Origin of the sequence: Gallibacter sp. Marseille-QA0791 (assembly GCF_965119705.1) — a bacterium.
Classification (GTDB): domain Bacteria; phylum Bacillota; class Clostridia; order Peptostreptococcales; family Anaerovoracaceae; genus Lentihominibacter; species Lentihominibacter excrementipullorum.
The window spans coordinates 2,421,088-2,651,773 of sequence record NZ_CBCPMH010000001.1; the positions used below are offsets into that span (position 1 = coordinate 2,421,088).

The following is a 230,686-nucleotide window of genomic DNA, read 5'->3' on the forward strand; positions in this document are numbered from 1 at the left end:
AAGCAGTCATCAATAACAATGTGATAGATACGGATCATTACGGATTGGTGACATATTCGACAAAGACCGTCGATGCGGCAGACAACTACTGGAGTGGAGATGTAGCTGATAAAGTATATGCTGGTGAAGAAAGCAAAGTCACAGGACTTGACGATGTGAAGAGTGAACCGATCATAGATGATACGAATGGCGATGTCCAGGAAGGAAACGGATCTTCGGCCACATCTTCTGATAAATCGGCTAAAACAGGCGATCCTTTCAGCATTGCGGCTATATTAGGATTATTGGGAGCTTCCGGAACAGGAGCAGGTATAGCGTTGAGAAAAAGAAACAAATAAATCATGAGAGATACGAGAACGGATTTTCTATGATCCGTTCCCGTTCTTTTTTTGAAGTAAAACAGCGCATCATCAACGAATAGATCCCCAGACTTTTGAATCCTTTCTTAAGTCTGGGGATCTTAATATGACTTATCTTTGAGGGACAGCCGAAATGAGGGCCCGTCATCGTTTTTACTTTCTGGCACAGCCCCCTACAGCAGCTCTTTGAAGCTCTCTATATACTTGTCGGCTAATTGTTTTATCTCGGGCTCGTTTTCTTTTTCGCTTTCGTCAGCGATGGCAATGACGTAGAAGCCGGCCTCTTTGGCTCCTCTGATGGCCAGGACGCCGTCTTCGATGACTACCGTCTCGTCTTTAGGAGTCCCCAGCATATCATGGGCGTGGAGGAAGACTTCAGGATCCTCTTTTCCGCCGCCTGCTTCCTTACAGGTGACGATCTGAGAAAAATAATCGCGGATACCCAGTCGCGCCAGTATTTCCTCGGCTATGGCCTTATCGGTGGATGTGGTTATGCACATGGCGATGCCCTTCTGTTTGAATTTCTCCAGCAGGATAGGAACGTATTCTTTGATGCCTACGCTGGAGAGATAACCTTCTCTCAGAATGGTGTTGAAACCCTTGGCTATCTTTTCCTCCGTGGTAGCTATGGCGTATTCGGATTTCAGATAGGCGCACAACTCCTCTAAAGTCATGGCTTTCGTCTTCGCCCCCAGATCAGGCTCGGGCGTTTTCATCAGTGATGTTATGTACCTTCCGGCAGCTCCCTGCCACATCTCAGTGGAATCCAGCAGCGTACCGTCCATATCAAAAATAGCTCCGCTAATTTTCATAATTGCCGCCTCCTTGTACTATACTACTATAAGCACTTCTACAATACCATCGAAAAGGTGTGTTTGTCAACGATTTCAAGAGGCCGGAATCGTTGACAAGAGAAGGGTTTTAAAGTATAATAATTCGATACGACAATATGTCGAAAGGAGATTTATCAAACATGACAGAGAACATGAATGAGGAAATTTTATTAACGAAAGAAGGCTATGATAAAATCGTCGCGGAGCACGAGGAACTGGTGTCCGTAAAGAGAGCTGAAGTGGCTGAAAGGATCAAGGAGGCCATCTCCTATGGCGATATTTCCGAGAACGCCGAATACGATTCTGCCAAGAATGAGCAGGCCGAGCTGGAGGAACGCATCCACAAGCTGGAGACGATGATCAGGAAGGCCAAGATCGTTCAGGATGAAGATGTAAAAGGCGATGTGGTGAACGTAGGCCTTAAAGTTGTCGTAAAGGATCTTGATACGGGCGCGGAGGAAGAGTTCTCCATCGTAGGCGCTACTGAGGCAGATCCGTTTGAAGGAAAGATTTCCAACGAATCGTCGGTGGGACACGCCCTCATCGGTCATAAGAAAGGTGAAAAGGTGGCCGTTGAAGTTCCCGACGGGATCATCAACTACGAGATAGTGGATATAATTAAGGAATAGATGACAGTTTAGATCGGAAAGAGGTGTTTTGATTGCATTGGGCGGAAAAAATTGCGGATAGGATAATCAAGAGAAATCCGGATAAGGAGGAATATGTCTGTGCGGCGGGGATCAGCCCGTCAGGCTCCATCCATATCGGGAATTTCAGGGATATAGCTACGAGTCTGTTCGTAGCGAAAGCGCTGGTGAAAAAAGGGAAAAAAGCGCGTCTTCTTTTTTCATGGGATGAATACGACAGATTCCGGAAAGTGCCGGCCAACGTGAAAGCTGTAGATCCTGACAATGAGTTTGAAAAGTATCTGGGTCTTCCTTACACATCGGTCCCTAACCCGTTCAATACAGAACACGAGAATTATGCCAAGTATTTCGAAGCTGAATTCATGGATTCCATCAGGAAATTTGGCATCGAGATGGATTACAGATATCAGACGGATATGTATACGTCAGGGAAATACAAAGATGACGTCATAGAGGCATTGAAGAAGAGGAAGGAGATATTCGACATCCTGGACAGCTTCCGGACTCAGGACGCGGAGGAAGGAGAACGGGAGGCGTATTATCCTGTCAGCGTATTCTGTCCTGAATGCGGCAAGGACACGACGAAAATAACGTCTCTGTCGGACGACTGTACTGTCGCCGAGTACGAATGCGAATGCGGGCACAGAGGAACTTTTGATTTCACGAAAGAATTCAACTGCAAGCTGGCGTGGAAGATAGACTGGCCGATGCGCTGGAGATACGAAGGAGTCGATTTTGAACCGGGCGGTAAGGATCACGCCAGCCCGGGAGGCAGCTATGAGACAAGCAGCGTCATTTCCAGAAAGATATTCGGATATGAGCCGCCGATGTTCCAGGGCTACGAGTTCATCGGAATAAAGGGCTCCACCGGAAAGATGTCGGGGTCGTCGGGACTCAATCTGACGCCGGAGACATTGCTCAGGATATATGAGCCGGAGATAATCCTGTGGCTCTATTCGAAGACGGATCCTAAAAAGGCTTTCGATTTCTGCTTCGACGATGGGATCCTCCGTCAGTATTTTGAGTTTGACAAGATGTACAACGACTATATAGCCGGAAAGACCAACGAACACAACACGGCGGTGATGGAATACAGCCTGATAGACGACCACAAGATAAAGACAGTGCCGATGAGCCTGCTGGTACAGCTGGGTTCCATCGTGGACTTCAATGTACCGATGATGGAGACCGTATTCGAGAAGATCGGTACGCCTTACAAATACGAGGATTTCGATACGAGGCTGGAAAAAGCCAAGTACTGGCTTTATCAGTGCGCGCCGGAAAGCGCCAACAAACTGCGGGGCTGGAGAGACTGGGACCTCTACAATACCTTCTCCGACGAAGAGAAGCGGGAGATCACGATCCTGTACGATTACATCAAGGCAGGAGAGTACGACTTGGATTCACTCAACGCCAAGCTTTACGATATACCTAAGGAAGTATACGGCACCGATGTTGAGAATCTGAAAAAAATACAGGGCCAGTTCTTTAAAAACGTATACAGACTTCTCATCAGCAAGGAGAAGGGCCCGAGACTTTACCTGTTCCTCTATGCCATAGACAGGGAGAGATTCATGCACCTTCTGGATTTCAGCTTCCCTAAGACCGAAGAGGAAGAAGCGCTCGAGAAAGCAGCCCTTGAAGCGGAGAAAGAGCCTGAAGAGGAGATCAAGGTCTACGGCGAACCTGACGAAGTGAAGCCTATCGTAGAGCCTGAGGTTTCCATAGACCAGTTCTTTGAGATAGATCTGAGGGTATGCAAGGTGCTGAAGTGTCAGGAGATAAGGAAATCCCACAGCAACTACAAGCTGACTCTGTTCGATGGAATAAAGGAGAGAGTAATCGTTTCAAGCATCAAGAACGATTATAAGCCGGAAGAGCTGGAGGGAAGAAAGATAATCGTAGTGGCTAATCTGGCTCCGGCGAGATTTACGGGAGTCACCAGCGAAGGTATGCTGCTGGCGGGAACCAATAACGCCTGCGGATGTCAGGTGATCTTCGTGGACGACATCGTCCCTGAAGGGACCAGGATCTGCTAGGATTTATATACACAGGAGATGAACAGATGAAAGATGTTGAGATAAAAAGTCTCTACAGATCCAGCGAGGCGTATGCCGACAGTGAGATCACGGTCCGCGGCTGGGTCAGGACCAACAGAGGCTCCAATAAATTTGGATTTATAGAGTTGAATGACGGCAGCTTCTTCAAGTCGGTACAGGTGGTGTATGAGGCTGAGTTCCTCGATAATTTTGAGGAGATATCCAAGGCTCCGATCGCTGCTGCGCTCAAGGTGACGGGCCTTTTCGTGCTGACGCCCGAGGCAAAACAGCCTTTCGAGATAAAGGCCAGGGAAGTGGTGATAGAGGCAGGCTCGGACTCCGATTATCCGCTCCAGAAAAAGAGGCACAGTATGGAATTCCTTCGGGAGATAGCCCACCTGAGACCAAGGAGCAATACCTTTTCGGCGGTGTTCCGCGTCAGATCCATGGTTGCCTATGCCATCCATAAGTTCTTCCAGGAGAAGGGCTTCGTCTATGTCCACACGCCGATAATCACAGCCAGCGATTGCGAGGGAGCAGGTGAGATGTTCAAAGTGACTACCCTGGACATGGGAGATCTGCCGAAGACTTCTGACGGCAGCGTGGATTACAGCGAGGATTTCTTCGGCAAGGAAGCCGGCCTTACCGTAAGCGGACAGCTTGAGGCTGAGACCTTCGCGCTGGCCTTCAGGAATGTGTACACCTTTGGACCGACCTTCAGAGCGGAGAATTCCAATACGGCCAGACACGCTTCCGAATTCTGGATGATAGAGCCGGAGATGGCTTTTGCGGAGCTTTCCGACGACATGGATGTAGCGGAAGATATGATAAAGTACATCATAAATTATGTGATGGAAAACGCTCCTGAAGAGATGGAATTTTTTAATAAATTCGTGGACAAGGGGCTTCTCGACAGGCTCCAGAATATAGTCAGCTCCGACTTCGAGAGGATAACCTACACTGAAGCGGTAGAGATGCTGCGAAAATCAGGTGAGAAATTCCAGTATCCGGTGGAGTGGGGAATAGATCTCCAGACGGAGCACGAGCGGTATATCACCGAGAAGATATACAAGAAGCCGGTTTTCGTCACTGATTATCCTAAGGAAATAAAGGCATTTTACATGCGTCTCAACGATGACGAAAAGACGGTGGCCGCATGTGACCTGCTGGTTCCCGGCGTCGGTGAGATCATCGGCGGAAGCCAGAGAGAGGAGAGATATGACGTCTTAAAGGCCAGGATAGAGGAGATGGGAATGACCGAAGAAGACTACTGGTGGTACATGGATCTCCGCAAGTACGGTGGCGTGAAGCATTCCGGCTATGGCCTTGGATTTGAGCGTATCATCATGTATATAACAGGAATGAGCAATATCAGAGACGTACTGCCGTTCCCGAGGACTCCGAAATCTGCTGAGTTTTAGGAAGCGGCTGCTTTAAGCAGGAGACAGGAGAAGATAGAAGTGGATGCAAGATTTGTGATCATGATGATGATGGGAGTCCTGCTGATGGGATGGGTGGTATTCTGTGGGATACAGTTTATTCGCCACAGCAGGAACCTGGTAGCGGGAGCGAGCTTTACCGGGCATGTGAAATGTGAAAAATGTGGGACGGAATACGAGGTCAGCGCCGCTGAGTTCACGGAAAGTTATGCGAGCAAATCGCGTACCGTGACAAAAACGAAGCTGAGAGGCGCGGCGCTGGTAAATCGGCCGGAGTACAGATACTTTGCGAAAAAGTTTTATTGCCCGAGCTGTCGACGGAAGCGATATGCCCAGGTCCTCAACATCAACGAGATACAGGACGTGATGCTGAAACCTTCACTGAAAGCGGGCGCTCGCTGGCTTATCATCATGTGTGTGGGTGGGATCATCATCTTGGCTGTAGCCAGCATACCGATGCATTTTGCTGAGAAGGCAGCGCAGCAGCAGGTGGAAGAGCTGAAGCAGCAGCGGTATGAAGAATTCGTGGAACGGTACATGTGAAATACGCATCCTGTGAATCTTAAGTAAAATGCGGGGTTCTCCCCGCATTTCTGTTTTTTTGTGAACAAGTAGAGCACAGTTGCAAAATAAACGGTTATCATAGGGAAAGAAACGTAAATATCCAAAAATTACCACAAACCCTTATACTCTTTCGATCGATACCGGCCATTTCTCGTATAAGGAGAAGCCGGATTTTCGGCGATTTTTATACTTGATTTGGTCGCAATAGACAAAAACAGTACAGAAATCATCGCCTTTTGCCTGGATGAACAGCAGATTCTTACACGGAAAATGGACGAAAAAGCTAAATCCCGTATAAATTACCGGGTATTCGGACAGTGATCGGGATGATGAACGGGGCAGCGGTTTGAGAAGATGTCTCTCCTGTGATGAATGCGAAAGGGCTGCTCTGCAGTCGATCGATTGGTCGGTTTTGGATCAGCTCTTTTCGTATAAGGGCCTCCGCATTGGAGGCAGGGTTCCGTTCCATTATTCACTGTCACTTGCTGTGCTTTTTCTTCCAGGCTTTGATCTGCTGAAGTCTCTCCTTGAAACGTGCCTCCACTCCCTGATCTGTCGGACGGTAATATTGACGGTCCAGCAGAGAATCGGGCAGGCACTGCATGTTGGTCAGCTTTTCTTCGGTATCGTGGGCGTACTGATAACCGTCTCCGTAGCCCAGATCTTTCATCAGCCTGGTAGGAGCGTTGCATATCACTGCGGGAACAGGTTCCGCCAGCTGATCCAGAGCGTCTTTTCTTGCCCGGTTATAGGCGGTGTAGAGGGCATTTGATTTAGGCGCCAGCGACATGTATACTACGGCTTCCGTCAGATGGACCGTGCATTCGGGCATACCGATAAAGTGGCAGGCCTGATATGCGGATACGGCTATTTCCAGCGCCCTGGGATCGGCAAGACCGATATCTTCGCTGGCGAAACGGGTGACACGGCGGGCCACGTACAGCGGGTCTTCTCCGGCCTCCAGCATCCTGGCCAGCCAGTAAATGGCTGCGTCCGGATCAGAATTTCTCATGGATTTGTGGAGGGCTGAGATGAGGTTGTAATGCTCCTCTCCGTTTTTATCGTAGAGGAGGGATTTTCTTGATGTACATTGTTCCAGCGTTTCCATTGTCACGGTCACATTGTCGCCGTCAGTTTCTCCGTTGAGCACTGCCATTTCCAGTGTGGAGAGAGCTGTACGGGCATCGCCGTCAGCGAAGACAGCGATGGCCTCCAGCGCGTTTTCAGGCATTTCCACGTGAAGATCACCAAAGCCGCGCCTATCCGTAAGAGCACGCTCCATCAGCTGTATAAGATCTTCCGTGGTGAGCCTCTGGAGGACGAAGACCTTGCAGCGGGATAGCAGCGCCCCGTTGACTTCGAAGGATGGATTCTCCGTGGTTGCGCCGATAAGGATTATACTGCCTTTTTCCACGAAAGGCAGGAAGGCGTCCTGTTGTGCCTTGTTGAAGCGATGTATCTCATCTACGAACACGATAGTCCGTCCTCCGAAACGACGATTTTCCTCGGCTTGCTTCATCACCTCTCGGATTTCTCTGATACCGCTGGTGACGGCGGAAAAATCGATGAATTCAGCTTTGGTGCACCTGGCTATGACCCGTGCTAAGGTGGTTTTTCCAACTCCCGGCGGGCCCCAGAATATCATGGAGGAGATGTGGTCGCTTTCGACGAGGCGCCGCAGGACTTTTCCTTTCCCGAGAAGATGTTCCTGGCCGACTATCTCATCCAGATCCTGAGGACGCATCCTGGCAGCCAGAGGAGCCGCGTCGTCACGTTCGAAAAATGTCATCTGTTCCATAAAATCCCTCCTGAAACCTATGTTCGCTCGTTAATGAAATTATACTACGGTAACGGTGAAAATCAAGGCGTGTCTTCAGGCAGTCGTGCAGGTTCGTCCGGTGCAAGTTCGCCCAATGGCAATTTCTCCTTGCCTGAGGTATGGCGGTATGATAGAATAGCGTGGAAAGTAAATATGAAGCGTCTTCTAGGGTTCCGGTGCGTTGCTGCGCATGCTGGTCCGAGAGAAGACGGCCCACTGGAGAAGGATATCTGTTTGCCGCCGGTAGAGGCGGAAGCAGAGTTTTGGATCCCGGAGACTTCCAGAGGGTGACACGGAGGGATAAAAGCCCGGGAGAAGTGATATCGTAATGCTTTTCCCGGGCTTTATGGTGCCAGATGGTTCGGGAGGAAACGAAGAGGAGGAGATAAGATGAAGAGAGAAAGAAGGATAGCCTGGATATGTCTGATCATCGCCGGATTGATAGAGATAGTCTGGGCGTATTTCATGAAGCAGTCCCATGGATTCACCAGGCTGTTACCGACGCTTATAACGGCTGTATTCCTGCTGCTGAGCTTTTTCCTGCTGGAGAGAGGAATAAGGGCCTTCGGGATAGGTATGTCCTATGCGGTCTTCACCGGGATAGGGATAGCGGGGACTACCGTGCTGGGGATAGCGTTGCTGGGCGAGAGTGTCAGCGTCGCCAAGATAATTTCACTGCTGGTTCTGATAACAGGTATCATCGGGCTGAAGTTCTGCGAAGGGGAAAGTGAAGAAGGGAATGACGGGAAATCAGGCGATGCCGCGGCCGATGGAGGCAAAGGGGCAGAGACGGATGTGCTCGACGGAAAGGAGTGTGATGCCCGATGATGTGGATAGTACTGGTGTGCGCGTCTTTCTGCGAACTGGGATTCACCGTGTGTATGAAGCTGTCAGATGGCTTCAAGAATAAGAAATTTACAGTATTGACGGTGCTGATAACGGCTCTGGGTATATTCCTGTTGTCTACAGCGACAAAGACTCTTCCATTGGGGATAGCCTATGCCGTATGGACAGGTCTGGGCACGGTATTCACCGTATTGTTCGGGATATTCGTATTCAAGGAAAGCCGTGACAGAAAAAAGATATTTTTCATGTGTCTGGTAGTGGCTGGCGTCATAGGGCTGAGGCTGTGTACGTGATCGTTCTTTTTGAGGTATAGGTAAAATCATGAATACCTGTCATAGCAAAACCGAATGAGGCAAAAATCATCGCTTCCATTGTAAAACCCGACAGCAGCGGATATAATGTGGACAGGAAAAACAGAATAGACAGGGAGAGGACATATCGGAAGCCGGTGAAAATCCGGCACTGTGTCTCAGCAACCGTGATACCTGCGAAAGGACAGCGGAGAGTCGGTAAAGACCGATACGGGATCCGCAGCCACTGAGGGTCGAAGGCGACTTTTGGGAAGGCGTCCCGGTAGGAAGCGCACACATGCGCTGCAAGGGTCAAGTCGGTAGACCTGTTCTCTTCCATTGACGAGTCTTCTGAGGCGGGACTGGGACTGATGTGTGGGAGCCGGGAACGGCGGTATATTTTAGTTACGGAAAAGCGCTTGGAAACAGGCGCTTTTTGATATGGATGATAATGTCGGAAAGTGAGCGGTGTGTTGCCATAGTTTGATGAGGTGTGAATATCGGAGCAGGCTCTGCGTATAGATTATATCAAAAATATATCCTAATTAAGATATAATAATATCCTTATATACTCAAAATAGCATCCTGACAGTGCAATATCAAAGGATATAATTAGTGGAGATGACGGATGGCGGGAAGTCTCATGGAGCAGCATCCAGAGAAAAGAGGAACGGAAAATGGAGAAAAAAGGCAGGAGAGATTTAGTAACGGTAGTGACCATCGTCGTGATGACGATGGCCCTCACCTTTGCGCTCATATCGTGCGGTGGAGATGGAGGAGAGAGGACCGCAGGCAGCATAAAGGGTGAAACGGTGCTGGAGACCAACGAAAACGGGGAAACAGTGATCGTTGCTACAGATGAAGACGGGGAGACTGTGATCTATGAGACCGATAAAAGCGGGAAGATAAAGGAGAGCCAGAAGGGGAAGACTTCGGCCAAAGCTGCCGGAGAGACGAAAAAGTCCGCAGATTCGGAAAAGACGAAGCAGACGACAAAGACAGCGGCGAATACGTCGAAAGCGACGACTGCCGCAACCACCGCGGCGACCACTCAGTCTCAGGTATGCTATATAAGCATCGACGGATATTGCAGCGGAAAAGCTATCAGTATACAAGGCGGGGATACGGCTTACAGCATCCTAACAAGGTCAGGGGCCAGTGTATCGGGATCAGGGTCATACGTTCGGGGGATCAACGGGAGATTCGAGTTTGACGAGGGTCCTCAGAGCGGATGGAAATATTCGGTAAATGGATACACTCCTAATGTGGGGGCCGGAAGTTACAGTGTCAAAGCGGGAGACAGCATCAGCTGGTATTATGTGACCAGTTACTGACAGAGGTGAGATCATGAAAAATGTGTTTTCTTCATATCATCCTGTGGTGAATCTGCTCTTCTTTTGCATGGTCATAGGGTTCGGGATATTCATCATCCACCCCGTGTATTTGTGTGTGGCTCTGGCGGCAGCGTTGGCCTACGGGGTGAGCCTCATGGGAAAAAGCATGGTGAAACTTTTCGTTTTAGGGATGATCCCGGTCATACTGGTGGTAACGGTGGTCAATATGCTGACCAACCCACGGGGAAATACGGTCATATATCATATGGAGTACAGTCAGATAACGATGGAAGCAATGGTGTTCGGTACCCTTACAGGCGTGTTGTTGGCAGCGGTGATGATGTGGTTCGCATGCTTCAGCAAAGTGATGACCGGAGATAAGCTGATGTTCCTCTTCGGAAGGGTCTTGCCGGCTGCGTCTCTGATATTTTCCATGGTCATGAGATTCCTGCCAAATTACAGACGACAGATAGGGCGGATCTCAGGAGCACAGAAGGGAATGGGAGTATCGGTCTCTGACGGCTCTCTGAAAAGCAGGATACGTCACGGGGCGAAAATAGTATCGATAATGTTCACGTGGGCTCTGGAAAATTCCATAGAAACAGCGGATTCCATGCGGGCCAGAGGATATGGGCTCAAGGGGAGGTCTTCTTTTTCGATATATAGGTTTGACAGGAGAGACGCGGCGACAACGGTATACATCCTCATATCAGCGGGGGTGATAGCGGCGGCCCTGGCATCCGGAAAGTGCAGGATGGAATTCTATCCTGATGTGGTGATGGCGGAACCTGATATTTTGGGTATCGCCGCTGGCGTGGTATATGCGCTGTTGTGTTTCATGCCTGTGATGATGCAGGCGAAGGAGGTGATCCTGTGGAAGTATTTGAAATCAAAAATATGACATTTACATATGCGGGAGCATCGCGGCCTGCCATCAAGGATATCAGCCTCAGAATAGAGCCCGGTGAGATGATGACTGTCTGTGGTAAGAGCGGATCGGGAAAGAGCACACTTTTGAGGCATATGAAACCTGCGCTGGCACCTGTTGGAGAAATCAGCGGATCTCTGACCTTTTGCGGAAGGAATATAAGAGAATTGTCCCATGAAGAACAGGCATCGCGTATCGGCTATGTGCTGCAAAATCCGGATAATCAGATAGTAACGGACAAGGTATGGCATGAGCTGGCTTTTGGACTGGAGAGTTTAGGGGAGGATACTGCCACCATCAGGCTGAGGGTGGCGGAAATGGCCAGCTATTTCGGGATCCAGGCATGGTTCCATAAGGATGTGGCGGAGCTTTCGGGGGGCCAGAAACAGCTTCTGAATCTGGCTTCGGTGATGGTGATGCAACCTGATGTGTTGATATTGGATGAACCTACATCACAGCTGGATCCGATAGCTGCGGAAGAATTTCTCGATACTGTGAGAAAGATAAACAGAGAATTGGGGACAACAGTTCTTCTTGCGGAGCACAGGCTGGAACAAGTGGTCACTATGTCCGACAGGGTCGTGGTGCTGGACGATGGGAGAATAATCGCGGATGATGCTCCCGCCAATGTAGGGGCTATCCTGGCGGTAAAAGGCCATCCGATGTTTATGGCGATGCCGACACCGATGCAGGCATATGGGCATTTGTACCAATGTGGTATCGGAAGAGAACAGGCGTGTCCGACCGATGTGAGGGAGGGGCGGAATTGGCTGACAGCTTTGATGAAAGGAAAAAGAATCACGGAAGTATCTTTGCCGGATGTGGAACCACAGGAGAATGGGTCGCCTGTCATCGAGATGAAAGATATCTGGTTCCGTTATAGCCGGGATGAAAATGATGTGTTAAGAGATTTTTCTCTTTCGATAAACAGAGGCGAACTGCTGTGTATGGTAGGAGGGAACGGAGCAGGCAAGACTACGGCGCTCAATATCATGGGCGGGATAAGAAAGCATTATAGAGGAGCGGTGAAAATCTCCGGGAAAACAGGTATACTTCCGCAGAATCCTCAGACTGTGTTTGTGGAAAAGACTTTGTCACGCGATCTGATGGAAGTGCTTGAAGACCATCCGCTTTCCGGCAGTGAAAGGGAAAAGAAGGTCAGGGAAATGACTGAGCTGTTGGAAATAGATGGGCTGTTGGATATGCATCCATATGATCTTTCGGGCGGTGAGCAACAGAGAGCGGCTCTGGCGAAGGTCCTGCTGCTTGAACCGGATATTTTGCTTCTTGATGAACCGACCAAGGGATTGGATCCGGACTTTAAGGAAAAACTGGCGGGTATATTGACAAGACTTATCGAAGGTGGGATGACGATAGTGATGGCATCTCACGACATCGAATTTTGCTGCCGTCACGCTGACAGATGCGCCATGGTATTCGATGGAAAAGTGATATCGTGCGGCGCGCCGAGGAGATTTTTTTCAGGAAACAGCTTTTATACAACGGCAGCCAACAGGATGTCGCGCCATATATTTGAAAACGCAGTGAATGTAGAGGATCTGATCCGGCTGGTGAAAAACAATCTGGGAGAAGGTCCGAAAGTGACCTTGAAAGAGAATGGCAACTTCGGAGAAAAAGTTGAGAATATGTCGAGCAACGGTGGCTCTGGCATTGTGATGAAGGATCCCAAGGCAAAGTATATGCAAGGGGATCTGCCTGGTGGAAAGATTTCTGACAGCAGGCGATCCTCCAATGAAAAAAGGGAGAGCAAGGCGGATGAGCGACGGACCATAAGCCTATTGACGATAGATGTGGTGATGATGGCATTGGCACTGGGAACAGTGTTTGCAGGTATATATATATTCGATAATCAAAGATATTTCATCGTCTCCATGTTGCTGGTGATATATGCGATGGTGCCGTTCTTTGCCAGATTCGAGCGCAGCTCACCAAAGGCGAGAGAAATCGTCATCCTGGCGGTGATGATATCAGTGGCGGTGGCCGGACGGGCAGCCTTTTTCATGGTACCGAATTTTAAGCCGACCGTAGCCATTATCATAATAGCAGGTGTGGCGCTGGGAAGGCAGGCCGGATTCCTGACAGGAGCGATGTCAGCATTTGTATCCAATTTCCTGTTTGGCCAGGGTCCGTGGACCACCTGGCAGATGCTGGCCATGGCTGTGATAGGTTATCTGGCCGGAGCTGTATTTTACAGATATGGAGACAGGATGAAGGTGGTAGTGCTGGCTGTATTCGGAGGAGCAGCGACGTTTTTCATATATGGGGCCATAACGGACATGTGGACTATACTGATGATGACATCCCAGCCTTCATTGGCGACGGCGATGGTGGTATATGGGGCTGCCGTTCCATTCAACGCGGTCCATGCAGCAGCTACGGTGATTTTCCTTCTGCTGCTGGCAAAGCCTATGGTGGAAAAGCTAAACAGGGTCAAGGTGAAATACGGAATGGGGCGGGCGGATGATATCCGTCGATAGATCCGATATCGGATGACGGCGTATTTTGTTGTATATCTGCTGCCTGGCAGTTTGGCCGACTGTCGCCGGCAGAAGGAGAAGCAGACAGGAGCAGTGGGGAAGCAGTCGCGAATGATTCCTCCCGGGTCTGTATAAACGCAAATATTATCAGAATGATCAGAAAATAAGGAGGAGAGAATGAAGAAGTTGTGGAAGCGTTGTGCCGCGGTAGTGACAGCGCTGGTGATGACGGCAGGAGCCATGGGATTTTCAGGTCTTGCCGGAGCAGAGCAGGTGAGTGCGGCAGAAGACAGCGTGACGGTTTACATATCGTCCCAGGAGGATGGGGCATTCCTGCACCCTTATGGGGCTTATGAGGTGAAAGCGGATCTGGCGGAGAGCTATGGCTATGAAGATGATGTGACAGATGGAGTTTCCGCACTGGATGTGCTGGTAAGAGCTCACGAGCTGATATTCGGTGGGGAAAATGTGAAGGATCATTTGATGGTAAAAGGTGGCTCTGTGAGCAAGTTTTTTACAGGAGGGACTTCTGATTTTGGATTTGCAGTGGATGGAGAATATCCGAATGACGGCATATTAAATGATGGATGGTATACCGGCTATAACGTGAGTCAGGCGAAAGTAATTGATGGTCAAAAAATAGAGTTTTTTAAATATGCAGAGGAGTATTTTTACGGAGATTATTATGCCTGGTTTAAAAGCGATGGCCAAAAGGTGAATAGTATTACAGTCTCGGCGGGGGAAACAGTAACTTTCGGTATTGAAGGATGTATGTATATGTACATGGCAGTTGAATCACCGAGGATAGAGGATATAAGCGAAGCGCAGCTTGCGTGGATTGAGCCAGATGGTGAGTTGACTGATATAGAGAGCGCAATAACTGATGAGACAGGTAATGTAGCTATTAGGATTCCATCAGATGTAGAAAAAGGAGAACGCTTATTGTTGACCGCGTATATCCCGGAAGAAATTTTGGGTATAGATGTCACTTTTCCGATATTCATGCCGATTCTAACGATTGATATTGGAGAAAATGGAGATGGAGATATAGTAATACCACCAGAAAATCCTGATAAAGATGAAATCGAAATTCCAGAGACTCCAATTATTAATAAGGAAAAGATAGAGGAAGCGACGGCCGCAGTTTTGGACAATGCGCTGAAGGAAGCTCAGGAACCGGCATTTGAAGACGAGTGGCAGGTGTTGGCGCTGGCTAGAGCAGGAGCAGAGGTACCTGAGGGATATTACCGGCAGTATTACGATGATATAGCGAAAACGCTGGAAAAATACGACGGAAAGCTGAGGGAAGGCGGTGATTTGCCGACAGATTACGCGAAGGTCATTTTGGCTCTGACTGCAACAGGCAGGGATGTGACCGATGTGGGCGGATACGACTTGACGGAAATAATGAAAGAAACTTACGAAAAGAAAGGCGGAACGGCAAATCAGGTATCCTTTGCCTTGATAGCTCTCAATGCAGCCAGTGGAAATAAAAACGTAAGGATGGAAGCGTTCGAGGAGACGCTCATCGATAAACTTCTTTCGATGCAGAATGAAGACGGCGGCTTTAGTGTGGCAGGCAGCAGTGAGAGAGACGTGTCTATCGGTTCAGACGTGGACGTGACGGCCATGGCGGTACAGGCGTTGACACCGTATCGTGAAACGGAAAAAGTCAAGACAGCGGTAGATAACGCAGTGACATTTCTTACAGGAGCCCAGAAAGAAGACGGAGGTTATCCGCTGGTAGAGAGCGCTGCCCAATCCATTATCGCGCTGACTGCCCTCGATATGGACCCGGCAACAGCGACTGAAGATAAGAGTGACAGCATTCTCGACAGTATGATGACTCTGTACCTTGGAGACGGGACGTTCCAATACGGGTCTGTCGAAGGTGCCAATGATATTTCCACGGAACAAGGGACCTGCGCTCTGGTGGCATATCAGAGATATCTGGACGGCGATACGGCCTTCTACGACATGAGCGATGTGGAGATACAGTATGTGGATACAGGTGCGGGAAGCCAGGGAGACAGTTCCGTACAGAACGATAAAACGGAACAGCAGGAAAATGGTACTGTCAATGCTGTCGGCACTCAGACGGGAGACACATTCCCGGTGGAATTACTGGCCGCTGTTCTGGTCCTTGCGGCCTTGGCGGCAGGTACATTGATCATAGTGAAAAAGAAGTCTGTGAGATGACATAGAAACAGGAGCAGAGAAACGGAGCGGTCGGGATGGCCGCTCTATTTTATTAGGGAAAATGCTCAAAGTGCATTGATATATGATTTCCAATATGGTAAAATATGTAAAAAAGGGGGGGCGCTAAACGATGGAGTTTCAACAGACAGGGAAAGAGCTGATGGAGCAGTTGCAAGGGTTCAATGGTCGCGTGGAGGCAGAGCTGAAAACGCTGCGGGACGAATACAGAATGTGTCCGAGAGGCGAACTTTATATCAGGAAAAAAAGAGGCCGCGAGTATTTCTATGAAAAATGCAGAGAGGGAGAGAGATCCGTAAGCGGCAACAGGGAAAAGGTATCGAAGCTGGTACGGAAAAGAGTGTTGGAGCACGAGATCCGTTGCAGGGAGATCGTCGCCGAAAATCTGGAAACGGCGATCAGGAGCATCAGGATCGCCATGGTGCGGGAAGAAAGGACAAATAATGCTCTGACGATGAAGCGGATATATTCCTCCGGAAAAGTATCGATGCCGGATTTGGACAGAGCTGCTGCGGAATGGAGGAACGAAAATTACGCGGTGAATCCATATAAGCCGGAAAATCGTATCTATATGACCAACTGCGGTACCATGGTAAGGTCGAAATCCGAAAAAATCATTGCGGACAAGCTGTGGGAGAGGCAGGTGAATTTCAGGTACGAGGCGCAGATACTCATCGATGGCCGGGTCTTTTATCCTGATTTTACGATAAGGGTGAAATCAGGGGAAACAGTCATATGGGAGCATTTTGGCCTTATGGATGACGCAGAGTACAGACAGGATTCGTTGACAAAACTTGAAATGTACAGGAAAGCTGGATTCAAGCAGCATACAAACCTGATATGTACCGATGAAGACGACATCATGTCTTTGGAATGTATCGATAACATCATTAAAAGATATGCGTTGTAAAAGGTTAGCACCTTTTTTGAGGAAAGGTGCCGGATTTTTTGCTTTGGGCTGAGATCCGGCAGCTGGGACATGACTGTGTGCCGGATTTTTGATATGGAAAAGAAATTTGGCACATGGAACAGGGAGAAAACTGTTTTTACGAGAGCTTCAGCCAGACGGAAGGGAAATACTTTCGATTACTTGCCGGATCATTGTTGTATTATAATAATCCGGCAAGCTCGTTGCCGAATTATGAGTAATAGTGCAAAAGACGGCAATAACTTGTGTTAGGCATGCCGGATTTTCATGTTGAGAAAAGAATCCGGCACAGAGTCGTGTTGGGCGTGCCGAATTTGCGACGATTTATGAAAACCCGGCAAGAACCTCTGCTTTGGCAAGCTTCCGCTCCGGTGAGCTTCTGTTCCGGCAAGCTTCCGCTCAGGTGAGTTTCCGCTCCGGCGAGCCTTTGCCTCAATACTCATCCAAATGCATGTCCAACAGCACTTTGGCGAAGTCGTAGTCGAAGGTCCTGTGCTTTATAGTGGCTGTCGGTTTCAGATCTTCACGTATCGCATCGCGGTAGCCGGAAGGCGTTTTATCGTACCATTTTTTGAATTGAACGGCCATGTGGTTCCTGTTGGCAAAGCCCGTCTCGGCAGCGATCTGATCCACGGTCTTGTTGGCGGCGGAGAGGAGGTGAGCCGCGTTTTCGCAGCGGGTGAGGGATATCAGTTGGGAGAAGGACAGACCCAAAGTATCCTTTATGTATCTTGAAAGGTGAGCCGGGCTGAGGAATTCCATCTCCGCCAGCCCTGTCAGGGACAGTTTTTCGCTGTAGTGGCGGCGGACGTAGTCGACTACTCTGTACATGCGATCATAGTTTTTATATATGTGGCCGGTATTCTGGAGCCTTACGATATGGACTTTTTTCTTCTCATCTTCTCGGTATACATACTGGACAAACTGGGAAAGCAGGAGCTCCAGCAGTTCCCTGGCGTGCTGTTCAAGCCTTATTGCAGAGCCGTTTTCTGTATAGAGCTGATATGTCCTGGCAAGCATGAAGCGCAAGTATTTGATGTCCATGCTGTATAAGTCTCTGTCCGAATATGTATCGCATATAAAGCTGATATCTTCCAGACCTTTGAAGTGATATTTGTAGTGGTTCAGATCTATCTGGACCGTCAATATTATGCTTTCAGGGTCAGAAGACGTTATCCTGTGAGGGATGCCGGAATTAAACATGTGGACGTCGCCGTAGGATAAGGTGTAAGTGGCCGCCGAATCACATATTTCCACAGTGCCATTGAGGACGCAGATGATTTCCAGCGAGTTTTCATGGATGTGGAAAGGATAGTATTCTATGCTTTCCAGGCGAGCCTTTATCCGGGCTTCTGATTTATAACCGATCTGTTCTGTGTATTGCATGGTTTTGATAGCTGCCTTTCATCATTTATACATTCGAAAGATATCATAATAATATCCGATGGTCAACCAAACGGGAAAATTTGCCGGGAAAAAGAGGATGTGGGGAGCTGGCTCTATATGGGGCGCCAGCTCAGTCTGGCATCTGGCTCGCGCCGGATTTTAAAATTCAGAAAATTGGAATTTAATCTTGTTGTAATGGCTTCTTTACAATGTTATAATAAAGCCATCTTTACAAAATAATTAGGGAGGTCTTATTTGATGAAGGGCTATAAGAGCGAAAACATAAGAAACATTGCACTTGTAGGACACGGCGGATGTGGAAAGACCACGTTCCTTGAAGCTGCGTTGCTGGCAACAGGCGTTATAAGCAGACTCGGCAAGGTCGAGGACGGAAATACCGTTTCCGATCACGATAAGATGGAGATCGAAAAGGGATATTCCATCAGCACTTCCATAGTACCGGTGGAGTATAAGAATGTTAAGATAAACTTTATCGATACACCGGGATTTTTCGATTTTGTCGGTGAAGTGAATTCAGCGCTGAGAGCTGTTGAAGCGGCAGCTATCGTCGTGGATGCTTCGGCAGGGATACAGGTAGGTACGGAGAAGGCCTGGAATTCATGCAAGGAGTTTGGTGTTCCTAAGTTCTTTCTGATAAATAAGACGGATAAGGAAAATGTCGATGTAGATAAGACGATAGATGAGCTCAAGAGCAAATTCGGTACGTCGGTAGTCACTCTCGATGACAAGGACGCGTTGACGGAGGCTATCGCTGAGACAGACGAGGAGCTGATGGAAAAATTCTTCTCCGGTGAGGAATTCACCGATGAGGAATTCAACGGCGGCCTTTCGAAGGGTATCGGAGCCGGAGATATCGTACCTGTGCTGAATTGTTCTTCAATAACAGGAGATGGAGTGGAAGATGTACTTGGCAAGTTCATCGATCTGGTACCTAAAGCTAAAGATCATGAGGATTACGATGCCAAGAATGATGCCGATGAGGATATAAAGGTAAAGGTAGATCCTGCCGGAAAGCCTGCGGCTTTCGTGTTCAAAACTATCGCCGACCCGTTCCTTGGAAAGATATCATTGGCAAAAGTGATATCGGGAACGTTGAAAGCCGGGCAGGAAATATACAATTCAAGGGCTGAGAAGGCTGAAAAGCTGGGAGCTATGTTCTTCATGAGAGGAAAGAACCAGGAAGACGCTCCTGTAGTTGAGGCCGGTGATATCGTCGCTATCGCCAAGCTGCAGTTCACGAAGACAGGAGATACACTCTGTGAGAAGGCGAATATCATCAAATTCCCTCCGGTCAAGTTCCCGGCTCCCGCACTTTATATAGCCATCGAGCCGGCCGATAAAGGCGATGATGAGAAGATGGGAACAGGACTCCATAAGCTGATGGAGGAAGATCCGTCTTTCGTTCTGGAGAGAAATGTGGAGACACATCAGTCGCTTCTGGGTGGACAAGGAGAGATGCAGCTCAATATCATAACGGCCAAGCTTAAGGATAAGTTCGGCGTGGATGTGGTGACTGTCCCTCAGAAGATAGCATACAGAGAGACCATCAAAGGTAATTCCGATGTTCAGGGCAAACACAAGAAACAGTCGGGAGGCGCAGGACAGTACGGAGATGTTCACATCAGGTTCTCGCCGGCTCAGGAGGAGTTTGAATTCTCCGAAGAGCTGTTTGGCGGATCCATACCTAAGAACTACGTTCCGGCAGTCGAGAAGGGACTGAGAGAGTCTATGGAAAAGGGGCCGCTTGCCGGATGCAAGGTAGTGAATATAAAGGCCGTTCTCTACGACGGCTCCTACCACGACGTGGATTCCAACGAAATGGCCTTCAAGATCGCGGCGTCGCTGGCCTTCAAGAAGGGTATATCGGAAGCCAATCCATGCTTGCTCGAACCTGTGATGAAACTGGAGATCACCGTTCCTGACGAGTACATGGGCGACGTTATGGGCGACATGAACAAGAGGAGAGGCAAGATACTCGGAATGGAGCCTGTGGCCGGAGGCGGACAGAAGCTGATGGCGGAAGCGCCGCAGGCAGAGCTGTTCGACTACGCTATCGTCCTCAGGTCCATGACGCAGGCAAGAGGAAGCTTCACGATGGAATTTGAGAGATATGAGGAAGTTCCAGCTCAGATAGCGCAGAAGATCATCGCTGAGCATCAGGCGGAGCAGGAAAAATAAAGGCGTGGTGAGTGAAAGCTCAAAGTGAAAATCGAAAGCCGGATTAAACGCAGAGATCACGGGGCTGTCTCAAGGAGGCAGCCTCTTTTATTTTGCGTATCCGATGATGCACAGGATCCGGATCGCAGGGGAAGGTGGGAGAAAGCCTGTGATATTCGCCGAAAGTCTCTTGAAAAGAGGTGGATTTGAATATAAGATAGAAATAAATATACAAAGGGGAAGGATATATGGCTAAGAAAAGCAAGACGGTGTTCGTGTGTCAGGAGTGCGGTTATGAAAGTCCTAAGTGGATGGGACAGTGTATATGCGGCGCGTGGAACACCATGGTTGAAGAAAAAGTGATAGACCTGGACGTGGAAGATAAACGGCGAAGGACATCCGGCAGACGTGGGAGCGGGACATCAGGTGCGGCGGGAGCTGAGAGGCCGGGAAGAAAAACGGACGGCGATTTTGGCACGGGAGCTGCGGGTTTGAGTGTCGGGAAGCCAGTGAAGCTGAATCAGGTATCATCCGGTGAAAAGGGAAGGATAGACACGGGGATAGGTGAGCTCAACAGGGTATTGGGTGGAGGACTTGTGCCGGGCTCTCTGACGTTGATATCGGGGGAACCGGGAATAGGCAAATCAACCATAATAATACAGGCGGCCGCTCATATAGCTGCAAAAAAAGGAACTGTCCTGTATGTTTCGGGCGAGGAGTCGGAGGAGCAGATAAAGATGCGGGCTGATCGTGTGTGTGGCCAACTGCCCGATGATCTGTTCATCCTGGCGGAGACCAATATAGAGAGCGTCAGCGAAGTATGCGTGAAGCTGGAGCCTGAGTTCCTTATCATAGATTCTATCCAGACCATGTTCAGTGTGGAGCTGGAATCGGCGCCGGGAAGCGTGTCTCAGGTCCGGGCTTGCGGGAATGAGCTGATGAGGATAGGCAAAGTCTATAATATCCCTGTTTTCATCGTTGCCCATGTCACTAAAAGTGGTGAGCTGGCAGGGCCGAGGATAGTGGAGCACATGGTAGACTGCGTCCTCAGCTTTACAGGTGACAGGAGTCACGAGATGAGGATATTAAGAGCCCAGAAGAACAGGTTCGGAACCACCAGCGAGATAGGCGCTTTCGAGATGGCAGAGGAAGGTCTCATCGAGATAGAGAATCTTTCGGGAGTGTTATTGGAAGAAATGGAAAAGGAAAGCGAAGGTTCGGTAGTAACAGCCGTCTATGAGGGGACAAGACCGCTCATCCTGGAAGTACAGGCCCTGGTGTCTCCTACAAACATCGGATTCGCCAGGCGTACGACTATTGGTGTGGAAAACTCACGCCTCAATATGATACTGGCAGTACTGGAGAAGAAGATGGGGCTGGCTCTCATCAACCAGGATGTGTATGTAAACATCGTTGGAGGGATAAGACCGGAGGGGACCTATACTGACTTGGCGGTGGCATTGGCTGTTTATTCATCGTACAAAGGAAAAGTCCTTGGCAGCAGGACTGTTGCTGTTGGTGAGATAGGTCTGACGGGAGATCTGAGAGCCGTGCAGAACGGAGAGAAAATATTGAAGGAAGCATCCAGGCTTGGTTTCGACAGAGTGGTGCTCCCTGTGAAAAATGCCGAGAGACTGAAAAAGGCCGCGGCGGAGATAAACGCCAGAAGACAGGCGGATGGGACAGCGGCGATACAGTTGATAGGGATAAAGAATATCGCGGAAATACAGCGTTTGTTCTGACTTGACAAAAACTGAGGAAAATGACAAAAAGATGACACCGCTCAAAGCCTTTGAAAAAGCCGTTAACGGGAGAGCAGCCCGGAAAAAAACGGTGATGACAGACAGCTTGACAGCTTGCACTGGCGTATTGACATGTTCAGATGGCTGTGATAGTTTTGATTACAAATGCAGGAGCGGATACGTGGAGGTGGTGAAGAGATGAACGAGAATGAAATGAGCAAGGCTTATATAGCAGATTATATAAGGAGAGCAAGGGAGGCTCAGGCGGAGTTCGAAAAGATGAGCCAGGAACAGGTGGATCTGGCGGTGAAGACTATAGGAAAGGTGGTATGCGATAACGCTGAGTATCTGGCGGAGATAGCTGTCGCCGAGACCAATATGGGTAATGTCCCTGATAAGATCGCAAAGAACAGGCAGAAGGCAAAGATAGTCTGGCATTCTCTGAAGGGGAAGAGATCCAGAGGTATCCTGGACACCGATGAGGAGACAGGGATAACCAGAGTAGCGAAGCCTGTGGGTGTGGTGGCGGCTGTGACTCCATGTACCAATCCGATAGTGACACCTATGAGCAACGCCATGTTTGCTCTCAAGTGCGGCAATGCCATAATCATCACGCCACATCACAGCTCTGTGAAGTGCAGTACGGAAACGGTAGAGATGGTAAACAGGGAGTTGGATAAGCTGGGATATCCGAAGTATCTGATACAGATACTTGACGAACACTCACGGGAGCACACGAAGAACCTGATGGCGATGGCCGATGTGGTAGTGGCAACAGGTGGCGCAGGGATCGTAGGGGCTGCTTACAGTTCAGGAAGACCGGCTTTAGGCGTGGGTGCCGGAAACGTCCAGTGTATCATCGATGAAGGCTATGACGCTAAGGTGGCGGTGCCTAAGATAATAGCGGGGAGGACCTTCGATAACGGCATCATATGCTCGGGAGAACAGTCGGTGATATTCCATGAGAAGGATTACGACGACGTCATGGCGGCCTTCGAGGCAGGCGGAGCATATATCATAAAGGACAGGAGACAGCTGGAAGCTGTGAGGAATGCCTTGTTCCAGGATGGGAAGCCTAATCGTCATTCGGTGGGACAGTCATGTGAAAATGTGGCGAAACTGGCGGGGCTGAAAATCCCGGACGATACGAAGATCATCGTAGTAGAAGCTGAAGGTACAGGACTCACTGATCCTCTGGGAGGAGAGAAGATGGCTCCGGTACTGGCCGCATACAAGTATTCGACATTGGCGGAAGGCGTCGATATAGCGAGGGAGAACCTTGAAAAGGATGGCAAGGGACATAGCGTAGCGTTCCATTCCGATTCGGAGGAGCATATAGAATACGTGGCGAAAGAGTTATGTGTGTCCCGGTTCGTGATAAACCAGACGTCAGCCAACAGCGCGGGAGGAAGCTTCTACAATGGACTGGCACCGACCAATACACTGGGCTGCGGTTCATGGGGACACAACAGCATTTCCGAGAACCTGACGTATACCCATCTGATGAACATTTCCAGAATAGCCCGCTACATGCCGGATAATCACGTACCTTCTGACGAGGAGCTGTGGGGATAAGTGAGGATATATCTAAAGAGATTGTTTTGATCAGATGGCATACGATTAAATTCTTGTTATAAAAAGGAGGCTGTCGCATCGTATATAAATACGGTGCGACAGCCTCCTTTTTATAATCCAGCTTAAAAAACCATCTCAAAGAATTCCTTGAACGTTATCGGTTCTTGAAACGCTTCCTGCATCACGTAAGCGGCGACGCCTGCGGTCGACAGGATGATCAGAAATATGAATAATATGGTTCCTATAATCTTTCTCATTTGATGATCCTCATTGGTGAAGAAGCCGTCGCGACGACGGCTTCTTTGAAGTATTTGACCTAGTTAACTACCCATGTGATTACGAACAGCAGTACTGCGGCAGCAGCGAAGCAGTAGGAGCCGATTCTCCATCTCTTGTACTGTCTGTCCAGCTTGGCCTTTTCTTCCGGAGTAGGATCTGCTGTGGCGAGGGCGAGAGCCTCCGCATCGATAGCTTCCTGAGGAATAGGTCTCTTGCGGACGAATATGATGTAGTAAAGGATGGCTATAACGTCCCATATGATGTTGTACCAGATGGCAACAGGGTCGTAGGCCAGTATCAGCAGCAGTGCGAAGCATACGATACTGAACCAGGCTCCGAATGTTCCCGCAGGGCATCTCCATGGTCTCTTGAGATCCGGTTCCTTCTTACGCAAAGCCAGGAAGGACCAGAAACCGATGATGTAGCTCTGGATCTGGTTGTATGAACACATCAGCGCTACGATCTTGATGGATCCTGACAGGATGAAGAATATGCCGAGGACTCCGCAGAGTACGACAGCTCTGTGAGGGCTGTTGTACTTAGGATGTACTTTGCCGAAATATTTAGGGAAGTTCCCGTCTTCGGCCATGATGTATATATATCTGGCAGGGCCGGCGATACATGGATTCATGGTCGAGAAGTCGCCTCCCAGGGTAATACCCAGACAAAGGATTACCAGCGGCAGTCCTACGATGCCGGCATACTGCATGGCATCGGCGTAAGGAGCGGCCGATTCAGCCAGCGCAGGAAGATCCTCCGCAGGAGTCAGTGCGCACAGGAACCACTGGAACAACAGGTTTACAGCCAGTACGCAGAACGGCGAGATCAACAGAGCTCTAGGCAGCGTCAGCTGTGGGAATTTTACTTCGGATCCCATACCTACGATAGTTTCATATCCGAAGAAGCACCAGAGTACCAGAAGTACAGCCTGAGCAAATGCGTTTATTTCCGGAGGTATTCCGACTCCGGCTACCATTTCGGTAACGCTGGAGAAATCCGCCTTGGCGATCACCGTAGCGAACCATACCAGAGAGCATGCCCAGAAGAAGAACATGAAGAAGTTCTGTGTCTTACCGTTCATCTCGATTCCTCTGTAAGAAATGTATGTAAAGAGGATGAACAGACAGATGGCCGGGATAGCCCTCCACCAGAACACAGCAGGATCAACTTCTCCCTGGAAGAAATCTATCAGCGAATAGTTGTCGTTGCTGACCGGAACGTTCAGTCCGAGAGCGTTCAGCAGTCGGCAGAAGTAGTTGGAAAACGCCATCGATTCCGACGCGCCGATACCTATCTGAGCCAGCGTATAGTTCCAGCTTTCGAAGATAGCCACAGGATAGTTGATGGCTCTCTTGGCGAAGGAATAGGTACCGCCTGCCAACGGCAGCGCGGCGCTCATTTCACCGTACATAGCGCACGGGAACAGAATAAGTACAAATGAAATAAGGGATGCGATGATTACCGTACCGCCCATGATCCCGACGATGTTGGAACCGACGGTGAACAGTCCTACACCGATTACAGCACCGGCCGTAATGGTGACGCATTCCGCAAGACCCAACGTTCTGTTTAACGTTTGGGGTTTGGAATTACCTTCCATAAGAATACCTCCTTAATATAAATAGTAAAAAGTAATGAATATATAAATAAATTTTTTATATTTCATTCGATGTTCAAGTATATATCCGATATGTATTCACCGATTGTCAGCATCGGTGTCGGCAGCATCCTCGCTGTCAGGCAGAGGTGTCGGCCGGGCTTTTTCGGCAGCGGCCTTCATCTTACGGTGTTTGTAATAAGGGAACAGGAATACCAGTGTCGCTATGTTGAACGTCAGCCACATCCTGAGACAAAGCGGAACCAATTCACCTGCCTGTCCGGACTCTACCACCAGTAACGGCCTTACTGCCAGCAACGTAGCCGCGACAAAGCAGATGGCCGGGATGATGAGCCCTGTATATGGATTAGTGCGACTGCAGAGGGAATTCTGCAGACTTATGACCAGGTACATCACGACCAGCGCTGACGGCACTATTATTATCATTCTGTCGGGATCCATACCCTGCAGTATTTCCATGATAACGCTCCCTTCACTCAACTTCTATATTTTACACCTGCGCATTTGACGATACTAGGAAAAAACAGAAGTTGACCGAAATAATATCAAGTGATATCATAAAAAAGAAGAAAGGAACACTTCTGATTTTTACCATTGACGCAGAAGACCAGTGATATATGCGGATGTGATAGAATAAAATGTCATTTGTAATAAGCAGAAAACAATATCTGGCTCCTACGGAAGCCAGAGTTCAGTATGAACCGTTGATATTCGAGGATGAAGGGTTCAGGGTAAACAAGATCGACGTAAGTTTTGGCCATCCGTTGTATACGACGGTGGCCGATATCTTTTATATCAAATCCATAGCGGAGGAGATGAAGATACTTCCCATGATACCCGATGGCTGCATGACCATGGCTTTCGTAAGCGACGGGGAGGGCATATCCGGATATATATGCGGGGTCACTGATGAGATAAAAAAACTTGAGGTTTGTCCGGGTGAAGGGTACATATTCATACGCTTCCTGCCGGGAGTAGGATCTTCGCTGATAGACGGCGATGCCTGTAAGTTGACCAACAAAGCGGTGCCTGTGGAAGCCGGCGGGATAGACGGCAGACAGCTCCTTTCCATACTGGAACGGGAAAACGGCCTGGCAGAGCGAATAAGGCTCATTTCCAAAGTGATAAGGACGCGTATGCAGGAGGAGCCCAACAAGTACCTGATAAAGTACTGCACGGAGCGCATATTCCAGAGTCAGGGCAATATCAAGGTGGAAACACTGGCTGATGAGACAGGGTTCACTGCCAGACATATAGATAAGATGTTTGAACGCTGCGTAGGGATATCACCCAAGCTCTATTCGCAGATAATAAGGCTTCAGGCTTCCATGAACAGGATAATGGAGGATAAGGAGAGGCTTTTGGTGGATATCGCGGTGGATTGCGGATTCTTCGACCACGCCCATATGAATAGGACATATAAGAAGCTGATCAGGTGTTCGTCGGGAGAGTTCAGAAAAAATCTGTTCACTAAGATCGATTACGATCAGATAGAAAAATACATTTCCGTTTAGTTGGAAACGCGTACAGAAAAGAGGTCTGATTATGAGTAAGAAGAAAATGTATTATATCGGATTGGATCAAGGGACGACGGGGACTACCACGCTTTTACTGGACGAACAGTGGAATGTGATAGCGAGAGGTTATAAGGAGCACAAACAATATTATCCGAAACCGGGCTGGGTCGAGCACGATCCGCTGGAGCTGTGGCAGCGAGTGCTGGAATCCATAAGCATGGCGCTTGAAAAGGGTGGCGTCAGCGCCGACCAGATAAAGTGTATCGGCATAGATAATCAGGGTGAGACTGTGATGCTCTGGGATAAGGTGACGGGAGAGCCTGTATACAACGCCATCGTATGGCAGGACAGGAGAATGGCACGATATGCCGATGAGCTCACTAAGGAACACGGTGAGATAATAAGGGAAAAGACGGGGCTGATGGCTGATTCATATTTCAGCGGCCCTAAGATAAAGTGGATAATAGACAATGTGGACGGGGTTAAAGAAAAGATACAGGAAGGCCGCATCCTGGCGGGAACATTGGATACGTGGCTCATATGGAAGATGACTCACGGAAGAGTCCATGTGACCGACTGTTCCACTGCGTCCAGGACGATGATGCTCAATATACATACGGGCAAGTGGGACGAGGAGATACTGGACATACTGGGGATAAGCAAGTCGATCCTGCCGGAGATATGCGACAGCTCCATGATGTATGGAAAGACCGATCCTCTGGATTTTCTCGGGGCTTCGATACCTATCTCAGGCTCTGTGGTCGATCAGCAGGCGGCGCTGTTCGGGCAGGCTTGCTTCAGATCAGGGACCATAAAGTGCACGTACGGAACCGGATGCTTCATGCTGATGAACACCGGAGACAAGGCTGTATATTCAAAGAACGGCCTTCTCACCACAGTGGCATGGAAGCTCAATAACAAGATGACGTTTGCGCTGGACGGCGGGATATACATAACAGGAGCAGCTACTCAGTGGCTTAGAGATGGTATAAAAATAATAAAGAACGCTGCGGAAACTGAAGAGATGGCCTATTCCGTCAAGAATAACGGAGGAGTATATTTCGTACCGGCCTTCTCAGGCCTGGCCGCCCCTCACTGGGACTCCTACGCCAGAGGAACGATAGTTGGCATAACAGGAGGAACGACGAGGGAGCATATAGTCAGGGCCACGCTGGAAGCGACAGCCTATCAGGTGAAGGATAACCTGGATGTAATGAACATGGATTCCGATATGCCGATAACGATAATGAGGGCAGACGGAGGCGCGACAGCCAATAATTTCCTGATGCAGTTCCAGGCGGATCTGCTGGGTATACCTGTCGATGTGCCTGTGATACAGGATACGACAGCACTGGGCGCAGCGCAGCTGGCAGCCCTGGGAATAGGCGAGTTCGATTCCATCGAGCAGCTGGAGGGCAACTGGAAGCTGGCCAAGCGATACGAGCCTAAGATGAGCGTCGACGAGAGAGAATCGCTGCTGTACAACTGGCACAGAGCTGTTGAGAGAGCCAAAAACTGGTCAGAGGAATAAAATATTTCATGAAATATTTTCATAGATGAAATGAAAGGAAGTGTAGAAATGAGCGCACCAAAACTATTCAGTCCGGGACCTGTCATGGTCAAGGAAAACGTAAGACAGGCATTGACACACTACGATATCTGCCACAGAGGGGCAGAGTTCGAAGAGCTGTTCGCAAGGACAACTGCCAAGATCAACAAGCTGTTCAAGGCGGACGACAGCTATAGATCCGTGATAGTATCAGGGTCCGGGACATCTTCCAACGAAACTGTTCTCTCTTCGATATTCAACGAAGGCGAGAAAGTAATGCTTATAAGAAACGGGGAATTCGGGGGAAGACTGCTGGAGATAATCGAGAAGTACGAGATACCTCTCGTTGACTGTGAGTTCCCATGGGGCGAAAGGCCTGACCTGGGCAAGGTCGAGGAAATGATGGCGGCCGACCCGGCTATCAAGGTAGTGGCCATGGTATGCCACGAGACTTCCACCGGAATGATAAATCCTGTCAAGGAAGTGGGCGACCTGGCAGATAAATATGGCAAATGGTACTTCGTGGACTGCGTATCGGCTGCAGCCGGCGAACTCATCGATATCGTCGATTTCCATATAACCTTCGCTACTTCCGTAGGAGGTAAATGTCTGGGCGCTTATCCAGGCTCCGCTTACATATGCGGAAAGATAGACGCTTTCGAAACGCTGACTCCGGAAATGGGCAAGAACGTTTACCTGAATCTGGCAAAGCATTACATCTATGCAAGAGATAAGAACCAGACTCCTAACACTCCTAATGTGAATCTGTTCTGGGCTTTGGAAGCTGCCCTTGACAATGCGCTGGCCGATGGCGGTGTCGAAGCCAGAGTTGCCAGGTATAAGGAATGCTCCGGCATACTCAGAAAAGGAATGAAGGATATGGGGCTCAAGCTGCTGCTTGACGATGAGAGCCAGATGGCTAATACAGTAACATCCGTATTCCTGCCGGAAGGTAAGGATCTGAAGGCGTTCCTCAGCGATATGGAAAGCAGGGGATATGTCGTTTACAGCGGCAAGGGAAAATACGAGGCGATGGGCATGTTCCAGGTAGCCAATATGGGCGAGATATATCCTGATGACTGCCGAGAGTTCCTCAGGGTTTTAGCGGATTGCATCAAATAGAAAGAATTCTGAAATGAATTCCTCCACCTATTTATTTAATTTGATTTAGAGAAAATGGCCTGCCTCAGGATGGTCTTCCATTCCGGCAGGTCGTTTTCTTTTTTGCCTGTGGACTTTCCGCGGATGTATGTGATGCTGTGTGGTCTGCACGTGAGCTTTTTTCTCAAATATGCAGCAAAGCGTTTTTTTAAGTGGACTGATTTCGTGTATATGGTATACTATAAGCGATGAATAAAGGCTGCGGGATAAACAAAAACTCTATTATTATGGAAAGGAGATTCTCATGTCTAAGATTTTGATAAGCCCATCTAAATATATACAGGGCGCGGGAGAGATGAAAAACTTGGGGACCTATGCGGCAGGATATGGCAAAAAAGCTCTTATCCTCATAAGCTCAGGCGGATATAAGAGGATAGGCCCTCAGATAGAAGACAGCTTCAAAGGCGTGGATTGTCAACCGGAATTCGATTATTTCAATGGCGAGTGCAGTAAGACGGAGATAGACAGACTTTCGGGGCTGATGAAGGATAAAGGATGCGATTTGATGATAGGCATCGGCGGAGGAAAGATTTTCGATACGGCCAAGGCGGTAGCATATTACAACAGGACGCCTGTAATAATCTGTCCTACTATCGCGTCCACCGACGCGCCGTGCAGCGCGCTTTCCGTGATATATACCGATTCGGGGGTTTTCGAGGAATATCTCTTCTTACCGGCTAACCCTAATCTGGTCATGATGGATACCGATATCGTAGCAAAGTCGCCTGTTCGCCTGACAGTAGCAGGTATGGGTGATGCGCTGGCGACTTATTTTGAAGCGAGAGCTTGCATGAGGAGCGGCGCCGTATCGTGTGCCGGCGGTAATTCCACGGCGGCGGCCATGGCTTTGGCAGAGCTCTGCTTCAACACGCTGATGGAGGAAGGCGTGAAGGCCAAGCTGGCCGTTGAACGGGGAGTCTGCACCGAGTCTGTGGAGAAGATAATCGAAGCTAACACGCTGCTTTCGGGGATAGGCTTCGAAAGCGCGGGACTTGCGGGAGCCCATGCTATCCACAATGGGATGACAGTGCTGGAGGAATGCCATGGAATGTATCACGGAGAAAAGGTAGCCTTTGGGACTATCGCTCAGCTGGTATTGGAAGACGTGCCGATGGAGGACTTGGAGGAGGTCATCAGCTTCTGCATAGAAGTAGGCCTTCCTGTAACGTGGGAGCAGCTGGGAGCTGAGGACATAACCGATGAGCAGATCATGGAAGTGGCTGAGGCAGCTTGTGCGGAGAATGACACCCTTCACAACATGCCGTTTGAAGTGACTCCGGCCAAGGTGTTCGCAGCTCTTAAAGCTGCCGATGCCTATGGAAGGTATTTCATGGGGGAATAGCGGCAGGGGCGGATCGATGATGATGATCTGTCTGAGCGTTGTCTGAGCATTGGCCGAGTGTTGACCGGACGGGCTATGTCGGTCTGCCCGGTCAGGCCAGACGGACATGTCTTTCGAGACTTTTACATACATTTCGAAGAAATTCGAAAATGTATGTAATTTTTTTATATATGCCGTGTTGCCGGGAAAGAATGGGCGCATAATCGAATACATCAGATCGATTTATTGATTTCTACAGTGACGGACTGTAAAATAGAGATCAGGAGGTAATATAATAATGAAAGACTATAAATTGTATATAAACGGAGAATTCGTGGAAGGGAACAGCGGAGCATATATCGAGGTCGAGAATCCGGCTACGAAGGAAGTTTTCGCAAGGGTCCCTGACGGTAATGAAGTCGATGTCGACAAAGCGGTGGCGGCGGCACGGGCGGCGCAGCCTGCCTGGAGTGCGCTCTCGCCTGAAAAAAGAGCTGATTACGTGGAGAAATTCGCCGACTATATAGAAAAACACAGCGATGAAGTGGGTAAGACGATAATGGCGGAGATAGGAACGCCGGTAAAGTATGTTTATGGTTTACAGGTGGAAAGCTCCATCGAGCATGGACGATATTACGCTGAGCTGGCAAGGAGATATCAGTATGAGAAGAAAGTCGGGGATGACATGGCGGTCAGGTATGAGCCTATCGGCGTCATCGCGTGCCTGACACCGTGGAATTATCCGATATATCAGGAGACGGCCAAGATATTCCCAGCCATAGCGGCAGGAAACTGTATAGTTCTCAAGCCAAGCCAGATAGCTCCCGTATCGGCATTTGTCCTGGCGGAAGCGGCGAGGGAGATGGGACTGCCGGCAGGTGTCATAAACATCGTGACAGGAAGAGGAAGCGAAGTAGGAACGTTGCTGGCGAAACACGAGGATGTGGACATGGTTTCCTTTACCGGTTCCACGGAACAGGGAAAGAAAGTCGGCATGATGGGCATCGAGAGCAATGTCAAAAAGGTAGCTCTTGAATTGGGCGGCAAGTCGGCATCGGTGATATTGAGATCGGCTGATTATGAAAAGGCCGCCAAGAGTACGATGATGGGTTGTTTCCTCAATACGGGGCAAATATGTTCGGCTCTTACCAGGATGGTCGCGCCAAGAGAGATAAAGGAAAAACTGGAAGAGTACATCGTTTCTTTCGCAAAGACTTTCACCGTGGGTGACCCGCAAGACGAAAAAATGATGATAGGCCCTCTTGCCAGCAGAAAGGGATTCGATAAAGTCTGCGCTTATCTGAGAAGGGGCCTTGAAGAAGGTGCGAAGATGATAGCGGGTCAGATACCGGGAGATTGTGAGAACGGCTACTATATCTCGCCGGTTGTTTTCACCGATGTAACCAGCGATATGACAATAGCCAGGGAGGAGATATTTGGACCGGTTCTCAGTATCATCTATTACGATACGGAGGAGGAAGCGCTTCAGATAGCCAATGATACCATATACGGACTTGCGGGGGCGGTGTTCGGCCGGCAGGAGGATGCCCTCAGGTTTGCAGGTAAAATGAAGGCAGGAACTGTGAATATCAACAACGGGAATTTCTCGATAGAAGTTCCTTTCGGTGGATACAGGCAGTCGGGCCTGGGACGAGAAAATGGGGAAGACGGATTCGGAGAGTTTATGGAAACGAAGTCGCTGATGCTGTAAGGATCGGTTGTGGGTGACATTCGCGTCATATCATCTTTCATATGAAAAATGCCTGAGAGCTGATTTTTATCAATGTCTCAGGCATTTTTTAACGAATCCGGATCGAATCCGCGCTTTATTTGTCGCTTCTGCTTTCCGAGGCCAGCAGAGATATCTCGCTGAACCTGGAAACGATGTAGTCATAGCCGCCGGCAGTGTGAGGTATCAGGCAGAGGCTGCAATCCTTCAGATCATCAGTATATGTGAAATTGCCCCCGCATCCGTCTCCTAACGCATAGAGGGGACAATAGCAGAACAGGCAGTTGAAGCTGTCTGGATCCGCCCCCTCATGGCATGGGAAAAATTCACAGTCTATGTGGCTGTACCATTTGAAATTCTCGCTTTTCATGATCGGATCCTCACAGCGGGAAAAATTCCGGCTTTCGCTGGTCAAATACGCAGTAATATTTATACCCTAAGGATCTGGCCAGCTCCACTGCATCGTTGAAATGAAATCTGTAGTGCTCCGGAGAATGGGCATCTGAGCCAAAGGTAAGTATCTCACCGCCCAGCTCCCTGTATCTTCGGAGGATAGACTCTCGGGGCAGCCATGTCCCGGTACCGTATTTGAAGCTTGAAGTATTGATTTCAAGACCTTTGCCTCCCTGGACCAGTAGCTTCAGCGTTTCATCGATAACGTCACCGAAGGGAGCGTAATCGTACAGCTTCCCGATATACCTGTCGAGGATGCTGAAGTGTCCCACTACATCGTAATTGTGAAAGACTTTGAGGCAGTCGTACATATAAGTATAGAAGTCTTCCAACATGGCCGGACCATCCACGTCGGTGAAGTCGAAGGTGTAGAGGTCGATACTTCTCAGACAATGGAAAGACCCCAGGATAACGTCGTATGGAAAGGCGTTTATCACCCGATCGGCGGCATCGAACTGGCCTTCCATGATTCCGACTTCCAGTCCGATCTTGATATCCATGATGCCGCGGTATTTTTTTCGGTTTTCCAGCATTGTTTTCTGATAATCGTCGAAATCGATGGTAAAAGGGAATTCCGGATCCGGGTAGCCGGGATCATAGTGGTCTGTCACAGCCAATGTCTTTATTCCTTGGGCTGCAGCGCCTTCCAGCATTTCATCTACTGAGACGTAGCAGTCATCGGAAAATCCGGTATGGGTATGAAAATCACAATCCAATATGTATTTATTGTCGTTCATATCGTCTATTTGTTCCTTTCTTCAGGTGAAGCCTCAGGCGAGGACAATACATTGCGCATTTTTTCGGCTTTCACGAAATTGAGTTCAAACCAGAATGTGGTCCCGTTGCCGACGGTGCTGTCCACTCCGAAGTTGGATTTGTGCAGAGACAGTATCTCCTTGACTATGGAAAGACCAAGTCCTGATCCTTCAGAAGCTCTGACCATATTGGAGCTGGCTCTGTAGTATCTTTCCCAGACGTGATTCAGCTCTTCGGGCGCGATGCCGACTCCGTGGTCTTCCACTTGGCAGAGCACGTATTTTCCACGTCGCTTCAGGGACAGTATCACGGTTTTGTCGTCGCCGGCGAATTTGATGGCGTTGGTAAGCAGGTTTGAGATCACCTGTTTTATCTTTTCCTCATCGCCGTTGACGATGTAGTTGGTATTACAGTTGAGCTTGAATATATAGCCCTGTTCGTCCTCCATTATCTTATAGGTATTGAGGATACTTCGGGCTGCCTGAGTAATGTTGAAATCACTTCGCTCCAGCACCATTTTACCGGACTGCATCCTGGAAAGGGAGAGCAGGTCTCCCACCAGCATATTGAGTCTGTCGGCTTCATCGATTATGACCTGAAGATGCTGTTCACGCTTCTGCGGATTGTTGCCTGACAGGTCACGTATCATTTCGGCGTAGGATTTTATCATCGTCAGCGGAGTGCGCAGATCGTGGGAGACGTTGGCTATCAGATCTTTCTGAAGCATATCGGATTTTTCCAGCTCTATGGATGCCCGCGTCAGGGTATCGGCCAGATTGTTGATCTCCGTATAATGGCCGCCCTTGAACACGATCCCGTACTCGCCGTCCGCCAGTTTTTCCGCAGAGCGGGTGAGGGCTCTTATAGGCCTCGTTATCCTTATGGAAAGATAGAAGGATATGAGGCAGGCTACGGCCAGTGAGATGAAAGTCACATATATCAGCTGGTTAGTCAGGATATGTATCGTCGACGACACAGGATACAGAGGCGAGAATATGTACACCAGCATGGACTCCTTGTCATCAGAAGTCAGCAGTTCTCCAAAAGCCAGTACGTCTTTGGAATCATCGCTTTTTATTCTTCTGTATACTGAGTCGGTTTTCTCCTCCAGCATGATTTTATTGAGGGCGTCTATCTGGTCCATGTAATACTGAGCTACGGTGCTGTCGCCTGAAGGTCGGAAATACATGGTTTTGCCGTCCTGGGAGACCACGTATATAAACATATCATTGGTCGTGGATATGCTTTCCACCGCTTCCAGGAACTTTTCGCTGCTCTTGCGCTCATAGGAGGACTCTATGTCTCTCGCGACACTCCTCGTCTGCTCGTCCTTCATGACTCCGTAGAAACTGTTGAGAAAGAACACCTGGAAAAACCACAGGACTATCATCAGAAAGGCGGCGAAAAGTATGAAGTACAGCCATGTTTTGAATTTTATGCTCTTGGAGTCGAGTTTAAGCTTCAAATTTATAACCTACCCCTCTCAGTGTCACTATGTAGTCTCTGTATTTCCCCAGATTGTTCCTGAGATTCTTTATATGAGTATCTATTGTCCTGTCGTCTCCGAAGAAGTCATATCCCCATATATCTGACAACAGTTTATCGCGGGAAAGGGCGATGTTTTTGTTTTCTACCAGATAGAACAGCAGGTCATATTCCTTTGGCGTCAGTTCGACCTTTTCTCCATCGACATACACGGTTCTGGCCGGTATATTGATTTCCAGGCCGTCGAACTTCATGACTTTTTCCGCAGGCTTTTCCGCAGCACTGTTCCTGGAAAGGACTGCGTTGACCCTTGCCATCAGTTCCTTGGGGCTGAAGGGCTTTACGACGTAGTCGTCTATGCCCAGCTCGAATCCGAAGAGCTTGTCGTACTCTTCGCTTCTGGCTGACAGCATTATGATCGGGATATCTTTCATCTTCTTTATCTCTTTGCAGGCGGTGAATCCGTCAAGTTTAGGCATCATGATGTCCATGATGATAAGGTCATAGTCATTGAGCTTGCAGAGCCCGACCGCAGTCATGCCGTCGGAAGCTTCGGTGATCTCATGGCCGTTGAATTCGGAGTATTCTCTGATGACCTCTCTTATCTTCTGTTCGTCGTCTGCCACTAATATCTTTGCCATATATAAAACCTCCTTCTTGTACTCGTATATTATATATAAAAGAATAAATGTTCTATGTGATTTGTATATGAAGCTTCTGTAGTGATTCTACCATAATTTGTTGGCGAGGTACAGAACTTGTGCTATAATCATACTGGGTAATTTTACAAGTATGCCCAAAGCTATTGAACGAAGAAAGGAGGTGAGAAAGAATGCTGAAGAAACTTGTCAGGGCTGTCTTTACGCTTGCAGGCGCGATAGTAGGTTACGGTGTCTTTTCGTTGGCGAGATTTTTCGTCGCTCTCGCGGGGTACGAGGATCTGGTCGATTTTTCAGGAGTACAGGAACTGTGCATCGCTGCTTTATTTGCAATTATTTTCGGTTTAATATTTTTCAGATTAACACCGACTATCAAGAGGCAGGGAAATAAGATGGCCAACAACATAGAAGTGGATCTGCAAAAGGTTTCCGTCAATGATTTGGTCATGGGGACCTTAGGGCTTATCGCCGGTCTTATTATCGCCTTTCTGATAAGCCAGATCTATGTAGGCATAACGATACCGTATCTGGATGTAATCCTCAATATCGTTACATATATAATACTGGGATATCTGGGTATCGTCATAGCCACCACCAAAGGTAAGGATATCAGGTCTGCCTGGACCAGATCAAAGCTGATCTCGTCGGTGGGAGGAGGCAAGTCTTCGAGATCGAAGAACGAAGTGACCCCCAAGATATTCGATACCAGTGTCATCATCGACGGGAGGATAGCCGATATCATGAAGACGGGATTCATAGAAGGAAATATCGTGATACCCGAATTCGTGCTGGTGGAGCTGAGACATATAGCCGATTCGTCGGATGCGCTGAAGCGAAACAGGGGAAGGAGAGGGCTGGATATCTTAAACAAGATACAGGAAGAATACGGTATAGAGATATACAATACAGAAGCTGAGAAGGCTCTGGAGGAGATACCGGAGGTGGATGTAAAGCTGCTGAAGCTGGCTCAGATAATGAACGGCAAAGTTGTTACCAACGACTTCAATCTCAATAAAGTAGCCGGGATAAAGGGCGTCGAGGTGCTCAATATAAACGAGTTGGCCAATACTTTGAAGCCTGTGGTCCTTCCGGGAGAGGAAATGATCCTTTCGCTGGTGAAGGAAGGCAAGGAGAACAATCAGGCCGTCGCATATCTGGATGATGGCACCATGATAGTCGTGGAAGATGGTAAACGCTTCATCGGACAGACTATCAAAGTGATAGTGACCAGTGTGCTGCAGACTTCAGCGGGCAGGATGATATTCGCCAAGCCCGCGGGCAATAGAGGATAGCTATGTACAGAGGGAAAAAGACGGCGGCAATAATCGCGGCAGCGGGAAGAGGAACGAGGCTGGGAGGGCCTGTCCCCAAACAGTATCTTGATATCAATGGCGAGCCAATGCTGGCGAAGACGCTTAGGCGTTTTTCCGATGCAGATGAAATAGACCATATAATCGTCGTGACCAACGAGGAATACGTCGGATGTTGCGGATCCATAGCGAGCCGGTACGGGATAGAGAAGATGACAGCCGTAACGGCGGGAGGAGCACAGCGGCAGGATTCAGTCTGGAACGCGTTGAAGACGCTGGAGGACAAATGCCCCGATACCGGATACGTGCTGGTGCATGATGGGGCCAGACCTTTCGTCAGCCACCGCGTGATAAGAAACGTCCTGGAAGCTGCGGCAGACAGTGGAGCGGCCACCGCCTGCGTGCCGGTGAAGGACAGCCTGAGAAGGCTTGACGATGATGGCATTTCCAGCTCCGGCGTCGACAGAAGCATGTATTTTTCGGTCCAGACACCGCAGGGCTTCAGGCTGGAGACGTTGAAGAAGGCGTATCAGAAGGCCTTCGCTGAAGGTTTCTATGGTACTGACGACGCGGTGCTGGCGGAGAGAGCCGGATACCCGGTCACGCTGGTGGACGGCGAGTACGGCAATATAAAGATAACGACGAGAGAGGACATGCCTATGGAAAACAGGACAGGCACAGGTTTCGATGTACATGCCTTCGCCCCGGGGCGAAAGCTGATACTGGGAGGGGTAGAGATACCTTATGACCGAGGACTCGACGGTCATTCCGATGCGGACGTGTTGGTCCACGCGCTGATGGATGCGCTGCTGGGAGCGGCGGCCATGGGCGATATAGGCAGGCATTTCCCCGATACCGATCAGCAGTATAAAGGGATTTCCAGCATGGTGCTGCTGCGGCAGGTGGGGGAGAAGCTGGCTGAAGCAGGATATTCTATCGTCAACGCCGATGTGACTGTGATGGCGCAGGCTCCTAAGATAAGCCCGTATGTCGACGAGATGCGGTCAAATATCGCCGGGACATTGAATGTAGATAAAAGCAGGATAAATATAAAAGGGACCACTACTGAACGGCTGGGCTTTGTGGGCCGAAAGGAAGGCATAGCTGCTGAGGCGGTGTGTTCCATAAGCAGATAAGGAGAAACTGATAATGAGATTGTCGAAAATGCACTTGAAAACACTGAGAGAGGTACCGGCCGAAGCTGAGATACCAAGTCATATCCTGATGCTGAGGACGGGGATGATAAGAAAGCTGGCGTCAGGTGTTTACGGCTTCATGCCATTGGGCTGGAGGACCCTCAGAAAGATAGAAGAGATAGTGAGAGAAGAGATGGACGCGGCAGGAGGGCAGGAAATACACATGTCGGCTATACAGCCGGCAGAGCTGTGGCAGGAATCGGGAAGATGGTATGCTTACGGCCCGGAGCTGTGGCGTATAAAGGACAGGCATGGCCGTGATTTTTGTCTGGGACCTACACATGAGGAGATCTTCACCGACATAGCCAGAAATGATATCAGCTCGTACAGGCAGCTGCCGATGAATCTCTATCAGATACAGACAAAATACAGAGATGAGGCGAGGCCGAGGTTCGGACTCATGAGAAGCAGGGAGTTCATCATGAAGGATGCTTATTCCTTTGACAGGGATCAGGCCGGTCTCGACAAGAGCTATGATGAGATGTATGCCGCTTACGAAAAGATATTCACCAGGTGTGGACTGGACTTCAGACCGGTGGAGGCGGACACGGGAGCCATAGGAGGAAGCAATTCCCACGAATTCACAGCGCTGTCCGAGGTGGGCGAAAGTGAGATAGCATATTGCGAGAAGTGTTCTATGGCGGCGACTGTGGAGCGGGCAGAGTGCGCTGACGCGCCATCCCAGGATGACGTGGAGATGCTGCCGATGGAAGAGGTACACACTCCGGGAACCAAGACGATAGAAGAGGTGGCTGATTTCCTCAAGCTGGACAAGAATCAGACCATGAAGGCCCTCCTCTTTGTAACCTACGACAGCGAAGGTAATGAGGACGGATATGTGGCGGCTTTCGTTCGAGGCGACAGGGAGCTGAATATGACCAAGCTGGTCAACGCATTGGGTATACCGGAACACGCCATCGAATTCGCCGACGAGGAAAAGATGGGCGAAGCGACGGGATGTGTGGGCGGTTTCACAGGCCCTGTGGGACTCCACGACTGTAAGATAGTCGTGGACAGCGAGCTTCCGGGTCTTAAAAATCTCTGCGCGGGAGCATGCAAGGAGGATCATCATCTGATAAACGTCAATTACGGCAGGGATTACGAAGGCGACATCGTAACAGATATAAAGGTACTGGCGGAAGGTGATCCGTGCCCTGTGTGCGGAGCACCGGTGAAGCATGCCAGAGGGATCGAGGTCGGCCAGGTTTTCAAGCTGGGCACGAAGTACAGCGAGGCTATGAAAGCGTATTATAAGGATGAGAACATGAAAGATCATCCTATCGTTATGGGGTGTTACGGCATCGGTGTCACCAGGACCATGGCAGCCATAATAGAGCAGCATCATGATGAGAATGGTATAATATGGCCGATAGCGGTCGCCCCGTATCACGTGATGATAACGGTGATGAAGCCGGAGGACCGGGTACAGGCGGAGATAGCGGAAGAGATCTATCAGACGTTGAGAAAAGCGTCCGTGGAGGTCCTTATCGACGACAGAAAAGAACGTCCCGGCGTCAAGTTCAAGGATGCGGATCTGTTGGGCATACCTATCAGAATAACTGTAGGAAGAGGCGCGGCTGATGGGATGATAGAGTATAAAATGCGAAGAGATGCTGATAAGACGGAGATGACCGTTGAGGAAGGGATACGTAAAGCTATCGATACGATCAGCAGTGAAAAATGAGCGGTGAGCGGAAGATGGGAAAAGACAGCGGAAAATCAGGCGGTATCAAAATATATGCTACACTCTTCTGGGAATTTTTCAAAATCGGGATATTCACCATAGGGGGAGGTATGGCGATGATACCGCAGATACAGCAGCTGGTCGTTCAGGACAAGAAATGGATGGACGAAGATGAGATGCTGGACTGTATAGCCATAAGTCAGTCGATGCCCGGTGTCATAGCTATAAACAGCGCCACATATATAGGAAAGCGGATAAGAGGTGTCAAAGGATCTCTGGCTGCTACCCTGGGAGTGGTGATGCCGTCATTTATCATTATAATCCTGGCAGTAACGGTGCTGGGAGCTATTGGAGAAAACAAATACATCCTGGGAGCATTCGTGGGTGTAAAGGCGGCTGTATGCGGGCTCATACTTGTTACAGCAGTCAGATTAGCGAAGCAAAGCCTGAATTCCGTATTTCAGTGGGTGCTGGCTATAGCAGCATTCATAGCTATAGGGATTTTCGGGATAACGGCTATATGGGCTATAATAGCAGGAGCTGTTGCCGGGATAATATATAACAGCGTCAGGCTGGGCAAGTGCCGGAAAATAGAAATAACAGGTGACGATGAAGATAACGCTGACGAAGGCGGGGAGGTGAGAAGATGATGTATTTTTATCTTTTCACTATGTTCTTTCGTATAGGACTCTTCAGCTTCGGCGGAGGGCTGGCGATGCTTCCTCTTATATTCCAGAGCGTGCAGGATTTTGGGGTCATGTCGGCTCAGGAGTTCTCCGACCTGGTGGCCCTGTCCCAGGTGACACCGGGACCGGTAGCTGTCAATGCTGCTACTTACGTGGGGTTCAATTACTCAGGATTTGCCGGAGCGGCAATCGCGACATTGGGGGTATGTCTGCCCTCTTTTATCCTCATGTTGCTGGTGATGAAATTCATAGACAGGTTCAACGACAGCAGAGGGATACAGGGAGCGTTTGTCGGTATCAGACCTGTCACTGTGGGTATGATAGCTGCGGCGGCCATATTCGTGAGTGAAACGGTGCTGGTAAAGGGCTCTCTCATATCGATGGCCTTATTTACAGAAGGACTTGGATATTTCAATCCGATACCGATAGCGTTGTTTGCGGTCACTATATTCCTTGTGGGAGTTTTGAAGATGAAGCCCATAAGAGTCATGATAATAATGGGCATAGCGGGAGCGTTGTTATGTGGGTAGGTGGAGCCAGAGCCATAGTTCTGGATGATAAGGACAGGATGCTGATGGTAAAGCAGCATCATGAAGATCATGATATATGGATGGTGCCGGGCGGCGGTATCGAAGACGGGGAAAGCGCGGCGGAAGCCGCGGTCAGGGAAGTCAAGGAAGAGACCGGACTCGATATTGAAGTCGGCTCTCTCGTATGGCATGTGGAAGAGGTGTCTGAGCGGGGACAGCGGTTCGTGAATTTCTTTATGTGCAGGCTTGTGGGCGGGACTCTCAGCCTGGGCGAGGATCCCGAATTCGACGGTGACAGCCAGGTGCTTCGAGATGTCAGGTTCATGTCACGGGAAGAACTGATGAAGGTGCAGTGTCTCTATCCGGGATATCTGAGGGATGAGTTCTGGGATATCTATGAAAGAGGCGAGTTTGGACGTAACGTATTCAAGATAAGATAATAAGGAGGTTTACAAATGAAATATGTAACTATTGAAATGGAAAACGGCGGAGTGATGAAGGGTGAACTCTATCCGGAGATCGCTCCTAAAACTGTGGAGAATTTCATAAAGCTGGCACAGGAGGGATTCTATGACGGTTTGATATTCCACAGGGTCATTCCGGGATTCATGATACAGGGGGGATGCCCTGACGGTACGGGAATGGGGGGCCCGGGATACAGTATCGAGGGTGAATTCACGGCTAATGGATTCAGGAACGACCTGAGACATGAGAGAGGGGTAATGTCCATGGCCAGAGCTATGGATCCCGATTCCGCAGGTTCTCAATTCTTCATCATGGTAGCTGATTCTCCGCATCTGGACGGGCAGTACGCGGCTTTTGGGAAAATAACCGAAGGGATGGACGTAGCTGATGGGATAGTTAGCCAGAAAAGAAATATGGCAGATAAGCCGGAAGTCCCTCAGGTAATGAAAAAAGTCACTATCACAGAAGAATAAACTAATGTTGATGTGAATGCAGTCGTCGGTACCGATCGGCGAAAGGCAACGCCCGGCATGAAGAAGACCATGCCGGGGATTTTATTGCCGTGGAAGAGATGTTTGACGGGATAAGCCCGAACAGAGAGAAGTGTGGGAAATGAAAAAGCGTAATGAACAGAAGAATACGGATCTTGGCCGGGAGCCGGTAGGAAAGCTCCTGCTCAGACTTGCGGTACCTGCTATTACGGCGCAGATAGTCAATGTGCTGTATAACATGGTAGACAGGATGTATATCGGTCACATTCCCGAGACGGGCGCGGCAGCGCTAACAGGTCTGGGAGTATGCTTTCCCATAATCATGGTGATCAGCGCTTTTGCCGCGCTGATGGCCATGGGCGGCGCTCCTAAGGCTTCCATAATGCTGGGAAAAGGCGAGCACGAAACTGCTGAGAAGATATTGGGAAACTGTGCCAGCGGGACCATCGCGGCAGGGATAGTTTTGACAGCGGTGCTGCTGATCTCCGGCAGGGAGCTGCTGATGATGTTTGGCGCCAGTGAAAATACCATAGAGTATGCCGAAGGATATATGACGATATATGCCTGTGGGACCCTGTTCGTACAGCTGGCTCTTGGGCTCAATAATTTTATCACTACCCAGGGCTTTGCCGCCACCAGCATGTTGAGCGTCGTGATAGGAGCGGTAGCAAACATAATCCTTGATCCTATATTCATTTTCGCTTTTGACATGGGCGTGGAAGGTGCGGCCCTGGCGACTATCATATCTCAGGCGCTTTCCGCAGCGTGGGTCGTGAGATTTCTCACCGGGAAGCGCACGACGCTGAAGCTGCGGCTCAGATACATGAAGCCGGATATGAGACTTTATGGTCCGTGTCTTGCTCTGGGGATGTCACCGTTTATCATGCAGGCGACAGAGGGGGCTATCACAGTGTGCTTCAATTCTTCGCTGCTGGAATACGGAGGTGATATAGCCGTGGGAGCTATGACCATCCTGAGCAGCGTGATGCAGTTTTCCATGCTGCCTCTGCAGGGCATCACCCAGGGCGCTCAGCCGATCATAAGCTTTAACTATGGGGCGGGCAACAGAGACAGGGTGAAGCGAACATTCTTCCTGCTGTTGAGGACCTGCGTCATATACTCCGTAGCATTGTGGGCGGTGGCAATATTTGTGCCTAAACTGTTCATCATGATTTTTACATCCGATCCGGAACTTACGGATTATACCATATGGGCTATACGTATATACATGGCCACATCTCTCATATTCGGGATACAGATAGCGTGTCAACAGACCTTCGTGGCGCTTGGAAATGCCAAGAATTCATTGTTTCTGGCAGTATTGAGGAAGATAATCCTGTTGATACCTCTGATATTTATACTACCGAGGTTTTTTGACGATAAAGTTATGGCGGTATTTCTGGCAGAGCCGGTGGCGGATACTCTGGCTGTTGCCACGACGGCAGTGATGTTTTTCGTCCAGTTCAGGAAACTGATGAGGCAGATGGGCGAACCAGCTGGCAGATGAACGGCTTGCGATCACAGGCGGAAGCCTAAAAAAATAAGACCCTGCAATCATTATAATCCCAGGGTCTTTGGCGAGGCACGAGGGACTCGAACCCCCAACCGACAGATTCGAAGTCTGCGACTCTATCCATTGAGCTAGTGCCCCACATAGAACATTATCAATTATATATGATTTTGACGGCCGCCGCAAGATATTTTATTGGAAATCATGGTGAAATCAGTATATGTATCTTAAAAAGTGCTTGCGTCACTATATGGAGCTGTAGTATAATATTTCAGTATTACGGGCGGTCCTCTGGTATTCATGAAAGGATCATGACCAAGAACGTCTTGGAGGGAAGGAGGAAAATGTCAATGAACGTAATGGATTCAGTTGTACAGGATTATCTCAAGAGTGATATCCCTGCGTTTAACGTGGGCGACACTGTGAAGGTGCACGTTAAGATCAAAGAAGGAAACAGAGAGAGAATACAGATCTTCGAAGGCTTCGTGCTGAAGAGACAGAACGGCGGGATCGGCGAGACGTTCACCGTAAGGAAGATCTCGTCGGGCGTAGGCGTGGAAAAAACATTCCCGCTCCATTCACCGCTGGTTGAAAAGATCGAAGTCGTAAGACAGGGTGATGTCAGAAGAGCAAGACTTCACTACATGCGTCAGAGAACCGGTAAATCGGCCAAGATCAAGACGAAAGAAGAAATGTAATGAAAAAAGGAGCCGTGAAGGCTCCTTTTGTAGTATGGACGACTTTTGCAGGCCGCCGTACTGCGTGAAATGGGTTTACCCCTGTCAGCGCTTCCGGGAAAGAAAAGCCTGAACACTGATGGGGGGGGGGTAAAATCGTAATGGAGGGAATCAACGAGATGATAAAAGTAGAACACGTATCTAAGAAATTTGTCAGGAACAAGGACAAGAAAACGAGAGAGGAATTTTTCGCCGACAAGGACATGACCTTTGAGGCGAAGGATGGAGAAATAGTCGGTATCCTGGGACCCAACGGCGCAGGGAAAACCACTTTGCTGAGGATGATCGCAGGCATACTGGAACCTACAGAAGGCAGTATCAGCTTTGACGGGCTGAGTTACAGGGACAGCGAGATAGAGATAAAGCAGAAGATAGCTTATCTGTCGGGAAATACCAGGCTGTACGATACTCTGTCGACTTATGAGCTTTTGATTATGTGCTGTGATATATACGGCATACCGCAGCAGGAGCGACAGGAGAGAATAGAAAAGATAGCGGATATCCTTGGGATGAAAGGGTTCATTCATAACAGGATAGCCAACTTATCGACGGGGCAGACCCAGAAAGCCAATCTGGCCAGGTGCCTGGTTCACGATCCCAGATATTACATTTTGGATGAAGCCACATCAGGATTAGATATAATCTCCAGTCAGATCATATTGGATTTTATGAAAGGTGAAAAAGCTAGGGGAAAGACGATACTGTATTCCACTCACTATATGGAAGAGGCGGAAAATATCTGCGACAGAGTAATAATGATAAACCGAGGCGAGATAATAAAGTCGGGAACGCCGGAAGAGATAAAAACAGCTACGGACACGACGAATTTGAGAGATTCTTTCTTTGCGATGACTGGAGGTGTTTCCGATGAAGAGTAATCTTGGCAATATACTTAAAAAAGAAATGAGGGAACTGTTCAGGGACAGAAAGTCGCTGGCGATGATGTTGATAATACCGGTATTCATCCCGCTGATCATCATAGGGATGTCAGCTTTGTTCGAGTCGCAGATCAACAAGGGTGTAGAAGAGTACAACAGGATAGGATTCGGATATGAACTGTCGCAGGTGGAAAGAGAACTGGCGTCTCAGATGGAGATAGAAGCGGTTCAGGGATCACCGGAACAGCTGGCGTCCGATTATGAGAACGGCGAGATCGACTTATATATAACAAAGAAAGGAAACACATATACCATCAACAGTGACGGTTCTGATACAGCTTCTTATGCGACAGGGCTGGCAGAACGATATCTGGAAGTTTACAGACAGCATCTCCAGCAGGAGTATCTGGCTGCCGAAGGAGTGGATCCCGAAGCAGTGTTCGATATCTTGACGGTGGAGGAAAATGTGATAGAGGGGGACAATTACTTTGCGGGATATATCAAGAATTATGCGTTTCTGTTTATAATAATGGCTATAACGGTATCGGCCACATATCCGGCTACCGATACTACCGCGGGAGAGCGGGAAAGAGGGACTCTGGAAACTCTCCTTACATTTCCTGTGAAGAGCAGAGATATAATAGTAGGAAAGTTCATGGGGGTGACGGTGTCAGCAGCCGTGACGGGTCTCGTAAGTCTGGTGCTGGCCATCATTTTCCTGATTATCGCTAAAAGCATGTTTTCCATATATGAAGGTGTAGATATCATGTTCTCGCCTGTCAGCATAATACTGGCGATTTTCGTGATACTGGCTTATTCTATGTTCATAAGTGGCTTATGTATCGCTGTTGCTGGAAGGTCAAAGACTTTTAAGGAGGCTCAGAGTGCTCTTACTCCTCTGATTTTCATTTCTTTTTTCCCGGGAATGATAGCCTTCATGATGGGGGTGACAGGTTCGCCGTTGCTTTCCATAGTGCCGTTCCTGAATTTTGTGGTAGTGTTCACCGATGTCAACAATGGCTCGGTAGAGCTGTTGGATATATTGCTGATGTTAGTCTCAACGGGAGCTTATATCGCTGCCGTATTGACATACGTGATAAAGCAGTACAAATCAGAGAAGGTGCTGTTCGCGAAATGAGAGGTGGATCATGGAGAACATAAACTGGTATCCCGGTCATATGAAAAAGACGAGGGAACTGATAAAGGAAAACCTCAAGCTTGTAGACGTGGTCATTGAGGTGATAGACGCCAGGATCCCTGTTTCCAGCAGGAATCCCATAATCGACCAGTTGATAAAGGATAAGCCGCGCATCATCGTGTTGAACAAGAGCGATCTGGCTGATGAAAATGTCAGCAGGCAGTGGAGGGAATACTTCGGGAGTGAAGGCTTTGCAGCCATTTCTATGAACTGTGTCAGCGGGGCGGGAGCCAAAGAACTGTTTCGAATACTGGAGAAGATGTCGGAGGAGAAGAACAGGGGGCGCGCTGTGCAGCGCCCTTTCCGGCTGATGATAGCAGGCGTTCCCAATGTAGGAAAGTCGTCGCTGATAAACAGGATGACAGGGAAGAAGAGCGCCCAGACGGGAGACAGGCCGGGGGTCACCAGAGGAAAGCAGTGGCTGAAGCTGAAGAATAACATGCAGCTGATGGACACGCCTGGTATCCTGTGGCCCAAGTTCGAAGATCCCAAGGCCGGAAGGAACCTGGCGTTCTGTGGTTCTATAAAGGACGAGATATTGGATGTACCGACCCTGGCCATGGAGCTGATAGAGGTGCTTTCGGAAAATTATCCGGACCTGCTGGCAGAACGGTACAAGCTGGAAGGGATAGCCGATACACCTCTTGAGACCATGGAAAATATGGCGGTCAAAAGGGGATGTATCCTGCCGGGGAAGAGGATAGATTACGAGCGCATCGGCAAGCTGACGCTGGATGAGTTCAGGAGTGCTAAAATAGGGCGGATAACGCTGGAAAAGCCCCGTGATATGGTGGGCGAGAAGGATGTACGACCATGACGAAGCAGGAGCGACTGAAAAAGCAGCAAGAGCGACTGAAGGAAATGAAAGCGCGGGAAACGGAGCTCCACCGACAGGGATATGTCAATATCGCGGGAGTAGATGAAGTGGGGAGAGGCCCTCTGGCAGGTCCTGTGGTGGCCGCGGCGGTAGTGCTGCCGGAGGATTTTGATGTATTGGGAATAGACGATTCGAAGAAGCTGTCGGAAAAGCGGCGGGAAGAGCTGTTTGATGTTATCTTGGAAAAAGCTGTGGCATGGGGGATTGGAATGGCCGATCACAGTACCATCGATGAAATCAACATCCTTCAGGCGACGAAGCTGGCCATGAAGGATGCCATAGCGGATCTTTCCGGGAAACTGGAGGGCATTGATTACGTCATATTCGATGCTGTAAAGATAAATGATCTGAAACTGCCCCAGGAAGCGGTGATAAAAGGCGACTCCAAGATACTGGCCGTCGCTGCCGCATCTATTGTGGCAAAGGTAACCAGAGACAGGATGATGGTTGCTTATGCGGAGGAATATCCCGGCTACGGATTCGAGAAGAACAAGGGGTATGGGACAAAGCAGCACTATGAAGGCATCGCCAGGCAGGGGATCTGCCCTATACACAGGAAGACGTTTTTGAAGAATGTGCTGTAGAGGATTTTGTTTCGTTTTGCAGCGGGATGATAGCTGAATATATGGTAAAAAAAGAAAAAAATATAAAAAAATACCAAAAACTTTCCTTGCAAATGCGAGATGATATGATATAATCAAAACATGAGAAGAGGGGAAGGAAAGGAGGCGTTTCTTATCATGATGGCGCGGGAAGATATGCTGATGTTATCGAATCTATTGGATGAGAAGCTGAAGCCTATAGATTTCAGATTCGACCAGATGGAGCAGAGATTTGATAGGATGGATCAGCGGCTTATTTATATGGATAAGCGACTCGATAAGGTTGAAAAACGACTTGTTCAGGTGGATAAACGACTTGATGATGTCGATAAGCGATTCGAGCAAATAGATAAAAGGTTCGAAGGAATCGACCGGCAGCTTGCTGAAGTGGACCGAAGACTTACTCGGGTGGAAGGCAGTATTGATCAGATGGGACGGCGAATCGAGCGGGTCGAGCTGGTATTGGAAAACGATGTGGTGCCGAGGCTGCATAATATCGAGTCATGTTATGTCAGTACATATGATCGTTACGTCGCGAAGGCGGAGGAGATAGATGGTCTGAAGACCGACATGGAAATCGTTAAAAACATATTGATAGATCATGATGAGAAGCTGAAGGTCATGTAAAGAGGGGAGTTCCTCTTGCAGAAACCGTATTTTCATGATAAGATAAAATCGTTATACGACTGACGGTAATCAAGTGGAATCGACCACGTGGAGTATAATGTAAGAGTGAGCCGACCGTCTGGGCTGAAGAGCCCGGATCGTTGGCTCTTTTCGCATTTTACATTGTTTGAATTTTGGATTGAAAAAGGAGAATGAAATGGAGATTAAAAGCGATATTCAGATTGCTCAGGAAACGGAAATGAAAAATATCATGGAAATAGCGGATTCCGCCGGCCTGGACAGAAAATACATTGAGCTTTACGGGAACTACAAGGCGAAGGTCGATTACAATCTGCTGGAGGATAAGAAGGATTCGCCTGACGGCAAGGTCATCCTGGTGACGGCTATATCTCCGACACCGGCGGGAGAAGGGAAGACAACTACCACGGTAGGTCTGGCGGACGCCCTCAAGAGGATAGATAAGAACGTACTGGTGGCACTGAGAGAGCCGTCCCTGGGGCCGGTTTTCGGTGTTAAAGGCGGGGCTGCCGGCGGCGGTTACGCTCAGGTGGTGCCGATGGAAGATATAAATCTCCACTTCACGGGAGATATGCATGCCATAGGAGCCGCCAACAATCTGCTGGCGGCTATGCTGGACAATCACATACAGCAGGGGAATGAGCTGAGGATCGATCCGAGAAGGATCACCTGGAAGCGATGCGTCGACATGAACGACAGACAGCTCAGATTCATCACCGATGGTCTCGGCGGCAAGGCCAACGGGACTCCGAGAGAGGACGGCTTCGACATCACGGTAGCCAGTGAGATCATGGCGATACTCTGCCTGTCCAGCGACATAGAAGATCTCAAAAAGAGGATAGCCAGCATCATCGTCGGCTACAGCTACGACGATGAGCCGGTGACGGCGGGGCAGCTCAACGCTCAGGGGGCGATGGCGGCGCTCCTCAAGGACGCCCTCAAGCCTAACCTGGTGCAGACACTGGAACATACCCCGGCCTTTATACATGGCGGGCCTTTCGCAAATATCGCTCACGGGTGCAATTCTGTGATGGCTACGAGGATGGCCATGAAGCTGGCCGATTATGTCGTTACGGAGGCTGGTTTCGGTGCTGATCTGGGAGCTGAAAAATTCCTGGATATAAAGTGCAGGATGTCCGGCATAAGACCGTCGGCAGTAGTCGTGGTAGCTACGGTGAGAGCACTGAAGCATCACGGAGGCGTTGCCAAGGCGGACCTGGGGAAGGAAAATCTCGGCGCTTTGGAAAAGGGCCTTCCTAACCTGCTGCAGCACGTAGGCAATATCACGCAGGTCTATGGGCTACCGGCGGTAGTGGCCATCAACAGATTCCCTACGGATACGGAAGCTGAGCTGAAGCTGGTAGAGGATAAGTGCCGTGAACTGGGTGTAAATGTTGAACTCAGTGAAGTATGGGGAAAAGGCGGCGAAGGCGGTGTTGCTCTGGCGAAGGAAGTCGTAAGACTCTGCGAAGAGCCTAACAGCTTCGATTTCGCTTACAGCCTCGACATGTCCATCGAGGAGAAGATAAGAGCTATAGCTCAGAAAGTTTATCACGCCGACGATATAAATATCCTCCCGGCTGCCATGAAGCAGCTCAAACAGCTTGAGTCGCTGGGATTTGGAGATCTGCCGATCTGCGTCGCCAAGACACAGTACAGCTTTTCCGACGATCAGACGCTGCTGGGGGCGCCGAAGGGCTTCACACTGACGGTTAGAAATCTCAAGGTTTCGGCGGGAGCGGGCTTTATCGTAGCCCTTACCGGTGATATAATGACGATGCCGGGTCTGCCTAAGAGACCTGCGGCGGAAAAAATAGACGTAGACAAGACAGGAAAGATATCAGGATTATTCTAGGAGGATATATGCTTTATACCGAAAAGACATGCGGACAGTTTGTCGAAGAGACAGCGGGAAAGGCTCCCGTGCCGGGAGGCGGCAGTGTATCGGCTCTGGCGGGAGCACTGGGGGCGGCTCTCGGCAGGATGGTGGCGTCTCTTACTATAGGAAAGAAAAAGTACGCGGATGTGGAAGAAGAGATGATACGCCTGGCAGAAGAGGCCGACAGGCTGCGACAGGATCTGATGGATCTGGTACAGGCCGATATAGACATATTCAAGCCGCTGTCGGAGCTTTACGGTATGAAAGCTGAAACGGAAGAAGAGAAAAAGCGTAAGGATGAGCTGCTGGAGACAGCCCTCAACAACGCCTGTCAGGTACCGCTGGACATAATGGAACGATGCGGCAGGGCCGTGGAACTGGCCGGTCACTTCGCCGAGAAAGGGTCACGCCTTGCCGTAAGCGATGCGGGAGCCAGCGCCATACTGTGTAAAGGCGCCATGCAGGCGGCCAGCCTCAACGTTTACATCAATACGGGATCCATGAAGGACAGAAAGCGGGCGGAGGAGCTGAACACCGCCTGCGAAGCGTGCCTGGACAAGTATGAGAAGATGGCGGACGAAGTCTTTGGGAAAGTCGTGGAAGGTTTGAGAAAGTAAGGGGTAGGCTGATGGCAGAATTGTTGAGAGGAAAGGCTGTTTCCGACAGCCTTTCGGAAAAGACGTCAAAGAAGGTCAACGAATTGAAAAAGCGGGGGATCTTCCCGACTCTGGCTATAGTCAGACTGGGGGAAAATCCGGAGGATATGGCTTATGAGCGCGGAGCCGTGAAGCGGGCCTTTGAGCTGGGGATCACGGTGAGGCAGTTCGTGTACGACGCGAAGATATCCCAGCGGGAGCTGGTGGATGAGATCGTGAAGCTCAACGACGATGAACACATTCACGGCGTGCTGATATTCAGGCCGCTTCCGTCTCACATCGATGAGCGCGTAGTGTGTGAGGTTCTGGCGCCTGAAAAAGATGTGGACGGGATAACGGCCGGATCGATGGCAGGCGTTTTCATGGACCGTGATACGGGATTTCCGCCGTGTACGGCGGAGGCTTGCATGGAATTGCTGGAACATTACGGGTGCGAGCTGGAAGGGAAGCGAATGGCAGTCATCGGCAGGAGCCTAGTCATCGGCAGGCCTGTGGCCATGATGTCCATGCGAAAAAACGCCACAGTGACCATCTGCCACAGCAGGACGAGAGAGGAAGACCTCAGGTCTATCGCCAGCACGGCCGATATCGTGATAGCGGCTGTTGGGAAGAGCAGGATGATAAAGAAAGATATCCTGGGGAAAAACCAGATCATCGTAGATGTTGGTATCAATGTCGACGATGACGGAAGGATGTGCGGCGACGTAGACTTTGATAATGCGGCAACTGCCGCTGCCGCTATCACACCTGTTCCGGGGGGAGTCGGCAGCGTTACCACAGCGGTGCTGATGAAGCACGTGGTGGAAGCAGCGGAAAAATAGAATATCTTTAATTTGAAAACCTGGGTCAGCGGGAATGCGCCAGGTTTTTTGTTGCCCATGTTTATGATTTCCACTGCGGCCAATATCTGTTACATCTGATACGGTTATCGAGGAAAAGGACAGTGACGGCAATGTCATTGGAGCCTGGACTTTCTCCGGATGGAGCGAAATAGGTACGATTAAAAAGACGTGAAGGAAAGCAGTAGTAACGTGATATGACATAAACAAGCACGAGCCTCGGCGCATTGCCGGGGCTCGTGCTGTTTAGGAGTAAAGAGTATGACTATTCAACAGATAACTGTTGATTGCTTCTTTCCGTATCTGTGGAAAATGGCAGGACAGCTTCTCTCAGGCTGATCTTCTTCATGATAGCCACACTGATAATAAAGAGGGGTGCTACCACTATGTAACCGAAAACAAGGGTCTCGGTGAACCCGGCCACCAGATATCCTGCCAGCGCGATCACACCGCATATGATGGAATAAGGCGCCTGGGTCTTTATGTGATCTATGATAGACAGCTCTCCCGATGTAGCTGAGACAATAGATGTATCAGCCAGCGGTGAGCATGTGGCGCCCATCCCGGCTCCGCCGATTATGGCCGAGATGCACAGGAGCATGTCGGCATCCGTAGCTACTGCGAACGGCACGACTACAGGTATCATGATGGCAAAAGTCGTCCATCCGCCACCGATGGCGAACGCTGTGGCTGCACACAGGAGGAACAGGATAGCTGGCGTGAACACAGGAGGGATGTTTCCCTGGAATACTGATATGAGGAACTGAGTTATACCGAGAGATTCGGAAACCCCTCCCAGCGTCCATCCCAGTATGAGAACGAGGTTCGCGTAAAGTATCGATTTTATTCCTACGAAAGCGGCGCTTGCCAGCTCTGTGAACGGCGCCGTATTTCTTATCCTAAGATATATGGCGGTGATTATTATTGTAAATACCAGACCATACATGAGGGAGCGTATGCCCTCCATCTGGCTTACTGTCTGCATCAGATCGTAGTGGGTGAAAAAGCCGCCGGTGTAGAGCATGAAGAAAAGTACGAGGCAGATCAGCAGCGTTATAGGGAATATCAGATCCACAGGCTTGCCCTTTGCAGGCTCCAGCTCATCGTATGAAGCTTCTTCGTCCGAATCGCCGCTGAATGAATGCTCTAACAGCTTTCCTGTCGTAGCGGCTCTCTTTTCGGCGCGGGCCATAGGCCCTATATTGAGGTTGAAAGCCGCTACGCAGTAAACCATTACAAGACAGACGAATATGAAAAAGTTGTACGGGATGGATCTGAGCAGGAGCTGGTAGGAATTGCCCTCCAGACCCGCAGTGGCCATTCCCGTCGCCAGGAGGCCTGCCAGAAATGCTGACCAACTGGATATAGGTGATATGGAATTGATGCCGCATACCGTCGAGTCTATGTAATATGAAAGCTTCTCGCGAGGAACGCTGTTCTTATCGGATATTGCTCTCATGGTAGCACCGGTAGTCAGATTGTCGAAATAGTCATCGATCATCAGCAGGGTGCCCAGGAGGCACGTCATCAGGCCCGCGCGCTTCTTGCTGTTGATGCGTCTTGCCATGTATTCCGCAAATGCATGAGAGCCGCCCGACTTCACGAGAAGTCCTATCAAGGCCCCTATTATCACCATGGACAGAAGAACCATCAGGTTGTCAGGTGTAGTGATGGAGCCGGGAGTGAGCGTCCCGTCTTCGTTGTATGTTCCTATAAATATGCTGTCGAAATGTTTAAGTGCGTTTATCGGGTTGAATTTACCCAGGATGAAGCATCCCAGCGTTATACCTACAGCCATGGAAAGGAGGATCTTTCGGGTCTTCAGTACAAGAAAGATAGTCAGCAGTGGAGGTATAACGGACCAGAATGATAATTCAAGAAAGTTCATGTTTTCTGGCTCCTTTCATGTGTTGATTCGCATGAAAAAATGTTAACAAAGTATTCGTTAAAATCAAATAATTTTAATTGTTTAAAAGACTGATAAATTTGATGAATATTGCCGTGATATAAAGTATATATACCTGAAAATATGTAGGGTTTTTGTAATGAATACATATTTATAAGTATGATAAATGTTGTCTGTACGGCAGCGTTTTTATTAATTTGCGTATTATATGGCATTAAAAAGCTATATTTGGTGCAGAAGACAAAAAATGACGAAAAATAGCTACCTAATTTTCGGAAATGAATAATCAATAGACTGCAAATACATAAATAGTATGACAAAAATAAGATAAAGTAAGATAAAAAAAGCCGCAGGGGAGGTCGTTACCTGCCGCGCGGCTATGACGAACTTATGAAAGAGCTTTTTGTATCAGCGCTACTCTGCTGTTGACGCCACATTTCATGTATATATTGCTGAGATGTTTATTGAGGGTGTGAGCTGTGATGCAGAGGTCGCTGCATATCTCTTCGTTGGTCATGCTCTCTTTGACTACCTTGAAGACCACCTCGGTCTCTCTCTTTGTCAGCATACTGTCTTCTGCCATTTCATAAATTTTCTCATCGAGATGAGTATATACATTGCCATCGGACGGAGAACGGTGGGACAGCTTGTATAGCTTCAGACTCAGATGCTTGTTTATGATTTCCATCATATACAGCTCCTTATCGGAAAAGTCACCGTCCTCTTTGCTTCGGCCCAGAACGATAGCACCCTGGAATTCCTTGTTATAGGCTGATATTATCTGCATGCTGTATTTGACATTGAACGTCGCGTAGGTGTCGTTGAAATATCCGGTGGCTCGGATATCGTTGTCATCGATGAGATCCATTTCTCTGTATACGTCTCTCTTGCCAACCAGCATTATCCATTTCCCGAAGTCTTCTTCTTCGTATTTCTCTATATAACGGTAGATGGTTTCGATCTGCTCGAAAGTGGCTCCGTTCTTTTCTCCCGGTACGAATATGACGGGATCGCAAAGAAGATGTTCGCCAGATCTGTCGGAGAGGTGGAATACGGAGAAGTTATTGGGTATCAGCTGATTTATAAAGGAAAGGAAAGTCTTTCGCTCGTCTATGAAATCGTCATTATTGTAGATGTAGTAGACTATGTCGTCTATGAATGCCCATTCTCGCTGTTCAAGTTTTTTCATCAGGCCTCCTGTTCAGGAGACGCATATAATGTATACGTCTGCTGTATTTTAATATATACAATTATAATCCCATATCATCAAAATGTAAATACGGGGAAACATCATGATACCGGCGCGCAGGTGACGTCATACCGTTCTGTCGACCGAGAGACAGTTGTTGCAGCGGTTTTGATACTTTACTTTTTCGGCCATTCAATGTATATTAAAAGGTAGTATCTTTTTAGGAAGAGGATGGTAGATCGATGAAGATTTTATATTTCGACTGCAGTAATGGGATAAGCGGCGATATGCTGCTGAATGCCGTCAGCAGCTTGAGCGGCAATGGACCGCGGATATATGAGATGATGGAGAAGGAAACGCTGAAAGGTGAACACGAAGGCCACGATGATCGTGAAAAACACCATGGACACAGTCATGGTCACGGCAGGAGCTTCAGGAAGGTCAGAGAAATCATAGAAGAAAGCGGATTTTCAGAGGCGGCGAAGGAGACCGCTCTCGATATATACAGCCATATAGAGGAAGCTGAAGCGAAGGTACATGACGCGACATTGGAAACAGTGCATTTCCATGAAGTCGGCAGGGACGAAGCGGTGAAGAATGCGCTGGCGATAGGGATGGCGCTTGAAATCATAGCACCTGATAAAGTGGTGGTCTCTGATATATATGACGGGCACGGCACTATCCTGTGCAGCCACGGTGAGATAAGTGTTCCGGTGCCGGCGGTGATGGCGCTTCGTGAAAAATGCAGCTACGTCTTCAGGAGTGCTGATGTGGAGACGGAGATGGTCACACCCTCGGGATTGGCAGGCTTGATGGGGATAGGAGCGCAAACGGAAACTGGGGCGGGACTGACATGCGGGACATATGGCGATGGTCTGTTGGCTCAGGCGAAAGTGCTGGCGGAGACAGAGGCGAGGGGCAGCAGATCGACAGGACGTCCAGGTCTTAAGGCATATCTTTTGGAAATATGATCCGGAGGGACAGATAAGGAGGAATATCGACGATGGAACAGGCAAAGCCCGTTAAGAATCCGGCTCTGAAAAAAGCCATAAAAGATGCGCGAAAGGAGCCTAACGAGGAGAACTCCGTAAGACTGCTCAATGAAGTGGTGAAGGCAAGACTGTTGATTCCGGTTTCCATGGACAAAGATCCTGAGTACGATGAGAAGCTGAAGGAAGTGGTGCTCGAGAAGGACACCAGGATAAGCTTTGAGTTGATAAAGGCTAAAAATGGAGAACTTTACTATCCGGTCTTCACAGATGGAGAGGAAATGCTGAAGTGTGATATCGAAAAGGATCAGCACAGTATGATCGTTAACTTTGATGACCTGGCAGCAATATTGTTGATGCCTCAGAGCGGTATCGCCGGGTTTTCCATAAACCCTATGAGTGATAATCTCTGCTTCAGAACGGAAATGGTCGCGGCCATGAAGCGCGACATGGAAAAGGAAAGGAAAGGAGCGGGCGGAAAGTGAAGAATGTGATAATAATGATGTGGCTTGTATTCGCAGCCTTTGTCCTGTTTCCAATAGCCACCGATTATATATCGGGAGCCTCGGAGAGCGAGGTGGTATCCATAATAGAGAAGGAATCCGAAGCCGATGATATAGCAGTGACGGCGACAGAGGAGCATGGCAATAAAGCCATGTATGTTTTCACAGTCGGGGAGTCGGAATTTGGAGTAGCCATATTTACGCGTTTCGCCGATAATTACGAATACGAGGAAGGCATCATGTCCAATGGAGATGATCATATAGACGTCAATCTGGATACCGGGTGGGACATCTACCGGTACAAAGTCACAGCTGATGGGGCTCAGGAGATGGAATTTGATAGATTCGGAGGAGTGTACAAGACATATGCCATAATAGCGGTGATATTAGCTGTCGTCAGCATCGCAGGCGGTGTATACGGTGTCCGTGCGAAGAGAAAATATGAAGAACAGAGAAAAAAAGGCCTGGCGGCCTGAAGCGGTAAGGAGATATTGAAAAGATGGAAAAGAATTTAGCGAAAACATATGATCCGAAGAGTTTTGAGGACAGGATCTACGAGATGTGGGAAAAAAGCGGGGCCTTCAGAGCTGAAAGGGACCCTGACAAGAAACCTTTCACCATAGTGATGCCGCCTCCAAACATAACAGGGCAGCTCCACATGGGACATGCGCTGGATCAGACGCTGCAGGACGTGCTGACCAGGTTCAAGCGTCTTCAGGGATACAGCGCTCTCTGGCTTCCGGGAAGCGATCATGCAAGTATCGCCACTGAGGTGAAGGTGGTCAACAGGATAAGAGAAGAGGAAGGTCTGGAGAAAGAAGACCTGGGAAGAGAGGAATTCCTCAAAAGAGCATGGGCATGGAAGGAAGAATTCGGAGGCAAGATAACGAAGCAGTGTCGAAAGCTGGGCGATTCCTGTGACTGGAGCAGAGAACGGTTCACCATGGACGAAGGATGCAGCAGAGCGGTGAATCATTTCTTCGTGCAGCTTTATAACAAGGGCCTCATATACAAAGGCAACAGGCTCATCAACTGGTGTCCCGAATGCGGGACATCTCTTTCGGATGCCGAGGTAGAACACGAGGACAGGAACGGGATGTACTGGTATTTCAGATATCCTGCGGCCGATGGGGGCGAAGGCATCGTAGTGGCGACTTCCAGACCTGAGACCATGTTTGGAGATGTGGCCATTGCCGTACATCCGGACGATGAGAGATACAGGGAAATGGTAGGTAAAAAGGTGATCTTGCCGCTGGTAGGCAGGGAGATCCCTGTAGTGGCCGACCCATATCCTGATCCGGAGAAGGGAACAGGTGCTGTTAAGATAACGCCGGCCCACGATCCTAATGACTTCGAGGTAGGGCAGAGACATGATCTCGAGAATCTGTCCTGCATAGATCCTGACGCGACGATGAACAGTCTGGCCGGAAAATATGAAGGCATGGACAGATATGAATGCCGTAAGGCGTGGGTCAAAGACCTGGATGAGGCGGGATATCTGGTCAGGACCGAGGAAAAAGTCATACCTGTAGGTGAATGTTACAGGTGCGGTACAGTAGTGGAGCCAATGCTTTCCGATCAGTGGTTCGTCAAGATGGATCAGCTGGCCAAACCTGCCATAGAGGCAGCGAAGAAGGGTGAGCTGATACATGTGCCTGAAAGATTCGAGAAGACATATCTGAGATGGCTGGAGGAGATAAGAGACTGGTGCATCTCGAGGCAGCTCTGGTGGGGCCACAGGATACCGGCCTATTATTGTCAGGACTGCGGTGAACTGATGGTGGCCGAGACAGCCCCCGACAAATGCAGCAAGTGTGGTGGCGCCAATATAAAGCAGGATGAGGATGTATTGGATACATGGTTCTCGTCGGCTCTGTGGCCGTTTTCTACTCTGGGCTGGCCGGAGGAGACGGAAGATTTCAAGTATTTCTATCCTACTGATGTGCTGGTGACGGGATATGATATCATATTCTTCTGGGTAGTGAGGATGGTGTTCTCGGCTCTGGAGACTACAGGGAAAGTCCCGTTCAAATACGTCTACGTCCATGGTCTGGTGAGAGACGCGCAGGGCCGAAAAATGAGCAAATCCCTGGGCAATGGTATAGACCCGCTGGAGATCATAGACCAGTATGGAGCCGACGCGTTGAGATTCATGCTCACTACAGGTATAACTCCCGGTAACGATATGCGATTCAAGACCGACAGACTGGAATCGGCCAGGAATTTCGCCAACAAGCTGTGGAACGCGTCCAGGTTCGTGATAATGAATCTGCAGGACGATGATGGTGATTTCAGAAAGATGGCCGACCTGACCGACCTGAAGGCTGCTGCCCTCAGAGACGAGGATAAGTGGATAATATCCAGAGTCAACGATGCGGTCAGGTATATAACAGAAACTATGGAAAAATTCGATCTGGCATTGGCGGGACAGAGGGCATATGATCTCATCTGGAACGAATTCTGCGACTGGTACATCGAGATCGTGAAAGGAAGACTTTACGGCGATGATGAGACTGACAAGCAGATAGCCAGAGCTGTTCTTGTGAGAGTCCTCAAGGATATGCTGAGATTGCTCCATCCATTCATGCCATATATAACCGAGGAGATCTGGACGTATCTGCCAAAAGGCAGAGCCGCGAAGGACAATCCGGACAATTTCCTGATAAAGGAACGCTGGCCGCTCTACGATGAAGCGCTGACTTTCCCGGAAGAAGCGGAGAAGCTGGAAATGGCTATGGATATCATCAGGAGCATCAGAAATATAAGAGCCGAAGCTGATGCGGCTCCGAGCAGGAAGCTGCGGGCTGTGATGCTCTGCGCTGACGGCAAAGAACCTGTGGTGAGAGCCGGAGTGCGCTACATCGAGAATCTTGCCAATATAACGGAGATAATTTTCGCTGCCAGCAAGGCTGATGTGCCTGAAGAGGTTATGTCCGCAGTAGTGGACGGAGCGGAGGTCTTTATCCCTCTCGATGATATCATGGATTACGAGGCAGAGCTGGACAGGCTCAAAAAGGAAAAGAAGAAGCTGGAGAGCGAAGTGAAGCGAGTGGATGGAAAGCTGTCCAACGAAGGCTTCATCAGTAAAGCTCCTGAAAAAGTCATAAACGAGGAAAAGGCCAAAAAGGTCAAATATGAGGAAATGCTTGCCAAGGTATGTGAAAGACTGGCTCTTGTCGAGAAAAAGGTGAAATGACAGATATCATAGAAAAAATACACGAATTCAATAAATTTGGCAGTGTCCTGGGACTTGAACGCATGGAGACACTGATGGAAAAGCTGGGCGATCCTCAGGAAGAGCTGGATGTCATCCATGTGGCAGGAACCAACGGAAAAGGTTCGGTCTGCAAGTTCCTGGAGGCTGGCCTGGCGGAGTGTGGTTACAGCGTAGGTCTTTTCACATCACCTTTCATCGAAAGTTTCAACGAGAGGATACAGTTAGGAGGAGAGAATATCTCCGACAGCGACCTGGAGGCATACGGGAACAGAGCTCTGGCGGCCGCTGCCGAAATGGTGGCGGAAGGATCGGAATCACCGACAGAGTTTGAGGTGGTTACAGCTATAGGCCTGTTGTACTTCGCCGAAAAGGACGCTGATATAGTGATACTTGAGGTCGGTCTGGGAGGCAGGGGCGATTCCACCAATATAATCGACAAGCCCCTCATATGCGCTATCTGTTCCATTTCATACGACCATATGAATGTGCTGGGAAATACCCTGGCGGAGATAGCGGCCGAAAAAGCCGGGATAATAAAGCCGGCAGTCCCGGTAGTGTCCAACGTCAGTGACCGCGACGCGGCGGCTGTCATAGCCAGGACAGCCTACGAAAAGGGCTGCCGTCTCTACGACGTATCGCGCATCAGGGCCGGTGTGTCCCACGAGACTCCCTTTTCTCAGACGGTGACATTGGAGATGTACGGGACGGATTACAGTGATGTTGAATTGTCCATGGCGGGACGCCATCAGGTGGAAAATCTGAAGACAGCGCTGGCCGTGATAGAGGTGCTTCGTAAAGAAAGAGCGATAAAGGTGGAAAGACAGGCGCTTTACCGGGGCCTTAAGAAAGCCGTGCAGCCGGGGCGTTTCGAGATACTGGGAGAAGACCCGGTCATCATCGTGGACGGAGCTCATAATGAAGCCGGGGCAAAGGCGCTGTATGATACCATGAAACGTCATTTTGAGGGCAGCCGTATCTTGCTGGTGACAGGAATGCTGGCCGACAAAGCTGTAAACGATATCTTGCATTCGTTGATCGGGATAACAAAGGATATAATAGTTACGGAGCCGGATAATCCGCGGAAAATGAAGGCGGAGGAGCTGGCGGAGCGTCTGAAGAGCATGGGTGTGGAGCCTGACGTAGCGCCCAGTCCGGAGGATAGCCTGGCACTTGCCGAAAGCAGGAAGAATTGCTGCGACGTGATATTGTTCGCGGGCTCGTTATATCTTATAAGCGATATCAGGAGGATGATAAAAGATGGCGGAAGGTAAAAAAACTGATAAGATTCTTCTTTATTACAACGCCCATTCCGGAAGCGGAGTCTTCAAGAACAATTTGGATTACATAGTAGACAGATGTCAGGAGGCGGGGTATCAGGTCGTACCTGTGAGGGCGGCCAAAGGGATCGTCATAGATAAAGTCATGGGAGAGATCGATCCTGGTGAATTCAGTCGTGTCATAGCCGCCGGTGGAGATGGGACGATAAATCTGTGTGTCAACGCTATGGTGAGGCATGACATACATCTGCCGCTGGCCATACTCCCGGCAGGGACAGCAAATGATTTCGCCTACTATTTCGAGCTGCCTAACGAAATAAATTATCAGCTGGATATAGCGCTGGGGAACAAGACTACCAGTGTGGATGTAGGAGTAGTCAACAACAGATATTTCGTCAATGTGACAGCTTTGGGAGCGCTGATAGATGTCAGCCAGAAGACCGATCCCAACCTGAAGAATGCCATAGGTACATTGGCCTATTATCTCAAGGCGGTCACCGAGATACCGCAGATAAGAGCATTGCCTGTAAAGCTCATCACACCGGACAAAGTATACGAGGAGGAGATATACTTCATGGTGGTGATGAATGGCGAGTCGGCCGGGGGCTTCAGAAAGCTGTCTCCGGAATCATATATGAATGACGGCAAACTGGATGTCATCGCCTTCAGGAAGATGCCTATCGTGGAGCTGGGGCCAATGCTGTTCGAGGTAGTGCAGGGAAGGCACCCCAACAATAAGCACGTGCTTTATTTCCAGACAGACGAGCTGACGATCGAATCGGAGGAAAATATCAGCACTGATATAGACGGAGAGCATGGTGAAAAGCTGCCTTTGAATTTCAGCGTTCTTCACAACAGATTGGAAGTGTTCGTGTCGGAAAAGACGTGGAAATATGACGACTGATGTATCGAAAGGAGGAGATCCGATATGCTTAATTTCAAGATATCCGAAACCGAAGATTACGAAAAACTGGTACCGTTTTTCATAGAGAATGAGTTGGAATTCTCGGAGGATGAACCGGTACCCACCGACCTGGTAAAATGCTGGCAGATCGTCAGGAAGGATGAAGCTGGGGAAGAACAGCTGATAGGAGCATTCGTGCTGGCGAAGCGTGAGGATGAATTCATCGTGGATGGGATAGCCATAGCTCCGGAATACAGGAAGTACAAGCTGGGAAAGACGCTGCTGGACAGAGGGATAGAAGAGACGCTGCGCCTTGGGGGAAAACGGATATTCCTGGTGGCCAGGGCTCCGGGATTTTTCAGAAAGCAGGGTTTCGTGACAGTGCCAAGGGAGGATGCTCCCAATTTCTTCGAATGTCTCACTTGTCCTCAGTATGGGGTCAGCTGTCATCCGGAAGTGATGAGACTGGATCTGGATGTGCCTCGCAACGTATAAAAATCCATCGAGCACGTATAAAGTCCCCTTGCGGACGCATATGATTTAAGAGAATATGCGCCTGGAGGGGGATTTTTTGATGGAAAAGTTAACTGATGGAAACGTCGCATACCTGTCGGGTAAGGTCCTTTCTGAGCCGGCCTTCAATCACAAGACATACGGGGAAGCATTTTATATGGTCTTGCTGGGAATACTCAGAAGAAGCGGCTATGAAGACAGGATAAGGCTGATAATTTCGGAGAAGCTCCTGGGCGGTCGTTCTCCCAGAATAGGAGAAGGGTTGGAGGTGGCCGGCCAGGTACGGACATACAACAAAGAGGTGGACGGCAGGAGCAAGCTGGAGGTGACGGTCTTCGTCAGGAACATGGAGTATTGTAGGGAAAATGAGCCTGTATACGAGAATCACGTGGCGATAGAAGGATTCATATGCAAGCCGCCGGTACGCAGGACATCGCCCCTGGGAAGGGAGATATGCGATCTGATGATAGCAGTCAACAGGATGTATAACAAATCCGATTACATACCCACTATCGCATGGGGAAGGAATGCTGTTTACAGTGGAAAGCTGCAGGTAGGAAATAAGGTGTATGTGGAAGGCAGGATACAAAGCCGGGAATACAGGAAATATACCAACGAAGGAGAAGCGATAACCAAGACGGCATACGAAGTGTCGGTAGTGACTATGGAAAAGGTGATACAGCACAGATGCGGAGCCGAAGGGGAATGAAGGGGTATAGATCATCCAAAACCTTGATTTTAAATGGTGCAGGATATATAATAAAGAGTCATGTGTTCGCAGGGAAGAGGCCGGGAAAAGCCGGCAGCATTCTGAAATGAACAGGACGTGGACAGATATGAGGAAGATCATAGACGAAAAATTTGCCCGTTTTGTTTCGGTAGGCATCGTCAATACTGTGTTCGGAACAGCGGTGATGTTTTGCCTGTACAATCTGGCGGGATGCTCTTACTGGATCTCATCGGCGGCCAACTACGTTTTGGGAAGTATTTTGAGCTATATCCTCAACAGGAAATTTACGTTCAGACATCGGGGAAGCGTGGTAAGAAGCGGTATCAGGTTTACCGTCAACATAGCCCTGTGTTATTTCATAGCCTACGGGACGGCGAAACCGGCTGTGCTGTGGCTCATGGGCGAGGGGCCGGTGAATGTCAGGGAAAATGTCGCAATGGCAGCGGGCATGTGTATATTTACAGTACTGAATTACCTGGGGCAGAGGTTTTTCGTGTTTGGAGGCAGGAAGATGGATTATAGAGAATCGTATGAAAAGTGGGTAAACAGCCCTTATCTGGACGATGAAGAAAAGCGTCGGCTGGCTGATATGTCAGAGGACGAGATATACGACGCCTTTTACAGGAGGCTCAGCTTTGGAACGGCAGGGATGAGAGGCATCATGGGACCGGGGACCAACAGGATAAATAAATATACCATCAGAATGGCCGCCAGAGGGATGGCGGAGCTGCTGGGACCCGGGAAAAAGGTGGCTATTGCCTATGACACGCGGAACAATTCGAGATATTTTGCGGGGGAAGCAGCTAAAGTGCTGGCTGCTGCCGGGATAACAGCGCTGCTTTTCGACAGGTATTCGCCGGTACCGCTGCTGTCCTTCGCCGTAAGAGAGCTGAAGTGTGATGGCGGCATAGTGATAACTGCCAGTCATAATCTGCCGGCATATAACGGATTCAAGGTATACGATGAAACGGGATGCCAGCTTTGCAGCAGTCTTGCAGCCAAGATCGCGGAAAGCGTGGAGAATTTCCGCGATGAGCTGGATATAGATGTGGCTGAGGCCGACGATGATAATATACAGTCTATTGGGCAGGATGTGGTGGACAGGTTCATGGCGGCTGTACAGACTTTGAAGGTAGCGGTGGATGACTCCGCGGAAAAAAATCTGAAGATAGTGTACACACCGCTCCACGGTTCAGGCAGGGAATATGTCTTACAGACCCTGAAACGGGCGGGGTTCGATGATGTGGTGCTGGTAAAGGAGCAGGCTGATTATAACGGCGATTTCCCTACTGTCAGGAAACCTAATCCGGAGGAGACGGAAGTTTTCGATATAGCCGAAGGGATAGCGATGGACAGCGGAGCCGATATAGTGATAGGGACCGATCCGGACAGCGACAGGCTGGGAGCCGGAGTGAGACATCGCGGGGAGATCGTGTATTTGTCGGGAAATCAGACGGGGGCGCTGCTGGCGGATTTCCTCGGACAGATGCGCCCTTCGTCGGGGAAGACGCTGATAACGTCCATCGTCACCGGAGATATGGGGCCGGATGTGGCCGCCAGCTATGGCGTGGATACCATCAGGACATTCACCGGATTCAAGGATCTGGCGGCTGAGATGAATAAACTGGATGAAGATAAGATATTTATGGCATACGAGGAGAGCTACGGTTATCTGGCAGGGACCCATATCAGAGATAAAGACGGCATATCCACTTCCATGCTCATGTGTCAGATGGCGGCTTATTGGAAAGCTCAGGGAAAGACACTGATAGATGTGTTGGACATGCTCTATGAAAAGCATGGCCATTATATAGACGAGCAGATCTCCTTCGTATTGGAAGGAGCGGCAGGAGCCGAGAGGATCGCCGCTATAATGGAGAGACTCAGAAACGGCGGGAAAGAAATTTTTGCTGATATTGCTGATACAGACAGGCTGCTCGATTACAGCAGGGATGCTCACGGACTGGCGGAAGCCAATGTGTTGAAATACGTGTTCAAAAATGGTTCGTGGCTGGCCGCCAGACCATCGGGAACAGAACCGAAGATAAAGTTCTACTACTGTATAAAGGGAGATGACAGGAAAAAGGCAGAGGATCTTCATGCCGGTCTCAAGGGCAAAGTAGAAGAAATAGTGAAAGACGCATAGAACGCAGAAGAGGAATCTTCACATAACTTTCAGGGCCAAAACGCCTGCATTTGTTGATTTACTGGCATTCTGTTGGTATAATGGTCTGTAATGTGAAAGGAGCATGTCAATGAGTGATGACGGCAGCAGAAAGAATTACGGCAGCACATCAGGAAACGGACGAAGCGGAAACGACGAACAGCGTGCCAGAGAGCAGGCATATCGTGAATATTTAAGATTGAGAGAAAACAGTAACGGCAGCAGAGGACATTACGTCAAAGACGATACGTTGTATGGAGCTTATTTCCCATCATCAGGTACGTCGGGGCGGAGCGGGGGATCCAGGAGCGGACAAGCCCAGACTCCGTCCGGAAACAGCGGCCGTGAGACTGAAGCTTACAGGAGCGGTAGCTCCATAGACGATACACCTTACGGCAATTCGGAAATGCGGAAGCGAAGAAAGCTGGACGAGCTGGCGAAACAGCAGTATATGGAAGAGCGGGCCAGCGCCCGCCAGGGAATAGCCAAGCAGGGAAGGAAAAACAGAGATGACGCGGATGATGGGCCTGAGATGGATGGAAAGCAGTCAGGCAAAGGCGGAAGCGGCGGCAGGAAGGGCAGGAAGAACGGACGCGGTCTGAAAATCGCGCTTGTCGTGCTCCTGATCCTGGTCATCGGCGTGGGAGGTGTTATCGCTGCCGGGCTCTCGGTAGTGAAGAATACCCTTGACAACGTAGGACGTGTGGAGCTGGATCCCGATATGATAGGGATAAACCCTCAGGTGGATTCAGAGCTGAGAAATTACAGGAACATAGCCCTCATAGGTATCGACGCCAGGGATATGTCCAATGACGAGGGGGTGCGAAGCGACGCCATAATCGTCGCCAGCCTCAATAAGGAGACAGGGGAGATCAAGATGTTCTCCGTTTACAGAGATACCATGCTGGATCTTGGGGATGACGTGGGACTGGATAAAGTTACCCATTCATATTATTATGGCGGGCCAACGAAGGTTCTCTATGCCCTCAATAAGAATCTGGATCTCAATGTAAAAGAAGTCGTCATCGTCAACTGGAAATCCGTCGCGGATACTGTCGATGCACTGGGAGGTCTTGACATAGAGATCCAGGAATCCGAGATAGACGAGATGAATAAGTATATAGAGGATACGTACAACAATATAGGCGGCTCTAACGAAAAGATAGAGTCGGCAGGGATGCAGACTCTCAACGGGAATCAGGCTGTTACATATGCCAGGATCAGAAAGGATGCCGCGACAGGAGATTTCAGGAGAAACGAAAGAATGAAGATCGTTGTGCAGGCAGCCTTCGAGAAGGCGAAGACCATGAAGCTGAGTACGCTGCGTAAGATAACCAACGACATACTTCCGGATATAAAGACTAATATGTCGTCAGCCGATATGATGGGAATGATGATGGATATCACATCCTATAAAATGACTGACAGCGTGGGATGGCCGTATGAGCACAGCGACTGGAGCGAAGGAGCATATTACAATATCCCGGTGACTTTATCGGAAAATGTCAGCAGGCTCCACGAGGAGTTCTTTGCCCAGGACGGATATGAGCCGACGCAGGATGTGCAGAGCATAAGCGAGAATATCTCCTGGAGAACAGGATATTATTGATACAGAGAAAGGTGATGTATATGACTGACAGGATCTCGGTGGCAGTGCTGTTCGGAGGCGTATCGTCGGAGCATGAGATTTCATGTATATCGGCGGCTTCCGTACTCAACCACATAGACAGAGACAGATATGACATAAGTACCATAGGCATTACTAAAGAGGGGAACTGGTTTTTGACGGGTTCCCCTGTTGCTAATATCGGTGACGGCTCGTGGGAAAAGGATGACAGCAACAGGCGTGCCTTCATCGCGCCCGACAGGAGCGTGGGAGGGATCATGGCGGAGACAGGAGACGGACGCTTCGAGATATTGAAGGTGGATGTGGTACTGCCGATGCTCCATGGCAGGAACGGAGAAGACGGGACCATACAGGGACTTTTTCAGATAGCCGGGATCCCATTCGTCGGATCGGGGACCGCCGCGTCGGCGGCGTCTATGGATAAAGTGATGACAAAGGCTATCATAAACCAGAGCGGTGTCGTAGCTCAGGCCGGATGCTGCGTTTCCTACAGGAATGTTTATGAGAGTGATCGGCCTGCGGAAACAGAGAGGATAAGGGAGTTTTTCAAAAATACTTTTCCGCTGTTCGTGAAACCTGCCAACGCCGGTTCGTCGGTGGGAATAACGAAGGTCAAGAAAGAGGAAGATCTTCCGGCGGCCCTGGAGCTGGCCTTTTGTGAGGATGACAAGGTATTGGTGGAGGAGGCCATAAAGGGCCGTGAGATAGAGGTGGCTGTACTGGGCAACGACAGCCCTCAGGCGTCGTGTATCGGGGAGATATTCGCGGCCAATGAGTTTTATGATTACAACGCCAAGTACGAGAACAGCATGTCCAGGACAGCAATAGTGAGGGATCTGCCGCCTGAAAAGGAGGAGGAGATACGCAGCAAGGCTGTGAAGGTCTATGAGACCATGGGCTGTGCCGGAATGGCGCGCGTAGATTTTTTCCTGGAGGAAAGCGGCCGCGTGGTCCTCAATGAACTCAATACCCTTCCGGGATTCACCAGCATCAGTATGTATCCCAAGCTGTGGGAAGAGTCGGGACTGCCTTACGATAAACTGATAGACGAACTGATAACGCTGGCGCTTGAGAAAGGCGACAGATAAGGATAAAAGAGGAGAGGAAAAAATGGCAAAGGAGAAGATAAACTTTGAAGATGAGCAGGTGAGACTGCGCTACAGACATACTACGTCGCACATAATGGCTCAGGCCGTGAAGAAGCTCTGGCCTGACACCAAGCTGGCCATAGGACCGGCTATCGAGAACGGCTTCTATTACGATTTCGATATGGAGCATAAGCTCAACGATCAGGACCTTCTGAAGATACAGAAGGAGATGAAGAAGATAATCCAGGCCAATTATCCGCTGGAGAGATTTGAGCTGCCCAGAGAGGAAGCGATAAAGTTCATGGCTGACAAGGGCGAAGACTACAAGGTGGAGCTGATAGAAGACCTGCCGGAGGATGAAGTCATATCCTTCTACAGGCAGGGAGATTTCGTGGATCTCTGCGCGGGGCCTCACATGGACAGGACGGGTCAGATAAAGGCCGTCAAGCTCCAGAGCGTGGCGGGAGCCTACTGGAGAGGCGATTCGGACAGGCAGATGCTTCAGAGGATATACGGCACCTGTTTCCCTAGCCAGCAGGAACTGGATGAATATCTGGAAAGGCTGGAGGAAGCCAAGAAGCGGGACCACAGGAAGATAGGCAAGGAGATGGATCTCTTCGCCCTCTATGAAGAGGGACCGGGATTCCCGTTCTTTATGCCTAATGGTATGATAATCAGAAATGAACTGGAGAACTTCTGGAAGACGGAGCACAGGAAAAGGGGATATCAGGAGATAAAGACACCTCTCATCCTCAACGAGCAGCTCTGGAGGACATCAGGACACTGGGATCACTACAAGGATAATATGTACTTCACAAAGATAGACGGTGAAGATTACGCTATAAAGCCGATGAATTGTCCGGGTTCGGTACTGGTCTACAAACGGAAGATGTGGTCATACAGAGAGCTTCCCGTAAGACTGGGTGAGCTGGGTCAGGTCCACAGACACGAGCTGTCGGGGGCGCTCCACGGACTGATGAGAGTAAGGACCTTCACTCAGGATGACTCGCACATCTTCATGCTGCCGGAGCAGATAAAGGATGAGGTCATCGGCGTCGTGAAGTTCATCGATGACGTCTATAAGATGTTCGGCTTCACGTATCACATCGAGCTTTCCACGAGACCTGACGATTCCATGGGTACCGACGAGGAATGGGAAAGGGCGGAGACAGCCCTGAGGGAAGCCATGGAGTCAATAGGCGTTCCGTACGTGATAAATGAAGGCGACGGCGCCTTCTACGGCCCTAAGCTGGATTTCCATCTGGAGGATTCTCTGGGAAGGACATGGCAGTGCGGTACCATACAGCTGGATATGCAGATGCCGCAGCGCTTCGACTTGACATACGTAGGTCCTGATGGGGAAAAGCACAGACCTGTCATGATACACAGAGTCATCTTCGGTTCCATTGAGAGATTCATAGGTATACTGATAGAGCACTTCGCTGGGAAATTCCCGCTGTGGCTGGCTCCCGTACAGGTGAAGCTGCTGACGGTGACGGAGAAATTCTCCGACTACGCGCTGAAGATAGCGAAGCAGTTTGAGGAGGCAGGTATCAGGGCTGAAGCTGATATAAGGAACGAGAAGATAGGATACAAGCTGAGAGAGGCCAGGAACGCCAGAACTCCTTACATCTGCGTGATAGGCGAGCGTGAAGTGGAAGCCGGGAATCTGACAGTGCGTTCCAGCAAGGAAGGAGAGCTGGGCGAGATGCTGCCGGAAGAACTGCAGGCCAGGATGTTGAAGGAGATAGCCGACAAGAGCATATGAGAAATGCCGGCGGTGATCGGAATCGGATACGGAGATACAGTTGCAGATGAATAACGGAAATTTTGACGATAGAAACAGGATAACGGGAGACGGCGGGCCGGAAAATCAGGAGACGCCTAGAGCCAGAGACGTGTGGCATAAAAAGCTGTATGGTGCGGAGGGCCGGGGAAAGACCGGCGGCGCCGGGCAGGCTGCTTCCGAAAAGGATGTTGCCGGGCAGGCTGCCACCGGACAAACCGGGTATGCAGGCGGCAGCGCGGGGAGCGGTCAGACCGTTGGAGGGACGGTATATTACGGCGGCGCTCCTACAGGTATTACGGGCGGCAAGAAGACCATGCTCATATTGGCATGTATCCTGGCGGGACTCATACTGCTAGGCATCTTATCCGTGCTGGTGAGAGGTGATTCCGGCCAGTACGGCGCCGGAGAGCTGAGCGGAGCTGCTGATGTTAGCGGTGATCACATAGGTGTCCTCTACGTGGAAGGTACCATAAGCGAGGACAGCGGTACTTACAGCCAGGCGTACGCTATGGATGCGGTCCAGGGGATGATGGACAACAACGATAACAGAGGGCTTATGCTTTTTGTCAATACCCCGGGAGGCGGCGTCTATGAAAGCGATGAACTCCACCTCAAAATACGGGAATATCAGGAGACCACAGGTCGTCCCGTGTACGCTTACTTCGCATCTCAGGCTACATCGGGAGGCTATTATATCTCGGCTTCGGCCGACAAGATCGTGGCCAACAGGAACTGCTGGACAGGCTCCATAGGTGTGACCATCGGAACACTGTATGATATCTCGGGTCTTCTGGAACGGTACGGGATACAGACCGAGACCATAACATCGGGTGCCAACAAGGCCATGGGAGATATCACAGCGCCTATGACGGCGGAACAGAGGACCATCTTCCAGTCTCTCGTGGATGAATCCTACGCCCAGTTCGTATCCATCGTAGCTGACGGCAGAGGATTGAGTGAGGAGTACGTCAGGTCCATATCGGACGGAAGGATATACACGGCTCAGCAGGCTCAGCAGATAGATCTGGTAGACGATGTGGTGGATACCTATGAGGACGCCGTAGAGGATATGGTATACGAATACGGCCTTGAGGACTGCGATATCCGGGAATTTCAATATGTGCCGGAGACCAGTCTGTTCTCCGGACTGATACAGAGCGTAGACAGATTGTCGGAAGCCCTGGCAGGCAGCAGCGATATAAGCGCGCTGGAGAGCCTCATGGAAGACAGCGGTCAGGTGGAGCTGCAGTACATGTGCCAGGACCTGCGATAGCGGCAGACAGCACCTATACAGAGCGATTAACAGGAGCGCTTACCGATTTTTCGGGGCGCTCCTGTTAGTATACGGGAAGAAAAAAGAGGGGCGCTGCCGGATTTTACGGAATCTTTTAAAATCCGGCAGCCCTGACACGAGTTCTTGCCGCATTTTCGATTTAGTTCGATTTTTCGGCAAGCCTGACATGATTCTGTGCCGGATTTTCTTTTATGGAACGAAATTCGGCGCGGTCTTCGCTTAATCATCTGCATTTATTAGAAATATAATACATATATATAAAAATATCACAATAAATAGAGGCGCATTTCTCGGAAGATCCGTTTTTTCTATGTTTTGCTTGCCGGATTTTTTCATTGCAGCGAAAATCCGGCACGAATGCGTGTTGGAGTTGCCGGAAATCGCAGGTTTTTCTAAAATCCGGCAAGGGTGCGTGCAAAGGACCGGGATGACGACCGGGTCAAGGGAAACGCTGGCGGCAGAGATCCGGGAGGAGACAGAGACCCGGGAACCCAGAGACCCGGGAAGCGATGAAAACCCTTGACTGTCCGCCACAATGGTGATAGTATATTAACATATTGTGATACTTTAAACCGATGACGAGGAAGTAAAACCGGGAGACGGTTTCGCAGAGAGTCCGGGATGGTGGGAGCCGGACAGACGCAGTTCCGGTAAATGGGCCTCCGAGGGCGAGGTGAAAGGAGACGTGCAGGCCGTGCGGATATGAAAAGCGCAGACGGCCGCAACCGCTGCAGAGAGGAGCGGCGGGAATGAAGGTCTTCCAGTAGCTGAGACGTGATGCCGACGTGACGGGCAGGGAGTGTGACTGCACTCCGCAGAGAGAACGCATTTCGCGTTAAACAAGGTGGCACCGCAGGTTTACGCCTGTCCTTGAATGAGGACGGGCTTTTTTTATGAGCTGGAAGCCATGAAAACAGGGGACGACGGGAGAGGTCGCAAGATAACGAGAGAAGATGGAAGGAGGAAGCGGGCAGAGAAGTCCGCGGGAAGAAGAAAAATGAAGAGAAAGAGTTTCGCGATACTGGCGGTATTACTGATGATGACTACGCTGTTGCTGACTGGCTGCGGAGGTTCCGGAGGCGGCGATTCCGACACGGTCAAGATAGGGCTGGTCCAGTTGGTGGAACACACATCCCTTGACCAGATAAGGGAATCCATCATAGCGCAGCTTGAGGAAGAAGGATATGTAGATGGGGAAAATATCGAGATAGATTATCAGAACGCTCAGAACGAGCAGTCCAACCTGAAGACCATCTGTCAGGGCTTCGTGGCCGATGACGTGGATGTCATCGTGGCCATAACCACACCGGCAGCTCAGGTAGCCATGGGTGAGACCGATGAGATACCTATCGTGTTCTCCGCGGTGACGGATCCTGTGGCTGCGGAGGTCGTTGAGGACATGGAGCATCCCGGCGGAAACATCACGGGAACATCCGATGTGATATCGGTGGAGAGGATAATGGAACTGGCTCAGGAGATAACACCGGGATTCGAGACAGTAGGCGTTCTGTACAATTCCAGCGAGACCAATTCAGTAGCCACCATCGACAAGCTGAAGGAATATGCCGCCGATAACTCCATCGAAGTGGTGGACTCGGCCATAACAAGCGCCAATGAGATACAGACTGCGGCCCAGAATCTGGCGCAGAAATGTGACATAGTGTTCTCGCCGACCGACAACACGGTGGCGTCGGCCATAGCGACGGCCAATGAAGTGTTCATCGACGCAGGTATCCCTTTCTATGTAGGAGCTGACTCGATGGTCAAGGATGGGGCATTCGCTACCTACGGAGTCGATTATGACTATCTGGGAAGAGAGACGGCCGACATGGTCATAGAGATACTCAATGGCGCCGACCCCGCGGAGATGCCTGTAAGGACCATGGAGGAACTGGCAATATACGTCAACAGCCAGACTGCTGATGAGCTGGGTATAGAGATACCGCAGGATGTGCTGGATCAGGCGACGGATCTTGCCAAGGAAGACCTGTAAGACTGCAGGGGTGCGGCCACGCATGCCGCAAGTCGGCTGCAGGGCCATGACCCGATAAATTAATCTGTAAAGGAAGTTATGTAAAATGTTAGTGATAATATTGCTTGAAGCGCTGGAGCTGGGACTGATATATTCCATACTGGCTCTGGGTGTGTTCCTGTCCTTCAGGACACTCAATACTCCTGACCTTACGGTAGACGGCAGCATCGTTACAGGTGCTGCTATTTCCGCTGTCATGTGTACCGCAGCAGCAGGGATGACGCCTGTCATGCAGGTGCTGATGTGCGTGGCGGGACTGATCCTGTCCTTTATCTTCGGCATGGGTGCCGGAGCTATAACAGCGCTTCTCAACACTAAATTGAAGATACAGCCGCTGCTGGCAGGCATACTGGTCATGTTGGGGATATATTCCATAAATCTGCGGATCCAGGGAAAGGCCAATATCAACCTCAACAGCGTACCGACCCTCTACGGAATGGTGGAGGATGCGATGAACGGCTTTCAGTGGAGCTCCATCGTCTTCGGCGTAGTGATAACGGCCATCATCATCGTCCTGATGTATGGGTTCCTGAAGACGCGAAAGGGATTTGCCCTCAGAGCCACGGGAGACAACGAGGAGATGGTCAGAGCTTACGGAATAAGCAGCGACAACATGAAACTGTTGGGACTCTCCGTTTCTAACGGGCTTGTGGGACTGGCAGGCGGCATGCTGGCCCAGTACCAGGGATATTCCGACGTGGGGATGGGCACGGGAATGGTAGTCATCGGTCTGGCGTCGGTCATCATAGGTGAGGTTATCTTCGGCACCAGGAGCCTCATGAGACGGCTCATCGCCGTCGCCCTGGGAGCTGTGGTATACAGGATGGTCATAGGCGTGGCGCTGTACATCGGTATGCCGCCTACGGACCTGAAGCTGGTATCGGCAGTCATCGTGACCATAGCCCTTGCCATGGGAATGATGGGAGGAAGCTTCTCTCTGAGGAAGAAGAAAGCCAGGGGAGGTGCGGACAATGCTTAAGATAGAGAACCTGACAAAGATATTCGGGAAAGGGACCATCAATGAGATGGTGGCCCTTGACGGAGTGGATTTCCATGCGGAGCCGGGCGATTTCGTGACCATAATAGGAAGCAACGGAGCCGGTAAGTCTACGCTGATGAATTCCATAGCGGGAGTTTTCCCGGTGGACAGCGGCACCATAGTTCTCAACGGCAAGGATATATCCGGACTGCCTGAGCACAAGAGGGCCAGGATGATAGGCCGGGTATTCCAGGATCCTCTCAAGGGGACTGCCTTCGATATGACCATAGAGGAAAACCTGTCCATCGCCTATAACAAGACGAGAAAGCGGGGGTTCCAGGCCGGCATAAACAAGAGCGACAGAGAGCTTTTCAAGGAAAAGCTGGAGCTGCTGGGAATGGGACTTGAGAACAGGATGAAGGAAAAGGTAAGGCTCCTTTCCGGCGGACAGAGACAGGCGCTGACGTTGTTCATGGCTGTCATCTCAGAGCCTGAGCTGCTGCTTCTGGATGAACATACGGCGGCCCTGGATCCATCAGCGGCCAGAAAGGTTTTGGAGCTGACCGACTACTTCGCCGGCAATGGCAGGATGTGTACTATGATGATCACCCACAATATGAAGGCGGCTCTCGAACACGGCAACAGGACCATACTTATGCAGGATGGAAAGATAAAGCTGGATATCAGCGGTCAGGAACGGGACAGGATGACTGTGGAGAAGCTGATAGAAAAATTCGAGATAGACAACGACAGGATGCTGCTGTAAAGGCCGGAATGGCCCGGGGCGCTGCCTGCCGGAGAGGGAGGCTTCGAAGGCTGGAGGAAGTGATGCTGCCGTGTCGGTGAAGAACCGATGCGGCGGCATTTTTACGATGACGACGACCACATTATCACCACAGAGATATGGTAAAATACTTCATAGTCTTTTTGCTGTCATTTTATCATGATAAATGATATACTATAGAAACGACAGCTATCTTTTGATCTAAGAATGGAGGTATCGTACGGTTGAGACGTAATTTTGACATCACATTTGTCATACTGATAGTGATATTGGCCCTCAGCGCTTTCAGGCACGGGGACTTTGCTGATCCTATGGACTGGCTGATGAGTGAGCTGATGATGCTGCCGGGCATAATAATCGGTTTGGCTTTCCACGAGTTCGCTCATGCCAAGGTGGCATACAAGCTGGGAGATCCGACGCCGAAGATGCAGGGCAGGGTGACTATAAACCCTCTGGCTCATATCGATCCGGTAGGGCTGGCAGCACTGCTGTTCGTCGGCTTTGGATGGGGCGTTCCGGTGCAGATAAACCCATCTAATTTCAGGCACAGGAGGCGTGATGAGCTGATGGTGGCGCTGGCCGGTGTGACCATGAACCTGATAATCGCCATCGTCTTTGCCATCATCGCCAAGGTACTGTATATGACGGCAGGGGCTGTTTTCCTGTCCAGCGGCGTGGGCAGCATATTGTGGCTCATGATAATGTACGTGATACAGATAAACCTGGTGCTCATGATATTCAATCTGATACCGTGTCCGCCTCTCGATGGATTTTCCATCATATCGGAGATATTCAACATCAAGCATACGGAATTTTACTGGACCCTGTACAGATACGGCAACTGGATATTGATAGCGCTCATCATATTCGGCATAACAGGCATGATAATTTCACCGTGTGTACAGTTCTTCATGAGTGTGCTGAACAACTTTATATTTTAGATGACGAGGAAAGGACGATATGGATTATCTGAGCAAACTGAACAGAGAACAGAAGGAAGCGGCTATGTACACTGAGGGGCCGCTCCTTATTTTGGCGGGAGCGGGCAGCGGCAAGACAAGTACCATGACCCACCGCATCGCTTACATGATAGATGAGAAGGGCGTAGACCCATACAATATACTGGCTGTGACATTCACCAACAAGGCAGCCAGAGAGATGAGGGACAGGGTGGAAGCGCTGGTAGGCCATGGTCTGCCATCCTGGATACTTACCTTTCATTCGGCGTGTCTCAGGATACTGAGAGCCCATGCGGAGGTACTGGGGTACGGCAGGGATTTTACTGTCTATGACCCTACCGATCAAAAGACGCTGGTGAAGAATATAATAAAAGAGCTTGGGATAGACGGGAAGCGATTCACTCCGTCTTATTTTCTGGGCATTATCAGCAAGTGCAAGGAACAGCGTATCACGTGGCAGGAATACCCGAGGGTATACGGAGACGATATCAAAGCAGAGATGGCGGGTAAGGTCTACGCTGCTTATGAGAAGACGTTAAAGAAGAACAACGCCATGGATTTCGATGACCTGCTGCTGAATGCCGTACGGCTCTTCGAGCAGGACGAGGCGGTTTTGCTGGAATACCAGAACAGATTCAGATACATAATGGTGGACGAGTATCAGGATACCAACAGGATACAGTACCTGTTCATAAAGATGCTGGCGGAAGCGCACAATAACATATGCGTCGTAGGCGATGACGATCAGTGCATATATCAGTGGAGAGGCGCTGATATACGGAATATCCTTGAATTCGAGAAGGACTTCAAAGGAGTCAAGACCATAAAGCTGGAGCAGAACTACAGATCCACGTCTACGATACTGGACGCGGCTCACTCGGTCATATCCAATAACAGAGGAAGAAAAGCCAAGAAGCTGTGGACCGACAAGGAGCCGGGAAACAAGATAATATACTACAGAGCCGATGACGAACGGGATGAGGCGTACTTTGTGGCCGGCGAGATAAACAGGATGAAGTCGTCAGACAGAAAGTACAGCGACTTCGCTATCCTCTACAGGACGAATTCACAGTCCAGGACCTTCGAGGAGGCTCTGTCCAGGCGGGACATCCCTTACCGGGTGCTGGGAGGACTGAGGTATTACGACAGGAAAGAGATAAAGGATATCATGTGCTACCTCCGATTGATACAGAACAAGTCCGACGATCTGGCCCTGGCCAGGATAATAAACGAGCCTAAGCGAGGTATAGGGGGAAAGACACTGGACAAGCTCAGATCGCTGGCTTCTGTAAGAGGCGAGAGCCTTTTCGATACGCTGACGGACAGGGAGGTCACGTCGTCCTTTTCCTCAAAGGTATCGGCCAACATCGAGAGCTTTGTGGATATGGTAGAGTCATACAGTGCCGAAAAGGACAACATGAAGATATCGGATCTGTACGACGGAGTGCTGGTGAAATCAGGTTATCTGAGGGCTCTGGAGGAACAAAGCGCGGCGGGACAGGCCATGCTGGAGGCTGAGAGCCGCATGGAAAACCTGATGGAGTTCAAATCGGTCATATACGATTATGAGGAGGAAGACCCTAACATTTCCCTTTCGGAGTTCATGGAAAGGATAGCGTTGCTGGCGGAAGTAGATAATCATGACGCCGGTGAGAATGCGGTGGTGATGATGACTATGCACAGCGCCAAGGGCCTGGAATTCCCATTCGTATTCATGCCGGGCATGGAGGATGGTCTTTTCCCGGGATGGAGAGCCTTTGACAGACCGGAAGGACTGGAGGAGGAGCGGCGTCTCTGTTACGTGGGGATAACCAGAGCAAAGGAGCGGCTGTGGCTCACCAGCGCCCAGCAGCGGACCATTTATGGTAAGACCGACTATACCAGGGAGTCTCAATTTCTGCGTGAGCTGGATAAAAAGCTGCTGGAGGGAGACGCTATATACGAGAAGAAAAAGACGGACGCAGGTCGCGGGGCCTTTACCGATGGCATTACGAAAAGCAAATCGCTGAAGCCTTTCGATCAGTTGAAATATGCAAGACAACAGACGAAGAAAAACGTCGAGGCCCTTTCGTCGGATCTCGCGCCGGGGGATGCGGTCTCCCACCCTAAGTTCGGGGAGGGGCAGGTGATATCCTGCGATGGAAAAATCGTCGCGGTGAAATTCGGAGATGAGACGAAAAAGCTGGCGCTGGGGTTCGCTCCCCTCAAAAAGCTGTGATGACAGTGTGCCGGAGAGAGGTGTATTGCTATGGATGATAAGCGAAAGCTGATGGAGGAAAAGGTAGCCTTTTTGAACAGGGCGGCCGAAGCGTATTATCAGCGGGATGAGGAGATAATATCCAATCTGGAGTACGACAGGCTCTACGACCAGCTTCAGGCTCTGGAAAAGGAGACGGGCATCGTCCTGTCAGGCAGTCCAACCGTCAGGGTAGGATACGAGGTGGTGAGCGGACTGCCTAAGGAGCGGCATCCGTCGCCGATGCTGTCCCTGGATAAGACCAAGGATGTGACGGCGCTGAAGGACTGGCTGGGCGATAAGGCTGGCCTCCTTTCGTGGAAGCTGGACGGGCTCACTATCGTTATGTCCTATGAAGGCGGCAAGCTGACCAAGGCTGTCACCCGCGGCGACGGTATCACAGGAGAGGTCATCACTAACAACGCCAGGGTATTCGAAAATATACCTCTTACGATCCCCGAGAAGGGCCCGGTGACGGTGAGAGGTGAAGCAGTAATCAGCTACCGGGATTTTGAGAAGATCAATGAAACTATAGGCGATGCGGATGCCAGGTATAAGAATCCCCGCAATCTCTGCAGCGGCACCGTGAGACAGCTCAACAACGAGATAACCGCCGGAAGGCACGTCAAGTTCTACGCCTTTTCTCTGGCGGAAGGAAAGGACGCTCAGTTCAGACACCAGCAGTTTCAATGGATGAAAGAGCAGGGCTTTGAAACGGTGGAGTACGTGAAGGTCAACGCCGATACGGTGGAAGAGGCAGTGAACGGTTTCCAGGAGAGGATAGGGGCCTTCCCGCTGCCTTCCGATGGTTTGGTTCTTACCTTCGACGATATAGAATACGGCAGATCCCTGGGCGCGACGGCCAAATTCCCCAGGGATTCCATCGCTTTCAAGTGGAAGGACGAGATGAGGGAGACGACCCTCAGGGAGATACTGTGGAACGTATCCAGGACAGGGCTCATCAATCCCATCGCCATATTCGAACCGGTGGAGCTGGAAGGGACCACCGTCAGCAGAGCTTCGGTCCACAATCTGAGCATCGTGAAGGAGCTGGCGCTGGGAGAAGGGGATGAGATAAGGGTATACAAGGCCAACATGATAATCCCTCAGGTGGCGGAAAATCTGACCAGGAGCGGCACGGCTCAGCCGCCGGACAAATGTCCCGTATGCGGCAGCGATACGGTGATAGAGGACGACAACGGTGTGGAGACTCTCCATTGTCCAAATCCGGAATGTCCGGCCAAGAGGATAAAAGCTTTCACACATTTTGTCAGCAGGAATGCAATGAACATAGAAGGATTGTCGGAAGCGACGCTGGAACGCCTGGTGGACGAGGGGATGGTGCGGGAATTCGCGGATCTGTTCGATTTGGGCAAATGGCGGGATCGTATCGTCACGATGGAGGGGTTTGGAGAGAAGTCTTTCGACAACCTGACGGCTGCTGCTGAAAAGGCCAGCCATACTACGCCCGCAAGGCTTCTGTTCGGATTGGGGATACCTAATATCGGAGTGGCCAATGCCAGGATGATAGCCAGGGAATGCGGTGACGACTGGGACAGGATATGCAGCCTCACTGAGGAGGAGCTGACGGCCATAGACGGGATAGGAGCTGTGATGGCCAGTGGCTATGTGAAATTTTTCCACGATGGAGAAAAACTGAAGCTGCTGTCTCACCTGATGCCGAAGCTGGAGCTGGTGAAAGAGAGCGACGAGGGCAGGAGCGACCAGCTTGCCGGACTGACCTTCGTCATAACCGGTAAGGTGGAGCATTTCGATAACCGGGACGCACTGAAAGCCGCTGTGGAAAAGGCCGGAGGAAAGACCTCCTCGGCGGTCAGCAGTAAGACCGATTATCTGATAAACAACGATATATTCTCCGGGTCTTCCAAGAACAGGAAAGCCAAGGAGCTGGGGATACCGATAATCACAGAAGAAGAATTTTTGAAAATGATAGAGGGTTGATATTTATGCTGAAGACAGGAAAACTGGACAGCGATCTGTTGAAGAAGCTGGTATTCGATAAGATAACTTATAGAAGCGACGATGTGAAGGTGAGACCGGGAATAGGTGAGGATTGCGCTGTGGTGGATTTTGAGAAGTATGACTGTGTTATGTCTACCGATCCCATTACAGCAGCCGTCAACGATATCGGCAGGCTTTCCATACATATAACGTGTAATGATATAGCTTCCAATGGAGTTCAGCCTCTGGGCATCATGCTGGCAGTGATGCTGCCGGAGGGGACGACGGAAGATGATGTGGAGCATATCATGGGGCAGGCCGCCGAGACGGCCGGACGTCTGGGAGTGGAGGTCATCGGAGGTCATACGGAGATCACGCCCGCTGTCAATCAGCCTGTGATAGTGTCGACAGCCATCGGCAAGACTCTGGCAGGCCATTCCCAGAGCGGCGACGATATGGTGCCTGGCGACTACATAATGATAAGCAAATCCATCGGCTTGGAGGGAAGCGGGATCATCGCCTGCGACCATGAGAAAAAGCTGATGGATGTACTGACAGAAGAGGAGCTGGCGCGCGCCAAATCATTCCTCGATATGGTCAGTGTCGTACCGGAAGGTGTAGTGGCCGGGAAGGTAGGGACTCACGGTATGCACGACATAACAGAAGGCGGTGTCATGGGGGCTGTCTGGGAGATGTGTCAGATCTCTCATAAGGGAGCCCGGGTGTGGTCGGATGAGATACCTGTAGAGCCGGAGACAGAGAAGATCTGCGATTTTTTCCATATCGATCCTACTCGCCTGATTTCCAGCGGCGCTATGGTCATAGTGACGCCAAAGGCGAAGAAAGAGGAGATGCTGGCCGCTATGGACGCGGCTGGGATAAAATGTACTATCATAGGCCAGGTGGAAGAGGAGAGCTTCGGCGTCATGGACAGTTCGGGAGACTGCCTGACTGAGATAGAACCACCATATGCGGATGAGATATATAAGGTGGTGGGGAAGTAGGCGCAGACTGGAATGAGCTACATACCCCTTGACGTGGCTTCTCAAACATAATATAATCATAGAGATAAATTGCCTTTTGATGGTTCCGCTCGCATGGTTTGGGTCCTGCGCAATAGGACGCCGTGAACCTTGTCAGGTCCGGAAGGAAGCAGCAATAAGCGGAAGCTCTTATGTGCCGCAGATAAGCCTTCTCCTACGCCTGCGGAGCTTTCAAAGGGCAATTTATATTTTGCCCGATTGGGCGGATGAAAGGTCGAAAGAAAGGATACCTGATGTACACAGCATTGTACAGAGCCTATCGTCCCGAAGTCTTCGACGAGATACTGGGACAGGAGCATATCGTAAAAATACTTAAAAATCAAATAGATTCAGACAGCACCAGTCACGCTTACCTGTTCTGCGGTACGAGAGGTACGGGGAAGACTACTACGGCCAGGATACTGGCCAAAGGCCTCAACTGCACGGCAGAGGAGGGGCAGAGACCATGCGGACACTGCAGTGTCTGCAATTCCATAAAGGAAGGGACGTATATCGATGTGATAGAGATAGATGCCGCTTCCAATAACGGGGTGGACAACATAAGGGAGCTGCGTGAAAGCGTCAAATATCCGCCTGCTGTGGGCCGGAAAAAGGTATATATCATAGACGAGGTCCACATGCTTTCTCCGGGGGCATTCAACGCCCTTCTTAAGACGTTGGAGGAACCACCCGGATATGTGGTCTTCATCCTGGCGACGACGGAGCCTCAGAAACTGCCAGCCACTATACTGTCCAGATGCATGAGGCTTGATTTCAAACGTGTGCCGGAAGCCGTGCTGATAAAGGGTATGGCCGAGATCTGCAGTAAACGTGAGATAGACGTGTCTGAAGACGCGCTGAGGATAATAGCGGCTAATGCCGATGGATCGGTCAGAGACGGACTCAGCATATTGGATCAGTGTATATCCGGCGGCGATACTCATGTGGGCGCTAAAGATGTATTGGAGTTTTTAGGAGCTTCCGGTGAGGAAATCTTCATAGAACTGACTGATATGGTGAGAAAAGGAAAGACTGCTGACGCTCTGGTGCTCGTAGACGAAGTCCTTTCTGACGGTAAAGATGTGAGACAGTTCATTCGTGACTGGGTGAATCATTATAGGAATTTACTGATGGCCAAGTTCATCAGGGACCCTCAGAATGTGATAAATATGTCTGTCGAGAATATAGAGAGGATAAGGAAACAGAGTGAGAGCATAGAGCTGGCGGATATAAACAGAGGGATATTGGAGCTGTCTAAAACCATGAGGGAAGCGAAATGGTCTACTCAGCCCAGGATCCTGCTGGAGCTGGCTGCAGTGACCATGTCTGCCGATGTCTACAGTATGCGCGGAGCGGAGGAACGGGCAGCACGCACTGCGGTGAAGGGACAGACAGTCTCAGATTCGTCAATGGGACCGGCAGCGACGGGAAAAGCGAGCGGCGAAGACCGAAACGCAGCTGATGGTGATGGAAAAAGCGCGGAAGGCGAGGAGCGCAGACCGGGACAGGACGCGGACAGCAGTCAGGAAAATACCGGGTATGATCAACAGCCCCGGTACGATTGCGATGCCCTGTGGAAGGCTGTCTTTGAGGATGGGGAGGCTGCCAAGGGGAGCTTCTATATAATAGGCAGCGGAGCGGCGTTGACAGATATCGGTCAGTATGAGTTTACGGTAACGGCTTCGTCGGAACATGTGAAAAGCCACGCCGAGAACAACAGACAATTGCTGGAGGACCTGATGGAAAAGCATACGGGAAAGCGCAGGACAATGAAGGTCGTCATGAAAGGTGAAAGCAGCGGATCCAAGAATGGCAGACAGGCGGAGGATATAGCCAGGGAAGCCGGGGATATCCTCGGGATAGATGTGGAAATAAGATGATCTAACGAAGGGCGGACTTTGAGCATGACCGCTGAAAGAAAGGAAACGAAATATGGGAAAAGGAATGAGAGCAGGGAAAAAACCGAAAGCGCCGGGCATGGGGAATATGCAGAAGCAGATGCAGCAGATGCAGGCTATGCAGCGCAAGATGGATGAGCTTCAGGCGGAGATAAACGAGATGGAAGCGACGGCTTCATCGGGAGGAGGCGCTGTTACGGTGACCGTAACAGGAAAGAAAGAGATAAAGGATATCGTCATAAAGCCGGAAGTCGTAGACCCTGAAGATATAGAGATGCTGCAGGATCTGATAATGGTAGCGGCAAACGAGGCGCTGAGACAGATGGAAGAGATCTCCCAGAACGAAATGAATAAACTGACGGCTGGGCTGGGCATACCGGGACTGTAGAAATATGAAATACTATGCGAAACCGCTGAACCGTCTGATAAACGAGTTGGCCAAGCTGCCCGGTATAGGGGGAAAGACAGCTCAAAGGCTGGCATTTCATATCCTGTCCATGGATGATAAGTCGGCCATGGAGCTGGCAGAGGCTATAAGCGACGCGAAAAGGTCAATGACATACTGTTCGGTATGCGGGAACCTGACCGATATGGATCCGTGTGCCATATGTGCTGATGAAAGCCGCGATAAGAGCGTCATCTGCGTGGTGGAAAGCCCAAAGGATGTAGTGGCCATGGAGAAGATAAGGGAGTACAGAGGATATTACCATGTGCTTCACGGAGCGATATCTCCTATGGACGGCATAGGTCCCGATGACATCAATCTCAAGAGCCTTATCATGCGTCTTCAGGACGAAGATGTAAAAGAGCTTATTATCGCTACCAATCCTAACATTGAAGGAGAAGCTACCGCTATGTATATAGCCAGGCTCATCAAGCCTTCCGGGATAAAGGTCACAAGGATAGCTCACGGGATACCGGTGGGAGGAGATCTGGAATACGCAGATGAAGTGACACTGCTGAAGGCTATGGAAGGGCGGCGGGAGCTGTAAGCCGGTACGGTCGCCCGGGATTTTCCGAAGGCTGCTGTAATAGAACGCCCGATTTGAGAATATATTTAAGAGACGAGAACTGTCGTCTCTTATTTTTTTACCATGTGGGGAATGACGTTTTTTGACGCTGACGCAAGGCAGCTGGATGATGGAGGATATGATGGACGTGGGAATGGAAGCCGGAATATTTCTGGCGTATGCGGCGGGGATAGCGCTGATATTCTTTTTCGGGAAAATGCTTGTCATTCCTGCCAGGTTCATGCTGAAGCTGCTGCTCAACGGAGCAGCGGGCGGAGCATTGCTGGTGATCTTGAATTTTTTTGGCGGCGCGATCGGTATCACGGTGCCTGTGAATCTCATCACGGCTTTTGCGGCAGGAGCTTTGGGTCTCCCGGGAATAGCGGCTCTCGTGGTATATTTCTTTTTCTGGTAAATATCGAAATGAAATATCCTGATCAGGAAATTTCGTGAAATACCGGTTAAACTTTCCGAATATTTAAGGAAAAAACAATTTTTAGGAAAAAAATTAACGGAGTTGCTGTATTTTTTTTTATAGTCTAAAAGTAATGAAACTTTTCGCTTGGATGATATAATATCTCACGTAATTATCGCGTTCATTGTATTGCTAGGAGGTAAAAAATGAGTCAGCAGGGGAGTAGACAAGCTGTTGAGACTCAAGATCATGGCTTGAAAAAGCACGACATAAAGGTCTCGACAGTAGTTTTCATGATTTTCTGTCTGGTGGCTGCAGGGTGTTACGGCATAGAGGAAATGATTCCAGAGTGCGGTCCCGGGCTTACGATAATCATGCTTTGTGTATTACCTTTCGTATGGGGACTGCCATTTGGGCTGGTGGCTTCAGAGCTGGGGTCGGTAAGACCGCAGGAAGGTGGATATTATAAATGGGTGCAGGAGGCTCTCGGAGAATTCTGGGGCTTCCAGGCAGGATGGTGGAGAACTATTTCCATATATATCGACAATACACTTTATGTAATACTGGCAGGCGGATATGCTGCATCTCAGTGGGATCTGGGAGGTGTCGCGGAGTTTGCCATCAAGGCGTTGATGATAATTGTCTTCACATATATCAACGTGAGAGGTGTGAAAGATGTGGGGATAGTGAGCACGATACTTTCCATACTGGTAATGGTCGCTTTCGGGATGGTCGCTGTGTGCGGTTTCATGAACTGGGGCGAAGGGACAGATATTTCATTCCAGATAACGGCCTACGAGGCAAATGGTATCGGCGACTGGTTCTTCTTCATTGCCGGAGGCATTTCCATAGGGATGTGGATGTATTCGGGATATGAGTCCATGTCCACCATAGCGGGGGAAGTGGCGAATCCACAGGTCATACCTAAGGGAACGCTGATAACGATACCTCTCATCATGGCTGTATACATTTTCCCTACAGTAGCCGGACTCGGTTCCATGGGACAGTGGGAGAATTGGGGTACCGAAGCCGGCATGGTAGGATATGCGGACGTGTGCGAGATGTTCTGGGGACCGGCGATGGGTGTCTTCTTCGTAGTAGTCGCCATACTGGCACAGTGCTCGATATATAATACATATATAGCCTCTGGTTCCAGAGGGTTCTTCTCGTTGGCCGATGACCATCTGGCTCCGCCGATACTGGTCAGGTGCGATAAGAAGCACGGTGTTCCGTACATATCGGTGCTTTCTGTAGGTATCGTCAATCTGATACTCTGTATGCTGCCGTTCGGATTCATTATCGTACTGGATGTATGCCTGCTGGTCGCATCATATATAATGGTATACATCTCGGCTATGATACTGAGAAAGCGAATACCGCAGGATGAATATAAATTCAGGATACCGGGAGGGTTCGGTTTCCTGGCGCTGATATGCATCGTTCCTATATGTGTGGCCATATTCGCGTTTTTCATCAACGGCTCCGACTATTATCTGGGTGGAATGGTAGGTATCCTGACAGGTCCGATCCTCTATACTATATGGAGAAAAAGGTATGGCGGGCTCACGAAGAAGGATCCTACGGCATTCCCGTCCAATCCGAAAACAGGCCTGGCTGTGGGAGACACGAAAAGGATGTCATTCCTCTTCCTGCTCATGACCATCATGAATGTGGTCGCCTGTGTGTTCATGCCGTGGTACGAAGGCTGGGGAACAGCGGACTCGTGGGGTTCGGGAGACTATTTCGATGGTATCCTGGAAAAATTTGATGTAAATGTGATAGTGAATGTCATCGGGACCGGGCTTTATATACTCACGGCTGTGTGCGCGGTAGCGTGTATAGTATTGTTCCTGGTATCGAGGAAAGTGGAAACAGCAAAAGAAAATTAGAACTTGGATAAGATATAAGCGATATTACGAATCAAGACCGTCGTTCCGATTAAAGGAAACGGCGGTTTCATTTTTCGAGGAATTTCACGGCGTTGGCTGCGGCAGAGGCTCCGTCAGCCGCGGCTGTTACCAGTTGCCTCAGCTCTTTTGTCCTGCAATCTCCCGCGGCGAAGACGCCTGGTGTCTTTGTCATGCATGATTCGCCTGCGATGATGTAGCCGCAGCTGTCCATGTCTGCCAGGTGGGCGAAGGGCGTGTTTTGCGGTATTTGGCCTATAGCTATGAAAAGTCCCTGTATCCGGAGAATACGGATCGAACCTTCGCCGGCGATATGCCCGGAGGATATCTCGATGCTGTCGAGGCGATCTTTCCCACGAAGATCCCTGATCTCAGTGTCGAGAAGGGCAACTATGTTGCTGGTGCTGCCGACCCTCTTGACGAGAGCGGCTTCCCCTGAAAAGCTGTTCCGTCTGTGGATGAGGTAGACTTTTCTGCACAGGAGGGACAGATAGAGAGCCTCTTCCAGCGCAGTGCTTCCTCCTCCTGCCACGGCTACGTCCCTGGCTTTGTAAAAGGCTCCGTCGCAGGTAGCGCAGTACGATATTCCACGGCCTGTAAATGATTCTTCGCCCGGAAGACCCAGTTTCCGGTTTTTCGTACCGACTGCTATGATGAGAGAACGACCGGTATAGACACTGATTTTCCCGCGAACAGTAAAGAGCCCGTCTTCATATGCTGCTGATAAGATCTCGTCACTGGCTTTTTCAACATCCAGCGATTCGATCTGCCGGAAGAGATCGGCAGCAAAAGTATGGCCTTTGGGCGAAATGAGTCCTGGATAATTCTCGATCTCCGGCGTGGATATTATCTGCCCGCCGAAGACGCTGCGTTCTATTATCAACACTTTTTTCCCGGAACGGCAGCCGTATATGGCAGCAGTCATGCCAGCGGTTCCGCCTCCGATTATGACGATATCGTAGACCTTTTTCAAAAAAATACCTCCAAAGCGGCAACAATGTTGTTGGCGTTTTCTGTATAAGTTTGCGAAATAATTAACAGGGCCCCAATCAGGTGAAAAACCAACGAATAGAGCAATTTTCAGAGTATTTCGCATATTGGATTTGGCTTGATTATTTCATATATATATATGTATAATAAGCATGAGAATTTATAGCTCGGTTAGTTTTTGTTATTAGGAGGATTATATGGGCACTATTCTTTTTCTTATTGGATTTCCAATAATTATTGCCTTGATTCTTTTAGTAAGCAAGGGGGATAAGGTCAGAGACGTGGTTGTCAAGCTGGCGGCGATAGTCATCGCGGCGGCATCCATCGTCGTGGCTGTCCAGTATTTCAAATCGGGCGGGACTTCGTTCGAGTTCCACGCCGAATTTGTCAACTACATTATGATGGCTATCGAAGCGCTGCTTGCGATATATATCATCATAATCGGCATCAAGCATAAGAAATATCTGGCGTCTCTTTTCGCTGTCATCCAAACTCCTCTGTTGATTTGGTTTGAGCTTACTAAAGCACACGGCATTGAAGTCAGAAGCAACATGTATGTTGACAGACTTTCGATAATCATGATATTGATTATTGGTATTATTGGCTCTTTGATAACTGTTTATGCGTTGGGGTACATGAAAGATTTTCAGCATCACCATTCGGATCAGCCGGACAGAAGACCTTGGTTCTTCTTCGTGATGTTCATCTTCCTGGGCGCTATGGTAGGTCTGGTAACATCCAACAACATGATCTGGATGTACTTCTTCTGGGAGATCACCAGCCTGTCGTCCTTCTGGCTCATCGGTTTTACCAGGACCAAGGAAGCGACCAATAACGCGTTCAGAGCGCTGATCATGAACCTTCTCGGAGGTCTGAGCTTCGCAGTCGGGATCGTTATACTGGGAACGGTATTCGGTACGATAGAGCTCGATACGATGCTGATGGTCGGCTCCGTTTACGGCGAGATCGTAGCTATCCCGGCAGCATTCTTTGCTTTCGCCGGTATCACAAAAGCGGCTCAGATGCCGTTCAACAGCTGGCTCCTGGGTGCCATGGTAGCACCGACGCCTACATCAGCTCTCCTTCACTCATCTACGATGGTAAAGGCCGGAGTATTCATGATAATAAAGCTGTCGCCTGTTCTCGGCATGGGCAACTTCGCAGGGATAATGACGATGATGGTCGGCGGGATAACGTTCCTGATGGCCTCCTTCGCCGCCATATCTCAGAGCAATGCCAAGAGAGTGCTGGCGTATTCGACTATAGCAAACCTGGGTCTGATTGTTACATGCGGCGGCATAGGTACTGCCGAGGCTGTATGGGCAGGAATAATGCTGATAATATTCCATGCGGTTACCAAGTCTCTGCTGTTCCTGTGCGTAGGTACTGCCGAACACAATATCGGAAGCAGGGATATCGAGGATATGGACGGTCTCTTTGTGAGAATGCCTAGACTGGCAAGCTTCATGCTTATAGGTATCGCAGGAATGTTCCTGGCTCCGTTCGGTATGCTGATATCAAAATGGGCGGCGATGACGTCCTTTGTGGATTCGGGCAATTTCATCCTGGTAGGGATAATTTGCTTCGGAAGTGCCGTTACAGCCTTCTACTGGATAAAGTGGATGGGTAAGCTTTCGGCCATCGTTGCCAATGAAAAGAATATACAACAGGATGTACATAAGGAAGAATGGTTTGTACAGGGAACATTGACAGGACTTACTATCGTGGTATGTCTTATCTTCCCGCTCATCTCCATGTACATGCTGGTACCTTATCTCGAAGGTGTATTTGGCGGTCTGGCCACATCGGTGTTGTCGTCCAACAATATGATCATCATGGTCGTTATGTTGGTGGTCCTGGTGCTGTTGACGGCGTTCTGCTTCGGAAAGACAAAGAAGAAGATCGTTCCGATCTATCTTGCCGGTGTCAACGAAGGAGACAACAGGACTTATCGTGGCTCCATGGGCAAAGATGTTGCGTTCACACTGAGGAACTGGCATATGGACAGCTACTTCGGAGAAAAGAAGATGAATCTCATAGGTGGTATATTGACTACCGCCATGTTGGTAATAGGGATCGGTGTTATGATCGGAACCCTTGTCAGCTTGTTGGGAGGTGTCGCGTAATGATTATCGAGAATGTAATATCCATAATCGCATACCTGATCCTGGCTCCTTTGGCAGGAGGTCTTCTGGCAGGTCTTGACAGAAAATTGTCGGCAAGGATGCAGAGAAGAGTAGGCCCTCCTGTTCTTCAGCCTTTCTACGACGTATTGAAGCTCTTTGAAAAGGAAAAACAGACGGTAACGAGAGTTCAGGACTATTATGTCCTCATCTTCGTCATCTTTGTGATGGCTTCCGGAGCCATATTCTTTGGAGGGGGAGACCTGCTGCTGGTCATATTCACATTGACAGTAGCCAGTGCGTTCCTCATCATAGCAGCCTTTTCATCCAACTCGCCATATGCACAGGTGGGTGCTGAGCGTGAACTGTTGCAGATGATGGCTTATGAACCGATGGTGCTGATGACGGCTATAGGCTTCTACATGTATTGCGGAAGCTTTACCGTAAGCGACATCATGAAAGGGATCTCGATGCCGTTCCTGCCTTTGATAGGTATATTCATCGGTTTCGTATTTATCCTGACTATCAAGTTCAGGAAATCGCCGTTCGATCTGAGTATGTCTCACCACGCTCATCAGGAGCTGGTAAGAGGTCTGACTACAGAGTTTTCCGGAAGAACGCTGGGATGGATAGAGATATCTCACTGGTATGAAAACGTATTCCTGCTGGGATTCGTATTCCTGTTCTTCGCCAATGGCACTGTATGGGGAACGATAATAGGAGTAGTCGTAGCTGTCGTTGCCTACTTCTTCGAAGTTCTCATAGACAACAGCTTCGCCAGAATGAAGTGGCAGTTCGCTTTCAAATCGGCGTGGATAGTAGCTCTCATCTGCGGCGTTATCAATATTTTCGTGCTGTATCTGATAGTTTAAAGGAGGTGTAGAAATGTCATATATTGCAAAATCACCATGGGTAATCCATTATGACGGCTCCAGCTGCAACGGATGTGATATAGAAGTTCTGGCATGTCTTACACCTATGTATGACGTGGAACGATTCGGTATCATAAATACAGGTAACCCGAAACACGCGGATGTATTCCTGGTTACCGGCTCTGTTAACGAGCAGAACAAGGATGTCGTAAAACAGATATATGAGCAGATGCCTGAGCCTAAGGTGGTAGTGGCCGTAGGCATATGTGCTTGCTCGGCAGGCATTTTCAAACAGTGCTATAATATCATGGGCGGTGTAGACACCGTTATCCCGGTAGATGTGTACGTTCCGGGCTGCGCGGCAAGACCGGAGGCCATAATAGACGGCGTAGTAAAGGGTCTGGCTGTGCTCCAGGAAAAGAGAGAAAAACTGGCGAAGAACCAGGAGATCGCCGAGGACATGGCAGCTGAGGAAAATGAAAAGACTGAGGCGGCTGAGGAAGGAGGGGAAAACTGATGAGTGAGAGAGTATTTGTTGAACAGAACTTCACCCCTGTAGAACTTTCCCAGCTTCTGACCAAGGTAAAGGATCTTAAGGCTGAAGGCTATAGATTTGGCCAGGCTTGCGCCACAGTCGTAGACGACACCTTTGAGATAATCTATTCGTTTGACAAGGATTATCAGCTGGTAAATCTGAGATTGGTTATTTCCCAGGGAGATGAAGTAGAAAGTATAACAGGTGTATATTGGCCTGCATTCATATATGAAAACGAAATGCATGACCTGTTCGGCATCCAGTTCAACCATATGGAGCTGGATTATGAAGGCAATTTCTTCAAGGTGGCCGAACCTACTCCATGGAATCCGAAGAAATAGGAAAGGAAGGTAATAATATGGGTAAGAAAACTATAATTCCTTTCGGACCACAGCATCCGGTACTCCCGGAACCTGTTCACATCGACCTGGTGGTCGAAGATGAAACAGTAGTGGAAGCCATTCCATCTATCGGATTTATCCATAGAGGACTGGAAAAGCTGGTGGAAAAAAGGGACTATACCCAGATGGTATATGTTATAGAGCGTATCTGCGGTATTTGCAGCTTTGGACACGGATGGGGAGCGGCTGCTTCCATCGAAGGCGCCATGGGTGTAAAGATACCGGAGAGAGCTGAATATCTCAGGACGATACTCCACGAGCTGTCCAGGCTCCACAGCCATTTGCTGTGGCTCGGACTTCTGGCTGATGCGTTCGGCTTCGAAAGTCTGTTCATGCACTGCTGGAGGATAAGGGAGACTATACTGGATATCCTCGAGAAAGCTACAGGAGGAAGAGTTATCTTCTCCATCTGTAAGGTAGGTGGTCTGAGAAAGGATATCGACAATGAAGAGCTGAAGGAGATAGCTTCCAAGCTGGAAAGCATCAGAGCTGAAGTGAAAGAGATCACCGATGTATTCATCGAGGACGATTCTGTTAAAAACAGGATGTGCGGTGTAGGCGTGCTCTCTAAGGAAGACGCTATGGAGCTGTGCGCGGTGGGACCTGTGGCAAGAGGATCCGGCGTCGTGCAGGATCTGAGAATGACTGACAATCACGGCGTATACGGTGAACTGGGATTCGAACCTGTCATAGAGGAAGCGGGAGACTGCTATGCGAGATGTAAGGTGAGAATAGGAGAAGTGTTCCAGTCTATAGATCTCATCGTCAAGGCTGTTGAGAAGATTCCTGATGGTCCGGTAGACGTTCCGGTCAAAGGAAATGTAGAGGGAGAACATATGGTAAGGCTGGAGCAGCCTAGAGGAGAGGCATATTATTATGCCAAAGGAGCCGGCACGAAATTCCTCAAGAGGATGCGTGTCAGGACCCCGACCAATATGAATATCCCGGCACTGGTTAAAATACTGCAGGGCTGCGATCTGGCGGACGTACCGATGATGGTGCTGACTATCGACCCTTGCATCAGTTGTACAGAAAGGTAGGTGAGAGTTAATGGGAGCTTTTAAAATTGCCAAAACAGTACTGAAAAGCGCATTCAAAAAGCCTGCGACTCTCATGTATCCTGTGGTGGAACGAGAATGGCAGGAAAGGACGAGAGGAAGCATAGATATCGAGGCGGATAAGTGTATTCTCTGCGGGATATGCTCCAAAAGATGTCCGGCCGACGCTATAAATGTAGACAGAAAGGGTGGCAAATGGGAGATACACAGGATGCAGTGTGTCCAGTGCGGAGAGTGCGTGGAAGCGTGTCCGAAAAACTGTCTCGATATGAACCCTAAGTATACGGAGCCTGGTACGGAAAAGGTCATAGATATCGTCGATGTGGAAGTGAAGAAGCCTGCGGCTAAAGACGATAAAGGCGGCAGCGCGAATGCGGCTTCCGGGGACGACGATAAGCTGATCTGTGATCAGGATGTCTGCATCTATTGTGGATTGTGCGCTAAAAATTGTCCGTGCGACGCTCTTGAAGTCGACAGGAAGGAAAAGATCTGGAAAGTCGATGATGACGCATGTGTCAAGTGTGGAGCATGTGTCGACAAGTGTCCTAAGAAGTGCCTGATTATCGGCGCGCCTGGAGAGGCAAAGGCTGAGGAAAAAACAGAAGAAGCTCCGGCGGCAGCTGAAGCGTCAACAGATGATGAGAAGCTGATCTGCGATCAGGATGACTGCATCTATTGCGGATTGTGTGCTAAGAATTGTCCGTGCGACGCTCTTGAAGTCGACAGAAAGGAAAAAATCTGGAAAGTCGATGATGACGCGTGTGTCAAGTGCGGAGCATGCGTCGACAAGTGTCCTAAGAAGTGCCTGACTATAGGTATCCCTTCGGATACGGAAAGTGAAGCCGGCGACAAGGCGGATGAGAAACCTGCCGCAGTGTCGATGAAGCCGGTCATGGATGAGGACAGATGCGTTTACTGCAACATGTGCGCTAATGAATGTCCTGCCGACGCTCTGGAAGTAGAGGTCGATGACTGGAAGCTGGACGAGGATAAGTGCATCGGTTGCGGGGCCTGCATAGACGTATGCCCGGCAGATGCCCTTGAGATGACGGAAAAATAGACGGTTTGAAGACGATCTGAAAGTCAGGATATGCAGGCGGCCGACAGGCTGTCTGCATATTTTTCGCGAAAAATCTTGACATTGACAACGTGGTAATATACAATTATTTAGCGACTTTATGTGAATAACCGAATAAGGGCAGTATCTGCTCTTACTTTTATAACGAAGAAAATGTCGCGTTTATCGTGATGTTGACGGAGTTTTAAGGGAGTTTATCATCGAGGACGACGAATCGGCTGAGCCGACTTTGTGAATTGAACGGAGGACAGTGATATGAGAGTAAAAGTTGTGCTTGCCTGTACTGAATGCAAGCAGAGAAATTACAATACGATGAAGAACAAGAAAAATACCAGTGATCGTATAGAGATGAACAAGTACTGCAAGTTCTGCAAGAAGCATACGCTTCATAAGGAAACCAAGTAAGGGAGAAGAACTATGGCAAAAACGTCAAAAGGAAAAGGCGGCGCCGCAGCAAAGCAGACATCTAACAGGCAGAGAGCGATGGCTGCCTCTGCTCAGAAGAGGAAGAGAGGCAGCATAAAGGAATACTTCAAAGGCGTGAAGCTGGAGATGAAGAAAGTAGTATGGCCGACAAAGAAGGAACTGGGATCATTTACCGCCATAGTGCTGGCTACTTGTGCAGCCTTTGCGGTAGTATTCTGGGCAGTTGACACAGGAGTGCTGGCGGCTATAAGAGCCGTATGTTTCTAAGGGATAGGACAGGAGCTTTTTAGTACGATGTGTGAAAACGAAAACAAAGAGGAAAAAAAACTTGACCTGGAGAGCCTGGAAGGTCTGAGAGGCGATGGTGAGGCCAAATGGTATGTAGTTCATACTTATTCCGGTCATGAAAACAAAGTTAAGGTAAATATAGAAAAGATCGTCGAGAACAGAGGGATGCAAGACCTTATTCTCGATGTTATCGTGCCTACCGAGGACAGAGTAGAGGTGAAGAATGGGCAGCGAAAGGTCAAGACGAGAAAGATATTCCCCGGATATGTCCTCGTAAAGATGATAGTGACCAATGAATCCTGGTATCTTGTGAGAAATACACAAGGAGTCACGGGATTTGTAGGACATGGCTCGGACCCTATTCCTCTTACGAAGGAAGAAGTAAGGAGAATGGGAATAGAGAAAATATATATAGATCTCGATATAGATGTTGGTGATACTGTAAAGGTCATCAACGGACCGTTCGAGAATTTCATGGGCGTTGTTGAAGAGGTCAACATGGAGAAGCAGACGCTGAAGGCGAAGGTATCCATGTTCGGAAGAGATACGCCTGTAGAACTGGATTTCGCTCAGGTCGATAAGATCTAGAGCAACGGTGTATGTAACAGAGCTTGTCGCCGGCCTCATGCCGGAAGATGCGGCTTTGTTCCAATATCGATCCCCTGTGGGGAAATCAGGAAGAAAGGAGAGAAAAAATGGCAAAGAAGATTGAAGGCTATATCAAGCTTCAGATCCCTGCCGGAAATGCTAATCCAGCGCCGCCTGTAGGACCGGCTTTAGGTCAGCATGGTGTCAACATCATGGATTTCTGCAAGCAGTTCAACGCTAAAACGCAAGATCAGCCGGGAATGATAATCCCTGTAGTGATCACTGTGTATGCAGATCATTCATTCTCATTCATCTGTAAGACACCGCCTGCAGCTGTACTGCTCAAGAAAGCGGCGGGACTCGATTCAGCATCCGGTGAACCTAACAAGACTAAGGTCGCAACGCTGACCAGAGCGCAGGCTGAAGAGATAGCCAAGACAAAGATGCCTGACCTCAATGCCGCAAGCCTCGAGGCAGCGACGGAAATGATCAAGGGCACAGCAAGAAGCATGGGAATAGTTATTGAAGATTAGCAGACGGTGGGAGACCGGACGGCTGTCGATGAGGCGCGCGGCTGGTCGTTAGAACCACGAGGAGGAAAGAAATGCCTAAGAGAGGAAAGAAATATCAGGATTCCGTAAAGGAATATGATAAAACTGAATTATACGATGTAGAAGACGCTATGGACATCGTAGTGAAGACGTCGAAGGCAAAGTTTGACGAGACGGTCGAGCTGCACGCCAGACTGGGTGTCGATGGAAGACATGCGGACCAGCAGGTAAGAGGAGCCATAGTTCTCCCTCACGGTGTAGGAAAGACCAAGACAGTTCTTGTCTTTGCCAAAGGTCCTAAGGCTACTGAAGCCGAAGAGGCCGGCGCGGATTTCGTTGGAGCCGAGGAAATGGCTCAGAAAATCCAGAGCGAAGGCTGGTTCGATTTCGATGTAGTTATCGCGACTCCGGATATGATGGGCGTCGTAGGACGACTCGGTAAGCTGCTGGGGCCTAAGGGCCTGATGCCGAACCCGAAGTCCGGTACGGTCACCATGGATGTTGCCAAGGCCATAGAAGAAGTTAAGGCCGGTAAGGTAGAGTATCGTCTCGACAAGGCCAACATAATCCATACGCCTATAGGTAAGACTTCATTCGGAAAGGAAAAGCTGACTGATAATTTCAACGCTATAATGGGAGCTATCATAAAGGCCAAGCCGGCATCGGCGAAGGGCCAGTATCTCAAGAGCGTAGTAGTTTCGTCGACTATGGGTCCGGGAGTCAAGATCAACGCCATGAAACTGGGCTAGTTGAAACAAAACAAAAAAGAATATAATAGGCCGTAGACAGCGGGAGGATGGACCGTAAGGAATATCCTTAATGTATTCCCGCCGAGGTACAATGTAAATACATTTGCCTTGCTGCCTGCGGACAGCAGGGCTTTTTTATAGAGTACCTTAAACGCCATGGCGTCTTTTAACGAGAGACGTCATGATGATTGCCTCTGGCAATCGATCAAATCTATGAAAGGAGAATGCGCGGTAATGAAAGAAGCTTACAAACAAAAGCAAGTAATAATCGACGAGATAAAAGATAAGTTTGAAAGAGCAGCATCAGTCGTAGTCATCGACTATATCGGCATTACGGTAGCGGAAGCTGATGAGATGAGAAAAAAGCTTCGTGAAGCCGATGTGGACTATACTGTTTACAAGAATACTCTGGTAAACAGAGCCATCGAAGGTACTGAATACGAAGCTATAAAAGACATCCTTGCGGGACCGAGCGGATTTGCTTTCAGCTATGATGATGCGACAGCTCCTGCGAGAGTGCTGAATGGCGCTATCAAGGAGTACAATAAGATGGAGTTTAAAGGCGGTATCGTGGAAGGCGAATACTACGACAAAGAAGGCCTTCAGAAGCTGGCTTCGATACCATCGAGAGATACGCTCATTTCCAAATTTATGGGAAGCATTCAGTCTCCAGTGGCCAACTTCGCGAGAGTTGTGGCACAGATCGCGGAGCAGAAGGAAGCGTAAAACACCGTGGCGTCTGTCCGGCAAATGGCTGGACGGGAAAGTTGTTTAAAATTTGTGTAAAGGAGAAAAAAGATGAACAAGGATCAAATTATAGAAGCTATAAAAGAGATGTCCGTTTTAGAGCTGAACGAGCTGGTTAAAGCTTGTGAGGAAGAATTTGGCGTATCAGCTGCAGCAGGTGTAGTTGTAGCGGCTGCAGACGGCGGCGCAGCAGGCGGCGGCGAAGAGCAGAGCGAATTCACTGTAGTGCTGAAGGAAGTTGGCGCTGAGAAGATCAAGGTAATCAAGGCTGTAAGAGAAATCACAGGTCTGGGTCTTAAGGAAGCCAAAGAGCTGGTTGACGGAGCTCCTTCCAATGTTAAGGAAGGCTGCGAAAAGGCTGAAGCAGAGGGCTTCAAGGCACAGCTGGAAGAAGTTGGTGCAGTTGTTGAACTCAAATAAGCCGGATCCGCTATTTGCTGTGTGACATTTGCGAATAAGAGATCGGAACTATATTGCGCGATACAGGGCGCAGGAGGTTCCGATCTTTTTTATTTGTATGGCTCAAAACAGATCCTGCCCATAAGATTATCATATTATATCGAGAGTGAAAGCGGAGAAAAGGGGCATCTGATATTTATTGACGCTGATAAGGAGCGAAAATTCGAAAAATATTGAAATTTCCGCAAAGAGTTGTATAATGTAGGGAGAAATGATCTGCGCGTATCTTATTGAAAAGGAGGGTGAGATGAGTAACAATCAAAATGATGATGTTAAAGTGGGCGGAAATGGTTTGAAAAAACATAACATCAAGGTATCTACGGTAGTGTTCATGATTTTCTGCCTGTGCGCGGCAGGGTGCTACGGTATCGAGGAAATGATGCCGGAATCAGGACCAGGCCTGACCGTTATCATGTTGATCGTGCTACCGTTCGTATGGAGCACACCGTTAGGACTGGTGGCATCGGAGCTGGGATCCGCAAGACCGCAGGAAGGCGGATATTACAAATGGGTGCAGGAGGCTCTCGGCGAGTATTGGGGCTTTCAGGCAGGGTGGTGGCGAACCATTTCCATTTACATAGACAATACTCTCTATGTAATTCTGGCAGGAGGATATCTTGCCAACTGGTTCGATCTGAGCTGGGGAATGGAATTTGCTTTCAAAGTACTGATGATACTGGTGTTCACCTACATCAATATAAGGGGTGTAAAAGATGTGGGTATTGTAAGCACCATTCTGGCCATTCTCGTGATCGTTGCCTTTGCCATGGTAGCTGTATGCGGGTTCCTCAACTGGGAACAGAACCCTGTGATACCGGTAACTGCAGATGGAGAGATCACAGGTTTCTCGGGGATAGGCTTTGCGGATTGGGTATATTATATCGGTATGGGTATCGCTATCGGCATGTGGATGTATGCGGGATATGAATCCATGTCGACTATAGCGGGCGAAGTTGAAAATCCTCAGGTCATCCCTAAGGCGACGATGATAACGGTACCGCTTATCATGGCGGTGTATATTTTCCCTACTATTGCCGGACTTGCTACTCTTACAGATGAAAAAGTAGCGGATATACTTGGGATCTCAGTAGCTGAGGTACAGGATGCCGGAGGAGCGTGGGCCTTTTGGGGGACTGAGACCGGAACTGTAGGATATGCCGACGTTGTTACTGCCAATTGGGGGCCGGCTTTTGGAGTGTTCTTTGTAATAGTCGCGGTGCTCGCTCAGTGCTCCATATATAACACTTATATAGCGTCCGGATCCAGAGGATTCTTCGCGTTGGCTGAGGATAATCTGGCGCCTCCGTTCCTGGTAAAGTGCGATAAAAAGCATGGCGTACCTTATATTTCCGTATTGTCAGTGGGGATCGTCAATCTGATCCTTTGCAATTTTGCCTTCACGGCAGTGGTAGTAGTGGATGTATTCCTGCTGGTATCGGCCTATGTCATGATTTTCATCTCGGCTTTGATACTGAGAAAGAGGATCCCGGACGAAGAAAGAAAATTCAAGATCCCGGGCGGATACGGATTCCTGTGTGTAGTATGCGTCGTACCTTGCGTCATAGCGTTTATAGCATTCTTTATAAACGGCACCGATTATTTTATAGGTGGTATGTTGGGGATCGTTTCGGGCCCGATCTTGTATTATATCTGGAAGAGGATGTATGGCGGGCTTGCTAAAAAAGACCCTGTCGGCCATCCGCTCAATCCTAAGACAGGACTTGCTGTAGGGGATACGAGACGCATATCCTTTAATTTCATAATCCTGGCTGTATTCGGATTTCTCGGCTATCCTTGGCTGGGCTGGTTCGAAGGTGACTGGGGCCCTGAATATTATGCGGAGGAAAGTGGAAATCCGGGATTTTTGGCGGATTTTGACCTGATGCTGGATATCATACTTTACGGCTCGGTAATTTTCGCGGTGATAGGGATCGTATTCTACCTCATTTCTGTGAAGGTAGAACCGAAGAGAGCGGCGAAAAAGACAGGGAACAGTTAAAGCTGAATACAATTCGGAACGTAATAAGATCAAAGGGGATAATGGGAGAAAGAGGGCTGATGCGCCGGCGGGAAAGAACTGTCGGCGCATCGGCCCTCTTTACTATTTTAATATTCAGGAAGGCGAATTTACAATATTGTACAGGTAGTAAATGTAATTTGCTTGCTCGATTTTCGCAACGAAGTTGTCGAGATTTAGAAAACAATTCAAAAGCATTGTAATATTCTGAAACATATGTTATGTTATCCGATACGCAATACTATTATAAAATTTAAGCAAAGGAGGAAAACATGACTCAAAATCAAAACAACAAAGTTGCTCATGTAGGAGAGCATGGATTGAAGAAGCATGACCTCAAGGTTTCAACAGTCGTATTCATGATCTTCTGTCTGGTAGCGGCAGGCTGTTATGGTATCGAGGAAATGATACCTGAATGCGGGCCAGGGCTTACTATCGTTATGCTCTGCGTGATGCCGTTCGTATGGGCGCTTCCTTTCGGACTTGTGGCTTCTGAATTGGGTTCCGTAAGACCTCAGGAGGGAGGCTATTATAAGTGGGTCCAGGAAGCTCTGGGAGAGTTCTGGGGATTCCAGGCCGGTTGGTGGAGAACTATTTCTATTTATATCGATAATGCGTCATACGTTATACTGGCAGGCGGATATGCGGCAGCCCAGTGGGATCTGAGCTGGACTGGTGAATTCGCTATAAAAGCAGCAATGATAATCATCTTCACCTGGATCAATATACGTGGTATCAAGGATGTCGGCGTAGCCAGCACGATACTGTCTATCCTGGTAATGGTGGCTTTCGGTATCGTTGCCATATGTGGATTCCTCAACTGGGGCGGAAATGCCGAGACAGCAGACACCATATCGTTCCAGCTTACCGCTTATGAACCGACAGGCGCTGCTGACTGGCTCTTCTTTATCGCCGGCGGCATATCGGTATGCATGTGGATGTACTCGGGATATGAGTCCATGTCCACTATAGCAGGAGAGGTTTCCAATCCTCAGGTCATCCCTAAGGGAACTTTGATAACTATACCGCTCATCATGGCAGTATATATCTTCCCTACAGTAGCAGGCCTCGGTTCTCTGGGACAGTGGGAAAACTGGGGAACAGAAGCGGATACTGTTGGATATGCGACTGTAGTAGAGACATTCTGGGGCCCTGCCTTCGGTGTCTTCTTCGTAGTAGTGGCGATACTGGCGCAGTGCTCCATATTCAACACGTATATCGCGTCAGGTTCGAGAGGATTTTTCTCGCTGGCAGACGACTATCTGGCGCCGCCAGTCCTTGTCAAGTGCGATAAGAAGCATGGCGTACCTTATATCGCTGTACTTACCGTGGCTATATCGACGATGATCCTCTGTATGCTTCCGTTTGGATTCGTAATCATACTGGATGTACATATGCTGATCGCGTCCTATGTACTGGTATACATTTCCGCTATCGTGCTCAGAAAGAAGATACCGGAAGAGGAATATAAGTTCAAGATCCCTGGCGGCTTTGGCTTCCTTGTAGTCCTCTGTATAGTGCCTATCTGCGTAGTGCTGTTCGCGATATTCATCAATGGTTCAGACTACTATTTGGGAGGAATGACGGCTATGGCATCCGGACCTGTTCTCTATTTCATCTGGAAGAGAATGTATGGCGGACTTGCAAAGAAGGATCCTGTTGCATTCCCTGTCAATGAAAAGACCGGGATGGCAAAGGGCGATACCAAGAGGATCGCGCTGCTGTTTTTCATCATGACCGTTATGAATGTCATCATGCTGTTGTTCACACCGTGGTATGAAGGCTGGGGAACAGCGGATTCGTGGGAATCCGGAGATTACTTCGATGGGATAATCGAAAATGTCAATGTGGATTCCATCGTAAGCTTCATAGGAACTTATATGGATATCTTCACGGTTGCGTGCGCTCTCATATGCGTAGTAATGTTTATCATCTCCAAAAAGGTTGAGAAAAGCAAATAACTTAGAAGAGTTCGTGTTCTGAATATAATAGCTTTGCGGAGTGGCCGCACCGGATGTTTTCCGGTGCGGTCGCTTATTATGCAGGTATTTGCAGCGCGTCTCTTTCCTGAATGAAAAATTTCCCAAAATATATTGACGATTTGACAACTCTATGATATCATAATAAACTGCCCTGCAAATGTAATCTGTTAAATTTATAAGGAGTGATGAATATGCCAAAGCCGATAAAATTAGGTAGGAAAGAGCGAATGACCTTCTCGAAGATCAACGAAGTGGCTGAAATGCCTAACTTGATCCAGATACAGACCGATTCGTATGACTGGTTTGTAAGAGAAGGTTTTCGTGAGGTTTTTGAGGACATTTCGCCTATCAAAGATTACGCGGATAATCTTGCCCTCGAATTCATCGATTACTCCCTGACAGATCCTCCTAAATACGAGCAGGAAGAATGCAAGGAGAGAGATGTCACCTACGCAGCTCCATTAAAAGTAAAAGTGCGGCTTGTCAACAAGGAAACCGGAGAGGTCAAGGAACAGGAAGTCTTCATGGGAGATTTTCCGCTTATGACCGAGAAAGGAACGTTTATCTACAACGGTGCGGAGAGAGTCGTCGTTACTCAGTTGGTCCGTTCCCCGGGGCCTTATTATGACAAGGAGATAGATAAATCAGGAAAGAATCTGTTCTTTACCACCGTTATACCAAACAGAGGAGCCTGGCTGGAATACGAGACCGATTCCAACGAGATAATCTCTGTTCGCGTGGACAGGACGAGAAAACAGCCGGTCACGACACTTCTGAGAGCCCTGGGACTGGGAAGCAATCAGGAGATCATCGACATGTTCGGTGAGGACCCTAGGCTTATGAAGACGCTGGAGAAGGATACGACCACCAACTATGAGGAAGGCCTGAAAGAAATATACAAAAAACTGAGACCGGGTGAACCGCCGACTATAGAGAGCGCCCAGTCGCTGTTCAATTCCATGTTCTTCGATCCGAAGAGATATGACCTGGCGAAGGTAGGAAGGTACAAATATAATAAAAAGCTGGGCCTTTTCAATCGTCTGGTAGGGAATGCGGTGGCTGAAGATGTCATAGATCCCAACACAGGCGAAATACTGGCGGAGAAAGACCAGAACGTGGACAAGACGCTGGCCAGACAGATAGAAAATGCTGGCGTTGAATTTGTAATGGTCAAGAGTCCTGTGGAAGAAGGCCGGGTGACCAAGGTCATAGGCAATCAGTTCGTCGATATAGCCGCATATATAGATTTCGATATTTCGGACATAAAAGTGCCGAAACAGGTTTATTATCCCGTGCTGATGGAAATACTCAGCGAAAATGAGGGACAGGAAGCGGTGAAGGACGCTATCAGGATGAGGAAGAACGAGCTTTCACCTAAACACATACTGGTGGCCGATGTCTTCGCGTCTGTCAGCTACCTGTTGAACCTCAATTACGGCATCGGGAATATAGACGACATAGATCATCTGGGAAACAGGCGCCTCAGGACTGTAGGCGAATTGCTGCAGAACCAGATAAGGATAGGTCTTTCCAGAATGGAAAGGACCATAAAGGAGAGGATGACGACTCAGGATATCTCCGAGGTCACGCCTCAGGGCCTTATGAACATAAGACCTGTTACCGCCGCGGTAAAAGAGTTCTTCGGGAGCTCTCAGCTTTCCCAGTTCATGGATCAGAACAACCCGCTGGCGGAGCTTACGCATAAGAGAAGACTTTCAGCATTGGGGCCGGGCGGTCTTTCCAGAGAGAGAGCGGGATTTGAGGTGCGAGACGTCCATCACTCTCATTACGGAAGGATGTGTCCGATAGAGACGCCTGAAGGACCTAATATAGGATTGATAGGCTCTCTTACGACCTACGGCGTAGTCAATGAATACGGGTTCATCGAAACACCATACAGAGTCGTAGACAAGGCGACGGGAAGAGTTACCGAAGAGATCCATTATCTCACAGCTGACGATGAGGAAGATAAGATCATCGCTCAGGCCAATGAGCCGCTGGATTCAGAAGGGCATTTCGCCAACCTGAAGGTTTCCGTGCGTGGCAAAGGCGGAGAGACGGAGTTGGTTCCGAGAGAAGCTGTCGATTACATGGACGTATCGCCGAAACAGGTGGTTTCGGTAGCTACGGCTATGATCCCGTTCCTGGAAAATGACGATGCTAACAGAGCGCTGATGGGCGCCAACATGCAGCGTCAGGCTGTGCCGTTGCTGGTGACAGAGGCGCCTATAGTGGGAACAGGTATAGAACACAAGGCAGCCAAGGACTCAGGCGTTGTTGTGATAGCTAAACATTCGGGTGTCATAGACTTTGTAGACGCTGATAAGATCGTCGTGCTCAGAGATGACGGCGAAGGAACCGATGAATATAAGCTGCTCAAGTTCAAACGTTCCAACCAGGGGACATGTATCAACCAGCGCCCTATAGTCTACAATGGCGAGCACGTGGAAAAAGGAGAAGTCATAGCGGATGGCCCGTCGACGGAAAACGGCGAGATAGCTCTCGGAAAAAACCTGCTGATAGGGTTCATGACGTGGGAAGGCTATAACTATGAGGACGCCATCATACTGAACGAAAGACTGATAATGGAAGATGTGCTCACGTCCATCCATATAGAGAAATATGAGGCAGAAGCCAGAGATACGAAGCTGGGGCCTGAGGAGATCACCAGGGAGATACCAAATGTGGGTGAAGATGCGTTGAAGGATCTCGACGAAGACGGTATCATCAGAAAAGGCGCGGAAGTCAATTCTTCGGACATACTTGTAGGTAAGGTGACTCCTAAGGGAGAGACGGAGCTTACCGCCGAGGAAAGACTGCTGAGAGCCATATTCGGCGAGAAGGCCAGAGAAGTCAGAGACACGTCGCTGAGAGTACCTCACGGTGAGACTGGTATCGTGGTGGATGTCAAGATATTCTCCCGCGATAACGGCGACGAGCTTCCTCCTGGCGTCAATAAGCTTGTTCGCTGCTATATAGCTACGAAGAGAAAAATAAGCGTCGGCGATAAGATGGCCGGCAGGCACGGAAACAAAGGTGTAATTTCCAGGATACTTCCTGAAGAGGATATGCCGTTCCTGGAGAATGGTCAGCCTCTGCAGGTGATGCTCAATCCTCTCGGCGTACCGTCCCGAATGAATGTAGGGCAGGTACTGGAAGTCCATCTGGGACTGGCGGCGAAAAACAAGGGCTGGTATATCGCCACCCCTGTATTCGACGGCGCTACCGAGAAGGATATCATAGAGCTGCTGAAGGAGACCGGTTTTGATGAAAGCGGTAAGCTGAACTTGAGAGATGGACGTACAGGAGAGTATTTCGACAATCCTGTAACGGTAGGATACATGTACATGCTGAAGCTTCACCACCTGGTCGACGATAAGATCCATGCCAGGAGTACAGGTCCATATTCCCTTGTAACGCAGCAGCCTCTGGGAGGAAAAGCCCAGTTTGGCGGACAGCGTTTCGGAGAGATGGAAGTATGGGCTCTCGAGGCATATGGCGCAGCATATACTCTGCAGGAGATATTGACGGTCAAGTCCGACGATATCGTGGGTCGTGTAAAGACTTATGAGGCTATCGTAAAGGGCGAGAACATACCTGAACCGGGGATCCCTGAGTCATTCAAGGTCCTCATCAAGGAAATGCAGAGTCTGTGCCTCGATGTAAAGGTGCTTACGGAGGACAATGAGGAGATAGAGATAAAAGAGACCAGCGAGATAGAAGGTATCCCTGTCATCGAAGATATGGTAGATGTCGATATTGAAGGTGATGAGCCTGATGATATTGATGATTTCGATGAGGGCGAAGCTGAAGAAGGAGAGGATGACTACGACGACGAGGAGTTTGAGGAAGCTGAGTCTGAACCGGTTGAAGAAGAGTAGGAAAGGGGAAGTGACCAATGAACGATAATATTAATTATGAGTTGAATAACTTTGAGTCTCTGCAGATCGGGCTGGCGTCCACTGAAAAGATCCTCAGCTGGTCTCACGGAGAGGTTACGAAACCCGAGACTATAAATTACAGGACCCTCAAGCCTGAGAAGGACGGCCTTTTCTGTGAAAGGATCTTCGGACCGACGAAGGACTGGGAGTGCCACTGCGGAAAATACAAGAGGATAAGATACAAGGGTATCGTCTGCGACAAGTGCGGCGTAGAGGTCACTAAAGCCAAGGTAAGAAGAGAGAGGATGGGCCATATAAAGCTGGCTTCTCCCGTATCTCACATCTGGTATTTCAAAGGGATCCCGTCTAGGATGGGGCTGGTGTTGGATATTTCACCCAGGACACTGGAAAAGATCCTTTATTTTGCCAACTTCATCGTTACGGATCCGGGAAATACAGAATTCGCTTACAAAGAGATCCTGACAGAGAATCAGTACAGAGAGGCAAAGGATAACCCTGATAACAAGTTCAAAGCAGGTATGGGTGCGGAGGCTATCAGAGAGCTGCTGACACATATCGATCTGGATGAGCTTTCCAAGGAGCTTAGGGATAAGCTGGCCAATGCCACCGGGCAGAAGAAGATAAGAATCGTCAGGAGACTGGAGGTCATCGAAGCCCTCAGGATATCGGGTAACAGGCCTGAGTGGATGATACTGGAGGTCATTCCTGTCATACCGCCTGATCTGAGACCTATGGTGCAGCTGGACGGCGGAAGATTCGCCACATCGGATCTGAACGATCTTTACAGACGTGTAATAAACAGAAATAACAGACTCAACAGACTTCTTGAATTGGGAGCGCCTGACATCATAGTGAGAAATGAGAAGAGGATGCTGCAGGAAGCAGTTGATGCACTGATAGATAACGGACGAAGGGGAAGGCCTGTTACTGGTCCGGGGTCCAGACCGCTCAAATCTCTGTCAGACATGCTGAAGGGAAAGCAGGGACGATTCAGACAGAACCTGCTGGGGAAGCGTGTCGACTATTCGGGAAGGTCGGTAATCGTAGTAGGCCCGGAACTGAAATTTTATCAGTGCGGATTGCCTAAGAAGATGGCGCTGGAACTGTTCAAGCCTTTCATCATGAAGAAGCTGGTGGAGAACGGTAACGCCCATAATATAAAGAGCGCCAAGAGAATGGTCGAAAAAGTAAGGCCTGAGGTGTGGGACGTGTTGGAGGATGTCATCAAAGAGCATCCTGTAATGCTCAACCGTGCCCCGACCCTCCACAGACTCGGGATACAGGCCTTTGAGCCGGTTCTGGTAGAAGGTAAGGCTATCAAGCTGCATCCACTGGCCTGTACGGCCTTCAACGCCGACTTTGACGGAGACCAGATGGCGGTACACGTGCCGCTTTCCGTGGAAGCTCAGGCAGAAGCCAGGTTCCTGATGCTTTCTGTCAATAATATACTGGCGCCTAAGGATGGTTCGCCTATCACGACGCCGACCCAGGATATGATACTGGGAAGTTATTATCTGACTCATCCGGGCCAGGAAGAAGGCAAGAGGACGTCAGCGGCCGAGAAGGGCGATGGCAAAGTGTTCACAGATCTGTCCGAGATGCTGATGGCATATCAGACAGGTATGGTAGGTCTTCACGCCAGGGTAAAGGTGAGGATGTATGCGGATGAGAATGATACCCGCGGCAAACTGGTGGAATCTACCGTTGGAAGATTCATATTCAACCAGAAGATACCGCAGGATCTGGGATACGTGGAAGACAGAGAGGCTGACCCTTATTCGCTGGAGGTGGATTTCCTGTGCGATAAAAAGAAGCTGGGACAGATAATAGACAGATGCTACAGAATCCATGGCAATACCGAAACTGCGCTGATGCTGGATTATATAAAGGATATGGGATTCCATTATTCCACCATAGCGGCTATAACCATCAGTATTTCCGATATGGAGATACCGGAAAAGAAGAAAGATATAATCGGGGAGGCCGACAAGCTGGTAGACAAGTATGAAGCGGCTTACAGACGAGGTCTCGTATCGGATAAAGAGCGTTATGAAAAGGTAATAGAGATCTGGAACAAAGCCACCGACGACGTTGCGGACGCGCTGATGGATTCGCTGGATTCACTCAACAACCTGTTCATCATGGCTCATTCGGGAGCGAGAGGAAGCAAGAACCAGATAAGACAGATAGGCGGTATGCGAGGTCTTATGGCTAATGCCACAGGAAAGACCATCGAGATCCCTATCAAGGCTAACTTCAGAGAAGGCCTTTCCGTACTGGAATACTTTATTTCCACTAACGGAGCCAGGAAGGGTCTTGCGGATACGGCTCTGAGAACAGCCGACTCCGGGTACCTGACGAGAAGACTGGTAGACGTATCACACAATGTCATCGTCAGAGAGGATGACTGTGGTACAGATGAAGGTATAGAGGTAAAAGCTTTCACTGACGGCAAGGAAGTCATCGAAAAGCTCAAGGATCGTATCGTCGGCAGGACGGCTCTGCTGGATGTGTGCCATCCGGAGACGGGCAAGATCATCGTCGAGCAGGATCAGGAGATCAGCGAAGAAGCGGCTGATGCCATAGAAGCGGCGGGGATCGAGTCGGTAGCCATAAGATCAGTAATGACGTGTCACAGCAGGAGCGGCGTATGCGCCAAATGCTATGGCAGGAACCTGGCTACTGGTGAAAGCGTAAATATAGGAGAAGCTGTAGGTATCACAGCGGCTCAGTCCATCGGTGAGCCGGGTACGCAGCTGACCATGAGAACATTCCATACAGGCGGTGTTGCAGGTTCCGATATAACTCACGGTCTGCCTAGAGTCGAAGAGCTGTTTGAGGCCAGGAAGCCTAAAGGCCTTGCGGTCATCTGTGAAGCTGATGGGACTGTCGTTTCCATAGAATCGACTATGGATAACAAGACAGAAGTCAAGGTCAGAGGCGAAGAAGAACGTATCTATGAAGTGCCTTATGGAGCGAGGATCTGCGTATCAGAGGGAGAGTATATCCTGGCGGGCGATAATATAACAAGAGGGCCGCTTGACCCTAAAGATATCCTCAGGCTCAATGGAGTCGAAGGAGTGTACCAGTATCTGCTGAAGGAAGTGCAGAGGGTATACAAGCAGCAGGGTGTAGATATAAACGATAAGCACATAGAGGTCATCGTAGGACAGATGCTTTCCAAGATGAAGATAAACGATCCTGGAGATACGGGACTCCTTCCGGGAGGACAGTACAGCAAATTTGAGATAGAAGAGGCCAACAAGGCTGCCGTGGAAAAGGGCGGCAAGCCTGCGGAAGCGGAAAGGTTGCTCCTGGGTATTACCAAGGCATCGCTGGCGACCAATTCGTTCCTGTCAGCCGCATCCTTCCAGGAGACTACCAGAGTGCTTACTGACGCTGCCATAAAAGGAAAGAATGATAAGCTGCAGGGTCTTAAGGAAAACGTCATAATCGGAAAGCTGATACCTGCGGGAACAGGTATGAAGAAATACAGATCCATAGATTTGGATTACGGTGTCAATACAGCCCTCATAGAAGCTTACAGAGCTATGCAGAGAGAACTGGAGCTGGAGGCTGAAGCAGAGGATGATGACGAGAACATCGAAGAGCTGAACAGCGTTATGGGCGCTGATGATGAGAACGCGGCAGCTGAAGAATACGCAGCGGAGATCGAAACTGCAGGCGCTGAATCTGATGATACGATTTCAGATGGATGGGAGTGATTTGCCTGAAAATACCCGCAATATGGTAAAATAGAGGCAATATTTGATTTAATAGAGTCGGATGGTAAATATCCGGCTCTGTTTTTTGCACTTGGAACGATGCTGGAACAACCTTGGTAGCTATCGGCAGAGGATGCTGAAGTTGTTGGAGCACGCCGTGATATAAACGTTTTCATATCCTTATCACGGGGATATTTCCACAGATACTCAAAAAAATTGACTCGGGGGGGGGTGTAGGCTATAATGTGATTGAATATTTATTTCATCATTTTTTAGGAAAGGAAAAAATATGAAAAAGAGAAAATTAGCGGTTATGCTGACGGCGGTAGTAATGGCGATCGCCATGATCCCGTCGACAGTATTTGCTTCAGGCGGATGGGGAGAGGATTACGACAGCAAAGAGGAGTTTACCATTAATAGTGTTGACGAACTGAAAATGTTTGCTGAAATGGTAAATAATGGTAAAAACTTCAGCGGAAAGAAAGTCACGCTAAATGAAGATATCAATCTGGAAGGTGAAAGCTGGATTCCTATAGGAACCAGCGAAAATGCATTTGCCGGAACGTTTAATGGAAATGAAAATAAAATCAGCAATTTGACGATAAACGATGATGATCTCGAATATGCCGGATTGTTCGGCGTGCTGAAAACGCCGGGGATCATAAAAAATCTGACTATCGAAAATGCGGATATCACTGCAAAAGCCCAGGTAGGAGCATTGGCAGGCTCCGCATATACCGGAACTGTAGAAGGTTGCCATATCACCGGTAATATAAATATCACGGGGAATTACAAAGTGGGAGGCCTGGCAGGGGAAGGTTATGCGCGGGTCGAAGACTGCTCTGTCATCGGCAATGAAGGAAGCTATATCCATGGTATATATTCCGCTGCCGATTATGAGGGTGACAATGTAGGGGGCTGATAGGCTATAGAGGTGAAGGATCCATAGCTACAAGCGGCTGCTCTGTCAGCGGCGTTTCTATCGAAGGAACCCGAAAAGTGGGCGGACTTCTTGGAACTGTATATAACAATAACATAACAACGGACTGCAGCGTGAGCGATATCGCGGTCAGCAGTAATGCGACCAGAGAATATGCCGAACAAAATGCGACTAAGATGGGTGTTGGCGGTTTATTTGGCAGTATTTCGACGAATGGAAACGTCGTTGGACAGGCAGTAGATTGTAAAGTCAGCGGTGTGACGCTCGGATGCAGCGACGATATCAAGGATCTCGTGCGGATAGGATATGTGTCAGGCGGACTTTATGGTATTGAAGAATTCACAGGTCCTTCAGAGGAGCAGATGGTTGTCGATGTCGAGATAAGCGGTGCCAACTCAATGCCTGAGGGAGTGTTGCAGCCGCAAAGCGGCAGCGATGATGCGATCGGTATTGACGCAGTGGCACAAGTCGGAAATCAGAGCTTCAAATCACTGGAGGAAGCCGTAAAGGCTGCCATGGAGGGCGACGATAAGACAGTGACAATACTGAAAGATATGACCGTGGCAACATGGAATCAAATCTGGAACATCAAGGGTATCACTATTGACGGCTCCGGTAAGGCGATAACGGTCACCAAAGCCATTGATAGCCTCGGAAACAACGATGCTGTACTTCATTCTGCAGGAGGGAATACTTTCAAGAATATAACATTTGATTTGTCAGGGATAGAAAAGTCAAACGCCCAGGGAAACAGAGCGATTAACGCCGCAGCTGGCGATACGATAGATAATGTGACCGTGATCGGAGAAGAACATCTGAATTACGGGATTACTTGCAGCGGTACGGATGCTGCTGATGAGACGATAACCATCAGCGATTGCACTTTCGAGGACTGCGGATACGGCGTATATGATAGCGAAGATGGATCAGTAGAGAACGTTGTGATAACGGGTTCTGCGTTTACCGGATGCGATTATGCGACGATCCTGAGAGGTGAACGTAGCAGGTTCACGGACAATACTATCGATAACGGAAAGTTGAATATCATGAAGCCGAACCAGACGATTACGGGGAATACTTTTACGGGAGAGTCAAGGATTAAATTCTATGATGCCGGCGCTACATTTAAACAGAATAATATAGGGCCTGATAGCTATCTTGACTTTGATGATGATGTAACCGGTACGGTCGATGTTTCCAAAAATTACTGGGGCGGCGGAGCACCTAGCGAAGAACAGCTGGGCGGTGCCGACAGTGCAGGTAACGTAACAGGAACGGATGTATATTACATGAAGGCCACGATGGCTGAAGAAGATCTCAACACATATGTGCCGCCGGCTACAGAACCTGGTGGTGAAGGAAGTTCTTCAGCAACGGATAAACCGGCAGCTGATAATGTCGCAGCTACCGGCGATGACAGTAATATGATGATTCCAGTGGCTATGGCTGCAATTGCGCTTGTTTCCATGGTTGTTATAGCTGCAGCGAGAAAGAAGCAAAACAGATAAGGCCGGATAATATATGAAAAACAGATACGGTTAAGATCATAACGGGAGTGCTGGTGATGAAGGACTCCCGTTTTATTTTTTAATTCAAATTTTGACGACTAAAATGCTGTAATTTCATAACAAAAATGTTGAGTTTTTACCGAAAATGGGCTGATGAATAATCAAAAAAGCGGCGAGGTGAAGAAAAATCAGGTGCGAAGGACTGACATATCGTTATGGCAGTCATGAGAAAAGGACATTGTATACACACGATGCGTGCCTTGACAGTAATAGGCGTAAATGCTAAAATGTAGTTAATATTGAGATAATTTAAACACAAAAGTAGTTAGCTTGTTTAATTAATTTCGAGAATAGTAAGGAAAAAGGAGATTGATAAGTATGACTATTCAAAATCAAATCGAAAGAGCGCGAAAAGCGTTTGAACAGATCAGCGATTACACCCAGGAACAGGTAGATAAGCTTGTTTACGAGGGTGCAAAAATTATCTACGAGAATGCTAAGCCTTTGGCTAAGATGGCCGTAGAAGAAACGAGACTCGGTGACTATGAGAGCAAGATAGGCAAGAACGAAGGTACGGCTGCTGCTTTCTGGGATTATCTCAAGGACAAGAAATCTGTAGGTATCATCAATGAAGATCCTTCTATCGGACTCATTGAGGCGGCTCATCCGATCGGTGTTATAGGTTGTATCACTCCGGCTACTAACCCTACGGTTACGCCTTTAGGAAATTTCATGCACGCTGTTAAGTGCAAGAACGCAGTTATCATTTCACCTGCTCCACGTGCAGAAAAGACTTCAACAGAAACAGTTAACCTGATCCGTAAGGCTCTGGCCGCAAACGGAGCTCCTGAAGACCTCATCCAGATCGTTAACGACGTTACGATCGAGAAGTCGCAGGAACTGATGGCTAACTGCGATCTGGTTATCGCTACAGGCGGTGCTGGACTTACTAAGGCTGCTTACTCCAGCGGAACTCCTGCTTACGGCGTAGGCCCTGGTAACCCTCCTGTAGTTATAGACAGAGGCTATGACCTGAAGGATGCTGCTGAGCAGTCCATCGTAGCTATCGCAAGTGATAACGGTATCCTCTGTGACGGAGATAACCTGCTCCTGTATCCGGAAGATGTAGAAGCTGAATTCTTCGAAGAAATGAGAAAAGCGGGCGCTGTTATATTTGACGACGCTGCTGACGTTGCCAAGTTCCGTGACGCTCTGTTCCAGGATGGAAAGGTAAACCCTGGTCTCGTTGGTAAGGATACTGATGTTATCGCCGAGGCTGCCGGATACAACATCCCAGAGGGAACAAAGGTTATCGGTCTGAAGGTAGAAGGCGTTGGTAAGGATGATATCCTTGGTAAGGAAATCATGGGACCTGTAGTAGTTCTCAAGAGCTATGACAAGTTTGAAGACGCTGTTGATATGGCTATCAGAAACATGGAAGAAGATGGTGGTACAGGTCACACTGCCGGAATATTCTCCAACGACGAAGATCACATCCTTTACTTCGGAGAGAAGATTCCTGTAGCTCGTGTTCTGGTTAACCAGCCTACACCTGACGCTTGGGGACCTGAGACTAACGCTCTGTCGCCGGCAGTATCGGAAGGCTGCGGTACTTGGGGCAACAACATCCTGGCAGGAAACGTTGACTACATCCACATGCTGAACGTATCCAAGATCGTTAAGAAGCTCGATGTAGAGCCGCTTGATCCGGCAAAGGTTTTTGCTGACTAATTGAAGTAAGGCCGAAAACAAGGCAGGATTAGTGAAAATTTTGGGACATAAATCGGTTTTGTCCCAAAAGAAACGGGACAAAACTGCTTTATAAAAATAACAATTACTCATTTAATAATATTCTGCGAGGCAGAACAAAAGGAGGAACTAAAAAATGAAAACACCTTTAGATTGCATTATGGAAAGAGAAAATAATCCAAAGATGATCGGTGAATACGTAAGCCTGAAGACAAGAATGTCAGCCGGCGATGCTCACTATGCCGGAGAACTGGTAGAAGGAGCTCACATCGTAACTGCATGGGGAGACGTTGGTACTGAGCTGGCTATCAGACTGTTCGGTGACGAATCACTGTTCGTTGGATATTCGGAAGTTAGATATACAGCTCCTGTATATGCCGGCGACTGGATGGAATACGGCGGATACATCGAAAAGGTTGGTAATACATCGCTTACTTGCAAATTCTTCGCTTATAAGTGGATGAAGGATTCGAAGGATGAGAACGGCAACGTAATCAACGGATCGGGTGCTGAAATGGTTAACCCGCCTGAGCTTTGCGCTTACGGTACTGGTACTCTGATGGTTGCTAAGCACCTGCAGAGACCTGAATTCGGCGATCCTAAGTTCGCTGCGGATGCTAAGGCTGCTGGATCACCGGCTTTTAAATAGACCCAACCGAGATTACAGATTGGACATCGGAGGACCGCATCATCTGACGCGGTCCTTTTTTAGAAAGAGCCCGGCGATTGTACGCCTGATATGATGGAAGCTCCGGATACGCCCGGCAGCGGGAAGGATGCGGACGATAGGTCCTGTTTGGGACGGGCATGCATTACAAAGAATAGATGCATTTAATGGATTTTGCATAACAGAATAAAGAGAGGATAAAATTATGGTAGGTAAGAAAGTAGTTCACCATCTTATGATGAGCGCAAAAGACGCGCATTATGTAGGCGGACTGGTAAACGGCGCAAGGATCGTTGACCAGTGGGGAGACGTAGGTACAGAGCTGATGGTATACGTTGACGGAGATATCAGTTTATTCTTAGGATATAAGGAGATCGAATTCCTGGCGCCTGTATATGTTGGGGACTTCATGGAATACCATGGCTGGATCGAAAAAGTTGGCAACCAGTCATACATCTGTCAGTTTGAGGCCTGGAAGGTTGCTACTCAGTTAGACAGGACCGATGCTGATCTGTCAGACGTTGCAACTCCGGAGACTGCTGCGACAGCTTGCGAACCACCTATTCTCTGCGGAAGAGGCTCGGGAAGCCTGTACATCGCCAAGAAAGACCAGAGAGGCGCTACAGAGTCTTCATTCAAAGACAGAAAGCACCCTGGCGAGAAATAAAACCGGTCATCGATTTTGAGAATCGATTTCAAAGGAGTCGTCCGCATCGTGTGAAAGCGATGTGGGCGCTCTTTTTTCGTAAACGGGACGGCCCCCCCAGGAGCGGATGTTCCGAGCGGCGAAGGACTGTGGTTTTACGCGGATTAAACGGGTATTATACATGATTTTTATTGACATAATAATGAATAGCGTGGTAAAATATTTGATAGCTTTGGGCTTTATTGTTCAAAGCTATATGATTTATTATGAAGAAAGGAGAAAAAGGATGCCTACAATTAACCAATTAGTACGTCAGGGCAGAACCAGCAGTGAAAAGAAGTCGACTGCTCCAGCTCTCAACAAGGGTATGAACTCGCTGAAGAGAGTTGCTACGGATGTAAACTCGCCGCAGAAGAGAGGCGTGTGTACTTCTGTAAAGACAGTGACTCCTAAGAAGCCTAATTCGGCATTGAGAAAAGTTGCCAGGGTTCGTCTTACTAACGGTATCGAGGTAACGGCATATATTCCTGGAATCGGACATAATCTCCAGGAGCACAGTGTCGTACTCATCAGAGGCGGAAGAGTCAGAGACCTTCCAGGTGTGAGATATCACATCGTAAGAGGAACACTGGATACTGCGGGCGTAGCTGACAGGAAGCAGGCCAGATCCAAGTACGGAGCTAAAAGGCCTAAGAAGTAGTAATCGGTAAATTCTAAGTGCCCTTTTTTTATGAACCGCCACCTGTACCCTTTAGGGTAAAATCTTTGATTTGGTGCGCGGGTCAAACGCGAGAATCACGGGATTTCAGTCCGTGGTGATTTTTCCGCGAATATACGAAGGGGCACCACGGAGACGACAGACGGAGTAAGGTATGCGGTATCAGCTGCCTGAAGGATAACCGCGTGTCGCTTTCGAGTACCGACTTTAGTATTATCAAGGAGGGAAGAGACGTGCCAAGAAAAGGAAACGTACCAAAGCGAGAAGTACTTCCTGATCCGGTATATGGAAGTGTTGTTGTAACTAAGCTCATCAACAGCATAATGCTGGACGGAAAGAAAGGCGTTGCCCAGAGAATCGTTTACGATGCCTTCGAAAAAGTGAAGGCGGAAACGGGTGAGGAGCCTTTGGAAGTATTTGAAAAAGCTATGAACAATATCATGCCTGTTCTCGAAGTAAAGGCCAGACGTGTCGGAGGTGCCAACTATCAGGTACCTATCGAGGTAAGAGCTGACAGACGTCAGACTCTGGGACTCAGATGGCTTACAAATTACACGAGATCCAGGGGCGAAAAGACCATGTCGGAAAGACTGGCGAAAGAGCTTATCGATGCAGCCAATAATACTGGAGCATCAGTTAAAAAGAAGGAAGATACTCATAAGATGGCAGAGGCCAACAAGGCATTTGCCCACTATCGTTGGTAATCTTATGACGATATTGACAATAGGATAAAGAGCAGAAAGGAGGATAATGTGTCAAATCGAAAATTTCCGTTAGAAAAGACAAGAAACATAGGGATCATGGCACACATAGATGCCGGAAAAACGACCACTACGGAAAGAATACTGTTCTACACGGGCAGGACTCATAAGCTGGGCGAAACTCATGAAGGCGCGGCTACCATGGACTGGATGGAACAGGAACAGGAACGTGGTATTACGATTACCTCTGCTGCTACTACAGCCCAATGGAAAGATACCAGAATCAATATCATAGATACACCGGGACACGTAGACTTCACAGTTGAAGTAGAGCGTTCACTCCGGGTTTTGGACGGGGCGGTCACCGTGCTTTGCGCGAAAGGAGGCGTTGAGCCTCAGTCAGAGACTGTCTGGAGACAGGCGGAGAAATACGGCGTTCCACGAATGATATTTGTAAATAAGATGGACATCCTTGGAGCCGATTTCTACAGAGTCGTAGACATGGTAAAGGACAGGCTGAAAGCAAATGCCGTACCTATCCAGCTGCCTATAGGCAAAGAAGATTCTTTTGTAGGAATCATTGACCTAGTAGAGATGAAAGCAGAGATATATAAGGACGACCTCGGGAAGGAATACGAGGTGACCGATATTCCTGAAGATATGAAGGATCTTGCCGACGAATGGCGAGAAAAGCTTCTGGAGTCAGTCGCCGAGCTGGATGAAGATCTGATGATGAAATTCCTGGAGGGTGAAGAGATCACTCAGAAGGAGATAAAGAAGGTGATCAGAGCTGCGACTATCAGAGGCGAGATGATCCCTGTGACATGTGGCTCCGCTTACAGGAACAAGGGCGTCCAGATGATGCTTGACGCAGTTATTGACTATATGCCATCACCGCTGGATATTCCTCCTATCAAAGGTATCGTACCTGGTACGGAGAAAGAGGAAGAAAGACCGGCAGATGACAATGCTCCGTTCTCAGCGCTGGCCTTCAAGATCATGGCGGACCCGTTCGTGGGTAAGCTGGCCTTCTTCAGAGTCTATTCGGGAACCATCGAATCCGGTTCATATGTATACAACTCTACGAAGGACAAGAAGGAGAGACTGGGAAGAATACTGCAGATGCACGCTAATAAGCGAGAGGATATCGAGAAGGTATACTCCGGCGATATTGCTGCAGCAGTAGGTCTAAAGGTCACAACTACAGGAGACACTCTCTGTGATGAGAAGCATGAGATCATACTTGAATCCATGGAATTCCCTGATCCGGTAATCGAGATCGCCATCGAACCCAAGACCAAGGCAGGACAGGAGAAGATGGGTATTGCTCTTGCCAAGCTGGCGGAGGAAGATCCAACGTTCAAGACTTATACAAATGAGGATACGGGCCAGACGATCATTGCCGGTATGGGTGAGCTGCATCTGGAGATCATCGTTGACAGACTTCTGAGAGAATTCAAGGTAGAAGCCAACGTGGGCAAGCCACAGGTTTCATACAAGGAAACGATCACATCCTCAGCCGATGTAGATCACAAATATGCCAAGCAGTCAGGTGGTCGTGGACAATACGGTCATGTCAAGATCAGGATATATCCTCGTGAGCCGGGAGAAGGCTTTGAGTTCAAAAACTCCATCGTGGGAGGAGCTATTCCGAAGGAATACATCCCTAAGATCGAGGAAGGTATCAAGGAAGCTATGCAGACAGGTCCTGTTGCCGGATATCAGGTCGTAGACGTGGGAGTAGAGCTGTACGACGGTTCTTACCATGAAGTCGACTCTTCGGAAATGGCATTCAAGATAGCCGCATCCATGGCATTCAGAGAGGCTGCAAAGAAGGCAAACCCTGTGCTGCTGGAGCCTATATTCAAAGTCGAAGTTACAGTTCCTGAGGAATACATGGGAGATGTTATCGGCGATATCAGCTCGAGAAGAGGCCGAATCGAGGGCTCCGATATGAACAACGGAGCTGTGGCTGTAAGAGGCTTCGTTCCTCTCTCGGAGATGTTCGGATACGCGACAGATCTTCGTTCGAAGACTCAGGGCAGAGGCGTATATGTAATGCAATTCGATCATTTTGAAAAATTACCGGACAGCTTGCTCGAATCGATAAATAAGTAAGTATTTCCGCAGTGATATCGGGAGCGGAGAAGAGGAGATAATGACGATCCTCGACGATTCATGACACTGTTCGAAAGGAAGGAGAAATTACAAATGGCAAAACAGAAATTTGAAAGAACCAAGCCGCATATCAATATCGGAACGATCGGTCACGTAGACCACGGAAAGACAACGCTGACAGCGGCGATCACGACGGTGCTGCACCAGAGATACGGACTGGGAGCGGACGTAGCGTTCGACCAGATCGACAAGGCGCCGGAAGAGAAGGAAAGAGGAATCACGATAGCGACAGCGCACGTAGAATATGAGACGCCGAACAGACACTATGCGCACGTAGACTGCCCGGGACACGCGGACTATGTAAAGAACATGATCACGGGAGCAGCGCAGATGGACGGAGCGATCCTGGTAGTAGCGGCGACAGACGGACCGATGCCGCAGACGAGAGAGCACATTCTGCTTTCAAGACAGGTAGGAGTACCGTACATCATAGTATTCCTGAACAAGTGCGACATGGTAGACGACGAGGAGCTGCTTGACCTGGTAGAGATGGAAGTAAGAGAGCTGCTTGACGAGTACGAATTCCCGGGAGACGACACACCGATAGTAAGAGGATCGGCGCTGATGGCACTGGAAGATCCTGCGGGAGAGTGGGGAGACAAGATAGTAGAGCTGATGGAAGAGGTAGACAACTACATTCCGGAGCCGAAGAGAGACAACGACAAGCCGTTCCTGATGCCGGTAGAGGACGTATTCTCGATAACAGGAAGAGGAACAGTAGCGACAGGAAGAGTAGAGAGAGGAAGCCTGACGGTAGGAAGCGAAGTAGAGATAGTAGGACTTACGGAGGAGAAGAGGAAGGTAGTAGTAACCGGAATCGAGATGTTCAGAAAGCTTCTTGACCAGGCGGAGACAGGAGACAACATCGGAGCGCTGCTGAGAGGAGTGCAGAGAGATGAGATAGAGAGAGGGCAGGTACTGTCGGCACCTGGAACGATCCATCCGCACACGAAGTTTAAGGGAGAGGTATACGTGCTGAAGAAGGAAGAGGGCGGAAGACACACGCCGTTCTTCAACGGATACAGACCGCAGTTCTATTTCAGAACGACGGACGTAACGGGAGATCTGCAGCTGCCGGAAGGAACAGAGATGTGCATGCCGGGAGACAACGTAACGATGACGATAGAGCTGATCACACCGATAGCGATAGAAGAAGGACTGAGATTCGCGATAAGAGAAGGCGGAAGAACGGTAGGATCCGGAGTAGTAACTGAGATCATCGAGTAATCGAGCCGATCCATAAATCAAATTAAAGATAAGACGACCTGTGGGGAAGACCTGCAGGTCGTTTTTTTGTATCAGAAGGGCGCTGTTGAAGATGTGACGAGAAACTTTTATATACATTTCACTTTTTTTGCGTAATGTAGGTAAAAATTTCAACGTTTGCGGGCTCTCATTCCTGTGACGAGTCCATTAAAGCCGAAAAAAGACTGCCTCAGCCCTTTACAAAAATAGTCCAGTATCTTCAAACCCATTGGATTTTGTAGACATTTGCCAGAAAATAAGAAATGTCTGTAAGCGTAAAAAGATAAAGATTGCACAAATCGAAAAATGTGAAAAATGTTGATGAGAAACCGTTGCGGAGTGGAAACTGTGTTTTCGCTGTGCAACCGCGATGACAAAATAGTTGAAATGGGCAGTTTCTGTCGGCGAGAAAATTCAGACTTTTTATCTGTTGCGTGTGAGCAACAAGGAAAAAAGATGAAAATGGCTATTTTTCTGCAAAATCAGCCATTTTGCAAATTGGCACGTCTTTTGCTCTATATGTAGGCGTAAAAACAAAGCTGATATGCACAAGGAGGGAAAGATGGCTAAGATAGAACCTGAAAAAAGAGATTCCTTAACTGCGACACAGAAGGGGAAGGACGTTACTGAATTGAAGTTCAGACTGTCTATCCACGGAGAAGATATGCATTATCCGGGAGAGATGATCTCAGGATGCAAACTGATGGAGAAGTGTATAGATTGTTGTACGGAGCTGAGCAACATAAGGGACAACGGAGACGGAGGTCTCTTTGTAAATACTGAAGCCAACATCCTGCATCCTGTACATATGCTGGACGCGGTAGAGATAATAGTATGGCTGATAAAAGAAGGAACCAGCTCGAGAGTATATGGATATGAGATGTATAAGACGTCCGAGTACAACCAGAAGACGGATCGTTCAGAGGTGTTCGACGAACCTATACTGACGGTAAAGGGTACAGTAGTGTTCGTACTGCCTGACCTGAAGAAGTAGTGGGTCGAAGACGACAGGAATATTAATTTACGTTACTCACGCAGATTTGCGGGTAATATAAGAAGAACAGGAGGGAAAACAATGGCAGAGACTATTAAACAACAGATCGAAAAAGCTAGAAAGGCATTTGATCAGATTTCGGATTACACTCAGGAGCAGGTAGATAAGCTGATCTATGAAGCAGGAAAGATAATCTATCAGAATGCGGCGAAATTGGCTGAGATGGCAGTTAACGAGACGGGTCTCGGTGATGTCAACGAGAAGATCCTCAAGAACGAGGAAACCGGTGCGGTTTTCTGGGAATACCTGAAGGATAAGAAGTCCGTGGGCATCATAAACAGAGAGCCGGACGAAGACGGACTCATTGCTGTTCGGTTACGAAGGCGGAGCTTTTACCGGAGCCAAGAGCAGCGGGCAGAAGGGAATGTTTGAGGAGGCTGACGGCGGTACAATATTCCTCGATGAGATAGGAGAACTGCCGATGTCGATGCAGTCAAAGCTGCTTCGGGTGCTTGAAAACGGTGAGATAAGGCGTGTAGGGGCATCGGCCTCCATTTCGGTGGACGTCAGGATTATAGCCGCCACCAACAGGAATCTGAAGAAAGAGGTAGAAAAGGGAAGATTCAGGGATGACCTATACTACAGGCTTATGGTGCTTCCGATATTCATCCCGTCTCTCAAAGAGAGGAAGGAAGATCTTCTGCCGCTGGTAAATCTGTTCCTCAGACAGTTCAACAATAAATATCATCTGAAAAAGAGCTTTTCTGACAGCGCAGTCAGGGAAATCGAGGAATACAGCTGGCCGGGCAATGTGCGTGAGTTGAGGAATATGGTGGAAAGGCTTGTTGTCAGCGGGGAAGGTGAAGAAATAAGCGGATTTCAGGTCAGGATGTGTCTGATAGGGGCGCAGGATGGCGAAAGCGATGTCGTTGATATCTTTTCAAGCGATGTGTCTCTGGAAAAGATGATGTTCAATTATGAGAAGCGCATAATAGTGGAGGCTGTAGAGCGATATGGGAGCATGTCCGAAGCGGCCAGAAGGCTTGGTATAAACAAATCTACCATATCGAGAAAGCTGAAGATGTATAAAGAAGAGGCAAAGGAGAGAAGATACAGCTTTTAGCCGGATGGTTTCCCGGAGGAAACGCGGTTGCATACATGCAACCGAAGGTGAAGCTGAGTCATAGGAACGGTTGTAGTCCACAACAGCCCGATGAGGCATTGAAAAAGACATTGTCGTTGCACTGATGGAACGATGATGTCTTTTAATATGTTGAAAATTCAAGCAATTTAAATTGGCATGCTTCATGCAATATATATTTGTGAAATTACTTATCGATATGATATTTTCAAAGAAAGAGAGGTGGTTTTATCAATGGATTTAAAGGCGTTATGGGGTACGATCGACTGGATGGTCATAGCGGCGTACTTTGTCGGCATCCTTCTGGTAGGTGTCAGCATGAAAAAGCGCGCCGGGAAGAGCGTTAAAAGCTTCTATGTGGCATCGAGGCGTTTGACTGTACCGATACTGATAGGTGTAGGTGCGGCAGGATGGTATGATTCATGGACTATCGTTGGCCTTGCAGAATGCGGATGGACGATGGGTATCTCGATACTGCTGGTGTTCGTTATTCCGGAAGCTATACTGAGACTGCCGCTGGCGACGATAATAGGGCCTCATGTCAGGGACAAGATCCCTGATTGGGTGGTTACCGTCCCGGATATGATGAAATATCTGTACAGCGGGAAGGTAAAGCTGATATCAGCAGTCACGTATATAGCAAATCTGCTGTATGATTCGGCATTGTTGTTCGCCATTGCGGAGGTGCTCAAGCTGGTATCGGGAATGTCGATGATAGTTTCATTGATAGTGGCAGGTGCGGTAATCGCTATATATACGGCTCTTTCGGGCCTGTGGGGCCTTGCGGTCACCGACCTCATCCAGTTTGCCATCATGACTGTGGCAGTCGGCTCGCTGATGGTAGGTATCATAGTTCAGTTTGGCGGGCTGCCTGTAGTGTGGGACAGAGTGGAGGCGATAGATCCTCAGCTTCTGACTCCTATGGGAGGTCTGAGCGTATGGGAAGCGTGTGCATGGGCTATATCGGCCTGCGCCATGTACTGCGAGGCGGCTTGTTATCAGCGCTTTGGATCGGCACGGTCAGGGCAGGACATCAAAACGGCCTACTCCATCATGCTTGCCATGGGTGTCACATTCAGTTCGGCCATGGTCATCGCAGGAATGGCAGCCCTGGCATTTTTCGGAGATGTGGCATCGACGCCTGCGGAAGGCTTCTGGTCCATGGTATTTACCGTTTTGCCTGTAGGCTTCAGGGGACTGTTCGTAGCGGCACTGTGTGCGGCGGTAATGTCCACGGTTTCCTCCGACTGGCTGCTGTTCGCTACCTGTGCGGTCAACGATATATACAGAGGCTTTATCAATAAGAGCTTATCGGAACAGAAGACGTTGTTCGGAATGCGGATAGCGGTCGGCGTGTTCGGTGCACTGTGCGTAGTAGGAACTATATTCTGGGCAGATGGAATAGCGAATGCATGGTATTATCTGGGAGGATTCCTGTTCTCCATGTTCTTCATACCGATCGTAGCAGGACTGTTCTACAAAAAGAAGACTACGCCGGCAGCGATGGCATGTATCATCTATTCGGCGATCCTGTATGTCGTATGGGAGTTCATACTGGGATGTCCGGCAGGGCTGCCTACCAGCATCGTCGTATCTGTAACAGGGGCTATCCTCTACTTCATCGTCTGCAATGCGACTTATAAAAAAGATGGAGAAAGGCTGGATCCGGATTCTTTAACGGAGGTGTGATATATGAAAGAAAAAAAAGGAACGGCAGCAGCCAGAGTATCAATCGTGGTACTGTTCATACTCAGTGCGATATATCTCTTTACCCCGATGGTGGGAGGATATAACTGGCTCGGATGGATACTGGCCATACTCAATCTCATCGCAGGTCCTGCTGTGCTTATCGCGTACATACTGGAAGTGCGGAGAGGCGTTTTCAAAGAAGAGGAAGAAGCGGAAAGGGCGGAATAAAGTCCAGGGAAAGAAAGGAGCCTGCACCATGAAAAGGTTAGTGAAACGAATGGATAAAAACTCAGGCATGATAACGACAGGCGATAAAGGCACGGCTTTCGTCACGGAGACCATATGGACAAAGGACGAGGCGATAGAGGCCAAAATGTGTTCAGTAGAGCCCAAGATATTTGGTATAAAAATGGTGAGATATCAGCAGGAAGGAATGCGAAAGGTGTGGGTTCCTTACTACTTTATGATTTATGATTTTAAGGTAAAGCGCAACGTATTCTTTAACAAATCTCAGGTTTTCGATAAAACTGGCAGAGTCGGCGTAGTCTATGACGCCAACGAGATGCACGCGTCTCATTACGATGTGATGACCGATGGTGAGATACCTATGGTGCGCAAAAAGATAGAGACGATGGATGGTATCGTGCTTCCGGATGGAGGCACTCTGGAAAAGATAATCGAGGATGCGGAATATTCCATCAGGAGGCAGATACTGTTCAAGGCATATAAGACGATGGACAGTCAGCTCAGTCAGGTGAAGATCATGAAATTTTACAGGGAAGCCTGGGAGCTTGAGATGAAATATAAGGAAAAAACTTTTATAAAATACGCATATATGGATGATTACGGGGTCCAGAATGAGAGAGCCAGAGGTCTGAATACCAGGCTCGGGGCGTGATGCTGTGGCGAGTGACTTCAGCAAACCAGAGATGATCAGGAGGTGCTTTGATGATTAGTAATTTTGAATTTTTCCTGCCGACGCAGATAAGGTTTGGAAGAGGCGTAGTGAAAGAGATTGGTGAGGAAATAAAGAGCAGAGGGTTTAAAAAGCCGATGCTGGTCACCGACGAAGGAATCGTGAAGATTGGAATGGCAGATCAGATAAAGGGGCATATCGAAGAGGCGGGATTTCAGTGTACGCTGTTTGATGGTATAGTGCCTAATCCGAGAGACTACGACTGCGACAAGGGGGCAAAGATCGCCGAAGAAGCAGGCGCTGACGTGCTGATAGCCCTTGGTGGGGGAAGTGCCATGGATACAGCGAAGGCGATGGCTACCGTCATGACCAATGGCAAGACGGCGAGGGAATGGATAGATGTGGAACTGGATGTGCAGAGCGCGCCTGTGATCTGCATACCTACGACGTGCGGAACGGGCAGCGAAGTTACTTTCAATGCCGTTATAAACAATACGGAAACACATCTGAAGGGAAATATATTCGATCCCAAGTGTGCGCCGGTGCTGGCGCTGGTAGATCCGGACATGATAGACGGGCTTCCGGGTTCGCTGATTTCCTCCACCGGCATAGACGCGCTGACCCATGCCGTCGAAGCTTACGTATCTACTGTAGCCACGCCTGTAACGGATGCGATCTCCATATACGCCGTGAAGCTGATAGGCGACAATATCATCAAAGCGGCAAACGACAGAGATAAGGATGCGATGGAAGAGGTAATGCTGGCATCCATGCTGGCAGGAATCGCTTTCGGCAACGCGGATACTGCTGCAGTGCATTGCATTGCCGAGTGTTTCGGAGGATTCTACGACATTCCTCACGGTGTCACCAATGCTATATTCCTGGCGGATGTGAGTGAATACAGCATTTCGGGAAATCCAGGGAAGTATGCTGACGTGGCTAAGGCTCTCGGCGTGGACGATTCAGGGAAAACAGATGAGGAAGTGGCGATGGAAGGCATTGCAGTCATAAAGGGGTTGTGCAGGGAGCTGGGGATACCTAAACTCAGTTCCTTCGAAGCTATCGACCCGAAGGATTTCCAGTACCTCGCTCAGGCGTCGTCAGAACACGTCTGCAATCCATCGAATCCTGTGGAATTCACGAAAGAACAGTATATGGAGATATTCGACAGAGTGTATAACGCTGATTGAGTGCGATAGAATATATATTGAAAAAGCATACAATAGTTATCCATAAAAAGCGCCTGTGGGCCGTGGCTGTAGCAGTTGTCACGGTTTCCGCAAGCGCTTTGCTGTTGGTCATGTCGTGCGTTTGACGGCGCATGCTTTCAGTTGGTATCAGTTCTTGAAAGTGACGGAGTCGCTTCCCATTTCTTCATTGGTACTCCTGTCGTACAATCTGAATGTGAGTTTCCCTTCTTTTCCGAACAGAGGGATCGGATATTGGAATCTGGCTGTTATGTTGGAGCCGGCTTCCCATGTGGAGTCCAGGTCGTATATCTGAGTATCGCCGTTGGGCCAGGTCACCTCGTAGTAGAGGAGTATCTGCTCCGACGGTTCGCCGCCACTGAGGGAAACGTGGAAATATACGGTGTCACGGCGGCTTACGGTGCTGACATCGGTAGACGCGTCATCCGCTGATGTATTGGCGACGATATTTACATGCCATGCGTAATAGTTATCGTATATTTCTTGTATGCCGGGATACTTTATGGCCATCAGGTCGGACATATACTCTTCTACCTGTGCGGTCCTGTCGCTCTGGTAGGTTTTCACATAGGTGAATTTAGTAAGATTGATCTTATCTTGTATCTCCTCATTGTCTTTGAGATCAGCTGCTACATAGTAGGTGCTGAGAGCCTGATCGTATTCGCCGGCGTTGAAATATTGATCTCCGATGCCGCAGTAGCATTGCCATATCTTGTCATGCAGGGACTCGTCGTCTTTCAGCTCGATGGCCGTGTTGTACGTATCGATGGCTGCGTTGAAATCTCCGGCCTCAAAGTACTGGTCTCCCAGACTGCAGTAGCACTGCCATATCCTGTCCTCGGAATCCTTGTAGTCGCCAAGTGCCTCGAACTTCTCGATGGCCTTCTCATATTTGCCGTCAGCCTGCAGTTGCAGTGCGTCTTGATACTGCATGGCAGGGGCTGCCATATAACGGTATATGGCGACGCCTGCAAGTCCGATGAGAAGGAGACAGGCGACTATGGCGATGATTATCTTTATCCTGAAATTCCTGTTTCTGCGTTTGGTCTCAGGGGAGACAGGAACAGAGAGGGGAACAGGTGGCTTTGCTGACGTTTGCTTGTCACCGGAATCAGAGGTGGCATCTGTGTTCTCTGAAGCCTTTGGCTGCCCTGTCGCGATGGCGTTTTTCGAAGCCTCAGTACTGCTCTTGCTGCTTTTAGATGACGTATTGACTGTATTACCTTCTGTTTCGGATGAAATATTCTCATCGGGGCTGCCATCGGCTTCCTCGGAGGCCGGGGTATCTGTCTCGCTGGATACGGACATGTCAGAAGATGGATCCATAGTGGCCGCTTCCTGTTGAGAACTGTCATCGATTTCTATGGGAACGACTTTCAGCTGACCGTCTTCAGATTCTTCAAGTTTTCGTCTTCGGTTTTCTCTGTCGGTATGCTGCTGTTCTTCCTTATCGATTTTCTCCTTTGCGGATTTATTAAGTTTTTTGCTGAGCTTTCCCTGGGCTCCGGCTGGTTTATGGAGTATGAACAGAGATCTCAGAAGATCACGTTCAAGACCGCAGCTTTTGCAAAAATCACCTTTATTTATATGGCCGCAGCTGCATGACCAGTAATCTCCGAATTCTTCGAACCAGTATTTTGGTTTGGTAGGAGCTGAGGCGAATTGTTCGATGATATCATCGTATATATCGTCATCAGGAGTGAGTGGGCGCGGCTCATAGACTTGTGTGATCGCTTCACCGGATGACTGTTTCTGCTTGTCTGAAAGTGTTTTCAGATTCACAGCTTCACGGGTTTCCTTATTCTTCGTCGTCTTCACATCCTCAGATTCAGCTGATGCGTTCGACGGAGCCGTTGAGTCTGGAGATCCTGCGGATTTTTCCGCGACATCAGCCCCGGAAAAGTCCTCATTTGTTATGAGAGTCTTTGTATCGAATTCTTTTTCGTGTTTCCATGCTTTGATTTTTTTCAACGTGGTGTACTCCCTGATCTATCGTAAATAATGAAATATTCGTTTTTTGATTCTTTGCGGCAACGCCGCTGATGATTACAGCGGACATTATAAAATGCGAGCATGTCGAAGCATTTTTCAATGAACGCATCTTTGCGGCAACGCCGCTGATGATTACAGCGGACATTATAAAATGCGAGCATGTTGAAGCATTTTTCAATGAACGCATCTTTGCGGCAACGCCGCTGATGATTACAGCGGACATTATAAAATGCGAGCATGTCGAAGCATTTTTCAATGAACGCATCTTTGCGGCAACGCCGCTGATGATTACAGCGTTCATTATACCAGCAAATCACCATTATAACAAGCATACGTGGCAGCCAGGACCTGGTATACAGTATAAAATTTTTTAAATAATAAAAAATTTTCTCATTATGGTATAATAACGGAATACAGAACATGGAAAGGAGGCTGTCTGTGAAAGAATTCAATCATGAAAATATCCAGGGGCTGCTGAACTGCATAAGAGATGGAGTGTTCATAACGGATGGTGACGGGAATATAATCCTGATGAATGAAGCGTCGGAAGAACTGAGTGAATTCAGCGGAGAACAGCTTCTGGGGAAAAATGTAAACGATTTGATAAAAAAGGGATATTTCAGCGAGAACGGAGCTGTTTCGCTGAAATGCATAGAGACAGGGCTGGAAGAGAGCATGATACAGAAAGGCCGGGATGACGGGCAGGAAATAACAGTAACAGGCGTTCCGCTCATAGAGCACGGAAAGGTCAAGTTTGTGGTGGTAACGGAGCGGGATGTGTCGGAGATAAATCGTCTTGAGAAGGAGCTTAGAAAGAATCAGCAGTTGGTTAAGGAATACAGTCAGCAGCTGGAGCAGTATCGAAAAGACGCGCGAGGGGCACGTGGAAGCATAATATACGACAGCGAAGAGATGGAAAAGATCATTCAGCTGTCGGAAAGCGTAGCTAAAAAGGATATTACAGTGCTGATACAGGGTGAATCGGGTACAGGCAAAGAAGTCATAGCCAATCATATACATCAGTGCAGTGACAGGAAAGATAAGCCTTTTATAAGAGTAAACTGTGACGCCATACCGGAAAACCTTTTTGAATCCGAATTCTTTGGATACGAAAAAGGAGCTTTTACAGGAGCTTCAGATACAGGAAAGGTAGGACTGTTCGAACAGGCCAATGGAGGGACTATTTTCCTCGATGAGATAGGGATAATGCCGATGAGTCTTCAGGGAAAGATACTCAGAGTATTGCAAAACCGTGAGATAATGCGTGTAGGCGGCGGAGGATATATTCCGGTCGATGTCAGGATAATAGCGGCGACTAACGCCAACCTCAAGGATGCGGTAAGAGAGAAGACCTTCAGGATGGATCTTTATTACAGGCTCAATGTGGTGCCTATAAACATTCCTCCCCTCAGAAAGCGTAAAGAAGATATATTCCCTCTTGTCAGATATTTCGTAAAGAAATACAATGAGGAATTCGATTCTGATCTTAAAATCGCCAAAAGCGGATGGGATGTGCTGTACAAATATCAGTGGCCGGGTAATATCCGTGAGCTGCAGAACATAATCAAACGTCTTGTGATAATAGCCGACAGGGAAGAAGTAGATGCCAGACAGATAATGGAGCAGTTGGACAGTTTTGACATGGGTATCGCCGAAAGTACTTCGTCAGGTGATCTCAAGAGCTATGTAGAGGAATACGAAAAGAACATTATAATCACAAAAATGAAGGACTATAAGAGCAGCAGCAGGTTAGCCAGAGCTTTGGGAATAGATAAATCGACACTGAATCGTAAGATAAAGAAATATGGTATAGAGGCCGGATACGACGATTGATCCGATAAGCGGTGTAAATTCGCGTTTACGATGCAAATTTGCGCCGCTTATTTTTGTTGGGCAATTTTCAGAAAAACATTAAAATATTGAAATTTCAACGTTTTTCATATCTTCTGTCAAATGGCACGCTGCTTGCAATAATAAAAGATAACAGAATAAGTCAAATGCTGAACAGGAGGTAGGAAAATGATCATAGGTACACCAACAGAAGTTAAAACTAATGAAACGAGAGTTGCGATGACACCTAATTGGGCCAGAAGACTTACGGCTGCGGGACATGAAGTATGGGTGCAGAAGGACGCTGGTAAGAACAGCGGATTTTCAAATGAAGATTACGAAGCAGCAGGCGTGAAGATAGCTGATACAGCCAAAGAAATCTTCGATAAGGCTGAATTTATAACAAAGGTGAAGGAACTCCAGCCACAGGAATTCGATCTCATAAGGGAAGGCCAGATGATCATGACATGGTTTCATCTGGCCGAGGATTACGATAAGCCAATGGCGCAAGCGCTGGTAGATCGTAAGAGCATAGGCCTTTCCATGGAACTTATTGTTCTTGACGACGGTTCGAGGCCTACTATGAAGCCGATGAGCGATATAGCGGGAAGCTTGGCGATGCTGGAATCGGTAAAATACTGTCAGACAATGAATGGTGGTACGGGGCTGTTGTTGAGAAGAGTATATGGTCTGCCTGTACCGAAAGTAGTGGTATTGGGTGGAGGCTCGGCCGGATTCAATGCAGCGCAGGTGGCTGCTGGCCTCGGGCTGGATGTGACTATAATCGAGGCGTCCTGGAACAGGATAGATTATCTGAAGGCGGCAATACCTGAAGCGAACGTAGTATTATTCGAAGAACACAACCTGGAGAAACTGCTGACAGAGTGTGATCTGTTTATCAACTGCATATATCCGTCACCGGAACCGGGCAAGAGAGAGCCATTGGTGAAACGGGAAACGGTAAAGAAAATGAAGAACTGTTCGCTGATAATGGATATAGCAGGGGCGGAAATAGTGGAGACGTCACATTACACAACTCTCGGCGACCCTACTTTCACAGAAGAGGGGATACTCCACTACTGCGTACCAAACATGCCGTCGCTGTGTCCTAAGACGGCGACAGAAGCGCTGCTGATGATAACGGGCCCTTACATCATGAACATAGCCAACAAGGGTCTGAAACAGGCGGCTATGGACGATGCGGCTCTGAGAAGGTGCATCAGCACGGTCAACGGTCAGATAGTCCACCCGGAAATCGGGATCAATCAGGAAATGCCATATGTAGAGTTTGACTTTTCGATGTTGGATTAAGCGATAGTCATTCATTTCATCTCTCATATAGCAGGCGGTCTGTTAAAGTCGCAGGCCGCCCGTATGTTTAATGAAATCCGCGAAATAGAAAGAGAAATACTTCGTATGGAAAAGGGAAAGGAAAAATGTTATGTTAAAGATCGGAAAAAACGAAGTACGTATCAGTATGGTAATAAAGCTTGCGGGAGCTTTCTGCGCGTTCCTCATAGGCGCAGGGTTTGCCACCGGCCAGGAGGTCATGCAGTATTTTACAAATTACGGTATAGCAAAAGCGGTAGGCGTGCTGGTGATAAATGGTATATTGGGTGCCTGGACATCGGCCGCCGTCATGAATCTGGGCAATGAGAGCAGGGATGTGCAGGGCCTGGAATGCTATAAGAATCTCTGCGGTAAATATGTTGGAACTGTCTTGTCATGGTTCGTGCCAATCTTTATGTTCCTCACTTTAATGCAGATGATGGCTGGATTTGGAGCTACGTTTAATCAGGTGTTCGGAGGACCAGAGTGGGTAGGATCACTTATATTAGCAGTGCTAGTGACCGCTATCGTGCTGATGGGTCTGGCTAGCGTTATAGACACCATTGGATTCATTGGACCTGCTATCATAGTAATTACTATGGTTATGGCCATAAGTGTTCTAGTTAAGCATGGTGTCGACTTTGATAATTGGAATAATTATATAACGACTCACGATGTTCTCCTGGCATCAAGCTCATGGATAATGGCAGGTATTCTTTATGCCTTGTGGAATATAGTTATGTGCCTTCCATTCATGTCCGCAATAGGTTCAAAAGCAAAAAACAAGACAGAAGTCATCGTAGGAGTCATATTTGGAAATGTACTGTTCAGCCTGGGCGCGCTTTTCCTGGTATTGGCGGAAGGTTCCAGGATAGATATTATAGATAAGCTGTCGGTGCCGGCACTGGCCATGGCTCAGGCGATTTCACCGATACTGGGATGGGCCTATGCCATAGTTCTGGCTCTTGCTATTTTCACCACTGCTGTTCCGCTGATGTGGTCTGTAGCCGCTAGAATCACGAAAGAAAAGACGAAGAAGTTTGCTATAGTTTGCTTTATAATCGCTATATTGGGCTTCTTTGGCTCATATATCCCGTTTGAGATACTTGTTAATATCATAACGCCTGCCGTGGGATATGTAGGTTTGATAGGATGGGTTTTTATAATATGGCGAGATATAAAGATAATAAGGAAAAAGATAATGGACAAGAGGCTTCCGGCACATGAATAAAAGACAGCGGGACAGGTCGTATTACTATCAGTTCTGACATCCATAACGATACCTTATCGCGAGGATGTATGAAAAGGACATTATAGAAAGCTGGCGGGGAAGAAACTCTTCTCCGCCTTTTCGATTTTACGATCCGATGACAGATCGTGATGACAGGTATAACAGAAGAGAAGTGTATTTTGTGAAAGATCACAATTATAATTGACAAAGAGATGGTTTTATGGTACAACTGTATACAGTATACAGGGGAATACACGGGTCAATAAATTCAGCTGCAGCGGTTAGAAGTTTTTTCATGTATTTTGTATAATTATTAGTACACAGTTGACGGAGATAAACTGTTGCGATAAAATGAATGATAGTGTGCGGTATTAGAACCAATTTCAAATTGTATGGTATTACGGCTGAAACTATAAAGGCTGAATCAATAGTCGTACAATATACGCTATAAAATGGAGGGAAATATGGCAAAGAAAATAATGAAGACAATGGACGGTAATACGGCTGCGGCTCACGTATCCTATGCCTTTACCGACGTGGCGTCGATATATCCGATAACACCGTCCTCGACTATGGCTGAAGTTGTAGATGAATGGGCTGCTTATGGAAGGAAGAACATATTCGGACAGACTGTAAAAGTAGCTGAAATGCAGTCAGAGGCTGGCGCAGCGGGCGCTGTTCACGGTTCTTTGGCGGCAGGTGCGCTTTCTACTACTTATACGGCATCTCAGGGACTGCTTCTGATGATACCTAACATGTATAAGATAGCGGGCGAACTTCTGCCGGGAGTGTTCCACGTAGCGGCCAGAAGCGTATCGACTCATGCTCTCTGTATATTCGGAGATCACTCTGACGTTATGGCATGCAGGCAGACGGGATTTGCCATGCTGGCATCCGGGTCTGTTCAGGAGGTAATGGATCTGGGCGGAATAGCTCACCTTTCCGCAATCAAGGGAAGAGTTCCGTTCCTTCATTTCTTCGACGGATTCAGGACATCTCACGAAGTACAGAAAATAGAAGTTTTCAGCTATGAGGATTACAAGAAACTGATAGATTGGGACGCTGTCCAGAAGTTCAGAGACAATGCTCTCAATCCTGAGCATCCTGTCATCAGAGGTACGGCTCAGAATCCTGATATCTTCTTCCAGGGCAGGGAAGCGTCCAACAAGTTCTACGAAGCTATCCCTGAGATCGTAGTGGACTACATGAACAAGGTAAGTGAGCTTACGGGAAGAAGCTACAAGCCGTTTGACTATGTAGGAGCTCCTGATGCGGAGAGAATAATAGTAGCGATGGGATCTGTATGTGAGACTATCGAAGAAACAATAAATCATATGAACGCCAAGGGCGAAAAAGTCGGCCTCATAAAGGTAAGACTTTACAGACCTTTCGTGAAGGAGTACTTCATGAACGTGCTGCCTGGATCGGTAAAGAAGATCGCTGTCCTGGACAGGACCAAGGAGCCTGGTTCATTGGGCGAACCGCTCTACCAGGACGTGAAGACACTTCTCTTCGACGAAGACGATGCGCCTAAAGTTTATGGAGGACGTTATGGTCTTGGCTCCAACGACACTAACCCTGGAATGATAGAAGCCGTTTACGCTAATCTGGCTAAGGAAAAGCCTCTCAATCATTTCACAGTAGGTATCGAAGATGATGTTACAAATCTTTCGCTGCCGTATGTACCGGGTATCGCTATGGAACCGGAAGGCACGATCAAGTGCAAATTCTGGGGTCTGGGTTCCGATGGTACGGTAGGAGCTAACAAGACGGCTATAAAGATCATAGGCGATGAAACGGATATGTACGCTCAGGGATATTTTGCTTACGACTCGAAGAAGTCCGGCGGTGTTACGATATCCCACTTGAGATTTGGTGAAAAGCCGATACAGTCCACATATCTGATAAATCAGGCCGATTTCGTAGCGTGTCATAACCAGGCGTATATAAGACAGTACGATATGCTGAAGGATCTGAGGGACGGAGGAACGTTCCTGCTGAACTCCCTGTGGTCGGATGCCGAGCTGGAGGAGCATCTCCCTGCTAAGGTAAAGAGAGACCTCGCTGCTAAGAAGGCCAGCTTCTACGTCATCGACGCAGGAAAGATAGCAGAGGAAATAGGACTGGGAAGCAGGATCAACATGATCATGCAGGCTGCCTTCTTCAAACTGACAAACGTAATTCCTATCGACGATGCGGTTAAGTATCTCAAGGAAGGTATAGAAAAATCATACGGCAAGAAAGGTCAGAACATCGTGGATATGAACTGCGCTGCCGTTGACCAGGGCATCACCGCTATCAGGAAGGTAGAAGTGCCTGCATCGTGGGCCGACGCCAAGGACCCTGAAGGAAAGACTGTGGAGTTGCCTGAGTTCATAGAGCAGATACTGATACCGATGAACAAGCAGGAGGGAGACAGCCTGCCGGTAAGCGCCTTTGATGGTATCGAAGACGGAACATTCCCATCCGGTACGGCAGCTTACGAGAAGCGCGGTGTCGCGGCTCACCTGCCTGAGTGGGTACCTGAAAACTGCATACAGTGCAACCAGTGCTCCTTCGTATGTCCGCATGCGGCTATCAGACCTATGCTCCTGGATGAGAAGGAGAAGGCTGCTGCGCCTGCCGGATTCGAGACGGTACAGGCCAGAGGGAAGGGCATGGAAGGCCTCCAGTACAGGATGCAGGTATCGGCTCTCGACTGTCTGGGCTGCGGAAACTGCGCGGATATCTGTCCGGCCAAGGAGAAGGCTCTCGTGATGAAGCCGTTCGCCGAAGTGGAAAAGGAAAGCGTAAACTGGGATTACGGTATCAAGCTTCCTAGAAAGGAAGACCGCGTTAACGTTCAGACCGTAAAGGGAAGCCAGTTCGCCAAGCCATATATCGAGTTCTCGGGTGCATGCTCGGGATGCGGAGAAACTCCGTATATCAAGCTGGTAACTCAGCTCTTTGGAGACAGGATGATGATCGCCAACGCTACAGGCTGCTCCTCCATCTGGGGTGCATCGGCACCGTCAATGCCTTACTGCAAGGATGAGAACGGCAGAGGACCTGCATGGGCCAACTCGCTGTTCGAGGATAACGCCGAGTACGGTTACGGTATGGTCGTAGCGAATAAGCAGATCAGAAACAAGCTGGAAGACCTGATGAAGGAGCTTCTGGAAATGGATGTGGATGCTGAGCTGAAGACGGCGATGACAGAGTGGATAGAAAACAAGGATAACGGCAATGTGACAAGGGAAAAGAGCGATAACGTCATTGCTGCTATCGAGAACATGAAGAGTGGAAACGCTGAAGCCAAGGAGATCTGCGGCCAGATAATGGAGAAGAAGGATTACCTGGTCAAGAAGTCCATCTGGGCTCTCGGCGGAGACGGCTGGGCTTATGATATCGGATACGGCGGTCTCGACCATGTACTGGCATCCGGTGAAAACATCAATATCCTGGTATTTGATACTGAAGTTTACTCCAACACAGGCGGTCAGGCTTCCAAGGCGACTCCGGAGGCTGCTGTCGCAAAATTTGCTGCATCCGGTAAGAGAGTAAAGAAGAAGGATCTGGGATTGATGGCTATGTCCTACGGTTATGTATACGTCGCTCAGGTAGGTATGGGTGCGGATAAGAATCAGCTGATGAAGGCTATCATCGAGGCCGAAAATTACGACGGACCATCCATCATAATCGCATACGCTCCTTGTATCAACCACGGACTCAAAAAGGGCATGGGCAAGGCTCAGGAGAACATCAAGGATGCTGTCGAGGCCGGTTACTGGCACCTCTACAGATACAATCCTGAGCTCAAGGAGGAAGGCAAGAATCCGTTCACGCTCGACTCCAAGGAGCCTACGGCAAGCTTCAGAGATTTCATCATGGATCAGGTGAGATATTCGTCCCTTGCCAAAGAATTCCCGGATATAGCTGAGAAGCTCTTCGAGATGACTGAGGAAAACGCCAAGGCCAGATATCACACATATAAAGAGCTTTCGGACAGAGATACGGCGTTGCTGTAAACACGCATATCGATCAATAATAAAGGACGCTTCACAATTAAGTGAGGCGTTCTTTTGATATGTATGCTTTTGACATGCTTCGTTTTAGTGTCCTGATGCTTTAACAGTGAAAGCTCACGCTAAACACGGATGTTTGCCGAGTATCTTGATATTTACAGGAATCCGGCAGCGAGCACATGAAAAGTTGCCGGAACCTGCGAAAAGAATGGTGATTCGGCAAGCAAAACCGTATTTTGTAACATAAATGCCTTTTCACTAAAAATATATTCGCAAATTCGTGCCGCAAAATTGGATAATATAAAAAACCCGGCAAGCGTGCGCCGGTTTTCATTTTATATCGTAAAATGCGGCAAGGAACTGTGTCGGACGTGCCGGATCTTTAGATAGATTCAGGGATCCGGCAAGAACTTGCGTCAGGTGTGCCGAATTTTGAGCTTACGGATAAGATCTGGCAGAAGAGAAAAAGAGAAGGGATATCAAGGTTTATATTTGTCTATTCTCTGCGCTTCTGTTACGGAAAATCAACCTGCATATTCTCCTCCTCGATGAGCTGCCACATAAGCCTGGCCCAGCGCGATGCCGCCGTCATTAGGGCTGACGGAGATGTTGTAATAAGGAGTGAAGCCATTAGCCCTCAGCTTTTCCAGTACATCCTCCATCAGTATCTTGTTCTGGAAGGTCCCGCCGGTGAGAGCCACCTGGGAGACCTTGTGCTCTGCACGGGCTGCAAGGCATTGCTGCAGTATCATGTCGGATATCCTCTCATGAAACGACAGAGCCAGATCAGAGGCGATATCTTCCCCCGGGTGCTTGCGGGCAAATGCGGCAGCGTCCTCCAGCATGATGGCGCATTGTCCTTCGTAATCGTTGTAGTCCTTTATACCAAGAAGAGCGGCCACTCCGTCGAAAAGCCTTCCCATGCTGGAGCTGTGTACAGTATTGATACCTGCCGAAAGGGCGGACATGACGATGCGGTGATCGTCAGCAGCCAGAAGGCGCTCTCTGCCGTAGTCGATGATATCGGAGATATCGACGGCGATCCGGCGAGGAAGGTCGTGGCCGGAAAATCCGTCGTCATCGTAAGGCCGTATGGAAAGATATCCGTTGTCGAAGGCATAGATATAGCTGAGAGCAGAGCGGCGGGCATCCTTAACGGAAGAATCGCCGCCTATCATGTTCACATATTTCAGGTGTGCGATGCGCTGGCAGTCGCCGCCTTCGCATATGAAGAATTCGCCTCCCCATATGGAACCGTCGGTGCCGTAGCCGGTGCCGTCGAAGCTGACTCCGATGACTTTGCCCTTTATATCGTTTTCAGCCATGACAGACGCTACATGGGCGTGATGGTGCTGGACCTTTACCAGGGGAAGATCGCGCTCGGCAGCGTACCTTTCGGCGAATCCGGTGGTGTAGTAAAGAGGGTGCATGTCGCAGACGACGATATCGGGGGTTATCCTGAAGAGGTCCTGGAGACGGCCTACGTTTTCTTCATATAGCGTCTGATTTTCCACCGTGTCCATATCGCCGAAAAACTGACTCATGTAGGTGAAGGACCCCTTTGTCAAGGCAAAGGAGTTCTTTAGCTGGCTGCCTGCGGCAAAGATTGAAAGGGGAAGGGCTTCGTCCACTCTGGACTTATGGCTTCGTTCGGAAGTTTTGCAGGCGTCGGTTTCATCGATGCTGATATAGAGGGGTACCGGCGCGTAACCTTTGGAACGCCTTATCATCTGCGGCTGATCGTCGATGACGCGGACCACCGAGTCATCGACCCGTATCCGTATGCTTCGGGTATTGTATATCATGCCGTCGATGAGGGGCTCGTGCTCCATCATTTCCATCATCTCCGCTTCGTCCTTTATCATCGGCATGTCGGAAAGGTTGGCACTGGTAAATATCAGGGGACTTATGCGGTCCAGCAGCATATACTGGGCGGCAAAGGACGGCAGGAAGCTGCCGATGAAGCGGCTTCTGTTTATTTCATCGCAGTCCGTATCTCGATGCTCAAGCAGTATGATAGGACGAGCGGATGATTCCAATAACTGTTTTTCGGTATTGTTCACGTAACAGTGACGCTCTATCTGCTCTACGCTCCTGAACATCACCGCGAAGGGTTTGGATTCGCGTTTCTTTATTTCCCGCAGCGTTGTTGTCGCGGTCACGTTGAAGGGATCTGCCACCAGATTATAACCGCCTACACCCTTGAAGGCGATGACGCCGCCGCTTTTCAGCACTTTTGCCGCGTGATCCAGTATCTCGCAGTCCCCGTTTAATTGTAGCCCACTGTCTGCTCGAAGGCTTTTATCTGTCAGGAAGCTTCGGCGTGGAGACGCAGCCGGATTTTCCTGCCAGAGCAACTGCGGCCCGCAGTTGTGGCATGAGATAGTCTGGGCATGGTATCTGCGGTCATTGATATCTGTATATTGATTTTCGCAGAAATCACACATGGGAAAATCCACCATGGATGTGTTGTGCCTGTCATAAGGTATCTTGTCTATGATGGTGTATCTGGGGCCGCATTTCATGCAGCTTATGAAAGGATGCTGATACCGCGGGTCGCCTTCAGAGTAAAGCTCGTCGAAGCAGTCGGGGCAGATCGCCAGATCAGCGGGGAGCATGGCCGTTTCATCGTCGCCTTCTGCGCTGGTGACGATGGTGAAAGAGTCGAAGTCACGAAAAGAAACCGGCTCGCGCCTGATGTGGACTATTTCGGCAGGAGCCGGCTTGTCGGCTATGATGTGTTCTATAAATGATGATATGCGGGACGGTGTATCTGTGACAGTTATTTCCACCAGCCCTCCTATATTGAGGACCTGTCCCTTAATACCCAGGGCTTCGGCTGTCTTGGCCACGTAAGGCCTGAACCCTACACCCTGGACTATTCCCCAGAGTTTAATTTTTTCGCTCTGTCTTGCAGCCACTTAGCTACCTCCTCGTAACCCTCGCCGGTCTTGCCGGATACTTTGAATACGGGCGCTGTCTTGTTGAGAGCGCGTACGCCTTTCATGAAATATTCTTCATCAAAGTCCAGATACGGAGCCAGATCCACTTTGTTTATAAGTATGATATCAGCTTTCTCGAAAGCCAGTGGATATTTGTACGGTTTGTCGCTTCCTTCCGTGACGGTGGAGATGAGCATCATCACGTGCTCTCCGATGGTGAATTCGGCCGGGCATACCAGATTACCTATGTTTTCGATGAACAGTATTCCGGGCTCAGGGAAAGACATGTGCTCTGTCGCGTGCTCCACCAGGGGAGCATCAAGATGACACTCTCCATGAGTGTTTATCTGGTGAGTCTCGATGCCCAGAGAGTTGAGATCCTGCGTATCTATATCGGACTCGATGTCCCCCTCGATCACGTAAGGCTTGACATCGAGGTGTTTGACGATATTTTTAAGTGTTGTGGTCTTGCCTACGCCGGGTGCGCCCATTTCGTTGACCACGAGGACGCCGTGAGCCGTCATATGTTCGTTTATGTGCTCTGCTATGTGGTCGTTCTCATCAAGGACTCCCTCCATGACGTTTATCTTTCGTATATCGTGCATTTTAAATACCTCCGTTCCAAATATGGTTTATTCTATTTCGATGCTTTCGATGTAAAATTCCTTGCCTATGTCGGTAGGCTCTCCCTGGCCGCCGCACTTGGGACAGTCGAAGGTCATCGGTCTTTTTTCGAAAAGTTCACCGCACCGGGTACACCTGAGCTTAGGCTTTACGTGTTGTATTTCCACGACGGCTCCTTCACATATGGTGTCCTGAGAGATTATGTCGAAGTACATCTGGACCGATTCGCCCACATATCCGGAGTAATCGCCGATGACCAGGTTCACCTTTGTGACTCTGGAACCACCGGATTTCTTACAGTGCTCTCCGGCTATTTTTATTATCTGTTCCGTTATAGGATATTCATGCATAAAAACCTGCTTTCAAAATCAGTTGACTTACAGGTAATATTATAAAGCCTAAGGTGGGGAAGCTCAAATATTTTTTTAGGCGGTGGATAGGGTGTGTAAGAGATTTCGCCTTTTATATGATGAGCCCCACTCAACATGTTTACGAATCGCCCAAATAATTGTATAATAATAAGGATTCGGAGAATCGGATTCAGTTCCCGGCAAAGGCCGGGATCATTAGGGGGAAATGATATGTGTATAGCGATACCGGGAAAGGTACTTGAGCTTTCAGAGGGAAAGGCTAAAGTTGATTTTAATGGCAATACAGTAGATGTCAATACAGGTCTTGTCGAACCGCAGGTAGGTCAGTATGTGCTGGTCCACGCAGGATGCGCCATAGAGGTCATGGAGCATGATAAGGCCCAGGAGCTTATGGAGTTGTTTACCGAACTGGAGGAGCTGCAATAATACAATGGATGTAAAACAGATCATCGATTATCTGGCGGCGTATGACGGAAGACCTCTCAAGATCATGGAGGTATGCGGCACTCATACGGCTGCTATATTCAAAAATGGAATAAGGAGCCTGATATCCGATAAAATAAAGCTTATTTCGGGTCCGGGATGTCCTGTGTGCGTCACGCCGACAGCATACATCGACAGGTGTATAGAATACGCCTCACGGGAAAATCACACGTTGCTGACATTCGGCGATATGATGAAGGTACCGGGAAGCTCCGGCAGTCTGTCGGAGGCAAAGGGGAACGGCAGCGTCAATGTGGATATCATGTATTCTCCTTTTGAGGCGCTGGAAAAAGCCGCTGGAGATCCGGGCCGCACATATGTGGTGGCGGCAGTCGGTTTCGAGACAACAGTGCCGACTTATGCCATGATGGTACAGGAGGCGGCGCGAAGAGGGATAAGGAATGTGAAGCTGGTAACGGCGCTGAAGACTGTAATGGTAGCGCTGGAATGGATCTGCGAAAACCAGGAGGATGTGGACGGATTCATATGCCCGGGTCATGTCAGCGTCATAACGGGAAGCGATGTGTATAAGCCACTGGCAGAACGATATCACAGGCCTTTTGTAGTGACAGGGTTTGAAGCGGAGCATATACTGGCATCCATATACAGGATAGTCAGGCAGATAGAGACCGGCGGCGCCGCGGTGGAAAATCTCTATAGAAACGCGGTAAAGGATGAAGGCAACAGAAAAGCTGTCGCTATTATGGAAGAAGCTTTCGAGACAGGTCCTGCCATGTGGAGGGGGCTTGGCATAATAGAGAAGTCCGGGCTTTATCTGAGAGAGGAACTGGCCGGATACGACGGCGGAAGCAGAGACCTGTATCAGGATATGGAGCTTCCTTCCCAGTGCCGGTGTGGAGATGTGATCGTAGGGAGGATAAACCCTGATGAATGTCCGATGTTCGGACGGGGATGTGATCCGGTGAAACCTTTCGGCCCTTGTATGGTTTCGTCGGAGGGGGCTTGCGGCATATGGTACAGGAACGTTCATTGAGGAGACAGATATGAAGATAACAATGGCTCACGGGAGTGGGGGCAAATCATCAGCTCAGCTTATGAGCGATATATTCGGAAAGCATTTTAAAAACGAGATCCTGGATAAAATGGAGGACGCGGCCGTGCTGTCAGTAAACGGCAGGATCGCCTGCAGCACTGATTCTTTCGTAGTGACACCACTGGTGTTCAAGGGCGGAGATATAGGAAAGCTATGTGTCTGCGGAACAGTGAACGATCTGCTGATGATGGGTGCCATACCCAGGTATATCACCTGCGGATTCATCCTGGAGGAGGGGTTGGATACGGAGCTGCTGGACAGTATCGTAGGCTCCATGGCCAGGCAGGCACGGGAGGCCGGGGTCATGGTGGTGGCCGGAGATACAAAGGTCGTAGAAGGCAGCGGCGGACTTTATATAAACACGACAGGCATAGGAGAGATCCCTGATGGAAGGGATGTGAGCAGCGCCAATTGCCAGCCAGGCGATGTGGTGATATTATCGGGGAATCTGGGAGATCATCATGCCTGTATCCTAAGTGACAGGATGGCGATAGATAACGACATAGAGAGTGATTGTGCAGCGCTGAACGACGTAGTAGAGAGCTTGTTCCGATGCGGATCAGATGTGAGGGCCATGAGGGATGTGACTCGTGGAGGCCTTGGTACAGTCATAAATGAGATAGCTGACAGTTCCGGATGTATGATAGAGCTGGACGAGGACAGCATACCTGTCCATGCGGACGTGAAGGGTTTTGCCGATATCCTGGGGTTGGATCCGCTTTATATGGGTAACGAGGGCAAGATGATAGCGGTAGTGCCGGAAAAGGATGCCGAAAGAGCTCTGAAAGCAATGCGAAGCACACTCCATGGAAAGGACGCGGCTATAATAGGCAGAGTGAAGAAAGGCTCCGGAGCGTATATAAAGACACGCCTGGGGGCTACGCGGAGATTTGACGTCCTTTACGGTGAAGGGCTTCCGCGGATATGTTAGAACGGGGAGATAATTCGGAAGTATGGAACTGAGACAGGCAGGGGAAAGGACATATTATATAGAGCACAGCACCAACATAGGCGTGTATATGACGTCTCCCGGCAGAGTGTGCCTCATTGACACCGGGGCCAAAGGAGACGGCGAGAAGATAGACGAGATGATCAGCGGGCAGGGATGGTCGATAGACTACATCATCAACACTCACACCCATATCGATCATCTTGGTGGTAACGAGTATCTCATGAAGAAATATCATATACCGGCTTACTGTACGGAATACGATATGGCCTTCGCTCACTATTCCGATCTGGAAGCGGCGTATATGAACGGTGGATTTCCATGCAGGAAGCTGCGGACGATATTTTCCCATCCGGGGATGATAGGGTTTCGCTCCATAGAAAAAAACAGTCTGGAAGGGATAGAGTGGGTATATCTTCCGGGCCATACCTTCGGGATGATAGGAGTCAAGACATCCGATGATGTCTGGTTTCTGGCGGATTCCTATCTCAGCCGCAGATATCTGGAAAAGAGGAGCTTCGGATATCTCTACGATGTAGGCGGCTATCTGGATACGCTGGAGTTCATAAAGAACCTGGAAGGGCAGCTTTTCATACCGGCTCACGGGATAGCCGAGACAGATATATCGGAAGTTGCCGACCTGAACAGGGCTAATATAGAGAGGATAATAGAGTCAATAAAGAAAATATGCAGCGACGAAATATCGCTGGATGAGATATTGAAGAGGATGTACGAGACTATGGGAATGAGGACGACTGTTTCCCAGCACGCTCTCCTGTCCTCTACCACCAAATGCTATCTGACATATCTGCAGGACAGGGGCGAGCTGGAATGCGGATTCACGGACAATGTCATGACCTGGAGGACTGTGTGAGATGTTCTTCGATGATGTGGACGGAGGCGCTGCAGCCAAGCCTGTCAGCACCGGCCTCTATCATTTGCTTCGCATCTTCAAGAGTCTTTATACCGCCGGAAGCCTTTACCAGGGCGTCATATCCGACGGTTTTTTTCATGAGTGCCACATGGCGAGGCGTCGCGCCTCCTGTACTGAAGCCGGTAGATGTCTTGACAAAATCCGCACCTGCCTTCACGGCCAGCTGACAGCCCTTTACGATCTCCTCGTCGGTGAGCAGACATGTTTCGAGTATGACTTTCAGCAGACTGTCGTCCTCGTGACAGATGGCGGCCAGCGTCGCGAGCTCATCTTCTATGTACTCGTATCGGCTTTCTTTCAGAGCGCCGATATTTATCACTGCATCGATCTCACTGGCTCCGTTTTCCAGCGCGTCTGATATTTCCGCAGCCTTGGCCTCGGTTGACATGGCTCCCAATGGAAAACCGGCTACGGCGGCTGTCTTTACATCTGTGTCCTTCAAGGCAGCACAGGCTGCAGCCACATGACAGCCGTTTACACATACCGATGCGAAATCGTATTTAGCGGCTTCGCCGCATAACTTGAGTATGTCGCTCCGTGAAGCGTCAGGCTTCAGGAGCGTATGATCGAAATATTTGCTGAACTGTTTCATATCGTGTCTCCTTTGCTGAGGTACAGTATATCACAGTTTGGGAAAGATTGCATTGCGTCCTTTTTAGATGTATAATATACTGTTAAAAGATACCTTTTTTGATCACATGATGACAGGAAGTGAGAATTATGAAGATACCTGAATTGTTTCAGAATAAGAAACCTGTTTTTTCCATGGAGATATTCCCTCCAAAGAAGAAGGCCAATATCGATACCATATATGATACGGTCGAGAAACTGTCGGTGTGCAAGCCTGACTTCATCAGTGTCACATACGGCGCGGGCGGTAGCATGACTGATAATTACACCTGCGAGATAGCGTCGACTATAAAGAAGAGATTTGGCATAGAGACATTGGCGCACCTCACCTGTATAAATTCGTCCAGAGAAGACGTCAAGGAGATGATAGGCAGGTTTCAGGCGGCAGAGATAGAAAATGTGCTTACCCTCAGAGGAGACATCGTGCCTGACCAGGAAATAAAGAAGGATTTCCATCATGCTAATGAATTGGCTATCGAAGTACAGAGGAAGTGCAACGATGATATAGAGATACTGGGAGCTTGTTACCCGGAAGGCCATTACGAGAGCAAATCGCTGGACGAGGATATACAGAATCTCAAGTACAAGATAGGAGCCGGCGTCAAAGCGTTGATATCACAGCTGTTTTTTGACAACCAACTCTTCTATGAATTCATCGGTAAGGCCAGGATGCTGGGGATAAATGTGCCTGTATCGGCGGGGATAATGCCTATCGTCAACTCCAGGCAGATAGAGAGGACGGTGGCTCTCAGCGGAGCCAGCTTGCCTCACGATTTCACCAAGATGATAGGTTTTTATGAAAACAAGCCTGAGGAGCTGTTTGAAGCGGGCATAGAGTATGCGTCGAACCAGATAAGAGACCTGATAACCAATGGCGTGGACGGTATCCATGTCTACATCATGAACAACGCGGATGTGGCTATCAAAGTATACGATAATATAAAGGATCTGCTTTAAAGACCGATACTGAGGGGAGAAGAGATGAATCTGGAGATAAAGGCGTCTATTCCACGGATGCGGTGGCTGGCGGCATTGGGATCAGCAGGCAGTGATGACGCGGCGTTGATGAAGAAGCTGGATGATGTTGAAAAGACTATTTTTGTCGCAGCAAGACCAAAGGCGATCTACCGTGTCATGGATCGGCATGATGTGAAGATATCCGGGATTTCCCTGGAAAAGCATCTGGAAGGATGTCGCAAGGTGGTGGTGATGGCGCTCACGCTGGGGATAGGCGTGGACAACGCTATAAGGAAAGCACAGGTCACGGACATGGCTGCAGCGGTCATAATGGACAGCGGCGCTTCGGTGCTGACGGAGATGATGTGTGACGACTTTGAAGCGTATATCAGAGAACATGTGGATGGATACATGACTGAACGGTTCAGTCCGGGGTATGGAGATTCCCCGCTTGAGCTTCAGAAGACTGTAGTGACATATATAGACGGTCAGAGGAAGATCGGGCTTAACGTGACTGCTGACAGCCTCATGATACCGAGGAAATCGGTCACAGCCTTCATAGGACTGGCGGATCACCCTGTGACAGGAAGGCTGGCTACGTGTGAAGAATGTGTCCTGAGAGATAAGTGTACACTTAGAAGAGAGGGGAAATCCTGTGGCGATTGATTTTAACGACAAGATATATATATTGGATGGGGCAATGGGAACGATGCTTCAGAGGGCGGGGATGGCTCCGGATGAAACGACGACTCAATTCGGCCTGGAGCATCCTCGGATATGGAAGGACATACACAGCCAGTATATAGATGCGGGAGCTGACATCATATATGCATCAACGTTTGGAATGAACCGGTTCAAGACGGAAGAGCTGGACAGACCTCTCCATGAGGCTGTAGCTCTCGCCATGAAAGCTGCCTGTGAAGCGAGAGATGAGGCCGGGGACAAAGGCAGAGCTGTGAAGGTGGCTCTTGGCATAGGACCATTGGGAGAGCTGCTGGAGCCTATGGGTACCCTGAAATTTGAGGAGGCTTATGAGGCTTTCACGGATCTGGTAACGGCGGGGAAAGACAACGGCGCAGATCTGGTGGTCATCGAGACGATGACAGATCTTTACGAGGTCAAAGCGGCGGTCCTGGCTGTCAAGGAAAATTCGGGACTGCCGGTGATGGTCTCCATGACTTTCGAAGATAACGGAAGGACCTTCACGGGAGTCAGCCTGGAAGCGATGGCTATGACGCTGGAAGGTCTTGGAGTAGATGCCATTGGCATAAATTGTTCACTTGGACCTGTGGAGATACTGCCGATGGCGAAAGAGCTCAGAGAACTCACGTCAGTGGCTGTATTCGCCAAGCCTAATGCGGGACTGCCTGACCCGGAGACGGGAAAGTATGACATCACATGCGGCCAGTTCATCGAGACCATGAAAGAATATATGCAGGCAGGCATCAACATGGTAGGCGGCTGTTGCGGTACAACACCGGAGTATATAGCGGGACTGGCCGAATGCAGGGATGAGCTGATAAAAAATGGCGTACCGGGGGCTGCCGGGAAAGAAGAACATGCGGCGGGAAAGGAAAAACGCGGCCTTCGGATATGCAGCGGTACAGATGTGGTCCATGTGGATCATGTGACTGTCATAGGAGAGCGGATAAATCCTACGGGTAAGAAACGGCTGAAGCAGGCACTGCTGGATGGAGATATGGATTATATATTGAATCAGGCCGTGGAACAGATCGATGCCGGGGCGGAAATACTGGATGTCAATGTAGGTGTGCCGTCTTTGGATGAATCGGCAGTGTTGCCGGATTTGGTGAAAAAACTCCAAGCCATCACAGGAACACCGTTGCAGATAGATTCATCGGATCCTGCGGCCATCGAAGCGGCTCTTCGGGTGTATAACGGAAAAGCGATAGTCAATTCCGTCAATGGCGAGCCTGATGTGATGGACGATATTTTACCTGTGGTAAAGAAATACGGCGCCGCCGTGATAGGGCTGACACTGGATGGCGATGGCATACCGGCGACAGCCGAAGGAAGATTTGCCATAGCGGAGCGGATCGCCGCGAGGGCGGCAGATTACGGCATACCGGAGGAGGATGTGATAATAGATTGTCTGACTCTTACGGCATCGGCGCAGCAGAAAGAAGTAAACGAGACTCTCAGAGCTGTGAAGATGGTCAGAGAAAGGCTGGGGCTCAAGACAGCACTTGGTGTTTCCAATATCAGCTTTGGTCTTCCGATGAGAGTCATTATCAACCGGACGTTCCTGGCCATGGCAATGGAGTGCGGGCTGGATCTTCCCATAATAAACCCTAATGAGGAAGAGATGATGTCGGCCATCTTTGCCTTCAATGTACTGAAGAATGTCGATGAAAATGCCGCGAGATATATCGAGCGTTATGGTGAAGCAGTAATGGAGCCTGGCCGTCTGGTGAAAAAAGGCGGCGGAGCCGCACCTGATAGTGGGCAGGCGAAGGACACAGCAGAAGGGGACGGCGATATATTTTGCTGTATCGAGAAAGGTATAAAAGCTGGGACTGTAGCTGCTGTGGAGGAGCTGCTCGAGTCTCACGACGAGATGGAACTGGTCAATGATTTTCTCATACCTGCGCTGGACAATGTGGGAAAAGGATTCGAGAAGGGGACCATATTTCTGCCACAGATGCTCCAGGCGGCAACGGCGGCGCAGGCCGGATTTGATGTGATAAAAACGAGACTGGCCGAGTCCGATAAGGAGTCGGTATCCCTGGGAGAAGTAGTGATAGCTACTGTAAAAGGAGACATCCACGATATAGGAAAGAATATCGTGAAAGTCATCATGGAGAACTACGGTTACAGGATGATAGACCTGGGAAGGGATGTTCCGGCGGAAAAGATAGTGGAGACGGTAGTGGAAAGGGATATCAAGCTGGTAGGCCTCAGCGCGCTGATGACGACTACGCTGAAGAGCATGGAAGATACTATAACCGCCATAAGGGCAGCGGCTCCTGATTGTCGTGTGATGGTAGGGGGCGCCGTGCTGACAGCCGACTATGCTGAGAGGATAGGAGCGGATTTTTACTGTAAGGACGCGATGAAATCCGTGGAAGCCGCGCAGGAGGTATTTGGATGAACAGATTCGGGATGTGGTTTGCTAATCTGATGAGGGGAAGATACGGAACTGATAATCTCAACAGATTTTTGCTGATAATAGCGTTGGTGGTGATCGTCGTCGATATTTTCGTCAGATGGAGACTGTTGGACCTGTTGACGATAGCGCTGCTCATATATGTATATTGCAGGATGTTTTCCAGGAACATCAATGCCAGGTACAGGGAAAACCAGAAGTTCCTTCAGCTTACGGCCAGGTTCAGAAGAAATCAGACGGGAAGCTCAGACGGGGGATCTTATGGAGCTGGAGGGTATGCCGGAGCAGGAAAGCGTTCAGGCAGAGATAAAACTCATAAGATCATGAGATGTCCTGGGTGCGGGGAAAAGCTGCGGGTACCTAAAGGCGCCGGAAAAATCAATATAACATGCCCTCACTGTGGGACTAAGTTCATCAAGAAAGTATGATGACAGGGCGTGGAGAAGAAAATTTTGCGAGTAGGATTATGAGGAGGACGACATGCCAAACCCACCGGATCCCGTAGCTTTTACTGTCTTCGGAATAGATATAATGTGGTATGCCGTGATGATAACATCCGGCATGATAATCGCCGCGGTGATATGCTGCAGGCGGGCGCCAAAGCACCATCTGACTGCTGACCAGATGATAAATTTCATGATTTTCTGCATCCCGGCCGCCATCATAGGCGCACGGCTCTATTACGTCATATTCAACTGGTCCATGTATTCCGGCGACCTTGCTTCCATATTCAATACGAGAGCGGGCGGATTGGCCATACATGGGGGGTTGATACTGGGGATGGCCACGGCACTGGTATTGTGCAGGATATGGAAGGTGAGACCGCTGAATCTGATGGATCTGGCTGTACCCTCTATAGCTATCGCCCAGTCCATCGGGAGATGGGGAAACTATTTCAATTCAGAGGCCCATGGAGGACCTACAGATCTGCCGTGGGCCATAACGGTCAACGGACAGACGGTGCATCCAACTTTCCTCTATGAGTCTATATGGTGCTTCCTGCTTTTTCTGTTTCTCATATATGTGGACAACAGAAGGCAGTTTGAAGGACAGACGCTGCTGCTATACGGCATATTGTACTCGGCGGAGCGATTCTTCGTGGAGGGACTGAGGACCGACAGCCTGATGATAGGTCCATTCAGGCAGGCTCAGGTACTGAGCCTGACGATCATCATAGTGTGCGTTATCGCCTATGTGATCTTATACAGACATTACAGAGCAAAAAAGAAAGATAGATAAGGAGAACATATTATGAAATTAGGGATCGTAGGACTGCCAAACGTAGGAAAGAGCACACTTTTCAATGCTATTACCAAAGCAGGAGCGGAGGCCGCCAATTATCCGTTCTGTACCATAGAGCCTAATGTGGGCGTAGTGACAGTGCCGGATGAAAGGGTGACCACACTCCATGAGGTGTATGATTCGAAAAAGACGGTATATGCGACGATCGAGTTTTATGATATAGCGGGGCTCGTAAAGGGAGCTTCAAAAGGCGAGGGGCTGGGGAACAAGTTCCTGGGCCACATCCGTGAAGTGGCGGCTATCGTTCATGTGGTCAGATGCTTCGATGATTCCAACGTGGTACATGTGGATGGAAAAATAGATCCCATCTCCGATATAGAGACCATAAACACAGAATTGATACTGTCGGACATGGAGGTGCTGGACAGGAGGATACAGAAGACTACAAAGAATCTCAAAGGGGACAAGAGCCTGCAGAAGGAGCTGGATATACTGAAGCGTGTAGCTGATTTCCTGGGAGAAGGAAAGTCGGCACGAGCCATGGAGCTGGATGAGGATGAAGCGGAGTTCGTGAAGAGCCTCGACCTTCTGTCCTACAAGCCTGTCATATACGCGGCCAACGTTTCGGAAGACGACGCTGCTTCCGAGGACAACGAGTATATAAGAAAAGTTCGCGAGTTCGCGAAAACAGAAGGCGCGGGAGTTATCGTGGTCTGTGCCAAGATCGAGTCGGAGATGGCTGAGTTGGACGATGAGGAGAAGGCTATGTTCCTGGAAGAGATGGGAATAAAGGAGTCAGGATTGGACAAGCTGGTGAAGGCGTCTTACCGATTGCTTGATCTAATATCCTTCCTGACGGCAGGCGAACCGGAAGTACGGGCGTGGACCATCAAGAATGGCACAAAAGCTCCGGGAGCCGCCGGCAAGATTCATACCGACTTCGAGAAGGGCTTCATCCGTGCGGAGACCATCGCTTACGATAAACTGATGGAATGCGGCGGGAAGCTGTCGGTCGCTAAGGAAAAAGGGCTTGTCCGCTCCGAAGGCAAGGATTATGTCGTAAAGGACGGAGATGTGATGCACTTCCTGTTCAATGTGTAGAAAAACGATAAACCCCTGTAAATCAGCGGAAGCGTTGAAATTACAGGGGATTTTCTTTATTTTTGTATATGATTCTGTCGGAGCAAAAACGGATAAAACAGGCTTAATCAATGCGACTTGAGGGTGTATCATTACAGCCTTGTACATTACCTCGCTTTTCTCCTTTCATTGGGTTTTGCGGGGTTTTGTTTTATATATCATTACGGAAATAACCGCATATATTGACTTTTGAACGTATATAGCATAAAATAAACATAAAGAGGAATCCGTGAACGGTTTGCCTCAAATGGTGAATGAAAAACACTCGTCCAACTTCGGCAATTTAGGACGGGTGTTTTACTTTATGTAAAACTTTATCGCTTAATCTTTACGACCAAGGCGATGAGAGCAATAACGAATGTGCAGAAAGCTAAAAGCTCTGACAAGGTTATGTACATACTCATCACCCCCTTTCTCAAGGGGCAGACCGTCCACCGTGTCTCTGATTCCTCTTGAAAGCATTATACAACAGGGGACAACTGCATTCAAGGTGCTTTATTGACAACAGTAAACCAATGGCATATAATATACTTAACAAGGCAGCCGACAGGTAACGTGCCCTACCCGTTCCGGCGAAATAAGTTAACTTAGTAAAGCCACCTATCCGGCCAAGGAAACAAGGTGGCTTTACTTATTTCGATATGCGCCCGGCAGGCGCGTTTTTTCAACTCTTTTCAGGTCTGAGGCTATTCCGTGATAACGCTTGCAGGGTCTGTTGCCAATATCAGCTCGGCGGAATCTCCCATCAGGTAAATCGTGTAGAGCTGCTGGGAATCATCGTCGTCTGCAGCTTCATTGCTTTCCATAAGCTCTGCCGCGTCGACGACCACCTCTTCGCCGTCAACCATGGAGGTCATTCTGGCGTACAGGCCTATCTCAGCCTCTTTTGTGATATTGGTATCAGCTATATAGTATCCGTCCTCGTATCCGGAGTTGGGTACTACCTCTTTCTCCGTTATGGTGATGCTGTAGGAATCGCCATTTTGTGTCACGTCGATGGAACCAAGCATGGTGACCGCTCCGTCGGTCATAAGCTGATCGCTGTACTCACCGTGCAGATAATCGACAGTTATATCAGGTTCGCTTATGGTATTTCCTGATTTTTCCTCGCCGCATCCTGTCAGGCAATACATGGAAAAGGCCAATACGGCTAGAATCAAAAAAACCAATCCCTTTTTCTTTTTCATCGCAATTCTCCTGTAGACAGACATTTTGGTATAAACTTTACCGATATTCTACACTTTATGGTAAATCCTTTCAAGTAAAATGAATGAAATATAATAAAAATGTAACATTTTTTTATTTATTTAAAGAAAATCTGGTAAAATCAGATCATGAGATACGAAAAGATATGCAGAGGAAAGTTCATATCAAGGCCCAATAGATTCATCGCTGAAGTGGAGACCGGAGGATGTGTGCGGCGGGCACATGTGAAAAATACAGGAAGGTGCCGCGAGCTGCTGGTGGCAGGTGCGGATCTGATAATGGAGGATTTTCGCGGGAGGATGGGGAAAAGAAAACTGGAATATTCTCTCATCGGTGTGACGAAGGAGACCGCGCGAGGACCGATCCTCATCAATATAGATTCTCAGGCTCCCAATAAGGTGGTGGGGGAGGCGCTGAGATCCGGAAAGCTTAGGATAGGTGGCATGGGAAAGGTCAAAGCTGTAAAAAGTGAATATGTGTACGGGGCTTCGCGTTTGGATTTTTATGTGAAGGACGAGACTGGCAGAGAGGCGCTGGTGGAAGTGAAGGGCGTGACATTGGAAGAGGATGGGACGGCGATGTTCCCCGACGCTCCGACTGAGAGAGGCGTTAAACATATAAGGGAGCTTATGGGAGCGGCGTTATCGGGGTACGTGGCTTGTGTGATCTTCGTCATACAGATGAAAGGGATAGATTTTTTCAGACCTAACGACAGAACTCACGCTGAGTTCGGAGAAGTGCTCCGTGAAGCGCAGAAGGTCGGTGTGGAAGTGTTGGCTTACGATTGTATCGTGGGAGAGGACAGCCTGCGGCTGGATGCGCCGGTGGAGATCAAGCTGTAAACCGTGCCGTTGGCATGAGCGGTGACGTGAGCAGTGTGAAAAGCGATTCCTCGGGAGCATATCCAGCGATGTGATATAGCAATTAGACATGTAAAGGTGCGACAGATATAATAACATCATGAGTTCCGGATTTTTGAAGGAGACGAAATGCGGATGAAACGGCCAAGACCACAGGCGCCGGGAGCCGGCGTGGGGAATAGCTGCGGCGACGGCAGGAAATGTAAGGAGTGATGTCATTATGAGTATAGAGAAGCTTTTAAAGCACCTGGAGAAGGACAATACAGTAATTGGAGGGACTGATGCGGGAGAAGTGTTGGATCTGCTTGCCGATGAGGCGATGCGTATCACGGCCGAGCTGAACAATTCGTATCACAGCCCTGAAGAGGTACGTGATATCTTTTCGCGTTTGACGGGGAACCCGGTCGATGAGTCTTTCAAGATGTTTCCTCCCTTTTATACTGAATGCGGAAAGAACATACATGTTGGGAAGAACGTCTTCATTAATTTCTGCTGCCATTTTCAGGATCAGGGCGGTGTATACATAGGCGACGATGTATTGATTGGTTCCAATGTGGTTTTTGCTACCATCAACCACGGCATGGATCCGGATGAGCGGCACCTGCATCATCTTGAGTCCATACACATAGGGAACAAGGTCTGGATCGGTTCCAATTCTACTGTGCTGCCGGGAGTCACAGTAGGAGATGGAGCGATCATAGCGGCCGGAGCTGTAGTGGCGAAGGACGTGCCGCCGAAGACGGTGGTTGGAGGCGTTCCTGCCAGGGTGATAAAGGAACTGTGACAGAGGACGAAGTGGAGGGACGTGAAAAGATAAAAAAACGTCACAAAAACAAGATGATGGCGTATTGCTGAAAGAGAATACAATATATAGTGTTTTTGACGAGACGAGAATAAAACGATTCTCGTCTCTTTTTTATTTTTTGAGCAAAAGTGTCCGCTGGTGGAGTGAATTTGTTGATAAATGGTTTGAAGTGGTTTAAAATGGAGATACGAAAAATGGGAGGAGACTAAATGTTTGTAGGCAAGTATTACAATTCAATAGACAGCAAGTCTAGGATAATAGTGCCTGCAAAATTCAGGGACGAGCTGGAGGGCAGATGTATCATCGCCAAGGCTCTGGATCGGTGTCTGACCATTTATCCTAAAGATCAGTGGGAGAAATTCGTGGAGGAGAAGCTGGATATCCTTCCGACAGGAAATCCTCAGGCAAGAAAGCTGAGAAGGCACTTTTACTCATCGGCGGCCGAGTGCGATGTGGACAAGCAGGGAAGGCTGACCATACCTCAGGATCTGAGGGAATATGCCGGTATAGAAAAAGATCTGGTGACGATAGGAAGCAACAAAACCATAGAAGTTTGGAGCAAGGAATACTGGAAGGATGAGATCGACCCGGATACGGGAGAGCTGATGAATGCCAGTGAAGTGGCGGAAAGCATGGAGCAGTATGGATTTTAAACATGTGCCGGTCTTATATGAGGAGTGCATATCCAATTTGAAAATAAGAGACGACGGCATTTATGTAGATGGGACGCTGGGAGGGGGCGGACATGCTTCCGGGATAGCGGAACATCTGAGCCGGAAAGGTATGCTGATCGGAATAGACAGAGACGCAGACGCTATAGAAGCGGCAGGGAAGCGGCTTTCGGATATGGAATGCAAGGTAGAATTGGTTCACGGAAATTATTCGGAAATCACGGATATACTGGAAAAACTGGGGGTAAACGGTATAGACGGCGCTTTGCTGGACATAGGAGTCTCTTCTTTTCAGCTGGATAACGCGGAGCGTGGATTTTCATATATGCACGATGCGCCGCTGGATATGAGAATGAACAGAGACGATGGCTTTTCCGCCTACGACGTGATCAATGGATATGATAAAAACAGACTGACGGAAGTCATCAGAAAATACGGCGAGGAAAAATGGGCGTCACGCATAAGTGATTTCATCATTAAACGGAGAAAAACCGGCAAGATAGAGACCACAGGCCAGCTGGTGGACGTGATAAAGGCGGCCATCCCGGCATCGGCCAGAAGAGAGGGACCTCATCCTGCCAAGAGGACTTTCCAGGCTGTAAGGATAGAAGTGAATAATGAACTCGAACAGCTTGAAAGGGCGATAGATCGATTCTGCGACGTGCTGTTGCCGGGAGGAAGGCTATGCGTCATAACATTCCATTCTCTGGAGGATCGTATAGTCAAAGAGGCATTCAACCGCAGGCTGAATCCGTGTACATGCCCTAAGGAATTCCCGGTGTGTATATGCGGCAAGGTGTCGGATGTGAACAAGGTCACCGGCAAACCTATTGTCGCGGGAGAAGAAGAGCTGAAACGGAATCCCAGAGCCAGAAGCGCCAAGCTGAGAGTGATAGAAAAGAAGGGGTAGTACATGATAGCACCTGAAAGATGGTATGAATACCAGGAAAAATATCAGAAATACGGGCTGGATATGAAGCCGCAGCCGGAGCCGGAGAGGAGAAGCCGCAGAAAGCGAAGAACGAAAAAAGTGGCTTTGCCGTTGGGGAACGGGAAAAAAGCAGCATTTTCGCTGGTGCTGGTAGCAGGGATAGCCATGATAATGCTGATAATAATAACGGCATACTCGGCTACGCTGAGATATGATATAAATTCCATGATCCGTGAAAACAGCGCGTTGATGGGAGAGATAGAGAACCTGCAGGTGAAGGTCTACAGTGCCAACAATGTGGACCGCATAGAGAGCAAAGCTACGAGTGAGCTCAAGATGATATATCCCGGCGATGGAGATAAAGTATATATTTCCGGCAGCGATATCCCGGAGGATGGATTTGCGGATATAATCAAGGAAAAAGCCTATAAATAATTGATGAAAAGTATAATATGTCGTAGTTAAAGATAATAAAATGTAACTGTGATACCCGGGCAGAATAAGCTGATTACCATGTCCGGGGTCGCTTTTTAAAGGGGAACAAAGTTAAAGGGGAGTAAAGTGACATCATTAAACAGCAGCAAGAAAAATCTGATAATCATTCTCATCATAGTCTTCGTATGTCTGCTTCTGCTTTGCCTGAGGCTGGGATGGATACAGATAGTGAAGGGCAGCGAGTACTCGGAGAAGGCAGTGGAGCAGCAGACGAGAGATACGCCGATAGAGGCTGACAGAGGCGTTATATATGATACTAACGGTAACGAACTGGCAGTCAGCGTCACATGCTACACCATATGGGTGCGGCCGTCGGACGTGAGATCCGGGGAGACCAACGCCGAGAAAAATGAGAATATCGAGAAGGTATCTCAGAGCCTGGCGGAAATACTGGGACTTGATTATGAAGAGGTCAAAAGCGAGGTGACCAAGGAGCAGAGCATCGTCAAGATAGAGCAGGGAGTGGATAAGGACACCGCTGACAAGATAAGAGACGCTGATCTGCCGGGTGTGGAAATCGCCGAGGATACCAAGAGAAGCTACCCTCTGGGGGCTTTCGCCTCCCATACACTGGGAACGGTCAACGATGACAACGAAGGACGCTCGGGCCTGGAATTGCAATACAATACATATCTGAGCGGTATCGCGGGAAGATGGGTCAATTATACCGATACAGGCGGCAACAGGCTGTCATATGGAGAGGAAAGATATTATCAGGCTGAGGACGGATACAGCATCGTGACGACTATAGACCAGGTGATACAACATTACACGGAAAAGGCTATAGCTCAGGTACAGGAGTCCACAAGCTCTGAAAGAGTGATGGCTATAGTGATGAATCCGAAGACCGGGGAGATACTGGCCATGGCTCAGACTCCTGAATTCGACCTCAATGATCCGACGACACCGCTGGATGAGGAGGAACAGAAAAAGCTGGAGAGCATGTCCGACAGTGAAAAGGTGACATATTGGAACCAGATGTGGAGAAACTTCCTCATATCCGACGCATATGAGCCTGGATCCACGTTCAAATTACTGACAACGGCCATAGCTCTTGAAGAAGGTGTTACAGATCTGGATTCAACGTACACCTGTACCGGGTCTATAGAGGTGGCCGGACAGACCATACATTGCTGGAGAAGCGAGAATCCTCACGGGACGCAGACTCTCAAGCAGGCTGTCGGCAATTCATGTAACCCGGTGCTCGTTCAGCTGGCTACAGAGATAGGTATAGAAAAATTCTATGATTATATGGCTACTTTTGGGATAACGGGAAAGACAGGGATAGATTTTCCGGGAGAAGGTACAGCCATACTTCAGGATGAGGATTCGGCAGGCCCTGTAGGGCTGGCGACCATAGGCTTCGGTCATGGAGTGGCGGTCACGCCGATACAGCTGATAACGGCAGTGAGCGCTTTCGGCAATGATGGGAAGCTGATGCAGCCGAGACTGGTGAAAGAGTTGAGGGATTCCGACGGCAATACGGTCGAGACATTCGATGAAAAGGTCGTGCGCCAGGTAGTTTCCAAAGAGACAGCCGACGAACTGTGCGATATAATGCAGTATGTAGTAGATGAAGGCGGTGGCGGAACTGCCAAAGTCGAAGGCTACAAGGTAGGTGCCAAGACGGGAACTGCCAACAAAGTCAACGATGAAGGCACAGGATATCTTGAGGATACTTATTCGTCCTGTATAGCTATGGCGCCGATGGATGATCCGCAAGTGGCGGTGCTGGTCATAGCAGACAGTCCTAAGGGAGTCCGATATGGAAGTACTACAGCGGCGCCGGGGGTCCAGCAGATACTGTCCGATACCCTGAGATATCTCAATATTTCTCCTGATGAAGAAAGCCAGGAGGAAGCTGATGAGGAACGTGTGCAGGTACCGGATGTAGTAGGTGAGAAGGCCAGCGAGGCGATAGGTATATTGGCAGGCGACTCGCTGTCATACGATATGGATGAAGATGCGGCTGCCGAAAGTGACTTCATCGTAACGAAGCAGTATCCTGCGGCGGGGACGGAAGTCAAGAAGGGCAGCAAGGTGTATTTGTACGAATGAGCAGGTGGATATGGATAAGATATCGATAGAAGCTGTTGTCGAGGCGACGGGAGGACGTCTGATAAAGACGTGTGATGAAGGATTCATAACCGGAGTGAAGCATGATTCGCGCCAGTGTGGGGCCGGGGATATGTTCGTCGCCATAAAAGGCGAAAACCACGATGGTCACACCTATATACCGCAGGTCTTGGAAGCAGGGTGCAGGACTGTACTCGTTTCTCACAAAAACGGATGGTACGATCATGCAGAGGATGGAGACATCAATGTGGTAGAGGTGGAGGATACTGTCTATGCCATGGGACAGCTGGCATCCTATTATCTGGATACTCTTGATGTGATGAAGGTGGCTGTCACAGGAAGCGTTGGGAAGACTACGACCCGTGATATGATATATTACGCTCTCAGCGAGAAGTATCGCTGCGGCAGGAACATGAAGAATTACAACAATAGCATCGGCCTGCCGTTATCTATCTTTCAGATGGACAGCTCCACACAGGCAGTAGTACTGGAGATGGGTATGGACAGAGCGGGAGAGATAGACAGACTGGCGGAGATCGTCAGACCGCATATCGCTGTCATAACCAACATCGGAGTATCTCATATAGAGAATCTGGGAAGCCGGGAAGGTATTTTTCATGCCAAGATGGAAGTGGCGAAACATATCTCTTCGATGGGGCAGGAGCGAGGTGCGCTGATATTCCCGTGGGACGGCCGGTTCCTGACGAAGGAGAATACCAGAGGAGATTACCGTCAGGTGATGGTAGGCGAGGACGGAAAGAGCGACTATATAATATCCGATATTGACGACAGGGGATTGGATGGTATAGAATTTACATTTGAGCATATGACCAAAAGCAGCAGAGTAGCAATTCCTGTCCCGGGAAGGCATAACGCAGTCAACGGGACTCTGGCCATAGCGGTGAGCCACATGTTGGGGCTTTCCACAGAGGAGGCCGAGGCTGGCCTTTCGAAGCTGAAGCTTACGGGAAGCAGGCTGAAGCTTTTGGAAAACGATAAATTGCGAGTCATAGATGACACGTACAACGCCAGTCCCGATTCCATGAAGAGCGCGCTGAAGGTCCTGGAGAGAAGTTCGTGCAGCGGCAGCCGTATAGCTATTCTGGGAGATATGTATGAATTAGGGGAGCAGAGCGGTAAACAGCATTTTGAAGTAGGACTTTTCGCGAGAGGGCTGAGGATAGATAAACTGATAGCTGTAGGCAGCGAGGCGGAACGTATCGCGGAAGGCGCGTCGGGAGGCGGCCTTCAGGTGATGTACTTTAAAAAAAAGGAAGATTTATACGGGAAAATGAATCAATTCATAGGTCAGGGGGACATAATCTTAGTTAAGGGTTCCAGAGGAATGAAGATGGAACAGATAGTAGAGAAAGTTTTAAGTATTTAGGAGATATCATGAATTACGTCAATATCGGGATAATAATCATAGCAGCTTTTGTGATTTCCGTCATTCTGACCAAATTGGAAATACCTGTCCTCAAAGCCAGGGCAGGCCAGAACATACGGGAAGAAGGACCGGAAAGTCATTTGTCCAAAGCAGGTACTCCCAGCATGGGAGGCATCGCCATAATCATCAGCACTGCCGCGGCGGCTTTTACAGCGTCGCTCATATGGGATGGCAGCATGGCGGATACGTTGATAATACTGTTCGTGTTTATAGGTTTCGGGCTCATAGGATTCTTCGATGATTATCTGAAGGTTATAAAGAAGAACAATCTTGGCCTCCGGGCGTATCAGAAATTTGGCCTCCAGATAGTGATATCGGTGGCATTGGCAGTGTTCCTGGCTAATTATTCGACGGAGACCACGTATGTATATATACCTGTGGCGGATATATATGTCGACTTCGGGATATGGTATATACCATTTATCGTCTTCGTGGTACTGGCGATGACCAACGCGGTGAACCTTACTGATGGGCTGGATGGTCTGGCTTCAGGAGTGACTGCGCTGGTGACGCTGTTTTTCGCGGTGGCGGGAGTCTCATACGGACTGGCATCAGGCTCGTATTTCTGTGCTGCTGTGTGCGGAGGCTGTCTGGGATTTTTGGTGTTCAACAGGAATCCGGCAAAGGTGTTCATGGGAGATACAGGCTCTCTGGCTCTGGGCGGAGGACTGGCGGCGGCGGCGATAGTGATGAAGATGGAGCTGTTCCTGTTGATAGTCGGGCTCATATATGTGATAGAGGCGCTTTCAGTAGTGCTGCAGGTGGGGTATTTCAAGATCACAAAGGGAAAAAGGATATTCAGGATGGCGCCTATACATCATCATTTCGAGAAGTGCGGCTTCAAAGAGGTACATGTGGTCATAGGGTTTTGGATATTTACCGTGATCTGCTGTCTGGTGGGATTTGCAATCATTTAGTTATTCGTTCATCATGTTAGGAGTGGTACAATGCCAAGAGAAAGCGTAACAGATATCAAAGATAAGAAAATACTGGTCGTTGGTATGGGAAAGTCAGGGAAAGCAGCTGTCCAGGCCATGGTAAAGCTGGGAGCGGATGTTTCGGTCCAGGACAATAAGAAGAAGGATGAGCTGGATCCCCAGCTGATCGCTTTCCTGGAGGGCAAGTCAGTGACTTGTTATCTGGGATGTGAGCCGGAAGACATGAGCGCCTTCGATATGCTCATTCTCAGCCCGGGAGTATCTCCGGATCTGGATTTCATAAAGGAAGCTCAGGCATCGGGAGCGGAGATAATAGGAGAACTGGAGATAGCCTACAGGATAGGCCACGGTAAATATGTGGCTATCACCGGGACTAACGGCAAGACAACCACGACGACTCTGGTCGGCGAGATCTATAAGGCGGCCGGAAGGAAGACTTATGTGGTGGGAAACATAGGGGTAGCGGTCATATCCAAGGCGCTGGCGGCGGAAGACGATAGCTGGCTCGTGACGGAGACCAGCAGCTTCCAGCTGGAGACCACAAAAGATTTCCAGCCTGAGATATCGGCCATCCTGAACCTTACGCCTGACCATATGGACAGACACAAGACGATGGAGAATTACGGGAAAGCAAAGGCGGCGGTATTCAGGAATCAGACGCCTGAACAGTATTGTGTGATAAATCACGACGATGAAGAATGTATGAAGCTGGCGAAAGACTGCAGAGCGAAAGTCGTGCCTTTCAGCAGGAAGACCACGCTGGATTTCGGCGTCTATGTGGATGGGGATACGATAATCATCAAGGACGAGGAAGGAAAGATAACTGAGATATGCAGGCCTGTGGAGCTGAAGATACCGGGTGCGCATAATCTGGAAAATGCGCTGGCGGCCTGTGCCATAGCATTTTTCGGCGGGATCCCGGCGGAGGTCATAGCTAAAGTCATGCGGGAGTTCAACGGAGTGGAGCACAGACTGGAGCTGTGTGGAACCATAGACGATATACGTTTTGTCAATGACTCGAAAGGAACTAATCCGGATGCGTCCATCAAGGCCATAGAAGCCATGAAGGAGAATATAATACTGATCGCGGGAGGATACGATAAAGACGCATCATTCAAAGAATTCGTCGATGCCTTCGACGGCAGGGTGAAAATGCTGCTGCTGATGGGAAAAACAGCTACCAAGATAAAGGATGCGGCGGAGAAAGCGGGATTTACCGATTCGATAATACTCAAGGATATGGAAGCTTGTGTAAGAGAAGCCTACAGGATCGCTCAGCCGGGAGATGTCGTTCTTCTTTCGCCGGCTTGTGCCAGCTGGGATATGTACACCAGCTTCGAGCAGAGGGGCAATCATTTTAAAGCCTGTGTTCAGGCGTTGGAAAGGTGACGAGGGCGATTGGAAAAAACGGAGAAAAAGGTAAAAACGGTCAAGAGAAAGAAAAAAGCGATAAAGCTTAAATCAGGGGATTTCTGGCTGATGCTCTTTACGCTGATGCTGGTCATATTCGGAGTTATCATGGTCTTCAGCGCCAGTTATTATTACTCCATAAGTCAGGACGGAAACGCCTACAGCTACCTGTTGCGTCATGGCATGTGGGTGCTGCTTGGATTCGGAGTCATGATACTGGGAGCGGCCTTCGACTACAGGAGGTATAAGAAATTCGCATTACCCATATTCATAGCCAGCGTTCTGCTGCTGATATTGGTATTGACACCGCTGGGGCAGACTACTAATGGCGCCACCAGATGGATAAGGCTGGGGCCTGTGACCATCATGCCGGGCGAGATAGCCAAGATAGCGGCCATAATGTTCGTAGCGTGGTTCCTCAGCGAGGACAGGGACAGGATAAAATCGCTGACCCGGGGTATACTGCCGCTGGTGGGCGTAGCCGGCCTTTATGGCGCGCTGATAATAATGCAGCCAAATCTTTCTACGGCTATAACTGTCTGCGGGATAATCGTAGCCATGATGCTGGTAGCAGGACTGAAGTGGAGATATGTTCTGACGGCAGGTGGTGTGGGAGCTGCCGGGATATTGAGCATACTGCTGTTCATGAAGGACAGCTATTGGTACAGCAGACTCACCAGCTTCACCGATCCGTTCGCGGACCCTCTCAATGAGGGATATCAGGCGGTCCAGTCGCTGCTGGCTCTCGGTTCGGGCGGACTTTTCGGAGTGGGATTGGGCAAGAGTATCCAGAAAAACTTATATCTGCCGGAACCGCAGAACGATTTCATACTGGCAATAATAGGCGAGGAGCTGGGATTTGTCGGCATCCTTCTCCTGATAGTGCTGTATTGTCTTTTCATATGGCGCGGTGTCCACATAGCAGTCAACGCTCCTGACCAGTTTGGCGTGCTGCTGGCTTCGGGAATAATACTGATGGTAGCTATACAGGTCATCCTCAATATAGCGGTAGTCACGTCGTCCATGCCGGCTACCGGGATAAACCTCCCGTTCATAAGCTATGGAGGGAACGCGTTGCTGATATTCATGTTTTCCGCGGGAGTATTGATAAATATATCGAGGCATGGTCCTAAGAATACAGGGGTGAATTAAATGAGAGTGATAATGACATGCGGTGGCACAGGGGGGCATATATATCCGGCCGTCGCTATAGCTGATGAGATAAGACGAAGAAAGCCGGATGCGGAGGTGCTGTTCGTCGGTTCTGAGATCGGCCTGGAGCGCGATCTGGTGCCGGAGAGCGGGTACGATATAGAATTGATAGCTGCCGACGGGTTCGACAGACAGCATCTTCTGAGGAATATCAAAGTCATGAGAACACTTCGAAGAGGAGCGAAGAAGTCACGGAAGATCATCAAGGAATTCAGACCCGACGTGGTGATAGGAACCGGCGGATATGCCAGTGCTCCCGTGATGAAAGAAGCTCAGAAGCTCCATATACCGACATATATCCACGAACAGAATGCCGTGGCGGGCATGGCTAACAAATTGCTGGAAAAAGGCGTGAAAAAGCTGTTTTTAGGCTTTGAAGAAGCATCCGGAGATTTCAGGTTCCCGGAGAAGCATGTGCTGGCAGGCAATCCTGTGCGGCATGAATTCATCGAAGCTGACAAGGAAAAAGCGAGAGCTGAACTGGGTCTGATGCCTTCAGATTTCGTGGTGCTGGCTTTCGGCGGAAGCCAGGGGGCAGGACGCGTAAACCGAGCCATGATGAAGGTGATAGAGACATTCAACGGTGTCAGTGATTTCAGGATATATCTGGCGACAGGAGGCTATTATTATGAAGCGATAAATCAGGAGCTGGCCGACAGAGGCGTGGCCCTGGCGGATAATGTGGTGATAGTGGAATATATCCATGAAATGGCCAAATATCTGGCGGCTTCCGATCTGGTCATAAGCAGGAGCGGGGCGCTTACAGTGGCTGAGACGACTGTGTGCGGCAAACCTGCCATATTCATACCGTCCCCGGCGGTAACGGGAAATCATCAGTATTTCAATGCGAAAGCAGTAGCCGATAAAGGGGGAGCAATAATAGTGGAAGAGAAAGATCTGGACAATGATAAGCTGGCTGACGAGATCCTGAAGCTGAAGAACAATCCGGAGGCCATGAAAGAGATGGCAGCCGGGAGTCTGGCCTGCGCTCCTTTCGACGCGGTGAAGATAATATGCGATAATATACTGGGTCCTGAAAAGACACAGTAGGCAGTAACGACAAAGACACCTCACACATATCATGTAATATGGTTCGGAGGTGTTTTTTTGGGTAGTTATCATATAAAAGGCGGCAGAAAGCTTTCGGGCGAGGTGACAGTTTCGGGGGCAAAAAATTCGGTGCTTCCCATATTGGCAGCATCAGTGATCACAAAGGGAGAGAATATCTTTCGCAGATGTCCGGAGATATCGGATGTGGACAGCATGACGAGGATACTGGACGCCTTGGGCTGTCATATCACACGCGAGGGGAGCGTACTGTCGGTAGACGCATCATTTCTATCTGAGTGCAGGATACCTGACGAGCTGATGAAGGAAATGCGCTCCAGTGTATTTCTGGCCGGTTCCCTGCTGGCCAGATGTGGCGAAGCAGTAATAACCAGCCCGGGAGGCTGTGATATCGGTAGACGGCCTATCGACCTTCACCTGCGGGGGCTGATGAAAATGGGAGCGGAAGTTTTCTGCAGAGAAGGATATATAGAGCTGAGAGCGAGGAGTCTGAGAGGCGCTGATATCCGGCTGGATTATCCCAGTGTGGGAGCCACAGAGAACCTGATGCTGGCGGCGCTGGCGGCAAAAGGGATCACCAGGATCAGAAACAGCGCCAGAGAGCCGGAGATAGAGGATCTGCAGAAGTATATAAACCGGTGCGGAGGAAAAGTCAGAGGCGCCGGCACTGACACCATAGAGATAGAAGGTGGCCGGAGCCTGACAGGATGTGAGCACAGCATCACAGGCGACAGGATAGAAGCCGGTACATATCTGCTGATGACACTGGCTACCGGCGGCGATGTGCTGCTGAAGGGGCTGGAAAGAAGTACGCTGGATCCGCTGGTATCTCTGCTGGAAGAAGGCGGGTATCATGTGGGGTACAGCCGGGATGAGATCTGGGCGGCTGCAAAGGGTGATGAGAGGATGCGGTGCAGTGTGGCTACCGCGCCATATCCGGGATTTTCCACCGATTTGCAGCCCCAGCTGGCGGCATTCCTGACCAGTGTGGGCAAGGGCTCTTCCATAGAAGAGAACATATTTGAAAACAGGTTCGGATATACAAAAGAATTGAAAAAAATGGGAGCTGATATTGAAATATCCGAAAAAAAAGTTATAATAAAAAATAACAATATATTGTGTGGTGCGGATGTACGCGCAGGCGATTTGAGGGGAGGCGCTGCTCTTGTCATTGCAGGGCTCATGGCGGAAGGGGATACCGTTATCAGAAATACTAAATATATTAAAAGGGGATATGGCAAGTTGGAAGACAAGATAAGGCTGTTAGGCGGAGATATTAGAGAGTATGAGAAGTGACAACCGTACGGAAAAAACGATAAAAAAGAAGCGGCGCAGAAAGAAGCATTATCTGCTGCGCTTCATAATATTCCTGCTGATATGTGTGGGACTGTACTTTATAAGTCATATAGATTATTTTACGGTAGACGGTATCGCCGTAGCCGGCAACGAGGAAGTCTCGGATCAGGAAGTCCTGGAGCTGTCAGAGCTGCGGACCGGGATGAACATCTTCGACGTCCATCCGTGGTTCGTGGAGCGCAGGATAAAGAAAAATCTCTATATCGAGGATGTGGACGTGGACAGGAAACTGCCGAACGAAATCGTGATACATGTGACGGAGCGAAGCGGAAAGGCTCAGTTCAAGATGGGAAAGAAATTCGTCATAACCGATAACGACGGTATGGTGCTGGAAATATCCAAGGAGGAACGTCAGGTGACACTGGTGGACAATATCCAGGTGAACGGCGCTGAACTGGAAAAGACCATCGAAGTGGAGGAGAGCGACGCTTATGAGAAGACGATGGCTATGATAAAAGCGATGGAGAACAATGACCTCTACTTCAAGAGGATAAACATCGACGGGAATGATGTCCAGGCTTATGTGTACGATACGCTGATATGTAAGGGGAAATACGACAATGTCATGAGTTCCATCGAATCGGACGCCCTGAGGACAGTCATATATAATCTGTACCAGAGCAGCATCGAAAGCGGTGTTATCAATATAAGCAGTAATAATTATTGTTCCTTTACGCCGTAAAATTTGTATGTTATAATGTATATGTTTATTATGCAGGAAAATGCTTTGAATTTCGCATTTGAAAACCATAGAGTAAAGAGAATTTATAGGAGGTACCCCTGAATGTTACAATTTGAGATGAATGACTCGACGCTGCAGGAGATAAAAGTCATCGGTGTCGGCGGCGGCGGATGTAACGCAGTTAACAGGATGATAGAGGGAGGCATGAAAGGCGTTACTTTCATCGCTGTGAATACGGACAAGCAGGCTCTTGCCAAAAGCAAGGCGGAGACGAAGATACAGATAGGTGAGAAGCTGACTAAAGGTCTGGGCGCCGGAGGGAATCCGGAAGTAGGTCAGAAGTCGGCGGAGGAGAACCTGGAAGATCTGGAAAAGTTCATCGCCGGATCTGACATGATATTCGTTACATGCGGAATGGGAGGCGGAACAGGTACCGGAGCGGCTCCTATAATCGCCAAGATAGCGAAGGATATGGGTATCCTTACGGTAGGCGTAGTAACGAAGCCTTTCAGATTCGAGGGAAAGAAGCGAAGTGAGCATGCTGAGCTGGGGATAAAGTTCCTGAAGAAATACGTGGATTCTCTGGTGGTCGTTCCTAATGACAAGCTGCTGGAAACAGTCCAGGAGCAGACTTCGCTGCTGGAGGCCTTCGAGATGGCGGACGAAGTGTTGAAGAAGGGCGTTCAGGGCATATCCGACATCATAGTCGATGACGCGCTCATCAATCTGGACTTTGCCGATGTTACGACTATCATGAAGGACAGAGGCATCGTACATATGGGAGTGGGAACAGGAAAAGGCGAGAACAAGCTGGAAGACGCTGTCAGAGGCGCTATCGACAGTCCGCTCCTGGAAACCAAGATATCGGGCGCAAGAGCTGTACTCATCAATATCACCGGAGGAAGGGATCTTACGATGTTCGATGTGGACAGAGTGGCCAGTCAGATCGACGAAGAAGCGGACAAGAACGCTATCATAATACTGGGAGCATCCATCAAGGAGGACATGCAGGACGAAATACTGGTGACGGTCATCGCTGCCGGATTCGAAAAGGGCAGCAGCGATCTGCTTAACAGTTCCGTCATCCCGGGAAGCGGCGCGGAAGACGGCGTTGGAATGACAGAGCAACCGGAAAGAAGTGCTGAGGCAGCGGAAGATGATGTTTACAAAGGGTCGTCGCGTATCGATATCCCGACTTTCTTGCAGAGATAAGGAAAGGAAAAGAATATTCCAATAGCCGGTTACAGCCGGCTATTGTTCTGATTGTTGGAAATAATGAAAATCATCACATCAAAGGAAAACCCTACATATAAAAATGCCCTCAGACTGAAACGTAAAAAGTACAGAGACGAAACAGGATCGTATCTGCTGGAAGGTGTCAAACCTCTGGAGGATGCGTTAGATATGGGGATAAAGGCCATGACTGTTTTCGTGGAGGAAGGCGGACAGCCGGAGCGATGGCTGGAGGGGCAGCATACAGTCATGTTGAGCAGACCGTTGTTTCGGGCTCTTTCGGATACCGAGGCTCCACAGGGGATCATTGCTGCGGTGGAAATGCGAAATTATGATATCGATGGTTTTCGAAAGATGGTTGGCGGAAGGAATGTGCTCATCATGGACCGTCTGCAAGATCCCGGCAACATAGGGACAATAATCAGGACTGCCGAAGCGGCCGGGTACGGAGGGATCGTGATGATGGCCGGAAGCGGCGATGTATATGCGCCGAAGGTAGTGAGAGCGGCTGCCGGTTCCCTGTTCAGGGTACCTGTTATAAAGGCGGGAAAAGCCGGCGATGTGATCCGTATGGTCAGGGAAATGGGAAAACGGCTGGCGGTGACGTGTCCCGAAGGCGGGATCAACTGCTTTGAAGCCGATATCGTCTCTGATACGGCGCTGGTCATAGGAAACGAAGGCAACGGCGTGAGTGAGGATTTCATCGACGCTGCTGATGTAAAGATACGAATACCGATGGAAGGGTCCATAGAGTCACTCAATGCGGCAGTAGCCGCGGGCATACTCATGTACCAGTCACGGAAAAGATAAAAACAAATGAGAGGTAACAGAAATGCAAGCTCAGTTAAACAAGATTTTGGAAGAGGCGAAGGAACAGCTGAAGAAAGCCTCCACTCTGGCGCAGACCGATGAGATAAGAGTAAAGATCCTCGGAAAGAAGGGCCAGCTTACGGAGATACTTCGCGGGATGGGTAAGTTGTCCCCGGAAGAGAGAAAAGAAACGGGACAGATGGCCAACAAAGTAAGATCGGAAATAGAAGGTCTGCTGGAAGAAAAATTCAAGGCAGTGAAGGAAGCTGCCAAGGAAGCCCAGTTCAGGATGGAAAAGCTGGATGTGACAGAGCCGGGAAGGGAGATATCCTTAGGCGTAAAGCATCCTCTGACCATAACTATCGAGGAAGTATCCAAGGTGTTTATGAACATGGGATTTTCCATAGCCGAAGGCCCTGAAGTGGAGACTGTGTTCAATAACTTCGATGCTCTCAACGCGGGACCGAATCATCCGTCGAGAGATATGAGCGATACATTTTACATTACCAAGGACACTCTGCTGAGGACCCAGACATCATCTGTACAGGTGAGGACGCTGCTGAAGCAGAAGCCTCCTATCAAGGTGATCTCACCGGGAAGATGCTTCAGATGTGATACTCCTGATGCTACTCATTCACCGATGTTCCATCAGATAGAAGGACTGGTGGTGGATGAAGGAATAACTATGGCTGACCTGAAGGGGACGCTTGACAGCTTTGCCAAGCAGCTTTTCGGGACCAGCACAAGGACCAAGTTCAGGCCTCACCACTTCCCGTTCACGGAGCCCAGCGCCGAGATGGATGTTTCATGTTTCAAGTGCGGCGGTAAGGGTTGCAGTGTGTGCAAAGGAAGCGGCTGGATAGAGATACTGGGATGTGGTATGGTTCACCCTCATGTGCTGAAAGTGGGCGATCTCGATACGGAAAGATACACCGGATTCGCCTTTGGAATGGGCGTAGAGCGAGTAGCGATGCTCAAATATGGTGTAGATGATATAAGATTGTTTTACGAGAACGATATGCGCTTCATAAATCAGTTCAAATAGGAGGGTTGACAGATGTTAGTTCCAATAGAATGGCTTAAAGATTATATAGATCCGGGAGTTGATACGGAGGAGTTCTGCGACAGGATGATAATGTCAGGCTCCAATCTGGAGACGTGTGAGCATTTCTGCGAGGAAATGGAAAACGTCGTGGTGGGAAGGATAGAGAAGATCGAAAAGCATCCTGACGCCGATAAGCTGGTGGTGTGCCGCATAGATGTAGGTGGAGACGATCTTTTGCAGATCGTGACAGGCGCGCCCAATGTGTTCGAAGGTGCCCTGGTACCGGTGGCGCTTCACAACAGCAGGATACCGGGACCGCTCCACGGCCAGCCGAAGAAGGAAGGCGGAGTGAAGATAACCAAAGGCAAGCTGCGAGGTGTGGAATCCTATGGAATGTTGTGTTCTGCCGAGGAGCTGGGCTTTGAAGATAAGGTGGTGCCGGTGGCTCACAAGGATGGTATATGGATCCTGGAGGGAGATTATGAACCGGGCAGTGATTTTGCCGAGGCCCTGGGTCTCAGGCAGGCTGTAGTGGATTTTGAAATAACACCTAACAGACCTGACTGCCTTTCGATGGTAGGCATGGCCAGGGAAGCCGCCGCTACATTCAAAAAGCAATTCACATATCCTGATATCGAGATAAGAGACGAAAACGGCAAAGGAGAGTCTGCGGATTACGTGTCGGTGGACATAAGGAACCCTGAAAGCTGTAAAAGATATGTGGCCAGGATAGTGACCGATGTGAAGGTGGAGCAGTCGCCGTGGTGGCTGCAGAAGAGACTGATGTACGCCGGTATGAGACCTATCAACAATATCGTAGATATCACTAACTTCGTGATGCTGGAGTATGGACAGCCTATACATGCCTTTGACATCAATCAGGTCAAGGGCGGGACCATAATAGTGGAGAATGCCGAGGAGGGCGAGAAATTCGTGACCTTGGATGAAAACGAGAGGACGCTGACCAAGGATATGCTGCTGATAAAGGATGCTGAAAGAGGCATTGCCATAGCAGGTGTCATGGGAGGACTCAACTCGGAAATAGAAGACAGCACTACTACTATCATCGTAGAGTCAGCCAACTTCAACGGCGACAGTGTCAGAGCCACATCCAAGAAGCTGGGGCTCAGGACAGAGGCATCGTCCAGATTCGAAAAGGGCATAGACCCTAATCTCTGTGAAGCCGCAGCTGACAGAGTATGCAGATTGATAGAACTGATAGGCGCCGGTAAGGTATGCAAAGGCAGTGTGGACAATTATCCTGTGCCGGAAAAGGCCAAGACTATCGATGTGAGAGTCGACAGAGTCAATTATGTCCTGGGCATAGAGCTGCCGCGTCAGGAAATGGAAGACATACTTGAAAGCCTTGAGATAAAGGTAGAAGGAAGCGGCAATATCATGACGGTGACACCTCCGACCATAAGGCAGGATCTGCTTGAGGAGGAGGATTATATAGAAGAAGTGGCCAGGATATACGGATATGACAAGCTTCCTGTGACACTGCCTAAGGGCAATTGTGAAGCGGGGATGTCTGAGGAAAGAGCATTGAGAGATCTCACGAGAGATTCGCTCTGTGCCATGGGACTCAATGAGATACAGACCTATTCTTTTGTCAGCCCGAAAGGTGTGGACAACGTGAGGATAGACGAAGATTCGTGGGAAAGGGCTTTTGTCAGGATAATAAACCCTCTTGGAGAGGAAAACTCCGTCATGAGGACTATCCTCACCCCTAATATGCTGGAAGTGCTGGCCAGGAATTATTCGAGAAAAATAGAGAAAGTAAAGGCATTTGAAATAGGAAACACTTTTATCGCCAACATGGTGAGCAGCGACGATCTGCCTGAGGAGCAATACTCCCTGTGTATCGGTATGTACGGTAACGGTGAGGATTTTTACGGCCTCAAAGGAGTCGTGGAGGAACTGCTGAAAGTGATGGGGATAAAGGATGCCGTGTTCACGGCTGAATCCCAGTATGGTGTGTACCATCCGGGAAGATGCGCGCGGATATCAGTCCCATCCGGCAGAGGCGGGGAGAAGGCTCTTTATGACGAGCTTGGCATCATGGGTGAGATACATCCTGATGTTGCCGAAAATTATGGGATGGACGGCGTGAGGATATATTGCTGTGAGATCATGTTCGACGCCCTCATAAGACATGCCGATACGGAAAAAGCCTATACACCTCTTCCTAAGTATCCATCCACGTCAAGAGATATCGCTCTTCTGGTGGATGAGGATATGGAAGTCGGAAAGATAGAGAAGACTATCGAAGAGTACGGTGGAGAGATACTCGAAAGTGTCAAGCTCTTCGATGTGTACAGAGGAAAGCAGGTAGACGAAGGAAAGAAGAGCGTAGCTTTCGCGCTGACCTACAGAGACAGAAACAAGACATTGACAGATGAAGAAGTGGCAAAGGTGCACAATAAGGTGCTGGATGCCCTTAAGGAAAAACTCAATGCGGTTTTGAGGGAGATATAGGAGAGTTTCGTATGGAAAACAATAAGGTAAAGGTAAAGATCTACGGCCAGGAATACGTGATAGCGGGAGAAAAAACGAGAGAAGAAATAATCCAGGTAGCTGCTCATGTGGACATGAAGATGCAGGAAGTGACCGAAGCGGCCAAGGCAGCCGGCGTGGTACCGTCCAACATCGCTGTCCTCGCGGCCGTAAATATCACCAGCGAGTACTTCCAGGTGCTGGAGGAGATGGAAGAGCTGAAACGGATGAATATCCAGCTGGAAAAGGATGCCCAGCATTATGTACAGCTGTGGGATGAGTCCAAGAAAAACTACATGGATTACAAGGAGGAGACCCAGGCCATCGTCCTGCAGAAGGATGAGCTGATGAATCAGATAAAGCAGAAGGACGCCGATATCCAGAAGCTGATGGATGCCGCTGAGGCCGCCAAGGCTCAGGCCCAGAGCAGCATGGACGAAGTGGTCAAGGAGATCGAAGGCAAGTGCAAAGAGCTGGAAAACAGCTTCTTCGACCTCCAGATGGAGAATCTCCAGCTTAAGAAGGAACTGGATAAATACAAAAATAGCAACGGTTGATTCTAAATGAAAGAAAAGACGTTAAATATTCTTGAATACGATAAAGTGATCGACATGCTTATGGAAAAGGCCGGCTCTGAAATGACGAGGAAAGTCATTTCAGAGCTGAAGCCTTTTGATGACGTGTCTCAAATAAGGGAATGTCAAGGTGAAACCACAGAAGCGGTAAGGCTGATAAGCTACAAAGGACCCTTACCTGTCGGTGGTTTTTATGATATTGAGGAAAGTGTTTCATTTGCGACTAAAGGCGGTACCCTTACGATGGCGCAGCTTCTGCGTATCCTGTACAATATGAGGACTGCTGAGAGGGTGGTCTCATTTCTGAAGGGTGACGTACCTGATCTGCCTGTCATTTTTTCGGCGGCGGAATTGCTGGCTGTCCACAAACGACTTGCTGATGAAATAGACAGATGCATACTGTCGGAGGATGAGATGGCGGATAACGCCAGCTCGGAGCTGAGGAGCATCAGGCGGGCGATAGTCAGGCAGAATGAAGCGTTAAGAGCCAAGATAAACCACATTCTCAATTCGGCTGATAATAAGACTATACTTCAGGATTCCATCGTGACTATGAGGAACGGAAGATATGTGATACCGGTAAAGCAGGAGCACAAGGCCAGAGTGCCTGGCATCGTTCACGACCAGAGTGGCAGTGGGGCGACGCTTTTTATAGAACCTCAGGCTATAGTCGATCTCAACAACCAGCTTAGGCAGTTGGAGCTGGATGAAAAGGCGGAGATAAATCGTATCCTGACGGAGTTGTCCGAGTCTGTGGCGGAAATTCACCATGATCTCATCAATAATCAGAGGCTGCTTGTGGATCTGGATATGTTCATGGCAAAGGGAAAGCTGTCGTTGGATATGGGCGGAGAGGAGCCGGAGATCAGCGTGGACGGAGCCATGGATCTGAGAGCTGCGCGGCATCCGCTGATAGATCGTGACAAGGTGGTGCCTATAGATATTTCCCTGGGTGATGGTTATGATACGTTGGTGATAACAGGACCCAATACGGGAGGAAAGACCGTGACACTGAAGACAGCAGGGCTTCTTTCCCTGATGGCCCAGACAGGGCTTCATATACCGGCAGCATCGGGAAGCAGATTACCAGTCTACAGTCAGATATTCGCCGATATCGGTGATGAACAGAGCATAGAGCAGAGTCTTTCCACGTTCTCTTCTCACATGACAAATATCGTGGACATAGTGGCTGAAGCGGATGAAGGGAGCCTTGTACTGCTGGACGAGCTGGGAGCTGGTACGGATCCGACAGAGGGTGCGGCTCTGGCTATAGCTGTACTTGAGAAGCTGAAGAGTGCAGGAGCTCGTTCCATAGCTACTACTCATTATACGGAGCTGAAGAAATATGCTATCTCTACCGATGGTGTGGAGAACGCATCTATGGAATTCGATGTTGAGACCCTGAGCCCGACTTACAGGCTCGTCACAGGGATCCCGGGGAAATCAAATGCGTTTGAGATCTCCGGCAAGCTGGGCCTTTCCCGGGAAATAATAGACAGGGCAAGAGAATTGCTGGAGGAAGGGGATATCGCTTTCGAAGATGTCATCTCAGCGTTGGAGGAAGATAAGCGCTTGGCTGAGGAGGAACGGGACGAAGCCATAATGCTCAACATCCAGATGAAGAAGATGAAGGAGGAGCTGGAAGAAAAAGCGCGGAAGCTGGAAGAACGCAGGGAGAAGGAGTTGGCAAGGGCCAGAGAAGAGGCCAGAGCTATCGTAAAGGAAGCCAGGGAAGTGTCACGTGAGGTCCAGGAGGAGCTGAAGACGCTGTCAAGGCTGGAAAGCATGGGAGAACGTACAGCCGGTTTCGACAGGAACAGGCGAAGACTCAAAGAGCTGGAGCGGAAGAACAGAGAGACCATAAAGCGGGAGGTCAGCAGGGAACCGGTGGATCCTGACAAACTGTCACTGGGAGACCGGGTGAAGATATTGACGTTGAACCAGAACGGAGAAGTGATATCCCTTCCCGACGAGAAGGGCAATCTGCAGGTGCAGGTGGGGATGATGAAAATCGGCGTCAATTTATCGGATATCATGCTGATAGACAGTGGAAAGCCAAAGAAAAAGAAAAAAGCTTCAGGATATGGAAGATTGTACAAAAGTAAAGCTCAGACCATATCGGCATCCATCGATGTACGAGGTAAAAACATGGATGACGCAGTGATGGATGTGGAAAAATATATAGATGATGCCTTCATATCGGGCCTCAAGGAGGTAACGGTCATACATGGAAGGGGAGAGGGCATCCTGAGGAGGGGCATACAGGATATGCTCAAAAGAAACAAAAATGTCGACAGCTTCAGAAACGGCGGATTCAATGAAGGCGGAGATGGCGTTACCGTTGTAAAGCTGAAATAAACGCCGGCTGATGAAAAGCAGAAGAGGAGAAAAAAGATGATAAATTACAGAGAGAAAATAGCGGATATCCTGGCACCTCACATCGAGGGGCTGGAAAGGGATGAGATATTGCCTATGATAGAGGTCCCTGCTGACAGCAGTAAGGGGGATTACGCCTTCCCATGTTTCAAGCTGGCGAAGATAATGAGAAAGGCGCCTCCGATGATAGCCAAGGGTATCGCGGAAGCTATAGAGGGCGAAAAGATGTTCCAGAAGGTGGAGAGCGTCAATGCCTATGTGAATATGTTCGTGTCCAAGGCTGAGTTTGCGGACAATGTGGTGAAAGAGGTCATTGAAAAAGATGAGGACTTCGGAAGGAGTGATATAGGCGCAGGCAGGACTGTGATCGTGGAGTATTCGTCGCCTAATATCGCAAAGCCTTTCCATATAGGTCATATAAGGAGCACCGTTATCGGTAATTCCATATACAAGATATACGATTTTCTGGGATATGATACTATCAGGATAAATCATCTGGGTGATTACGGGACTCAGTTTGGCAAGATGATATGCGCCTACAGGAAGTGGGGCAATAAGGAGGATGTCATCAGGGAGCCTATAAAGTCCCTCCTTTCCTATTATACCAAGTTCCACGAGGAAGCGGAGAAGGATCCGTCACTTGAGGACGAGGCAAGGGCCATATTTGTCAGGCTTGAGAACGGAGAGCCTGAAGAGGTGGAGCTGTGGCAGTGGTTCAGGGATGAGAGCCTCAGGGAATTCAACCGTGTATACGATATGCTGGGAATAACCTTCGACTCCTATAACGGCGAAAGCTTTTATTCCGATAAGATGCCGGCAGTGGTCCAGGAGCTGAAGGATAAGGGCCTGCTGGTAGAGGATAACGGCGCTCAGATAGTGAAGCTTGACCAGTTCGATCTGCCGCCTGCGCTGATAACCAAGTCTGACGGTTCCACGCTTTATATCACAAGAGACATCGCGGCAGCTATCTACAGGAAGAACACCTATGATTTCTATAAGAATATATACGTGGTGGCATCTCAGCAGAATCTTCATTTCCAGCAGTGGAAAAAGGTCATCGGGCTTATGGGATACGATTGGGCCGATGATTGCGTCCACGTGCCTTTTGGCCTGGTAAGTATGGAAGAAGGAACTATGTCCACCAGGCAGGGTCGTGTGATATTCCTGGAAGACGTGCTCAACAGAGCGGTGGAGCAGACCAGAAAGATAATCATGGAGAAGAATGTAAACACGGAAAATGTGGACGAAACTGCCAGAGAAGTGGGGATAGGCGCAGTGATATTCAACGAATTGTCCAATTACAGGATAAAGGATTACGTGTTTTCATGGGACAAGGTCCTCAACTTCGAGGGGGAAACGGGTCCTTATGTCCAGTATACCCATGCCAGAGCATGCAGCATATTGAGGAATGCCGGAGAGGCAGTGATGGCCAGCGCGAAGGAAGGGTTTGACGCGTCCAGGATAACGTCGGACAGCGCCCATGCTCTGATAAAGCTCATATATGAAATGCCTGAAGTTATCGCCGAGGCGGGAGAAAAGTATGAACCGTCTATCGTTACCAGACATATAGTTGATATAGCGCAGGCATTCAATAAGTTCTACCACGATGAACATATACTGGTGGATGACGAGACAGAAAAGACTGCCAAGGTGGCACTGGTGATGGCCGCCAGGAATGTCATCAGGAATGGGCTTGACCTTCTTGGGATGAAGGCGCCGGAGAAGATGTAACGGGAGGAAGATATGCGATACGAAGGAGATATATACAGACCGCCCAGCGAGGCCTACAGCCTGTTGGTGCAGGTGACCATAGGATGTACTCATAACAAGTGTACATTTTGCAAGATGTTCAAGGATAAGAAGTTCAGAGTCAGGAATCTGGAAGAGGTGCTGGAAGATCTGGCGTGGGCCAGAAGGCGGTATAGCCGTGTCGAAAGGATGTTCCTGTGCGACGGAGATGCGCTGGCTCTCTCCAACAAGAGACTGATGCCGATACTGGAATATATATCGGATAATTTTCCTGAATGTGAGAGGGTGACCATATACGGCAGAGCCACCGATGTACTTAAGAAGACGGACGAGGAAATGCGCGAGCTGTACGAGGCGGGGCTGACGATGGTGTATCTGGGAGCCGAGTCGGGAAGTGATAAGGTTCTTAAGGATATCTGCAAGGGTGAGACCAGACAGCAGCTCATCGATGGCGTGAGGAAAATAGAAGCTTGTGGGATGAAGGCTTCCGTCACGTTCATATCGGGCCTTGCCGGAAGGGATGGCTGGGAGGATCATGCCATACAGACCGGCACCATGATAAGTGAGATGGAGCCGTCCTATGTGGGGCTGCTCACTCTGATAGTGGATCCTTCGGTTCCGATGGCCAGGGACATAGAATCAGGAAAGATGAAGCTGCTCACTCCGGAAGAAGTGATGGCGGAGACGCTGCTGATGTTGGAAAACACCAACGTGAGCAAGAAGTGCGTCTTCAGGAGCAATCACGCTTCCAATTACGTGTCCCTGAGAGGAGATCTGCCTGACGATAAGGAGAAGATGATGAACATGCTGAGAAGAGCCATGAAAAACCATGACATGTTCAGAGACGAGAGGTTCAGGGCTCTTTAACAGTTTTTGATTGGCTGCTTCCCGGATTTGGAATCGGAAACAAGGGCCGGTGGCCGGATGAGGAAGAATGCCGCGGAAGCCCCGACCCCCGGAAATACCCGAAGAAAGGACGATATGAGCGAAGAAAGCAGATTTGATATAAAAATCAGAGAGGACAGGATAGGCAGGTATTTCAGAAAATATCTGGATGAAATGGTCTTCGCGGAGCTGACGGATGATTTCATGAAGAAATCATCGGCGGGAGAGGCGCTGCGCGGCGTTCCGGTTCCCCTGAGAAAGAAAGACGTGGGTGGATTTGCAGGAGGAGAAGATGTGTCCATGGCAGTCGTGGCGGAGAACATGACCTGGGTCATGGGTAGTGACCCCCACTTTGCATATGTGGAAGATTATGTGAAGATCCTGAAGGCATTGTATGGCGGTGATATGTCTCGTATCATGTCCAGGGAGGGCAGCGAAGCGGCGGAAAAGGGCGACATGGACAGTGCGTGTATACATTTTCGCGCGGCTCTCTGTGCAGATCCCGGTTCTCTCGACGGCATGTACGGCTGTGCCAGGGCGTGCAGAACCATGTATCTGGCCGGAGAGAGCGAGGAATATATCGGCAGGTTCAAGGCAGAGGCACTGGATTGGTTTGAGATATTGACGGTTGTTCATCCGGACTTCGCACAAGGGTATTATTATCTGGGTTACGCTTATCTCAACATGGGACTTTACAAAAAGACGGAGATAACGTGGAAATCCTTCATAAAACTCAGCAAAGAGGGGAAGGATAAGGTAGAGATAGAAACCCGGCTGGAGCAGCTGAAGGAGCCATTGCAAGTGGAGGAAGGCTGCAATCACATCATGGCCGGAAGGTATGAAGAAGGCATCGCGCTGCTGGAGCCCTTCCTGTCATCCAGATTCAAAGGGTGGTGGCCGCTCCATTATTATCTGGGAGTGGCCTGCGAGATGACGGGACGCCGGGACGAGGCGATAGCTGAGTTCACGGAAACGCTGCGCCTCAACGGAAGCCATCTTGAGACTATGGAGGAATTGCTGGCAATATATGAAGCTGAAGGCGACGAAGCCAACGTAGAGAAATTTTCCCGGAAGATAGAGATGATACGGCTGGCCATGGAGGCGGACCACAGCGCCAGTATGGAGGAGATACGAAGAGAAGATGAACGGCTCATGAGGGAAAAACCCGGGATGCTGGAGCCTGAGGTGATAGATGCGGAGGCGGAAGCCGGACGGGCGCCAGTGGAAGTCGGTTTTTCGGACAGGGTGAAAAAATGAAAAAATATCGATTTTAGGTTGACATGTGCCTGCATATTGCGGTATAATAACACTTGCCGTTACGAGGCACAATCTAATATTCCAAGGTAGCTCAATGGTGGAGCACTCGGCTGTTAACCGATAGGCTGTGGGTTCGAGCCCCACCCTTGGAGCCAACTGATAATCTGAAGTGTCCGCTTCAGATTATTATTTGCCGGAGTGGCGGAATTGGCAGACGCCCGGGACTTAAAATCCCGTGAGAAGTAATTCTCGTACCGGTTCGACCCCGGTCTCCGGCACCAAGTCCGGAAAACCGGCAGAGGACTGAAAAAACTTGATATCGACGCGGGGTGGAGCAGCTGGTAGCTCGTCGGGCTCATAACCCGGAGGTCGCAGGTTCGAATCCTGTCTCCGCAACCAACAACAAAAAATCGTCCATTAGGGCGATTTTTTTTTTGCTTGAATGAGAGCAGAAAGATCCGAACCTGCGGATTCGTATTTTCTGTTGACTGTATCATCGAGCTTAATTGAAATGGTCGATTACAGTATGATACCATACTTTTGCAGTTTTCTTGTTACAGTAGATTTATCGATGGAAAGGCTATGTGAGAGCTCCGTAACTGTTTTGCAGTATTTTGCTTTTGCCATGATGACATTCTTTTCGAAATTTTCAATTTCACTTTTCAGATCTATCGAACCTGAGTTATTGTGAGGTGCGGCCTCAAGGTTCGACATAGGGAATAGAGGTGCGATATTTTCACTGGTGATCATATCTGCCGTATTGATGATAATGATCCTTTCGATGATGTTTTCCAGTTCTCTTATATTGCCTGGCCATGTGTAGCAGTGGAGAAGCTTTTTTGCAGAAGGTGATAGTATTTTATTGCAGTGATACTTAGCGTTGAATTTTTTCATGAAAAATTCGCACAGCGGGGCGATATCTTCACGGCGTTCTCTGAGAGCCGGCATAGTAAACTGGCAGACATTAAGTCTGTAAAACAGATCTTTTCTAAATTCCCCAGTTTTTACAAGAGCCTCAAGATCTGAGTTTGTCGCTGAAATTATGCGTATGTCAATAGGTATGTATTTTGTCCCGCCTACACGCATTATCTCTTTTTCCTGAAGGACACGGAGTATTTTAACCTGAAGGTGAGCTGGGATACTGCTGATTTCGTCGAGAAAAATCGTTCCTCCGTTGGCAATTTCGAATAGGCCTATTTTGCCCTTGCTGTTTGCTCCTGTGAAAGCTCCTCCTTCATATCCAAACAATTCTGATTCCAATAAATTTTCAGGGATAGCTCCGCAGTTGAGTTCTACGAAGGGTTTGTCTCTACGAAGGCTGTTCTGATATATGAATTTAGCGATCATGCTTTTTCCCGTCCCAGATTCACCTTGGATCAATACGGTGGCATCGCTTGCTGAGATCCTTGCGACCATATTTATCATATCTATCATTACAGGGCTCTCGAATACCAGCTCGGATTTGATGAAAGGCATTATGGACTGATGATAGAGGCTTGTCTCAGTGATTTCTTTGAGCTGATTAAGTGTGTTTTCGAGTTTTACCAGTTCTGTCACATCGCGTTCGGTAATGACTACGTAAGCTATTTCATTGTCAAGAAAAAAGGGTGTGCCGGTGACGAGAAGATCTGCTTTATCAGTCAAGCTTTTCTGCATTTCTGTAACAGGTGCACCTTTCTCAATGACTTTCAGAGCGACGGAATCATCGAAGGTTCCGTCTTCCACAAGATCGCGCATATTTTTCCCTATCAGTGTTTCTTTTTTTGCATAGCAGAAGTTTAGAGAAGCGTCGTTGCAGGCAACAACTTTCCCCGCTCCATCTGTTATAAAGATACCATCTTTTATACAGTTGAGAAGTCCCTGAAATTCGTTATTGAGGAGTCCCTGAAATTCTAAGCTGTTTAGTTTATCTATATTGTTTCGTCTGTTTTCCATGTCAATCTCCCAAGTTCGTTAATCGAATCTGATTTTCATCATTTAAAATATGTATTATTATAATCCTCTCTCATAAAAATAACCAATTAAAAATAAAAGAGTTGCATTTATGCATCGGTTGTGAATCGACAACGAAGACAATAGGAAACTATGTTTTTTTTATAGTTTTGAAAATGTAATTTTTAACATTACAGAAAGGGCTGAAATACAGGTTTTTGTATTGATATGCGTTTTTTTACTGCAGGAGTCCATAGTTGGCATGTAAAATGCTAGTATTTATAGATAGAATTTGAAAAGGAGGTAAATATCCAATGAAGGAAATGAGCTTAAACCTAGAATACATCCATATCAAAGATGTAGTTTTTGGCGAAAAAACATTTATTGAAAATGGAGTACTGACGGTAAACAAAGATGAGCTTATAGAGACGGTGAAATCGGACAAGCTTATAAACATCGATGTCGATATCGCAAAGCCGGGCGAGTCGACCAGGATAATCCCTGTAAAGGATGTGATCGAGCCTAGAGTTAAGGTGGAGACGGGAAAGGCTTTCCCAGGGATCCTGGACGGCTACACCGCCTGCGGAGAAGGAACTACCAAGGTACTCAGAGGCTGCTGCGTAACTACCTGCGGAAAGATAATCGGATTTCAGGAGGGCATAATCGATATGTCGGGCCCGGCTACGAAGTACTGCAGATTTTCTCAGCTTATAAATGTAGTCGTACTGGCTGACCCGGTGGACGGTCTGACTCCGACGGAGCACGAGACGGAAATCAGAATGATGGGGCTGAAGGCATCTCTTTACCTGGCTCAGGCGGGCCTTGACGTGGAGGCAGACGAGGTGAAGACTTACAAGAGGGAGCCGGTCGACCCTGCCAGGAAGCTGCCTAAGGTATCGTACGCGTTTCTTATAATGGCGCAGGGACTGCTGCATGACAATTACGTTTACGGACTGAACGCGATACAACTGAACGCACAACTGCTCCACCCTAATGAAGTGTTTGACGGCGCAATCGTTTCGGGAAATTGTGTTACTGCCAGCGACAAGAACACGACTTACGACATTCAAAATCATGCGATTATTGAAGAGTTGTACAGGCGCCACGGGATGGATCTGGACTTTTGCGGTCTGATAGCATCACCGATAAGCACAATCCTGGCTGAAAAAGAAAGAAACGCTATGGTCACGGTAAATCTGGCGCAGACCTGTATGGCTGACAGTATTATAATAAGTCAGGAGGGCGGCGGCAACCCTGAGGCGGATCTGATGCTCATCTGTGAGAGAGCGGAAGAAAGAGGGATTGCCAGCGTCATCGTCCTTCACGATAACCCGGGACCTGACGGGACCTCTGAGCCTATGGCCAACACATCGCCGAAGGCTACAGCAGTCATTTCGACAGGTAATGATAACTGCTTTATCGAGCTGCCGGAGATGGAGAAGAACATTGGGTATAGAGAACAGCTTCATCTGTTGTCAGGATCTCCTGCCGACTGCGAGCTTGGCAACGGAAAGATAAAGGTAGGACTTCTGGTGATTATGGGATCGACCAGCAATTCAGCCAACGGCTGTTACTGCACGGAACCGTATTAAGAGGAAGGAGGATAAGAAATGAGAGCATTACATTATATAAATCAGTTCTTTGGACAGCTTGGCGGAGAGGATGCCGCTTATGCTCCTCTTGAGCTGCGTGAAGGCACGGTTGGTCCGGGAAATGTTCTCCAGAGCATGCTCAAGGACATCGAGATCGTAAACACTGCTGTATGCGGAGATAATTATTTCGTTGAGAATACGGAGAAGGTCCAGGAAGAACTGAAAAAGATCCTGGATGAAAATGACATCGATTTGGTAATTGCCGGCCCTGGTTTCAATGCGGGAAGGTACGGCATGGCCTGTGGCGGAGTATGCGAGACGGCGTTTAAGAAAGGAATCATTGCCATCTCGGCGTTGAACGAAGAAAATCCGGGTCTGGAGATGTATAAGAAATACGGATATATATTCCCTACGGGAATAAAGGCGAGTGATATGAAGAAGGCCCTCACTAAGATTGCCGAGTTTGCCAATAAGATAGCGGCAGGCGGAGAGATTGGTCTCCCTGCGGAGGAAGGGTATTTCGAGAGAGGTATCAGAAGACCTTGCTGGAGAGAAAAGACCGGTGCAGAGAGGGCAGTGGATATGGCACTGGCAAAGACGCTGGGCAAGCCATTTATCACAGAGGTTGAAATGCCTAAGTTCGATCATATCGTACCGAGTGCTCCTGTGAAGGATCTGTCAAAGGCCAAGGTCGCTATTCTCACGTCCGGCGGTATGGTGCCTGTTGGAAACCCTGATCATCTCGAGGCGCTGTCTGCATCCAAGTGGTGCGCTTATACCATAGATGATTTCGGCGGCAGTGCAGAAAATTTCAAGGGAGAAGTAGCACACGGCGGATATGATCCTGTATATGGAAATGAATGGGGAACGAGGATACTGCCTTACGACGCTTTCAAAGAGCTTGAAAAGAGAGGCGTGATAGGCGAGTTGTACGATAAAATGCTTGTTACAGTAGGAAACTGCATGTCGGTGGAAAAAGCGACGAGATACGGCAAGGAGATGGCCCAGCATCTGAGGGATGCGGGAGTTCAGGCTGCTCTGCTGACCTCTACCTGAGGAACGGATACTCGTTGCGGTGCAACGTTAGTTAAACAGATAGACGCTGCGGGGATCCCTGTAGTGCATCTCTGCACGATTTGTCCTATATCGTATTCGGTGGGAGCCAACAGAATATATGCGGCAGTGGCCATTCCTTATCCTGCGGGGTATCCTGAGCTTTCCAGAGAAGAAGAGCTGGAGGCAAGAGTACAACTTTGTGAAAAAGCTATAAAGACAACTGCGATAGAAGTCAAAGAACAGACGATATTCGGAAAAAACGTGTAGGATTATCTATATACGGGAGGATTTTGTCCTTCCGTATATTTTTGTTGAGAACTTTGCAAAATCGGTATGGGGGATGGTATGGAAAAAATAGACAAGAAAGAGATGCTTTCGATTATCGATACGGCTCAAATAAAGTATGTGGCTGACATCAAAGGTAAAAATACAGTGATTGCTGCCGAAAAACTCGATGACATCAAAGATTTCTGCAAAAATCGGGAGATAAGAATATACTGCGTTTCAAGTACGGATACGAAAAAGGATATTAAAAGTTTTAAATACAAAGATACAGAACTTGTATTTAGAAGCCGCTTAATGGAGAGAACCGTAGAACTCATGGAATCTGTCGCAGAAACAGATACAACGGTACTGATAGAAGGCGAGACAGGAGTAGGAAAAGGTATGGCTGCCAAGCTTATACATCAGAACAGCAACAGAAGAAATGCTCCTTTTATGGATATAAATTGTGCCGCGATACCGGAAAAGCTGTTGGAATCGGAGTTGTTTGGTTATGAAGCAGGGGCGTTTACAGGTGCCAAGGAGGAAGGCAAGCCGGGTTTATTCGAATCAGCAGACGGAGGTACGGTATTTTTGGATGAAATAAATTCGCTGCCGCTACCACTACAGGTGAAACTGTTGAGGATTATACAGGAGAAAGAAGTGATGAGGATAGGAGGGGATAATTATATCCCTGTTAACGTCAGGATTTTGGCGGCTTCTAATGTGAATCTGCTTGAGGCCGTTAAAACGGGAACTTTTAGGGAAGATCTGTATTACCGACTTAATGTGGTGCCGATTGTTATCCCTCCTTTACGAGATAGGAGAGAAGACATCCGGATACTGGGAAAAGCATTTTTACAAAAGTGCAATGATAAATATGAAACAGATAAAAGTTTGAGTGAAGAAGCATGGAAAAGCTTGGAGAAATACAGATGGCCGGGAAATGTCCGTGAGTTGGAGAACATAATAGAACGGGTGGTGATAGTAACTCAAAGAGATGTGATAGAGCAGAGCGATATCAGGGAACTGTTTTCGGATATATCAGTAGACGCACAGTTTATCAATTCATTGAATATGACCCTCAAGGAAGAGATGAACGCCTATGAGAAAAGAATAATAGAGACGAAAATGGCATCTTGTAGAACGACAAAGGAGTTGGCGAGAAAGTTGGGAATTGATAAGTCGACACTTACGAGGAAAATGAACAAGTTGAATATCAAGAAAAAATAGGTGCGTATTTGCAAATATTGCAAATACGCAAAACGCTTACGAAGATCCACGGGAGATTTTCAGCGGCTTTCGGAGTCGAAAAACATTGATTTTTCGCGTTTGCAGAGAATCGAAGGGGAAAAGTGCGTTAAAAGGAATATTGGCACATATATTGCAATTATTTATTAACAAGCAGTTATCGTATACAATTTTACTATTTTAGAAAGGAAAGTGCTATGTTAAAGATTGGAAAAAATGAAGTGCGCATAAGTATGGTGATTAAGCTGTCAGGCGCATTCTGCGCATTTCTCATAGGTGCGGGATTCGCAACAGGACAAGAAGTTATGCAGTATTTTACCAATTATGGACTTGCAAAGGGAATAGGCGTAATGGTGGTAAACTGTGTTCTTGGGGCATGGACTGCCGGGGCGATTATGAGCCTTGGAAAAGAAACAAAGGATGAACAGGGGCTTAATTGTTATCGAAATCTGTGTGGCAAGTATATTGGAACATTGCTGTCGTGGTTTATACCTATTTTTATGTTCCTGTCTCTCGTTATAATGATAGCCGGGTTCGGAGCTACACTGAATCAGCTCTTTGGAGCGCCTGCCTGGGTAGGCTGCCTGGTATTCGCCGTTATCGTCACGGGAACAGTATTGCTGGGCCTTGCACGGGTAATAGATACCATCGGATTTATGGGGCCTCTCATCATAATCGTGACCACGATCATGGCCATTGCCGTTTTGATAAAGTTCGGATTTGATTTAGAAACATGGGAAACTTACATCAATACTCATGATGTGCTTCTGGCTGCTGACAGCTGGTTCATGTCGGGAGTCCTTTACGCGCTGTGGAACATCGTTATGGGAATGCCGTTCATGTCGGCCATGGGTGCAAAATCCAAGAATAAGGTGGAAGTTATCATGGGTGCTGTATTCGGGAATATCCTGTTTACCATCGGACTGCTGTTTTTGGTACTGGCAGAAGGATCGGAGCTGGATGTGGTCGGAGAATTCTCGATACCGGCTCTCGAAATGGCTAAATCCGTTTCCCCTATTCTCCACGTGATCTATGCGGTGGTAATCGTAATGGCTATTTATACGACGGCTGTGCCGCTCATGTGGTCGGTAGCATCGCGCGTATCGAAGGAGAAGACTCTGAAGTTCGCTATCGTATGCATCATAATAGCCATCCTCGGGTTCTTCGGAGGACAGCTGCCGTTCGAACAGCTGATCAATTACATATATCCTCTTATCGGTTATGTGGGATTCATACAGTTCCTGTTCATAATATGGAGAGAGATAAAGATGGTAAAAGCGTGGAAAACGGGCGAACCGCTTCCGGATCACAAGGAATGATCAGCATCGTTATTACAGTAATCCAGCAGGAGGTGCGGATATGGACAAGAATACAGTTGCGGTATTGGGCGGAGGAAACGGAGCGCATGCTCTGGCAGCAGATTTGACCAACAGAGGGTATAAGGTGAACATGTATGAGATGCCCGAGTTCAGAAAAAACATGGAGAAGGTGTTTGAGACGAAACAGGTGACGTCCATAGGAGCGATAGCGGGTACTTTTGAGCTCAACAAGGTAACGGACGATATAAATGAAGCCATAGACGGAGTGAAATATATCGTGATACTGACGCCGGCCTTCGCCCATAAGGGGTATGCGAAGCTGCTCAAGGGAAGGGTGGATGCAGATCAGGTCATCGTGACGATACCGGGAGCGTTCGCCTCTCTCAAGATAAAGAAGATAATAGGGGATGACCCGTGTCCGACGCTGGTGGATGCCAATAATCTCATGTATGACGCCAGGATGGTGGAGCAGGGCAAGGTGAATATCCTGGAGCTCGATAAGATAGAGCTGGGCTTCCTACCGGTATCGGCGGAAGAAAAACTAATGCCCGAGATCGAGAAGATGTTCGACATAGGAGGCACGTACAGCGATGTGCTGGAATGCGGACTGGCGCTCATAAATCCTGCGCTCCACAGCGGACCGTGTATCCTCAACGCCGGCCCGATAGAGTATAAGAACAATGATTTCTACCTGTACGAGCACGGATTCACTCCTTCCGCGGTCAAGGTGGATGTGGCTATCGACAATGAGCGCAGGGCTGTAGCAAAGGCTCTGGGATACGATATAAATCCGTTCCATATCTTCCCTAATATAAAGCATATAGAGGAACGGGGAGAAGACTGGGAGTGGCAGGATCTGTACAGAGCTGCCCATGGAGATATAGGACTCACGCCGATCCAGGGGCCTAATGATATTTTCAGCAGGTACCTTACGGAGGACGCTCCGTGTGGTCTCGTGCCTTGGTCAGCCGTAGGAAAGGCCGTGGGTGTGGATACTCCTGTGATCGATTCCATCGTCAATATCTATTCGGTCTTCCACGAGACAGACTGGTGGAAGGAAGGCGTATCGCTGGAGGATCTGGGACTTGAAGGACTGAGCATAGAAGAAATAAAGACTTACTGTAAAGGTGACTGACTTATTAACAACGGACAGCGGGGACGGCAGCATTGCCGTCCCCGCTGTCCGTTGTCGGAGCAGTGTTATCCGCATGAAAGATCCGGATACGGGAGCGGAAATGCGGATCAATGGAGAGCTGGTAAGAGGAGACGGCGAACGAAGGAAGAACAAAGGCGGGATCAGATTTATTTGCTTGAAAGATGAGGACGGCCACAAGAGTCGTGGCAAACAAAGCTGATGTGTTAAAGCAAAAAACAATGAAGTGATTGAGACGTATATTTTTTTATCATAAACTGTAGGCCGTAGATGAGGAAATAAGCGATGTAGAACGCGTGGAAGCGGCATCAGACATGGGATGCGGCCGCGTGGTGCAAAACCGCATCTGTTGCGAAAGCGCAAAAAAATAAGGCGGAAAAAAGGCGAAAAAGAGCTGCGGCGAGGTGAAAAATCAACTCGCTTTGCGTCGGAAAAAGAAGGAATTTACTTCCCGCAGGGCAGACGCTTTACCCGTGATTTTTTCGACCGTCACCTGCATCGCGGAAAAAATCAACGCTTCTGCGGAAATCATGTTTGACTTTGTTCTCCCCGCTGGTGACGATTCGCCTGGGAAATAAATCAAAGGATAAAATCATCAGGGGTTTGTCCGCAAAATGGCATCGTATTTGCATAATAATAAAACGTAACGCGCAGGAAGAGAATGCGCCGGGTCAGGAGGCGGTGAGAAAGGAAAGATGAGCTACATCATATTGACGAACAATCCGATGGTAAAGGAGCTTATCGAAAGCAAGACCGGATACGAGCTCCACTTCATAGACGGCGGAGTACAGCAGGTCATTTCCAGGTGCGAGGAGGTTTTCCTCAAAAAGAACAGTCATCTGGCCGCTGATCCCATGGGCGGAAGGCGCGCTCGGCCGTTTCCGTATCTGACTCTGATACTGGAAGAGGGAAGCGAGGCTTCCGCGGCAGACTGGGAACGGATCGCGGATTATTCCGTACTTGACATGGGAAGACGGGAAAAGTACGAGAACAACGACGATCGGCTGAACAAGGACTTTCAGGTGCTGGACCGTTCTTATACGGAGACGGCGCTGAAGCTATATTGAAGACATGAGGAGAAAGGAAAGAGACATGAGCAAGGTATACGACGTGATCGTGCTGGGAGGAGGCCCTGCCGGGCTGGCTGCCGGTATTTACGCGGGAAGAGCGAGACTGTCCACCCTGATAATAGAAAAGGGCCAGGACGGCGGCCAGATAGCTATAACGGATGAGATAGAAAATTATCCGGGACAGACTATAGAAGGCGAGTCCGGCGCCAGCCTCGCAGCGAGAATGGCCGAGCAGGCTGCAAAATTCGGAGCCGAGAGGGCCAGCGACGTGATAAAGGAAGTATCGCTCGAAGGGAAGATCAAGACGCTGACGGGAAGCAAGGGCGTGTACGAAGGAAAGACCGTCATTATCGCAACAGGAGCGTTCCCGAGACCTATAGGCTGCGATAACGAGGGAAAATTCGTTGGAAAGGGCATATCGTTCTGCGCCACATGCGATGCGGCATTCTTTGAGGATTTCGAAGTTTACGTGGTAGGCGGAGGAGATTCGGCGGTGGAAGAGGCGCTTTATCTCACCAAGTTCGCGAGAAAGGTAACGATAATACACAGAAGAGATGAGCTGAGAGCTGCCAAGTCGATCCAGGAGAAGGCGTTCGCCAACGATAAGATCCATTTCATGTGGGATACGGTAGTCGAAAGCGTGGACGGAGACGGCCTTCTTTCCAGCATGGTAGTCAGAAACAAGAAGAACGGAGAGCGAACGACCATAACGGCAGACGAGGAAGACGGAATGTTCGGCTTGTTCGGATTCATAGGATATCTGCCTAAGTCTGAGCTCTTCGAAGGGCAGATAGACCTGGACGGCGGATATATCGTGACAGATGCGGATATGAAGACCAATGTAGACGGTGTATTCGCTGCAGGAGATATAAGGGTGAAGAGCCTGAGACAGGTGGTGACGGCTGCGGCTGACGGCGCCATAGCCGCTGTGCAGGCCGGAAAATACATAGAGGATAGCGAATAACGTCAACGCTATCGGATAAACGGTAAAGGAGGAACAACATGATTATCTGTGATAAGAAGACATTTGAACCTGAAGTGCTGCAGGCTGAAGGAACAGTGCTGGTAGACTTTTTCGGAGACGGATGCGTACCTTGCCAGGCGCTGATGCCTCATGTGGAGGATCTGGCTGAAAAGTACGGCGACAAGATAAAGTTCTGTAAGCTCAACACCACATCGGCCAGAAGGCTTGCCATAAGCCAGAAAATAATGGGGCTGCCTGTGATAGCCATATACAAGAACGGAGAAAAGGTAGAGGAACTGGTAAAGGACGACGCTACGCCGGAAGCCGTGGAGGATATGATAAAGCGGCATCTGTAGCATCATGAAGACGGATATACATGATCCAATGTATATAGAGACTATTGCGAAGTGAGCTGTCCGGTGAAAGCCGGCGGCCCAATGTCATGCTTCGCATGACGCATCAATGGAAAGGAGGGAGCATTAATGGCATTGTTGAAAGACAAGAAAGTAGTCATCATCGGAGACCGAGACGGCATCCCAGGACCGGCAATAGCGGAATGCGCCAAGAGCGCGGGAGCAGAAGTTGTTTTTTCATCGACTGAATGCTTTGTCTGAACTGCGGCGGGAGCCATGGATCTGGAGAATCAGAAGAGAGTAAAGGAATTCTATGACCAGTACGGTAAGGACGATCTCGTAGTGCTGCTGGGAGCAGCAGAGGGAGAGGCAGCAGGACTGGCCGCAGAAACGGTAACTCTCGGAGATCCTACGTATGCAGGTCCGTTGGCAGGAGTCTCGTTGGGACTCGCGGTATATCACATCTGTGAACCTGAGATCAAAGCCGAAGTGGACGAAGCTGTCTACGAAGAGCAGATAAGCATGATGGAAATGGTACTTGATGTGGATGACATCATAAGTGAGATGAATGCGATAAGAGAACAGTTATAGGACTGTGATTCGCAGGGAGCGGCCCTTGCGGAGGGCCCGCTCCTCAATAAAAAACGGAGGGAAACAAATGGGCGGATATGCGGTACTTAAGGGTACCAGTTATACACTGGCAGCGACACCTGATATGGTTTTGTACAACGGCACGACACAGACGACGGAGAGGACGGTAAATCCCGAGTCGGAGTATCTGAAGGCAGTGCCATCACATTTGAGAAGCTATGAGGATATAGTGGAATATCTGCCGAATCAGGTGTACATAGGCAACAGGAGGCCGGAAGAGCTGTCGGAAACGGAATTTCCGTGGTACGACAAGAAATGCGGCGGAACAAGAGAAGGAAAATACGGGGAGATCATGCCCCAGGATGAATTTTTCGGACTGATACAGATCTGCGACGTTTTCGATCTGGTGAAGCTGGAAAAGACATTCGCTGAAGAGGTTGAAAAAAAGCTCGCGGCTCATGAGCTCATCGGAGCGCAGAGAGCAGCGATTTTAAATAAAAATGCGGATACGACGGAAGAGGAGCTGGCTGCGCTGGTCGAAGAGGAGCATGCAGAGCCTCTCTACAACGGCGGCAAGCTCGTGGGAGCGGTCAAGAGGGCGCACGATATAGATGTGAATCTGTCGGCCCATGTGATGCTGGAGAACCTGGTGACGAAGGCATCCAGCGTGTTGTCATTGATGCATCTCGTGAAAAATACGGGAATAGATCCGTCGGAGATCGAGTACGTGATAGACTGCTGTGAGGAAGCGTGCGGAGATATGAACCAGCGGGGCGGCGGAAACTTCGCCAAGGCCGCTGCGGAGGTAGCCGGGCTGACCAACGCTACGGGTTCTGATGTCAGAGGCTTCTGTGCAGGACCTTCCCATGCTCTTTTGAATGCGGCATCTCTGGTAAAAGCCGGGACCTTTAAGACAGTCGCGGTGACAGCAGGCGGCTGCACTGCAAAGCTCGGTATGAACGGGAAGGATCATGTGAAGAAGGAAATGCCGATACTGGAGGACGCCATAGCAGGATTCGCTGTGCTCATCACCGCCGACGACGGAGTGAGCCCGATGATCAGGACGGATATCACCGGAAGACATACTGTAGGCACGGGATCATCGCCTCAGGCTGTGATCGGGTCTCTGGTAACGGATCCGATCGATGCGGCAGGGCTCAAGCTGACCGATGTGGACAAGTTCTCGCCGGAGATGCAGAATCCGGATATAACGAAGCCTGCAGGAGCGGGAGATGTGCCGGAGGCCAACTATAAGATGATCGCGGCTCTCGGCGTGAAGCGGGGAGATATAGAGAGAAAGGATATACCTGAATTCGTTAAAAAGCACGGAATGACAGGATGGGCGCCTACCCAGGGTCATATACCGTCGGGCGTGCCTTATCTCGGCTTTGCAAGAGAGGACATGCTGGAAGGAAAGATCAGACGGGCGATGATAATCGGAAAGGGAAGTCTGTTCCTAGGAAGAATGACTAATCTCTTCGACGGAGTGAGCTTCATCGTAGAGGCTAACGACGGCAGCGGAAGCGGGGACACGTCGGGAGTCGATGAGGAGCGTATAAAGGAGCTGATCGCCGACGCGATGAGGTCCTTCGCGGAAGATCTACTGGAGAAGTAGGAAGGAGCTAAGATGTCGGAGCAGAACATAAAGAAGATGATAGGGAAGGCCTTCCTCGATATAGCGGAAGGTATCGAATCGGAAGATTTCGGCAAAAAATATGTAATAGGGATAGCTGCCGACGGAAGCGAGCACGGTGAGGAAACCTTCATGCAGGCCGCAGCGCTGGCGGAGGCAAAGGGGCTGAAACCTCTTTTGATAAAGGGAGAAAATACCCATGATCAGATGGAGGAAATGCTCCGCACCGGTGAGATAGACGGTGCTGTAACGATGCATTATCCGTTTCCTATAGGAGTGTCCACGGTGGGAAAGATCGTCACGCCGGCAAAGGGCAGGACCATGTACATCGCGACGACTACAGGTACATCCGATACTGACAGAATCAGCGCGATGGTCAAAAACGCCGTATATGGGATCATAGCGGCTAAAGCCGACGGTCTGGAACGACCGACAGTGGGTATCGCCAACATCGACGGAGCGAGACAGTGTGAAAAAGCCCTTTTGAAGCTGAAGGATGGAGGCTACGATATAGAATTCGCCAGCTCCGCCAGAGCTGACGGAGGCATCGTGATGAGAGGAAACGATCTGCTGCAGGGAAGCGCTGATGTGATGGTCATGGATTCGCTGACGGGAAATCTCATGATAAAGATTTTCTCATCCTTCACATCGGGAGGTGGATACGAGTATCTCGGATGGGGATACGGCCCGGGAATAGGCGAGGGCTTTGACAAGGTCATACTCATCATATCGAGAGCATCAGGAGCGCCGCTCATAGCAGGGGCAGTGGAGTACGCCTCCAACCTCATAGCAAACGGGATGACCGGTATTGCGAAAAGAGAGTTTAAAGCTGCGAAAAAAGCAGGCCTAGATGATATCCTGAAAGAGCTTTCACAGCCGAAGGCCGCGCGCGATGACAGTAGTGAAGAGGTGAAGATACCGCCTGCCGAGGTGGTAACGGAGCAGATACCTGGCATAGAGGTAATGGATCTGGATGACGCGGTGGAGGCTCTGTGGAAGGAGGACATCTATGCCGAGAGCGGCATGGGCTGCACAGGTCCGATAATAAGGATAAGCCAGGCCAACAAGGATAAGGCGCTGAAAATATTGGCGGACAGGCAGTATATTTGATACAGCTGAACAGTAAATGTAAAAGCATCGGGCAGGTATTCTGAAATTTTGCTTTATCCATAATGAATTTCCACGAATAGTCATAGACAGAATGAAAGAAGATCTCACGAAGCATTGAATGCTAACAGGATTCCTGCCCTTCTTTATCAGAGGATACGAGACATGGGGGTAGATGGGTGCTGGTGTGCCCTCCGGTCTTCAAAACCGGTTTGAGGAGTTAAGAGCTTCTCAGGTGGGTTCGATTCCCACATACTCCCGCCAACATTTTTCGTACAGGAGGAAAAAATGAACAGAAAACAAGCGCTTTTGTCGAAGCTCCCCAATGTTGATGAAACGCTGCGAGATCAGCGTTTGGAGGATTTTTTTGACGATACTCCCAGAGAGCTGATAGTGGAAGCCGTCAGGGAAGCCATATCGGAAGAACGAAAACGCATACTTAAATCATGTGATCAGGAGATTTTTTTTGATGACATGATTTTTTTTGATAGGATCATTGAAAAGATAGAGAACGAAAAAAGGTACAATCTCATAAAAGTGGTGAATGCCACCGGTGTGGCACTGCACACAAATCTCGGAAGAGCAGTGCTGCCGGAATCGGCGCGCCGCAATATGATGGAAATCGCGGCAGGCTATTCCAATCTGGAATACAATCTTAAAAAGGGAAGCAGAGGCTCGAGACACAGCCATGTCGAAGAGCTCATATGCAGGATAACAGGAGCGGAAGCCGCTATGGTCGTGAACAACAATGCGGCGGCCACGATGATGTGTCTGGCGGCGCTGGCGCAGGGTAAGGAAGTGATCGTCTCGCGCGGTGAGTTGGTGGAAATAGGAGGATCCTTCAGGATCCCGGAGATAATGGAGATGAGCGGCGCTCATCTCAGAGAGGTGGGGACTACCAACAGGACCAACGTGTCGGATTACAAGACGGCAGTAAATGAAGAGACGGCGGCCATAATGAAAGTCCATACGAGCAATTACCGTATCGTGGGATTCACCGAGGAGGCGGATCTGGAAAAGCTGTCCCGGCTGGGAAAAGAAATGGGGCTTCCGGTCATATACGATATGGGCAACGGCCTACTGATGGATCTGAGCGAGTATGGGATAGACGAGCCTACGGTGATGAATGGACTCAAGCAGGGGGCGGATATGATACTTTTCAGCGGAGATAAGCTGCTGGGAGGACCACAGGCCGGAATAATAGCGGGAAAGGAAGAGCTGATAAAGAAGATGAAGACGTTCCCGCTGGCGAGGGCATTCAGAGTGGACAAGATAACGCTGGCGGCGCTGGAAGCCACATTCAGGGAGTATCTGGACCGGGACGGAGCAATGAAAAACATACCGGTGCTGAGGATGCTGACGGAAAGCCGGGAGAGCATCGAGAAAAGAGGAGCGCTCCTCGTAAAAGAGCTGGGAAAGCTGCGTCATTTTTCCGCGGAGGTAGTGCCGGTAACGGGACGCGTCGGAGGCGGCAGCGCCCCGTCCGCTGAGCTGAAGGGAGCCGCGGTAAGGCTGGTCGGCGATATTCCTGCCGAAAAGGTGGAGAGGATGTTGAGAAAGGGCAGCATTCCCGTTATCGCAAGGATAATAAAGGGAGATGTATATTTCGATATGAGGACAGTCGCCGAGGAGGAGCTGCCTCTGATATCGGACGCTGTAAAAGCGATAGACGGCGCTGCTGAAGATGATGCAGGGAGAAAAGCAAAATGAAGAATGTGATAGTGGGAACGGCAGGTCATATAGATCATGGAAAGACTTGCCTGATAAAAGCTCTTACGGACATAGATACAGACAGGCTGAAGGAGGAGAAGCAGCGGGGAATAACCATCGAGCTGGGCTTTGCCGATATGCCCAACGACAGGGAGATGGATATAGGAATAATAGATGTGCCGGGACATGAGAAATTCGTACGCCACATGCTGGCAGGGATAGGCGGCATAGATATCGTCCTGCTCATTGTGGCGGCTGACGAAGGCTTCATGCCACAGACGCGGGAGCACTTCGAAATATTGAAGATGCTTGACATAAGGAAGGGGATCGTCGTCGTTACGAAGAAGGATCTGGTGGATGAGGAATGGCTCGAGGTGGTCAGAGAGGATATAAGAGACAATGTGGAGGGGACATTCCTTGAAGCTGCGCCGGTGTTTGAAGTGTCATCGTATACGGGAGAAGGGATAGACAAGCTGAAGGAGATGATACTCGATATGGCGGAGACATGCGAGGACAGACGGACTGACAGAGAGCTGATGCGTATGCCTATAGACAGGGTGTTCACCATATCGGGATTCGGCACGGTGATAACGGGCACGATGATGGAAGGAAGCGTCCGAGCAGGCGACGAGGTGATGATATATCCGTCGGAAAGGAAGGCGAGAGTCAGGAATGTGCAGGTCCACGGACAGAACGTGGAGCATGCGGATGCAGGGCAGAGGACTGCGGTAAATCTGGGCGGGATCAAGAGGGAGGAGATCGCCAGAGGTAATGTGATGGCCAGGGCAGACTCGCTGGAGAATACCAGGATGATAGACGTGAGGATAGACATGTTCGACAATACCGGCAGGCTTCTTAAGAACGGGAGCCGCGTCCATTTTTACTGTGGATCCATGGAAGCACTGTGCAAGGTGGTGATCCTGGATGGTGAAGCAATAGGCCATGGAGAGAGCTGCTATGCTCAGCTCAGATTCGAAGAGAATATCGCTGTGAGGCGAGGCGACAGATTCATACTGCGGTTCTATTCGCCGATGGAGACCATCGGCGGGGGAAGGGTACTGGATCCATCGGCAGAAAAGAAGAAGAGGTTCGACGATGGAGCGTTGACCGCTCTCCGCAGGTATGACGAGGGATCAGGTAGAGATGTGCTGCTGCAGATGTTTCTCGAGGCGAGCTTCAGGCTGGAGGATATGTCCCATGTGATGAAAAAGGCCGGAGGATGCCGGGCGGAGTTCGAAAGGATGACGGAGGAGCTTGCGGAAAGCGGTGAGCTGGTGAAGATAGGAGACTCGCTGGCAGTGCACAGGGATTATCTGGAGGATGCGGAGAAACGGACCGAAGATATGATGAACCGGTACCATGCGGATAATCCCATCAGTGCAGGAATGCCGAAGGGCGAATTCCGGGAGAAGCTGGGCAGCCTTTTGGGCACGGATGACGCCAGGAAGGTAGAGCTGATGGCCGGGTATCTGCTGCGCAGAGGTATCGTGGAGGAAAAGAACGGGACAATCATGCTCAAAGGATTTACCGTGACATATGACGAAGCACAGCAGAAGATGGCGGAATCCATCTCCGGTCTGTACGAAAAGGCCGGGATAGAGCCGCCGACAGATGATGAAGCCTCGGCGGAGTTCAGGGACAGGAAGCTGGCCAGGAAGCTGATCGATTCCATGTGCGCATCGGGAACGCTGACGCGGCTCAATCATCAGTACTGCATCTTCAGCGGTACGCTTGACAGAGCGCTGGCAGTTCTCAGAGACACCATCATATCGCAGGGGAGTATATCGCTGGCTCAGTACAGAGATACCACGGGAACGTCGAGGAAGTACGCAGTCATGATATTGGAGTATGCCGACGAAAGGAATATCACCAGGATGGTAGGCGACGTCAGGGTGCTCTGCGGTCAGGAGGGAAATCATGGACTTTAAGCAGATAGAAGCCTTTGTGAACGTGGTGAAATATAAGGGCTTTTCGAAGGCGGCGGAAGCTACGTTCATCACTCAGCCTACCATAAGCGCCCATATCAATGCTCTCGAAAAGGAGCTGCAGCTACAGCTCATAGTGCGGACGAAAAAAGAAGCGGTCCCGACAGCGGAGGGACGCCTGTTTTACAATTACGCTTTGAACATGCTCCATATGAGAGAACAGGCCGTTTATTCGCTGCAGAATTTCTCGCTCAATATAAACGGCATCGTGGATATAAAGAGCTCCAGCATACCTGGAGAATATATAGTACCTCCTCTCATCGCTCAATTCAGGAAGGAATACGGCAGAGCCAGGTTCAGGCTGGAACAGTCCGACAGCGGTACGGTGGCGGAGCGTATCAAGGCTCACAGCGGCGAGATAGGCTTTACGGGACATAAGGGCAGCGATGGACTGACATACAGGCTCATCATGAAGGACAAGGCCGTACTGATCGCACCGAAGGGAGGCAGATTCGATGATGCGGATTCGGGCAGAATAAAGCTGCGGGACGTGATATCCGAGCCTTTTATACTGCGGGAACGCGGTTCGGCTACAAGAGAGACGCTGGAACGGGAGATGGCCGACAAAGGCATCGCCTTTTCGTCGATAAAGGTGGCGGCCCAGATGAACAGCATGGAGGCGATAAAGCAGCTGGTACGCGGAGGTATGGGTGTGTCTATAATATCTGAAGTGGCATCGGAAAGAGAAAATGCGGACAGAGGATATCATGTCTTCGAGATAGAGGAGTATACGGCGGAACGGGAATTTTATATGGTCTATGACGAGAAGTTCACGATGTCGCCTACGGCGGAGACCTTCAAGCTCTTCGTGTTGGAAAAGTGCGGATATAAATTTGAGTTTTAATGCGGCGCCGGACTTGGCGATCATATCGCGTAAAGTCCGGAAAGACGGAGTTTAAAATGGAGAAAGGCAGGCTGGACGAAGGATGAAACAGGTATACTGCGATAATGGAAGCACGTCGTTCCCAAAGACTCCCGGATTGGGAGAAGCAGTGGGAAGGCATATAGATCTCAACGGATTCAATATAAGCAGAGGCGGATACGGTAAGGCATACAGCCTGGAGGCCGAGATCATAGAAGCCAGGGAGCAGATATGCAGGCTGCTTGGATGGGACGATCCGAAGGGCGTGGTGTTTACGCCGGGAGCGACCATGGGACTGAACATGGTGCTGAAGGGCGTGTTGAAAAAAGGCGATCATGTCATAACTACGTCAATGGAGCACAACGCGGTCGTCCGGCCGCTGACACAGCTGGAGGAACAGGGCGTGGAATGGAGCGAGGCTCCGTGCGATGTGAAGGGACAGCTTGAAGCAGAGGCGGTGGAAGGACTCATACGGGAAAATACGAAGCTCGTTCTCACAACTCACGGCTCCAATGTCTGCGGCACGCTGATACCGCTGGAGGAGATAGGGAAGCTGTGCCGGAAGCACGGGGTAATGTTTGCGGCGGATGCGGCTCAGACTGCTGGCAGCGCGGTGATAGATATGAAGCGGTACGGCCTTGACGCAGTCGTTTTTCCGGGGCACAAGGGACTGATGGGGCCTCAGGGCGTAGGCGGCATGGTTTTGTCGGATCGCATTGCCCGGGAAATGGATCCGGTATTTTCAGGCGGAACAGGAAGCGCTTCGGATAAGGAGGAAATGCCGTCATTTCTTCCTGATAAGTTCCAGCCGGGGACGCTCAATATACCGGGGATAATAGGGCTGAAGCATTCTCTGGGATTCATCGACGCGGAGGGGCTGGAAGGGATCATGGAAAAGAAGAGGTATATAACGGACATGTTCCTGCAGGACGTATGCAATATGAAAGGCGTGAAGCTTGCAGGGCTGCCGGAGGCAGACGGCAGATGTGCGGTAGTTTCCCTCGTTTTTCTCGATATGGACAATGCCGAGGCCGCTTATCTGCTGGAGAGCGAGTACGGGATAATGACAAGGTGCGGACTGCACTGCGCGCCTCACGCCCATAAGACGCTGGGGACGTTCCCGGAGGGGACAGTCAGGTTTTCCTTCGGATATTTCAATACGCCTGATGAGATACGATATGTGGTCGACGCGCTGAAGGATATAGCCGCCCGATGACAGTCCGTATTTCGGATCGTGACAACGGAAAATTTAAAGCTGAAAGCAAGCATGTGGAAATAGGAATCTTTGATTCCGTCAATTCCACTTTTTTATATCTTTGCTATTTTTTCAGATATGGATGCGCCTGATCGATATAAATGCGGAAGTGATGGCGATTTTAACCAACAAAGTAAGAAGTCTCTACAAGCGGATTATTGAAAATAACCATGCAGATGATATCCTTTATAGCAACGGACGATACTTGCCGGGAAGAAACGGGCGGTATTGATGTCGGAGGATTACAGATGAACGGAAGGGTGGTTATGTGAATGCGGCTTGATCTGGATATTATTGAAATCAACGATATTTCCTTCGGAGAAAGGAACGATATAGTCGACGGAATGCTGATCATCGACAGGCAGGGCCTGTTGGATTATATTGCGGATCCGTCGTTTGAAAAGCTGGATGTGGAACTGGCAAAGCCCGGTGATTCGGTGAGGATAATTCCTGTAAAGGATGTGATCGAACCGAGGATAAAGGCGGACGGCAAGACGTCCTTCCCGGGGATCATAGGGGAGTACGACGGATGCGGAGAAGGAGTGACGAAGGTACTGAGAGGCTGCTCGGTCGTCAGCACCGGGACGATAGTGGGCTTCCAGGAAGGAATAATAGATATGTCGGGCCCGGGAGCAGATTATTGCAGATATTCAAAGCTCAACAATATCGTGCTGGTCATAGAGGCGAAGGAAGGTCTGTGGCCGGCCGAGCACGAAGCGGCGGTCCGGGAGGCGGGATTGAAGGCAGCTCATTATATAGCGAAGGCGGCGCTGGACAAGGAGCCGGATCGCAGGGAGACATATGAGCTGGAAAGGCCTGCGGAGGATCTGCCCAAGGTCGGTATCATGTACATGATAATGGCGCAGGGGCTGCTTCACGATAATTATCTGTATGGAACAGATGCGAAACGGCTCCATACGACGCTGCTGCATCCCAATGAGGTGTTCGACGGCGCATTGGTGAACGGCTGCTGCGTGGTGGCCGGAGACAAGCTGACGACGTACGATCATCAGAACAACACGCTGGTCGAAGAGATGTACAAAAGACATGGGAAGGAGCTTGATTTCAGAGGGCTGATAGTAGTTCCGACTTATCCGGGCCTCGCCGATAAGAAGCGGTGCTGCGCGGCCGCTGTCAGACTGGCGGAGCTGATGGGGCTGGACGGCGTAGCCATCCCCGAGGAAGGCGGCGGGAACCCCGAAGCCGACCTGATGATGATATGCCGGGGATGTGAAAATAAGGGAATACGGACTGTGATGATGCTGGGTCCCGACGGAGTCGAGGAGCCTATCACAGATACTACGCCCGAGGCTGATGCAATAATAAATCTGGGCGACTGCAACGCGTTCATAACGCTGCCTCCCATGGACCGCGTCATCGGCGATGCAGCGCAGGTGAGGTATATGTCGGGAGGTTCGGATGAAAGCCTTCATGACGATGGAAGCGTACACGTGACTCTCTCCATCATCATGGGATCCGTTATCGGCCAGGGGACTCACAGATTGAGTTCATACGTATATTAGGAGGTACGGGTATGAAGATAGTTCATTATATAAATCAGTTTTTCGGACAGATAGGCGGCGAGGAGATGGCAGGCCATCCGCTGGAGGTGAGGAAGGGCCCCTTCGGCCCGGGAACGGCGCTGCAGGCGCTGCTGGGCAGAGATGCGGAGATAACGGCCACCATCGTATGCGGAGATAATTATTTCGTTGAAAATACGGAGACTGTCGGGCCGCAGCTGGTGGAGCTCCTCAAGGCTGAAGAGGCCGACCTGCTGGTGGCCGGGCCGGCATTCAACGCCGGCAGATACGGGATGGCCTGCGGAGAAGTATGCAGGATTGCGTATGAGGAGCTGGGGATGACTTCCGTAAGCGGCATGTACAAGGAAAACCCAGGACTGGAGCTTTACAGGAAATACGCCTATGTGATCCCTACGGGAAATTCCGCGAGGGATATGCGCGGCGCGCTTAAAAAGATGAGCCTGCTCATCAGGAAGATAAATTCGGGCGTGAAGATAGGCGGCCCCGAGGAAGAAGGGTATGTCCAGCGCGGTATAAGACAGAACTTTTTCGCGGAGAAGAACGGGGCGCAGCGATGTGTCGATATGCTCCTGGATAAGATAGCCGGAAGAAAATACGAGACGGAGCTGCCGCTTCCCGTATTCGAGAAGGTGATGCCGAGTCCGGCCATAAAGGATATGAGCAAGGCGAAGATAATCGTCATAACATCCGGAGGGATGGTGCCGGAAGGCAATCCAGATCACCTGGAGGCCTGCAACTGCACTAAGTTCGAACGCTACAACTACGATGAGAGCTATGGAGGCAAAGGCGTTACGAAGGGGATGGTGGTCCACGGAGGATACGATCCTGTATACGGGAACGAGGACGGAAACAGGATACTTCCGGTGGATGTGCTGGTCGATCTCGAAAAAGAGGGCAGGATCGGTGAATTGTGCGACTTCACCTTTGTAACGGTAGGGAACGGCATGGGAACGGATCAGGCTGCCGTCTTCGGCGATGCCATTGCGGAGGAATTGAAGAAGGAAGAGGTGTCGGGGGCTATCCTCACATCGACCTGAGGGACATGTACGCGTTGCGGTGCAACGATAGTGAAGCATATAGACGCGGCAGGGATCCCGATCGTTCACATATGTACGGTGACTCCCATATCCCTTTCGGTGGGCGCCAACAGAGTCGTGCCGGGAGTTTCGATACCGCATCCTGTGGGAAGACCGGATCTGCCGGCGGAAGATGAGAAGAAATACAGAAGGAAGATGCTGGAGACTGCGCTCAAGGCTCTGGAGACGGATATCTTCGAGCAGACTGTTTTCCCTGTGAAATAATGGTGGAACAGCCTGACAGTACCCGCAGAGCAGCTCATATGGGGGGCTATAATGAAATACAGCGAATTTTTACAGAAGAACTATGATGTGATAATGAAACTCATCAACTGTATGCGTGTAGGAGTTTGGATAACGGATGGGGAAGGCAATGTAGTAATGGTAAACGATGAGTCGATAAAAACCGGAGGGTTGACGCGAAGAGAGCTGATGGGGAAAAATATGAAAGAACTCATCGATATCGGATATGTGTTGGATGAATCTTCAGTACTTAATGCTATAGAGAGCGGTAAGGAGGAAAGCATAATACAAGAAGAAGGAGAAGGTTGCGTTTCACTTGCCGTTAGCGTGCCTCTTTTATGTGAAGGAAAGATAGATCTTATCATCTGTGTCGAACGGGATATAACGGATATAGTTATGTTGGAGAATCTTCTGGATAAGCAGAAGGATATCGCTAAGAAGTTTCAGAATGAGCTGATGGATGCGCTGGGGAAAAACAGAGGCAAGAGAGATGTCATGATAGTTAACAATAGTAATATGATATATCTCAAAGAACGGGTAAAGAGTATCGGCGCTCTTGATGCTACCGTCATGATCACGGGAGAGTCGGGAACAGGAAAAGAGGTGGTGGCGAATCTTATCCACATGAGCAGCAAACGAGCAGACATGCCATTTATCAAGATAAACTGCGCGGCAATCCCTGAAACACTGCTGGAATCCGAGTTTTTCGGGTATGAAAAAGGCGCTTTTACAGGGGCTGATCAAAGGGGAAAGATAGGATTGTTCGAGTTGGCTGACGGAGGAACGTTGTTTTTAGATGAGATTGGCGATTTGCCAATGGCACTCCAGTCCAAGCTGCTGCGTGTCATTCAGGACAGAGAAATACGCAGGATAGGTGGGGAGACGACAATACCTGTGGATGTCAGACTTCTGGTGGCCACAAACAAGAACCTCAAGGAAGAGGTGGAAAAGGGGAATTTCCGAAGTGATCTGTATTACAGGCTGTTCGTGATCCCAATAGAGGTTCCACCTCTGCGGAACAGAAAGGAAGACATCGCCCAGCTCACACACCGTTTCCTGGAGGAATTTAAGGAACAGTACAGCATAGAGAAGGAAATAAGCGGAGCAGCCATCAGAGTGCTGGAGGAATACGACTGGCCGGGCAATGTCAGAGAGCTGAGGAATATAATAGAGCGTCTGGTAGTCAGCGGAGCAGGAAGCAGAATTTCGGAATTTCAGGTTCGCAGATGTCTGAGCGCAGGAGAAGGTAATATGTTTATGGGTTTGGAACAGGAAAACAGCATGGCTTCTCTTGCTGAAATGATGAACGAATATGAGAAATATATCATCGAAACAGCTCTTGGAGAATGTGGGAATGCTACAGAAGCAGCCAGGATGTTAGGAATAGATAAGTCTACTATGTCGAAAAAGCGAAAGAAGTATAACATATAGATATATTTTTAAGTTATGGAGGTCAACTAAGTTTCCTTGAAGAAACTTAGTTGACAAAAGGAAATTTAAGGTTAAGCCTGTAAATTGCAACACAAAATCGACGTTCATCAGTGTGAGAACTGCCTATAGTGGTGTGACGGAGTTGAAAAATATAAACTCCGCCTTTTGATATCGTTGAAATTTCAATGCTTTCAGATGGCATGGATGTTGCGTAATAATAAAGTGTAACGACATCTGGTGCGTAAATGATGGAGCTTTTTGAGGAGATGAATTTAAACGTGCCACATGAAGCGAATTATTAAGAAGAGAAAGGAGACATTGAAATGGCAAAGGTAGAAGGCGAAAAAAGAAGTATGCTGAGTAAAGTCGAAAAAGGTCTTGGTGTCAAAGATTTAAAGTTCAGATTTTCCATAGGGGCGGAGGATATGCATTACCCCGGAGAGATGATATCCGGCTGTAAGCTGATTGAAAAATGTGTCGACTGCTGTACTGAGCTGTGCAATATCAGAGATAACGGAGATGGTGGCCTGATTGTTCATATAGATGCTGATATCGTACATCCGGCTCATGTGCTGGATGCGGTAGAGGTCATCTGCTGGTCCATAAAAGATGGTTCGAGATCGAGACTTTATGGTTTTGAGATGTATAAGACCTCGGAGTACAATCAGGAGACAGATCGTTCGGAGGTATTCGACGAGGCGGTGTTGACGATAAAGGGTACCGTAGTATTCGTCGTAGACGATCCACAGTAGACAGGAGGTCGTTATGGCAAAGATACTTGACGGGATCAGGATAATAGATTTTACAGAAGGCCATACGGGAAGTTATGGAACGATGCTGTTGTCTGATTTTGGAGCAGAAGTCATTAAGGTGGAGGATCCGAAACATGGCGGAGACGTTCTCCGCGGAGCCTTTCCTAAAAATGAAGCGGGCAGTGCGTACCATGCGTATATGAACAGAGGGAAGAGGAGCGTATGCGTAGACAAATCGGTCGAAGCCGGCAGAGACATTATCAGGGAGCTGATAAAGACGGCGGATGTAGTTTGCGATGCGTTCCCGGCGGGAGAGTTGGAAAAATACGGTCTGGATTACGACAGCATGAAGGAAGTAAAGCCCGGGATCATCTATGCGTCGCTGACCGGCTACGGCAAGACCGGACCGCTCAGCAACACTGCAGGCAGCGACCTTACCTCTGAAGCTCTGTGCGGCCTCATGGAGATGACGGGCTTTCCGGACGGCAAGCCTACAGCTCATGGATCCAGGATAGCAGATCAGTTCGGTGGCGTGTTCATGGCGTTTTCAATAGTTACGGCTCTGATGGCAAGAGATGAGAACGGCAAAGGTCAGAAGATAGATATCTCCACTGCGGACTGCATGTTCACCGCCCTCGAAGACTGGCTCATGGAGGCGGTGATGACGGGAGAGGAAGGTGAGCGTGAAGGAAACGGATCGAGAGCCATCGCTCCATACGATACCTTTGAAGTAAGAGACGGATACATATCCACCGCGGTTTCCACCAACCGTCAGTGGGCGAAGTTCTGCGAAGCTATGAGGATGGAAGAGCTCATCGATGATCCCCGATATGATACCAACGAAAACCGCGGGGAACATTATTATGGAGAAGACGGTCTGAGGAAGAAGATCGCCGATAAGTTCAGGGATATGTCAAAGTGGGAAGTGGAAGAGCTGCTGCGCCCGTGGAATATCCCGAGCGGTCCGGGATTCACGGTAAAGGAAGCCTTCGAAAACGAACAGCTCAATTCGAGAAATATGGTTGTAGAGATAGAAGATAAAGCGTTGGGAAGGATAAAGATGCCGGGGATACCGATCAAGATCTCGGGGATAGATGATAAGCCGACGGGATCGGCGCCTTTGCTGGGAGAGGATACAGAGCCGCTTCTGAAGGAGATCTGCCGCAGCGATGAGGAGATAAGCCGCCTGGCGGACGAGCATGTGATACTTTGCGAAGGGAGGGATGCGTGATGAGACCACTGGAGGGAATAACGGTGCTTGATTTTACGCAGGCCTACAGCGGTCCGTATTGCGCGATGAACCTGGCGGACAATGGCGCGAGAGTAATTAAAGTGGAAAGGCCTGACGGCGGGGATCAATCCAGGTTCTGGAGTCCTTACGCAGAAAATGGTGGTAGCGGATATTTTGCCGTTTATAACAGGAACAAGGAAGGCATAGCGGTTGACATGAGCGAGCCTGAAGGAAAGGAAATAATCCGGAAGCTGTACGGGAAAGTGGATGTAGTTCTGGAAAATTTCAAATTCGGGACCTTGGATAAACTGGGGCTTGGTTACGATGAGATGAAAAAAGTGAATTCGGAGATAATTTACGCTTCTATTACAGGGTTTGGCCAGACAGGGCCTCTGAGGACAAATACAGCATACGATAACGTGATCGAGTGCATGTGCGGGTTCATGGAAATGACGGGATTCCCCGACGGCCCTCCGCTGCGATCGGGAGCATCGGTGGGAGACAGCTATACGGGTCTTACCATGGCCCTGGCCATCGTGCTGGCATGTTATGACAAGCGGCGCACAGGCAAGGGGAGAAGATTGGATGTGGCTATGCTCGACACTATGTTTGCGACCATCGAGGACGCAGTTCTGACTTATAGCCTTACAGGGGAGTTGGTAAGCAGGACAGGGAATTCAAAATCCCGTGAAATCGTGCCTTATGATACATATGACTGTCAAGACAGCTTTTTTGCGGTTGGGATTACCGATGAAGATATGTGGCCGGATTTTTGCGAAGCTGTAGAGATGCCGGAGCTCAAGGAAGACCCATTGTATAGCGATAACGATAGACGGTGTGAGAATTATGAGAGTTTTACCGCTCTCATGAAAGAGTATTTCAAGGATAAGTCATCGTCTTGGCTTCTGGACCGTTTCAATGAGTATAACATTCCGGCCATGACGGTAAATACACCGCTTCAGGCGGCATCCCATCCACAGATGTTAGCGCGGGATATGATAATAGAGATGGACGATCCGAATGTGGGGAAATTCAAAGGCTTTGGCATACCGGTAAAGTTCAGCGAGACACCGGGGAACGTGGATAAGGCTTCGCCTCTTCTTGGCGAGGACACCTGCGCCGTGCTGAAGGAGATCGGCTACGGACAGGACGAAATAGATTCGCTTATAGAGGATGAGATCGTCGGGATCCCGGAATAATAGAAACAGAGACAAAAATTTACCGACTTTTGACGGCTTTGCTCGACCGTGAAACGGGAAAGGAAGTTCGATATGCAGATACAGGCAGCCGCGGCAGCGAAAGCTCTATGACGACTGATGAAAACAAAGCTGCTGTTGGCTGTTTTATCTGTCATGTGATCAGGGGAAAAACAATGTTGAACAGAAAGATAGAATATTATACTAAAGTTCCGATAAATTCATATGTTAGCAGTGTTCACGAGCAGCCTGTCCATACTCATCCCGAGGATCTTGAGCTCATAGTGGCATTAAAGGGGACTGTAAAAATAATCGTGGGATACAGAACTCTGATGCTCAAAGAAGGCGAGGTCTTCATTTTTAATGATCGCGACATCCATGGAGTATATGAAACCGAAGAAAACAATATCGTATTGACGACGCATATAAATATCAAATATTTTAAGAAATATAATGAGACGGATTTTTCGTCGTTTTTTTTGATGGCGGCGACGTACCTCAATGATGCACGATATGACAGACCTGTTGAAGAATTGAAGGAGCGCTTGTTCAGCCTGGCAAAAATGCAGATCACGAGAACAGGGAGCGATGAGAACATTGAAGCTCTCGGGAAAGAACTGCTGCAGAGCCTCCTTTCCGATTTTCAATATTTTTACTACAACACTTCAGGCGGGAAGCATTTTGTCAATCGATATGAGGGAAAGAATAATCAGGCGCAGGCGGGACGGATCCGATCATTGATGTACTATTTATGGGAAAATTACAATCAGAAAATCACATTGCAGGAATACGCCAATGAGACACATATAAATATGTACTATTTGTCTCATATAATAAAGAATTCAACCGGGCTGAATTTCCAGGAATTATTGAATTTTACCCGAGTAGAAGAAAGTGAACCGCTGCTGCTGGAGACGAACAAGAAAATCAGCGAAATAGCGTTCGAATGCGGTTTTTCAGCCACAAGATATTATGTGAAGTATTTTGAAAAGTGGTTCCAGATGGCCCCCAACGAATACAGGGAAAAGAATATCCAACGGTTGATCATAAAAGCCAGCGAAGATATACTTACAGCCAAGGAAGCGGTAGAGGCGATAGATACGTTTTTAGGTGCGGAAAGGCTTTCGAATTCGGTCCAGTCGTATTTTTACACTGATATAGTGGAGATAGATATCGATAAAAAGAGCAGGAGGAGAAAGACGCAGTATCAACAGCTGATCGAATGGGATTGTGATACATGTGCCGGATATGGAAGAGAACATGAGCTGGTGAAAAGTATCAGTGCATCTTTCAGGCTGTGTGTGCGAGTCAGAAGCGCTGAAGATTTCAATAACAGGCTTCTGGAATTTTTACAAGAGAAAAAATCGAATTCGATTTTGTTCATCTATGATACGACAAGAAAGACGAAAGAAGATTATAATAAGATTTTTAAAGCGCTGGGCGAATTTTGCAGATATTCGGAGCTGACACAGCTTACGGTCAATATAGAGTATATAGGAGACCTTTCAGAAAAAACAAAATTGAATATCGTTAAAAATATCATTGAAATAGGAGAAAATGCAGGATGTAAGATAACGGTGAAAAAAATATCGGGATGTCAGGCAGGCAGATATATGGGAAATTATATCCTCGATTCTATATATGTAGTTCCGTGGATCATTCGCAGCAGCTTTAAAATGGAGCATGATCAGAAGTTCATCAATACGGTCTTTGACAGGAAAAGAGAAAAATCATATATCATCAATGGAGATACGGGGATATTTTTGGCCAATCGCATAAGGAAGCCGTCTTTTTATGCATATATGTGCCTGTCTATGTTGGGAGATGAGATCTTAGATAATACCGATGCATATGTCGCTACAAAAAAGAATCACGATATCATGATTCTTTTTTATGATTATGATGCAAAAATTTTCAGCAATATAGATGAATATACGGATCTTAACAAACTCGACATATTGAGGTTCACGGTAGAAAAAAATAAGGAATATAAGCTTGAATTGACAAATCTTAGAGGCAGGTATATAGCGACCAAGATAAATCTTGGAAGAGAAATCTGCATTTTTGATAAGATGATGGAAATGGGAATGCCTAAATTTCTCATTCCGGAGGAGGAAAAATGCATGCAGGAATTTGTGAAACCGGTTTCGGAATTTTTCCTTGTGGATGGAAGAAAGGGCAGCGCCTCATTAGATATAAAGGTGCCCAGATACGGGGCATCTCTCTTGAAGCTCAGGAGGATAATGGAATAACATGAAGAAAGGCTGCCGCATTCGTTTCAGATGCGGCAGCCATTTTAAAAAGGAGAAAATATGTCAGTGACCAAGGTATTTCTTCAGCTCCTCGATAGTCATATCATTGATACCCATTTTTTTCAGCGTTCGTCCGGTTTCCCGCGGCTTTTCATCGATTATTATCGCGCCGATTTCTATGAAGGAATCTATTAAAGGTGTGGGGATACCGAGCATTTTGCCTAATTCCGACCATGCTACGAGACCGTACGGGATATCTTCGGTAAAATATCTGTTTTTTAAGCTGGTTGGACCTTTGATGAATTCAAGCGTCTGGCAGCCGTTTACCTCTTCCCATATTGTTCTCGGCTCGCGGCCTTCCGCAAGCTCCATGGCGACAGTCATAAGTTCATATCCGAACGCCTTTACGATGGAGCCGCGTTCGGCATCTAAAACTTCCATAACTTTAGCTACGGTAGGAGTGATCCCCTCTTCGTAAAGATAAAAGTCTCCTTTCGAACGTTCGATACGGCCGGCATTCATCGTACAGCCTGGAAGATGCAGACACGGATTGAGGCTGTGGAGCCCGCAGGCGAGAACATCTTCGCAAGGAATAAATTCGTTATAATATTTTTTTAATATCTCGTATACTTCCGATGATCTGCTGGCAGGCAGAACTCCGCATTTAATTCCATAATTTCTGTCGTAAACATAGACGTGTCCCGGATCGAGGATCCTTGCATCGTAATTTAGTGTAGCGGTTTCGCAGAATACTACGTCGGCAGAGACATTTTTGTCTGAAAATATTTTTTTAAAAACCAGACTGCCGAGATTTCCTGGGGTCAAAACGATGATCTGTCCGTCTTCTGCAACTTCCGCCAGGAGATTTGCATAATAATCGTGAGAAAAGGCAGGGAGAGGAAGGAAGATCACTTCGGCTCCTTTCACAGCTTCGACTATGTCGGAAGTGACACAGGAAATTGTTGCAATGCCGTTGCCGGCCCTTCCTTCGAGTCTGATCTGTTTATTGTCGAATACGTATTTAGTATTAGGGTTGTTTATAAAATCTGTCATCTCATACAGCCGCACTTCGTGACCTTTCAGAGTCAGATCTGCGGCCATAGCCTGAGAACCGTTACCGCTGCCCATTACAGCTACTTTTGCCATAGATGATTACCTCCTATTCTTTTATCATCTGGGGATCGAAATCTACCCAAGGAAGATCATGTGTGAGACCGACATCCCTGTTGACTATCTGACCATTGTAGAAGTTCATGGCTTTTGAAAGAACGGCACTCTCTTCACATGCTTTTTTCAGTCCTTTGTTGGCGATAGCTTCGATAAACGGGTATGTGATCTGCATATATGCGTCCATCGCTGTCTTTGGGACCATCGCAGGCATATTATCCACACCGTAGTGTACAACACCTTCTTCTATATATGTAGGGTCGCTTATGGTCGTGTATCGCATGGTCTCTATTATGTTGGTCCCAGCCAGATCCATTATCACCGCACCCTTTTTCATCTTTTTTACCGTAGTTCTGGGAACGACCGGAACAGGCATTCCCGGATATGGATATATGGCGTTGATCAGTACATCGCAGTCGAGTGCACGCTGGTTTATCTGATCTACATCATAGGACAGGATCTCGGATTTTTTGAGGTTGTCCCTCAGGTAAAGCATTCTGTCCTGAAAGGATTCGAAGACAGTGACCTGAGCATCGAAGGCTTCTGCTATCTGAGCTGCTGCGTAGCCTGCCTGACCGCCTCCTATGATGATGTATCTGGGTCTTCTGCTTCCCGTGATAGCTGCCGGACAAACTCCGGCGCCGCCGTTTTGGAGAAAACAGAGGTTTGCTGCGATAATAGTCGTTAATCTTCCGGCTATCTCGCTCATTGGCTTCATCAGTGGTCTGCTGCCATCAGGGTTTTGAAGCATTTCATAGGCGAGGCCGGTCGCCTTTGACTCTATCATTTTCTTTGTAATGATATCATCAGGCTCGTTTTCGCCGAGATGGAAGCAGCACCATATTATATGATCTTGTCTTATTGGAACATCGTACTCGCCCTCCATATAATCCTTGAATTTAACGATCATTTGAGCGCTGTTATATACGTCATCCATCGTTTCGGCAACAGATGCCCCTGCGGCGATATAGTCTTCATCAGGAATACCAGCCAGCGTTGCAAGACCTTTTTGGATCACTACTCCGTGCCCTTGCTTCGTAAGCTTTTTCACGTATTTTGGCGTTAATCCGACTCTCGATTCCTGATCTTTCGTTTCCTTTGGAATTCCTATTATCATATCTAGCCCTCCTTGTATAAGAAAGAAAAAAGTATAAATGATGTTCGGTTTTAAGAATGGAAGCTGTTATGAACTGAATAAGACGTTAAAGAGATTGTAATCGCCAAAATTTGAAAAAACAGTATTTTATTGCGTCAAAAACTATCTGTATAAAATACCGGGGGACAAAAATAAGCAAAATTATCTAAAAAAAACATAAAATAAGAATTATTTTAAAATTCCGTTAAATTATAGTAATACATGTCGGTTTTAAAATTTTTGTTGTGAAAATTGTAATCAGTCGTTATTATTTAAGATCTTTTTGAGACAAGTGAAAACAAATGGTAAGAAAAGATTTTCGGAGGTGAACAAATGAATAGTACTAGTAATAATGCCGGAAGTTCCGGTGGTATTCTGCGTGGAGACAACAGTAAGATCGTTGCGAAGGATATCACGATAGCGATGATGTTGTTCATGATTTTCAGTTTCTGCTGTGGAGGGGCCTTCGGGGTAGAAGAGATGGTGTCATCGGGAGGACCAGGACTGACTCTCATCCTTCTTGCGATCCTTCCGTTCGTATGGGCTTTGCCGCAGGCATTGACCGCAGCCGAGCTTGGATCGGCAATACCTTATACTGGAGGATTTTATAAGTGGAATCAAGCGGCTTTAGGTGAATTCTGGGGCTTCATGGCGGGATGGGGGCGCGTCATAGCTCAGTATATCGAGATGCCGGGATATGTTATTCTCAGTGTAGGATATATAGGTGTGCTGCTTCCTCTTAACGGAGTAGAGGAGTATCTGCTCAAGGCTGCAATCATAATACTTTTTACAGTTGTAAATCTGAGAGGGATAAAAGAAGTAGGCTGGATAGCGACGGTCATTTCAACATTGATACTGATCGCTTTTGCCGGGATCGCTGTAATAGGATTTACGCATATGGAGTATTCGCCGATAGATCCAGTGTATAATCCTGACGAGGGATTCCTGTTCAGTCTGGGAGGCGCTTTGGCATTGGGAATGTGGATGTATTCGGGTTTCACTTCGGCTTCCACATTGGCAGGTGATTGCAAGGATAAATCGGTGGTTTGGAAATCGCTGCTTATCGCGCTGCCGATAATCGCACTTGTATACATATTGCCGACAGCTGCGGGAGTAGGTTCGTTGGGACATTGGCAGGATTGGGGAGATACGATAAACTATGGAAATGTTGCCAGCCTGGTAGGTCTGGGAAGCGTATTCGTAGTGATTGCCGTCGTAGGGAATATGTCCTGTTTCAATACGTGCATGACATCTCTCTCAAGAAATTTTTATGCGATCTGTGAAGATAATCTGGGACCGAAGTGTATGACAAAGATCTCGCAGAGCCGTCATATGCCGTATATTTCGATACTTTCTGTCGGCATAGTGGCGTTGATAGGCTGCACTTTGAGTTTTGATACGCTTATAACTATAACGGTAACATTGCTGATGGTAGATTATACGTTGATATGGATTTCTCTGGTAGCTCTCAGAATAAAGCATCCGGAGCTTCCGCGACCGTTCAAGATCCCTATCAAGAGCACAGCGGGCATAATCGCTTTCGTATCTCCGGGATGGATCGTCTGCATCATAGCTTTGATGGTAAATGGAGCTGACTATTTCCTGGGCGGTATGGCGGGTGTTGCCATATTCCCACTGTTATATATGTTCTTTAAGAGAAGACGCGGCGGACTTACCAAGCTCTATCCTGATCTGCATCCATTGAATCCGAAGACGAAGCTGGCTTACGGCGACCTGAAGAGATTCGCGAAGCTGTACGGTGTTTTAACTATTGTGAGCGTCGCCGCGATATTCTTCATGCCGTATTATGAAGGCTCCTGGGGTCCGGAATACTATGCGGAGACATACGGATTTGACGGAGCGTTTGATTTTATCCTCAGCGGCATAAATATCGTAACCGTCATATATGCTGTTGCCGCAATAGTGTGTGCATTGCTTGCCAGGAAGTATGACAATAAAGCGATGCGTCCTGAGGGACTGGAGTACTAGCGGTATGTGAATGAAGCGGATCCAACTGTGTTTGTTGATATAAACGGTACAGCCTGTGTGGCTGTACCGTTTGTCATATACCGCAGCCCGCCCTTTCCACACATAAAAACTATAGCTGTATCGAAATGTATCGAAAAAAACAATACTGCCGATGGATCATTGAAATGGCTTGCGGTAAGACACATAATACATATGTAAGCAGCGTCGGCCCGCAGACGCTTTACGAATGTGTGCGCAGAGAGCGCCGGAAGGCCGGAGGGAGAAAGCACAGGAAGGAAAGAGTTCAGGATCGAGGTGTCGGAATAATGGATGATAGAAAAATCGCGATAATGATCGCTGCCGACTCCATAGGCAAGGGAGCCGAGGAGCTGGGGAAAAATCTGATGAAAAGTTATATCTATTCGCTGACAGAGGCAGATGTAAAGCCGGAGACGATCATGTTTTTGAACAGGGGCGTCTATCTGACGACGAAGGGATCGGAAGTGCTGGATATGATAGAGCAGCTTGAGCGGGGCGGCGTCGAGATCCTGTCGTGCGGCGCATGTCTGGACTATTACGGACTGAACGACGATCTTGCGGTCGGCAGCGTCACCAATATGTATTCTAACGTTGAGATAATGCACGATGCGGACAATACCATCGTGATCTCGTAGGTGAAGGGAGATGGCGGGAACGCTGGATTCTCCGTTTCTGGCGTTGGTATTTTCGGCTACCATGGATACGATCGAAACGGAACGGATGCTTTGCAGGAAATTCAGGACGGCGATAATCCCTACTCCGAGAGAGATATCAAAGAGCTGCGGGTTCGCCGTCAGGATAGATATAAAAAATGAGAAAGAGTTGATGGAGGCTGTGGAGGTGCTGGACGTGCCTTATGAGATCTATCGCATGGGTGTCAGAGGAGTGCATGGACGGACTGCCGAGCTGATCGCCGGCAGAGGGATGGGCTCTTCACAGGAACGGTATCGAAAGGAGGGATCAGAATGAATAAGGAAAAAACGGCGGCCGATATCAGGCTCACGGAGATGTCCGATCATGCCGGTTGAGCTGCAAAGATAGGGCCGGGTGCCCTTTCAAAAGTGCTCTGCGGTATGACGGTATTCGATGATCCGGCTCTCATGGTCGGGTTCGATACCAGCGATGACGCGGCGGTGTACAGGCTGGACGAAAAAACCGCGCTGATCCAGACTGTGGATATATTCCCGCCTGTGGTGGACGATCCTTACGATTATGGACAGATAGCTGCGGCAAATGCGCTCAGCGACGTATATGCGATGGGAGGCTCGCCGCTGCTCGCCTTGAATATATGCTGCTTCCCCGAGGAGCTTTCGGAGGACGTCATACGCGAAATAATGAGGGGAGGCTATGAAAAGGTCAGAGAGGCCGGAGCCGTGATCGCGGGAGGACATACGATAAAGGACAGGGAGCCGAAGTACGGGCTTTCGGTGACAGGGATCGCAGAGCCTTCCGGGGTCCTCATAAACAGCGGCGTAAGGCCGGGAGATGCACTGGTATTGACGAAGGGCCTGGGGACGGGGATACTCACGACTGCCGTCAAAGCAGAAATGGCCGGCGAGGAGGAGTGCCGTCTGATGACCGAGTCGATGAGCAGACTCAACCGGTATGCGGCTGAATCGATGAAGAATTTTCATGTGAATGGCTGTACCGATATCACAGGATTCGGACTCTTGGGACATGCCTTGGAGATGGCCAACGGCAGTGGCGTGTCCATAAGGGTAGATCATGCTTCCGTGCCTCTTCTTTCGGGGGCACTGGAAATGGCAGAGTTGGGCATGATACCAGCAGGAGCGTATAGGAACAGAGAATATCTTTCGGAGGAGATCTTTGTAGATAAGTATGTACCGCTGTCGATCGAAGATGTATTGTATGATCCGCAGACTTCCGGAGGACTGTTGATATCTGTCCCGGAAAAGCAAGGCGAAAGATTAGCTGCGCAACTACGAGAGGACGGTGAAAAGGCTGCTGTTATAGGATATGCGGAGGAAAAGCAAGAATTCAGTATCGTCGTGGTGTAGGAAAAGAATGACGTGGCAGTTTTGAACGGGAAGGTTCTGCAAAATAGAAAATTCCTATGAACGGCGGTCGATACATGTGGAATTTCATTTTTACTATCTTCGTCGAAAATGATAACCTCGTAAAAGAAAGTTATTATTTGAGGTTATCATTTCAGGAGGGTGAGATGTAAAATGAAGAAAACAGCGTTGATAGGGATCACAGGTGGTGTAGTAGGGCTGATTGCGGTAATACTTGTTTATTTCGGGAATCCCGGGAATATGGGATTTTGTATCGCCTGCTTTTTCAGAGACACGGCGGGAGGTATAGGCCTTCACAGAACAGAGATTGTACAGTATATAAGGCCGGAAATAATTGGACTGGCCTTTGGAGCCTTTTTAATGGCTGTAGTAGGGAAGGAATTTTCTCCAAGAGGAGGATCGTCACCGGCCATAAGATTTGTGTTGGCCGTCTGCGTAATGGTAGGTGCGCTCATGTTCCTCGGCTGTCCGCTGAGGATGATGCTCCGGATCGGCGGCGGAGATCTCAACGCGATAGTGGGACTGGCAGGCTTCATCGTCGGTATACTGGCAGGGATATTCTGCCTCAATAAGGGATTTTCCCTCAGGAGGACATATAAGCTGAGCAAGTGTGAAGGAGCTGTCTATCCGGCTGTCAATGTCGGGCTGCTGATACTTCTCTGTGCTGCTCCGGCGTTCATATTTTTCAGCGTGGAGGGGCCGGGATCGATGCATGCCCCGATAATAATGTCACTGATAGCAGGAGTCGCAGTGGGAGCGCTGGCTCAGAAAGCGAGATTCTGCACTGTGGCCGGGATCAGAGATACGGTGCTGTTCAAGGATACCACCATGCTGATAGGGTTTATCTGTGTGATCGCAGCTGCCGTCATAGGGAACCTGATCACAGGAGCATTCAATCTGGGCTTTGAGGATCAGCCTGTAGCCCACGACGACGGACTGTGGAATTTCATGGGCATGGTGCTGGTGGGATTCGGTTCGGTGCTGCTGGGAGGCTGCCCGTTGAGACAGGTCATACTGGCCGGAGAGGGCAATACCGATTCCGTAGTGGTGATCATCGGATTCATCACAGGAGCGGCTATCTGTCATAATTTCGGCCTGGCGTCATCGCCGGAAGGTCCGTCGCAGTATGGTCCTGCAGCGGTAATAATATGTCTGGTGATCACGGCCCTGATAGCTGTGACCAACATAACAAGAGCGAAGGAATAAGCAGGATCGGTCAAAGCGCCGACAGCAAGCAGCAGAAAATGAGATTCAAAAGTGTTAGGAGGGATCGCAGATGATAGTGAACGTGGATGCCAGAGGATGCTCCTGTCCGGAGCCGGTAATAAGGACGAAAAAGGCCATGGCGGAGGAACACGATGAGATAGTCGTTCTGGTAGATAATAAGACCGCCCTTGAAAATATAAAGCGTTTCGCAGGGAAAAACAAGCACACGGTGGATGTCGAAGAGACGGAAGACGGCTACAGACTGTCTTTGCGAAAGTAATGGTGCGGTCATGGAGTACGTGATGACTTTTCATACGCATTTCGACGCTATCCAGTACGACAGATTCCTGCAGTCGCGGGGGATTGAGCGAAAACTTCAGCCAGTTCCGCGGGAACTGAGTTCTTCTTGCGGTACCTGTGTGAGATTTATTACGAAAGAGCAGGTAGAAGAAGGAACCGATTTTACTGATCATGAGTTTGAAAAGCTGTTTTATCGGAAGAAGGGGAATTATACTATGATAGCAGAACGAGAGTGAGAAAATGGACGAATGAAGGTTTGATCTTCCCGGAGATAGATATCGAAAATGATTTGCCGATATCCATCTCCGTTTTTTGTTGCCCAAAACAGCAGTAAAGTGACGCTGATGTTGCGCTAATGCAACTTTTGCAGTTTTGCATTGGCAAGAGGTGCTTTTATAGCTTTTGTGGGTGGAAATTCAGCAGCTGTTGCAAAACTACGAAAAGATGGGAAGATGCGATTGTGAATAGAGGATAGATATGTAATAGAGAAAGCAATTTACTGAAAAATCAAATTAATATGTATATTGGCAAAACAATTGCATGTTCTGTTACTGTATAAAATGTTTTCAACAGAAATGGAGGTGAAGTGATGAAAGCGATACGATGTAAAAAAATATATACATCATTATCGGATTCGTTGATCGACGGATACGTTCTGATCGACAGTAACAGGATAAGAAGTATTGTCCCTGTCAGCGATTGGAAAGAAAGCATGGCCAATGAGGTTCTTGATTATGAAGAAGGATTTTTGATGCCTGGATTCAACGATTATCATGTGCATATGGCTATGGCTGCGATGATGGAGTTTTTCGGGACTATCCGCGCCACGAAAGATGAGGATGAGGCTGCGAGGATACTGTATGAAAAAAATAAAGACAGAGACCAATCATGCTGGATTTTGGGTGGAGCTTGGGATCATTTTATTTGGCCAGGACAGAAACTGCCGTCCAGAGAGTTATTGGACAGATATTTCCCGGATACACCTGTGTTTTCTCTTAATAAGGAATGCCATGGAGCATGGCTTAACAGTGAAGCATTGAGAAGATTTGGCATAACGAAGGAAACGCTGGATCCTCCCGGCGGCAAGTATTTCAGGGATGGGGACGGAGAGCCCACAGGCTATGTCCATGAAGGTGCCGTAGCTCCATTACTGAGGAAGATATTCGATGAAATATCCGATGAAGAGATTGCCGGCTTTATTAAATCTTTTGCAAAGATGGCCAATAGTCTGGGAATTACATCGGTAGCAGATCTGCCGCTTTATAGTATATTAAGGGCAGATGCCTACAGGACACTTCAGGAAACAGGAGATTTGTCAATAAGGGTGAATTTTTCCGTGGGAATGATGGAAGACAATGAAAAGATAGAGGCCATGAGGAGAGAATTCACAGGGCCATTAATAACATTCAATGGAGTGAAGGAATTCCTTGACGGTACTCCGATGGGACATACAGGTTATCTTATTGAACCTTATTCTGACAAACCGGATTTTGTCAGTGAACCGCTTGTCCCTGCAGATGTGTTCTTTGATCGCGTAAAAGAACTTGATGCTATGCAGATCAGATGTCGTGTACATTGTTGTGGTGACGGAGCTGTCAGAATGGCTCTCGATGCTTTTGAAAAGGCAGCGGAGTCCAATGGTTTTCACGACATGCGACATGCTATAGAGCATATTGAGATCATAGCCCCCGAGGACATTTCAAGATTTGCGCGTATAGGTGTTATCGCTTCCGTTCAACCGGAGCATCCGCCGAGGACCCATTATGCGCTTCATCCGTTCCATTATCTGGTAGGGGAAGAAAGAATGAAGTACATGTGGGCTTTTAAGTCGCTCCAAGATGCCGGAACTCACCTAGCATTCGGTACGGATTATCCTGTCGTAGACTTTACGCCGTTTAAGGGGATATTTCGAGCTGCCAACAGAGTTACCAATGAGCTGGAGCCGGAGGGTGGATATAATCCGTGGGAAAAACTTTCGGTTCACGACATTCTTCGTAATTATACATATGGATCGGCTTTCGCTTCCGGACAGGAGAAAGAGCTGGGAACACTGGAACCAGGGAAGCTGGCCGATATAGTCGTTCTTGGGAAGAATCCTTTTGAGATCATACATAATCGAGATCAGATGTTTAACATGCCGGTATTGATGACGATGATGGACGGCAATGTGGTATATGAAGGGAGAAAATAAAATGGGCAAAAGGAAAAGCAATATAGGAGCGATAATAACGGTAGCGGGTACATATATGGCTTTTGCCATAGGGTCGGGGTTTGCCAGCGGACAGGAAATACTTCAATATTTTACCGCTTACGGGGTAATGGGATTCGCGGCACTGGTTTTATTTTTCATTGTTGGATCAGCGATGGATACGGAATTCATCACGGTAGGACAGAGGGAACAGTTCGATAATAAGGGCGGTGTTTACGAATACTATGCCGGGAGGATATTTGGCAAGTTCTTTGATTTCTTCGCCAACCTGTTTTCGTACCTGTGCTATGTGGTGATGTGCGCTGGAGCTGGTGCCACGCTGAATCAGTATTACGGGCTCCCTGTTTGGGTAGGTGTCGTTATCATGGCGGCAGTCAGCGGTCTGACAGTTATAATGGGCCTTAACCGGATAACTGATATCATTAGCAAGATAGGCCCTGCCTTGATAATAATCATCATTCTTGTAGCCATTCCGAATATATTTACAGGAGATTATTCTGTAAGCGAAGGGATCAAGTTGACGCCTGAGCTGGATATACTCAAGGCTGCGGATACATGGTATCTATCGGTTCTCAACTACGCCGGGTTCGGTATCATGTATGTTGTGGTGTTCCTGCCATTTTATGGCAAAAATTTGCCAAGTATCAAGATCGCTGCTTCGGGACAGATCCTTGGTGTGGCGCTGTTCTGCATTACAGTGTTGTTCGTGATGTTCGCTATGTTTGCCAATATAGAGACGATGTCGGAAGTTCAGGTCCCTATTCTCGCATTAGCTACGAATCTGAGCCCGATATTTGGAGCGGTATTTGCGATAATCATCATGTTCGGCATATATTCATCGGCTGTTCCTCTTTTGTATGGTCCGGCTATCAGATTCGTTGATGAGAAGAAGGTATCTGGAAAGACGGTGATGCTCATAATGGCGATGATTGGAGCATTTATTCCATTGTTTTTACCGTACAATGAGCTGATGAACATAATTTATACGGCTAATGGATATATAGGTGTCATCTTTATTATCCTCGTCGCTGTCAAAGTGGTGATACGTTTTACGGGGAAAGGGAAAAAGCAGGAGAGGAGAGAGGCTGAATGAGAAAAGTAGTGTTGGCCGCTACTCAGATGACGTGCAGTCGTGATGTGGAGAGCAATGTTGACAAGGCTGAAAGACTCATAAGGCAAGCAGCCATGAAAGGTGCCAATATAATACTGCTGCAGGAACTATTTGAGAATATATACTTTCCACAGAAAGTGGATTATAAATATCTGAAATGGGCGAAGCCGGCTGAAGATCATCCTCTGATAGAACGTATGTCTAACTTGGCTAAAGAGCTGGAAGTCGTTTTGCCAATAAGCTTTTTCGAAAAATGCAATGAGATGTATTATAATACTGTGGCAGTTATCGATGCAGATGGAAGCGTCTTAGGGTATTACAGGAAAAGTCATATTCCTGATGACCCAGGATATTATGAGAAATTCTATTTTTCGCCGGGGGATACTGGTTTTCGTGTGTGGAATACGCGTTATGCTAGAATTGGTGTGGGGATTTGCTGGGACCAGTGGTTTCCGGAAGCTGCGCGCTGTATGGCGCTACAGGGAGCGGAGGTGTTGCTTTATCCGACAGCTATAGGGACAGATCCCGTGAAGCGCGAAGAACTTCCAAACCAGAAGGTGATAGCGGAACGCTGGACCAATGCTATGATAGGTCATTCTATCGCTAATATGGTTCCTGTCGTGGCATCCAACAGGACGGGGATAGAGGATATGGGTGAGACTTCCATAAGATTTTTCGGATCATCCTTCATCACCGACGAGACAGGCGTCATCATGGCACAGGCGGATCAGTACGGAGAAGTAATATTGACATGTGAAATAGATCTGGACTCTCCGGAAAAAACGAAAATGATGAGATTTCGCGATAGAAGAGTAGATCTGTATGAAACTCTTTTGACAAAGGATGGAAAAACGAAAATACAGAAATAAGTTTTGGCAATATGAAAATAAAATACTACAATGAAACAGAGTCGACTTCTACGATCAATATGGTAGAAGTCGGCTTTTGTTAAGGATTACATGGACAGAAGGAAATCACGGTTATGATATTTAGAATTATTGCCTAGTATGGGTTAAAGTAATCCGTAGAGTAGCTCTGACAGTGTAGAAATTTGAAATAAGGTTTGCTTATTGTGGAAGAGTGAAAATTTCATATATATGGAATTTTGATGAAATATATGCCAATGGACTGGAAGCATCTCTGAGCCTATCAATCAGAAACGATATCATATTTCTGCGGCAAGGATCTATGGTGTGAGATTATGGAAGGCAATCATCAAAAATGGAGATAGTATAGATACGGGCGTAGCAGTTACGGCTTGTCCGAAATGAAGTTTGCTTTTCCCCGCGACATATGATAAACTACTTGAGTTTGCGTTATCAGAATCATATTATCAGGGAGTTATATCATGGGTAAGGAAAGGATAATCAATCTGCTCGTCGGTCCGGTGCTGTTTCTGTTATGCGCGTTTCTCCTTCCTGAAGGAATCTTTGGAACGTTTGCAGCCAGGGCAGCTGTAGGTACTATAGCATGGATGGCGTACTGGTGGATAACTGCGCCTGTCGATTATGCCGTAACGGCATTTTTGCCTATAGCGTTGAACGCGATCGTGCAGATGACGGATATGTCTGCTATCATATCCAATTATGCGTCAGAGACTATAATGCTGCTGTTGGGAGCATCTATCATCACGGTATCGTGGGAGGAGACAGGACTGGACAAGCGTATCGCTGCCAGATTCCTGGGGCTCATAGGCGACAATCTCAGGAGCCAGATCATATTTTGGTTCGTGTTGTCGGCTCTTCTCTCATCAGTTCTTCCAAATGCGGTAGTCTGCGCCACGATGACGCCTATAGCAGTAGCCATGCTCAACTATATAGGGGAAGGTGATATCGGCAATAGCCGTATCGGTTCCAAGCTGCTGCTGACCATCGCTTACGCGGCAGGCTTGGGAGGCATAGCGACTCCGCTTGGAGGGGCGATGAATCTGGTCACTGTCGATTATATCCAGCAGATCACAGGGGAAGAGTATATTTATATGCATTGGGTCGTAAGATTCCTGCCTATATTCATCGTACTGATGATATTGAATATCCTGTTTATGCTGCGTGATGTCAAGAAAGATGAAAGCCTTGGAGGCTCCAGAGAATTTTTCGTAAAGGAATATAAGGCGATGCCGCCGATGAAGTTCGAAGAGAAATGGTCGTTGGCGCTGTTTATCATTGCGACAGTGCTGGCATTTACGAGACAGGCATATCAGGATCTCCTGCCGGGACTCAAGCCGGCCTATGCCTTTATAATATGTGGCATAATCGCGTTTCTCATGGTCGACAGCGAGGGAAAGCGTGTCATGCTGTGGAAATCGGCTCAGAAAAAGATAATATGGGAGCTCATATATATATTTGCAGGCGGCCTCGCTGCCGGGACATTGATAAGTGAGACGGGCGCGGCTCAGTCAATCGGAGATGCCGTAGCCCGCATGGGACTGACGGGCGGACTTGTTACAGTCCTGGTCATCATCACGGTGACACTTATCATGTCCGATGTGACGTCAAATACAGCCACGGCGGCTGTTGCCATACCTATTGTGATATCTATAGTTCAAGGCATCGGGCTCAATCCGATACCATATATCTATATAGCATCCATAGGTGTCAACTTATCATATATGCTTCCGACATCCATCAGGGCGGTGCCGGTGGGGTATGGCCTTAAACCCAGATATATGCTCAATGAAGGCTGGAAAATGTCTATCCTGGTGATAATCGCGATGACTGCTCTGTCGTACCTGTTGCTGAGATACTGGCCTGCTTTCAGCCTCGCGTGAGACACGTATGTCAAAAAAGGACGCTCCTTAGGGCGGCACTCATAAGACAGTATTAGAAATGTTTTCGGGAAACGGCGTAGCTTTGGCTATGCCGTTTCGCCGTTTTTCAGGTCATTCAGTAAAGACGCGGGGAGTATTCCTATAAGGTCATAGGAAATGTCAATCTGCTGTTCCCTATAACATTTCGACTTGTCCGGCGCGTGAACATATACCGCCTTTACCATGTCATTGAGTATAGCGGGAGTTAGTTCGTCCAAGTCGAGATACTTCCTTACTTTGCCGATAAATCTGTCAATGTTCTCTGCCTGTTCTTCCTGCTCGTTAATTTCTTCATTCAATCGCAACAGCTTTTCCCGCAGTTCTTCCTGCTCCTGTTCGTAATCGTCAGAGAGCATTTGAAATCTGCTATCAGATAATTTCCCGTTGGCGTTGTCCTCGTAAATACGCTTGAAAAGACGGTCAAGTTCTTCTATCCGCCGTTGGGCTTGTGTGAGTTGCCGCCGCTTTGCTGCAAGTTCTCTTTTCGCTTCAGCTTTCTGCTTCGCGCCCATAGCCTTGCGGAATTGTTCTTCGTGGTTAGCGATACAAGCAATCGTCATTCTCATGTGGGCGAGTACACCCTGTTCCAATACAACAGCGCGGATAAAATGCGTCGGGCAAACGTCTTTTCCTTTGAGCCTTGAAGTGGAGCAGACAAAGTGGTCTTGCCTTGCTTCAAAGTTCTTGCTTGTGCAGTAATAGAGTTTCTCCCCGCAATCGGCGCAACGCGCAATACCGGAAAACATACTAGTCTTGCCTGTCCTCGTTGGGCGGCGTTTGTTCTTTCGTAATTCCTGCACCCGCGCCCATGTGTCAGCGTCAATGATTGCTTCGTGGGTATTCTCGAACACAAGCCATTTTTCTTCGGGATTGTAGCAAGCCTTTTTGCTCTTGTAGGACTGCTTATAAGTCTTGAAGTTTACCGTATGCCCTTTATACTCCGGACGCTCCAAAATGTCGGCAATGGTATCTCCCGTCCAGTGATAAGGATTGTCCGGTGGTGCGTTCCTCGCTGCCCTGCCTGTTTGCTGAAAATGGATTGTCGGCGTTATGACTTTATCCTCTTTCAGAATACGGGCAATCTGCGACGGCCCGTATCCGTCCAGACAAAGGGCGAATATCCGCTTGACGATCTTGGCGGCTTCTTCGTCCACAATCCACCGCTTTTTGTTTTCCGGGTCTTTCCTGTAGCCATAAGGCGGGTTAGTGCAGAGGTATTCGCCAGCTTCGCCTTTGGACTTCATCACCGCGCGAATTTTCTTGCTGGTGTCTTTCGCATACCACTCGTTGATGATATTGAGAAACGGGGTGAAGTCGCTGTCCAATTGATTCGCGCTGTCTATACCGTTGTTGATTGCGATAAACCGCACGCCTTTTTCCACGAACAGGACTTCGGTATAAAAGCCCACTTTCAGATAGTCGCGCCCAAGCCGCGACATATCTTTGACAATTAAGGCTGCAACTTCGCCGTTTTCGATTTTTTCTAAAAGCTCGCTCCAACTTGGACGGTTGAAGTTTGCCCCGGAATACCCGTCGTCCACGAAAAACAAGGGATTTTTGAAGCCGTTTTCCTTTGCGTATTTACTTAAAATCGCCTTTTGATTAACAATGCTGTTGCTGTCGCCCTGTAATTCGTCGTCGCGTGATAAGCGGCAATAGAGGGCGGTAATCTTGTCAGACTGCCTTGACATATTTTCTGCTCCTTTCATCGGCGGGCAGTCTGCCAATACAGGATTGCTTATACTCATTTTAACGCTCCTTGTTTTCTTCATCAATAGGCGATACTGCCATAAGCCGCAAAACTTTATGGGGAAGGCTTCGTTTGCCGTTATAACTTCCCGTAAAACGATAGAGCGTCCTGCCGGATTGTATGGTAATTTCGTGCGTCGGCAACTCCTGATATAAAGGATTTTTTACCACGATATGCCCGTCTTTGATTTTTCGTTTCCGTTCCATTCCTTTCCCGTCCTTTCCTTGTTTTGAGTAGGGAGCAAGCACAGCAAATGAGTACCCATTTGCCCTTTTTAGCTTGTTGGGAAAATCCCAAACCCTTTTGTGTTCTCTCACTCAATATCCCGTTCGGCAACCGGTTTTTGTTGCTCTTTTCTTTGATTTTAGACGCAAAAAATTGCAGCCACTTTTTCGTCTATAATCACTCTTGTGTAATGTGCTAAGACATATGTTACAGAAATAAATAAAAAAGAGAGATACTTTGATACAATAGTTTTCGACCAAAAAAACAAGTATCAGTAAGGAGTATCTCTCATGAAAAGTATAACCGAAGAAATGAGATTTCGCCAGCGTTTATGTGAATATGCTTTAAAACATGGCGTAACAAAGGCTGCAAGGAGATATCATACCTACAGGCAGTTTGTATATAGACAACTGGAAAAGTACGATGGAAGCGTTCAGAGCCTTGCGCTGAGGTCTAGGAGGCCTCAGCGCAGCCCGAACGCGCATACGGAAGAAGAACTGAAGCTGATAAAGAACATGCTTAGAAGAAACGGACGATATGGTCTTGCAGAAGTATATGTAAGATGTCAAAGCAGAGGATATAGCCGAAGTTTTGAAAGCATGTGCAGACAGATAAGAAACAGGGGATACAGAAAAGTAGAGAGAAAGAAGAAAAGCTATACGAAATATGAGAACATGCAGGGGACATACCCGGGAGAGAAGGTGCAGGGAGATATCAAATATGTACCTCAGGAATGTATAAGGTTCCCGTGTTACGGAGATAAGTATTATCAGATAACGGCGATAGATGAATACAGCCGGAAGCGAGTGCTGAAGATAGTAAAAGAGAAGAGCACATACGAGACAAAGGAATTCATAAAGAGCCTGAGAAAGAGAATGGGATTCAAGATAGAGACTATCCAGGTAGACAACGGACCGGAATTCGTAAATGACGATGATAAGACGGAAAAGGACAGTGCGTTTGAAAAAGCGGTAAAAAAGCTGAATATGGAGCTTAAGAGGACGAGACCGTATTCGCCATGGCAGAATGGGAAGGTAGAGAGAAGTCACAGAGAAGACGGGAAGATCCTGTATGGCAGAGAAGTATTCACAAGTGAGAAAGAGCTTAAGAAGAAAGTAGCGAGACACGAGAAGAAATATAACAGCACAGCGAAGACGGTATTGAACTTCAAAAGCCCTGATCAGGTAGTAGCGGAGTATTTCTCAAAGTGTAACAAATGTCTTGACAACTAAGACACTTTTTCGTCTATAATCACTCTTGCAAATTGACAACTCTCAATCAAAGTTGTATAATAAATAAAATACAAAGAAAGGGTTGGTACGATGTTGTTCGGGAAGTTTTGCATTGATTTCGGCTCCACACAAGTTTATACCACGAAACATTGTGCGGAGCCTTTTCGGAAAGTTGATCTCTAAATCGGAAAGGCCAAGACAGATATAGTACTGTCTTTGGTTTTTATACCCTTTTTTGAGATTGACAATAGATAATTGACTGTTTAGGCCACAGACAATGTTTTGTTTGTGGCCTTTTGTTATGCTCATTTTTGAATGATTACGCAAAGGGCGCACGGTATTGTGTGCCCTTTTCTTTTGTTCGCCCGCCATGGGCGGGCTCTAACGGGTGAAAGTCCCGAGTGCGCGTAGGCAACGACGAAGCACATAGCTGAACAGCAAGGGTGTCCATCGTGAGGTGGAATCTGGAGGAAGCTGTAGGCAAACCTCTGGCCTGACGGACAGGAACCACATATAAGGCTGGGAAATACGGATAAGGCGGCAAGAAACGCTAAAGTCCAAAAGTTGCTGGAAGTACCAGTAAATGTGGCAGGTATATGGAGGGAAAGAGTCCGCACCTTAAGCGGGGAGGTCTCACAGGCGGTCTCATTAGCCGTAGTAACAACGAACTGTGAGAAGTCAGCAGAGGTCGTAGTAGTGAAGAAGTTCCTGTAATGGGGATGGAGCGAAGGACCGAACAATCAATCAGTTGAAGTACGTTCCACTTCGTAGCCGGAGCAAACGCCTGTCGATGACATCAAAGGCGGCAAAGGCAAAAGGGGCAGAAAGGAAACAACGCATGGACACAAGAAGTCTCATGGAGCAGATAGTGAGCAAAGATAACCTCAATGCGGCATATCTGCAAATCGTCAGAAACAAAGGAGCGGCAGGCGTAGACGGGATGACCGTTGAAGAGCTTGGCGCATATCTTGCGGAAAACGGCGAAAACATCAGGAAGCAGGTGCGGACAAGGAAGTACAAACCGCAGCCAGTTAGACGGGTGGAGATACCAAAACCAGATGGAGGGACAAGAAACCTTGGAATACCAACGGTAGTTGACCGGTTTGTACAACAGGCAGTAACACAAGTACTCACGCCAATCTTCGAGGAGCAGTTTCACGAGCATAGTTATGGATTCAGACCGAATCGGTGTGCGCAACAGGCAGTGCTGAAAGCATTAGAGATGATGAACGATGGGCATAGCTGGATAGTGGATATCGACCTTGCAAAGTTCTTCGACACGGTAAACCATGACAAGTTGATGACGATTTTCGGACGGACAATAAAGGACGGAGACGTTATCTCAGTGGTAAGGAAATTTCTGGCCAGTGGAGTGATGATCGATGACGAGTATGAAGATACAGTTGTCGGCACACCACAGGGAGGGAATATATCGCCGCTGTTGGCAAATGTCATGCTGAACGAGTTGGATAAAGAGCTTGAGGCAAGAGGGTTGGATTTCGTGCGCTATGCGGACGATCTGATTATCATGGTAGGAAGTAAGCAGGCGGCGGAGAGGGTAATGAAAAGTGCTACCCGATTTATTGAGGAAAAGCTGGGATTGAAAGTAAATGCTGAAAAGAGCAAGGTGGACAAGCCCAAAGGAATCAAGTATCTCGGATTTGGATTTTACTATGACACATTAGCCAAAGGATATAAAGCCAGACCGCACCCGAAAGCAGTAGCGAAATTCAAAGCACAGATGAAGAAGCTGACATGCAGGAGCTGGGGAGTGAGCAACAGTTACAAAGTGCAGAAACTGAACCAGCTTATCCGAGGATGGATAAACTACTTCAAAATCGGGAGCATGAAGGGATTATGTGAGCGTTTGGACAGAAACATACGCTACCGTCTGCGGATGTGTATTTGGAAGCATTGGAAAACACCGCAGAATAGGGCAAAGAACCTGATGAAGCTGGACGTACCCCGCTGGGCGGCATACAAAATTGCCTACAGTGGAGACCGTTATGCGAGGCTTGCGCATAACGGCTGGGTACATAAAGCGATAAGCAATGAAAGACTAACCACATTTGGGCTAGTCTCCATGAGTAATTACTACGCCGAAAGGCGTGTCATATGTTAAGTTGGTTGAACCGCCGCTTGCGGAACCGCATGAGCGGTGGTGTGAGAGGTCGGAAATTCCCCAATCAGAGGAATTTCCTCCTACTCGATTGGAGGGAAACAAAATGACAGAAGAACATAGCTTGTTGACGGGAAGTGTGCCAAAAAAGCTGGCCATTTTCGCTTTCCCGTTGCTTTTAGCAAATATACTGCAATCTTTTTATAATGTGGTAGATATGCTTGTGGTCGGACAGATTGTAGGTGATACGGGACTTGCGGCCATTGGTAACGCTTCTAAACTCTGTTACATCATCAACTCAATTTGTATTGGTATGACGATGGGCGGAGCCGTATTGATTGCTCAATACAAAGGAGCAAATGATAAAAAGGGACAGTCGGAGTCTTTTCAGATGTTGGCTCTACTCTCGCTGGTTTCTTCCTTGTTCGTAACGATTGTTAGCTTGGCAACCTATCAACCACTTTTCAAAATGTTAAACGTTCCCGCAGACGCATATCAAGACGCTTGCGACTATATGAAAATAATTTGCTGCGGGACTGTATTCGTCTTTGGATATAATGCGGTTTGCTCTGTATTAAAGGGCCTGGGGGATTCTAAATCTCCACTCTATTTTGTGGGAATTGCTACCATTATCAATGTTGTTTTAGATATTATTTTGGTGGGCCCTTTTGAAATGGGAACAGCGGGAGCAGCTTACGCAACAATCACCGCGCAAGGGATTTCCTTTGTGATTTCGCTATTCTATTTGAAGCGGCACAAAATATTTTTCTCTATGGAAAATCACAGAAAGTTTACGCTCCGATGGGATAAGTTAGCCGCCATTGTAAAAGTCGGTCTGCCTACAGCAATCCAAATGGTTGTAGTCAATACCGCCTATCTACTTGTGGCGGGTATGCTCAATCAGTTTGGCACCGCCGTATCTGCTGCCTCTAATGTGGGATTGCAGATTAACACCTTTGCTGGTATGCCCTGCTGGGCTATTGGACAGGCAGTAACGGCAATGGTAGGCCAGTGTATGGGGGCTGGACAAATCGACCGTGCCCGAAAGGTAGTGAAAATCAGTTTAGTGATGAATGTTGCCGTAACACTTGTTGTCGTAATAGGCGTACAGCTTTTTGCTGACCCATTGATTTTACTTTTCGGCAGCACCAGCCCGGAGGTAGTGAATGATGGAGTTTACTATCTGCGTATCTGTTGCAGCGTCAATAGTCTAATTTATGCCGCCATGTATACCCTGGATTCCTTTGCTATTGGTGTAGGTGCGGCAAATATTGCTATGATTAACGCCTTGCTGGACGCAGTTATCGTGCGTCTGCCTGCAAGTTGGCTCTTGGCTTTTGTGCTTAATATGGGTTTCGCCGGCATTTATTATGGGCAGGCAATTTCTCCAGTACTTCCTGCTATTGTAGGTCTACTTTATTTTGTAAGCAGAAAGTGGGAACGCAAAACACTCATTCAAACAAGCCACAAGGGAGGAAGTCTTTGATGAAACAAATGGTATGGCTGCTATGCCCTGTATGTGGAAATAAGACCAGACTTAAAGTGCGTCAAGATACTGAACTTATCAATTTTCCGCTGTATTGCCCAAAATGCAAACAGGAAACTTTAGTAAACGTCAAAAATACACAACTATCTGTTATTCGGTTGAATAACTTGATTTTTAAGGAGGACAACAAATTATGATGGACAAACAAAAAATATATCCTCGGTCAAAAGACCGAGAAACTGTATATTTGAAAAATGTTATTACCGACCCCAGCATTATTGTGGGGGATTATACTATGTATAACGATTTTGTAAATGATCCTGTTGATTTTCAAAAGAACAACGTTCTCTACCATTATCCTATTAACCATGACAGGTTAATTATCGGCAAATTTTGCTCTATCGCTTGCGGTGCGCGTTTCTTGTTTAACAGTGCCAACCACAGCATGACTTCTCTTGCAACTTATCCATTTCCTATTTTCTTTGAGGAATGGGGGCTTGATGTTAGTCATATAACCGAAGCATGGGACAACAAAGGTGATATTGTTATTGGAAGCGATGTTTGGATTGGATATGAGGCTGTAATTTTTGCCGGAGTTACCATAGGGGTCGGTGCTATTATTGGCACAAGGGCTGTTGTAACAAAAGATGTCCCGCCTTATACCATTGTGGGCGGCGTTCCAGCCAAACCTATCCGAAAACGCTTTCCCGATGAAACAATCTCGGCGTTATTGACAACGCGCTGGTGGGATTGGTCGGAAGAAAAAATTGCTTGTAATCTTGCGGCAATCCAGTCAGGTCATATCGAACAATTCAAGTAAATATTGAAAAGAGCCAGACGCAAAGACGCAGAGCCGATAACACGCAGATAAAAATGCGGTTATCGGCTCTGTTATTTTGTTTGGAGGTATCTATTATGTTGATTGTTATTTCTCATAACTTATGGTCAAAAAAAGCCTTTGCACCTATACGGGATTTTGCGCTTATGAGTATGAACACACAAATCATATAATTATCTCTTATAATTCCTGTTCCCAACGCCCATGTGGTTTTATGCTGCATGGGCGTTGGTTGTTATCACCCTCACTTTGGCAGAAAGGGGGTGAGAAAATGATGAATAGCGAGCAGTATCGGGAGCATATTGAGCATACTTTCAATGCCTTTTGTAAGATTGTGCTTTATCATGCGGCGCTGGGCGTTTACAAGAAACTACGCAAAAAACAGCAGTTTGAAGTGTCCCTTGACTATCTTTGTGAGTTTGATTTTGAGCCTGTTACTACAACAGACGAGCATTTTGTGAAATACGATATGCCTACCACTTTTACCGTTCGCGGGAAAGCGGTCATTGTGGAAAGCGAACAGTTAGCAGCCGCGCTTTCGCGTCTGCCGGAAAAGCGGCGGGAAGTACTGTTTTTGCGGTACTATCTCGGTTACAGTGATACCGAAATTGGAAGGCTGTTTGGAGTTTGCAGAAGCACGATCTTCCGTAGACGAAAAAGGGCATTGCGCTTACTGCGACAAGAAATGGAGGCGTTAGAAAATGAAGAATAGGAAGTACAATTTGCTGCCCTATGAAACGATTGTAAAGGCAGCCGCAGGGGAGTCGGAAGCAGTGAATACAGTTATCCAGCACTACATCGGATACATCAAATATCTGTCTTACTTTCAAGGGTGTATCAACGACGATATTCAAGATTACCTCAAAGCGCAGTTAATGGAAGCCCTGCCCAAGTTCCGCTTTGACAGATGACGAGTAGCAAAGCCAGAAAAAGCCGTCAAGGATAAACTTCATGCTTCGCGTCCTTGACGGCTTTTCCTAACTTTGCTGTTAGTCAGTTAAGAGGGCGCAAACGGATAAACCGCTTGCGCCCTCAAACATAGTATTTATTTTTCCTGTCAGCATGGATATTTAGACGGGCAAAAAGCCTGTATTTATGCGGTTTGCGGAGTGCAGAAACGGAGTAGGAATTATAATATCCCTCGGAAGTGCAAAAATGCTGTTCTATCGTTCCACACAGCATAGAAAAAGCGGGCAAGAAGTTTTTGCCCCCTACCCGCTTTCGTTGAATCCGTATGGTAGCCGTTTATTGGCAGTGTTCTTTGGTAACGCCAATGTGCCTTATCAATTTTTTTATCTTGTTAT

General features: G+C 48.7%; 198 protein-coding genes, 5 tRNA genes, 1 other RNA gene, 1 pseudogene, 3 riboswitches and 1 other annotated feature (1 of these 209 cut by a window edge). Of the genes and pseudogenes, 179 read left to right on the top strand and 26 right to left on the bottom strand.

Features of this window, described 5'->3' with window-relative positions; genetic code table 11:
* A protein-coding gene (locus tag ACQY69_RS11135) for a right-handed parallel beta-helix repeat-containing protein (protein WP_428260588.1) crosses the window boundary here: on the top strand, positions 1 to 338 show its 3' portion. It extends 1,642 nt beyond the left edge of the window; the window shows 338 of its 1,980 coding nt (coding positions 1,643–1,980); its start codon lies off the left edge, out of view; the stop codon is at positions 336 to 338.
* 194 nt (positions 339 to 532) lie between these two features.
* On the opposite strand, the gene ACQY69_RS11140 is transcribed toward ACQY69_RS11135, so the two are convergent.
* Complete coding sequence (locus ACQY69_RS11140) at positions 533 to 1,171, bottom strand: HAD family hydrolase (protein WP_428260589.1); 639 nt, start codon at positions 1,169 to 1,171, stop codon at positions 533 to 535.
* Between the two features lie 161 nt (positions 1,172 to 1,332).
* Here ACQY69_RS11140 and greA point away from each other — a divergent pair, with 161 nt between their 5' ends.
* Genes greA through ACQY69_RS11160 form a run of 4 tightly spaced genes read left to right on the top strand, consistent with a single transcriptional unit; the run spans position 1,333 to position 5,860 of the window.
* Positions 1,333 to 1,821, top strand: a complete 489-nt coding sequence (greA, locus tag ACQY69_RS11145; RefSeq protein ID WP_428260590.1) for a transcription elongation factor GreA — start codon at positions 1,333 to 1,335, stop codon at positions 1,819 to 1,821.
* 32 nt (positions 1,822 to 1,853) lie between these two features.
* Positions 1,854 to 3,878: a lysine--tRNA ligase gene (gene lysS / locus ACQY69_RS11150; RefSeq protein ID WP_428260591.1), complete on the top strand. Its 2,025-nt coding sequence runs from the start codon at positions 1,854 to 1,856 to the stop codon at positions 3,876 to 3,878.
* 26 nt (positions 3,879 to 3,904) lie between these two features.
* The gene (asnS, locus tag ACQY69_RS11155) at positions 3,905 to 5,299 is read left to right on the top strand and encodes an asparagine--tRNA ligase (protein WP_428260592.1); all 1,395 of its coding nucleotides are present in this window, start codon (positions 3,905 to 3,907) and stop codon (positions 5,297 to 5,299) included.
* Between the two features lie 39 nt (positions 5,300 to 5,338).
* Positions 5,339 to 5,860, top strand: a complete 522-nt coding sequence (locus ACQY69_RS11160) for a hypothetical protein (protein ID WP_428260593.1) — start codon at positions 5,339 to 5,341, stop codon at positions 5,858 to 5,860.
* Between the two features lie 499 nt (positions 5,861 to 6,359).
* Here the strand turns inward: ACQY69_RS11160 and ACQY69_RS11165 are convergent, their stop codons facing one another.
* Positions 6,360 to 7,679 (bottom strand): replication-associated recombination protein A, encoded by a 1,320-nt coding sequence (locus ACQY69_RS11165; protein WP_428260594.1) that lies wholly within the window; start codon positions 7,677 to 7,679, stop codon positions 6,360 to 6,362.
* Positions 7,680 to 7,854: 175 nt separating this feature from the next.
* Positions 7,855 to 8,017, top strand: a riboswitch (guanidine-I (ykkC/yxkD leader).
* Positions 8,018 to 8,090: 73 nt separating this feature from the next.
* On the opposite strand from ACQY69_RS11165, the gene ACQY69_RS11170 reads away from it, so the two are divergent.
* The 7 genes from ACQY69_RS11170 (at position 8,091) to ACQY69_RS11200 (ending at position 16,723) form a co-directional block, all read left to right on the top strand.
* On the top strand, positions 8,091 to 8,528 hold the full coding sequence (locus ACQY69_RS11170; protein ID WP_428260595.1) for a DMT family transporter: 438 nt from the start codon (positions 8,091 to 8,093) through the stop codon (positions 8,526 to 8,528).
* Positions 8,525 to 8,839 (top strand): DMT family transporter, encoded by a 315-nt coding sequence (locus tag ACQY69_RS11175; RefSeq protein WP_428260596.1) that lies wholly within the window; start codon positions 8,525 to 8,527, stop codon positions 8,837 to 8,839. The genes ACQY69_RS11170 and ACQY69_RS11175 overlap by 4 nt, the downstream gene beginning before the upstream one ends.
* 147 nt (positions 8,840 to 8,986) lie before the next feature.
* Positions 8,987 to 9,162, top strand: a riboswitch (cobalamin riboswitch).
* A 351-nt stretch (positions 9,163 to 9,513) separates the two neighbouring features.
* The gene (locus ACQY69_RS11180) at positions 9,514 to 10,170 is read left to right on the top strand and encodes a DUF4430 domain-containing protein (protein WP_428260597.1); all 657 of its coding nucleotides are present in this window, start codon (positions 9,514 to 9,516) and stop codon (positions 10,168 to 10,170) included.
* Between the two features lie 13 nt (positions 10,171 to 10,183).
* Entirely contained in the window at positions 10,184 to 11,071 is an 888-nt protein-coding gene (locus tag ACQY69_RS11185) for an energy-coupling factor transporter transmembrane component T (RefSeq protein WP_428260598.1), read from the top strand.
* Positions 11,044 to 13,596 carry an ATP-binding cassette domain-containing protein gene (locus ACQY69_RS11190; protein ID WP_428260599.1) on the top strand — a complete coding sequence of 851 codons (2,553 nt, stop codon included), beginning with the start codon at positions 11,044 to 11,046 and terminating at the stop codon, positions 13,594 to 13,596. Before ACQY69_RS11185 ends, ACQY69_RS11190 begins: the two co-directional genes overlap by 28 nt.
* Before the next feature lie 177 nt (positions 13,597 to 13,773).
* Positions 13,774 to 15,795, top strand: a complete 2,022-nt coding sequence (locus ACQY69_RS11195) for a prenyltransferase/squalene oxidase repeat-containing protein (RefSeq protein ID WP_428260600.1) — start codon at positions 13,774 to 13,776, stop codon at positions 15,793 to 15,795.
* Positions 15,796 to 15,925: 130 nt separating this feature from the next.
* A complete protein-coding gene (locus tag ACQY69_RS11200; RefSeq protein ID WP_428260601.1) occupies positions 15,926 to 16,723 on the top strand; it encodes a hypothetical protein in 798 nt (265 codons plus the stop codon).
* Between the two features lie 450 nt (positions 16,724 to 17,173).
* Here the strand turns inward: ACQY69_RS11200 and ACQY69_RS11205 are convergent, their stop codons facing one another.
* Complete coding sequence (locus ACQY69_RS11205; protein ID WP_428260602.1) at positions 17,174 to 18,127, bottom strand: helix-turn-helix domain-containing protein; 954 nt, start codon at positions 18,125 to 18,127, stop codon at positions 17,174 to 17,176.
* Between the two features lie 258 nt (positions 18,128 to 18,385).
* On the opposite strand from ACQY69_RS11205, the gene ACQY69_RS11210 reads away from it, so the two are divergent.
* From ACQY69_RS11210 to ACQY69_RS11225, 4 genes are all read left to right on the top strand, one after another.
* Positions 18,386 to 20,326, top strand: coding sequence for an elongation factor G (locus ACQY69_RS11210; RefSeq protein WP_428260603.1), 1,941 nt, complete (start codon positions 18,386 to 18,388; stop codon positions 20,324 to 20,326).
* A 227-nt stretch (positions 20,327 to 20,553) separates the two neighbouring features.
* Positions 20,554 to 22,047, top strand: coding sequence for a DNA repair protein RadA (gene radA / locus ACQY69_RS11215; protein ID WP_428260604.1), 1,494 nt, complete (start codon positions 20,554 to 20,556; stop codon positions 22,045 to 22,047).
* Between the two features lie 31 nt (positions 22,048 to 22,078).
* Entirely contained in the window at positions 22,079 to 22,249 is a 171-nt protein-coding gene (locus ACQY69_RS11220; protein ID WP_428260605.1) for a hypothetical protein, read from the top strand.
* Entirely contained in the window at positions 22,246 to 23,622 is a 1,377-nt protein-coding gene (locus ACQY69_RS11225; protein ID WP_428260606.1) for an aldehyde dehydrogenase family protein, read from the top strand. The genes ACQY69_RS11220 and ACQY69_RS11225 overlap by 4 nt, the downstream gene beginning before the upstream one ends.
* Positions 23,623 to 23,744: 122 nt before the next feature.
* Here ACQY69_RS11225 and ACQY69_RS11230 read toward each other — a convergent pair whose 3' ends face one another.
* The 3 genes from ACQY69_RS11230 to ACQY69_RS11240 all read right to left on the bottom strand — a co-directional run bounded on the left by ACQY69_RS11230 (position 23,745) and on the right by ACQY69_RS11240 (position 25,978).
* Positions 23,745 to 23,879 (bottom strand): hypothetical protein, encoded by a 135-nt coding sequence (locus tag ACQY69_RS11230; RefSeq protein WP_428260607.1) that lies wholly within the window; start codon positions 23,877 to 23,879, stop codon positions 23,745 to 23,747.
* Positions 23,880 to 23,938: 59 nt separating this feature from the next.
* A complete protein-coding gene (locus ACQY69_RS11235) occupies positions 23,939 to 25,501 on the bottom strand; it encodes an APC family permease (protein ID WP_428260608.1) in 1,563 nt (520 codons plus the stop codon).
* Between the two features lie 96 nt (positions 25,502 to 25,597).
* On the bottom strand, positions 25,598 to 25,978 hold the full coding sequence (locus ACQY69_RS11240; protein ID WP_428260609.1) for a hypothetical protein: 381 nt from the start codon (positions 25,976 to 25,978) through the stop codon (positions 25,598 to 25,600).
* Between the two features lie 179 nt (positions 25,979 to 26,157).
* Between ACQY69_RS11240 and ACQY69_RS11245 the strand changes: the two genes are divergently transcribed.
* From ACQY69_RS11245 to ACQY69_RS11265, 5 genes are all read left to right on the top strand, one after another.
* A complete protein-coding gene (locus ACQY69_RS11245) occupies positions 26,158 to 27,033 on the top strand; it encodes a helix-turn-helix domain-containing protein (protein WP_428260610.1) in 876 nt (291 codons plus the stop codon).
* Positions 27,034 to 27,064: 31 nt separating this feature from the next.
* Positions 27,065 to 28,567, top strand: a complete 1,503-nt coding sequence (glpK, locus tag ACQY69_RS11250; protein WP_428260611.1) for a glycerol kinase GlpK — start codon at positions 27,065 to 27,067, stop codon at positions 28,565 to 28,567.
* Positions 28,568 to 28,615: 48 nt separating this feature from the next.
* Entirely contained in the window at positions 28,616 to 29,707 is a 1,092-nt protein-coding gene (locus ACQY69_RS11255) for a pyridoxal-phosphate-dependent aminotransferase family protein (RefSeq protein WP_428260612.1), read from the top strand.
* Positions 29,708 to 29,990: 283 nt separating this feature from the next.
* Positions 29,991 to 31,088: a glycerol dehydrogenase gene (locus ACQY69_RS11260; protein WP_428260613.1), complete on the top strand. Its 1,098-nt coding sequence runs from the start codon at positions 29,991 to 29,993 to the stop codon at positions 31,086 to 31,088.
* Positions 31,089 to 31,365: 277 nt separating this feature from the next.
* Positions 31,366 to 32,778, top strand: coding sequence for an aldehyde dehydrogenase family protein (locus ACQY69_RS11265; protein ID WP_428260614.1), 1,413 nt, complete (start codon positions 31,366 to 31,368; stop codon positions 32,776 to 32,778).
* 115 nt (positions 32,779 to 32,893) lie between these two features.
* Here ACQY69_RS11265 and ACQY69_RS11270 read toward each other — a convergent pair whose 3' ends face one another.
* The 4 genes from ACQY69_RS11270 to ACQY69_RS11285 are packed head-to-tail and all read right to left on the bottom strand — an operon-like array spanning position 32,894 to position 36,131.
* Complete coding sequence (locus ACQY69_RS11270) at positions 32,894 to 33,166, bottom strand: cysteine-rich small domain-containing protein (protein WP_428260615.1); 273 nt, start codon at positions 33,164 to 33,166, stop codon at positions 32,894 to 32,896.
* Positions 33,167 to 33,176: 10 nt separating this feature from the next.
* Positions 33,177 to 33,986 carry a histidinol-phosphatase HisJ family protein gene (locus ACQY69_RS11275; protein ID WP_428260616.1) on the bottom strand — a complete coding sequence of 270 codons (810 nt, stop codon included), beginning with the start codon at positions 33,984 to 33,986 and terminating at the stop codon, positions 33,177 to 33,179.
* 5 nt (positions 33,987 to 33,991) lie between these two features.
* Positions 33,992 to 35,470, bottom strand: a complete 1,479-nt coding sequence (locus tag ACQY69_RS11280; RefSeq protein ID WP_428260617.1) for a sensor histidine kinase — start codon at positions 35,468 to 35,470, stop codon at positions 33,992 to 33,994.
* Positions 35,460 to 36,131 carry a response regulator transcription factor gene (locus tag ACQY69_RS11285; RefSeq protein ID WP_428260618.1) on the bottom strand — a complete coding sequence of 224 codons (672 nt, stop codon included), beginning with the start codon at positions 36,129 to 36,131 and terminating at the stop codon, positions 35,460 to 35,462. Before ACQY69_RS11285 ends, ACQY69_RS11280 begins: the two co-directional genes overlap by 11 nt.
* Before the next feature lie 191 nt (positions 36,132 to 36,322).
* Between ACQY69_RS11285 and ACQY69_RS11290 the strand changes: the two genes are divergently transcribed.
* From ACQY69_RS11290 to ACQY69_RS11325, 8 genes are all read left to right on the top strand, one after another.
* Positions 36,323 to 37,441 carry a PIN/TRAM domain-containing protein gene (locus ACQY69_RS11290; protein ID WP_428260619.1) on the top strand — a complete coding sequence of 373 codons (1,119 nt, stop codon included), beginning with the start codon at positions 36,323 to 36,325 and terminating at the stop codon, positions 37,439 to 37,441.
* Between the two features lie 2 nt (positions 37,442 to 37,443).
* A complete protein-coding gene (gene ispD / locus ACQY69_RS11295) occupies positions 37,444 to 38,595 on the top strand; it encodes a 2-C-methyl-D-erythritol 4-phosphate cytidylyltransferase (RefSeq protein WP_428260620.1) in 1,152 nt (383 codons plus the stop codon).
* A 13-nt stretch (positions 38,596 to 38,608) separates the two neighbouring features.
* Positions 38,609 to 40,339, top strand: coding sequence for a proline--tRNA ligase (locus tag ACQY69_RS11300; RefSeq protein WP_428260621.1), 1,731 nt, complete (start codon positions 38,609 to 38,611; stop codon positions 40,337 to 40,339).
* Between the two features lie 14 nt (positions 40,340 to 40,353).
* Positions 40,354 to 40,989 carry a chromate transporter gene (locus ACQY69_RS11305; RefSeq protein ID WP_428260622.1) on the top strand — a complete coding sequence of 212 codons (636 nt, stop codon included), beginning with the start codon at positions 40,354 to 40,356 and terminating at the stop codon, positions 40,987 to 40,989.
* The gene (locus ACQY69_RS11310; RefSeq protein ID WP_428260623.1) at positions 40,986 to 41,555 is read left to right on the top strand and encodes a chromate transporter; all 570 of its coding nucleotides are present in this window, start codon (positions 40,986 to 40,988) and stop codon (positions 41,553 to 41,555) included. The genes ACQY69_RS11305 and ACQY69_RS11310 overlap by 4 nt, the downstream gene beginning before the upstream one ends.
* On the top strand, positions 41,546 to 41,995 hold the full coding sequence (locus ACQY69_RS11315; protein ID WP_428260624.1) for an NUDIX domain-containing protein: 450 nt from the start codon (positions 41,546 to 41,548) through the stop codon (positions 41,993 to 41,995). Before ACQY69_RS11310 ends, ACQY69_RS11315 begins: the two co-directional genes overlap by 10 nt.
* A 15-nt stretch (positions 41,996 to 42,010) precedes the next feature.
* Complete coding sequence (locus ACQY69_RS11320) at positions 42,011 to 42,493, top strand: peptidylprolyl isomerase (protein ID WP_428260625.1); 483 nt, start codon at positions 42,011 to 42,013, stop codon at positions 42,491 to 42,493.
* 139 nt (positions 42,494 to 42,632) lie between these two features.
* Positions 42,633 to 44,018, top strand: coding sequence for an MATE family efflux transporter (locus tag ACQY69_RS11325; protein ID WP_428260626.1), 1,386 nt, complete (start codon positions 42,633 to 42,635; stop codon positions 44,016 to 44,018).
* 68 nt (positions 44,019 to 44,086) lie between these two features.
* Here the strand turns inward: ACQY69_RS11325 and ACQY69_RS11330 are convergent.
* Positions 44,087 to 44,162, bottom strand: a tRNA-Arg gene (locus ACQY69_RS11330).
* A 209-nt stretch (positions 44,163 to 44,371) separates the two neighbouring features.
* Here ACQY69_RS11330 and rplS point away from each other — a divergent pair.
* From rplS to ACQY69_RS11375, 9 genes are all read left to right on the top strand, one after another.
* On the top strand, positions 44,372 to 44,719 hold the full coding sequence (gene rplS / locus ACQY69_RS11335) for a 50S ribosomal protein L19 (RefSeq protein ID WP_428260627.1): 348 nt from the start codon (positions 44,372 to 44,374) through the stop codon (positions 44,717 to 44,719).
* Positions 44,720 to 44,877: 158 nt separating this feature from the next.
* On the top strand, positions 44,878 to 45,636 hold the full coding sequence (locus ACQY69_RS11340) for an ABC transporter ATP-binding protein (protein WP_428260628.1): 759 nt from the start codon (positions 44,878 to 44,880) through the stop codon (positions 45,634 to 45,636).
* Positions 45,626 to 46,774, top strand: coding sequence for an ABC transporter permease (locus ACQY69_RS11345; RefSeq protein WP_428260629.1), 1,149 nt, complete (start codon positions 45,626 to 45,628; stop codon positions 46,772 to 46,774). Before ACQY69_RS11340 ends, ACQY69_RS11345 begins: the two co-directional genes overlap by 11 nt.
* A 10-nt stretch (positions 46,775 to 46,784) precedes the next feature.
* Positions 46,785 to 47,651, top strand: coding sequence for a ribosome biogenesis GTPase YlqF (gene ylqF, locus ACQY69_RS11350; RefSeq protein WP_428260630.1), 867 nt, complete (start codon positions 46,785 to 46,787; stop codon positions 47,649 to 47,651).
* Positions 47,648 to 48,295: a ribonuclease HII gene (locus ACQY69_RS11355; RefSeq protein ID WP_428260631.1), complete on the top strand. Its 648-nt coding sequence runs from the start codon at positions 47,648 to 47,650 to the stop codon at positions 48,293 to 48,295. The genes ylqF and ACQY69_RS11355 overlap by 4 nt, the downstream gene beginning before the upstream one ends.
* A 156-nt stretch (positions 48,296 to 48,451) precedes the next feature.
* The gene (locus tag ACQY69_RS11360; protein WP_428260632.1) at positions 48,452 to 48,940 is read left to right on the top strand and encodes a hypothetical protein; all 489 of its coding nucleotides are present in this window, start codon (positions 48,452 to 48,454) and stop codon (positions 48,938 to 48,940) included.
* Positions 48,941 to 48,985: 45 nt separating this feature from the next.
* Positions 48,986 to 49,071, top strand: a riboswitch (ZMP/ZTP riboswitch).
* Between the two features lie 65 nt (positions 49,072 to 49,136).
* The gene (locus ACQY69_RS11365) at positions 49,137 to 50,813 is read left to right on the top strand and encodes a formate--tetrahydrofolate ligase (RefSeq protein ID WP_428260633.1); all 1,677 of its coding nucleotides are present in this window, start codon (positions 49,137 to 49,139) and stop codon (positions 50,811 to 50,813) included.
* A gap of 8 nt (positions 50,814 to 50,821) precedes the next feature.
* Positions 50,822 to 51,454, top strand: a complete 633-nt coding sequence (locus ACQY69_RS11370; RefSeq protein WP_428260634.1) for a cyclodeaminase/cyclohydrolase family protein — start codon at positions 50,822 to 50,824, stop codon at positions 51,452 to 51,454.
* 11 nt (positions 51,455 to 51,465) lie between these two features.
* Entirely contained in the window at positions 51,466 to 52,314 is an 849-nt protein-coding gene (locus ACQY69_RS11375) for a bifunctional 5,10-methylenetetrahydrofolate dehydrogenase/5,10-methenyltetrahydrofolate cyclohydrolase (protein WP_428260635.1), read from the top strand.
* A gap of 283 nt (positions 52,315 to 52,597) precedes the next feature.
* Here the strand turns inward: ACQY69_RS11375 and ACQY69_RS11380 are convergent, their stop codons facing one another.
* Both ACQY69_RS11380 and ACQY69_RS11385 read right to left on the bottom strand, forming a co-directional pair.
* Positions 52,598 to 54,220, bottom strand: coding sequence for a Na+/H+ antiporter NhaC family protein (locus tag ACQY69_RS11380; RefSeq protein WP_428260636.1), 1,623 nt, complete (start codon positions 54,218 to 54,220; stop codon positions 52,598 to 52,600).
* 406 nt (positions 54,221 to 54,626) lie between these two features.
* Positions 54,627 to 55,427 (bottom strand): response regulator transcription factor, encoded by an 801-nt coding sequence (locus ACQY69_RS11385; RefSeq protein WP_428260637.1) that lies wholly within the window; start codon positions 55,425 to 55,427, stop codon positions 54,627 to 54,629.
* A 242-nt stretch (positions 55,428 to 55,669) separates the two neighbouring features.
* On the opposite strand from ACQY69_RS11385, the gene larC reads away from it, so the two are divergent.
* The 26 genes and pseudogenes from larC to ACQY69_RS11515 all read left to right on the top strand — a co-directional run bounded on the left by larC (position 55,670) and on the right by ACQY69_RS11515 (position 86,708).
* Positions 55,670 to 56,398, top strand: a complete 729-nt coding sequence (larC, locus tag ACQY69_RS11390) for a nickel insertion protein (protein WP_428260638.1) — start codon at positions 55,670 to 55,672, stop codon at positions 56,396 to 56,398.
* A gap of 32 nt (positions 56,399 to 56,430) precedes the next feature.
* Positions 56,431 to 56,901 carry an SseB family protein gene (locus tag ACQY69_RS11395; protein WP_428260639.1) on the top strand — a complete coding sequence of 157 codons (471 nt, stop codon included), beginning with the start codon at positions 56,431 to 56,433 and terminating at the stop codon, positions 56,899 to 56,901.
* On the top strand, positions 56,898 to 57,395 hold the full coding sequence (locus tag ACQY69_RS11400; RefSeq protein WP_428260640.1) for a hypothetical protein: 498 nt from the start codon (positions 56,898 to 56,900) through the stop codon (positions 57,393 to 57,395). Before ACQY69_RS11395 ends, ACQY69_RS11400 begins: the two co-directional genes overlap by 4 nt.
* A gap of 23 nt (positions 57,396 to 57,418) precedes the next feature.
* Entirely contained in the window at positions 57,419 to 60,115 is a 2,697-nt protein-coding gene (locus tag ACQY69_RS11405; protein ID WP_428260641.1) for a valine--tRNA ligase, read from the top strand.
* On the top strand, positions 60,112 to 61,407 hold the full coding sequence (locus ACQY69_RS11410; protein ID WP_428260642.1) for a bifunctional folylpolyglutamate synthase/dihydrofolate synthase: 1,296 nt from the start codon (positions 60,112 to 60,114) through the stop codon (positions 61,405 to 61,407). The genes ACQY69_RS11405 and ACQY69_RS11410 overlap by 4 nt, the downstream gene beginning before the upstream one ends.
* On the top strand, positions 61,394 to 62,317 hold the full coding sequence (locus ACQY69_RS11415; RefSeq protein ID WP_428260643.1) for a YegS/Rv2252/BmrU family lipid kinase: 924 nt from the start codon (positions 61,394 to 61,396) through the stop codon (positions 62,315 to 62,317). The genes ACQY69_RS11410 and ACQY69_RS11415 overlap by 14 nt, the downstream gene beginning before the upstream one ends.
* A gap of 24 nt (positions 62,318 to 62,341) precedes the next feature.
* Entirely contained in the window at positions 62,342 to 62,812 is a 471-nt protein-coding gene (locus ACQY69_RS11420; RefSeq protein WP_428260644.1) for a GNAT family N-acetyltransferase, read from the top strand.
* A gap of 79 nt (positions 62,813 to 62,891) precedes the next feature.
* Positions 62,892 to 63,539, top strand: a complete 648-nt coding sequence (locus ACQY69_RS11425) for a single-stranded DNA-binding protein (protein WP_428260645.1) — start codon at positions 62,892 to 62,894, stop codon at positions 63,537 to 63,539.
* Positions 63,540 to 63,666: 127 nt separating this feature from the next.
* The gene (locus tag ACQY69_RS11430) at positions 63,667 to 65,706 is read left to right on the top strand and encodes a GtrA family protein (protein WP_428260646.1); all 2,040 of its coding nucleotides are present in this window, start codon (positions 63,667 to 63,669) and stop codon (positions 65,704 to 65,706) included.
* Between the two features lie 109 nt (positions 65,707 to 65,815).
* On the top strand, positions 65,816 to 67,333 hold the full coding sequence (locus ACQY69_RS11435) for an LCP family protein (protein WP_428260647.1): 1,518 nt from the start codon (positions 65,816 to 65,818) through the stop codon (positions 67,331 to 67,333).
* 20 nt (positions 67,334 to 67,353) lie between these two features.
* The gene (locus tag ACQY69_RS11440) at positions 67,354 to 68,439 is read left to right on the top strand and encodes a D-alanine--D-alanine ligase family protein (RefSeq protein WP_428260648.1); all 1,086 of its coding nucleotides are present in this window, start codon (positions 67,354 to 67,356) and stop codon (positions 68,437 to 68,439) included.
* Positions 68,440 to 68,476: 37 nt separating this feature from the next.
* Positions 68,477 to 70,207, top strand: a pseudogene (gene thrS, locus ACQY69_RS11445) (threonine--tRNA ligase); the annotation flags it as partial.
* 46 nt (positions 70,208 to 70,253) lie between these two features.
* Positions 70,254 to 71,501, top strand: a complete 1,248-nt coding sequence (gene sppA / locus ACQY69_RS11450; RefSeq protein WP_428260649.1) for a signal peptide peptidase SppA — start codon at positions 70,254 to 70,256, stop codon at positions 71,499 to 71,501.
* Between the two features lie 928 nt (positions 71,502 to 72,429).
* A complete protein-coding gene (locus tag ACQY69_RS11455) occupies positions 72,430 to 73,515 on the top strand; it encodes an ABC transporter substrate binding protein (RefSeq protein ID WP_428260650.1) in 1,086 nt (361 codons plus the stop codon).
* A gap of 85 nt (positions 73,516 to 73,600) precedes the next feature.
* Positions 73,601 to 74,533: an ABC transporter permease gene (locus ACQY69_RS11460; RefSeq protein WP_428260651.1), complete on the top strand. Its 933-nt coding sequence runs from the start codon at positions 73,601 to 73,603 to the stop codon at positions 74,531 to 74,533.
* Positions 74,526 to 75,299, top strand: a complete 774-nt coding sequence (locus ACQY69_RS11465; RefSeq protein WP_428260652.1) for an ABC transporter ATP-binding protein — start codon at positions 74,526 to 74,528, stop codon at positions 75,297 to 75,299. The genes ACQY69_RS11460 and ACQY69_RS11465 overlap by 8 nt, the downstream gene beginning before the upstream one ends.
* Before the next feature lie 242 nt (positions 75,300 to 75,541).
* Positions 75,542 to 76,258 (top strand): site-2 protease family protein, encoded by a 717-nt coding sequence (locus ACQY69_RS11470; RefSeq protein ID WP_428260653.1) that lies wholly within the window; start codon positions 75,542 to 75,544, stop codon positions 76,256 to 76,258.
* A 19-nt stretch (positions 76,259 to 76,277) separates the two neighbouring features.
* The gene (locus ACQY69_RS11475) at positions 76,278 to 78,494 is read left to right on the top strand and encodes an ATP-dependent helicase (protein ID WP_428260654.1); all 2,217 of its coding nucleotides are present in this window, start codon (positions 76,278 to 76,280) and stop codon (positions 78,492 to 78,494) included.
* A gap of 30 nt (positions 78,495 to 78,524) precedes the next feature.
* Entirely contained in the window at positions 78,525 to 80,474 is a 1,950-nt protein-coding gene (ligA, locus tag ACQY69_RS11480) for an NAD-dependent DNA ligase LigA (protein WP_428260655.1), read from the top strand.
* A gap of 5 nt (positions 80,475 to 80,479) precedes the next feature.
* Complete coding sequence (locus ACQY69_RS11485; RefSeq protein WP_428260656.1) at positions 80,480 to 81,478, top strand: AIR synthase family protein; 999 nt, start codon at positions 80,480 to 80,482, stop codon at positions 81,476 to 81,478.
* Between the two features lie 96 nt (positions 81,479 to 81,574).
* Positions 81,575 to 81,674: signal recognition particle sRNA small type (gene ffs / locus ACQY69_RS11490), an RNA gene on the top strand.
* Positions 81,675 to 81,750: 76 nt separating this feature from the next.
* Complete coding sequence (gene dnaX / locus ACQY69_RS11495; protein ID WP_428260657.1) at positions 81,751 to 83,376, top strand: DNA polymerase III subunit gamma/tau; 1,626 nt, start codon at positions 81,751 to 81,753, stop codon at positions 83,374 to 83,376.
* A 52-nt stretch (positions 83,377 to 83,428) separates the two neighbouring features.
* Positions 83,429 to 83,782 (top strand): YbaB/EbfC family nucleoid-associated protein, encoded by a 354-nt coding sequence (locus ACQY69_RS11500; protein ID WP_428260658.1) that lies wholly within the window; start codon positions 83,429 to 83,431, stop codon positions 83,780 to 83,782.
* A 4-nt stretch (positions 83,783 to 83,786) separates the two neighbouring features.
* Positions 83,787 to 84,386: a recombination mediator RecR gene (gene recR / locus ACQY69_RS11505; RefSeq protein WP_428260659.1), complete on the top strand. Its 600-nt coding sequence runs from the start codon at positions 83,787 to 83,789 to the stop codon at positions 84,384 to 84,386.
* A 121-nt stretch (positions 84,387 to 84,507) separates the two neighbouring features.
* Complete coding sequence (locus ACQY69_RS11510) at positions 84,508 to 84,819, top strand: pro-sigmaK processing inhibitor BofA family protein (RefSeq protein ID WP_428260660.1); 312 nt, start codon at positions 84,508 to 84,510, stop codon at positions 84,817 to 84,819.
* Between the two features lie 206 nt (positions 84,820 to 85,025).
* The gene (locus tag ACQY69_RS11515; RefSeq protein ID WP_428260661.1) at positions 85,026 to 86,708 is read left to right on the top strand and encodes an APC family permease; all 1,683 of its coding nucleotides are present in this window, start codon (positions 85,026 to 85,028) and stop codon (positions 86,706 to 86,708) included.
* 67 nt (positions 86,709 to 86,775) lie between these two features.
* Here the strand turns inward: ACQY69_RS11515 and ACQY69_RS11520 are convergent, their stop codons facing one another.
* A complete protein-coding gene (locus ACQY69_RS11520; RefSeq protein ID WP_428260662.1) occupies positions 86,776 to 87,699 on the bottom strand; it encodes an NAD(P)/FAD-dependent oxidoreductase in 924 nt (307 codons plus the stop codon).
* Positions 87,700 to 87,913: 214 nt separating this feature from the next.
* On the opposite strand from ACQY69_RS11520, the gene ACQY69_RS11525 reads away from it, so the two are divergent.
* From ACQY69_RS11525 to ACQY69_RS11685, 33 genes are all read left to right on the top strand, one after another.
* Positions 87,914 to 89,842 carry an NADH-quinone oxidoreductase subunit L gene (locus ACQY69_RS11525; protein ID WP_428260663.1) on the top strand — a complete coding sequence of 643 codons (1,929 nt, stop codon included), beginning with the start codon at positions 87,914 to 87,916 and terminating at the stop codon, positions 89,840 to 89,842.
* A complete protein-coding gene (locus tag ACQY69_RS11530; protein ID WP_428260664.1) occupies positions 89,842 to 90,711 on the top strand; it encodes a respiratory chain complex I subunit 1 family protein in 870 nt (289 codons plus the stop codon). Before ACQY69_RS11525 ends, ACQY69_RS11530 begins: the two co-directional genes overlap by 1 nt.
* Before the next feature lie 13 nt (positions 90,712 to 90,724).
* Positions 90,725 to 91,228 carry an NADH-quinone oxidoreductase subunit B family protein gene (locus ACQY69_RS11535; RefSeq protein ID WP_428260665.1) on the top strand — a complete coding sequence of 168 codons (504 nt, stop codon included), beginning with the start codon at positions 90,725 to 90,727 and terminating at the stop codon, positions 91,226 to 91,228.
* Positions 91,228 to 91,587 carry an NADH-quinone oxidoreductase subunit C gene (locus ACQY69_RS11540; protein ID WP_428260666.1) on the top strand — a complete coding sequence of 120 codons (360 nt, stop codon included), beginning with the start codon at positions 91,228 to 91,230 and terminating at the stop codon, positions 91,585 to 91,587. The genes ACQY69_RS11535 and ACQY69_RS11540 overlap by 1 nt, the downstream gene beginning before the upstream one ends.
* Before the next feature lie 17 nt (positions 91,588 to 91,604).
* The gene (locus tag ACQY69_RS11545; protein ID WP_428260667.1) at positions 91,605 to 92,687 is read left to right on the top strand and encodes a nickel-dependent hydrogenase large subunit; all 1,083 of its coding nucleotides are present in this window, start codon (positions 91,605 to 91,607) and stop codon (positions 92,685 to 92,687) included.
* Positions 92,688 to 92,697: 10 nt separating this feature from the next.
* On the top strand, positions 92,698 to 93,765 hold the full coding sequence (locus tag ACQY69_RS11550) for a 4Fe-4S binding protein (RefSeq protein WP_428260668.1): 1,068 nt from the start codon (positions 92,698 to 92,700) through the stop codon (positions 93,763 to 93,765).
* A gap of 273 nt (positions 93,766 to 94,038) precedes the next feature.
* Positions 94,039 to 94,188 carry a 50S ribosomal protein L33 gene (gene rpmG / locus ACQY69_RS11555; RefSeq protein WP_428260669.1) on the top strand — a complete coding sequence of 50 codons (150 nt, stop codon included), beginning with the start codon at positions 94,039 to 94,041 and terminating at the stop codon, positions 94,186 to 94,188.
* 12 nt (positions 94,189 to 94,200) lie between these two features.
* Positions 94,201 to 94,476: a preprotein translocase subunit SecE gene (gene secE, locus ACQY69_RS11560; RefSeq protein WP_428260670.1), complete on the top strand. Its 276-nt coding sequence runs from the start codon at positions 94,201 to 94,203 to the stop codon at positions 94,474 to 94,476.
* A 27-nt stretch (positions 94,477 to 94,503) separates the two neighbouring features.
* Complete coding sequence (nusG, locus tag ACQY69_RS11565) at positions 94,504 to 95,085, top strand: transcription termination/antitermination protein NusG (RefSeq protein ID WP_428260671.1); 582 nt, start codon at positions 94,504 to 94,506, stop codon at positions 95,083 to 95,085.
* A gap of 107 nt (positions 95,086 to 95,192) precedes the next feature.
* Positions 95,193 to 95,618, top strand: coding sequence for a 50S ribosomal protein L11 (gene rplK, locus ACQY69_RS11570; RefSeq protein ID WP_428260672.1), 426 nt, complete (start codon positions 95,193 to 95,195; stop codon positions 95,616 to 95,618).
* Positions 95,619 to 95,689: 71 nt separating this feature from the next.
* Positions 95,690 to 96,385 carry a 50S ribosomal protein L1 gene (rplA, locus tag ACQY69_RS11575; RefSeq protein ID WP_428260673.1) on the top strand — a complete coding sequence of 232 codons (696 nt, stop codon included), beginning with the start codon at positions 95,690 to 95,692 and terminating at the stop codon, positions 96,383 to 96,385.
* Positions 96,386 to 96,397: 12 nt separating this feature from the next.
* Positions 96,398 to 96,531: a sequence feature (ribosomal protein L10 leader region), on the top strand.
* An 88-nt stretch (positions 96,532 to 96,619) separates the two neighbouring features.
* Complete coding sequence (gene rplJ / locus ACQY69_RS11580; protein WP_428260674.1) at positions 96,620 to 97,111, top strand: 50S ribosomal protein L10; 492 nt, start codon at positions 96,620 to 96,622, stop codon at positions 97,109 to 97,111.
* 72 nt (positions 97,112 to 97,183) lie between these two features.
* On the top strand, positions 97,184 to 97,552 hold the full coding sequence (gene rplL, locus ACQY69_RS11585; protein ID WP_428260675.1) for a 50S ribosomal protein L7/L12: 369 nt from the start codon (positions 97,184 to 97,186) through the stop codon (positions 97,550 to 97,552).
* A gap of 286 nt (positions 97,553 to 97,838) precedes the next feature.
* Positions 97,839 to 99,590: an APC family permease gene (locus tag ACQY69_RS11590; RefSeq protein WP_428260676.1), complete on the top strand. Its 1,752-nt coding sequence runs from the start codon at positions 97,839 to 97,841 to the stop codon at positions 99,588 to 99,590.
* A 290-nt stretch (positions 99,591 to 99,880) separates the two neighbouring features.
* Positions 99,881 to 101,569: an APC family permease gene (locus ACQY69_RS11595; RefSeq protein ID WP_428260677.1), complete on the top strand. Its 1,689-nt coding sequence runs from the start codon at positions 99,881 to 99,883 to the stop codon at positions 101,567 to 101,569.
* A 212-nt stretch (positions 101,570 to 101,781) separates the two neighbouring features.
* Positions 101,782 to 105,471, top strand: coding sequence for a DNA-directed RNA polymerase subunit beta (locus ACQY69_RS11600; RefSeq protein WP_428260678.1), 3,690 nt, complete (start codon positions 101,782 to 101,784; stop codon positions 105,469 to 105,471).
* A gap of 17 nt (positions 105,472 to 105,488) precedes the next feature.
* On the top strand, positions 105,489 to 109,217 hold the full coding sequence (gene rpoC, locus ACQY69_RS11605; RefSeq protein ID WP_428260679.1) for a DNA-directed RNA polymerase subunit beta': 3,729 nt from the start codon (positions 105,489 to 105,491) through the stop codon (positions 109,215 to 109,217).
* A gap of 289 nt (positions 109,218 to 109,506) precedes the next feature.
* Entirely contained in the window at positions 109,507 to 110,139 is a 633-nt protein-coding gene (locus tag ACQY69_RS11610) for a hypothetical protein (protein ID WP_428260680.1), read from the top strand.
* Between the two features lie 77 nt (positions 110,140 to 110,216).
* Positions 110,217 to 111,665 carry a hypothetical protein gene (locus ACQY69_RS11615; protein ID WP_428260681.1) on the top strand — a complete coding sequence of 483 codons (1,449 nt, stop codon included), beginning with the start codon at positions 110,217 to 110,219 and terminating at the stop codon, positions 111,663 to 111,665.
* A 378-nt stretch (positions 111,666 to 112,043) separates the two neighbouring features.
* Positions 112,044 to 113,396 carry an aldehyde dehydrogenase family protein gene (locus ACQY69_RS11620; protein WP_428260682.1) on the top strand — a complete coding sequence of 451 codons (1,353 nt, stop codon included), beginning with the start codon at positions 112,044 to 112,046 and terminating at the stop codon, positions 113,394 to 113,396.
* Positions 113,397 to 113,550: 154 nt separating this feature from the next.
* The gene (locus ACQY69_RS11625) at positions 113,551 to 114,063 is read left to right on the top strand and encodes a hotdog fold domain-containing protein (RefSeq protein WP_428260683.1); all 513 of its coding nucleotides are present in this window, start codon (positions 113,551 to 113,553) and stop codon (positions 114,061 to 114,063) included.
* Between the two features lie 223 nt (positions 114,064 to 114,286).
* On the top strand, positions 114,287 to 114,748 hold the full coding sequence (locus tag ACQY69_RS11630; protein WP_428260684.1) for a hotdog fold domain-containing protein: 462 nt from the start codon (positions 114,287 to 114,289) through the stop codon (positions 114,746 to 114,748).
* A 265-nt stretch (positions 114,749 to 115,013) separates the two neighbouring features.
* On the top strand, positions 115,014 to 115,427 hold the full coding sequence (gene rpsL, locus ACQY69_RS11635) for a 30S ribosomal protein S12 (RefSeq protein WP_428260685.1): 414 nt from the start codon (positions 115,014 to 115,016) through the stop codon (positions 115,425 to 115,427).
* 251 nt (positions 115,428 to 115,678) lie between these two features.
* A complete protein-coding gene (gene rpsG, locus ACQY69_RS11640; RefSeq protein ID WP_428260686.1) occupies positions 115,679 to 116,149 on the top strand; it encodes a 30S ribosomal protein S7 in 471 nt (156 codons plus the stop codon).
* Between the two features lie 48 nt (positions 116,150 to 116,197).
* Positions 116,198 to 118,264: an elongation factor G gene (gene fusA / locus ACQY69_RS11645; protein ID WP_428260687.1), complete on the top strand. Its 2,067-nt coding sequence runs from the start codon at positions 116,198 to 116,200 to the stop codon at positions 118,262 to 118,264.
* 93 nt (positions 118,265 to 118,357) lie between these two features.
* Complete coding sequence (gene tuf / locus ACQY69_RS11650; RefSeq protein WP_428259551.1) at positions 118,358 to 119,551, top strand: elongation factor Tu; 1,194 nt, start codon at positions 118,358 to 118,360, stop codon at positions 119,549 to 119,551.
* A 580-nt stretch (positions 119,552 to 120,131) separates the two neighbouring features.
* Entirely contained in the window at positions 120,132 to 120,563 is a 432-nt protein-coding gene (locus ACQY69_RS11655) for a hypothetical protein (RefSeq protein ID WP_428260688.1), read from the top strand.
* A gap of 81 nt (positions 120,564 to 120,644) precedes the next feature.
* Entirely contained in the window at positions 120,645 to 120,995 is a 351-nt protein-coding gene (locus ACQY69_RS11660; RefSeq protein WP_428260689.1) for a hypothetical protein, read from the top strand.
* Complete coding sequence (locus ACQY69_RS11665; RefSeq protein WP_428260690.1) at positions 120,928 to 121,686, top strand: sigma 54-interacting transcriptional regulator; 759 nt, start codon at positions 120,928 to 120,930, stop codon at positions 121,684 to 121,686. Before ACQY69_RS11660 ends, ACQY69_RS11665 begins: the two co-directional genes overlap by 68 nt.
* Before the next feature lie 252 nt (positions 121,687 to 121,938).
* Positions 121,939 to 123,393 carry a sodium:solute symporter family protein gene (locus tag ACQY69_RS11670; RefSeq protein WP_428260691.1) on the top strand — a complete coding sequence of 485 codons (1,455 nt, stop codon included), beginning with the start codon at positions 121,939 to 121,941 and terminating at the stop codon, positions 123,391 to 123,393.
* Between the two features lie 3 nt (positions 123,394 to 123,396).
* Complete coding sequence (locus ACQY69_RS11675) at positions 123,397 to 123,621, top strand: hypothetical protein (RefSeq protein ID WP_428260692.1); 225 nt, start codon at positions 123,397 to 123,399, stop codon at positions 123,619 to 123,621.
* A gap of 28 nt (positions 123,622 to 123,649) precedes the next feature.
* Complete coding sequence (locus ACQY69_RS11680; protein WP_428260693.1) at positions 123,650 to 124,291, top strand: hypothetical protein; 642 nt, start codon at positions 123,650 to 123,652, stop codon at positions 124,289 to 124,291.
* 50 nt (positions 124,292 to 124,341) lie between these two features.
* Complete coding sequence (locus tag ACQY69_RS11685; protein ID WP_428260694.1) at positions 124,342 to 125,499, top strand: iron-containing alcohol dehydrogenase; 1,158 nt, start codon at positions 124,342 to 124,344, stop codon at positions 125,497 to 125,499.
* A 147-nt stretch (positions 125,500 to 125,646) separates the two neighbouring features.
* Here the strand turns inward: ACQY69_RS11685 and ACQY69_RS11690 are convergent, their stop codons facing one another.
* Positions 125,647 to 127,488 carry a tetratricopeptide repeat protein gene (locus ACQY69_RS11690; protein WP_428260695.1) on the bottom strand — a complete coding sequence of 614 codons (1,842 nt, stop codon included), beginning with the start codon at positions 127,486 to 127,488 and terminating at the stop codon, positions 125,647 to 125,649.
* A 71-nt stretch (positions 127,489 to 127,559) separates the two neighbouring features.
* Between ACQY69_RS11690 and ACQY69_RS11695 the strand changes: the two genes are divergently transcribed.
* The 5 genes from ACQY69_RS11695 (at position 127,560) to nifJ (ending at position 135,906) form a co-directional block, all read left to right on the top strand.
* Positions 127,560 to 127,883, top strand: a complete 324-nt coding sequence (locus ACQY69_RS11695) for a hypothetical protein (RefSeq protein ID WP_428260696.1) — start codon at positions 127,560 to 127,562, stop codon at positions 127,881 to 127,883.
* A gap of 64 nt (positions 127,884 to 127,947) precedes the next feature.
* The gene (locus ACQY69_RS11700; RefSeq protein ID WP_428260697.1) at positions 127,948 to 129,342 is read left to right on the top strand and encodes a sigma-54 interaction domain-containing protein; all 1,395 of its coding nucleotides are present in this window, start codon (positions 127,948 to 127,950) and stop codon (positions 129,340 to 129,342) included.
* A 186-nt stretch (positions 129,343 to 129,528) separates the two neighbouring features.
* A complete protein-coding gene (locus tag ACQY69_RS11705) occupies positions 129,529 to 130,650 on the top strand; it encodes an alanine dehydrogenase (protein WP_428260698.1) in 1,122 nt (373 codons plus the stop codon).
* A 130-nt stretch (positions 130,651 to 130,780) separates the two neighbouring features.
* Positions 130,781 to 131,899, top strand: coding sequence for a YkvI family membrane protein (locus tag ACQY69_RS11710; RefSeq protein WP_428260699.1), 1,119 nt, complete (start codon positions 130,781 to 130,783; stop codon positions 131,897 to 131,899).
* Between the two features lie 464 nt (positions 131,900 to 132,363).
* A complete protein-coding gene (gene nifJ, locus ACQY69_RS11715; RefSeq protein ID WP_428260700.1) occupies positions 132,364 to 135,906 on the top strand; it encodes a pyruvate:ferredoxin (flavodoxin) oxidoreductase in 3,543 nt (1,180 codons plus the stop codon).
* Positions 135,907 to 136,427: 521 nt separating this feature from the next.
* Here the strand turns inward: nifJ and hypF are convergent.
* Genes hypF through hypA form a run of 3 tightly spaced genes read right to left on the bottom strand, consistent with a single transcriptional unit; the run spans position 136,428 to position 139,819 of the window.
* Positions 136,428 to 138,824, bottom strand: a complete 2,397-nt coding sequence (gene hypF, locus ACQY69_RS11720; protein ID WP_428260701.1) for a carbamoyltransferase HypF — start codon at positions 138,822 to 138,824, stop codon at positions 136,428 to 136,430.
* Positions 138,782 to 139,450 (bottom strand): hydrogenase nickel incorporation protein HypB, encoded by a 669-nt coding sequence (gene hypB / locus ACQY69_RS11725; RefSeq protein ID WP_428260702.1) that lies wholly within the window; start codon positions 139,448 to 139,450, stop codon positions 138,782 to 138,784. The genes hypF and hypB overlap by 43 nt, the downstream gene beginning before the upstream one ends.
* A 27-nt stretch (positions 139,451 to 139,477) precedes the next feature.
* On the bottom strand, positions 139,478 to 139,819 hold the full coding sequence (gene hypA / locus ACQY69_RS11730) for a hydrogenase maturation nickel metallochaperone HypA (protein ID WP_428260703.1): 342 nt from the start codon (positions 139,817 to 139,819) through the stop codon (positions 139,478 to 139,480).
* Positions 139,820 to 140,050: 231 nt separating this feature from the next.
* Here hypA and ACQY69_RS11735 point away from each other — a divergent pair, with 231 nt between their 5' ends.
* Genes ACQY69_RS11735 through ACQY69_RS11750 form a run of 4 tightly spaced genes read left to right on the top strand, consistent with a single transcriptional unit; the run spans position 140,051 to position 143,200 of the window.
* Positions 140,051 to 140,266 carry a HypC/HybG/HupF family hydrogenase formation chaperone gene (locus tag ACQY69_RS11735; RefSeq protein WP_428260704.1) on the top strand — a complete coding sequence of 72 codons (216 nt, stop codon included), beginning with the start codon at positions 140,051 to 140,053 and terminating at the stop codon, positions 140,264 to 140,266.
* 4 nt (positions 140,267 to 140,270) lie between these two features.
* Positions 140,271 to 141,317, top strand: a complete 1,047-nt coding sequence (gene hypD, locus ACQY69_RS11740) for a hydrogenase formation protein HypD (RefSeq protein WP_428260705.1) — start codon at positions 140,271 to 140,273, stop codon at positions 141,315 to 141,317.
* Between the two features lie 10 nt (positions 141,318 to 141,327).
* Positions 141,328 to 142,308 carry a hydrogenase expression/formation protein HypE gene (gene hypE, locus ACQY69_RS11745; protein WP_428260706.1) on the top strand — a complete coding sequence of 327 codons (981 nt, stop codon included), beginning with the start codon at positions 141,328 to 141,330 and terminating at the stop codon, positions 142,306 to 142,308.
* A gap of 22 nt (positions 142,309 to 142,330) precedes the next feature.
* Positions 142,331 to 143,200, top strand: coding sequence for an MBL fold metallo-hydrolase (locus ACQY69_RS11750; protein ID WP_428260707.1), 870 nt, complete (start codon positions 142,331 to 142,333; stop codon positions 143,198 to 143,200).
* On the opposite strand, the gene deoC is transcribed toward ACQY69_RS11750, so the two are convergent.
* Positions 143,178 to 143,852, bottom strand: coding sequence for a deoxyribose-phosphate aldolase (gene deoC / locus ACQY69_RS11755; protein WP_428260708.1), 675 nt, complete (start codon positions 143,850 to 143,852; stop codon positions 143,178 to 143,180). The two genes, ACQY69_RS11750 and deoC, sit on opposite strands and share 23 nt — an antisense overlap.
* 128 nt (positions 143,853 to 143,980) lie before the next feature.
* Here deoC and metF point away from each other — a divergent pair, with 128 nt between their 5' ends.
* From metF to ychF, 6 genes are read left to right on the top strand one after another with little or no spacing between them, the layout of a single operon-like run.
* A complete protein-coding gene (metF, locus tag ACQY69_RS11760) occupies positions 143,981 to 144,847 on the top strand; it encodes a methylenetetrahydrofolate reductase [NAD(P)H] (protein ID WP_428260709.1) in 867 nt (288 codons plus the stop codon).
* A gap of 24 nt (positions 144,848 to 144,871) precedes the next feature.
* Entirely contained in the window at positions 144,872 to 145,513 is a 642-nt protein-coding gene (locus tag ACQY69_RS11765) for a methionine synthase (RefSeq protein ID WP_428260710.1), read from the top strand.
* Positions 145,503 to 147,959 carry a homocysteine S-methyltransferase family protein gene (locus ACQY69_RS11770; RefSeq protein ID WP_428260711.1) on the top strand — a complete coding sequence of 819 codons (2,457 nt, stop codon included), beginning with the start codon at positions 145,503 to 145,505 and terminating at the stop codon, positions 147,957 to 147,959. Before ACQY69_RS11765 ends, ACQY69_RS11770 begins: the two co-directional genes overlap by 11 nt.
* Positions 147,956 to 148,402, top strand: coding sequence for a hypothetical protein (locus ACQY69_RS11775; RefSeq protein ID WP_428260712.1), 447 nt, complete (start codon positions 147,956 to 147,958; stop codon positions 148,400 to 148,402). Before ACQY69_RS11770 ends, ACQY69_RS11775 begins: the two co-directional genes overlap by 4 nt.
* Positions 148,403 to 148,454: 52 nt before the next feature.
* A complete protein-coding gene (gene lgt, locus ACQY69_RS11780; RefSeq protein ID WP_428260713.1) occupies positions 148,455 to 149,213 on the top strand; it encodes a prolipoprotein diacylglyceryl transferase in 759 nt (252 codons plus the stop codon).
* A gap of 12 nt (positions 149,214 to 149,225) precedes the next feature.
* Entirely contained in the window at positions 149,226 to 150,317 is a 1,092-nt protein-coding gene (gene ychF, locus ACQY69_RS11785) for a redox-regulated ATPase YchF (RefSeq protein WP_428260714.1), read from the top strand.
* A gap of 353 nt (positions 150,318 to 150,670) precedes the next feature.
* Here ychF and ACQY69_RS11790 read toward each other — a convergent pair whose 3' ends face one another.
* Complete coding sequence (locus tag ACQY69_RS11790) at positions 150,671 to 150,760, bottom strand: putative holin-like toxin (RefSeq protein WP_428260715.1); 90 nt, start codon at positions 150,758 to 150,760, stop codon at positions 150,671 to 150,673.
* A gap of 282 nt (positions 150,761 to 151,042) precedes the next feature.
* Positions 151,043 to 151,543: a hypothetical protein gene (locus ACQY69_RS11795; RefSeq protein WP_428260716.1), complete on the bottom strand. Its 501-nt coding sequence runs from the start codon at positions 151,541 to 151,543 to the stop codon at positions 151,043 to 151,045.
* A 147-nt stretch (positions 151,544 to 151,690) separates the two neighbouring features.
* On the opposite strand from ACQY69_RS11795, the gene sfsA reads away from it, so the two are divergent.
* From sfsA to ACQY69_RS11920, 25 genes are all read left to right on the top strand, one after another.
* Positions 151,691 to 152,404, top strand: a complete 714-nt coding sequence (gene sfsA, locus ACQY69_RS11800) for a DNA/RNA nuclease SfsA (protein WP_428260717.1) — start codon at positions 151,691 to 151,693, stop codon at positions 152,402 to 152,404.
* A gap of 238 nt (positions 152,405 to 152,642) precedes the next feature.
* Positions 152,643 to 153,206 carry a DapH/DapD/GlmU-related protein gene (locus ACQY69_RS11805; protein WP_428260718.1) on the top strand — a complete coding sequence of 188 codons (564 nt, stop codon included), beginning with the start codon at positions 152,643 to 152,645 and terminating at the stop codon, positions 153,204 to 153,206.
* Between the two features lie 230 nt (positions 153,207 to 153,436).
* Positions 153,437 to 153,880, top strand: a complete 444-nt coding sequence (mraZ, locus tag ACQY69_RS11810; protein ID WP_428260719.1) for a division/cell wall cluster transcriptional repressor MraZ — start codon at positions 153,437 to 153,439, stop codon at positions 153,878 to 153,880.
* Positions 153,870 to 154,808 (top strand): 16S rRNA (cytosine(1402)-N(4))-methyltransferase RsmH, encoded by a 939-nt coding sequence (gene rsmH / locus ACQY69_RS11815; protein WP_428260720.1) that lies wholly within the window; start codon positions 153,870 to 153,872, stop codon positions 154,806 to 154,808. Before mraZ ends, rsmH begins: the two co-directional genes overlap by 11 nt.
* Positions 154,809 to 154,811: 3 nt before the next feature.
* Positions 154,812 to 155,264 (top strand): cell division protein FtsL, encoded by a 453-nt coding sequence (locus ACQY69_RS11820; RefSeq protein WP_428260721.1) that lies wholly within the window; start codon positions 154,812 to 154,814, stop codon positions 155,262 to 155,264.
* Between the two features lie 126 nt (positions 155,265 to 155,390).
* Positions 155,391 to 157,382 (top strand): penicillin-binding transpeptidase domain-containing protein, encoded by a 1,992-nt coding sequence (locus ACQY69_RS11825; protein WP_428260722.1) that lies wholly within the window; start codon positions 155,391 to 155,393, stop codon positions 157,380 to 157,382.
* Positions 157,383 to 157,392: 10 nt separating this feature from the next.
* Positions 157,393 to 158,787, top strand: a complete 1,395-nt coding sequence (locus tag ACQY69_RS11830) for a UDP-N-acetylmuramoyl-tripeptide--D-alanyl-D-alanine ligase (RefSeq protein WP_428260723.1) — start codon at positions 157,393 to 157,395, stop codon at positions 158,785 to 158,787.
* Positions 158,788 to 158,795: 8 nt separating this feature from the next.
* The gene (mraY, locus tag ACQY69_RS11835; RefSeq protein ID WP_428260724.1) at positions 158,796 to 159,764 is read left to right on the top strand and encodes a phospho-N-acetylmuramoyl-pentapeptide-transferase; all 969 of its coding nucleotides are present in this window, start codon (positions 158,796 to 158,798) and stop codon (positions 159,762 to 159,764) included.
* Between the two features lie 30 nt (positions 159,765 to 159,794).
* Positions 159,795 to 161,174 (top strand): UDP-N-acetylmuramoyl-L-alanine--D-glutamate ligase, encoded by a 1,380-nt coding sequence (murD, locus tag ACQY69_RS11840; protein WP_428260725.1) that lies wholly within the window; start codon positions 159,795 to 159,797, stop codon positions 161,172 to 161,174.
* Between the two features lie 9 nt (positions 161,175 to 161,183).
* Entirely contained in the window at positions 161,184 to 162,347 is a 1,164-nt protein-coding gene (ftsW, locus tag ACQY69_RS11845; protein ID WP_428260726.1) for a putative lipid II flippase FtsW, read from the top strand.
* Complete coding sequence (gene murG, locus ACQY69_RS11850; RefSeq protein WP_428260727.1) at positions 162,348 to 163,457, top strand: undecaprenyldiphospho-muramoylpentapeptide beta-N-acetylglucosaminyltransferase; 1,110 nt, start codon at positions 162,348 to 162,350, stop codon at positions 163,455 to 163,457.
* A 57-nt stretch (positions 163,458 to 163,514) separates the two neighbouring features.
* Complete coding sequence (gene murA / locus ACQY69_RS11855) at positions 163,515 to 164,771, top strand: UDP-N-acetylglucosamine 1-carboxyvinyltransferase (protein ID WP_428260728.1); 1,257 nt, start codon at positions 163,515 to 163,517, stop codon at positions 164,769 to 164,771.
* Entirely contained in the window at positions 164,761 to 165,513 is a 753-nt protein-coding gene (locus ACQY69_RS11860) for a cell division protein FtsQ/DivIB (RefSeq protein ID WP_428260729.1), read from the top strand. The genes murA and ACQY69_RS11860 overlap by 11 nt, the downstream gene beginning before the upstream one ends.
* A gap of 102 nt (positions 165,514 to 165,615) precedes the next feature.
* A complete protein-coding gene (ftsZ, locus tag ACQY69_RS11865) occupies positions 165,616 to 166,725 on the top strand; it encodes a cell division protein FtsZ (RefSeq protein WP_428260730.1) in 1,110 nt (369 codons plus the stop codon).
* Between the two features lie 63 nt (positions 166,726 to 166,788).
* On the top strand, positions 166,789 to 167,556 hold the full coding sequence (locus ACQY69_RS11870; RefSeq protein ID WP_428260731.1) for a TrmH family RNA methyltransferase: 768 nt from the start codon (positions 166,789 to 166,791) through the stop codon (positions 167,554 to 167,556).
* 22 nt (positions 167,557 to 167,578) lie between these two features.
* Entirely contained in the window at positions 167,579 to 168,601 is a 1,023-nt protein-coding gene (gene pheS, locus ACQY69_RS11875) for a phenylalanine--tRNA ligase subunit alpha (RefSeq protein WP_428260732.1), read from the top strand.
* A 12-nt stretch (positions 168,602 to 168,613) separates the two neighbouring features.
* Positions 168,614 to 171,079, top strand: coding sequence for a phenylalanine--tRNA ligase subunit beta (pheT, locus tag ACQY69_RS11880; RefSeq protein ID WP_428260733.1), 2,466 nt, complete (start codon positions 168,614 to 168,616; stop codon positions 171,077 to 171,079).
* Between the two features lie 11 nt (positions 171,080 to 171,090).
* Positions 171,091 to 171,654: a cell division protein ZapA gene (locus ACQY69_RS11885; RefSeq protein WP_428260734.1), complete on the top strand. Its 564-nt coding sequence runs from the start codon at positions 171,091 to 171,093 to the stop codon at positions 171,652 to 171,654.
* A gap of 6 nt (positions 171,655 to 171,660) precedes the next feature.
* Positions 171,661 to 174,030: an endonuclease MutS2 gene (locus tag ACQY69_RS11890; RefSeq protein WP_428260735.1), complete on the top strand. Its 2,370-nt coding sequence runs from the start codon at positions 171,661 to 171,663 to the stop codon at positions 174,028 to 174,030.
* A gap of 39 nt (positions 174,031 to 174,069) precedes the next feature.
* Positions 174,070 to 175,779 (top strand): arginine--tRNA ligase, encoded by a 1,710-nt coding sequence (gene argS, locus ACQY69_RS11895; RefSeq protein ID WP_428261057.1) that lies wholly within the window; start codon positions 174,070 to 174,072, stop codon positions 175,777 to 175,779.
* 12 nt (positions 175,780 to 175,791) lie between these two features.
* The gene (locus tag ACQY69_RS11900; protein ID WP_428260736.1) at positions 175,792 to 176,664 is read left to right on the top strand and encodes a B12-binding domain-containing radical SAM protein; all 873 of its coding nucleotides are present in this window, start codon (positions 175,792 to 175,794) and stop codon (positions 176,662 to 176,664) included.
* A gap of 57 nt (positions 176,665 to 176,721) precedes the next feature.
* A complete protein-coding gene (locus tag ACQY69_RS11905; RefSeq protein WP_428260737.1) occupies positions 176,722 to 177,939 on the top strand; it encodes a tetratricopeptide repeat protein in 1,218 nt (405 codons plus the stop codon).
* 80 nt (positions 177,940 to 178,019) lie between these two features.
* Positions 178,020 to 178,094 (top strand) — tRNA-Asn (locus ACQY69_RS11910).
* A 37-nt stretch (positions 178,095 to 178,131) separates the two neighbouring features.
* Positions 178,132 to 178,220, top strand: a tRNA-Leu gene (locus ACQY69_RS11915).
* 42 nt (positions 178,221 to 178,262) lie between these two features.
* Positions 178,263 to 178,338: transfer RNA gene (locus tag ACQY69_RS11920), tRNA-Met, on the top strand.
* Positions 178,339 to 178,458: 120 nt separating this feature from the next.
* Here the strand turns inward: ACQY69_RS11920 and ACQY69_RS11925 are convergent.
* Entirely contained in the window at positions 178,459 to 179,874 is a 1,416-nt protein-coding gene (locus tag ACQY69_RS11925) for a sigma-54 interaction domain-containing protein (protein WP_428260738.1), read from the bottom strand.
* Between the two features lie 311 nt (positions 179,875 to 180,185).
* Here ACQY69_RS11925 and ACQY69_RS11930 point away from each other — a divergent pair, with 311 nt between their 5' ends.
* The 24 genes from ACQY69_RS11930 (at position 180,186) to ACQY69_RS12045 (ending at position 207,755) form a co-directional block, all read left to right on the top strand.
* On the top strand, positions 180,186 to 181,463 hold the full coding sequence (locus tag ACQY69_RS11930; protein WP_428260739.1) for a glycine/sarcosine/betaine reductase component B subunit: 1,278 nt from the start codon (positions 180,186 to 180,188) through the stop codon (positions 181,461 to 181,463).
* Between the two features lie 18 nt (positions 181,464 to 181,481).
* Entirely contained in the window at positions 181,482 to 182,786 is a 1,305-nt protein-coding gene (locus tag ACQY69_RS11935; protein WP_428260740.1) for a glycine/betaine/sarcosine/D-proline family reductase selenoprotein B, read from the top strand.
* A gap of 78 nt (positions 182,787 to 182,864) precedes the next feature.
* Positions 182,865 to 184,013 carry a sigma-54 interaction domain-containing protein gene (locus ACQY69_RS11940; protein ID WP_428260741.1) on the top strand — a complete coding sequence of 383 codons (1,149 nt, stop codon included), beginning with the start codon at positions 182,865 to 182,867 and terminating at the stop codon, positions 184,011 to 184,013.
* Between the two features lie 215 nt (positions 184,014 to 184,228).
* Positions 184,229 to 185,350 (top strand): YkvI family membrane protein, encoded by a 1,122-nt coding sequence (locus ACQY69_RS11945; RefSeq protein WP_428260742.1) that lies wholly within the window; start codon positions 184,229 to 184,231, stop codon positions 185,348 to 185,350.
* Positions 185,351 to 185,390: 40 nt separating this feature from the next.
* Positions 185,391 to 186,485, top strand: a complete 1,095-nt coding sequence (locus tag ACQY69_RS11950; RefSeq protein WP_428260743.1) for an NAD/NADP octopine/nopaline dehydrogenase family protein — start codon at positions 185,391 to 185,393, stop codon at positions 186,483 to 186,485.
* Positions 186,486 to 186,558: 73 nt separating this feature from the next.
* Positions 186,559 to 186,705 carry a hypothetical protein gene (locus ACQY69_RS11955; protein WP_428260744.1) on the top strand — a complete coding sequence of 49 codons (147 nt, stop codon included), beginning with the start codon at positions 186,559 to 186,561 and terminating at the stop codon, positions 186,703 to 186,705.
* A 493-nt stretch (positions 186,706 to 187,198) separates the two neighbouring features.
* Positions 187,199 to 187,570 carry a hypothetical protein gene (locus ACQY69_RS11960; protein ID WP_428260745.1) on the top strand — a complete coding sequence of 124 codons (372 nt, stop codon included), beginning with the start codon at positions 187,199 to 187,201 and terminating at the stop codon, positions 187,568 to 187,570.
* 25 nt (positions 187,571 to 187,595) lie between these two features.
* The gene (gene trxB / locus ACQY69_RS11965; RefSeq protein ID WP_428260746.1) at positions 187,596 to 188,537 is read left to right on the top strand and encodes a thioredoxin-disulfide reductase; all 942 of its coding nucleotides are present in this window, start codon (positions 187,596 to 187,598) and stop codon (positions 188,535 to 188,537) included.
* A gap of 38 nt (positions 188,538 to 188,575) precedes the next feature.
* Complete coding sequence (trxA, locus tag ACQY69_RS11970; protein WP_428260747.1) at positions 188,576 to 188,893, top strand: thioredoxin TrxA; 318 nt, start codon at positions 188,576 to 188,578, stop codon at positions 188,891 to 188,893.
* Between the two features lie 126 nt (positions 188,894 to 189,019).
* Positions 189,020 to 189,481 carry a glycine/sarcosine/betaine reductase complex selenoprotein A gene (gene grdA, locus ACQY69_RS11975; protein ID WP_428260748.1) on the top strand — a complete coding sequence of 154 codons (462 nt, stop codon included), beginning with the start codon at positions 189,020 to 189,022 and terminating at the stop codon, positions 189,479 to 189,481.
* Between the two features lie 67 nt (positions 189,482 to 189,548).
* Positions 189,549 to 191,096, top strand: a complete 1,548-nt coding sequence (gene grdC, locus ACQY69_RS11980) for a glycine/sarcosine/betaine reductase complex component C subunit beta (protein ID WP_428260749.1) — start codon at positions 189,549 to 189,551, stop codon at positions 191,094 to 191,096.
* A gap of 12 nt (positions 191,097 to 191,108) precedes the next feature.
* A complete protein-coding gene (grdD, locus tag ACQY69_RS11985) occupies positions 191,109 to 192,224 on the top strand; it encodes a glycine/sarcosine/betaine reductase complex component C subunit alpha (protein WP_428260750.1) in 1,116 nt (371 codons plus the stop codon).
* A gap of 164 nt (positions 192,225 to 192,388) precedes the next feature.
* Positions 192,389 to 192,485: transfer RNA gene (locus tag ACQY69_RS11990), tRNA-Sec, on the top strand.
* 24 nt (positions 192,486 to 192,509) lie between these two features.
* Complete coding sequence (gene selA, locus ACQY69_RS11995; protein ID WP_428260751.1) at positions 192,510 to 193,931, top strand: L-seryl-tRNA(Sec) selenium transferase; 1,422 nt, start codon at positions 192,510 to 192,512, stop codon at positions 193,929 to 193,931.
* Entirely contained in the window at positions 193,928 to 195,859 is a 1,932-nt protein-coding gene (selB, locus tag ACQY69_RS12000) for a selenocysteine-specific translation elongation factor (RefSeq protein WP_428260752.1), read from the top strand. Before selA ends, selB begins: the two co-directional genes overlap by 4 nt.
* Positions 195,849 to 196,760 carry a selenium metabolism-associated LysR family transcriptional regulator gene (locus ACQY69_RS12005; RefSeq protein WP_428260753.1) on the top strand — a complete coding sequence of 304 codons (912 nt, stop codon included), beginning with the start codon at positions 195,849 to 195,851 and terminating at the stop codon, positions 196,758 to 196,760. Before selB ends, ACQY69_RS12005 begins: the two co-directional genes overlap by 11 nt.
* A gap of 82 nt (positions 196,761 to 196,842) precedes the next feature.
* The gene (locus ACQY69_RS12010) at positions 196,843 to 197,994 is read left to right on the top strand and encodes an aminotransferase class V-fold PLP-dependent enzyme (protein ID WP_428260754.1); all 1,152 of its coding nucleotides are present in this window, start codon (positions 196,843 to 196,845) and stop codon (positions 197,992 to 197,994) included.
* 311 nt (positions 197,995 to 198,305) lie between these two features.
* Entirely contained in the window at positions 198,306 to 199,556 is a 1,251-nt protein-coding gene (locus tag ACQY69_RS12015) for a glycine/sarcosine/betaine reductase component B subunit (RefSeq protein ID WP_428260755.1), read from the top strand.
* 11 nt (positions 199,557 to 199,567) lie between these two features.
* A complete protein-coding gene (locus tag ACQY69_RS12020; protein ID WP_428260756.1) occupies positions 199,568 to 200,875 on the top strand; it encodes a glycine/betaine/sarcosine/D-proline family reductase selenoprotein B in 1,308 nt (435 codons plus the stop codon).
* 51 nt (positions 200,876 to 200,926) lie between these two features.
* Positions 200,927 to 202,324, top strand: a complete 1,398-nt coding sequence (locus ACQY69_RS12025) for a sigma-54 interaction domain-containing protein (RefSeq protein WP_428260757.1) — start codon at positions 200,927 to 200,929, stop codon at positions 202,322 to 202,324.
* A 323-nt stretch (positions 202,325 to 202,647) separates the two neighbouring features.
* Positions 202,648 to 203,076 carry a hypothetical protein gene (locus tag ACQY69_RS12030; protein ID WP_428260758.1) on the top strand — a complete coding sequence of 143 codons (429 nt, stop codon included), beginning with the start codon at positions 202,648 to 202,650 and terminating at the stop codon, positions 203,074 to 203,076.
* Positions 203,077 to 203,089: 13 nt separating this feature from the next.
* Positions 203,090 to 204,307, top strand: coding sequence for a CaiB/BaiF CoA transferase family protein (locus tag ACQY69_RS12035; protein ID WP_428260759.1), 1,218 nt, complete (start codon positions 203,090 to 203,092; stop codon positions 204,305 to 204,307).
* Positions 204,307 to 205,506, top strand: a complete 1,200-nt coding sequence (locus tag ACQY69_RS12040) for a CaiB/BaiF CoA transferase family protein (protein ID WP_428260760.1) — start codon at positions 204,307 to 204,309, stop codon at positions 205,504 to 205,506. Before ACQY69_RS12035 ends, ACQY69_RS12040 begins: the two co-directional genes overlap by 1 nt.
* Positions 205,507 to 205,679: 173 nt before the next feature.
* Positions 205,680 to 207,755 carry a helix-turn-helix domain-containing protein gene (locus ACQY69_RS12045; RefSeq protein ID WP_428260761.1) on the top strand — a complete coding sequence of 692 codons (2,076 nt, stop codon included), beginning with the start codon at positions 205,680 to 205,682 and terminating at the stop codon, positions 207,753 to 207,755.
* 63 nt (positions 207,756 to 207,818) lie between these two features.
* On the opposite strand, the gene ACQY69_RS12050 is transcribed toward ACQY69_RS12045, so the two are convergent.
* Together ACQY69_RS12050 and ACQY69_RS12055 are read right to left on the bottom strand one after the other, a co-directional pair.
* Positions 207,819 to 208,901, bottom strand: a complete 1,083-nt coding sequence (locus ACQY69_RS12050; RefSeq protein ID WP_428260762.1) for an NAD/NADP octopine/nopaline dehydrogenase family protein — start codon at positions 208,899 to 208,901, stop codon at positions 207,819 to 207,821.
* A 13-nt stretch (positions 208,902 to 208,914) separates the two neighbouring features.
* Complete coding sequence (locus ACQY69_RS12055; RefSeq protein WP_428260763.1) at positions 208,915 to 210,039, bottom strand: alanine dehydrogenase; 1,125 nt, start codon at positions 210,037 to 210,039, stop codon at positions 208,915 to 208,917.
* A gap of 351 nt (positions 210,040 to 210,390) precedes the next feature.
* Between ACQY69_RS12055 and ACQY69_RS12060 the strand changes: the two genes are divergently transcribed.
* From ACQY69_RS12060 to ACQY69_RS12110, 11 genes are all read left to right on the top strand, one after another.
* Complete coding sequence (locus tag ACQY69_RS12060; RefSeq protein WP_428260764.1) at positions 210,391 to 212,046, top strand: APC family permease; 1,656 nt, start codon at positions 210,391 to 210,393, stop codon at positions 212,044 to 212,046.
* Between the two features lie 164 nt (positions 212,047 to 212,210).
* Positions 212,211 to 212,699, top strand: coding sequence for a sulfurtransferase-like selenium metabolism protein YedF (gene yedF, locus ACQY69_RS12065; protein ID WP_428260765.1), 489 nt, complete (start codon positions 212,211 to 212,213; stop codon positions 212,697 to 212,699).
* A 10-nt stretch (positions 212,700 to 212,709) separates the two neighbouring features.
* Positions 212,710 to 213,033, top strand: coding sequence for a DUF3343 domain-containing protein (locus ACQY69_RS12070; RefSeq protein ID WP_428260766.1), 324 nt, complete (start codon positions 212,710 to 212,712; stop codon positions 213,031 to 213,033).
* A complete protein-coding gene (selD, locus tag ACQY69_RS12075) occupies positions 213,030 to 214,082 on the top strand; it encodes a selenide, water dikinase SelD (protein ID WP_428260767.1) in 1,053 nt (350 codons plus the stop codon). The genes ACQY69_RS12070 and selD overlap by 4 nt, the downstream gene beginning before the upstream one ends.
* 171 nt (positions 214,083 to 214,253) lie before the next feature.
* The gene (gene yedE / locus ACQY69_RS12080) at positions 214,254 to 215,306 is read left to right on the top strand and encodes a YedE family putative selenium transporter (RefSeq protein ID WP_428260768.1); all 1,053 of its coding nucleotides are present in this window, start codon (positions 214,254 to 214,256) and stop codon (positions 215,304 to 215,306) included.
* Between the two features lie 70 nt (positions 215,307 to 215,376).
* Positions 215,377 to 215,586, top strand: a complete 210-nt coding sequence (locus ACQY69_RS12085; protein ID WP_428260769.1) for a sulfurtransferase TusA family protein — start codon at positions 215,377 to 215,379, stop codon at positions 215,584 to 215,586.
* A 22-nt stretch (positions 215,587 to 215,608) separates the two neighbouring features.
* Positions 215,609 to 215,842 (top strand): DUF3343 domain-containing protein, encoded by a 234-nt coding sequence (locus ACQY69_RS12090; protein WP_428260770.1) that lies wholly within the window; start codon positions 215,609 to 215,611, stop codon positions 215,840 to 215,842.
* 353 nt (positions 215,843 to 216,195) lie between these two features.
* On the top strand, positions 216,196 to 217,797 hold the full coding sequence (locus ACQY69_RS12095) for an amidohydrolase family protein (RefSeq protein ID WP_428260771.1): 1,602 nt from the start codon (positions 216,196 to 216,198) through the stop codon (positions 217,795 to 217,797).
* A gap of 1 nt (position 217,798) precedes the next feature.
* Entirely contained in the window at positions 217,799 to 218,908 is a 1,110-nt protein-coding gene (locus ACQY69_RS12100) for a YkvI family membrane protein (RefSeq protein ID WP_428260772.1), read from the top strand.
* Positions 218,905 to 219,795 carry a carbon-nitrogen hydrolase gene (locus ACQY69_RS12105; RefSeq protein WP_428260773.1) on the top strand — a complete coding sequence of 297 codons (891 nt, stop codon included), beginning with the start codon at positions 218,905 to 218,907 and terminating at the stop codon, positions 219,793 to 219,795. Before ACQY69_RS12100 ends, ACQY69_RS12105 begins: the two co-directional genes overlap by 4 nt.
* Positions 219,796 to 220,274: 479 nt before the next feature.
* On the top strand, positions 220,275 to 221,693 hold the full coding sequence (locus tag ACQY69_RS12110; RefSeq protein WP_428260774.1) for an SLC13 family permease: 1,419 nt from the start codon (positions 220,275 to 220,277) through the stop codon (positions 221,691 to 221,693).
* A gap of 86 nt (positions 221,694 to 221,779) precedes the next feature.
* Here the strand turns inward: ACQY69_RS12110 and ACQY69_RS12115 are convergent, their stop codons facing one another.
* Both ACQY69_RS12115 and ACQY69_RS12120 read right to left on the bottom strand, forming a co-directional pair.
* Positions 221,780 to 223,423 carry a recombinase family protein gene (locus ACQY69_RS12115; protein WP_428261058.1) on the bottom strand — a complete coding sequence of 548 codons (1,644 nt, stop codon included), beginning with the start codon at positions 223,421 to 223,423 and terminating at the stop codon, positions 221,780 to 221,782.
* Between the two features lie 58 nt (positions 223,424 to 223,481).
* Positions 223,482 to 223,688: a hypothetical protein gene (locus ACQY69_RS12120; protein WP_428260775.1), complete on the bottom strand. Its 207-nt coding sequence runs from the start codon at positions 223,686 to 223,688 to the stop codon at positions 223,482 to 223,484.
* Between the two features lie 309 nt (positions 223,689 to 223,997).
* Here ACQY69_RS12120 and ACQY69_RS12125 point away from each other — a divergent pair, with 309 nt between their 5' ends.
* From ACQY69_RS12125 to ACQY69_RS12155, 7 genes are all read left to right on the top strand, one after another.
* Positions 223,998 to 224,939 carry a DDE-type integrase/transposase/recombinase gene (locus tag ACQY69_RS12125; protein WP_428260776.1) on the top strand — a complete coding sequence of 314 codons (942 nt, stop codon included), beginning with the start codon at positions 223,998 to 224,000 and terminating at the stop codon, positions 224,937 to 224,939.
* 838 nt (positions 224,940 to 225,777) lie between these two features.
* The gene (gene ltrA, locus ACQY69_RS12130) at positions 225,778 to 227,061 is read left to right on the top strand and encodes a group II intron reverse transcriptase/maturase (RefSeq protein ID WP_428258540.1); all 1,284 of its coding nucleotides are present in this window, start codon (positions 225,778 to 225,780) and stop codon (positions 227,059 to 227,061) included.
* A gap of 103 nt (positions 227,062 to 227,164) precedes the next feature.
* Positions 227,165 to 228,544, top strand: a complete 1,380-nt coding sequence (locus ACQY69_RS12135) for an MATE family efflux transporter (RefSeq protein ID WP_428260777.1) — start codon at positions 227,165 to 227,167, stop codon at positions 228,542 to 228,544.
* Positions 228,544 to 228,741, top strand: coding sequence for a cysteine-rich KTR domain-containing protein (locus ACQY69_RS12140; RefSeq protein WP_256315617.1), 198 nt, complete (start codon positions 228,544 to 228,546; stop codon positions 228,739 to 228,741). The genes ACQY69_RS12135 and ACQY69_RS12140 overlap by 1 nt, the downstream gene beginning before the upstream one ends.
* On the top strand, positions 228,741 to 229,364 hold the full coding sequence (locus ACQY69_RS12145; RefSeq protein ID WP_428261059.1) for a CatB-related O-acetyltransferase: 624 nt from the start codon (positions 228,741 to 228,743) through the stop codon (positions 229,362 to 229,364). Before ACQY69_RS12140 ends, ACQY69_RS12145 begins: the two co-directional genes overlap by 1 nt.
* 289 nt (positions 229,365 to 229,653) lie before the next feature.
* Positions 229,654 to 230,094, top strand: coding sequence for an RNA polymerase sigma factor (locus ACQY69_RS12150; RefSeq protein WP_428260778.1), 441 nt, complete (start codon positions 229,654 to 229,656; stop codon positions 230,092 to 230,094).
* The gene (locus ACQY69_RS12155; RefSeq protein ID WP_428260779.1) at positions 230,084 to 230,293 is read left to right on the top strand and encodes a helix-turn-helix domain-containing protein; all 210 of its coding nucleotides are present in this window, start codon (positions 230,084 to 230,086) and stop codon (positions 230,291 to 230,293) included. Before ACQY69_RS12150 ends, ACQY69_RS12155 begins: the two co-directional genes overlap by 11 nt.
* Positions 230,294 to 230,686 lie beyond the last annotated feature (393 nt).

Bases quoted from the DNA above. Each gene is read 5' to 3' on its own strand.
- ACQY69_RS11140 (WP_428260589.1), bottom strand. From the start codon at position 1,171: ATGAAAATTAGCGGAGCTATTTTTGATATGGACGGTACGCTGCTGGAT.
- greA (WP_428260590.1), top strand. From the start codon at position 1,333: ATGACAGAGAACATGAATGAGGAAATTTTATTAACGAAAGAAGGCTAT.
- asnS (WP_428260592.1), top strand. From the start codon at position 3,905: ATGAAAGATGTTGAGATAAAAAGTCTCTACAGATCCAGCGAGGCGTAT.
- ACQY69_RS11165 (WP_428260594.1), bottom strand. From the start codon at position 7,679: ATGGAACAGATGACATTTTTCGAACGTGACGACGCGGCTCCTCTGGCT.
- ACQY69_RS11170 (WP_428260595.1), top strand. From the start codon at position 8,091: ATGAAGAGAGAAAGAAGGATAGCCTGGATATGTCTGATCATCGCCGGA.
- ACQY69_RS11175 (WP_428260596.1), top strand. From the start codon at position 8,525: ATGATGTGGATAGTACTGGTGTGCGCGTCTTTCTGCGAACTGGGATTC.
- ACQY69_RS11180 (WP_428260597.1), top strand. From the start codon at position 9,514: ATGGAGAAAAAAGGCAGGAGAGATTTAGTAACGGTAGTGACCATCGTC.
- ACQY69_RS11185 (WP_428260598.1), top strand. From the start codon at position 10,184: ATGAAAAATGTGTTTTCTTCATATCATCCTGTGGTGAATCTGCTCTTC.
- ACQY69_RS11195 (WP_428260600.1), top strand. From the start codon at position 13,774: ATGAAGAAGTTGTGGAAGCGTTGTGCCGCGGTAGTGACAGCGCTGGTG.
- ACQY69_RS11200 (WP_428260601.1), top strand. From the start codon at position 15,926: ATGGAGTTTCAACAGACAGGGAAAGAGCTGATGGAGCAGTTGCAAGGG.
- ACQY69_RS11205 (WP_428260602.1), bottom strand. From the start codon at position 18,127: ATGCAATACACAGAACAGATCGGTTATAAATCAGAAGCCCGGATAAAG.
- ACQY69_RS11210 (WP_428260603.1), top strand. From the start codon at position 18,386: ATGAAGGGCTATAAGAGCGAAAACATAAGAAACATTGCACTTGTAGGA.
- radA (WP_428260604.1), top strand. From the start codon at position 20,554: ATGGCTAAGAAAAGCAAGACGGTGTTCGTGTGTCAGGAGTGCGGTTAT.
- ACQY69_RS11220 (WP_428260605.1), top strand. From the start codon at position 22,079: ATGACACCGCTCAAAGCCTTTGAAAAAGCCGTTAACGGGAGAGCAGCC.
- ACQY69_RS11225 (WP_428260606.1), top strand. From the start codon at position 22,246: ATGAACGAGAATGAAATGAGCAAGGCTTATATAGCAGATTATATAAGG.
- ACQY69_RS11230 (WP_428260607.1), bottom strand. From the start codon at position 23,879: ATGAGAAAGATTATAGGAACCATATTATTCATATTTCTGATCATCCTG.
- ACQY69_RS11235 (WP_428260608.1), bottom strand. From the start codon at position 25,501: ATGGAAGGTAATTCCAAACCCCAAACGTTAAACAGAACGTTGGGTCTT.
- ACQY69_RS11240 (WP_428260609.1), bottom strand. From the start codon at position 25,978: ATGGAAATACTGCAGGGTATGGATCCCGACAGAATGATAATAATAGTG.
- ACQY69_RS11245 (WP_428260610.1), top strand. From the start codon at position 26,158: ATGTCATTTGTAATAAGCAGAAAACAATATCTGGCTCCTACGGAAGCC.
- glpK (WP_428260611.1), top strand. From the start codon at position 27,065: ATGAGTAAGAAGAAAATGTATTATATCGGATTGGATCAAGGGACGACG.
- ACQY69_RS11255 (WP_428260612.1), top strand. From the start codon at position 28,616: ATGAGCGCACCAAAACTATTCAGTCCGGGACCTGTCATGGTCAAGGAA.
- ACQY69_RS11260 (WP_428260613.1), top strand. From the start codon at position 29,991: ATGTCTAAGATTTTGATAAGCCCATCTAAATATATACAGGGCGCGGGA.
- ACQY69_RS11265 (WP_428260614.1), top strand. From the start codon at position 31,366: ATGAAAGACTATAAATTGTATATAAACGGAGAATTCGTGGAAGGGAAC.
- ACQY69_RS11270 (WP_428260615.1), bottom strand. From the start codon at position 33,166: ATGAAAAGCGAGAATTTCAAATGGTACAGCCACATAGACTGTGAATTT.
- ACQY69_RS11275 (WP_428260616.1), bottom strand. From the start codon at position 33,986: ATGAACGACAATAAATACATATTGGATTGTGATTTTCATACCCATACC.
- ACQY69_RS11285 (WP_428260618.1), bottom strand. From the start codon at position 36,131: ATGGCAAAGATATTAGTGGCAGACGACGAACAGAAGATAAGAGAGGTC.
- ACQY69_RS11290 (WP_428260619.1), top strand. From the start codon at position 36,323: ATGCTGAAGAAACTTGTCAGGGCTGTCTTTACGCTTGCAGGCGCGATA.
- ispD (WP_428260620.1), top strand. From the start codon at position 37,444: ATGTACAGAGGGAAAAAGACGGCGGCAATAATCGCGGCAGCGGGAAGA.
- ACQY69_RS11300 (WP_428260621.1), top strand. From the start codon at position 38,609: ATGAGATTGTCGAAAATGCACTTGAAAACACTGAGAGAGGTACCGGCC.
- ACQY69_RS11305 (WP_428260622.1), top strand. From the start codon at position 40,354: ATGGGAAAAGACAGCGGAAAATCAGGCGGTATCAAAATATATGCTACA.
- ACQY69_RS11310 (WP_428260623.1), top strand. From the start codon at position 40,986: ATGATGTATTTTTATCTTTTCACTATGTTCTTTCGTATAGGACTCTTC.
- ACQY69_RS11315 (WP_428260624.1), top strand. From the start codon at position 41,546: ATGTGGGTAGGTGGAGCCAGAGCCATAGTTCTGGATGATAAGGACAGG.
- ACQY69_RS11320 (WP_428260625.1), top strand. From the start codon at position 42,011: ATGAAATATGTAACTATTGAAATGGAAAACGGCGGAGTGATGAAGGGT.
- ACQY69_RS11325 (WP_428260626.1), top strand. From the start codon at position 42,633: ATGAAAAAGCGTAATGAACAGAAGAATACGGATCTTGGCCGGGAGCCG.
- rplS (WP_428260627.1), top strand. From the start codon at position 44,372: ATGAACGTAATGGATTCAGTTGTACAGGATTATCTCAAGAGTGATATC.
- ACQY69_RS11340 (WP_428260628.1), top strand. From the start codon at position 44,878: ATGATAAAAGTAGAACACGTATCTAAGAAATTTGTCAGGAACAAGGAC.
- ACQY69_RS11345 (WP_428260629.1), top strand. From the start codon at position 45,626: ATGAAGAGTAATCTTGGCAATATACTTAAAAAAGAAATGAGGGAACTG.
- ylqF (WP_428260630.1), top strand. From the start codon at position 46,785: ATGGAGAACATAAACTGGTATCCCGGTCATATGAAAAAGACGAGGGAA.
- ACQY69_RS11355 (WP_428260631.1), top strand. From the start codon at position 47,648: ATGACGAAGCAGGAGCGACTGAAAAAGCAGCAAGAGCGACTGAAGGAA.
- ACQY69_RS11360 (WP_428260632.1), top strand. From the start codon at position 48,452: ATGATGGCGCGGGAAGATATGCTGATGTTATCGAATCTATTGGATGAG.
- ACQY69_RS11365 (WP_428260633.1), top strand. From the start codon at position 49,137: ATGGAGATTAAAAGCGATATTCAGATTGCTCAGGAAACGGAAATGAAA.
- ACQY69_RS11370 (WP_428260634.1), top strand. From the start codon at position 50,822: ATGCTTTATACCGAAAAGACATGCGGACAGTTTGTCGAAGAGACAGCG.
- ACQY69_RS11375 (WP_428260635.1), top strand. From the start codon at position 51,466: ATGGCAGAATTGTTGAGAGGAAAGGCTGTTTCCGACAGCCTTTCGGAA.
- ACQY69_RS11380 (WP_428260636.1), bottom strand. From the start codon at position 54,220: ATGAACTTTCTTGAATTATCATTCTGGTCCGTTATACCTCCACTGCTG.
- ACQY69_RS11385 (WP_428260637.1), bottom strand. From the start codon at position 55,427: ATGAAAAAACTTGAACAGCGAGAATGGGCATTCATAGACGACATAGTC.
- larC (WP_428260638.1), top strand. From the start codon at position 55,670: ATGAAGATTTTATATTTCGACTGCAGTAATGGGATAAGCGGCGATATG.
- ACQY69_RS11395 (WP_428260639.1), top strand. From the start codon at position 56,431: ATGGAACAGGCAAAGCCCGTTAAGAATCCGGCTCTGAAAAAAGCCATA.
- ACQY69_RS11405 (WP_428260641.1), top strand. From the start codon at position 57,419: ATGGAAAAGAATTTAGCGAAAACATATGATCCGAAGAGTTTTGAGGAC.
- ACQY69_RS11410 (WP_428260642.1), top strand. From the start codon at position 60,112: ATGACAGATATCATAGAAAAAATACACGAATTCAATAAATTTGGCAGT.
- ACQY69_RS11415 (WP_428260643.1), top strand. From the start codon at position 61,394: ATGGCGGAAGGTAAAAAAACTGATAAGATTCTTCTTTATTACAACGCC.
- ACQY69_RS11420 (WP_428260644.1), top strand. From the start codon at position 62,342: ATGCTTAATTTCAAGATATCCGAAACCGAAGATTACGAAAAACTGGTA.
- ACQY69_RS11425 (WP_428260645.1), top strand. From the start codon at position 62,892: ATGGAAAAGTTAACTGATGGAAACGTCGCATACCTGTCGGGTAAGGTC.
- ACQY69_RS11430 (WP_428260646.1), top strand. From the start codon at position 63,667: ATGAGGAAGATCATAGACGAAAAATTTGCCCGTTTTGTTTCGGTAGGC.
- ACQY69_RS11435 (WP_428260647.1), top strand. From the start codon at position 65,816: ATGAGTGATGACGGCAGCAGAAAGAATTACGGCAGCACATCAGGAAAC.
- ACQY69_RS11440 (WP_428260648.1), top strand. From the start codon at position 67,354: ATGACTGACAGGATCTCGGTGGCAGTGCTGTTCGGAGGCGTATCGTCG.
- sppA (WP_428260649.1), top strand. From the start codon at position 70,254: ATGAATAACGGAAATTTTGACGATAGAAACAGGATAACGGGAGACGGC.
- ACQY69_RS11455 (WP_428260650.1), top strand. From the start codon at position 72,430: ATGAAAACAGGGGACGACGGGAGAGGTCGCAAGATAACGAGAGAAGAT.
- ACQY69_RS11460 (WP_428260651.1), top strand. From the start codon at position 73,601: ATGTTAGTGATAATATTGCTTGAAGCGCTGGAGCTGGGACTGATATAT.
- ACQY69_RS11465 (WP_428260652.1), top strand. From the start codon at position 74,526: ATGCTTAAGATAGAGAACCTGACAAAGATATTCGGGAAAGGGACCATC.
- ACQY69_RS11475 (WP_428260654.1), top strand. From the start codon at position 76,278: ATGGATTATCTGAGCAAACTGAACAGAGAACAGAAGGAAGCGGCTATG.
- ligA (WP_428260655.1), top strand. From the start codon at position 78,525: ATGGATGATAAGCGAAAGCTGATGGAGGAAAAGGTAGCCTTTTTGAAC.
- ACQY69_RS11485 (WP_428260656.1), top strand. From the start codon at position 80,480: ATGCTGAAGACAGGAAAACTGGACAGCGATCTGTTGAAGAAGCTGGTA.
- dnaX (WP_428260657.1), top strand. From the start codon at position 81,751: ATGTACACAGCATTGTACAGAGCCTATCGTCCCGAAGTCTTCGACGAG.
- ACQY69_RS11500 (WP_428260658.1), top strand. From the start codon at position 83,429: ATGGGAAAAGGAATGAGAGCAGGGAAAAAACCGAAAGCGCCGGGCATG.
- recR (WP_428260659.1), top strand. From the start codon at position 83,787: ATGAAATACTATGCGAAACCGCTGAACCGTCTGATAAACGAGTTGGCC.
- ACQY69_RS11515 (WP_428260661.1), top strand. From the start codon at position 85,026: ATGAGTCAGCAGGGGAGTAGACAAGCTGTTGAGACTCAAGATCATGGC.
- ACQY69_RS11525 (WP_428260663.1), top strand. From the start codon at position 87,914: ATGGGCACTATTCTTTTTCTTATTGGATTTCCAATAATTATTGCCTTG.
- ACQY69_RS11530 (WP_428260664.1), top strand. From the start codon at position 89,842: ATGATTATCGAGAATGTAATATCCATAATCGCATACCTGATCCTGGCT.
- ACQY69_RS11535 (WP_428260665.1), top strand. From the start codon at position 90,725: ATGTCATATATTGCAAAATCACCATGGGTAATCCATTATGACGGCTCC.
- ACQY69_RS11540 (WP_428260666.1), top strand. From the start codon at position 91,228: ATGAGTGAGAGAGTATTTGTTGAACAGAACTTCACCCCTGTAGAACTT.
- ACQY69_RS11545 (WP_428260667.1), top strand. From the start codon at position 91,605: ATGGGTAAGAAAACTATAATTCCTTTCGGACCACAGCATCCGGTACTC.
- ACQY69_RS11550 (WP_428260668.1), top strand. From the start codon at position 92,698: ATGGGAGCTTTTAAAATTGCCAAAACAGTACTGAAAAGCGCATTCAAA.
- rpmG (WP_428260669.1), top strand. From the start codon at position 94,039: ATGAGAGTAAAAGTTGTGCTTGCCTGTACTGAATGCAAGCAGAGAAAT.
- secE (WP_428260670.1), top strand. From the start codon at position 94,201: ATGGCAAAAACGTCAAAAGGAAAAGGCGGCGCCGCAGCAAAGCAGACA.
- nusG (WP_428260671.1), top strand. From the start codon at position 94,504: ATGTGTGAAAACGAAAACAAAGAGGAAAAAAAACTTGACCTGGAGAGC.
- rplK (WP_428260672.1), top strand. From the start codon at position 95,193: ATGGCAAAGAAGATTGAAGGCTATATCAAGCTTCAGATCCCTGCCGGA.
- rplA (WP_428260673.1), top strand. From the start codon at position 95,690: ATGCCTAAGAGAGGAAAGAAATATCAGGATTCCGTAAAGGAATATGAT.
- rplJ (WP_428260674.1), top strand. From the start codon at position 96,620: ATGAAAGAAGCTTACAAACAAAAGCAAGTAATAATCGACGAGATAAAA.
- rplL (WP_428260675.1), top strand. From the start codon at position 97,184: ATGAACAAGGATCAAATTATAGAAGCTATAAAAGAGATGTCCGTTTTA.
- ACQY69_RS11590 (WP_428260676.1), top strand. From the start codon at position 97,839: ATGAGTAACAATCAAAATGATGATGTTAAAGTGGGCGGAAATGGTTTG.
- ACQY69_RS11595 (WP_428260677.1), top strand. From the start codon at position 99,881: ATGACTCAAAATCAAAACAACAAAGTTGCTCATGTAGGAGAGCATGGA.
- ACQY69_RS11600 (WP_428260678.1), top strand. From the start codon at position 101,782: ATGCCAAAGCCGATAAAATTAGGTAGGAAAGAGCGAATGACCTTCTCG.
- rpoC (WP_428260679.1), top strand. From the start codon at position 105,489: ATGAACGATAATATTAATTATGAGTTGAATAACTTTGAGTCTCTGCAG.
- ACQY69_RS11610 (WP_428260680.1), top strand. From the start codon at position 109,507: ATGAAAAAGAGAAAATTAGCGGTTATGCTGACGGCGGTAGTAATGGCG.
- ACQY69_RS11620 (WP_428260682.1), top strand. From the start codon at position 112,044: ATGACTATTCAAAATCAAATCGAAAGAGCGCGAAAAGCGTTTGAACAG.
- ACQY69_RS11625 (WP_428260683.1), top strand. From the start codon at position 113,551: ATGAAAACACCTTTAGATTGCATTATGGAAAGAGAAAATAATCCAAAG.
- ACQY69_RS11630 (WP_428260684.1), top strand. From the start codon at position 114,287: ATGGTAGGTAAGAAAGTAGTTCACCATCTTATGATGAGCGCAAAAGAC.
- rpsL (WP_428260685.1), top strand. From the start codon at position 115,014: ATGCCTACAATTAACCAATTAGTACGTCAGGGCAGAACCAGCAGTGAA.
- tuf (WP_428259551.1), top strand. From the start codon at position 118,358: ATGGCAAAACAGAAATTTGAAAGAACCAAGCCGCATATCAATATCGGA.
- ACQY69_RS11655 (WP_428260688.1), top strand. From the start codon at position 120,132: ATGGCTAAGATAGAACCTGAAAAAAGAGATTCCTTAACTGCGACACAG.
- ACQY69_RS11660 (WP_428260689.1), top strand. From the start codon at position 120,645: ATGGCAGAGACTATTAAACAACAGATCGAAAAAGCTAGAAAGGCATTT.
- ACQY69_RS11670 (WP_428260691.1), top strand. From the start codon at position 121,939: ATGGATTTAAAGGCGTTATGGGGTACGATCGACTGGATGGTCATAGCG.
- ACQY69_RS11675 (WP_428260692.1), top strand. From the start codon at position 123,397: ATGAAAGAAAAAAAAGGAACGGCAGCAGCCAGAGTATCAATCGTGGTA.
- ACQY69_RS11680 (WP_428260693.1), top strand. From the start codon at position 123,650: ATGAAAAGGTTAGTGAAACGAATGGATAAAAACTCAGGCATGATAACG.
- ACQY69_RS11685 (WP_428260694.1), top strand. From the start codon at position 124,342: ATGATTAGTAATTTTGAATTTTTCCTGCCGACGCAGATAAGGTTTGGA.
- ACQY69_RS11695 (WP_428260696.1), top strand. From the start codon at position 127,560: ATGATTACAGCGGACATTATAAAATGCGAGCATGTCGAAGCATTTTTC.
- ACQY69_RS11705 (WP_428260698.1), top strand. From the start codon at position 129,529: ATGATCATAGGTACACCAACAGAAGTTAAAACTAATGAAACGAGAGTT.
- ACQY69_RS11710 (WP_428260699.1), top strand. From the start codon at position 130,781: ATGTTAAAGATCGGAAAAAACGAAGTACGTATCAGTATGGTAATAAAG.
- nifJ (WP_428260700.1), top strand. From the start codon at position 132,364: ATGGCAAAGAAAATAATGAAGACAATGGACGGTAATACGGCTGCGGCT.
- hypB (WP_428260702.1), bottom strand. From the start codon at position 139,450: ATGCACGATATACGAAAGATAAACGTCATGGAGGGAGTCCTTGATGAG.
- hypA (WP_428260703.1), bottom strand. From the start codon at position 139,819: ATGCATGAATATCCTATAACGGAACAGATAATAAAAATAGCCGGAGAG.
- ACQY69_RS11735 (WP_428260704.1), top strand. From the start codon at position 140,051: ATGTGTATAGCGATACCGGGAAAGGTACTTGAGCTTTCAGAGGGAAAG.
- hypD (WP_428260705.1), top strand. From the start codon at position 140,271: ATGGATGTAAAACAGATCATCGATTATCTGGCGGCGTATGACGGAAGA.
- hypE (WP_428260706.1), top strand. From the start codon at position 141,328: ATGAAGATAACAATGGCTCACGGGAGTGGGGGCAAATCATCAGCTCAG.
- ACQY69_RS11750 (WP_428260707.1), top strand. From the start codon at position 142,331: ATGGAACTGAGACAGGCAGGGGAAAGGACATATTATATAGAGCACAGC.
- deoC (WP_428260708.1), bottom strand. From the start codon at position 143,852: ATGAAACAGTTCAGCAAATATTTCGATCATACGCTCCTGAAGCCTGAC.
- metF (WP_428260709.1), top strand. From the start codon at position 143,981: ATGAAGATACCTGAATTGTTTCAGAATAAGAAACCTGTTTTTTCCATG.
- ACQY69_RS11765 (WP_428260710.1), top strand. From the start codon at position 144,872: ATGAATCTGGAGATAAAGGCGTCTATTCCACGGATGCGGTGGCTGGCG.
- ACQY69_RS11775 (WP_428260712.1), top strand. From the start codon at position 147,956: ATGAACAGATTCGGGATGTGGTTTGCTAATCTGATGAGGGGAAGATAC.
- lgt (WP_428260713.1), top strand. From the start codon at position 148,455: ATGCCAAACCCACCGGATCCCGTAGCTTTTACTGTCTTCGGAATAGAT.
- ychF (WP_428260714.1), top strand. From the start codon at position 149,226: ATGAAATTAGGGATCGTAGGACTGCCAAACGTAGGAAAGAGCACACTT.
- ACQY69_RS11790 (WP_428260715.1), bottom strand. From the start codon at position 150,760: ATGAGTATGTACATAACCTTGTCAGAGCTTTTAGCTTTCTGCACATTC.
- ACQY69_RS11795 (WP_428260716.1), bottom strand. From the start codon at position 151,543: ATGAAAAAGAAAAAGGGATTGGTTTTTTTGATTCTAGCCGTATTGGCC.
- sfsA (WP_428260717.1), top strand. From the start codon at position 151,691: ATGAGATACGAAAAGATATGCAGAGGAAAGTTCATATCAAGGCCCAAT.
- ACQY69_RS11805 (WP_428260718.1), top strand. From the start codon at position 152,643: ATGAGTATAGAGAAGCTTTTAAAGCACCTGGAGAAGGACAATACAGTA.
- mraZ (WP_428260719.1), top strand. From the start codon at position 153,437: ATGTTTGTAGGCAAGTATTACAATTCAATAGACAGCAAGTCTAGGATA.
- rsmH (WP_428260720.1), top strand. From the start codon at position 153,870: ATGGATTTTAAACATGTGCCGGTCTTATATGAGGAGTGCATATCCAAT.
- ACQY69_RS11820 (WP_428260721.1), top strand. From the start codon at position 154,812: ATGATAGCACCTGAAAGATGGTATGAATACCAGGAAAAATATCAGAAA.
- ACQY69_RS11830 (WP_428260723.1), top strand. From the start codon at position 157,393: ATGGATAAGATATCGATAGAAGCTGTTGTCGAGGCGACGGGAGGACGT.
- mraY (WP_428260724.1), top strand. From the start codon at position 158,796: ATGAATTACGTCAATATCGGGATAATAATCATAGCAGCTTTTGTGATT.
- murD (WP_428260725.1), top strand. From the start codon at position 159,795: ATGCCAAGAGAAAGCGTAACAGATATCAAAGATAAGAAAATACTGGTC.
- murG (WP_428260727.1), top strand. From the start codon at position 162,348: ATGAGAGTGATAATGACATGCGGTGGCACAGGGGGGCATATATATCCG.
- ACQY69_RS11860 (WP_428260729.1), top strand. From the start codon at position 164,761: ATGAGAAGTGACAACCGTACGGAAAAAACGATAAAAAAGAAGCGGCGC.
- ftsZ (WP_428260730.1), top strand. From the start codon at position 165,616: ATGTTACAATTTGAGATGAATGACTCGACGCTGCAGGAGATAAAAGTC.
- ACQY69_RS11870 (WP_428260731.1), top strand. From the start codon at position 166,789: ATGAAAATCATCACATCAAAGGAAAACCCTACATATAAAAATGCCCTC.
- pheS (WP_428260732.1), top strand. From the start codon at position 167,579: ATGCAAGCTCAGTTAAACAAGATTTTGGAAGAGGCGAAGGAACAGCTG.
- pheT (WP_428260733.1), top strand. From the start codon at position 168,614: ATGTTAGTTCCAATAGAATGGCTTAAAGATTATATAGATCCGGGAGTT.
- ACQY69_RS11885 (WP_428260734.1), top strand. From the start codon at position 171,091: ATGGAAAACAATAAGGTAAAGGTAAAGATCTACGGCCAGGAATACGTG.
- ACQY69_RS11890 (WP_428260735.1), top strand. From the start codon at position 171,661: ATGAAAGAAAAGACGTTAAATATTCTTGAATACGATAAAGTGATCGAC.
- ACQY69_RS11900 (WP_428260736.1), top strand. From the start codon at position 175,792: ATGCGATACGAAGGAGATATATACAGACCGCCCAGCGAGGCCTACAGC.
- ACQY69_RS11905 (WP_428260737.1), top strand. From the start codon at position 176,722: ATGAGGAAGAATGCCGCGGAAGCCCCGACCCCCGGAAATACCCGAAGA.
- ACQY69_RS11925 (WP_428260738.1), bottom strand. From the start codon at position 179,874: ATGGAAAACAGACGAAACAATATAGATAAACTAAACAGCTTAGAATTT.
- ACQY69_RS11930 (WP_428260739.1), top strand. From the start codon at position 180,186: ATGAAGGAAATGAGCTTAAACCTAGAATACATCCATATCAAAGATGTA.
- ACQY69_RS11940 (WP_428260741.1), top strand. From the start codon at position 182,865: ATGGAAAAAATAGACAAGAAAGAGATGCTTTCGATTATCGATACGGCT.
- ACQY69_RS11945 (WP_428260742.1), top strand. From the start codon at position 184,229: ATGTTAAAGATTGGAAAAAATGAAGTGCGCATAAGTATGGTGATTAAG.
- ACQY69_RS11950 (WP_428260743.1), top strand. From the start codon at position 185,391: ATGGACAAGAATACAGTTGCGGTATTGGGCGGAGGAAACGGAGCGCAT.
- ACQY69_RS11955 (WP_428260744.1), top strand. From the start codon at position 186,559: ATGAAAGATCCGGATACGGGAGCGGAAATGCGGATCAATGGAGAGCTG.
- ACQY69_RS11960 (WP_428260745.1), top strand. From the start codon at position 187,199: ATGAGCTACATCATATTGACGAACAATCCGATGGTAAAGGAGCTTATC.
- trxB (WP_428260746.1), top strand. From the start codon at position 187,596: ATGAGCAAGGTATACGACGTGATCGTGCTGGGAGGAGGCCCTGCCGGG.
- trxA (WP_428260747.1), top strand. From the start codon at position 188,576: ATGATTATCTGTGATAAGAAGACATTTGAACCTGAAGTGCTGCAGGCT.
- grdC (WP_428260749.1), top strand. From the start codon at position 189,549: ATGGGCGGATATGCGGTACTTAAGGGTACCAGTTATACACTGGCAGCG.
- grdD (WP_428260750.1), top strand. From the start codon at position 191,109: ATGTCGGAGCAGAACATAAAGAAGATGATAGGGAAGGCCTTCCTCGAT.
- selA (WP_428260751.1), top strand. From the start codon at position 192,510: ATGAACAGAAAACAAGCGCTTTTGTCGAAGCTCCCCAATGTTGATGAA.
- selB (WP_428260752.1), top strand. From the start codon at position 193,928: ATGAAGAATGTGATAGTGGGAACGGCAGGTCATATAGATCATGGAAAG.
- ACQY69_RS12005 (WP_428260753.1), top strand. From the start codon at position 195,849: ATGGACTTTAAGCAGATAGAAGCCTTTGTGAACGTGGTGAAATATAAG.
- ACQY69_RS12010 (WP_428260754.1), top strand. From the start codon at position 196,843: ATGAAACAGGTATACTGCGATAATGGAAGCACGTCGTTCCCAAAGACT.
- ACQY69_RS12015 (WP_428260755.1), top strand. From the start codon at position 198,306: ATGCGGCTTGATCTGGATATTATTGAAATCAACGATATTTCCTTCGGA.
- ACQY69_RS12025 (WP_428260757.1), top strand. From the start codon at position 200,927: ATGAAATACAGCGAATTTTTACAGAAGAACTATGATGTGATAATGAAA.
- ACQY69_RS12030 (WP_428260758.1), top strand. From the start codon at position 202,648: ATGGCAAAGGTAGAAGGCGAAAAAAGAAGTATGCTGAGTAAAGTCGAA.
- ACQY69_RS12035 (WP_428260759.1), top strand. From the start codon at position 203,090: ATGGCAAAGATACTTGACGGGATCAGGATAATAGATTTTACAGAAGGC.
- ACQY69_RS12040 (WP_428260760.1), top strand. From the start codon at position 204,307: ATGAGACCACTGGAGGGAATAACGGTGCTTGATTTTACGCAGGCCTAC.
- ACQY69_RS12045 (WP_428260761.1), top strand. From the start codon at position 205,680: ATGTTGAACAGAAAGATAGAATATTATACTAAAGTTCCGATAAATTCA.
- ACQY69_RS12050 (WP_428260762.1), bottom strand. From the start codon at position 208,901: ATGGCAAAAGTAGCTGTAATGGGCAGCGGTAACGGTTCTCAGGCTATG.
- ACQY69_RS12055 (WP_428260763.1), bottom strand. From the start codon at position 210,039: ATGATAATAGGAATTCCAAAGGAAACGAAAGATCAGGAATCGAGAGTC.
- ACQY69_RS12060 (WP_428260764.1), top strand. From the start codon at position 210,391: ATGAATAGTACTAGTAATAATGCCGGAAGTTCCGGTGGTATTCTGCGT.
- yedF (WP_428260765.1), top strand. From the start codon at position 212,211: ATGGCTTGCGGTAAGACACATAATACATATGTAAGCAGCGTCGGCCCG.
- ACQY69_RS12070 (WP_428260766.1), top strand. From the start codon at position 212,710: ATGGCGGGAACGCTGGATTCTCCGTTTCTGGCGTTGGTATTTTCGGCT.
- yedE (WP_428260768.1), top strand. From the start codon at position 214,254: ATGAAGAAAACAGCGTTGATAGGGATCACAGGTGGTGTAGTAGGGCTG.
- ACQY69_RS12085 (WP_428260769.1), top strand. From the start codon at position 215,377: ATGATAGTGAACGTGGATGCCAGAGGATGCTCCTGTCCGGAGCCGGTA.
- ACQY69_RS12090 (WP_428260770.1), top strand. From the start codon at position 215,609: ATGACTTTTCATACGCATTTCGACGCTATCCAGTACGACAGATTCCTG.
- ACQY69_RS12095 (WP_428260771.1), top strand. From the start codon at position 216,196: ATGAAAGCGATACGATGTAAAAAAATATATACATCATTATCGGATTCG.
- ACQY69_RS12100 (WP_428260772.1), top strand. From the start codon at position 217,799: ATGGGCAAAAGGAAAAGCAATATAGGAGCGATAATAACGGTAGCGGGT.
- ACQY69_RS12105 (WP_428260773.1), top strand. From the start codon at position 218,905: ATGAGAAAAGTAGTGTTGGCCGCTACTCAGATGACGTGCAGTCGTGAT.
- ACQY69_RS12110 (WP_428260774.1), top strand. From the start codon at position 220,275: ATGGGTAAGGAAAGGATAATCAATCTGCTCGTCGGTCCGGTGCTGTTT.
- ACQY69_RS12115 (WP_428261058.1), bottom strand. From the start codon at position 223,423: ATGTCAAGGCAGTCTGACAAGATTACCGCCCTCTATTGCCGCTTATCA.
- ACQY69_RS12120 (WP_428260775.1), bottom strand. From the start codon at position 223,688: ATGGAACGGAAACGAAAAATCAAAGACGGGCATATCGTGGTAAAAAAT.
- ACQY69_RS12125 (WP_428260776.1), top strand. From the start codon at position 223,998: ATGAAAAGTATAACCGAAGAAATGAGATTTCGCCAGCGTTTATGTGAA.
- ltrA (WP_428258540.1), top strand. From the start codon at position 225,778: ATGGACACAAGAAGTCTCATGGAGCAGATAGTGAGCAAAGATAACCTC.
- ACQY69_RS12135 (WP_428260777.1), top strand. From the start codon at position 227,165: ATGACAGAAGAACATAGCTTGTTGACGGGAAGTGTGCCAAAAAAGCTG.
- ACQY69_RS12140 (WP_256315617.1), top strand. From the start codon at position 228,544: ATGAAACAAATGGTATGGCTGCTATGCCCTGTATGTGGAAATAAGACC.
- ACQY69_RS12145 (WP_428261059.1), top strand. From the start codon at position 228,741: ATGGACAAACAAAAAATATATCCTCGGTCAAAAGACCGAGAAACTGTA.
- ACQY69_RS12150 (WP_428260778.1), top strand. From the start codon at position 229,654: ATGATGAATAGCGAGCAGTATCGGGAGCATATTGAGCATACTTTCAAT.
- ACQY69_RS12155 (WP_428260779.1), top strand. From the start codon at position 230,084: ATGAAGAATAGGAAGTACAATTTGCTGCCCTATGAAACGATTGTAAAG.